This window comes from Legionella massiliensis, assembly GCF_000756815.1.
Lineage (GTDB): Bacteria > Pseudomonadota > Gammaproteobacteria > Legionellales > Legionellaceae > Tatlockia > Tatlockia massiliensis.
Genome location: NZ_CCVW01000004.1, coordinates 115,344 through 346,029, shown reverse-complemented (window position 1 = coordinate 346,029; position 230,686 = coordinate 115,344). Strand labels below are relative to the sequence as shown.

The following is a 230,686-nucleotide window of genomic DNA, read 5'->3' as shown; positions in this document are numbered from 1 at the left end:
TAATTTTTGTTTAAATGATGGCGAACGAAAACAGGAAAATTGCACTTTTTCAATGCTATCTTCTGCGGGCGCAAATCCGCGCAGAGGCTCAACGGTTGAGCCTAAACCACTGGGATATTGTTCACTAACTAAAATTGATACGCCCAATTCTTTAGCCAACCGCAGGGTCCATTGGCAACGAGCGACTAAAGCTTGGCTATTTTGTACATGAGGTGTTAGTTTTTCTTGTACATCAATGAGTAATAAGCACGATTTATCTCTTTCAAGTAACATCCCTTTCTCCAAATCGAAAAAACACCATCAGAGCTTAAATTAAGGGGGGCTGTCAAGAGTCACTGGTATTAAGTTATCCCGCAACTATTTCTCACAAAGCACAGTTCCAATATAGGGATAGATTCCCGCCTGCGCGGGAATGACAAATACTCTTAACATTGCCGCAGTATTGACAACCCCCGAGCCATAAGATTACAATGCAACAATGTTACATCACACTAATACAATATCATGAAACAACATCAACTACATAAACCAGATTCTACCCATCATCTAATGCATGCAATCAGCCAGCTAAAGAATGAAAAAGAAGCCTTAGCCTTCTTTAGTGATTTATGCACGCCAGCAGAGCTTGAAGCGATGACTGATCGTTGGGAGGTTGTGCCCTTACTTCGTCAAGGCATTCCCTACAGAACTATTCATGAGCAAACTGGCGTCAGCGTAACAACTATAACCAGGGTCGCACGCTCTCTAAGTTATGGAAGCGGCGGCTATAACCTAATTGCAGATCGTTTGGAGCAGCCGTGAAGACACGTTTACGTTTAGCCTTACAGAAAAAAGGCCGATTAGCACAAGAATCCCTTAATCTCTTACAACAATGCGGATTAAAGTTCCGCTTAAAAGACAATGCCCTCCTCACCCATGTCGATAACTTTCCCATCGACTTACTTTTTGTCCGTGATGACGATATTCCAACCCTTATTTTTGATGGCCTTTGCGATGGCGGCATCGTTGGCGAAAATGTCTTATTCGAAGCGGAGCTGGCAGCAAGCAACAATCAATATAATACTATCTTGGCGCTAGGTAACTGCCGTTGTCGTCTGTCAATTGCAGTACCTGCAGGCTTTGATTATCGTGGTTCAGGCTCTCTCGATGGTAAGCGTATAGCAACCAGCTACCCTTTACTACTCAGCCAATACCTTGCAAAACAACAAATTTGTGCAGAAACATTGATACTCTCAGGCTCTGTTGAGGTAGCACCCAGAATGGGTATGGCTGATGCCATTTGCGATCTTGTTTCAAGTGGGCAAACACTAGAGGACAATAAACTGATTGAGGTTGATAAAGTCTTAGATAGCCAAGCCGTCTTCATTCAAACCTCTAAACCAGTAGAACCACCCTTTGAAGTATTATTCACCATGTTAAAAAGGCGCATACAGGCTGTGCAACAGGCAATGGAGCGTAAATATATTCTTTTCCATGCACCGAAACATGCCTTAGAGCGAATTTGTGAACGCCTTCCAGGTGCGGAATCCCCCACTATCCTGCCTTTGCCAGCTAATCCTGACAAGGTTGCGGTTCATGTTGTTTCCAGTGAAGGCATTTTCTGGAATACCTTAGAAACAATTCAATCCTTAGGCGCCAGCTCGATTTTGGTCCTTCCGATTGAAAAAATGCTGGAGTGAATTTGATGTTAACAATAATTGATTGGCAAGCCCTGACCCAAGAAGAAAGGCAACAAAGGTTAAGCCGACCTGAACAGACCAGCTCCTTTAAAACAGAGGTCGAAAATATTATTAGAGCAGTAAGGGAACGTGGCGATGAGGCTCTCTTTGCCTTCAGCCGTGAGTTTGACAAGGCTGAGCTCAGCGGATTAAGAGTCCTCCCTAAGACTATCAATGCAGCAGCAATCAAACCCGAAGCCCAAGATGCTCTGGAACAAGCCATAGAAACAATAAGAACATACCACCAAGCAATGATGCCAGACAGGAAACAGGTGACTACAGCTAAAGGTATTAGCATCGAGCGAATTTACCGGCCTATTTCGCGAGTTGGTCTTTATGTTCCTGGCGGCAACAAGACTCCCTTAGTTTCATCCGTTTTAATGCAAGCAATTCCTGCCAAAGTGGCCGGTTGTCCAATTAAAGTTCTTTGTACACCGCCTAATAGCCAAGGGTTGGTTGACCCACACCTATTAGTTGCCGCCCGTCTCTGTGATATTGATACTATTTATCCAATTGGCGGCGCCCAGGCAATTGCTGCAATGGCTTATGGTACTGAATCAGTCACTAAGGTGGATAAAATTTTTGGTCCTGGCAATGCCTATGTTACCGAAGCAAAAACCTTAGTTGCAGCCGATCCCAAAGGAGCCGCTATTGATATGCCCGCTGGGCCCTCAGAGGTGATGATCCTTGCTGATGAGCAAGCAAATCCTGACTTTGTGGCAGCCGATTTACTCGCTCAAGCCGAACACGGGATTGATTCGCAGGTCATTTTGCTTTGTGAAAGCCAAAGCTTTGCCGACTTGGTCAATCAACGACTAAAGGAACAATTAGCGATACTGACAAGAGAGAGCATTATCAGAAAGTCTTTGCAGCAAAGCGCTATTCTGCTCTGTACCTCCCGCTCTGAGCAGCTGGAAATTATCAATAGCTATGCACCTGAGCACTTAATTATTAACTGTTCTGATGCGAGTGCTTGGGTACCCGAGATTGTTTCTGCTGGAACCATCTTTCTTGGCAAATGGGCTGCAGAATCGATGGGCGATTATATCACCGGCTCGAATCACGTCTTACCTACAAATGGCTATGCGCGCAACCACAGCGGCTTATCCACTATCGACTTTCTGAAAAGCTTAAGTGTACAGTCAATCAGCGTTGAAGGATTGGCAAACTTAGGGCCAGCAGCGCAAACCATTGCGCTTCTCGAAGGTTTAGACGCCCATGCCAATGCAATTAAATTACGATTAACTAATAAAAGGGAGTGCTGACATGTCCGTATTGAATCTGATTCGTCCTGACTTGATGACTATTCAAGGTTATATCCCTGGTGGCGATGACTTAGCCTATCGCTTACATGCCAATGAACTGCCCTGGGCTCCAGTATCCCTTGATACGGTAGCAATCAATCACTATCCTGACTTTCGTCAACAGCAGCGCTTGCAAGAGCAGATTGCCTCTTATTATCAGATCGATAGCGAGCAAATGCTGTTAACAAGAGGCAGTGATGATGGCATTGATTTTCTCATGCGACTATTCTTGACTGCAGGCCAGGATAGCTTTATGCAATGCCCGCCTACTTTTCCGATGTATGAGTTTTATGCTGGCTTGCAGCAGGCCAAAACCATCAACTGTCCCTTGGATGCTGACAATGGCTTTAGTCTGCCTGTGGAAAAACTATTTTCCTTATGGCAAGCCAATTGCAAGCTCATCATGCTTTGTCGTCCTAATAATCCGACAGCAAACCTGATTGACTTAGCAACAATAGCCCAGATTTGCGAGCAATTTCGCTCTAAGGCCGTCATTGTTGTCGACGAGGCCTACATTGAATTTGCTCAGGTTCCGAGTGCGACAACGCTGTTATCCTCTTTTGATAATTTAATTGTGTTACGTACCCTCTCCAAAGCTTATGGTATGGCAGGACTGAGACTCGGTGCACTCATTGCTCAACCGCAATTAATTAAGATTATGCAGAATGCGATGCCACCTTATACCCTGTCTAGCCCTGTGATTCATTTAGCCCAACAGGCCTTAGAAAATAAACCCTGGTTTGACAACAAAATCCAGCAAATTGTGAAAGACCGCGAAGTACTTAATGCGCAATTAAAGCAATCGGCCTGGATTAAAACTGTCTATCCAAGTTGTACTAACTTTATCCTTGTCGCGAGCCCCCATGCCCAAGCATTGGCCGCCTGGTTTGCTGAACTAGACATTGCGGTTCGCTATTTCGCTGCAGGTTCGCTACAGAATATGTTGCGAATCACAGTGGGTGATAAGAATCAAAATCAACGTTTGTTAGCTGCTCTAAACAGTTTTCAACCCTAAATGGGGATTGCTATGCAACGAGTTTTATTTATTGATAGAGATGGAACCTTAGTTGAAGAACCTGCGGATTTTCAGGTGGATGACTTAGCAAAAATCCGTCTCTGCCCTGAGGTCATTCCTGCACTTATCGCCTTGAGCAAGGCGGGTTTCCGCCTAGTCATGGTATCCAATCAAGACGGTTTGGGAACCTCTAGTTTTCCAACACCCTCTTTCCAAAGCTGCCAGGAGTTTATCCTTGCCCTGTTTCGTTCTCAAGGCATTGAGTTCAGCGATATTTTTATCTGTCCTCACAAAGCAGAGGATTACTGTAATTGCCGTAAACCCAAAACAGCCTTGTTGGATAGTTTCTTAGTGGAGAATCCTATTGATCGCAGCAATTCCTGGGTTATTGGTGATCGAGCTACAGACAAAGAGCTGGCTGACAATCTAGGGGTTGGTTTTCTTCCTGTTGCAGCAAACCACAATTGGCAGCAAATTGCTGAGACTATTTTAGGGAAAAAGCGTTCTGCCTCAGTTAAACGACAAACGAAGGAAACAAAGATTGAATTAAGCCTAAGCCTCGATGCGGAGGCAACAACCCGAATTAATACGCCAATCGGCTTTTTTAGCCACATGCTAGAGCAGGTTGCAAAACACGGCGGTTTTGCCCTGCAAATTGAGGCGCTAGGCGATATTGAAGTGGATGAACACCACTTGGTAGAAGACACGGCAATCACTCTTGGCGAAGCCTTGAAGAAAGCACTAGGGGATAAATGGGGTCTGACACGCTACGGCTTTACCCTCCCTATGGACGAGGCGCTTGCCTCTGTGGCCATTGATCTCTGCGGCCGCAGCTATTGTGTTTTTGATGGGCAATTTACCCGTGAATTTGTAGGTGGAATGGCTACAGAAATGGTGCCCCATTTTTTTAACTCCTTTGCCACAAGTTTGGGAGCAACCCTACACATCAAGGTCAGAGGGCATAATCACCACCACATGATTGAGGCCTGTTTTAAAGCCTTAGGCCGAGCGCTACGCCAAGCCTGTTTACAATCTGATAAGGCCTTGCCATCCACTAAGGGGGTTTTATGATTGCGGTGATTGATATAACTGGCAACAATTTAAGTTCGCTAACCAATGCAATCCAAAACCTAGGTTACAGCTATAAATTGACACATGATCCAGAAGAGTTGACTAAGGCTAGCCATGTGATTTTACCCGGTGTGGGTGCCGCCCCTGCGGCAATGCGGGCGCTAAAGGTCTATCAGCTAGCTGATACCCTGCGAGCCTTAACCCAGCCAATTTTGGGGATTTGCCTTGGTATGCAATTACTGCTCGAGCATAGTGAAGAAGGCGATGTTGCCTGCTTAGGACTAATACCTGGTAGTGTCAAACGTTTGCCGGTACTTACTGAACATCCAGTTCCCCATATGGGTTGGTCTAAATTGATTTGGACTAAAGAAACGCCTCTTTCGCAGGGATTAGCAGAGCAGGACTATGTGTATTTTGTCCATAGCTACGCCCTTCTTAATAAAGAGCAGGCTCTGGCAAGCTGCCAATACAGTGAAAATTTCACAGCGATTGTTCAGCAAAACAATGTTTACGGTATGCAATTTCACCCGGAAAAATCTGCTGAAACGGGTCTTACATTGCTTAATAACTTTTTAAAGTTGGAGGAAAGATGATAATTATTCCTGCTATTGATTTACAAGACGGCCAATGCGTAAGACTACGCAAGGGACAATTTGATCAGGTATCAATCTATGATTATTCGCCAATAACCCTTGCCCAAGGTTATGCCCTGCAAGGAGCAAAGCGTTTGCACATAGTTGATCTTGATGGTGCTAAATCGGGCGAAATCCAACAGCTGCCCTTGATTCAAGCGATGCACGGAGCAGACCTTTGTCTTCAGGTTGGTGGAGGTATTCGCAGCCTTGAATCAGCTAAGCGTTGCTTGGAGCTGGGTATCGAAAAGCTGGTCATTGGCAGTATTGCGATTAGCAATCCTGAGCTAACCGAGCAAATCATTGAACTTGCAAAGGCAGAGAATATTGTTTTAGCCCTCGATGTACACCTTGAAAATGGGATACCAAAACCTGCTATTCATGGTTGGCAAACTACAACAGATAACAGTTTGTGGGATAGGGTCGATTACTACCAGCAACGCGGAATTACAACGATCTTATGCACGGATATAGCAAGCGATGGCATGATGGATGGACCTAATTTCTTGCTTTATCAAGAGGCAATTAGTCGTTTTCCACAAATCAATTGGCAAGCCTCTGGTGGAATTCGTAATGTGGAAGACTTGGAAAAACTGGCTTCTCTTGGTTTAGCTGCAGCTATCTTAGGACGCATGCTCTATGAAAGTGATTTTGATATTTCCTCTTATCTGGCGAGACAGAAATCATGGTAGCTAAACGCATTATTCCCTGCCTTGACGTTTGTAATAATCAGGTGGTCAAAGGCGTTAAATTCCTTAATCACCGAGTTGTTGGCGATGTGCTTGAGCTGGCAAAACACTATTCGGCCATGGGGGCTGATGAGCTGGTTTTTTATGATATTACAGCAAGCTCCGATCAGCGAACTGTCAGCGCCTCTTGGATCAACCAGGTTGCAGCAACAATTAATATTCCCTTTACAGTTGCAGGCGGGATTCGTTCAGTTGCTGCAGCAAGAGCTATCTTGCAAGCAGGTGCAGATAAACTATCAATTAATAGCCCAGCCCTTGAGAATCCAAGTTTAATCAACGAGCTAAGCGATGAATTTGGTAGTCAATGCGTGGTAATAGGCATTGACTCTCAGTGGCTAGATGATGATTTTTATGTTTATCAATATACCGGCGATGTGACTAAAAGCAGAAATTCCAAACGAAAAACCCTCGACTGGATTAAAGAGGTACAAGAGCGCGGTGCCGGGGAAATTGTGCTCAATTGCATGCAAGCCGATGGTGTTAGATCAGGCTATGATCTGCGGCAACTACAATTAGCGCGCAAGCAAATACAAGTCCCCTTAATAGCCTCAGGCGGCGCAGGCAAGATAGATGATTTTGTCCAAGTTTTCCTGCAAGCCAAGGTTGATGGCGCACTTGCAGCCTCTGTTTTCCACGATAAGCTTTTATCAATTGCTGAAGTAAAACAACAACTCCAGACGAACAATATTGAGGTCCGCTTATGAATGATTTTCAACCAAGCCAATTAGATTGGCAAAAAATGAATGGGCTTATTCCAGCTATTATTCAAAATGCCAACAACGGCGAAGTACTGATGTTAGCTTATATGAATGAGCAAGCCCTGACAGTCACCCTCGAAACCCGCCAGGTTAGTTTTTATAGTCGTAGCAAGCAACGCTTATGGACTAAAGGAGAAAGCTCAGGTCATTTTCTATCACTTAAGGCCATTTCACTGGATTGCGATGGCGACAGTTTATTAGTGCAGGTTGAGCCACAAGGGCCAAGCTGCCACCTTGGTAATTCAAGCTGCTTTCAACCACCCATGGAATTCAAACTTGGAATCTTAGACAGCTTAATTAAAGTGATTGAAGAGCGCGCGCAAAGCAATGAGGCATCAAGTTACACCGCGAAATTGCTGGCAGAGGGACTCAATCGTTGTGCGCAAAAGGTTGGTGAAGAAGCAGTTGAAACCGTGATTGCAGCAGTTTCTAAGAACCGCGAAGAGTTGATCAATGAAGCTAGCGATCTCATTTTTCACCTTCTAGTCATGTTGCAAGCCTGTGAATTAAGTTTTTATGAATTGCTGGACTGTTTGCAAAAGCGGCATCAGTCGTTTGGTGAACGGGTTTGAGTCAAAGAACTTCGAACCAGAAGCCCCTCATCCGCCCTTCGGGCACCTTCTCCCCAAAGGGGCGAAGGGACTCTTATTTATCCCATCTCCCCTCTGGGGAGAAGGTGGCGCGAAGCGACGGATGAGGTGCGGTTTTAGCACAGCCCCCTTTACCCTTCGGGTGCCTATAACATGAACTATCCTAGGGTATTAGAAGAGTCCAAATCATCAAACTCATCAATTATGTCCTCATCTCTTTTCGAGCTTATTTCGACTACTTCGCCATCCTCTTTCACCATATCTTCCAAATTACCATTTACTCTTGTCTTAATGAATTCCTGATTATCAAATACTCTGGCTAAACGTCCTGCGCTAAAATCTGCCATTTCAGCATAAGTTGTCTCAAATTGCCCTCGCTGAACAGGAGCCATTTTTGGATTTAGAATTACTTCATTTCGTTCAGCAGAAAACCAGGTATTAAACTTAAAAGCCAATTTATCAATGAATTGTAAAAAAGAACGCAAAACTGAGTTTTGGTTTTCTTCTTGTATTACTGAATTGATACTCATTGAGGAATAATGCATTAAAGCTTCAGCTTCAATCATTGAGGAATAACCACCACATTGATAACGGTTAAACTTTTGCGGACCACCAAAACTAGTTGGATCTACATGTTGCCAATCTTCATCGCCTGGAGGCTTAATCATCGCTGTAAAATGATCTCCACCCCACATAGTTTTTGTACCAGCAACCACTGTAGCAGCACAATATTTTTTCTCTACAGGAGTTACATGATTTGCAAGGCAGTGATTGCGATATTTCAGATAACATTGATTAAATATATTGTTCATATACTCTTTTCGTGCCCTACTATCCATTTTTGAAGTAATATCTTGCGTTGCGGGCAATAAGAAGACAGGAACATTATCATCATCTTGTTGAACTACACAAAAGTCGACTGTTTGAGTTTTGCCTGAATTACCCTCATAAAGCTCCTCATCATAATCTAGAGAGAATTGCTTTATCTTCTCGGCAGGAACCCCTTCCAGTATACGACTTCTTGAGTTGTTAACCATCTTGTAGTTTCCATACTCCCGGCCACAACTATCCAAATAAGCATTATCTCCATTTTGCTCATTAGGTCCAATTAAAACGCCCATATGGGACCCCTTATAAACAATAGGTATTAATAGATACTATATCAGAATTAAGATGAATAGGTCAATAATTGCCCTACATGAACCCTTAATGCCCATCATTGTATTTTGGGGTGCAACTCAGCTAGATCACAGCCAATAACACAGCAGTCAGATAGCTACCCTCAGGAAAGGCCGCCAGAGTTGGGTGACAACTTGAGGGACCGAAAATCCCAAGAACTCTAACCTGCTTACCTGCCGCTGGCGCCTGACTACTCACCAGGCTAGAAAAATCCTGTGCCGATAAGGCTGAGGAACAATTGCAAGTCATCAATAAACTTCCAGGACGCATAGCCTTAAAGATTTCTCGATGCAGGAAACGGTAATAGTTTTTAGCCTTTTCAGCATGTCGCTGCGAAGGAACCAATTTAGGTGGATCAAGGATAACTAGATCATAGTCACCAGCCTGTTGTAAATAATCACGAGCGTCCGCTTCAATAAATTCAATATTACTAATGCCGTTTAAAACCGCGTTTTGCTCCGCTTGACTTATCGCTTGTGCAGAACTATCTACAGCTATGACCTTAGCTGCACCAGCCTTGGCTGCATGCAAGGCAAAACCGCCAGTGTAAGAATAAAGATCGAGTACACGTTTACCCTTTGCCAAGGCAGCAATTCGTTGATGGTTTTCACGTTGATCGAGAAACAAACCGGTCTTTTGCGCTTGCGAAAAATCAACCTGATAACTAACTCCAGCCTCGAGTACCTGCGCCGTCATTGGCTCGACCTGTTCAATCTCCGCTGTCCAGCCATCTTGGCCAAGCGGTTTTTTCTGCGCCAACCAGACGATTTTCTCGTCGGGTAAGAGTTTCAGAATCGTTTGCTTGATAATCTCCTTATTGGCTTCGACCCAAAGAGCGGAGCTCGCAACCACTGAGATCTGGTTAAAACGATCAATAGTCAGACCGGATAATCCATCAGCTTCAGAGTTGCAAAGGCGATAGGCCGATGTATCTTTATTAGGTAGTCCTAAGCTTTCACGCACAGCAAGCGCCTGACGCAGACGATAGGCAATGATTTCAGCCAGGGAAGAGTTATTGACAGTCTCCCAGCTTTGACAGAGAACACGAACGCGGTATAAGGAATGTTCGTTATAAACACCGGTAGCAAGAAACTCGCCCTCATCGCTAAAGACATCGACCAGGCTACCAGTAACCAGCTTGCCCTTAGTCTTGCTTATCGCCTTTGGAAAAATCCAGGGATGCCCGCGCCGCACAGTATTCTGCTTGATTTTATGTAAATAAACTGCGGCTTTCATAGATTAGAAATGGTCAAAAATTAAGAGTGGCGAAGTATAAACCAGATTAGTTCTCACTACTATCTCATTTTAAGCAAAGCCACGCCGGGTCTAACTAAGGCAGATCCCCAACATTACGTCATCCAGAGCGCCCCAGCACCTTTGGGGTAAACATCGATAAAGACCTCGTCATCCCGAACATAGTGAGGGATCTCCGGGATTAGCACAGTACTACACTCAGGAGATGTCTCTCTACGTTCGACATGACGTACGTCTTTGGGAGCGCAGCGAAGGATCTCCTGAATGTGGCACTGTGCTAATCCCGGAGATCCTTCGCTGCGCTCTGGATGACGTGCTTTAGGGGGACAGGGCTCATCTATTACAGACACTTGTGTAGATAAGCCACGGGAATTCGGATTCACTTCATTCTCCCCCTATTCGCAACCCATTTCGAAACATGTTAGCATCAGTTTTTTTGCAATAAAGGATGAAATATGTGGTTCAATAATGCGCTTATCTACAAGTACGAACTTGATGAAACAGTTGATTTTGCTAGCTTACTCGCTGAGGAAATCTTGAAACCCTGCCCACCTCATGCCCGATTTATTTATGGATGGCTCCCTGCCTTTGCCGATGAATTAGTCCAGGAAGTTGCTGGCTGCTCTCTAATTTGCCTAGGCAAGGAAGAGCGAATTCTACCGCGTGGTGTTATTAATCGCATGCTCGCTGAACGTGTTCAAGCGATTGAAACACAACAAGGCCGAGCTATTAAACGGGCTGAAAAAGCACAAATTGCTGAGGATTTAGAGTTTGAGTTATTACCAAAATCCTTTTGCGTACAAAAGCAATTGCCGGCTTTATTAGATTCTGTAGAGAAACGCTTAATTATTAATGCCTCAAGTAATAATCAGGCCTCACAATTAACCTCTCTTCTACGCAAATCAATTCCAGGTATCCAGATTGAACCCCTGGCTCATCAGGACAATTTAGCTCTGCGCTTTGCCCACTGGATTTCTGATCCCTCTTTGTTACCCCCCTCCTTCCAACTTGCATCCGATTGCCTGCTATTTTCTCTGGATGACGAGAAGAAACGAGTAAATTGCAAAGGTTATGAATTACCTGCAGAAGAAATTTTAACGCTTTTATCGCAAGGCTTAGCTGCTGCAGAAATTTCCTTAATATGGAATGAGCGTATTCAATTTACCCTAACCCATGATTTGGTTTTTAAACGCTTGAAGAGCCTCGATTATTTGATTGATGAATTTAACGAAATCAGAGATCTTGAGGAAGAATACCAGCAACGTGACGCAGCTTTAACACTTCTAGGCGGTGAGTTACGATCTTTGGTTAATGAGCTTCTAGTTAATTTGAATAGTAATGAGACAGCAGAGGAAAATAAAGAGAAGGCTGGTGAAGAGGTTTGTCCTGCTTGATACACCACCCCTCTGGCACACCAGAATCTTCCCTTCTCCCTTTTAGGGAGAAGGTGCCCGGAGAGGGTTAGCCTAATTAGTAGATATAATCGGCGGATTACTATGATAAGTAGCCTGATAAACTGCCAAAGCATCATTAGCAGCCTTCGTTAAACCTAAGTGAGTATTTGCATTATAAATCAATGCCAAGGCTTCACGTGAACTTGGTGCTTGCGGATAGTTTTGAACCAAGTAATTTGCCCTCTCTGCTGCAGCAACAAACATCTTACGCTCATAGTAGTACTTAGATGTATTCAATTCGCGCTGAGCAAACATATTGCGTAAATAAATCATACGCTGCAAGGCATTTGGCTTATAGCGGCTCTCTGGGAATTTTTGTATCAGCGTTGCAAAATCAGAATATGCCTGTGACTGTGTACCAGGATCACGCCACGACTCATTAACCGGCAACATATTAGCCATAGTACCGCGTGTTTGTTGGAAATTTGCCAGTCCTTTCATGTAATAAGCATAATCAACATTTTTAGCACGTGGATAAAGATGAATAAAACGTTCCGCAGTTGCGGCAGCAGAAGGGAAATCCCCTTTTTGATAATAAGCGTAAATCAAATCCATCTGTGCTTTCTCAGCAAAATCGCTAAAAGGATACATAGACTCTAACGCTTCCAGACGTTTGGCAGCACTTTCATATTGCTCTTTAGACATCGCTTTTTGTGACTCAGCAAAAAGCTGCTTCGCTGTCATCCCTTGATAAGGATTGTTATCTTCATCATCTCTTCCCCACCATTTTTTACATGCTGTTAAAGAGAGTAACATACTGATAAGGAGTAACACTTGAATTCGTTTCATATAAAGACCTATCACACCTACGTTTGCAAATGCCGCTCATTATACTCATCCGTCAGAATTTTGCGAACTGTATAACAAAAAAGAAAAGTTTTCTGCAAGATAAATAATCTATAAAAATAATTTGCAATGAAACAAACCTTGAGATAGTATTCTGCTCTGTCGGAGAGGTGGCTGAGCGGTCGAAAGCGGCGGTCTTGAAAACCGTTGAAGGGCAACCTTCCCAGGGTTCGAATCCCTGCCTCTCCGCCAAGTCAAAATCCCCCTGTTGTAAAAATCAATTAACTCCCTACAAGCTTGTAATACCTTAATAAGTCGGGTAATAACATTATTGGCTTATTAATAGTCCACATGTAGACTCATACAAATATATAGTCTATATTTATATCGAAAGCTCATTGGATTTTGAAAAAAGCTCCGCCGGAGAAAATCATGATTAGGGCCAAGTTGACTACAATTAATAGTGCTCAGATGCAAACTGCACTCAAGGCTGTGCTTAAAATTCTTGAGAAATGGCAGTGTAGTGTTGAAGAAACCCAGATTTTACTTGGTTTAAAACGCTCGACCTTATTTAAATATAAAAGCATGCCCGAAAGTGCTTCAATAAGCCCTGATTTGACAGAGCGCCTATCCTATTTACTCAATATTCATGCGGCATTAAGGATTCTTTTCTCGCATCCAGACTCCATTTATGGCTGGATTAGAAAACCTAATGATGCCCCCTTTTACAATGGCAAATCAGCCATGGACATTATGCTACAAGGACGAGTAGTAGATCTTTGGGCGGTGGCCAGCCGATTGAATGCCGAGCGTGGCGGCAAATCATAATGACTTCGCTTGACTCCCTAAGCAAAATAAATTTTTTAAGACAGCGCTGTTATCGTCTTATTCCTTCAAAATTTCCACCTGTTCATTTATTTGAGGATGTTGCAAATGAAGATGAATTTGCAGCGCTATATGCGATACAGACCATAACAAATCCACGGATTCAGGATGAAATTGGCGAACTTTCCTTAGTGCCTGAAGGAGAGCGTCTTTTCGCAGCACCAGGCTGCGGTTATGTGATGGCAGCTTTCACCCATATTAATCCCGATGGCAGTCGTTTCTCAAATGGTGACTATGGTGTTTTTTACGCTTCTGAGTTTTTGGATACAGCCATTGCAGAAACTGTTTATCACAGAGAACGCTTTCTAAGTTATACCAAGGAGCCTGCGCAGGAACTTGACATGCGCTCCTTAGTTGCTGAGTTTAGTGCTGATCTCCATAGCCTGCTTGATCTTAATAAATCAGAACATTTGATTTATTCGACAACCGATTACCTAAGCGGTCAAACCTTGGGGGCAGAATTAAAGCAGCGAGGCAATGAGGGCTTAGTTTATTATTCAGTACGCACTACGGACAACAATGATAGAAATTTCGCCCTTTTCAAACCTAAAATCATTCATCAATGTCAGCAAAGCGCCCATTACAGCTATGTTTGGACGGGCGAAAGGATCAGCTCGGTTTACAAAAAAACACTTACCCAAGTCTTTTAGAGTTTAGTAATAGGTCACGTTCCTCCTTGTCTCAGCGCTACGTCATCCAGAGCGCAGCGAAGGATCTCCTGAATGTGGCACAGTGTTAATCCCGGAGATCCTTCGCTGCGCTCTGGATGACGTTGCATTAGGGTGATAGGGTTGACCTATTACAGAGTTTATTGGATGCCAAACCATCCTCCTGTATCGCCGCCTGCCCAGCATTCAATAAAATGGCAGCTCCTGATTTTTACCGAGCATAAAACTTTGAATTTCCCAACAGCACTGATATCACGATTCTCATAGCCTGATGGCTGGCAAATTCTATCTACGTATTTACCAATGACACGAATTTGTCCCATCACATTAATTGTCGGGGAAACAGCATAAACCCCAGGTTGATGTGAATAACAAGCAATATAGCAACCCGGCGCTCCTGTATAACTATTATCCGTAGGTAGCATAACTTGCTTTGCACCTGGATAGGGATGGTTAATCACCCCTGAGTTTCCAATAACATAGACAGGAAAAGGTGAGGATAATAAGGTTTTATTAACTTCAGGGTTATTCATAGCAGCTAAGGGAGCAAGGGGATTATTAGTAAGTGGAATCTGCTTTAACTCGCCAGCAAAAGATAAAGGAGCTATCGCTAATAAACTTATTATTAGTTTCATAATTGTTTCCATTAGTGGCTTGCTTTAATAGTATAGCTTTAATAATGAAAGCATTTAGGTAGGAGAACAATTAAACTCTTTCACCACATCTAGACCCCGCGGTCGATGCCCATAGGTATCTACACAAGTGGCTGTAATAGACGCACGTCATCCAGAGCGTAGCGAAGGATCTCCGGGATTAGCACGGTGCCACATTCAGGAGATCCTTCGCTACGCTCTGGATGACCTAATGTTGAGACAAGGAGGGACATTTGTGTAGATACCTATGGGTCAAGCCGCGGGGATTCGATCCTCAGAAAAATCTTTGGCAGATTACAAAAAATACTCTTAAAATAGCGCTAAATCCGCTAAACAAGAGCCCTAATGCAACAGTCAGAAGAAGCCATCATTCAGCACACTCGAAATTGGATCCACTCTTTTATTATTCAACTGAATATTTGTCCCTTTGCTCGACGTGAATTTGAGCGAGGCTCCTTGCGAATTCAAATTAGCCCAACAAAAAAAGTAGAGCAGGCTTTGCAAGATTTAATGAAAGAAGTTGAGTTACTGGATAATCAACCGACCGTTGAAACAACCCTAATGATTTTTCCTTTTCTGGCAAAGGATTTTTTCCACTATTTAGATTTTGTCGATCTGGCTGAGGCACTCTTGTTTGAGCAAAACTACGAAGGGATTTATCAATTGGCAACCTTTCATCCTGACTATTGTTTTGCCGATGTCGAGTTCGATGATGTTTCCAACTACACCAATCGCTCCCCCTACCCTATGCTTCATATTTTACGTGAAGAAAGTATTGAAAAAGCGATTGCCTATTTCGGTGATACGAGCAAAATTCCTGAAAACAATATTAAAACCATGCATGAGCTTGGCTTAGCGAAGATACAAAACATTTTGCTCGGCTGTTTACCTGATGAGCCTTAAACAAGAGCCATTGCTGCTATATCATCCTCAACTCGATCTACTAACTGCTCGCCATCAGTTTGGAACAAAGTGCATCGACCACCATTTTTTATATAATTACCAAGGACAAACAATCCATAAAACACTCCGAGACCTAAAATAAAACCTGCTAAATTAGCATAGAACTGACTGTCATCACGATGTTGTTTAAGGATTAATTTATTTTTACCCTCAACTGCATCGATACTTGCCTTGCTGAAAACTTTATAATCCTTTTCTAATCTCGGGCTTTCTTTGAAACAGTTTAGAGCATCAGAAATTTTAGTGTGCATATCCGTTACTGCATCAATAGCATCCTTGTATTTCTTTTCATATTTCACTAAGTCTTTTTCCGAAAGGCCTTCAGGTGGATGTTTAAGTTTATTCCGATACTTAACTGTCTTGGCAAAAAGCAATTTTAAACTGATTTCGAGCCGACCGATTCGGCGCTCTAATTCTCTTTGTCGCGCTGATCTTAGTGGTGGTTTAGCCGTTTTTTTACCCTGAGAGGCATGTTCTGCTGGCTTTTGGGTTATAGTCGAACGCTTCTGGGAACTTTGCTCCCTATCAGGTTGACTCCTCTTGCTTACAGAATCTTTTGTAGACTCTTCAATTGAAAAGCCAACGCGCTTCTTTCTAGCTGAGGCAGAGGTATTGACCTTAGGAGTCCTGGCAGTTTCTTTTCTAGATCGCTCACTATCTCTTGTTAAAGTTACTGAACTGGTAGCTCCGCGCCGATTAGCAACTTGTACTACTGGTTCAATATCTTCTTGAGGGTTGAGAATGAATTTATCCAATTCACGCACTCGTTGGACTAGCAAGTCTACTGGGGAACGTAAAGAATGTGTGAAAGGTAAGGTAGCTGCTAAAAAAGTAGAAGAACGTTGTTTGGCACGCTCAACAAAATAATTACGGGCCCTTAATACTTCCTCCCGTTCCTGCAGATAAACCTCATGTTGAAGGCTATATTTTTCCAGTAGATCCTCAGTTTGTTCGCTCTTTAACAAATAATAATGACCAGCCTGTACATTTAGCGCTAATTCAAAGACAGGCATGTTCGCTGACTCAGGGAGGTGACTCGTTATAGGTGAAGAATCTTGGCTGTAAATAACATAGGGAATTTCTAGTTCATCTTTAAGAATAGCAACAACATCACTATGTGATATTTTTACATTAGCATTCAAATAAGCACAATATCGTGCATATCCGGAACCTTCCCAATAAACTTTGCACAGTTCTTCATCAAATACCTCAGGAAGAGCTCTAAAGAAATCTGAGTTAGCCTGATAAATAGGGTTGTGAGCGACCTGTTCTAAAAAGGAAACCATCATGCCCCCATTTTCCCGTGCAGCATTCTTTTGCGTAGCAACTTCTTGCCTCACCTCTTCTTGCCTCACCTCTTCTTGCCTAACCTCTTCCTGTCTAGCCTCTTCTTGCCAAGCATCTGCAAATTTAGCTTCATAGTAAGCATTAATCAGGCTTATAAAAGTTATATGGTTTTCATCAACGCCCCGAACAGCTTGGCTCTCCTCTACTTTAAAGAGTGCTTTACGATTTGCTTCATGTTCGGCGAGATGCTTTGTAAACCAGCTACGCAGAAAAATCCCCAATACCATCGTTTTTTCAACTAGATGATCAGGGAAAGGATTGGAATCAGGATGTTTGGCAAAAACATAGTCTTCAAACAGCGCCAGACTATCCATCCTTGGGAATCTAGCCTTTAATTCTGCTATCTCTGGGGTTTCAGTGCCAAATCTTGTGAATAAATCATCAGGAAAAGGGAGCTGATTAGCTAAAAAATAAAGCGCTAAAGCATGAAAAAAGCAATTATCGAGAACTGGAGAAACATTAACAGCCTGCGAAATCCTTGTGGCTAATACTAAATCTTCAGCGGATTGGATACCAAGCATGATTAATTCCCCGTAAAACATAGAGCGTGCGGTGTAATTTACCAAAAAAAAACCAATGTTGCACTAAATTAAACCAAAAAAACAAAAAATCCCGCTGGTCACATTAATGTCCGTTATGGATAAAAACCTATTTCACCATTTCCTAGCAACAAAGCACAGACGCTTCTGAGTCGCTATCTTGTCGAATCTGCGCAAATTGCTCATCAAGCCTATTAAACATTTTTCTCGTTGCGGTTGATGAAAAGAAATGCCATGCTCGGTGAGTGTCAATTAAGTCCTTATGATCGCTCTCCCACTCTTTGATCGAAATAATTACGTCATGAATACTATCTGGTACTTTGCCAGCTGTTTCTTGATATAGTTTTTTTAATTCTTCAAATTTTTCAATGGAATTGGGATCATCCTGAGCAATGAGCATCATACTGTCTAAACGATCATAGAGTTCGACTAAAATCGCTTGCTTTTCATCGCCAATTTCAGGATAGGAAGTCGGTGGTAAGGGTAAAATGTAAAAATGATGATCAACTCCTACAACCCCCCTGCCAAAATCCGCTTCGAGTGGAAGTTCGCGAAAAAAAGTGGTTGAAACACCCTCTCCCAGACCAGCAGTCTGTCTTGCGGCTTCAACCAAACGGATAGCAGAGTGACGGCAAGTATTACCAAAAGCCGCTAAGTGAAACTCATTAGGACAAACATCCAACTCCTGTTCGTAGTCTTCGATACTAAGAGGCCCCCATTTAAACCCGACAGTAGTCTCATCCTCTTCTATAGGTGTATACGCTTTCAATTTATACCAGGAAGAAGGTAACCTGCTATTTTCAAGCGCCTTCTCCTGTTCATGAGATAATGCCGCCATATGGGCTAAAAACTGCAGATAATGCCGATAGGTTATGCCATAGGCTTTGTATCTAACTGTTCTCCAGGCAGGTCTGCGCTCTGAATCACCCTCTTTATAATTAATCACTCTTTCATTTGTAATAAATGCATCCGTCTCTGAGAATAATGTAGAGCAAATCGCCTTTGATGCGGTGCAAGCTCCACCTTTTTCTGGATTCCCAACCTTGCCGAATGAACCTAAAAAACGATGTTGCCCGCTTCTTTCTTTTACCCCTGCTGCAACATAAGAGTGGACACCTAATTTGCATATCGCAATAAAAAACTCGCTGTTCTTATCAACTGTTATTTCGGCAAAAGACATTAGATTTAACTCCAAATTTAATTTGCTATTTTTAGCGTGGGAATAGATTAGCAAAACACGAACTTTATTGCACACTTTATTTTCTTATAGCTCATATATTTGACATTTTTTAAACATATTAGTATTGACAGATTTAATTGATGCCCATATTATGGATGAATTGACAATGATTTTTACTCATGGTTGAGGCAATAAACATGTCCACCCGCGAAATACAATTTCTTATATCCCTGTGCCTCAGCATCCTTCTCCGCTGAGCGGAGTATTATCTAGCTACAAATCATCAAAAACTATTAAACCTCCGAAACAACAACCTAAGCTGTTTCATGCGGGTTTTAAAATCAATAAACCTTCAATTAAGTGGTAAGAATGAATAAATCAATGACACGAATGGCTGCATGGGGAATATGGATAATTGCCTCATTATTCTATGCCTATCAATATATTTTGCGAGTAATGCCTAATATCATGCTAGACGATTTTATCCAGCAATTTCATATCGATACTGTAGTATTTGGCCAATTTTCAGGCATCTATTACCTTGGTTACTCCTTAGTCCATTTACCAATCGGCATTATGCTTGACCGTTTTGGTCCTCGAAAAGTAATGACGGCTTGTATTTTACTGACTGTCATTGGGCTGCTCCCTATTCTTTTCGCTGAACGTTGGGTCTATCCGATGATTGGTCGGGCCTTAATTGGTATAGGTTCTTCTGCAGCTATTCTGGGTACCTTTAAGATTATTCGCATGGCGTTTAAGGAAAAGCATTTTACGCGAATGCTGAGTTTCTCAGTAACGATTGGCTTAATTGGTGCTATCTATGGTGGCGGGCCTGTAAGCTATCTCTGTAGCATTCTGGGTTATAAAGCCGTTGTGCAAATTTTTGCATTCTTTGGCGTTCTCTTAGCTCTTTTAACCTATTTCATCGTTCCTGAAATGGAAAAGAATACACGCACAACCTCTATTGTTGCGGATGTAAAAATGGTGATTAGCAATCGTCAAATTGTCGCCTTATGCCTTCTTGCTGGCTTAATGGTAGGGCCCTTAGAAGGCTTTGCCGATGTCTGGGGCTCCGCCTTTATCAAGAGAGTTTATGGTTTTGATGCTACTTTGGCCTCCTATCTGCCATCAATGATTTTCATCGGTATGTGTTTCGGTGCTCCAGTACTGAGTTATATTGCCGAGAAGACCAATAACTATTTGGGTGTAATTATCGGTGCAGGCCTGGCCATGCTCCTTGTTTTTATGGCCTTAATCGCTCAGCAACTAACAGCCAACACCATGGCCTTCGGCTTTGCCCTGGTCGGCGTTTGCTGTGCTTATCAGATTTTGGCAATTTATAAAGCTTCCACTTATCTGCCAGAACAGGTTGCCGGAATTACCACTGCCATTGCGAACATGATCATCATGAGCTTTGGCTATGCCTTCCACAGCACTATAGGGTTTTTAATCAATGCCTTCAGCGGGTCTGGAGAACACACGGCCTTTGTCTATGGCTTGAGTATTATTCCTATAACCCTGACCGTCGCAGTTCTCGGATTTTTCACCCTTTATTATCAAGAACGTAGCAAAGACATATTAGTCGCTGATAACTCAGCCAGCGCTTAAACTCAGAGCCATCGGGATAGCGTCCTGATGGCGCCCCCCTACCTTTAGTTCTATACTCATAAAGGGTACTAATTAATTCGGGAAAACGAATCTCCCAGGAGATTAGAATGAAAACCGCAGACGGTTTTATTATTGATGAAGAAATTTTGAAAAAATTAGGTGCCAATACCCTAAAAACAATTCGAACAAACTCAAATCAAATAGACGTTAAAATTGCTGAAAAGCTTGAAGATCTTGAGTTTCTGGTTGTACAAGGATTTTCTAGTGAGGGTATTGCCAGAGCAAGAGTCGATGGCAACCATCATATCCTGGAACTTGATCTCGACCCCTCCTATACGGACTGGAACACTAGCAAAGAAAAAACCTGCGCCCTATTAACAGAAGCTATTAATGATGCAATCTATAAAGTTGACTTAGCTATTCAGGCAGAAATAACAGCAATAAAATGCAAGTATTCAGATAATAAAGATGGTAATGGTTCTGGGGAATAGCGATGCTAGATCCCGCGGTCAAGCCGCGGGATTTCGTGGCTACCGAATCCCCGCGGCAGAATGTACAAGTACAGGAGCCACTGCTATTAAGTTAAGGGCATTTGTCATTCCCGCGAAGGCGGGAAACCATCTCTACATTGGCACTGTGCTTAGCTAGAAATAGTTTCCCGCCTTCGCGGGAATGACAAAACCTTCCTTAACTTATTGGCAGTGAGTACAGGAGCAAGGGAACATAGACATGGCGCATAAAGAAGAATATGACTTTGAGATTGATGAGGAAGGATTAGCCTACGATATTCTTGATCTTTCGTTTAACACAACAACCCAGGCCTTTCTTGCGAAGAATGGTATAAAACCAGGTATGCGCGTCTTAGATGTTGGTAGTGGCTCAGGCATTATGACTCATTATCTTGCTCAGCAAGTTGGCAAAGATGGCGAGGTTTTATCTATTGATATTAGTGCCGAACAACTTGCCAGAGCACAAAGATACTGTGCACAGCAAGGGGATCAAAACGTTCGTTTTAAAGAGATTTCTATCTATGATCTTGCAACGCTCAAGGAAAAATTTGACCTGATTTACTGCCGCTTTGTGCTCCACCACCTACACAGTCCAAGAACAGCAATTTCTATTTTCTATCAGCATCTAAACGATAAGGGTATCTATCTTGCCGAAGAAGGCATTATCAGCGCAGCCTTCGCTTATCCACCCACAGCAGCCTGGCACTATTCCCGTCCTGAGCAACCCCTGCCGGAGATGGAAGTTGATGGCCAACAGCGTGACGGTGAATTTGGTATGAAGCTCATTTACTGGATGCAGAAAAAAGGCTTTGCTATTCGTGATGCCTGCCTAGTCCAGCCGCTATTAACCAGCCAACAACAAAAAACCCTGTTACTGGATGGACATTATGCTTATAAGAAAACTGCTCTTGCTCAAGGAATGTCTAATGAAGATTGGGAAGCCCAGACTCTTGAATTAAAACGCTTGGCTGCTGATGAGCTATCCATCGTTGGCTTTTATCAATCCTGTCTGGTCTGTGGTGTTAAATGATGTCATTTAGAAAAGGACTCTCTATGAACACGAACTCTCAACTAAAGCCAAAACTCGTTGCAGCATCAATTAGTGATTATCCAGCAATTCAAAGCATGTGGCTTTTTTATATCTATGACTTAGGACGGCAATACAATTTCGATAGAAACTGGAAATATCTTTCAAATTTATCCTTCGTTTCCGATAACCTAATGCCCTATTTCTCTGATAAGAACAGGAAAGCTTTTTTAATTAAAATTGATGAAGAAATGGCGGGTTTTGTCTTCCTTAATAAGGCATCAATTTTCACAGATAATACTTGGAATATTGCTGAATTCTTTGTGCTAGCTAAGTTTCAAGGCAAAGGTATTGGTGCTGAGATTGCCAAACAGGTATGGGAACAATTTCCCGGTCCCTGGGAAGTATCTGTAATCCCTAACAATAAAACTGCTTTAGCATTTTGGCGAAAAATTATTGCTAGATTTAATGATGGCAATTACACAGAGACCATCAAAGAAATTGATTATGATAAAGAGCATTCCCTTCGTAATATTTTTTGCTTTAATACAGAAATTCAACAAGGGCAAAGACAGTCCAGAGATGAAAACTATAAGATCGCTTTTATTGATGAACTCAGCGAAGAAATTGAAAAAAAAATGCGCAGAGATTTGGTTGCCTATGAATCTAATCATGGAGTTGACGTCAATTACAAACCTTTTTCACTAGTCTTGTCTAATGAGAAGGATGGTGTATTTGCAGTTTTAAATGCTTACACAGCCTTTGCAGAGGTCTATATAGATGATTTATGGGTCGATAAAGCCCATCGTGGAAAAGGTTATGGCAAAAAACTGATTCAAGCCCTGGAACAACATTTTGAAGGCAAGGGATTCAACAATATCAATTTAGTCACCAGTGCCTTTCAGGCACCAGATTTTTATAAAAAATGTGGTTTTACCGCAGAGTTTATCCGTGAAAACAAGAAAAACCCTCAGCTGAACAAAACATTCTTTGTTAAATATTTTGCTAATGAGGTTCAAAATCAGGGGCTATCGTAATAGGTCAGCCCCCACTCCAGTATTGAATTCCCGTGGCTTGACCCATGGGTATCTACACAAGTGACTGTAATAGACGCACGTCAACCAGAGGCGCGAGGGTAAGCTATACCATCATCCTGAGGCTCAGCACTATCCGCGACGATTGTAACTTGCGCAATAATTGAACCAACCTCCCTTCCTACAGCCCCAATTGCTTGATTGAGTTCAAAAGCATTCAATGCCAGATAGTTTTGCAATCGGGTTTTAGCATGAGAAAAACCTTTAATTTTCCCACCACTGGCTTCTTGTAAGGTTTTGCCCTGATAGGCATTATTGATCATAGCTATTGAATATTCTTCCAATCGCTCCGCCATATAAGCGGCTTTAAAAGCCTCTATGCGCAAATTTAGCCCTGCGAAACAGTCTTTGTCTTTATATTGAATAAAATCATGGTAAACATTAGACAATAATAAATAACCTGGGGATAGATAAAAATTAGCAGCTACTCTAGCGCAAATTAAAACCTTAATAGCAATATCTGCATCAAAATTGGCTTGCAGTAACTCAAGCCCCGCCATACATAAGGCATTCATAGCAAAATAGCATCCATGTCTTACTGAGGCCACTAAGAATTCTTCTGCTTCTTTAAAAAACTTTTCTGTAAGTTCAGTTTGCGCCTCTAATTGCCTGCGGTACTCCTCATAGAGGAACAACCCCTTTAGCAGCTCAAAGGAAGAAACTGTTGGCATTGGTAGATTTTCATGTATCGGCTCGCCACTATCTTGGGCCATTTCCCGGGGATTAACCCCAGTTTGGCGCCATATATCGGTCCAATAGTCTTCAAATTGCGGTAATTTACAAATTGCATCAATCTCAGGGTCGGTTAGAGCAAGTTTCAGCAACATCCCCGTATCGCTCCTCTGGATTAGCCTTTCCAAATGTTCAACTGCATTCTTATTTTGGGATAGCTTTATAAGCTGCCCATGAAAATTTTTTTCTTCTACATTCAAAATGAGAAATTCAGCGAGTGTCATAATTCCTTCCTAGTTTTGCCCTTATCCAACGACCGAGGACAAGGGCAAACTTTGACCAATCTATCCAATAAGAATAACAGTATTTAAAACTTTTTTACAACTATACATTGACTTTGACTACCTGTCCGTTGGTTGTTTCAAGGGAGTTATCTCTCTCAGCCTCATCTGAAACTGTAGAAACAACAACATTAGAATCATTAGTCTTCCTATTTGAATTAAGCCAAGAGAGACGAGCTTGCGGCGACTGCTGGCTAATCTGGTGAGGTTCTTGCGCTTTTTTGACCAGATGACCATGAAGAGTCAGTCCGATCAGATCGTCAATTTTATGTAGCCTTAGCAGGGCTGCAATTTCCATCTTTGTCGCACCACTTGTTCTGGTAACTAAATGATTAGCAGGATATCCATGCTTTCTTGCTTCAATTAAGTCAGCTACGAAATTTTTTGCAGTAGATGACGCAACACCGGCATCTTCAAGAAAGGCCACGACCAACGATTTGGCATCCATATTGGAATTGATACAAGTTGGCATCGAACCATTGAGGAAATTATAACGTTTAATCTGCGCTCTTGAGGGAGGCATTGAGCCTGGGCCCACATCACCGCCGATATTCTCTGACTTTAACCATGTCCAGGTTGCCGCCATATATTCTGTTTCGCGAACAGCCATTGCTGCAGCGCCGAAGAACACAATAGACTTATCAGGAGAAGAAACATTGAGAATCATACCCTCAGAGTCAAAATGCAAATCAATATCGGTTTCGACTTCCTCACAAATTGCGCGCATAGTACTATCATCCTGTCCAATTGAGTAAATAAATTGGTCACATTCTAACGGATAATGTGGGATAGATTCATTATCTGGATCTTTAAAAGTTAATAATAATTTACCATTGCCTTGTTCTTCTATTTTAACTAACTCACCCCTCTTCAATTCATCTCGTCTTGAAGATCCTGTCAGAGCAGAAGTAGCAAGTCGGCCAGTTCCTGCTTTATTGAACTGTTTCGCCACCCAAACCACGTCATGCTTTTGTCCCTGCTCTTTTTCAAAATCACGGCCTTCTGTACGCACATCATGTCCAAAAAAGCCTTTACGATAGCAGGCAGCAGCGGTTCCACCCCCACCATAGACTACTATGCTACGGCTCTTTTCCCCTACTTCTTCGGAACCTTTGAGAATGAAGTGATTACCATCGACGATCGGTGTGAATTCTTTCTTCTTATTAAATTGGCTTAAGCGCTCAAATTCATCAACTCCAATAGCTGAGCGGCTAATCGCATTTCTAGCTGGCCCCAAACCTGTACAAATATTAACTTCGTTGGTGTAAACATGCTTGATACCATTTTCTGTTGATACAACTAAACGATATTTTTCAGGTGATTTCCAGTCAGCATCGTGATTCTCTTGTTTTTCAATTTTTAGAACCGAAGCGCGTAAGAGCGGCGCTCCTGTCATAGCCAGACTAACTTGGTTGGCCTGATAGACATGACGCCCGTTGGTATAGGGGTTCTGTTGATAATATTCTTCACTCATATAAGCAGAGGGATTTTCCTTTGCAGCCACTCGTTCCAAAATATTGTGCGGTTGTGCAAGGGTATAATTATGGTTCCAACTACCTGCATCTTTACCAATCATTAAGACTGAAGGCATTTTCTTATTTTTGACCGCTGTTTTAGCGGTGTCATGATGAGCGTGAAATTTTTCAAGCCAAAGTGTAGTTCCGGTATCACCAGTTCCAAGGATAACATGGGGAACAACAACAAAATCTTTATCCTTCATAACATCTTGAATTTCATCACTTATAGTTTGCTGTTCTTCAAGGGAAATTTCCAGGCGATCATAGCTTTGTGTCACCTTAGATAAATCACGATCGAGAGTCATAGGAATAGGAGGAGGAAGTTGAACTCCAGGATTCAATACTTCATCTGGAATTACAGAGATGAACAAGGTATCTAACTCACTATCATTGAGTTTAATAGCACCCGCATCGATATTATTGTAGGTCTTAATCCCCGCCTTAAGTATCTCTACCCACTCATCTCTTGTATAAGTGGATTTAAATATGTTCGGGTTTTGATTAATTGTAACGAATACCTGAGCAAAATTATCCCATAAATCTTGCGAGGTACGAATTTTAGCGCGATGCAGGACAGAACAAATAAAATTCAGTTCAAACTGTCTTATCTCTTTTGGTAATGTTGGCATAAACACCTCACAACAATGATTATATTTTGTACACAGTAATCACGAAGTATACCGGCAGATTATTAATTAACTATTAAGTGCAATAAGTTTTGCCAAATTTATTTTTTCCTGCTAAAGATTGCGGAAATTGAGATAAGAACCTAAGCGCGAAGCTTCTCGTTTGATAAAAAGGGAGATTTTATGACACAAAACATGCGTGACCTCTTAATTAAAATTCAAAAGGAAAGACCTTTTATATTTAACGTCAGCGAATACTTCCCCATAGACCTAGTCGCTAGCGGCTTACGATCTATCGGTGCCTTTCCCTTAATGAGTAATGCAGAGCAGGAAATTGATGAAATTTTTAATTTAGCTCAGGCGGTAGTCATTAATCTCGGTAAACTCAATGACGACTTTGTAAAAATCTGTTCAGACGTCTGTAGCCTGGCCAATAAACATAATAAACCGATTATTTTAGATCCTGTCGGCGCAGGAATAAGTCGTTATCGCACGGATATTGCGATTAATCTGATCAAGGAAAACTCGATATCCATGGTCCGAGCCTATCCTAATGAGATAGCCAGTTTGCTGGATGGTCAGCTTACAATCACTAACCATAGTGTAATTGAATATAATGAGCTTCTTGATAAAGCCAAAAAATTCTCCGAAGAACATAATCTGCTGGTTGTTTTAAGCGGCAAGTTAAACACAATTATCGATGGCAACAAATTTGATCAATTCAATTATGATTCCTTTCTTTTGCAAAAGGTCGCAGGTATTGGCAACCTTCTTTCCTCAATGCTTGGCGCCTTCCATGCTGTTGAAACAGATCGCTTTCTTGCTGCACAAAAAGCAACTGAGTTCTATGGCAAATGCGTAAGTTCCGCTAACAGCAGAGCGAAGGGGCCTGGTTCTCTTAAAATGGAACTGATTGATCAGTTATATAAATGTGCTTCGGAGTCAATTCAATGGTATCCGGGGGCGAAATAGTAACAGGTTGGCCCCAAAAGACGTACGTCATCCCAAACGTAGGGAGGGATCTCCGCGATTTGAACTATGCCACATTCGGGAGATGTCTCTCTACGTTTGCCATGACGAACGTTAATTTTTGAGCTATACCTATTAATAGGAATAATAATAATTAGCCAAGGAAATGCCATGAGAACCAATCTGCTATTGATTTTAGCAGTCACTTCAACTTGTTTTTCCGTTCCCTCACCACAATTGCAGCAAGAGAAAATTATCATCAGCAATGATAATAGTGCCATGAAAGAAATTTTCTCAATGTTGAGTCCGCAAATTGCCTATGTGAGGACACCAACCCTTAGTTTGGATGAAATCCAGAATATGCTGCAGCAAGAGGCACCGACCTTGAATGTCGCAGTCATCAACAAGGTGTTGAAAACCTTAAAATGCGCTAATGAATTTAATGTCGAACACAATAACGTTTTGACAATAATCGACTATTCCCTTCCCTCAAGTGAAAAACGCTTATGGGTCTTTGATTTGAAGGAAAGAACATTGCTGTTTAACACCTATGTATCACACGGCATTATGTCAGGAGCCTTAGAAACAAAGTATTTTTCAAATAAATACAACAGCAAATCCAGCAGTATCGGCGTCTACAAAACTGAGAAATCCTATTATGGCCGTGACGGCCTGTCTTTGCGCCTTGATGGCTTGGATCAGGGCTTTAATGATAATGCTGCCAATCGCTCCGTGGTCATGCATGGCGGTTGGTATGTTGATGAAAACTTCATTAAAAAGTATGGCCGAGCCGGCCGTAGTTGGGGCTGTCCTGCTCTTCCCTTGAATATGACAAAACAGATTATTAACACCATTAAAGAGGATTCTTTATTTGTAGTTTATTACCCAAGTGATAATTGGTTTATGAAATCAAAATTTTTAAATTGCGACAATCTCTCACCAATCCGCTATACAGGAAATCTCAACGGCGAAATAAAACCAGCCCCAGAAGATGTTGAAAAACGCGAGGATGTGATTTTTGCCAAGATTTATAGCAAAAATCTCGATAGTGAACCTGTTGTAGCTATGACAGCTGACGATTACATCCGTATTTTTCATAATTCTGCACCCCTGGGACGTATGTTGCGCCGACAAATTAATAATATTGAATACATTGCCCTGAGTAATACAGAGTTTGAAAATATAATTGCCAATAATAATAAAGATGAAATCAATGCCATCAATTTTGTTATTCCAGTCATCACGATGGTACGTGGCTATTATGAAACACAGATGCATCTTGTTGATTTTGGCCGAATTAAAGAAATTAAGGTGAACTCTGAGTCTTCTAATAAGGATTCAAGAAGTTATACTGTTAATTTTGAATCAAAACCGTCCGTAACACTTCGAACAACAAATCAATTCATCCGTTGGGTGGGGCTATAATTATATAGAGGGTTACAAAATATTTAGAACCGGAGAGACGAAATGATAGGTTGGCTTGCGAGCATACTTTTGTTTATAGCCGGTACAATTGCAGGCATATTTCTCGCACCGGATGCTCTGAATTTTGATGTTGTTTCCATGGTCATTGCGGTTCTCTTATTCACCCTTATTGTTTTGATTATCGCTTTTAGGACCAATCTGGCTAATTGGTTTAAGCGAATTACTAAGAAAAGTTAGGCGCTATTTTTTTATTCATCAATCTGAAGAATCCCCCCAGGAGTTTTGCTTGGAGTTATTGAGTCTGATAAGCTTGACTGGTTTTTTGTATTGGTTAGTACTCTTTCCGAGGGGAAAAGGAGTCTTTCGTGCCATCAGTTCTATCACAGCGATTTTTCCTTATCTTGAGTCTGATTTGCTTAACCTACCTAGGTATTGAGTGTTGTTATATTCCCTATGCTAGCTTTTCGCTGGATGATTTTTGGCTTGCTCATCATAATTCTAAATATCTGCAAGGGCTGCCTTATCGCGATTTTTTACCTTATAAAACTGTTCTCGGTTACTATGTTTTTCTACCTCCCTTTATACTTGCACAGGGTAACTTAACCACGCTGATCGTTGTCAAATTATGGGTAACTCTCATCAATGTTTTTTTTATAGCCTTTCTTGCAATTTGGCTTAAAAGGTTTTTCTCTGCCCCAGCCATTTTAACTGCCTTAGTTCTGACTATTTTCACACCTGTTTTTCTCTTTTCATCTGTTGATATTCGCGTTGATTTACTAGCCTTCTGGCTTTGTTTAGTTTCTGTCTTATTTCTCTTTGAAGAAAAATATATCCTGGCGGGAATTAGTATTGGTCTTGGTTTTTTAATTTGTCAGAAAGTTGCCTGGTATATTATCGCTACAAACTTGGGATTAATAATCCAAGGACTGATTGAAGATCGCAGCTGGAAAAAAGCTAAGGCGATTTTTATTTTCAATCTCTCAGCGTTCATAATGCTATCAGGCTATATTCTCTTTTGGACTTCAGTTTCAAGCTTCTCTACAGTGATACAAAGCATTTTTTATGAGCCTCTCCTGATTGCTGAAGTTAAACGGTATCTAGCTTCTCGTAATGGCTACTGGAGTTTAAATATTAATAACAATCCAGGCTATGCTCTCCTTTGGCCGCTGGCCTTATATGGCATCCTTATTTTGCCTCTAAAAAATCGTATCTTCCTATTGACTTATACACTGACAATCTTGCTTTTTATCTTAGGCTGTAAACAGCCCTTCCCTTATTTTCTGGTAGTAGCGTCTCCCCTTCTCCTTCTTCTTTACTCTGCTTTTTTCTCAGCAGCTTATCGAGAGAATTCTTTCTATCTTTGTATTAAAAAACACAAGAAAACAACCTTAATATTTTCTCTGCTTTATCTTGTTTTTTTATTGTTTTTATCTTACCAATTCGCATTAGAAAGCATCTATTTATTTGCCGCTTTAATTCCTTTATTACTCTATGCAATTGTGCTGAACGACAACGCAGAACCACTCAGTCATTATATTTTTATAACTCTACTGATTTTAGGGCTCATCTTCCCTGTTATAACCTTTATCCACTTGTTACCAGGAATCAATGGGCATTATCAAAAAGCAACGATCCATATGATGGAAAGACTATTAAAAGATGGCGGAACTTATATTGCAGGCGTCCCCTTACTCCTAAATATTGAGCAGCCTATCCCAGGATTAGCTCATCTAACAGGACCCTCGCTTGATTATCTCTATAATCCCTCCAAGACAGCCTACCCGACTATCACCCTGAGCTCACTAGACTTCAGTCCTGATACGGTGGAGCAAATTATTCAAGACATCAACAAGGCGCCGATCAAGTTTTATGTAGACAATGATCGTTTTCACTATCTGCCCCCAGCAGTCCATCACTATTTGGAGAGCCAATATCAACATCTTTGGGGGTCAATATTCTTCTATGCACCAAGGGTGTCCAAAGGACAACAAAGAATAGAACTTAAGTTTGCAGGCTCTTATCTGGTTGAGGCGCCCCAAGACGCTCAAATTTACCTTGATAATGAAAAGCTTAATCCAGGCTCAATAATTCACCTCAACCAAAAGCGCTACCATTCTGAAGCTAATGCGGATTATCGTTTAGCACTTAGACCTTCGTCTTTCAAAGCTCAGAGGAATCCGCTGTTTAAAACAAATCACTGGCAAAAAGTTCTTAGATAACGGCTTGACTTTGTCTAAAGAACGATATGATGATGCTAGAAAAACCGAGTCTGCTGATGGCCAAATTAATTTTCCTTTATGCGACCTTAATTTCTTCCTTATGCTTTGCCCAAGCGCGCGAGATTGCAATAACACTCGATGATCTACCCTTGATTGCCTCAAGGATGAATACAGCTGACAATCGGCAACTTGCCCAGGAGCGTTTTACAAAACTGGTCAATACCCTGTTTCAATATAAGGTCCCTGCCACTGGTTTTGTCATTGCTGGTTCCATTCAAAGAGGACAATGGGAATTTCTTAAACAATTCCGCCAAGCAGGCTTTGCACTTGGCAATCATAGCTATTCCCACTACAACCTAAATCAAATTGGTGCGGAAGAATATATTGCAGATATTGACCGTGCAGATAAGATGCTTACAAAAATAATGACAACCCCCAAATACTTCCGCTATCCCTACCTTGCTGAGGGTTACACAATAAATAAGGCTAAAGTCCAGGCTTACCTCAATGCCCACCACTATACTATTGCCCCAGTAACAATTAATTCCAAGGATTATGATTTCAATAAAAGGCTTTATAAAATTGCCGAAGATGAAAGGGAAAGCTATGCCACAACACTTAAGGCTGAATATTTAGCCTATATCTGGAACCAAACCTTAAAAGCGGAGAAACGATCAAAGTGGCCAGACAACAAACAAATTATTTTGCTCCATGCTAACCTGCTTAACAGCTATTTATTAGCTGACGTTTTAGAGATGTATCAAAAAAATGGTTATAAATTCATTAGCCTAGGTGAAGCTTTAAAACATCCAGCGCCCCCGCTAGCTTTCCCGGCGCTGACTAACAATATCGAAATTAGAAGGCAAGCTCCTAGTCGCTAATTGATTAGAAATCATTTATGTACTATTTTTAATAGCATCTAATGCAAATTGTCTTAACTAAACAAGGAAGTTTTATGATTAACCAACATCATGAGGAGCGAGGCAAATCAGCATATTCAGCACTACAAGAATGGATGAATATGCATATGAAATTTATTGAAAATCTTCACTATTTAAAAGCTGAGGACTTTAGAAAAACCCCCGAGAAGCTCCTTGAGCTGCAACTGAAGTTAGTTGCTGAGAATACAGCGAAATTTCAAGACTATCTACAACAATCATGGTCTCTCTATGAAAAGGTAGTAACCCAAACCAATCCCCTAATGGCAAGTATGCTTAATAAGATTCCTGAGGCATCCACACTTAATGTCGCGGACAGTTTAATGGGTAGCATATCCAACTCTGTTTTCACTCCCACCTGGTGGGGATTGAATCCCTTTGAGTTGGCAAAGGTTTTTGCCTCTGATATGACCTCTGATATGACAAGCAAATATCCCAAAGCCCAATCAAGTACAAGCGATAATAAATCTAAGAGGGGAACCTCGAAACGTAAAAAGGAATGAAGGTCTAATTAGATCCTGTGCTCAAGCCCTCCTGCCTCAGTACTACTTCATACTGAGCGCAGCGAAGGATCTCCTGAATGTGACACCGTGCTAATCCCGGAGATCCTTCGCTGCGCTCAGGATGACGTTGCGTTAGGGGGACAGATCTAAAACAGCTACTCACATTAAAGCCTACACTAGCAACTAAACCTTTTTATCTATCCTTCTTTTTGTTACCATTGCGCCTCTTTTAACCGATTTGACGAATTAATAATGAAAATTACTTACTCTCGCGAGCAACTTTTAAGTCTCTGCCAAAACAATACGACTCCTCCACCAGATATTAATACTGACGAAGAGATACCGCTTACCTATAGCGCACGCTTCACTCTACTATTTCAAAGCCTTAGTGCAAGAATGCCTCATGAGTGTGCTCCCACTCGTGCCTTACCTTATGATAAGGATGACCAAGACGATCCAGAAGATTCTCTTTCTCTGTCTGCTTGCCCCGCTGCTTAATATTTGTTTATCAATCCTCGAAATATTTTCCTATAATCAAGCTATATGTTTGAAAATAAGAAGGAAAATCATGATTAAACAAATATTAACTTCCCTGTTACTCTTGGCTCTCGCAGCAACCTACGCAGCAGAGCCATCCCCAACTGCAATTGATGACCAAAAAGATGACCAAAGCCTCTGTATTCAACAGCGAATCGACCTCTGTATAAAGAAATTATGCCAGTCAAAAGAGGAGCAGAATTGTGTGAATACCTGTGAGCTAACCGTCAAAAATGAGTGTCGTCAGGCTGGCGAGTAGTTTCCCCAGACCAAAGGTACTTTTTTAAATCTACACGCCCATTGCTAACAGAAACCCCTTCTTTATCTAACAGCTGTTTTTGTAGTGAATACTGCGGACTACCAAAGGGGAAAGAAAGTTGCCCGCTCGACTTGATCACCCGCTGCCAAGGCAAATCATGGCTTCTTGTGCATGAATGAAGAAGCCAACCCACTCCTCGCGCGCCACGTGAATTTCCTGCCAGTTTGGCGATGAGTCCATAGGTTGCAACCTTCCCTTTAGGAATTGACTTTATCAGCTTAAGCACTTCTTTTGAAAACTCAGTATGTAAATCCATTCCTGCTCACTGATATCTGGGATTGAAAGATTCCAATTCTGGTTGCATAGCTTGTAAAGGTCAACTGCAATACCAGGAATATTCATTTATTGAATAATTAGCTATAATAGACCATTTTTTAGGCAAAGTGAGAGTTTAATAAATGGCAAGTGCAAAATACGACAAAGAGAGAATAGTCTTAGTTGATATGGATGAAATGGATTTTAGTTCTGATATAAATACAGCGTTCACCACAGTAGGCATTTCAACTTGTATTGCTTTCATCATTCGAGGTCAATGCTGGATTGAAGATGAGCTTAAACCCTTTTGTGGTTTATACCATTGGTCAGGTTTTCCCATTAGAACTAAAAATCAAATGAAAGAGATAGAAGATACACTAGAGGACTTCTTTGCATGTCTTAGAGAGGATTTAGACGTGGATAATAATTCAATTCTAATGCTTAGTGAATTGGTCTTTATAGGTGGGGAAAAATGCCAAGCTGATCGCGGTGGTGAGATTATTTTATCCGGCACAGAGCGTGAAGTTGACTGTTTGACTAGAACGCTTATAGATTTTGATTTTAGCGGTCGGCTAATTGATGTTAAACAAGAGCAAATTAAGCAGCATCATTTTCTCACTTCAGGTGATCAGTCCTTGTCCATCACCGTTAATTTAACCAACTGGTCTTATCTCTTGGACAATCCTGAGCCTATAGTTAATTCTGATGGCATTCAACCCGATTCTGAGTTCTATTTTTCAATGAGGTAAGCATCTATGCCTGATATCGAGCGTTTCATTAATGCCCAACGGCGTAAGCAATGGTGTAGGGTTTAACTTGTAGTAGGTCACCCCCGTCATCCAAACATCGCCCGTCATCCCGAACATAGTGAGGGATCTCCGGGATTAGCACTGTGCCACACTCAGGAGATGCCTCTCTACGTTCGACATGACGTACGTCTTTGTAATAGCAGTACATCCAGAGTTGAGGTATCCCCACGAATTTGAACTTAAGTTGAAAGCAGCGAGTTAGAATTAAAATTCTCTTGCTCTGATCCCGTTAGTTCTGCTCGTTCAACAGGGGTATTAAATAAGCGATAGACTTTCTGTGATGCACGTAGCTTATTATTTTCATGCTGTGATTTCTCAAAGGCATCCCATAACTTATAAACTAGATAAGTGGCAGTTAAGGCGACCGCCACAGGCCAAGAAATTGCAGCAGTAGTAATTACAAAGGCAGTAAAACCTGCATTAAAAATTAGCGTGTTCCAAAATATGCGAGAAGCTTCTTTACATTCAAGATCTAATTCTTCTAGCAATCCATAATGGTATTCATCTTCAAATAAACGGCCATTTTCCAGTTCTCGGTCAATTGCAATGCAGGCTAACTGATAATTTTTGTATTCATTGCAACTATTGTAGAGTGCATTACCTAACATACTCAGCGCGGTTAAAACGATCAAAGCAATGGCGGCTGTACATAGTAAACTCGCAGCAAAAGCAAATATCAATAAAACTGCCGCAGCAATGTTAAATTTATAATAGGCGCATTGGGCATTCCATTCATCATTTAATATGTCGATTTGTCGGTTGATAACTGCAAGTTCGAGTGAGGAAACCTCATTGTCTTTTTGTAAAACGAGTTCTTGTAAACAATGGTGATATTTTCTTGCTTCAACATACCAACTTGCAAAAAATAGCAGAATATCAAAGGCTAGAAATGCCAAGTTTATCTGGGATATAGTTGCCTGAGAGATATCAAAAAACTGATGATAGTTACTCAAGAAATTAACGATTCCCCAAGCCAAGTCATTGAACATAAGATAAAAACGTTTTTCAAGTTCCTGAAGCAAAACTTTTTTAGCTGATAATTCCTCTGAGTTTGCGGCATGGATAACATGTTTTATGAGAATGATCAGATTAGCTATAAAGCGAATTGCATATAAAGAAAAACTCAAGACTCTTAGAACAACCTGCGCTGTTTCTAAGGCTTTCATCACATCTTCAGGGCTAGACCCCAATCCAATTTTAGAGTTAATTTCTCTAATTAATTCAACAAATTGACTGTTTAAAAGATAGACTACAATACAGTTTGCTAATGCTCGGCTGTAATTCCAATAAGAGCGATTAGTAATCAGAGAGGATACAAACCTGCGAAACTTTGATGAGCTTTTAAAAACATAGATAAATTCAAGAATATTTGCTCTTAATCGATCGCTTATAAAGGTTGAAAATCCATGTGGCGAATCATGAATATCTGGTAAATAACCCTGATCAATAAAGCGATCAATTTCCTTTTTCTTATCTAAAAAAGTTCTTAGATCTTCTGATACATAATCAACCTGATAATATTGCACCAATAAATCACAGACTTGCCCTAGGCATAAAACAATCTGATTTTCCTTATCTAAAAGACTTTTATTAGCGACAAATATTTTATACAGCGTAAAAAACTCAGCCTTCAGCTGATTAATATTAAATTCATCCTCTGCAAATAAAGAAGTTTCTAGATTTCTTTGCGGCGACTGCTTGAAAAAGCCGTGCTTTAACAACGAAATTGTAGGCATAAGGAAGTCTTTGATACTAAAGAAAATCGTTTTTTCTGAATAGATAATAAACGATCTGAATGAATTATGGTGGCTAATATACCCTGTATTCGAATGTTAATCCAGGATTGCGGGCAAAAATAGTCATCTCTACAGAGGTAGAGATGACTATTTTATTAGTGTTTTTTCCCAAGGTTAACCAAAAGAAACACTCAAGGGTTTTAGATGAATATTAGCTATTCCATCAGCTAGATCATCCGGCTTTTCATTTGTTGAAAAAAACGAATAATTTCCCTCGACAATTTTCTGATATTTAATGATGGTTTCTAAGGGTAGTTTACGATTAAAACTTTGATTTTTTGATTCGTCCGATATGAGGCTATCATATCCAGTATCTTCTCGTTGACCACTAACCGGATTTATTACCTCTTGGTCATCTAGGGGGAGAACATCAGAAAAATGCTCTGCATCTACGAGCTCAATAACTGGATAAACTAAGGGCTCATTAGTGCAATGGCTAATATATCTGAGTAAAGAACCTTCAGTAGCAACATCTAAGGCTTTAATTACAGGCAACATTTCTTCATCTGTAGGCCTGTAGTGACCACTATTGTTAGTGATAGTTACAAGCGTATCGAACTGAAAAAACAAATTACCTGCCGCAAGAACCTTTTTGCCGTTAGCCAAAAAAGAATGATTCATGGTTGGATGACAAATAATTCGCGGGTTCTCTTCACAAGTTATAATGAAATTATATTTTCCAGATAAAACATTTCCTTCATAATCTAAAAAAATTCCTTCTTCTTCGGAAAATTTAATTTCATAAAGATCTTGCTTTTCCTTATCTAAATATTTCTGCTCAGGATCATTTGAAGGCAATAATCTCATTGCCTTTCTCTCTGTTCTAAACTCATTTTTCATAGAAATTTTAGTTGTTATATTTTGTTCGTAATAGGCGATTTCATCAGGATACTTTTTAGGCATTTTTATCTCGTGCTTTTATTATGAAAGGTTATATTCTCATAATAAAATTAACATTTTATTAAGTTATTATTTTTCAAATAAATGTTTTTTTTAGGAGAAAATGTGTAGTCCCATAAAAGTCGACTTCCCGCGGCTCTTTGCAATAAATCAAGGTTTATCTAGGTATAACACAATCAATTCCTTACTTGATGAACAGCCTGTATCTTCCATTAACTTGGCCAAATTACCCTCAACTGTTCGATAAGAAATTCCTAAAAGCAGAGCAATTTCTTTCGATGTCTTACCCTTAGCTAGCAATTTGAGACAACGTGCTTGTTGCTCCGTTAAGTTGATAGGATGATGTTGTTGCTTATGGAAAAGGATTAGATCCTTAGTTTCCAACTCTATCAAAGTATTTTTTCCCTCTACCTTAGAGCCTCCAGCAAGCTGCTTGGTAATGTTTAAAATATGCCTTTCAACATTATTGTCTTCGGTATCAATACTCAAGGTGGCAACTTTTTCAAAGTCTTCATCCCGCTGTTGATGTAAGAGATCAAAAAATTCCCTCATATCCCCAGCTAATAAAGGCAAGTTGTCTCTTGAAGTGCGTTGTAATTGACTTGCCGTTGTTACTTGCAGAAAAACTGTAAATTCAGAACGCAGAATTTGCCTGTTTTGCTCATTGCAAGCTATAGTGCCATCCGTTGCAACTACTATATTTTCTTTTGTAATCAATGAAGAAAGAATTTCATTTTGACAGCTCAGAAATTGACTCTCCCCTTCTGTGCCACAAATATCTCTAAGTGTTTTGCCAATGTTAAATTCAATGCCTAAATCCGCATCAACAAATCGCCATCCAAGTTTTTCAGCAAGCATTTTAGCTATTAAACCTTTTCCAGCACCAGGCTGACCAACTATAAAAATACGTTTGTACTCTGTCATTCTTTTTACTCCTGGTTCTCGTTACAACCTGTACTATTTATGTACATTTTATAGCGCACAAGATAAAGGCACAATACGTAAAAATACGCTTAAATATCCTCCCAGCTCCCACTTTGGTAAAAATGCCAAAGCTGTTCTAAATAGGGACTAAGACCAATATTCTTCTCCCTTAGCCAATTTTCATTGTAATAACTGTCTTCATATAAATTGCCGCTATCACCTGCAATCGCAACAAGAGCCCCTTTTTTACCCTTTGCCGCTAATTCGGACATTAACTTTAAAGCGCCGTAAACTGTTGCTCCCGTTGAAGCGCCAAATTTTAGATTTATGATTTCATTCAAAAAATAAAGTGTCGCGATAGACCCGGCATCAGGCACTTTTATCATCCGAGAAATAACATCGGGCAAAAAGGAGGCGGGAACATAGCGCCTGCCAATCCCCTCAATTCCCGAGCCTTTTTGCATTGTTATTGAGCAATCACGGTGGTGAAAATAATCATAAAGTACCGAGTCTTCCGGATCGACAACACATAATTTTGTTGAATGTAGACCATAGCGAATATAACGACCAAAGGTGGCTGCCGTACCGCCAGTACCTGCACCACAGACAATCCAGCTTGGCGTGGGGAAAACCTCTTTTCTCATCTGCGAAAAGGTTGCCTCAGCGATAGTGTTATTGCCACGCCAATCAACTACCCGCTCCGCATAGGTAAATTGATCCATAAAGTGACAATTTGGTTTTTGCGCTAATTGCTGGGCAACCTCTCGATCAGTCTCAGCAGGACCCAGTAACACACATTCCCCTCCATAACTTTGAATACGCTTTATCTTGCGCTGAGAAATCGTTTTGGGCATGACAGCAATAAAGCGAAGCCCCAGTAGAGAAGCAAAATAAGCCTCTGCTACTGCGGTATTTCCAGAGGAGGCTTCAATAATTGTTGTCTCCGCATTAATCCAGCCATTGCAGATCGCGTATAAATACAAGGAGCAAGCAAGCCTATGCTTCAGACTACCAGTGATATGGCTTGTTTCATCTTTTAAATAAAGATCGATATTAGCAATGTTGGGCAACCTGATTTTCAAAAGATGGGTATCTGCGCTTCGATTGAGTTCCGCAAATATTTTTTCTAGCGCTTCCCTTCGCCATCGTTCTGACATGTTTGATCATCCTGAGTAAAGGAGTCTTGTTAGTTAAATTTAAGTATATGCATAATTCCGTCATCCAGAGCATCGCCCCCGTCATCCAGAGCGCAGCGAAGGATCTCCGAGATTAGCACTGTGCCACATTCAGGAGATCCTTCGCTGCGCTCTGGATGACGGACGATGACGAATAATCAGCCACCTAAGACGATGGAACCAGCTCTTTCACCCTTTTAACAAAGGTAGGCCCAGGATCTGTTTTAACCTTCACGTAGTTTGGATCCTTCTCTAACCATAAGGGCGTATTTTTATATCTTAAATACTCATTGTGTCCTATCACATCCGTTATTCCTGGATATTTCTTCTTTAAATAACAGACAAGAAAGGCATTGGCTTTGACTTGAGCCTCTGTTAGATCATCCTGGTCATTAACACCACCAACATTTTCAATCCCAATGGCATTATGATTCAGACCAATAACATGCCTTGCCATCCAATTATCCGGCATAAGCTGATAGATAGTTCCATCCTTATCCACTAAAAAATGACTAGAAACATTTAAATCCCCAGGTAGCTCAGCGCGCCTTGGTGAAGAAGCAGGAAAAGCCGCAGGATGAAAAACTCGATAAGCCAGTTCGAGGGTGGGTAAACAAGTCCAGTGCAAGACAATCATTTTAGGTTCTATCGTAATCGATGCGGAATCAATACCGTAATGAGTTGATTGATATTCGCGGGTTAGTGCGATTCGCTCTTTACCAAAATCAATCGGCATTTGCTTGATAACCTGGGGGTCATAGCAAGAAAAGGCAGATACGGCGGTAGAGAAAAAAAAGGTTAAGATTGAAATAAATTTCATTGTAGATACAGCATCCTAGGTTATTAGCCAATAATCTAGGATGCCATATTTAAATTATTTAAACAGTAGGGGCAACTATATTTGTTTGGGTCTTGTCATCAAGAGTCTTTCTATAGTTCGATTCCACCGAGAAGAAACAGCGGTATATGGGCTTCAAACCAAGCGACAAAACATCAGAGATTTTATCAATCAAAGTTCGCTCAAACCAGCTAGGATCATTCTCGAGACATACGCTAAGCACACCCTGCACTTTTGCCCTATCTTCCTCGCTAAAAATAAGCTTATCTTTGCAGTAATCTCGTAAATCATAAACTGCAGAATACCTGTTTAACAATTTTTCTTGCTTTACACTAAGACCTGATTTTTGTGCATCAATTACTCCTTGTGAAGCTAATTTGGTTTCTAAATGTCTAAGCAAAGCATCGATAGTATTTTTTACTGTATCTCTTGTTTCAATAGTCTTAATAATTGGGCAATCAACGATAATATCCTCATTCGCCAGGGCATTAATATTTGTTTGAAAAACCATGAAAGACTCAGCTGGCATAGTAGCTACATATTCTACCAAAGCCTCTTCACTTAAGGGTGAAGTGATAGCCCCATATTCATTGTCATAATTTACCTGATTGAGAAATGTTGAAAAGGGTGACTCATTTTTTAAAAAATTCTTAAACTCTTGCTTGTTATTGATTTCTACAGTAGCCATTGCAGCAGCAAAACCAGGTGCATTTTTAGCAGCTAAGGCAAAACTTACAGGCATAGCAAAACTCACAGCTTTAAAGCCATAAGGCCCAATTGCAAGTGAGTTATGATAGCTAATATAAGAAAACAGAAATCTGATTTTTTCTATATCTTCAGCATTAATATCAGTTTGGCATAACTCGTAAATCGTTAATTGCACTAACTCATCAGCTCCAATAGCCTCGCCACCACCTTCTTGCTTGATTCCGGCATATTTGTTATTAACAAAATCGGCCAATTCTAATACTTTGAAGTAATCATGATTTCTTAATGCATCAATATAGTCTTGAGCTTGAGGCATAGCATTTCCATTGATAAAACGATAATGCTTACTAAGATAGCTTACAAAACTTAACATAATATTAAAATTTCATTATTTTTTTAATGCTTATTATAGTAAATTAATCCAGACCTATTGCAACAATATTAATTATTAAAAAATTAGAATTACCCCTTAATAATTCCATAACTTATTTTTGATAACATTCTTCCAATTTTAACCAAAGCCGAGAGATTTATTATGGGTAAAACTAAGGAAAAATTGCAAAAATCGATGGATTCTTATGGGAAAATATCTGCAACAGAGCAATATTTAGTTCTATTAAACATTGTGGATCAAGCAAAGCGCCAAACTGATTTTAGTAAAGAAACAGCTGCGAAACTCAATAATTTTTCAGCCGAAATTCGTAGTATAGAGACACAAAATCAGGAAGAAAAATTGAAGAGAGCCATGATTGCATTTAACCGATTGATTGCTGAGATCGAGAACAATGATAAGCACCAAAAATTGCTGCAATTTTTAAAGGATAAAGGCTTATATCGCATTCTTTATCACAATGCAAAAATGAAAGGAATTGAAGATGATTCTGGCTTAAAAACTGTTATGAAAGCTGGATTTATCGGTATTGGCTTGTCTGCCTTAGCTGTTATTTTCTTCGCCCTGGTAACCATGCTTGCAGCGCCCTTTTGGCTAGTCGTTATCGCTTCCGGCTTATTTGCAGCTGCTGCTACCTTTGTTGCGGCAATACTTTATGGTGTTGTTAATGACCTTTTTGCAACCCACTCCAATTTGGCTTATTTTTTACTCGGCCACCAACCCCAACAAAACTCTTTATTGCAGACCAATGATCCTGTGGCTCAGGGTGTTGCTTGGGGAGTTGCGGCTACTTTCGGCCCTGCGCTTATTGCAGCAATAGTCTTCGGAATTGCAGCTACAATCACCGCTGGTTTTGTGCCACTTGCCACCTTTGTCTTTCCTGTTATGTTGATAGCTATGCCTCTGATTGCAGTTGGTGCGGAGATTTATGCTCGCAAGAAAGCTCGTGAATATGCGGATTCAGAGCGAGGCCTATGGGTTGGAAGCAATTTTTATCAACAACAGGGTTTGGAAGTAATGTCGCCAACCCGTGAAGAACGAGCTGCTTGGTATGCTAACTCAGATAGGAACCTCTTTGGCTTCACTAAGGTACCATTGATTGGTGTGGCAGCACTGGCAACTGTATGTACGCTAAGTGGGGTATCTATGTTTTTACCCGCAGTACTGTTTTCAACAGTTGTGATGTCAGTAGTTCCCGTTGCTGCTGTTGGCGTGGCAATCGTAGCACTGCTAGCCTTAGGAATTTACACCTACGTGAATCGTAATAAGCAAATTGATAATCGCAGCAAACTAGATTTTAGCAGCGACAATGTGTCTGAGCATGCTTGGGAACTTTATCTGGAAGAAGATATGCATTTAGTACAAGAATTGCAAGCTACAACAGAAAGCTCACTAGTCTCAGAGAAGGAAGACGATAGTCATTTTGACTTTGGACTTCTGTCCAGACGAACAAGTGATGTAGAACTATCTGATTCGGATTCGGATTATGACCCTGATATGCAAGAGAATTTTGAAAGGGAAAAAGTAAAGGAAGAAGGATGTGTGTTTTAGTAAGGAATGAAGGAGTGAGGGGCTAAAGCCCCTCTTCTGCTCGAACGCTCTGTTACATGGATTGAATGTAGCCAGGATGCAGTGAAGCGCTGAGGAGTCCTGGCATTTTTTTAAACAGAAAGCATGTGCCATATAAGTTCTTCCTGTTCTTTTGTGTGTCATTCCCGCGTAGGCGGGAAGCCATCGTGCAAACTAAAGTGAGGAACCACTTTGAGAAATGGTTTCCCGCCTACGCGGGAATGACACACATATAAGTCAAAGGAACTGATTAATGTTCTTAGTGGCATCTAAATGACACTTTGATTAAAAAATACCAGGATCACTCAGCGCGTCGCTGTACCCAGGCCACTGACTTTTAAGGCTCTAATAAAGCCTCAACCTGAATCGAATAAACATCAACAAAATCCCTTTTCTCAGCACCTATTCGCTGGTAAAAACGCTGCCCTACCTCATTATCCTTCATACACCAGACATTTAAACGACCAATCTGCTTCTCTTTGGCTATCAAGGCAAGCTGATGCAATAGATTTTGGCCAATGCCAGCCCCCCTGTGCTCAGGACTGACGTATAAATCATCAACCTGAATCATGGGACTTAGGTTAAAAGCTCTATTGATATTAGCGTAGGTATACAGACAAAAAGCGATTAGATGTTCTTCCTTATCAACAGCAACAAGACAATGCCAATCAGCCTTAGCGCCAAACAGCTCTTCTTCAAGCCTTGTTCTGCTTAGTTTGAAGCGTTCAGCCAAACCTTCATAGGTGACTAAAGCGACTAACAGTTCAAATAGCTGATCAAGATCAGCTATTTGAACTGCCCTTATTTGATATTCTGCAGAATTGCTATTCATTATCCTTCTCTTGTTGCATGGATGCTGGAAAACTAGCTTTACAATCATAGCGGGGATCTGAGGCTAAAAAGGTTTCACAGCTTTTTTGCAGAGTATAGTTAATAGTTGTCGAATCGGGAACTGCTGTATTTCGCTTGGAATAGAGTTGCCAAATAATAACACCATCGCTTTGGCTTTGTTGCTGCAAGATGGTATCCACTAATTTGTTAGTTAATTGTAATTGTCCCGCAGGATTTTGCGGATAAGCGGGTTTGTTAACCTCAAAGCCAAATTGCAACTTAGTATCAAGCTTATACTTAGCCGGTAAAAATTTAACCTGTCCGATCTGAGAAACATCCAATACAGCCTCATTGTCAGTTGATTTTAACCAGTTGTTATAGTCTTTCATGTAGGCAGAGACCTGGCCGGGTAAGTCCAAGGGTCCACCACCATAGGGTGCGCACATTTGCGCATTATCACCGCATAAATCGTAGGTCATTAACCCCAGGCTATCAAAACGCATAGCAATCTCTTTGTCTTTGCTTGCCAGGTTATACCAAAGTCCTTTCAAATTACCTTTCCACCAAACCCCGCCCTTTTCATAAATTGCTGGATAGTTATCGCCGTAAACGAAACCAGTAATTGGGCGTCCGCCAACTGGCGGTGCCGCAGTAGCAAACTGTAAATTTTTGGCAGCCGGGTTATCAGCAATCAGATGTAAGATCGCGGCAACCTTATCGACGGTTTTAGGCATCACATAAGCCCCGTCACTCCCTGTAACTCCATATTTCATCAAATTATCATAAGAGGGTCCGCCATTAGCTAAAATGTCATTGGCGATTTTCGTTGACCAATCCCCAGTAGTGCTTGGACCCCAATGCACCGCATTCTGATTGGCATGCCAAAATTCTTCATAATCAAAATCGATGCCCTGCATACCCAGATCATTCGTTAATTTAACTAGATTGTCATAGGATTCCTTAGCTAGCTCAGCTTCCTTGAGATTAGTTGGATCAGGGAAATAATCATAGTTTGCACCAGCAGGACCACAAGCCTCCCCGGCGACTTTGTCATTACAGCTATAGTTCCATCCCCCCACTGACAAGAAGGTCTGGATATTCTTTTGCTTGGACAAGCTCACTGCTTCTTGCAATCGGGCAAAGGCATCTCTGCTCTGTCCATCGTCGTTATTTTTATCAAAGTACCCCAGGATTCCGGTGTTGGCTAAGTCACCGCTTGTATATTCATTGAGTCTAGGTTTTACAAAGGAAAAAATGACGCGATTAAAATTGGGCTTATCGACCTTGCTTAAATCATCGATATATTGATTAAGTTGTGAGAGATTATCGATTAGCAAATAGGCTGTTACTATCTTCTTTGCCGGTATTAGCTGCTCGGCAAATCCTGAGAAACTTAACAGGGAACCGCCAAGAAACAAGGCAAGTTGCAAGGATGCTTTTCTTGCTTTTAGACCTTTGGTCATTTTCATTTTATTACCTCTTAAGATGAATTAACCTCTTAATAGTATAATTATTAATCAACTTGCTTGCCCTGTTATTTTTGACAGGGGGTTGAATGTAGAGTCTTCCAGTCATTAAAAGAAAGGCCCAATATCTTGGGCCTTTGTTATTCTTATCGGCTATTACTTGGGGCATATACTAGGCATAGATTCCTCAACAGCCTTATCTAAGTCTCTTACTAAATTACCTGTATCAGCATTCACAAAACAACTAAAGAGCTGGACCCAAAACCCTCTTCCTGTATTCAGAGTTATCAAATTGTCGGAGTCCTTCTTTGCATAATCATGCACTGCCTCGAGGTATTCACTAGGGGTCTTTGCATTGTCTATTCGCTCTAACATTTCATTGAGGATATCGTATTTAGCTTGAGCTAATGGATCACTAGTCCTAGCCTCAGCGAGCTCTAGTATTTTGTCGTCTATTTCGCTACGTAAGGCCTTTATCTTAGGGTTACTTTTAAGGCTTTCTAATGCTGCATTATTTAGTTCAGTAGATATTGGTTGTTGAGCGGGGGCGTTTCCCTTGTTCATAGCTTGAGCCAATTCCTTAGCCTGGCTAGCTTGATTTGCTAATTTGTCGATTAGTGATTGTTTTGGTTCTTGTGCTAATACTTGCATTTGTCCATAAGACCCAACATCAGGTTTTTTGCTTGTTTCCTTTGTAGCCTTTAATAAAGCTAAAACCGGAATAGCGCCAGCAACTATATTTTCTAAGAAATTATTGTCCCCTTCTCTTACCTTTGGCGTTTTGCCCTTAGCTTTTTTACGCGCAATTTCATCGAGCATTTCCTGTGCTTTATCAACACAGTCAAGGTATTTTTTTTCTAACAACTTGACTTGGTCATTGGTAGGTTCGTCTTTTAGGTCTTTTAGATAATGTGCAACATTGCAAACTACAGCTAATTGTGAACGAAGTCTCTCGACATGAGCATCCATTTTTCGATCATTGATAAGAATATTTGCGACGACTTGAATACCCGCATTGAAATCTTTCTGACCCATTTGAAACGCTGCTGTTTTCCAGTCTTTATAACCTGATCGTTTACTATCATGACCATCATCAAAAGCAACTTCACTTGCCTTTGCGATTAAATCAATAATCATCGATCTAGTATTTAGCTCTCTTCTTTGCCTACTCATAATAAACCTTCCTTAAAATTGCTGCCTCTGAGGTTTATTATGCAAGACCACGGTTAGAGCAAAATTAAGTCATATTGCGAGTTTTCGCAGCTATGCCCCTAAGTCACTTTATAAAGTTTCGAGACCTGGGGTATCCCCACGAATTTGAGATTCAGAAGTGCAACTGAAAAGATATTTATTTATTGCTTAGATTGGTCTGTTTTTCTGTCATTCCTGCGCAGGCAGGAATCCATCCCTCAAACATGGTGACGGGCTTCGCTTGATAAATAGATTCCCGCCTACGCGGGAACGACATAAGAAAGAGCATTGAGAAGTGCAACTGAAAAGATGTTTATTTATTGCTTAGATTGGTCTGTTTTTCTGTCATTCCTGCGCAGGCAGGAATCCATCCCTCAAACATGGTGACGGGCTTCGCTTGATAAATGGATTCCCGCCTACGCGGGAACGACATAAGGAAGAGCATAATGATTTAATAAATAACTATTTTTTGAGTTACAAATTCGTGGGGATACCTCAGTTCGAGACGGCCTAAAGGCCTCCTCAGCCCAAACAGTTTTGAGGTGGCGCCCTTAACTTAATGGCAGTGGGGCTTAACAGCCCAGTCTACATCCTGTCATTTACGCTAGCCTACTACCCCAATTGCGTTTAGTAGGCGAACTCACTAGACTAATTAATACCTAAGACCTGCCGGCATCGCAAAATGAAAATCTGCCTTTCCCTGATTTTTTCTCTTTTTATGCAAATTTTGTATGCCCATGAGTCTTCTACAGACTTTGCTAAATGGCTTGAGCAAGGAATGCAAACTTATCATATCCCCGGTATCAGCATTGCAGTGATTGAGGATTATAAGCTTATCTACAGCCAAGGCTTTGGTTGGGCTGATAAGGAAAACCACAAACCCGTCACAACAGATACCTTATTTCAGGCAGGCTCAATTTCTAAGCCAGTTACGGCAGTGGCCGTGCTTAAAACTGTTCAGGATAATAAATTAGCCTTGGATGAAAATGTTAATAGTTTCCTGAAGTCATGGAAGGTTCCTGCAAATGAATACCGTAAAAGCCAGCCAATAACTTTGAGAGAATTATTAAGTCACAGCGCTGGTTTCAATGTTCCAGGCTTTTTAGGTTATGCCAAGGGTGAAAAATTACCCAGCCTCCTTGAGGTTTTAGATGGTGTGGCGCCAGCAAATTCGCCGGCTATTCGGGTCAGTCATCCCGTAAGGAAAGAATTCATTTATTCTGGTGGCGGTTATACTGTTGTTCAGCAACTGTTGATCGATACCTACAAGGAGCCTTTCCCCAATTTGATGGCGCAGCTTGTATTAGATCCCTTAGCGATGAGCAGTAGCAGCTTTCAGCAACCCTTCCCAACAGCGGATAAGAACGTTGCCCTACCTTATCGCCGTACAGGCTTGCCCTTAGCTGGCGGCCCTCATACCTATGTCGAAGAAGCTGCAGCAGGGCTTTGGACTAAGCCACAGGATTTAGCAAAATTTATTATCTCGATTCAAAAATCGCTAAGAGGTGATCAGGATCAACTGCTCACGCAACATTCCGCTGAGTTATTTAGTGTACTTGTCCAAGCTGAATCTAAGGACAAGAAGGTGCAAATGGGTTTAGGTGCCGTCGTTAGTTTGAATAAAGATGGCAAGGCAACAAAACAAGGCAGATATTTTGCTCACGCTGGTCAAAATGAGGGTTATCGCAACCTCTTTATAGCTAGCACTAAAACTGGTAATGCAATTATTATCATGACGAATATGTCTCCGCCGCAGGATGAAATTGATAAGGGATGGGATTTTATTTATCAGATCGTATTAATACTTGCGCAGATCAACCATTGGAAATGAGGTTAAATCGATGATTAAAGCTGCTGAACTCTTAGTTGCCGCCCTGGAAAATGAGGGGGTTAAATATATTTTTGGTATTCCAGGGGAAGAAAACCTGGATGTTGTCGAAGCCCTTCGGACTTCGTCAATAAAACTTATTCTTACCCGCCATGAACAAGCCGCTGCCTTCATGGCCGCGACCTATGGTCGCTTAACGGGTAAACCCGGAGTCTGTATTACGACACTAGGTCCCGGTGCCCTTAATCTTACCACCGGAGCTGCCTATGCGCTTCTTGGGGCTATGCCCATGATTATGATTACTGGGCAAAAGGGCATTCTATCTTCGCATCAAGCACGATTTCAGATTGTAGATACGGTAGCGACTATGCAGCCTCTGACTAAAATGTCACGGCAAATTGTTTCAGCGTCAATGATCCCTACCCTGGTACGTGAAGCCTTTCACGTTGCTCAGGAGGAAACTCCCGGACCAGTTCATTTAGAGTTGCCGGAGGATATTGCTGCTGAAAAAATCAAGAAGGTGGCGCTCATCCCGCCCCATCCTATTGAATACCCAATTGCCAGCGAAGCGGCGCTTAATCGCGCAGCCGAAATGATCATGCAAGCCAAGCGCCCCCTAGTCATGCTGGGAGCTGCAGCTTCACGACCAAGAGCAACCAATGCTCTAGCCCAGTTTATCCTGCGTACAAAACTACCTTATTTTACGACGCAGATGGGAAAGGGAACGGTTGCCGGCGCAACAGAATTTTATATGGGTACAACAGCACTTTCGCAGCGGGACTATGTCCATGAGGCAATTGAACAGGCCGACCTGATTATCACTATTGGCCATAGTACAGTTGAAAAGCCTCCTTTTATTATGGGCGAGGGCAATTTAAAGGTTATCCATGTCAGCTTTCAATCCGCTGATGTTGAGCAGGTTTATTTTCCCCAGGCAGAGGTCATTGGCGACCTAGGACCTTCGCTTGAATTACTCGCTGACAAGATTGCCGGCAAAATTCCTCATGCCGATGCCCTTCTCTCCTTGCGAGAAGGTATCTTAGCGAAGATTAATACCCGAACTACGGAAGACCGCTTCACACCACAGCGCATGGTTCATGATATTCGCCAAGTCATGCCCCATGATGGGATTCTAGCCTTGGATAATGGCATGTATAAAATTTGGTTTGCCCGTAACTATCGCACGCAAATGGCTAATACTCTTTTATTGGATAACGCCTTAGCAACCATGGGTGCCGGCCTGCCTTCGGCAATTATGGCTTCGCTTTTATATCCAAATCGGCGAGTGATGGCTGTTTGTGGCGATGGCGGCTTTATGATGAATAGCCAGGAATTAGAGACAGCCGTTCGACTTAAGCTAAACCTCGTGATTCTGGTGATCGAAGATAATGCCTTTGGCATGATACGTTGGAAGCAAGCCGTTGATCATTTCCCTGACTACGGCATGACCTTCACAAACCCGGACTTTATAAAATATGCAGAAGCCTATGGCGCTAAAGGAGTCCGAGTGAATGCGATTGAGAATTTTCAGGCAATTTTAGAAAAGGCCTTTAATGAGGGTGGCGTGCATCTGGTTATTTTTCCTATTGATTACTCGGAAAATAAGCGCGTCCTTGTCGATGAGTTAGGACAAAGGCTACCGCCGGTGAAAAAATGATCCGAATTCCTGCTGTTTGACCGCGGGATCTGTCGGTGTAAATGATCTAGACCCCGCGGTCAAGCCGTGGGGATTCGGAGTTGGTCAAGGTAATGGGTCATCCTCGTCACCCTAACATAGCCCGTCATCCTGAGTGCCCCATCCCCTTAGGGGCAAACATCGATAAGGACCGCGTCATCCCGAACGTAGTGAGGGATCTCCGGGATTAGCACAGTGCTACACTCAGGAGATGTCTCTCTGCGTTCGACATGACGTAGGTCTTTGGGAGCGCAACGAAGGATCTCCGGGATTAGCACGGTGCCTCATTTAGGAGATCCTTCGCTGCGCTCTGGATGACAGAATGTAGGGGTGCCGCGAGGATTAGGGATTAGTTAAAAGGTGAAAACTATGAATATGAATACAACTCTCAAGGTAGTACAGGCCTTTGATCGCAAGCTGATCAAAGAAATCCCCACTGATGATGCCAAGGCACTTGAGGCTAAGCTAAAAACCGCTGAGTCAACCCTGAATAATCGCAGCGGCTGGCTTAAACCTCATGAGCGAATGGCTATTCTTAAACGTACCGCTCAGTTACTAGCTGACAGACATGAGCATTTTACGCAGCTTATTGCTCAGGAAGGTGGAAAACCCTATAAGGATGCCTCGGTTGAAGCGACTCGTGCGGTAGATGGCTTAAACGATGCGGCGGAAGAGTTAAGGCAGTTTGCCGGCAGGGAAATTCCTATGGGACTTAGTCCTGCAAGTGAAGGACGCTGGGCCTTCACGATTAAAGAGCCCATTGGTGTTGTTGCGGCAATTTCAGCCTTCAACCATCCCTTAAATTTAATTATTCATCAGATTGCTCCGGCAATAGCTGTGGGATGTCCCGTCATTATTAAACCCGCTCCCCCAACCCCCTTATGCTGCCTGGAATTGGTTAAGCTTTTGCGTGAAGCAGGCTTGGACGAATGTTGGTGCCAGACCTTCATCACCGACGACAATGAATTAGCTGAACGCTTTGCCACCGATTCCCGCGTTGCCTTTTTAAGTTTTATTGGCTCAGCAAAGGTTGGCTGGTATTTACGCTCTAAGCTCTCTCCTGGAACTCGCTGTGCGCTTGAACATGGTGGCGCTGCGCCAGTTATTGTTGATAAAAGCGCTGATTTGGCTAAAACCATCCCCTCACTGATTAAGGGAGGCTATTATCATGCCGGCCAGGTTTGTGTATCAGTGCAGCGAATTTTTGTTCATAAAGAAATTAGCAAACAATTTATAGAAGAATTTGTGAAACAGGTGCAATTACTGCGTGTCGGTGATCCCCTGCTAAAAGACACTGAAGTTGGTCCGCTGATTCATCCGCGCGAAACAGAACGAGTCCTTTCCTGGGTTGAGGAAGCAGTTGCAAGAGGGACAAAACTTTTTGGCGGAGGCCGTCTGTCTGAAACAACCTTACTTCCTGCCGTATTGGTTAATCCACCTGCAGATACAAAGGTGTCTCAATTGGAAATTTTTGGTCCGGTAACCTGCGTTTATGAGTTTGAAGATCTTGAAAAGGCAATAACCATAGCTAATTCCTTACCCTACGCCTTTCAGGCCAGTGTCTTCTCGGAAGACTTATCACCGGCGCTTAGAGCAGCCGAAGGTTTGCAAGCCTCCGCCGTTTTAATTAACGACCACACTGCTTTCCGCACAGACTGGATGCCTTTTGCGGGGTTAAAGCAATCAGGTTATAGGACTGGCGGTATTCCCTGGACTATGCAGGATATGTCGCTGGAGAAGATGATTGTTTTGAAAAAGGGGTAAATTGGGGTTCCATTGGTTTTGTAGTCGCTACGCGGCAGTAGGATAGTTTTGTCATTCCCGCGAAGGCGGGAAACTATTTCTAGCTAAGTACAGTGCCAATGTAGAGATGGTTTCCCGCCTTCGCGGGAATGACAAATTCTATTAACTTAATGGCAGTGAGGGTCAGGGAGAGAAGGTTAAAATACGCTGTCCACACTCATTATTTAAAAGTACCCCCCTCTTTATCAATCGCCCGAACCTCAGTAATCATCCCTGCTTCGAAAGAAACATTTAAGGTATTTTCCAAGCGATTACTAGCAAGCGACCCCTTCCACTGACAGACCCAGGATTCTTGCGACTTAGGCAAACAGGCAGCAGCAGGTCCTAACAACTGCTCCAATTGATAAGCATTCGATGAATCGGGTTTTAATTGCTTTATTTTCTTAATCAAAGCCCCATTAATTAAGATTTCCTTGGTTTGCGTAGCAGCTGAAAGAGGACTAAAGGGATAAATTAAACAGAACAAACAAAACAGAACACGTTGCATAGAAACTCCAAATAAATTGCAAGATGATTATTTTCTGCGCCACGAAGCGATTTTGCAACCAATTTTGCTCGAAACAAGTCCTTGCTTTTATTCTCTTTGCTAGCTACCTTAACCTTATTGGATAAAACGGATTTTCACTTTAGAGGATTATGTCATGTCACAAAAAATAGGTCTTTTTGTCGGAAGTCTCCGTAAAGCAGCATGGACCCGGAAACTTGCAAAGTCTTTAATCGAGCTAGCACCAGCTCCCCTTCAATTAGAGATAATCGAAATTGGCCAATTACCGCTTTATAACCAAGATCCTGATGATGAGGGCAAGCCCCACCAAGAATGGGTTGATTTTCGTGATAAGGTCAAAACACTTGATGGCTTCATCTTTGTTACTCCAGAATATAATCGTTCGATTCCTGCTGCCCTAAAAAATGCGCTCGATGTTGGCTCAAGACCTTATGGGAAAAGTGTATGGGGAGGCAAGCCTGCAGCAGTCCTTAGCAGTTCTATAGGAGCAATCGGTGGTTTTGGTGCAAACCAGCATTTACGACAAACCTTCGTATTTTTGGATATCTTCTGCATGCAACAACCAGAAGCCTATATCAGTGCCGTCGATAAACTTTTCGATCAGGATGGAAATCTGCTCAATGGCGGTGGCCGTGATTTCTTAAAACTCTTCGTAGACAGCTATGCAAATTGGATTAAACGTTTTCAAACTCAGTAAACTTAACATTAATATCTATACTATAAATAACATATTATGGCAGTGAAGCGGTTTAACCATCCCGAATTCCCGCAGCTTGACGCAGGAATTCGGGTTTCTTCAGGGATTACTCGTTTTTGCCCGGTACAAAAGTGAAGCTGCCATAACCTAAAGATTTTGAGATGTTATGCCTGACATAAAGAATTTTTTAAAAAGTCATCAGATAGAGACCTATCTATTAATTTTTCTGCCCATCCTTTGGATTTCAATTACAGGCGTCTTTGAGCACTCACCCTTTTCTATTCTTCTCGGGAAAAAAGGCAATTTACTGAGCTGGAGTTTTTTCTTTGGTGGCCACCTCATCAAAAAAGGATTTGCTTTCTTTTATCTTTACCTTTATTTCAGGGTAGCTCTCTGGCTTAGTTATTTAGTACGAACAAAACTCTTTCATGAGCAAGCCCCTCCTTCATTCAGTCTCAAATCCTTTCTTTTGAGTTTTTGCTATTTTACTATCGCTATTGGTTTAGGTGATTTGCTCTTGGTCGTTACCCTAAAACAGCTTTCACTCAGCTCTTCGCAAAACGAAATGATCGCAGCAAGTCAGTTCTATATGTCGCTAGATCGCTATATTTTCGGCTTTGATCCCCAGATTTGGATACAGCGATTTTCTGACAGCCAAACCCTTGATTTCTTACTTATTCAATCCTATCGCAGATTACCCATTTTTTTCGCATTTGTATTTTTTGGTTTGTTATTTTTCAATAAGCAGAATTTCAGAAAACTGTTAATTGCTATTTTTTTGTCTCCATTGATTGCCTTACCGTTCTGGTATGCTCTGCCAGCGGTAACGCCTAATGAAATGTATCGTCAAAATATGTTCGACCTACCCTCAATTACGGCAACTCAGCAAGAATATAAAGAGGCCATGACCAGCTCTGATTTGAAAGCCTATTTAAAACTCGTTGAAAGACACATCGAAAATCCCAAGCAAAAACATCCTCTCGTTTCTACTAACCCCAGCATGCATGTCTGTTGGGGAATTATTGTGACTTATTTTGCGATCCTTCTTTGGTGGCCACTCGCCTTTATTTTCGTCCCCTGGTTAATCTTCAATATCTTTGCGACTCTCTATACTGTTCAACATTATTTTGTTGACCTGCCTCCTGGCCTTGTTTGCGCAATATTTGTTATTTTTACTACTAACTATCTTTTAAAATTGGAAAAAAAATATTACGTCGGAAATTATGCACCCCTTTATTTTATCGATATTATTCAAGAAGACACGCAGCGGATAAAAATCTGGTGCCAGACAAGATTACAAAAGATTGGAGTAGTACGATGGATCTTTATACGAGGCAAAACTCCTTCTGAATTCCCGCAGGATCCATGTAGTTAGCACTACCGACAGATCCCGCGGCCAAGCCCATAGGCATCTACACAAGTGGGTCAGCCCTGCTTCTACTGCCTCCCCTAAGGCGACGCCATCCAGAACGCAGCGAAGGATCTCCAGGATTAGTACTTTGCCCCTTCAGGAGATCCTTCGCTGCGCTCTGGATGACGGAGTGCAGGGGCAAATAGTTTTTTTTGAAATTTTAAGAGTCAAGACTGTTTTTTTATTTTTTATTTGATAATATGGCTAGCCCTATTTCCTACCCCATTGCTGTTTATCCTGTGGATAATTTTTTCAGTATCTAAATTAAACCTCTCTTCCCCAATTCATAATTTTCGCAACTATCCAATAATGATAAGCGGTTATCTCTTTTTTCATTGTTTTAAGATAAGTTGAATTATCCACAAAATCTGTGGATAACCTTGTTAATAGACTGTCTAATTTGCTAGACCATAAGGGTTTAAAAAGATGATTGATTTTTCAACAGCGCGTGACTATTCAATAACTCTGAACAGGACGTCATCTCGAACAAAGTGAGAGATCTCCGAATCCAGGCACAATGCCACATTCAGGAGATCCTTCACTTTGTTCAGGATGACGGTACCTCTTTAGTTAATAAATAGTGGCAGAGTTCAAAACTTAGTTCATAATGAATTTAAGGTTGATAGTACCCCGGTTAATTAATCAATTAAGGATGATTTTTTATGTACAAGGAATTATCAGCAAAAACCCTCATAATCGCGGCTGCCTTTTGCCTGCTGATTGCTTGTAATGAAAAAAAAAATGAATCAGCTTCAACTCCTCGACCTGTCAAAGCAATTCAAATTGGCGATTCAAAATCCTTTAGCAACAGAGCTTTTCCAGGACGCGCCAGAGCAGCGAAAGAGGTAGATTTAGCTTTTAATGTTAGTGGCGCCTTAGTTGAACTGCCCATTAATATTGGCGATAAGGTGAAAAAAGATACCCTCATCGCCAAGCTTGATCCTCGTGAATTCGAGGCTAAGTTAAAATCTGCCAAAGCAGAGGTTACTCGCGATGAACAAAATTATTTACGCGCAAAAGAATTGGTTGGCAAAGGTCATATTTCCAAATCAGACTATGATCTGATTCAAGCCAAACTTTCAATCTCTGAGGCGAATATGGATCTAGCAGAAAAAGCCTTAGCAGATAGCGTGATTAAGGCGCCTTTTAATGGGCAAATTGCTAATCTCTACGTTGAAAACTTTCAGACCGTGGCATCCAAACAAATTATTGCAAGATTATTAGACATTTCCCAAATCGAAATGGTCATTCAAATTCCTGAAACGTCGATTAGCCTAATTTCTCATACAAAGGATCTCCTTGTGCAATTTGATTCCTTTCCCAATCACCCCATTCCAGCTCGAATCAAAGAGGTCTCAAATGAAGCGTCTCCTGATACAAGAACCTATCCAGTTACTCTGATTATGCAGCAACCCAAGGATTTTGAAATTCTACCGGGGATGGCCGGCAAAGTGACGGGAAAACTGCAGCAAGCGGATAACTTGCAAAATAAACTTACCGTACCGGCCTCGGCTCTGCTCACCATGGATGCTGATAACAAAAATTATGTCTGGGTCATAAACCAAAACAAAGCGCATCTGCAACAGGTTACTATTGGCGAACTCACACCAACAGGCGTATCGATATTGAGTGGATTAGCTCCCGGTGACTGGGTGATAACAGCAGGCGTTCATAGCCTAAAAGAAGGCGAACCCGTGGCTCTTTTAAATCAACAGGATAACTAAAGATGGCTCTGGCAGATTATGCAATAAAAAATAGAACTGTCACTTCCTTTCTGATTATTCTGCTCTTCATCGCAGGTTCGATTTGTTTTTTCAATCTCGGACGCCTGGAAGATCCTGAGTTTACTGTTAAAACTGCCATTATTACCACCCATTATCCAGGCGCTAGCGCTGAACAGGTTGAGCTTGAGGTCACTGAATTAATTGAGAAAAAAATTCAGGAAATGTCTGAGGTTAAGGACATCTCTTCTATTTCCCGACCAGGGTTGTCCATTATTAAAGTGAATATCAAGAATCAATATTGGTCCGACAGACTTCCACAAGTCTGGGATACGATGAGAAAAAAAATTGAGGACGTCAAACCACAGTTGCCTCCTGGCGCGGAAATTCCAATAGTTGGTGATGATTTTGGTTATGTCTTTGGTTTTTTACTCGCCGTCTCCTCTGATGGCTTTAGCTATGCTGAACTAGAGAAATACACCAAAGCCTTGCAAAAAGAACTTTCTATTGTTCCTGGCGTTGCGCGTGTTGATTTATGGGGTGCACAGAAAAAACGGATTTATCTAACGATTTCAAATACCCAATATTCACAATTGGGTATTACGGTTGCCGATTTAGAGCAAACACTAAAACTGCAAAACCAGGTTGTTGATGCCGGTCAGGTCGATTATCAATTTCAACGAATGAGGCTAGCCCCAACGGGTGAATTTACCAGAGCTGAGGCGATTGGTGACTTAGCCTTGATACCACGATTAAAAACCAATGAGCCGCACAAATCGGATGAAATTATAAGAATTCGTGATTTCGCTGATGTCAAAGAGGGATATATCGATCCCCCGCAGCAATTGATGCGCTATTCCAGCCTTCCTGCTATTGGTGTCGCCCTAGCCCCCTTGCCCGGAGTCAATGCCATCGAAGTGGGTAATGCAGTGTCTAAGCGCATTGATGCGATGCAAGCCCAACTACCCAAAGGCATTGAGATTCACAAAATTTCCTGGCAATCCGACATTGTCGCCGAATCGATCGATTCCTTCCTCATTAACTTAGTCGAAGCGATAGTCATCGTCCTAATCGTGTTAGCGCTGACCATGGGATTTAGGGCGGGCATGATTATTGGTGTTTCCGGGTTGCTGCTGGCAATTCTTGGAACCTTTATTGTCATGCAAATACTTCATATTGACCTTCAACGGGTTTCCTTAGGCGCCTTGATTATTGCCATGGGAATGATGGTTGATAATGCCATCGTTGTTGTTGACGGATTTATTATCCGCATACAACAGGGAATGCAACGCGAAAAGGCAGCAGTCGAAGCAGCACAAATTTCAGCCATGCCCTTATTAGGTGCAACGGTAGTTGCCTCAATGGCCTTTTTCCCAATTTTTGCATCGACTTATGATACCGGCGAATACGCAGGTAGTTTGTTTACCGTTATTGCTGTCTCACTCTTGCTGAGCTGGGCCTTATCACAAACAGCAACCCCGTTGCTTTGCCTCGCCTACATCCCGCAACCCAAGCAGATGAGCGGTTCAGAGGAGGTCTATAGTAATCGACTTTATCGTGGTTTTCGTGCCTTTCTTGAAACAGCAATCCACTATCGTTATGCCTTCACCCTGCTTATGTGTGGACTCTTAGCGCTTGCTATAATTGGCTTTCGTTTTGTACCAATTATGTACTTTCCAGATTCCTCCCGCTTACAAATGATGATCGACTATTGGGCTCCAGAAGGAACCCGTATTCAGGTCGTTTCTTCCGATGTTAAACAGCTGGAGTCTAAACTTTTACAAGACCCTGGCGTAGATAGTGTAAGCACCTTTATTGGCCAAGGACCGCCACGTTTTTATCTCCCAGTTGAATCGGAATTTCCTTATTCGTCTTATGCGCAATTAATTGTCAACCTGAAGTCTATAAACGATGTTGACCGCTTAGTTGCTGAACTTCCTGCCTGGAATAAAACAACCTTTCCACAATCTTTGGTGCGGGTGCGCAAATACGCAGTAGGCGCCTTTAATAACTGGAAAATTGCAGCTCGATTTAGCGGACCGGCCAATGCAGATCCCGCTGTTTTACGTGATTTAGCGGAGCAGGCTGTTGCAATCTTAAGAGCGAATCCGAATGCCATCGATGTCAGAACCGATTGGCGTGAAAAGGTTTTGCAAATCTCTCCCGATTATCAGCAAGAACGTGCGCGTTGGGCAGGTATTTCCCGTTTGGATTTAGCCCAGGCCCTACGTCGCGCAAATGATGGGGTTCCCGTGGGACTTTATCGCGAGGAGGATGATCTAATCCCAATTATTATGCGTCAACCCCAGGATGAGCGAGACACTGCCGCGGTAGATCTGCCGCTTTTACAAGTCAATTCGCAATTAAACACCCAAACAATTCCAATATCTCAGGTAATTGGTGGTATCAATCTAAACTGGACAGACCCAATAATCTGGCGCTGGGATCGTAAGCGCGCAATTACCGTTCATGCCACGCCCTATCAGGTAACTGCCAAAACTCTACGTGATTCTATCCTGCCTCAGTTTGAAAAAATCAAACTGCCTCCGGGCTACAGCTTGACCTGGGATGGGGAGTATAAGAGTTCAAAAGAATCTGCTGATGCCCTAAAACCCGGGCTTTTCCCAACCATTATTATCATGTTATTAATCATCGTCATGCTATTTAATGCCTATCGCCCGCCGCTGATTATTATCGCCCTTATTCCCTTTGCCATGATTGGTGTTACCTTTGGTTTATTAGTGACAGGGGTTGCCTTTGGTTTTATCGCTTTATTAGGGGCGATGAGCTTGTCAGGGATGATGATTAAGAACTCTGTTGTTTTATTGGATCAGGTCAACATTAACCTCGCTGCAGGAATGAAACCCTATGATGCCGTTGTTTCTGCAGCCCTAAGTCGCCTGTCTCCTGTGATCAATGCTGCAGTCACCACCATACTGGGTGTTATTCCCTTACTGCAGGATATTTTCTGGGTTTCTCTGGCGGTTACCATTATGTTTGGTTTAACTGTGGGTACTATCTTAACGATGGTTTTAGCGCCAGTGTTTTATTGCATCCTTTATAAGATCAAGCCTACTTCTCAATAAAGCCGCCCCTCATCCGCCCTTTGGGCACCTTCTCCCCTGAGGGGAGAAGGTGCCCAAAGGGCGGATGAGGGTTGGGAACTTACCCCATAATATGATAACCACTATCGATATAAATCGTGTCACCAGTAATGCTCTTCGCATAGTCACTAGCAAGGAAGACCAACATGGCACCAACATCATTGATATCGGCCAGAGCTTTAAGCGGTGCTTTTTCTTTAGCTTGTTGAATCAGCTTATCAAACTTGTCCAGACCAGAGGCAGCTCGTGTTTTGAGCGGACCAGGTGAAAGTGCAATTACCCGGATATTATCTGGCCCTAATTCGACAGCCATATAACGTACTGCAGCCTCCAGAGCAGCCTTCACTGGTCCCATCAGATTGTAACTTTTCACAACCTTTTCAGAACCATAAAAGGACATAGCAAATAAAGAGCCGCCATTTTTCATAAGCGGTTTGGCAAGATGAGCCATACGTAAAAAAGAATGACAAGAAATATCCATTGCCAAAAGAAAGCCCTCTTTAGAACAATCGATCAATGAACCCTGTAAATCTTGCTTTGGAGCAAAGGCTATGGAGTGGATGACAATATCAATCTCACCCCAGGTCTTAGCTATTTCTGCAAATAATTGTTTTAAATCATTAGGATTAGTGACATCACAGGGGCTATAAATTGCAGGTTTAAGCTCTTCACAAACCTTATCAACAAAGGGCTTAGCCTTTTCATTGAGGTAGGTTATCGCTAAATCAGCACCAGCAGCTTTTAACATGCGCGCACAGCCATAGGCGATGGAATAGTCATTAGCAATGCCCACAACCAAGGCCTTTTTTCCCTTTAGCAAGAACTTATCCATATTTAGCCTCATTGTTAATTAGTTGATAGCAATGATGAGCAATAATCCAATCCTCATCGGTGGGGATCACTAAAACGTCGACTGCACTGGATTGTTCACTGATCCTTAGCTCATTGGCTTTATTCAAGGCTGAATCGAGTTTTAAACCAAACCACTCATTGTTTTGACAAACTGCTTCGCGAATTTGCCAGGCATGCTCGCCAATTCCCCCTGTAAATACCAAGAGATCTAAGCCACCAAGTACCGCAGTTAATGCACCCAGCTCACGGCGAATTCGATAAACAAATAATTCAATAGCTTGCTTCGCTTGAAGATTAGTAGACTCAAGCAGCTCCTGCATATCAGAGCTGATTTCAGATACTCCAAGTAAACCTGATTGCTTATAAAGCAGGCTTTGAATAGCTTTCGCAGACATAGTCTTTGATTCGAGCAGGTAAAAGATAACGCCAGGATCCAAATTACCGCAGCGTGTCCCCATAACCAAGCCATCCAAGGCAGTAAAGCCCATAGAACTATCGATGGATTTCCCCTCTCGAACCGCGCACATACTTGCACCATTACCCAAATGCGCAATAACAACCCGCCCAAGTCGTCGCTTTGCTTTCATAATAGCTAATTGATGCATGATGAATTCATAAGAAAGACCATGAAAACCATAACGTTTAAGGCCTTCTTCACTTAGTTTGCGTGGGATTCCGAAGGTATCAGCTACTGCAGGATGAGTTCGATGAAAGGCGGTATCAAAACAGGCAATTTGACTTAAGCCAGGAAATAGTCGCGCAATGGTTTCAATCGCTTCAATATTATAGGGTTGATGTAGGGGGGCAAAGGGAATGTATTGCTTTAGCTGTTGCACGATAGCATCTGAGAGCAAAACAGGCGCATGAAAATCATTTCCGCCATGCACTACTCGATGCCCTACTGCCTGAATTTTGAATTGTTGCTGACTAGTTTTTAGCGATGAAAACAAGAGTTCATAGAAAAAACTGTAGTTGCAATCCTTATTAAAATGCTGCTCTTTTATGAGCGCTTGGTTCTTATCATAAACCTTTAAAACAGGGCTTATCCCTAAATTGCCAACTTGACCATGCAGGACGCGAGTCAAGGCAGAATTAAGCTCATAGACAGCGAATTTAATGCTGGAGGAGCCTGAGTTTATGACAACTAGTTGATTATTATCCATAATTTACCGACATTTGGTTTAAATCCCTATAATAACTTGTCACCTGCAGTTTACTGGAGATCCCTCACTTTGTTCGGGATGACGTATTGTAGACCCACGTCATCCCGAACAAAGTGAGGGATCTCCTGGCATTCAAGAGATGTCTCAGCGGGGGGCAATTTATAAAAGAATAGAATGCGCTAAGAAAATCTTCAACGATCACCAAAGCACAGATCGTCAATATTTAATGACCACTATTATCAATATGAGAGCAAATATAATATTTAATTAACATAATTTCGATAATCTAGCGCCTACAGATACTTTAGGAGTTAGAGCATGCGCACTAAAACTGAACCCAATCAATCCTCAAGCAACGAACAAGATTCAAACTTACCCGCAGAAAGCCAAACTAGTTCATCCACTTTGCTAATGTGGAGAGCCCTAAATTTTACCACTGTCGCAGCAACTACATCGGCCGCAATAGTAAGCATTCAAAGCCCAATCAAAACTGTTTTAGTTAGCTTAAGCAAAGATGGTACCTTCTTTCCACCCTTTTCAGGAGGCACCTTAGGTCTTGTTCGCGCGGCCTATGCCGGAACCCTATCCTCTCTGAGCAGCTCTTCACTTAGAACTCTTTATGTTACAGGAACAAAAAAAATCAGACCTACGGCTACGGAAACAAGAGAAATTGAAGAGACTGTTCGGGTTAATGAAACAGGCTATGTTATGGCAGTTTCATTTGGGGATATCCTTGTTAGCCAGTTTTCAGAATCACTTTCACAATATAAGAAAATGCATGGATTTTTGCCGAAAGATTTTAACTGGAAGACACGCCATAATGCCTATCAATTAATGAAGGGCGGTTTTGCCCCCCGATATTTATCTGGGCTAGTCAATTTTACCTCCCTCTGTATGGTTGAAGACAGGATTGCAGAGAGTCTACCTATCGAGGACCCCACTGCACGACATTTTGCAGCAGGAGCATTAAGTGGAATCACAGCCGGTGTCTTCTCTTATCCTTTTTCAGCGTTCAAAGACTATGTGCTTGCACAAAGCACAATTACTGAGAAGGGTGAATTACAGACAAAGAGCAGCTTTGCTGTATTAAAACAGGCTGGTGCACTTATTAAACAAAACCCCAGAGAGATGGGAATGACTTTCTTTAAAAATGCTGCAAAACAGCTACCCGTTCGGTCTGGACTCACTGGTACTATCTTTGCAACAGTTGCCGGAATCAATGAACTACTCGGGCCTGAGCCCCTCGGCGCTCTCTCTGAGCGTTTTCAGCCTGGGAGAGATGATGAAGAAGACCTTAGATCAGATCTAATGTTCACTCAATAACTCCTTAATACAACGTCATCCAGAGCGCAGCGAAGGATCCCCGAGATTAGCACTGTGCCACATTCAGGAGATCCTTCGCTGCGCTCTGGATGACGTAGTATTGTGTAGATACCTATGGATTTGACCGCAGGCTCACTACTATTAAGTTAACGTCAGTGGACTGCGAGATCTCCCATTTATTTTGCCGCAACCTAATGAAAAAATGCGGAGAAGCTCCTATACTGATATTAAATTTGTCTGACCTATGCAACCAATAGAAGGGATCTCCTATGTTGTACAACCCACTAGATAACCGTTCGCTCTATAGCGTGTATGACTTCTACATGAGAGCCATTCAACCTTATTCTGATTATTGCCTCAGTCTATCAAAGCGCTTTAATCGAGTTGCAGATTCGATCAATGTACCTGTAACCATACCCTATATGTCCGAGATGCAAAATGAGCTAATCAAATCAGCCTTGCAAGAAGGAGCCAAGCATTTTAGGGAGCTCGCTGGTTATCTTTATGTCTACCATATGTCAACTAACATCTATGAAAAGCCTAAGTTTAATATTCTCGATGTAAAAATTGACGATGACTATTACGATGTAACCGAAGTGATAGTCGATCGTAAGAGCTTTTGTAATTTGGTCCAATTCAAAAAAAGTGGAGTCTTCAAAAAGTCCTTTCCTAAGCTACTGCTGGTTGCTCCCATGTCTGGCCACTATGCAACCTTATTAAGAGATACCGTTAAGGGTTTGCTCCCCTACTATGATGTCTATATCACTGACTGGAAAAACGCTCGTGATGTTCCTATGGTTGAGGGTGCCTTTGATTTGGATGATTTTATTGAATACATCATTTCCTACTTTCAACTCTTAGGCCCTGAACTTAACGTAATGGCCGTCTGTCAACCGACGGTTCCAGTGCTTGCAGCAATCGCCATAATGTCTACCGAGAATGATCCACATTTGCCTGCTACAGCAATCATGTTGGGTGGACCGATTGACACGACTAAATCGCCTACAGCCGTGAATCAATTGGCTGCTTCACGGGGAGAGAATTGGTTTCAACAAAATGTGATTTCTATGGTTCCAGCACGTTTTCCCGGTGCTATGCGCCTGGTTTATCCTGGTTTTATGCAGCTTTCTGGCTTTATGAGCATGAATATGCAGCGCCATATTGAGTCGCTGAAGAACGCTATTGATAACTATGCGGAAAATCAACGCGCCAAGGCCTTTAAAATTATCCAGTTCTACCTCGAATATTTCTCGACCATGGATTTAACTGCTGAATTTTATATGCAAACAATCCATACGGTTTTCCAAGAGCAATTGCTGATCAAGGGACGCTATAAGTCAAAGGGTAAGGACATTCGCCTGCACGATATTAGAAAGACTTCCATTCTGGTTATTGAAGGTGAACGCGATGATATTACCGGTCTTGGACAGACTAAATCGATCATTGAACTCTGTAAAAATCTTCCAGATAACATGAAAGAATATTTCCTCGCTCCCGGAGTGGGCCATTACGGCTTATTCAATGGCAGCAAATTCCGTAATACGATTATTCCAGAGATAAACCAATTTATTGACTCGCAAAAAAACGTTCACGCTAAGGAAAGTGTAAACCATGGAGCCACAAAAACTCGACGTCGACAAACTGGCCAATAATTTCCTTGAACAGTGCCGGTCGTTACCGAAAATAAGAGTTGCAGTGATCTATCCCTGCAGCGAAGACTCTCTCGATGGAGCCGTTGAAGCTGCGCAAATGGGATTAATCGAGCCTATTTTAATAGGCCCGCAGCAAAAAATAGTGAGTTTGGCGCAGACCTTAAAGATTGACATCTCCGCTTATGACATTATCGATATCGCCGAGTCCGTCGAATCAGCTAAAAAAGCAGTTAGCCTGGCTCGCGAAGGCAAGGTTGATGCTTTGATGAAAGGCAACCTCCATACTGATGAAATGATGCATGAGGTTATAAAGGTTGATGGCGGCTTGCGCACGAGCCGTCGTATTAGCCATGTGTTTATTATGGCTATTGAAAAATACCATAAGCCTTTTATGGTGACTGATGCGGCAATCAATATTAGCCCTAACCTGATGACCAAAAGAGATATCATACAAAACGCTATCGATCTCTTTCATACCTTCAACAAAAATGCTGTACCCAAGGTTGCTCTCCTCTCTGCTGTTGAAACAATTAATGCAGAAATGCCATCGACTATTGATGCCGCCTGCCTGGCTAAAATGGCAGAAAGAGGACAAATCACTGGGGCACTTGTTGATGGACCCTTTGCCTATGACAATGTGTTCTCTTTGCATGCAGCAGAAACCAAGCAGATCAAATCACCAGTCATTGGTCAGGTTGATATTTTCGTAGTCCCTAATCTCGAAGCAGGAAATATATTAGCGAAGCAGTTAACCTTGATAGCCGATGCAGCCTCGGCAGGCATTATTTTAGGTGCCTCAGTGCCAATCATTTTAACTAGTCGCGCTGATAATATTCGTTCACGCATTAGCTCTTGTGCCATTGCCGCAATCATGGTTAATGCCAAGCGAACTATGAGGGAACAACATGGCTATTATTCATTATAAGAATATACGGGAAATTACAGGCGATATCCTTAAATTATCCGTACCACTTAGAGAGGATAGCCACTCAATTCCTGTACCCAAGCTCGATGATTTAGCACTTATTCATGCAGCCGATCCAAGTCAACCAACCTTACTAGCCCAGGTTACCCATTTACAGCAAGATGTGGTTACCCTTCAGGTTTATGGTAGCACCAAAGGCTTATCAACAGACTCTTCGGTCAGCTTTCTTGGTCACCCCATGAAAGTTAATTATTCAGCCAATATTCTTGGCCGGGTATTTAACGGTACAGGTAAGGCTATTGATAATGGACCCAAGCTGGATCAGGATGACAAAATCCCTATACGCACCGCTACAGTCAATCCAACACGCCGAATCTTAGCCTCGAAAATGATTCGCACCAATATACCGATGATCGATCTGTTTAACTGTCTGGTAGAAAGTCAAAAAATACCGATTTTTTCTATTGCTGGCGAACCCTATAACGAACTCTTAGCCAAGATAGCAACCCAGGCCGACGCCGATCTTATTATTTTTGGTGGTATGGGACTCTTATTCGATGATTACTACGCCTTTCGCAAAACCTTTGAGGATCATGGCTCCATTGCTCGCACAATCATGTTTGTTAACCAAGCCTCTGATCCCATCCTTGAACGCTTGCTAGTCCCTGACATGGCCTTAGCAGTTGCAGAAAAAATGGCCGTAGAAGAAGGCAAGCGGGTCTTAGTCCTATTGACTGATATGACAGCCTTTGCCGATGCCTTAAAAGAGGTCGGCATAGCGATGGAGCGAGTCCCATCAAACCGTGGCTACATGGGGGATTTGTATTCACAATTGGCCAGACGCTATGAAAAAGCCTGTGATTTCCAAGGCGCAGGCTCAGTCACCATCCTCTCAGTTACCACCATGCCTGGCAATGATGTAACTCATCCCGTTCCCGATAACACCGGCTATATCACTGAGGGGCAACTTTATTTGCATTCAGGCTCTATCGATCCTTTTGGTTCCTTGTCCAGACTTAAGCAGCATGTCATTGGCAAACAAACCAGGGATGATCATGGGCAAATTATGAATGCCATGATCCGCTTCTATTCTGCGGCCTGTGAAGCAGAACAAAAGCAGGCAATGGCCTTTGAAATTTCTGAATTTGATGAGCGCTTATTAAAATTCGGCCGCTTATTCCGCGAACGTTTTATGGATATAAACGTAGCTATTCCTCTGGAAAAGGCACTTGATTTATGTTGGCAAACACTGGGCGAATGTTTTCATGAGAATGAATTGCTTATTAAGCAGGAATTGGTTGCTAAGTATTTTAGTAAAACGTCATCTCGAACGCAGTGAGAGATCTCCAAAAGCAGGCACGAAGCCACATTCAGGAGATCCTTCACGTTGCTCCCAATGACGTAGGTCATGTCGAACGTAGAGAAACATCTCCTAAGTGTGGCACTGTGCTAATCCCGGAGATCCCTCACTATGTTCAGGATGACAGGGTCTTTATCGATGTTTGCTCTTAAGGGGCAAGGGCGCTCTGGATGACGTAATTTTGAATGCTTTAGGATGATCATCATGACACAAATTAAACTAAACAAAGCGTCACTAAGCCTAGAGCAAAAAAAACTGAAAAACTTTCAGAAATATTTGCCCTCACTCGAATTAAAAAGGAAAAAACTATTAACCGAGCGAAGCCTTGTTGAGCGTCAAATAGCTAGTATTAAAAGCAAGGAATCCGAGCTAAAAGAAAAAATCAACAATGACCTACCCATGGCAGCAGACCATCTACAAGCCATTAAAAAATTAATTCATATTCAAGCAATCAATATTCAAGAAGAAAATATCGTTGGAGTCCGCTTGCCAGTCTTTAAATCCATCGAATTTAACATTGCCGACTACTCTTACCTCAACAGCCCCCACTGGTTAGAGCACCTCATTCATCTCTTGTCTGAATTAATCGAAACAAGCTTAGAGGCCAAGGTACTTGCATCGCGCTCGCAACTGCTGGAAAAATCACTGCAAACAGTGACCCAACGAAGGAATCTGTTCGAAAAAGTATTAATTCCCAATGCAAGAAATCATATTCGCTTAATACAGATATTTTTAGCCGACAATGAACGGGCAGCAGTTGTCCGTTCAAAAATTGCTAAGAAAAAGAGGCAGATATCATGAGTATCGCCAAGTTCAAAAAAATTAGCTTACTTGGCCTAAGCCAATCTAAAAAGGAAATCATCAATGCCTTGCAAGGCTTAGGCTGCATGCATCTTATCGCTATTAATCCACCGTCTAAGAAAGCGCTAACAACCAGCTCTACAACCCTGCTTGACGAAATCAAATCAGCCTTACGCTATCTTAAGGACTCACCACAACAAGGGAGAGCACGTTTACACTGGCATGACTTCAGCCCCGATAAAATTGTAAAGCAGATCTTAGCCAATCAAAGCGCTTTAAGAGCCATGATAGATCGGCATGATTTCCTAGAGCAACGCACTAAAGATCTAGCTGAATTAGGCCAGTTTGAGCTGCCGCCAGAGGAGTGCTTAGCAGGGATAAAACTATGGTTCTATAAAATAAGCGTTAATGAAACTCAGCTAATTCCCAAAGAAATTCCCGCACAAGAAATCTATCGCAATAATCGTTATATTTTTATTGCGCTCCTAGCAACTACTGAACCCCAGGATGAGCAGCTTTGCGCAAGGCGCATTCATACCGGTTCAGTCTGCCTGAATTCACTTTATGTTGAATTAGAGTTGGTAAATGAGAAAATCGACGACCTCGTTGATGAGCGACGAAATTTAACACGCTATCGCTATTTATTATCACTAGAACTTGCCCAGTTTTCAGATCGAACCCAATTGAAAAAAGCCTTGGATAAGACACAGGATCATGATGATTTTTTCCTTCTCCAAGGCTGGCTGCCGCAATCGCAACTAGTTGAAGTTCAACAGTTTTGTGAACAAAATCAACTTGCCTTAACCATCGAAGACCCGCTAGAAGGCGAGCTCCCCCCAACTCTATTAGAATCGAATTCATGGTTAGCCGGAGGACGAGAGCTAGTTAGTTTTTATCAAATTCCTGGTTATCATTCCCTCGACCCATCAATCATGGTCTTCTTTTCCTTTTCCCTGTTCTTCGCGATGATTATGGCCGATGCCGGCTATGGCCTCATTCTGGCCTTATTCACTCTTGTTAGCTGGAAATGGTTAGGACGATACAATGGAGCGAAATGGCTTAGACCCTTGCTGATTTCAATTAGCAGCTTTTCAATTGTTTATGGTGTTTTGCTGGGGAGTTATTGGGGCGTTGAACCCAAAGCAGGAACCTGGCTAGCCGAACTAAAAATTATTAATATTAATAACTTCAATGCCATGATGGCACTGGTCATTGTCATCGGCTGCCTGCATATTTGTCTGGGCTCTGCGATGCGCGCCTGGTTTAGTACCCAGCTTAATGAACGCCTACAAGCCCTCGGCTTTATCCTGTTTATTATCGCAGCCCTTGTTTTCTCTCTAGGCTTAGCAAAACACCACAACTCGTTAAAGGAACTGTCCTATGTCTTGTTCCTTATCAGCCTATTGATGATCATGATTTTTGCATCCAATGAACCTGTAACCGGCTTTAAAAGCCTAGTCAAACGAATCTTCCACAGCCTGGCAGCCTTGTACGAACTCCCCTCTTTACTGGGTGACATCTTGTCTTACCTTCGTTTATTTGCCTTAGGACTTGCCGGTGCATCGCTAGCTATTACCTTTAACACCCTCGCAATGCATATCGGCCATTCAACGAGCTGGGTCTTGGCAATTATTGTGTTATTGATTGGCCAAACTATGAATTTTGCCTTATGCCTGATGGGGGCAGTAATTCATGGACTACGCTTGAATTACATCGAATTCTTTAAATGGGCACTTAAGGAAGATGGCTATATTTATCAACCCTTTAAAAAGCAGGAGATTTCGCATGAATGACTTAATGCTATTGTTTGGCTGGTTAGGCATCTATGCGCCAATGGCGCTGGCTACTGTCGGCTCAATCTGTGGCTGTGCTATTGCAGGACAGGCAGCGATTGGGGTGATGCTGGATACTGAGGGCGGTTATGGTAAATACATCGGAGTCTCAGTACTCCCTTCAACCCAGGCGATTATGGGAATTGTGATTATGTTCACCTTGAACAAACCAGTCACCCCAGGAATTGCCGGCGCCCAATTTGGTATTGGGGTGCTCGCTGGAGTTGCTTTGATGATCTGTGCCATTCAGCAGGGTATTTGCTGCGCCAGCGCCATTAACGCAACAAAGAATAAACCAGAAATTTTTGGTTTATCGATTGCGCCAGCAGCGATCGTTGAAGGCTTTGCCGTGTTTATCTTTGTATTTGCCTTAGTGCTCAGTAGTGGAATCTAGGAGGCTTGCAATGGATCAAAAACAAGATAAATCAGCGCAGATTATTTCTCAGGGCATTGAGGAGCTGATTGAACAATTAAAACAAAAGGGTGTTAATGCCGGTAAGGAAGAAGCTGAGCAAATCATTCAGGCTGCACAAACCAAGGCCAATGAACTCTTGAACCAGGCTCAGCAGAAAGCCAAAACGATAGCGGAAGAAGCCCAGCAAAAAATCCTTCAGGAGAAGAAGGCAGCCGAAGATGCGCTGCGCTTGGCAGCTCGCAATATTCGCCTTGAACTAAGGCAGAATTTGATTGACCGCTTTACCCAGGAAGTACAACGTATTGTTCATAAAGAGTTGGATAATGAAGAGATGTTGCGCCAATTAATTCTCTTAGTTGCCAGCGATTCTGCAGAACAACTACAAGCCTTCAAATGCCAAAAATTTGAAATCCTCTTGCCGCAAAAGATCTTGGATTTTGATGAAATACGTCAAAATCCCGATTTGATGACCAAGGATCCTTTAAAAGAGCTAATCCAATCGCTTACCCATAAAATACTCAAAGAAGGAATGAACGTGGTCATTAACCCCGACGCCAGAAAACCTGCTGGCATCAAGGTTCATCTCGTTGAGGAAAATATTGTCTTGGATCTCAGTGAGGACGCCGTGAGCGCCCTGCTGATTAATCATATGCAACCGCGATTCCGTGCACTCTTAGAAGGGCTACTGCAATGACGACCCAATTCTACATGGTTGCCTCTGCCCTACCGCGGATGCCGGCATCATTCAAGGTCGAGGCGCCACCTATTTCAAGGATCCAGTTGGAAAAAAGGCTCAAGCTCCTGCCTGCAGAAAATCTTGCCTTAGCCTACGCCCTTGAATATCTGCTTTGGCAAAGTTGGTTCATGCCGCAAAAATCGTTCAGCTCTACCAAAGAAGCGTATATAAAACTACTAAAAACTGATTCGCCCTTTATTCATAAGACAGTTCATTGGTTTATGGATTTACGGAGCCTGTTCGCTGCATTAAGGCTGCGTAAAGAAAAAAAAGCACCCCCTGCAAATCCGCAAGAATGCTGGCTTAGTCATTGGAACCATCAATTGATACAACACTGGGATGAACCTGATTTCGGCTTAAAAGGCGTTTATCCTTGGCTATCTAAAGTGGCAAGCGATTTAGAGAAGGAAGATACAAGCGCTGTAGAAGAGTTTTTGTTGGATTATATTTGGCATTATTTATCGATTATCGAGCTTAGACATTATTTCGATTTTGAAGCCCTGATGATTTATCTTTTACGCTGGAATCTGATTCACTATTGGTCAAAATTTAACAGCAACCTTGCTGACAACTTTGATGAACTAGTTAAAGCACTAATTCATGATGACATTAAAGGACTTGTGTTATGAAAGACAAGCGAGATGGAAAAGTCATTGCAATCCAGGAAGGTATTGTTCATATCGAGTCAAACGGTGCCAAACCTATTCTGAAAAATGAGATCATTTACCTTTGCCCCAAGCAATTGGGCTCAGCCAATCAAGAAGAAATCATGGCTGAAATCTTACATGTAAAAAATAATACAGCAGTCGCCCAGGTCTTTGAGGAAACCAGTGGTATTGCTGTGGGTGATGGAGTCATTCAAACAGGTGAACAGCTTTCCCTGAGTTTAGGACCAGGGTTATTGAGCATGATCTATGACGGGCTGCAAAATCCCTTGCTGAACTTTGCTAATAAATATGGTTATTTTTTACCTCGTGGAACGAAAGAGGCGCCGATTGACCTGGAAAAAAAATGGGTGTTTTCAGCTCTGGTTCAAGCTGGAGACTTGGTCAGTGGCGGCAGTGTACTGGGTACGGTTCAAGAGGGAAGGCTAAACCATAAAATAATGGTTCCCTTTGATTTAGGCGAACAAATGAAGGTAGATTGGATCCAGCAAGGCACCTTTAACGTGACAACGCCTATCGCAAAGTTGGTTGATAAACAGGGTAATAGCCGCGAAGTATCGATGTTACAAAAATGGCCTGTTCGCTCTTCTATCGCCCAAAAGCTAATGAATAAAAACCTTGCACAGCGCCTCTACCCTTCGCAACCGATGATCAGCAGTTTACGCTTGATTGATACCTTCTTTCCTATAGCTCGCGGAGGAACAGCCTGCATTCCCGGGCCCTTTGGTGCAGGCAAAACCGTTTTACAAAATTTAATAGCCCGATATTCGGATGTTGATATTGTCATTATTGTTGCCTGCGGTGAACGAGCTGGTGAAGTGGTTGAAACGATCACTGAATTTCCTAAATTGCTTGATCCCAAGGCCGGCGGCACGCTCATGGATAGAACGATTATCGTCTGTAATACCTCGTCAATGCCTGTTGCTGCGCGGGAAGCCTCGATCTATACCGGCATAACACTTGGTGAATATTATCGACAAATGGGATTTAACGTCTTACTTATTGCCGACTCAACCTCGCGTTGGGCACAAGCAATGCGAGAAACCTCAGGGCGTATGGAAGAAATTCCTGGTGAGGAAGGTTTCCCAGCTTATTTAGATAGCGCTATTCGCGGTTTATATGAGCGCGCTGGAATTATTGAAACGGCTGATCATACGATCGGGAGTTTAACAATCGTTGGTACTGTCTCCCCCGCTGGAGGAAATTTTGAAGAACCGGTTACCCAATCAACCCTGAGTGCCGTCAAAACCTTTCTGGGCTTAAGCTATGACCGCGCTTATAAACGATTCTATCCGGCAGTTGATCCTCTAATTTCCTGGTCGCGCTATTCGCAACAGCTAAAACACTGGTTTGATGAAAATCTTGAACCAACTTGGACGATGAAAGTAGAGCAAGCTACTGACCTTCTCCATCAAGGCCAGGATATTTTTAATATGATGCAGGTCACAGGTGAAGAAGGAATAACAATGGACGACTATATCGTTTATCAAAAAGCCCTGATGTTTGATATGGTTTACTTACAGCAGGATGCCTATGACCCCGTTGATGTCTCTGTCCCTATTGAACGGCAAAAAATACTCTTTAACCTGCTTATCGACATCATTAATAAAGAACAGGACTTTGCAGATAAGGAAAGCGCTCGTCATTTCTTTATGAAACTAACCAGTTTGATTAAAAACCTGAATTACTCTTCGCTTAATTCGGATAACTATTCTGCTTATTACAAGGAGATTATTGAGTTGGTGAGGTTGTAAAGACTTTTTTAAAGAGGGAACCTTGATGCAGCGCAGCGCTGAGGAATCCTGGCATTTTTTTAAACAGAAAGCATGTGCCATATAAGTTCTTTCTGTTCTGTTGTGTGTCATTCCCGCGTAGGCGGGAATGTCACACATATAAGTCAAAGTAACCGATTAATGTTCACATGGGAATATAAATGACACTTTAATTAAAAAATGTCAGGATCACTCAGAGCGCAGCGTAATCAAGGTTTCCTCATTTGTTTAAATACATCCAGTCTTAGATAAGGTCACTCTAATATTTTGTCCACCATGAGTCACTTCCAAATGCTGGCAACTTGGGTAAGAAATGCCATTAATAGCAAGGCCAAACTCAAGTAGGTTGGCTTGCTTATAGTCCACGTTAAGTGAACGGATGAATTCCGGTAAAATGTGAAAAGGCATTCCATTAGCATCAAATCCCATAGAATCACATCGAACCATAGGCACACAGCTCCCAGTTACAATATGAAAAGATACCAGATCTTTTTCATCGAGATTACCAAGGTTAATATCTGCATTAAAGGCATAACTACTTGTAAATAAAGAACAAAGGGCTAGAGGTAGGATATGTTTTTTCATTTTTTTGCCTTGTTTTATTTTTATAAGTCTGCGTCAGAATATCACCGACAGGATTTAAAATAAACACAAAGGGCATATTAGGCGCATAAAGACCATTATTTAGTAGTAGGTCACGCCTCTTACACTCCGTCATCCAGAGCGCAGCGAAGGATCTCCGGGATTAGCACGGTGCCTCATTCAGGAGATCCTTCGCTGCGCTCTGGATGACGGACTACGTTAGGAGGACGGAATTTTAATTTTTTACCAAATTCATTAGATTTTCCTACCTTTGTTAATAATTCCTTAATGATTGCAAAAGATAATAATGCCAATTTTATAGAAACCTAAAAGCCTCTCTATGCATATTACCTATACAGTTCTTTTCAGCGGTACCGATCACCATGCGGAACAAGGCAATACTCTTCTGAACCTGCTCGCAAAACATATCGAACCAAGTAAAAATCAGCTCGTTACTAGCTTTAATGGCTGCGGGATAGACTATGGTTTTACTGGAGCTATTTTTGGTTCTGGATTAGATGAACAATGCCAACAGGTTATTACACGTGTCCTTGCTGAGATTCAAAAAGGGAATAAGGTGACGCTTAACGCCTATGGCCTTAGCCGTGGCGCTGTTGCTGCTCTCTTGCTAGCCAAACAATTAGGTGCAATAGCCCCTGAGCTCCTTGAGATTAATTTAGCACTCCTCGATCCCGTTCCTGGAAATTCGCTTACTGGCGCAGCCTTAGATCCCTTCGAGATTAGTCTCGCAAATAAAACGATGGATTTAACTGAATCAAAAAACTTAAATCGGGTTTTAGCCTTATATCCACATATTCCCTTACCGGCAATTGCTTGCCATGCCCCATTGATCGTTGACTATCCCGATCACACCGTCCTTGAACAAGATGCGATAGCCGGTTGCCATGCTGGCGCACAGTTTCAGACCCTTAGCCGAGATAGTATCTACTTTCCTCGTGAAAGCTTTATCAGCTTTGCCCGCATGTATACCTTTCTCAAGGACAATGGCACAAAATTCAAACCCTTTCCTCGCTTAATTGTAAGTGATCCCTATTTTGAGGCTGATATCGACCACTTAGATGAGGCTTTGCTTAGAGTTTATCAAGCAGAAAATGAGGCATTAACTGCGCAAAACCACGCAGCAACTGATAGAGCAGCGCATTCGCAAAAGGGAATGATTGTTAAAACCAAGGAAACTGCTGAATATTTCAATGCACATCATCAACGATTGAGTGGTGAACTAGTTGATGAGGCTAGGGCAAGGGTCACCGTAGAGAAAGATCAGGGCATCTTCGCAAAACTTTCAAGGGCAACACTTAGATATCCAAAAGTCTGGGGAGTTATAAAATGGACTACCTTGGGTCTTGGTCTTGCAAGCCTCATCATTTTCACTGGGGGCTTTGGCCTCGCTCCAGTAACCCTTAGTCTGTTAACCCCCTCTGTATTAGCCGTAAGTATGCTGATTCTAACACCCTTAGCCTCTCTGGCTTTGGCCTCAGTCTGGCATGGAATAGTAAAACCCCTCTGTGAATGGGTTGCATCTAAACTTTACTATCCTCAATTCAAAATTCGTGAATTACCTGAATTTGAACCAGAGGAGTCAACAGAGCTTATGTTGCATGAGTTTGGTGGCTCTGAAAAAGGCTCGCGCTATGTTGCTGAACCAAGTAATAGCTATGGTCACCCCGTCAAGAAAACACCGTCAAGAGAAGACAATTTTGACCTTATCGCAACCAACCAAGAGGGCTTGGATCTTAGCGTAAGTTTCTAACCTGTTCGAATTCCCGCGGCTTGACCGCGGGATCTATGTCGCCTGCACCACCATCAGATCCCGCGGTCAAGCCCATAGGTATCTACACAAGTGTCTGTAATAGGTCATGTCCCTCCTGGTCTCAACACTACGTCATCCTGAGCGCAGCGAAGGATCTCCTGAATGTGGCACCGTGCTAATCCCGGAGATCCTTCGCTGCGCTCTGGATGACGTGGCGCGTTGGGGGACAGGGCGTTCAATTACAGGCACTTGTGTAGAGACCTATGAGGCAAGCCGCGGGAATTCGCAACAGATTAGAGGACTTTTATTTTTTGTCTCTTACAAAGGTTCTTAAGATCAAAATTTACTTTATTAAAATATGAAAATCTTGTAATAATAATCATTAATTTTACCAATTTAAGGTATTTTAAATGGAAAAGGAACTTTCACTATTACCAAGATTCGGGGCAAAATTTCTTCTAGTTCTCAGTCTAACCAGCCTATGTGCTCAAACTTATGCAGCAACTACAACCACCACACTTGCAGTCACCGCGACGGTGCTCACAGCATGTATTGTCACTACTACTCCAGTAGCCTTTGGAAATTATAGTCCAGTTCAAGCTACTCCCACCACAGGAACGGGGACTATTATCACTACTTGCACCCTTTCAAGTACCTACACAATTGGTTTAGATGCTGGTGCCAGTTCAGGTGCTACAGTGACAACCAGGAAAATGACCTTTCTCACCAATTTACTACCTTATGGCCTATACCAGGATAGTGGTCACACCACCAACTGGGGTAACACTCCTGGAACCGACACACCAGCGGCAACAACAGCAACAGGCTTAGCACAAACCAAAACTGTTTATGGCTCCATCCCTGCTGGCGCCACAGTTCCAGCTGGTGCTTATACGGATACAGTAAACGTAACAGTAACCTATTAATCGAGTTAGGATGTTTTTATGATTTTTGTTTTAATAAACCGAAAAAGATTGCAAAAATGGTTTTGCGGCTTTTTCTTATTCTGTGTTACCTGTAGCGGAAACGCTGTAGGTGTTTCACCTACTCGATTAACGCTATCACCTGATACACCGATTGCAAACCTGACCTTAACTAATGAGGGTGATAACCCATTAACCTTACAGCTTGAGCTAGTTAAATGGCGACAGGCCAATGATAAAGAAATTTATACCCATAGCGATGAGCTGATCGCAACACCGCAAATCTTCCGTATTTCTGCTCATGGAAAGCAAGTTGTCCGTATTGGGCTTGAATACCCTTTATTTGACAATCAGGAAAAGGCCTATCGTCTTTTTATACAGGAGGTCATTCCCAAACTTAGGCTCAAGAAAAAGAATCAACTGACAATGGCATTACGTATTAGCTTGCCGATTATCGTCAAAACCTTATCCCCTGTACAACAAAATCTTGTCTGGTCCGTTAAAACGCTCCAGGCAAAAACCTTAAAACTGAGGGCTGAGAATAAGGGAAATAACGTTGTTTTTATTAATCGACTACAGTTTTTTTCATCTGATAAACAAGCACTAACTCAACCTCTAACGACCTTCGCCTATCTTTTACCAGGGTCCACAAAGGATTGGACTATCAACACAATCAATGCGAAAAAGCTGTCATCAATAAAAGCCTCTATTAATGATCAGATTTCGCTTGTTCCTATTAGTTAGACTAGTAGGAATTTTATATATGCTTTTGATTGTTATGGAAAATTCCCATGCAAAACCGCAACCCATTTTGCATCCCCTGCTTGTCACCCTAACAATGGATGGTGTTGCTAATCCTACTATTTATCGTTGCTACCGCGATGAGCAGAATAAAATCTGGATTGCTGCGAATGACTTAAAAACTATGGGCTTTCCAGCCCACAGTCAAAAGCCAATGACTTATAAAAATACCGATTATCTATTACTCGATTGGTATGAGGAAGTTGAATACGCCTTCGACGAGAATGAGCTGATCTTAACTATCCAAACCCCTCTAGCCTGGCATCGCGAAGAGATAAAAACAGCAATTCAGTTAGAAAATGCAGGTTTGCGACCGGAGCGATCGGGGGTTTTTCTCAATTATGATGCCAATGCCCGCTATAATGACTTTGACAAAAAACGTTATGTTTCAGCCTTTAGCGAGGCAGGGGTTTTCACGCCTTATGGCGTAGGAACGAGTAGTTTCCTAGTCAATGGTTATAATTATTTTAAACAACCGTCGAATTTTACCCGCCTTGATACCTCCTGGATTATCGATAAACCCGAGCATATTAGCTCTTGGCGTTTTGGTGATTCAATTTCCTCTGGCCTGTCTTGGAACAGCGCTGTTCGCTTCGGTGGGATCCAATATGCGAGCAATTTTGCTACCCAGCCTGACCTGATCACCTTCCCCCAACCAATCATTGCGGGTGAAGCTGTCATGCCCTCCTCACTCAACGTCATGATCAATGGTATGCAAACCTATCAACAATCAGTTGGCAGAGGGAATTATTATCTAACCCAACTACCTGTGGTAACAGGGGCAGGAAATGTTCAAGTCATGACTACCGATATATTAGGGCGACAGCAACTAGCAAGCTTTTCTTATTACGCCAGCCCAGCCTTACTTAAACCCGGTCTTAGTAGCTACTCCTTTGAATTAGGAGCGAAACGTTCCTGGTATGGTTCTGAAAATAATCATTATGGCCAGGCCTTAGGTGTTGGAACCTATTCGCTCGGCTTAACGGAACGTGATACAGCCGGCATCCATGCAGAGCTTTTAAAGGATCAGCAAACCCTGGGATTTTCAAACCAGTACTTAGTAGGAACCTTCGGCGTGTTAAGTTTGGGTGCTGCTGGCAGCCGCGTGACTGGCCACAATTGCCGGGTAAAGGAAAATCTAAAACGTGGCCTGGGAGGTTTGCTTAATGCTGGGTTTAGACGACAAACCAATTTTTTAAGTTATGGCATACAAACGACCGTCGCCAACAATGATTATTTTCAAATAGGCACCTTCCATGATAAAGGCTATCCCAGCTTTACCTTACAATCCTTTGTGGGCGTCTCCACGGAAAACTTAGGCAATTTTTCTCTGACCTATACTGCATTAAATAATGCATTTAACCCGGCGCAGGCCGCACCTTATGAGTATTTGCTCCCCAACTCAGATGCTTTAATGCTCAGCTACAACAAGACTCTGTTTAACAGAGTTTTCTTTACTGTAAGCAGCCTGACTGATTTAAGACACAGCGGTAGCCAACAATTATTTGCTACGATTAGTATTCCACTAGACAACGGCAATAAATCAGTTACTGTCAATGAATATAGCCAAAGCAATCAACATCAGGAAAATATTCAATTGGTAAAAAACTTACCCTTTGGTAATGGTTATGGTTATCGCCTCACCGCGGCAGACAACAAAAACAGCCCAGTCATTGGCGAATTTAATGTACAAACCAATCAAGGCTTGTTGGGCGCGCGCTATCTTGGTTTCAAGGGTAGCAATAATGGTGAACTTAATGCCCGAGGTAGTATTATTGGTTTTGGCCATCGTATTTTCCCTGCCCGCTATGTTGATCAGGGTTTTGCTTTAGTTGATGCTTCAGGCTTTAAAAATGTTGAGGTTTACTATCGCAATCAACCTATAGGTAAAACCAATAGATCAGGCTACCTCTATGTGCCAGAGCTACTACCCTATCAACGCAACGAAATTCATATCGATACCGCTAAATTACCATTAACTACTCAATTTAAGGACGCGAGCCAGGTTGTTGTTCCTTATAGAAAGAGCGGTGTCCTGGTTAAATTTAAGTTGCAATCTGTACGCAATATTTTACTTAGCCTTAAGCAGCCTGGCGGTGAAGCAGTTCCTGCTGGCGCTCTAGTTTATCTGGATAAGGATCCAACTCCGATTCCTGTCGCTTATTATGGTCAGGCCTATATTAGTAGCCAAAGTGATAATCATCTCTCTGGTAGAGCTGAGTGGGACGGCCAAGTCTGTCATTTCTCATTAAACCTGCCAGCATCTGATAAGGTTCTGCAAAAAGAGAGCAGTTTATGCAATTAAAATTAATCGTATTCTTCATTTTAGGGCTCTTCTCAACGCTTTCACAGGCAACCTGTATCGGTGTAGGCTGCAGCTGTACAGTGACCTCCACTCCTGTTGCCTTTGCTTCTTACAATCCAACTTCAGCAACAGCAACTACGGGTACAGGCACCGTTACAGTCACCTGCACAGCCTTAGTCGCTAACCTTAATGTCGCTTATCAAATTGCATTAAGTGCAGGTTCAAATGGGACTTTTTCTGCAAGAAAGATGATCTCTGGTTCTACACTTTTACAATACAACTTATACACTGACTCAGGCTATACAACAGTCTGGGGCGATGGCAGCTCAGGCACAAGCGTGGTCAATGATAGCTATACCTTATTACTCTTAGCTGTGATACGCAATTATCCAGTCTATGGCAAGATTCCTGGCTCACAGGTTGCAGGGGCTGGAGTTTATAACGATACAATTACAGTTACCGTAACCTATTAATTTTTTGTGCAGTGCTAGGTAGGCCCTCGCAAATGTTTCTCCTCTCCCCACGCTCACTGCCGTTAAGTTAAGAAAATCCCTACGCTACGGGAATTCGGGGTAATAGATTATTATCACCCATCAACCAACATCAGCAATGGTTTACTTCTAAAACAATCTGAATTAAAATTGGCTTTTTTTGTGAAGGATAATAAATGTCCGGTTTTTTTTCAGGCCTGTTCTCCGCAGGAACTAACACGCTACAAGCTTTATATCGTGGGCCAGCAACAACTCTTGAAGAAATGTACGAGGGCCAAAAAGCCCGCTTTGAAGCATTTAACGGTCTAATGTCTACAATCCGTTATAAACCAAACCAAATCCAAGCAAGAAAACAATATTGGTGTGCTCAAACTCTTTTTTTAGCTCAGTTAATACAAAAATATCCAGAAGAATTCCAAAGGCTAACTCAATCAGCAAACGTTTCTACTGCCAATGATGCTGATTTATCTAATATAATCAATGCACTAATCCATGCCATAGATGATGATTATAATCTGCAATGGTTTCTTGATCTTTTAAAGGCTGATGGTGCTGTTAGCCTTCATTATCCCATAGAGAACGATGATGATACCCCCCTAGCTGCCGTCTCTAAAGGCATCCAATTTTTTAATGGTGATGTTATCAACTTAATTAAAGAGTTGGCGCAAAAAGGAACAAAGGTCGTTGTCGATAATGCAGCTAATTCTCACCGCGATGGCGGCTCGAAATATACTAAGGGGTCTGTTGAGGAATTACTGTCTCGCTATACCGATTCGGCCTTAAAAATGGCTCTTCATTTTGATGATGTGCATCGACGAAATTACCGTGATGGGCAATACGCTTTTACAGGGAGACCACCAAAACTGGATGTTCTTAACTATCAAAGACGTTATATCAAAATGGTTTTAACCATTTGCGCCAAGCTGGTTGAGCAAAAAGAAGCTTATTTGGAATCTGCAGAGTTTCTCCAAGATTTATTTACCTCGTTTCCTAATGAAGACGAAAGTTCAACCCAATTACCTATTTACTTTGATATGCAGAATAATGCCTATGAAGTTCCAGTAAATAGCGGTTTTAGCTCAGGGCATTGGTTCAGAGACACAACAAATCTCAATACTGTTGAGGGTATTTTTAGCGCTTTACAAGAACCTACAACTGCAATTCCGCTGGATGTTGTTGGTTATGCAGCCCCCGATTTACGCCGTTTAGAGACCTCTCCCTTAGATGCAAGGGCAACTTCAAACAAGACCTTACAGAATCCTGACGCAGAAGGTAATTTAGGTTGTATGCTCTCTGCTGGAATCCAAGCGCAGTGTGAAGAAGCAATTCGTTTAGCCGAAGAGAATCCGAATCAGCCTATTGCTGTCGTCTTTATCATGCCTGGCTGCGGAGCATTCAAAAACCCTGAAAAGAGCACAGCGGCTCATTTTATCAGCTCCATCAAATATTTTTATCCCGAGTTGCAAGCAAAAAACATTAACTGTTACGTGGCAGAGTTTAATCCTGAGCTTCATCAGTTATTAGAGCAGACCAACGAGGTATTTGATGGGAAACTTGGAGAACTCAATAGTCTGATTAACTATTGCGTCGATCCCTTAATTCGTCAGAAGACGATTGCGGTTAGAGAACAGCTTGTGCGTCTTATCGAAAGTGAAGGCTATACAGAAGAATTAGATAAACATCTTTCCCTGACTATTGATTTATTATCAACAAACTCGCCAGAAGATCGCAGTAGGATTTCAGCGGAATACAAGGAAAATGCCAAGATACTGCAAGATAACAACAACACTTTGTGGCAAGCATTAGGAATCGCCATGTTTGCTCTAGGTGTAGTAATAGCTATAGCAGGGGTCGCATTTAGCCTTACTGGGGCTACAACTGCTCCTGGTTTGGTTATCGCAGGTTGCGGAACCCTGTTAGCTGCAGCTGGCTTGGGTATATTTGCACCCAACGATAACAAAATCACAGAACTGTCTATGGACTTGATCGGTGAGGAATTATCCTCTAGTACAGAGGATTGGATTTCTTCGCCACTTCGTTTCACGAGATGAGGGGCAGTCCAAGCACGGCTCCCTCCAAGCCCCACTGCCCCGGTTTTGTCATTCCCGCGAAAGCGGGAAACTATTTCTAGCTAAACACAGTGCCAATGTAGAGATGGTTTCCCGCTTTCGCGGGAATGACAAATGCCCTTAACTTACCCCCCTTTTTTCATCACCGACCTTTGGATCAGCAACAATTGCTCGCACAGCCTTATTAACAATTAATTTCTGCGAATCAGGAAGTTTTTTATAAGCTTTCTTAAATGCAGGCATTTGCCTTATTTCAATATCACTCACCCTCATCCTCAAAATTAAATGGTTAGGCTAATGATTTATCTTGAAGTTTGGAAAGAAGCACATCTTTTATAAACTCGATAGGCAAATCAGGATTATCTAAAGCACATTTTCCTAATCTAGCCCAGTATTCAATTTGATTTGGAATAGAGCGAAATTCTGCAGAGGCAACTTTTTTTGCCTCATTATAAATAGTTTCATCAATTCTAATTGGAATTCCCATAACTCACCTACAATAGTATTTATCTGCTACATTTGTAGCAGAGCATGCATTTTGATTAAAATTAGAGCCCCATCTGCGCATTAAAACTAATAAAGCGCTCGTTTTCTAATAAACCGCCTAAATAATCCAAAATCGCCTTAACTTTCTCTGGCTCATCAAAGAACTCAATGATTAATGGAAGGGAAAAGCTGATATCCAGAAAGTCATCCGTTTGCACGCCAGTTTCACCAAAGCCACTTAGCCCACGATAAACGCTGATACCAAGTATTTTTGCCTCATTTTGCAGGTAATTTAAAATTTGCGGGACATTATCAGCACGCTCAAGGGTATAAATCCGAACAACACTCACCTCGACTGTTTTCATCAACTCTCTTCCTTATCCGACTTTGTAAATCCCTTAATATATGGCATTATCTTTGTGAATTATCAAATAGATCGCTGTTATTGATGAAACGGATATTCAAGGTCTCTAAAAATGAGATAAATTTACCCATCATTGTGATTGTAATCAGCATCATCATTGGGATTTATCATATTTTCTCTTATATGATTCCTTTTACCAGCCATGCCTTCGTAGTCACCAATGTAACCCCCATCGCCGCAGATGTTTCGGGTTTTATTACCGATATTCACGTTCGCAATGGCAGCGCTGTTAAAAAAGACGATCCCCTTTTTGAAGTTTATCGCGAACCTTATCGCTTAGCTTATGAGTCAGCGAAAGCAAAGTATGAGGAAGCCATTGAGCGTTTTAAGGTCATTGAACGGCAAACACAAAAAACACGCACCTTGTTTGAGGCTGCAAAATATTCTTATGACAAGGCTAAATTTGAATATCAACTCAAAAATGCGCCCAGTGTTCGTGAAGCGCTATCAAAACTTGAAGTTAAGAAATTAGATTACGATTTACACACAATACAAAATAAAATGGATTCGCTCTTAAAACAAATTGCCGTAGAAGATCAGCAACTTGTGCAACAAAAAAAATTAATTGCGGCCTTCAAGGCTGAAGAGCGCAATGCCAAGGTGAATTTAAATCTAACCCTAGTTAGGGCGCCCGCAGACGGTGTTGTTGATAATCTTTATATCGGCCCAGGCACACCTGTCGAAATTCATAAGCCCCTGTTTTCCTTCATCGATACTTCCACTTGGTGGATACAGGCCAATTTATATGAAACTGATTTACGTCATGTAAGACCAGGCGATAAAGTGTATATCATGCTGCGAATGTATTATTTCAATAAAATTTTCCATGGAGAAATTGTTAATACGATATGGGCTGCCGACAGACAAACGACTGACCCAAGAACACAGGTACAAAAAATTTCCAGTGACAATCAATGGCTTTTAGAGCCCCAACGTTTCCCAATTCAAATAAAAATTCTTGATCCCGATCCCAAATACCCGCTACATCCTGGGGCTAGCGCTTATGTTTATATCAAAACTAGATAAGATCATTGAGGCCTACGACCCCTATGGCAATCATCGCGTCAATGGGGTAAAGGCAACCTATGTATTACTGATTCTCTTCACCGTGAATTTTATTTTTGATATTCCCAACCCTTATTTTTATTTTTTCTATATTCCTATTACAGCAATGGCTGCAGAAGTGATTGGGGAAACTTATCGCAAAAAAAATCTCTTACTCTTTTATTGCATCTTATGGTCGACTATCAGCGCCTTTCTTTTTGATATTCTTTCAATTTCTCCCTTTTTCCCAATCTTTGCGTTTTTCTATTCCTTGCTTTTATATCTGCTGGCAATTCAATCACGAGTACATCGGATTGTCATAGCACCAATAGCCTTAAGTCTGGGTGCCTATTCTTTGCTATACCGTGAGGTGAATACAAGTTTTTATTCTGTGTTAAACAACAGTCTTAATACCCTGATTGCCATGACGGTTGTTTTGGCGGCCTTAGCCCTTTTCCCACGCAGTTACTATTATCGTTTATGGTTAAGAGCCCTAGATTTACTGATTACCCAGATTATTGAGCATTTATCGTTAATGATGGAAAACAAAAGAATACGCTTTGATCCTGTCAGGGGGCATACTACCCACCTGGTCCGCTTTACTAATTTGCTGCCGAAGAATTTTCCCCTGCAAACAATTTGGAGAATTAATTTACTAATTAATCGGCTACATCTAAGTGTTTCTGTGACTGAGGCAAATACCATTATGGTGGAAAAAGAAAAGGTCAGTTTATTCATGCAGAATCTTCAAATCCTTAAAAAAGCGATTGAAGAAGAACGACCCTGCACGCTAGAAACGGCACAATGGATTATCTTAAATAAGCTAGTGAAGTCATGGAACCAACTATGTTCAAAACTATAGATTATCGTAAAACAAGAGCCCTACAAATTTCTATTGTTTTCGCTACTGCCTTGGCTGTACAGAAAACACTGAACTACTCTCATGCAGGATGGATAGGCTTTGCAGTCATGATGATCTATGCAGGGTTTGATAAGGGTGCGAGTTTGCAACGCACTATCCACCGTTTTTGGGGAGCAGTTTTAGGGCTGCTTTTATCTTATCTCTTCTGGCTGCTAGGGCAAGTTGATTTTCGTTTAATCCTGGTAATTATCCCTATTATTGTTTTTATGGCTTATTTTTCCCTAGGCAAGCTCTACGCTTTTCCCACTATTTTTACTGTGACTTTAACCGCCTTAGGTACTGATTATTACGGAAAATCTACTTACGCCGTGCCTAATTTTTTTGTTGATTATTTATTATCTACCCTTGTGGCCTTTTTACTTTGTTTTATGTTTGAGTTTTATTTATTTCGTAGCAGTCAATTGTCACGCAAATTTTATCTCGACTTGCAAAAAAGAATTATTTCTCGTTTAAACAGACTTTTCACGGTCGTTAAACATCGCCCATTACGCGAAAGTCACTACTTAAAAATAAGTGCGATGTTAAATAATAATATCCTAGATTTATATGCCTTTGTTGACGCAACAAAACATGATGCCCATCCCGATTTCAACTTGAAAAATGAACTGGCCTTTTTTACTTCGTCTATCCACCAGGTTTATCATAATATTCGTCGGTTATTTGTTTTAGCACCTCTGAGAAATGAGCTGCTCGAATTCGAGACAGAAAATATCTTAAAGCAATTGATGAAAGTTAATGAAAACAATGATGGAGAATAAATTGAGAAGGACTACCGGTTTGCTGATTTTGAGTGTGCTAATGAGCTCCTGTACTCATCATCCTCAAGCTATTAAGGTACCCCAGAAATGGCCTGTTATAGATAAGAATTATCGAAATTCCGAAGAACAATTACCCTGCCTTGCCTGGTGGAAAAAATTCAACGATCCGAGTTTAAATACCATGGTCGATAAGGCCTTAATTCATAATAATGATCTAAAAGTAGCCATGGCAAATATCGAGGCTGCACAAGGTGAGCTAAAGCAGGTGCAACTCAACTGGATTCCTGATGTCACCGGCAATGCAGGCTACTCTTCCTTTCCTTATTTAGGCTTTCCAGGCGTTCTACTGAATGTTGTCCCCGCCTACACCATCAATATTTTTAAACAAATCAAGGAACAACAAAGAGCTAAACATGAATTAAAAATTACTCAAGCGATGTTTCAGGGAACCCGGCTAGCTGTAATTAGTCAGGTTAGCAGTGCTTATTTTTCTTATCTGAGCCAAATTGAGCAGCTAACTTTAGTGCACAATTTAGAACGCGATCTCGCTAAGCTCATTACTATTTCTCAATCGATGTATGAAGGTGGTTTATACTCGAGAACCAATGTAGAGTTGGCAAAAACCGAGCTCTCCTTGACTCAGGCAAAAGAGAGAGTGGTGCAGCAAAATATCGTGATTAACGCAAATGCCCTACACTATTTATTCGATGAAAACCCTGGTGCCCTGGCTGTAAACTCCCACTTTAAAAATTTAAATACCAATCAAATAGTGCTTGGCGCACTGCCCTTCAACATTATTGAAAATCGACCTGACCTGGAGCAGGCAAAACAGGAATTAATGGCAGCTAATGCAGGAATAGGCATCGCTGTCTCCAACTGGTTACCCTCAATCAATTTAGCCCTGGCCAGGGGTGAAATTGCCAAGGTCGCCAATGGCGGGCAACTAGGCCAAGCGATTCACTTCAACCAGGCTATCGCTGAAATTCCCCTTCTAAGAGCTTCAGCCTATGGTCAATTGCTAAAGGCCAAGGGCTTGGATAAGGCTTCTTATTATCGTTATACCGACACACTACGTAAGGTTCTTCGTGATGTAACTAATGATCTGTCAGCCCATGATCTCTATAGCAAACGCCTCAATGACATCTCCAAAGCTGAGCGGGATTTAAGGAAGGCTTATAGCCTTGATCAAGCCTTGTATAAAAAGGGAATTATTAGTCATTTTAATCTGATAGAAACTAAGGTCAGGTTAGATAAGCTGGCTATAGAAGTTAATCAATATAAGCTTGAACAATTGCTCACGATTGTAACCCTTTATCAGGATTTGGCCGCTGGATATAACTACACCGTATTAGTACGGTAAAAATAATTACAAGCTATCCTTATAATGAATGAAGTTTTTAATTCTTCTTTGAGGACAGCATGGATAATCTAAATCATTTAATTATTTTAGAATCAAAAAATGAGGTTAGCTTTTCTGAGATTAATGAGCTTTCAGAACGTGTCGGCTGGGGAAAAAATTTTTATCCAACTAAAGAACAGTGGGAACTAACGCTAAAGTTATCAACCCACATTGCATACATCAAAAAAAATGCCCAATTAATTTGTTTTGGACGTGTTGTAGGGGATGGTCAAATGTGTATGTTTTACGATATTTGCGTCCATCCTGAGTATCAAAAACAATATATCGGCAGCTTATTGATGAATCATCTGATTAATAAAGTTAAAGATAAAAACTATGCCTCAATCGGCTTATTTGTATGGCAAGGAAATTCTACAGCTAGTGAGTTTTATCGTAAATTTGGCTTTGAAGTATCGCCGGCTATGGAGCTGAGGGAATATATGCGATCGATATAAAAGAACGAACTCCCGCGGTTTGCTCCATAGGTATCTACAAAAGTGTCTGTAATAGGTCACGCCCTCCTTGTCTCAGCACTACGTCATCCTGAGTGCAGTGAAGGATCTCCTGAATGTGACACCGTGCTAATCCCGGAGATCCTTCGCTGCGCTCAGGATGACGGTGCGTTAGGGGGACTGGACTGATCTGTTGCTGACAATTGTGCAGATACCTGTGGGCTTGACCGCGGGCTCTAGTCTCAACAAAGCTCCAGTGAAGCTCGTGAACTATACTTTAGATGTAAGTTCTTTTGCTGGAGTCCATCATGCTAAGCCAATCACTTATTAAATATATGAAAAATCATGATGTTGCATACAAGACTATTAGTCATCCGAGAGCGTATACAGCATCACAATGTGCACAGGCAGCCCAAATCAAAGGAGGCTATTTTGCTAAATCTGTTGTAGTCAAATTAGATGGCAAATTCGTATTAGTCGCAATTCCCGCCAATAGTCGACTGAATCTCGAGCTTTTAAAAAGCGAGACTCACTCAAAACGTGCTGAAATCGCGCAAGAGTATGAATTTCAAGACAAATTTTCAGATTGCGAAGTTGGCGCTATACCGCTTTTTGGTGAGCTCTATGGTATGGATGTCTATCTCGCTGATAGCCTCGCCCATAAAGAATGGTTAGTCTTTAATGCGGGTAATCATAATGAGCTGCTGAAAATCAACATTGGTGATTTTTTAAATTTAGTTCATCCAAGAACCTTATCTAGTTGCTAACTATGTGAGTTTTAAATGAAACCTTGATTACACTGCGTAATCAAGGTTTTCCTTAGATAAGGATAATCATCAATTAAGATTTTGTGGGTTGGATCACTGTGTCTAAGTTGCCCTCCCATTTTACCTAGCCCTCCTAATCAGTCCTTAATAATCACTACACATAATTGAACCAATGTGGGAGTTGCAATATGAGTTTTACAATTGATCAAGCTCGAGTAATTGCGAATCTAAAAAGATATCTCGACTGGCATAATTTACCATTCAGGATGAATAGAGAAGGAGTTTGCAACGGTTTAGCTGCAGTCTATGCTAAGTATGCTTTGCAAGGAAAACAAGAAGAATTCAAAAGAATATTAAGCAAAATTACCACAATGTCTATAGATCCAGAGTCTGATGAGCAAGTTAATGAATTTGCAAAAGACGTTGCTCAAAGTTTTAAGCCTGAAGACCGCCCTATCGGTTTCCTATTACCAATTGGCATTATGTTAAGTAAATTTACCGACTATATTAAAGAGTCTTTGTTTGAACATAATGAAATAAAAGAGAATATTAAAAACTTTAAAGTAGGGATGTTGGTACAACAGTAGATAGTACTCAGGATGAACGTCGTAATTTTGTAATATAGCATAGGTATGCTGGTCTGGAAGGCATGGCTTTCAAGTTAAGACTCCCAAGCCAGCTAGGTCATCGCGGAGAACTATCAGCAGATGGCTGATTTCCTGGGGCTTTAATAAGAAGATGATTAAAAGTATCCATGCAGACAGGTTTGGAGTCGCGGGTTTGAAAATAACTAAGTGGTGTAAGAAGCGCTATGTTGATGTTTAAGGCTGGGCATAAAGTCACCCATTCGGCAAAACACTGCTCATCAACCTCATCTTTGCCATATCCTAGTTGTGAATTACCGAGTTTACAATAAGCAATAGAAGCCACAGCATTCTCAAACACTGACCCTTGATTATCCCAAATATATTGATTTTCAACGTTAAACAAATATCGGGTACCACAATACAAAAGAGCCATCCTTAAACCTGTTTGGTATCTTTCATTAAACTCACTTTTGTAAATATCCTCTTGCTTAATACGCTCATCATTTTGGGATAATCGCCCTTGAGCACAATCCTGATAAAGCCAAACTAATCTGCGAATAGCAATAGATGTATCCATAATTACTCTTTTGGCAGTGGCATCACCATACTTCCCTTCCAGTATATCCCTGGTATGCGCATGGGCTAATTTAAAGGCCACAAATAATCTGTCTGCTGAGAGTTGAGTCAGTCCAAAATTGGTTTGGTAATTAAATTTAATTCCACTTCGCGATGATAGCTTTAAGAGCTCACTCCATCGTTGCAAATTTGTATCAGGCTTGCTGGTAGATATTGAGCGGCCACTCATGTCAGTGACATTCGTTGGATCACCGCTGCTTTCTTTGAGAATCATGCCCAGAACATGCGCATATTTTTGTACTATTTGATCCTTAAAATAGATATTCTGCGCATTGGCCATATGTTGATAAATGACAAAATTTTGAAAAATAACCATCCTGAGATTGTAGTCTATCTTATTACAGGTCTTATCTTGTTCTTCTGCCATCACGTCAGCAACATGCTTAGTCAGGCTTTCAACCTCCTCTTCATTGGGCAAGCCAACAAGATCGGGAAGCCAACCACTATCCACAAGTTCTTTTGACTCTAACAACTGAGGTTGGCTCGCTACAGGCTGCGCGGCGCCTTCTCCAAAGACAGGATAGGCAAACGTCATCAAAAAAAATAAAAAAACACTCTCAAACTGTCGTTTCAAGTTCATAAGCTTTACCTTCTTTGTAGAGTATAGCTTATAGACCCTAAAAATCTTGAGATTGCAGGTCTCTTGTCTTTCCTTAATCGAAGAGTTTAATTTTTTATTCAAATTATCAATTAGTTAAGCAATGATTCCTAATCGAATAGAAAAATTCTCAGAGTCAAGACTGTTTTTTTATTTTTTATTTGATAATATGGCTGTCCGAAATTCCTTTTTATCCACTAAAATTCCTGTGGATAACTTTTTAGCCATTCTTCTATTTAGTTTCCTCTAATTTCCAAATTTCCTAAGAAACCCATACTGACAAAGTGTTTCAACCCTTTATTAATTTTTCACAGCAATTTTAATTATCCACAAAATCTGTGGATAACCTTGTTAATACTATGTCGAAATAGTTGTTCTTCTAGGCTTTAAAAAGATGTTTATCTTTTTACCGATCAAATTTACTCTTCAAAAGATATAATGATGCAAAAAGTGATAAAAGCAATCTCGCAGAAATGATTTATTTTAAGCCATCACAGCCCTGTCACCCTAACACAACCTGTCATCCAGAGCGCAGCGAAGGATCTCCTGAATGAGGCACTGTGCTAATCCCGGAGATCCTTCGCTGCGCTCTGGATGACGTAATGTAGATACAAGAAGAGACGTGACCTATGGCTAAACAAAATAGACACAAGATAAATGTCCGCCGAAATCAGGTTCGTTCCTGTGATAGGCTCGTCGGCAACTGAAAAATAGCTCTTCCTTTTTATAGGTATCTAAACCAATTGCTGTAACAGATTTGAGAACTAAACGATTAAGATCATCGTTGACGTAGCTCAGAAGATCAAACATGTAGTGATCCGGTTTTTTTGAGGGAGAAAAATAGACTTTATTTTGAGCCTTGGCTAGTAAGAATTGCTGAAAAAAGATTGAATCAACTTCATAGGAGTCTTTTGTGATACAGGGCCCAATGACAGCTGCAATTTGATTTTGCTTTGCGCCAAGAGTGATCATTTTTTCAACCGTTTTTTCAATGATACCGCTCTTTGCACTTCGCCATCCTGCATGAGCCAAACCAATGACTTCTGCGCCCTCATCAGCTAACAATACAATCGGACAATCTGCACTATTGGAAGCAAGTACAACATTCTTAAGCGTTGTCACCATTGCATCGGCTTCTGGTCTAAAGTTCACATCCCAGGATTTATCAACAACAGCAACCTCATGGCCATGAACCATCCTCACTGTAATCATTGATTCTATGTGGAGATTAAGATGCTCCAACGCTCTACGTTTGTTTTCTTGAACACTCTCAGGCTTATCCCTACCGCTATCATTGCAATTCAGGGAGTTGTAAGGAGGTTTACTGACTCCTCCTTGACGTGTAAAAAAAGCATGGCCTATAGACTTTAGCGAAGCAAAATCCTTGTCTTTAATAATTTCTATCATAGTTACCAATTCCTAGCTGATTATTTGTAATGCGAGTTGCCTAAGCTTCGAGACGGCCTATAGGCTTCCTCAGCCCGACCGGTTCCGTCACAAGTAAAACTTAAGACTAGTTGATAGGTCAAGCCACGGTGATTCAGAAAATAAATATTAACTTTTTCAATATGAGATATGAGATATGAGAACAATCCATTGGACTTGTATTAATCTGACTTGGAGCATAGGCATCCTTTTATTTAGGAATAACTATGCACGGAAAAACAGAAAAACTTACAAAATATGAGAAATTTTTTTATACGCAATTAGTAAAAACGGCACCTGCTATTGGCAAAAATAAATGCACAAACTTAATTATAGATCCTCTCTTATTCTCTAAGGATAAAGACAGCTGGATTAGTTATCTGGCACAGCGTCTAACAGCAGTTCTACCAGCAGCTAAGTCTAGAACGAAAAGCTGGTCTGGCTAGGGTTGGTTTTTTTAATCATCAAAACGTTGCTCAAGAGCATGAGGTGCCTGAAGACCAGAATACCTGCTGGTTAATGTAATCATTATTATCCCAGCGCGCATCGACGTTAAGGTTTTGTCATTCCCGCAAAAGCGGGAAACTATTTCTAGCTAAGCACAGTGCCAATGTGGAGATGGTTTCCCGCTTTCGCGGGAATGACAAATGCCCTTAACTTAATGGCAGTGACCGCAGCATTAAGGTAGATAGGTGAAATTATCAAAATCAATTTGGCGAATTGAGGATTTAGCAAAAATCATATCGTTTAGAGAAATCGAAAATATCAGTATGAATAGGTATTTTTTTCATATAAAGAAGGTAGTGTTGGTTTGGTAAGTTGCAATACAAAGCTGAGTGCTGCCTTCCTTGCATCATTCGGTGAATATCCTTATTCACAGACTTTGTTATTGCAACTTCCAATAATTTCATTCTATCTGGATTGATAAAGACAATATACGGGACAAAATAGGATTAACATGTAAGAAATTTCTTACTTTACTTAAATTGGACTTGAGCGGTATATTCATAAAATTATTTAGGTCTATGAATACAAATCTATGATGCTCGTTATATTTATTCTGTTATTTATTTCTTTTCTTTTCGCTTGGTTTCGATGCGAAGGTATTGCCCTAAGTTTTTTCGCCCTAACCTTGGTATTAGTTATCGGGCTTTTCTTGTTTGAAATTTACTCCCCTGAATATGGATTCAAAATGCCATGGATTCAAACATAAATGGAGAACCTCTCTGTGTCTAAAAACATTCTGCATCGCTTAAGCTCTGAAAATAGTCTAACTCAACTAAATTACATTTATTCCTTATTAATTTTAGCGGCAATGGCATTTATTTTGACAACGGCAATGTATATGCAATTAGTTTATAGCGAATACCCTTGTCCACTTTGTTTACTACAACGAGTTGCTTATTTTGGCGTTTGTTTTGGTGTTATCCTCAATTTGCGCAATGGCTATTCCATGCGTTATGAAGGCCTTACATTGCTCTCTACCATTTTGTTATTAATTATTAGCTCTCGCCAAACTTTACTTGATATCTATCCAAGACCCGGTCATGAGTATATTGGCTCAGCCTTCCTAGGATTGCACATGCCAGTTTGGTCGATTGTATTTTCTATCTTATTATTGCTGGCCTATGCTATTCGATTTTGCATACTTGGTTTTGGCGATTACCTAACTAAATCGTCTCTTAAATCCTACCCCAAAACCGCATTGCTTGCAGGCATGTTAATGTGGCTTGTCATTGTCTTATGCGGTTTAAATGTCCTCTCTACCTTTTTTCAATGCGGGTTTTCAGCCTGTCATACCTTTGTAAAGGTTTAACATGATTGCGACTGACAATAAGTGTTCAGTACCGTTCACTGCACCATTGAGTACCGCCGCAAAGGTTCCTACCTGATATAAATCTGACGTATTTTTGCAATAACCTAGGCTAGTGATCGTCAACATTAACCATAACATTATTCTTGTCATAGATGTTCCATGTTAGGGAGTTTTGAATTTACATTAAGGTGTACACGTTCTGATTCAGACCTACTGGGCAATCCCATTGCTTCATACCATCTTGCTTGCTAAAGCTAACAATTCGATCATCAATAAATTTAAGCGAACAAATGGCCCCATTATGTGCTTTCCAGGTTTTAGATTCCCCGGATTTAGGATGAATAACGGTAAGATTGCCTTGTTCGTCGCCACCTACCTCAACTCTTTCTTGGTTACTTAAGGTAAACCCTGTTTCTATCTTTGGTTTAACTTGTAAAGGCATGTAAAGGCTGTTACCCAATTCAGCTTGAGGCAAGCTATATTGCATAGAGGCTATACGCGCAGCATCCGGTCTCGCATTTTTAAAGAAAGAATTTATATTGTCACCAATAATATTTGGCTTTTGCGGCGGTAATGTTTTTCTAAGTTGCAACACATAATCCACTTTAATAGCATCTTGATCAAAAACAACCAACTCTGCATTTTCTGCGATGTCCTGAGGGCCGCAGATTTCACCATCTTTGGTTAAAGGAACCATGAAAGCCCATCGGTTGAGCCAATCCATAGATGCTGGCCAAGTTTATATGGCTAAAATTTAGAACTCTTTTCTTTGGTAAGGTTAATGCCACCACCGCCATATTCCTGAGATACTAAGTGTTTTATGGAAACAGTTTTCCCCATCCATGTCGCTGTATACGTTTTTGAGGAATCTTTTTCCCTTTGAATGTCATTTAAATTAATGTCACTTAACTCACTGTCTGCAATCAGCCTTTTCTTAACCGACATATCTATGGATTGATCTATAGGTGCTTTCAAGCTTTTACTCGCGAATTTATTCTGAAAATTGAATGAACTAAGAAATAAAGATGAGCGAAAAATAGGATAGGTTTATCGCTGAGCAAAAGCCTCATAAATAAAATTTGTACTGATATGCTCATCAATACCCACTTATTCACTCAATCTTTATCTCAACGACAAACCCGTTTAGTCATTAAAACCAGGAAAATTCCAGTCCTCTTTCGTCCTTAAAGAGAAGATATGTCGTCGTTTGGAAGAATCGAATCTCCAAAACCGCATCAAAATAATATGCCTATACTAAGGAAAACTTTTTTGGACTACGTAAAATTGCGAAATATAGGGGGTACTAACCACTCGTACGCAGGAAATTACTGCAAAACAAAGAGCAAGATTCTAATCGATAATTCTTTGTAGTATTGTCAGACAATAATTGGATCGATATATGGATTATAAAAATGACTCAAACGAAATATGAGCCTCTAAATATAATAAAATCTTCTCCTTTTACATTTTTTGGTATGCCAATAAGACAAGCAACCAACAATACTGTGTCGGCAAGAAATGAAGTGCTTAAGGGAATTCAAGATAAAGACAGAGAGACCGTTAAAGACGGACTAATTACTGCCTATTCTGCTCAAGACAAGAGTTTAATCTATTCTGCAAAAGCCACTGGTTTTTCCTTATACATGGGCTTTGAAGTATTTATGTGGAATCTTAAGTTTAGAAATGCCGCCACCACCAGTATCATTTTTCTTTCGTTACTTTGTGCTCAGCCATTAATAAATATTCGCGAATGTCGGAAAACCATTAGACATGGTGAGTCTTGGTTGAATGATGATCAGCAACCGAACCTAGCATATAAACCCATGTAATTTCGTCGCTGCTCCTCATCCGGTCAGTCATCCAATAGTAAGAGGAGCGCGACAAGCTATCATCGTAATAGTTATTACCTATCCTCTCAATTGTATTCTTTCACCAATAGAGTCCTGAAGACTACAATCACCCTTATTCAAGCTTTTTACCAAATCCGAAACTGTAGTAATTCTTTCTCTTCCCAAAGAGGACGTAATCGTATTAGCAGCCAAGAAAGTTGTAATTGCCTTACCTAGCTCGCCATTGTCTAATGCTTTCAAATGAGCATCACTTATCGCTCCACCATTAATTCCATGCGACAAAACACTTTTGATACAGTCAATTGCTTCTCGCTTTTCTGTTTTGCTACGCCCTAACCCTATACAAAAAAAATAGTGCTTGTACTCAGGAGCATACTCATCTCGTTTTTTCATATAGCTATCAAGAAGTTCTATGAATGACTCATTGGAATTCTGTTGCAATAATGAAGGTTTTTCCTCATGTGGCTTATCTTGTTCTTCTTTCTTTTGCTGCTGTATAAATTGCTCTTTAAGTTGTAATGCATATCTAACAAAATCTTCTTTTAACATAACATGGGAAGTATTTTTACAGGTTTCTCGGATAGTAATTGTGTCACCTAATGGTACGTTATTATCTAGTAATGCAATTAACATATAACAAAGGGATTGAAATTCTGGTTGAAAATCACCACTCTTATTATTTAATGCAACAAGTTCATTCCTTTCATTAAAAAAAGCATTGCCTGCTGTAATACATTTTCTATTAAACAAAGGAATATTAGGATCATCCTTAGTCATTTGAGCATGGGCAGGAGCACCATTGTTTGAAGGGTAACCTTCTTCACCAAAAACCAACTCCATATCCTTTCTTAATAAGAATCTAATAACCTTTTCATCTTTGCTTCCGTAAGGGTCATTACCGATTTTTACATCATCTAACAAAAGCTTAATTTCTTTAGCTGAATAAACACGAGGGTGAATACTTTTTAAGTATTCTAACATTCCTAATTTGGTGCCTTTTGCTGGTGTAAGAGTGACACTTGAAGAGATATCTTCAAATATTTTTAGAGTATCGTGGCCTTTCTGCACGATTGCGGAAAGATCAGAATTAAAAATCGAAAGTAGAGGCAACGAGCTTGCGTTATTATTTGAAACACTATTTGATAAATTAGCCGAACTTGTTCTACCTTTATGAGCCGAAGTACCTCGAACATCGATTTCTTGTTTAGCCTTCATTTAGTCTTTCCAATTTGTCTTCGAGTATGTTGATTCTAAACAGGAAATATTAATGGCAGATTAGGTGCTTATGACTTTTGGGTATCGAGGATTCCAATCGGGAATGATGGCAATAAGCGAACTTCTCACAACGGATCTGTCGCAAAAATAAACCCTGACACGAAATGGATAATCGCTGTAGAGCCTATCTAGAAAGAAATAGGCCCCCACTCCGTCATTCACTGCCATTAAGTTTAACCGTTCGCGCTGAGCAACTCAGCCCCTTTAGGGCAAATATCAGCAAAGAACTTCGAATCAGAAGCCCCTCATCTATCCTTCAAACACCTTTTCCCCAGGCTTATGCGAAAGAAATAATGAAAATCGTTCTTTGAGAGGAGTGTGCGCATGCACACGTCTCGAAGCGTCACAGAGTGCAAGGCTTCGAGACCTGAGGTATCCCCACGAATTTGAGATTCAGAGATGCAACTGAAAAGATATTTATTTATTGCTTAGATTGGTCTGTTTTCTGCCATTCTTGCGCAGGCAGGAATCCATCCCTCAAACATGGTGACGGGCTTCGCTTGATAAATGGATTCCCGCCTGCGCGGGAACGACATAAGAAAGTGCATAATCATTTAATCAATAGCTATTTCTTTGCGTTAAAAATTCGTGGGGATACCGTCATTGCGAACGGAGTGAAGCAATCCAGGGTTCAAAGCTTCGAACCTGGATTGCTTAGCTACTGCGTTTCTCACAATGACGCACTGAAGTTATTACTTTGGTCTTTTGTAAAATCATCATCAGAACCGTCTAGCACTTCTTGTTGAGATGCTTTAGGTTGAGGCTTAAAGACTGAAAATTTTAATTTGATATCAATTAAACAAGTCATTGCATCGCGACTGCTAGTCTTAGAATCTTTACCAGTATCAGACTCGAGCGATTCAGATGGAATTTGTGAGAACTGTTTTAATAGAGAAATTTTCACGCTTTCAGGAATATGGGAGTTATCCTTAATTTCATTAATATTTTGCTCTATACGATCATTATATTCCTTTTCAAATTGAATCATTTCCTTTTTCAATTCAGCTACTTCATCCACAGCTATAGCTGTATCTGTTTTGAAGAATTCAGAAAGCTGGGCAAATAGATTAGATAGCCACACCCAAAAACCGTCATATTCATCTACAAAAGCGTCTATTTCTTTATATAAGCCGGCATCCTTAAATTGCTGAAGAACCGTCATATCCTCTGAAATTTGCTGATATAGGGTACGGTATTTTTCTAAGGCTTCTACAATAGAATCCTTGCTGTTATTGAGGGATTCTGAAAGTTGCGTCAGCTCCGAGGATTCTACTTTCATAGCAAACTGGGTTAATTCATCATCGTCTTCATCAATTAAGGCTGTTTGCTGCTCCACTGTTGTTTTTAACTCGTCTAATTCCTCTTTAATATCATCAAGATGTTGCCTAATTAATTTTTCTAATTCTCTTTTAGCTTCACTATCTAAGGTATCGGGTAGCCGTTTGGAAATACTCTCTACTTGATTTGGGGCTACATAGCGAACCACGCTATTAGGCATTGCAAAGGCCCAGCTTGATACATATTGGGCAGACGATACAAAATTTCTATAGTAGCCAGGATTCTCGAGTTCAGTCTGTATCTCAACTAAGCGCTTAGATGCTTCTTTCGGGAAAACTGCCATTAATGCGTCATATTCTGTAGCGTTTTCTTTTATAAAAGTCAGGAAATACTTTCTTCGAGTCGCTTGATGGCTATTTCCTATCAAAGCAGCTAATAAATCTTTAGCATATTTTTTCTGTACTAATAGCTCTGTCTTCCTCTCTCTTGATTTGACTAAGAGATCCAAAACTGAGGGTAGGCTACTCACTTTCGCTTCTAAACGTTGAACTCTTTCATAAACATCCAGGTCAGCATCATCTAAAATTCTTAAATGAGATCGATTAACAAGACTACCGAAGGTTTTAGGTGTTGAATCCTCTTCAACTTGGGGACTAGGTTGCAATTCTAATTCGTCAATTTTCTTTGACGTTGTAGCTAAAATACCTTCTAAATCCGCTTCAATCTTCGTGAGATCTACAAATAGACTGGCGGTGGACTTAAGTGCCCAACTCAGATCTTTTAATTTAATATCAAGAATTTTCAGCGTGGTATAAACTGATTTACAGAAATCATAAACTTTCTTTTTATCAGGATTTTTGTCGACAAATTCAGACATCCATTTTTTAAAGCCTGATATTAGTATATTTAGATGCTGTTGAGGCTCGTTTTTTATGTTTATATCTAAACTAGCTATACTTTCCAACATCATGCACAGTAGCTGCAGTTCTTCTTTTTCTGTCTCTGCATTTAGACTTTCACAATACCCATCAACAATTAACCGACCATAAAGAATTGCACCCCGGGTACGTTGCTCAAACTCTTCTAAGGCAATGTAGGCCTGAGATCTACCATCAATTAAATCGTCTTGTATGCTATCCCAACTAGTTTTTGCAACATAGGTATCAATCAAAATTGCAGTGCTTAGAAGTGCTCCTTCTGACTCCGCAGATCCACCACGCCATTCAATGAACTTCTGTGAATAGTGTTCTGATTTTTCAACTGACATAACAACCCTAAGTTTAAGTAACTGCTGTTAGAGCAAACTATACTATTTTTTGTTAGTTTGGCATCTTATCATACAATGAATTCACGATGAAATTCTCTGGTTTAAAACAACCCCCATAGTCCAATCGCCTCCTTGACTGGCAGTCATATAATGAATAGCTTTTCCTGGCTGAATGCCATAACCATCAACCATTAAGGCATAGTAGTAAGATGGGAAAAGACAGTATCCATAGAAAAACTCATTATCCGAATACTGAGAACTCAATGTCGGCCATTGCTGCTGACAAACCAGTGAGTTTGCCTGTTCAAGTAATGATTCATTAGTAAATCGTCTACCCTCAAACTGGAAGGGTTGCGATTGCACAAGCTCGGCCATTCCCCCCAGAACATACCAATCATCGACAGGGTTTACTTTGATAGCAGGTTGCACAATTTGATTTACGCGATGAACATCATTCATTAATGAAGACACTTCTTTTTCACAGGTATAGGCATCTCCAGTTGCAGTCCGTCCTGTAGGTAATTCATAGTCATTGGCAAAGCAGGAGGAAGAGTCGAGATATTGATGAGTAACTTCCGTCTGGCCAAGTCCTAAAAAGCTATGGACAAATAGTTTGGTATGACGTCCATAAAGATCAACTTGCATTAGATCAGACTCATTTAATCCCTCTGCTCTATCAACAGGGAAAATAATTTGGACAGAAGCACCGCCCATATCCATCACACCAACAGCAGATTTATTCGGCGAATTCAGTGTTCCAAGTTGATAATTAACTGCTAGCCAGCCAAACATCCCCTCTTCAGTACCAGTAATTGTTTTGGCATTTTTTAAATGCCATTGCGGCTGCCCAGCAAACCAATTTTGCACTAAGTTATAAACTTGCTTTTGTTGGGGTTGTGATAACAATCTCATCCCAGCTGTTGCATAAAAATAGACAGGAAGATTGTCAGCAGGTGCGTCTGAAAAAAGCGAGCCTAGATAGGTATTGACTGTTGCCTGATTGTTTACAATTGTTGATAAGCCAGGCCTTACCTTTTTAGACCATAGCTCTCTTAGATTAATTGGCGTCTGAGTTTGATCTAAATCATAAGCATAAATATGTAAGCGTGATCCAGTACTACCACCATCCACCACAGCTATACATCGATGTTGCTGGCAGTCCGCACTTGTCGCATTTGCTTCAAAACCAAAAAAAATTGCGCATAAGGCGAATAAGTAAGCAGCGGAATTCATAAGGGAGCACTCTCCGTAAAAGTTAGCGTATAGTACACTGTGTTCATTTTATTGTCAATTATTAAGGCCTATTTCCCTTTGCCGACTCACTTCCTGTATGGCAGTACCTATATGGCTTGATTAAATTAATTTTTGTATTGAGCCCAATCGTCACCATGCCACAGTCGGCGGTATTGTAAATCGTGACTCTCTCTTTTTGTAGCGTTTCTATCGTTTGCTTATGGGGAAAATGATAGCGGTTATCAAAACCAGCAGAGATTATTGCGGAATTTGCTGCGACTGCTTTTATAAAAGCCAAGGAAGAAGAGGTCTTGCTGCCATGATGAGGAATCAGCAGAATATCCGCTCTGAGCCTTTCCCCATAGGTTCTAACAAGATAGTCCTCGGCCAAGCGCTCGATATCACCGGTAAGTAAAACCTTGCCAGCTTGATTTTGGATTTTTAAAACACAGGAACTATTATTTTTATCTCTGAATTTTTGGCTAATCGCTAGAAACTCAAAGCGAACGCCATCCCAAACCCAAGCAGGGTAACTGTGGCAGCCCTTCCCTCGATGGTAAAAAGAAACCTTATCAACGAGCAATTCTGCTATGGGGTATTTTTCTTCAAGAGATGGCAACCCTCCGCGGTGGTCTAAATCTGGATGACTTATAATAACCTTATCCAGCTTTTTAATCCCTAGGGTATTAAGGTAGGGAATAATCACCGACTTAGCCATATCCCCAGCCTGATAAAATTTCATACCGGTATCGTAGATCAGAATATGTTTTGCTGTCTGAACCACTACTGCTAAACCCTGGCCAACATCCAGAATATCAATCCAAGCCTCACCCTGAGCCAGCGTTCGATAAGAGGGGAAAATCGCAGAGTAAGTTAGCACTACCACAGCAGGGAATAATGCCCTAAGTGGTAGAAAAAGAAGAAGGAGCATGACTAGCATGAGGGCTAGGGGCGCTAATAAATTGCTGTAAGAAAAATCAAGGTTTATTCCAGCGAAAGAATCAATCCATTGCAGATAAGTTAATAATCCATCAATAGCTAATTTCACTGGATAAACTAATAACTGCACATCAAAAAAATACAATAAACCTAAAGCGATTAAAGCAAAGGGAACTATCACAAAACCAACCAAGGGAATGGCTACTAAATTTGCGGCAAATCCATTTATTGCGCCATAAGAAAACCAATATAAACTCAGAGGCATTAAACCCAATAAGCAGGCTAACTGGATATATAAAGCCTTTTTCAGGCTCCCTCCACTTACACGCTGATTAATTAAGAACAAAATCGCAACAGCTATAAAAGATAAATAAAATCCAGGAAGCAACACAGCATGAGGTTCATATAAAAGTACTAGCAATAAGCCATAACGCCAGGCTTGCCATAGGCTAAATCGTTGGCTTAAAAAATTCCTCATAAAGAAGAAAAAACAAGCAAAAAGCGAGCGTTGCGAAGGCGGTTCAAAACCGGCGAGTAAGGCATAAATCAGCGCCATTAATAAGGCAACGATACTAGCTAGCTTCGTAGCCGGGCAGTATAAACATAAGCGGCTAGAGAACGACCAAAGCCATTTGATGAACCAATAGCCAAAACCGGCAATTAAACCAATATGAGAACCTGAAATAACCATAAGATGTGTTGTGCCCGTACGGCGAAATAGATCCCAGAGTTTTTTGTCAATATGAGAAGTCACATTCAAGGTCAGCGCCTGGAAAATACCAAGTGCCGGACCACTGGGCAGAGCACTCTCGATAAGAGCTGCTAATTTCTCCCGTATGAGAAGAATAGTTTGTGGCTTGCCATCCCCTTGACTTAATAGGCTAGCGCCAGGTTTTAAATAGCCCGTCCAGCGAATATGCCGTGCTTCTAAACCGCGGACAAAATCAAAGCTACCGGGATTAGCCAGGTTCTCTGGTTTCTTTAATTTTGCTTGTAGATGCCAAACCTCCCCTACTTGAAATTTAGGGCAGTGTTGATAGCAAGATAGCAGTATCGTCGCATCAACAGCTTGGTCATTTAAACGACGGGCCTGCAACTGAAACTGTGTTTTTGTAAAGGAACTAATGGGTATCGAAACCACCTCCCCTTCTATACTCGCTTTAGCAAGAACAGGCACATCCGGCATGCCTCGGTCACTTACCCAGTATTGATGAGATAGCCCCAGAGCGAATGCGGCTATAAACCAAAAGATAACTGACCAATTCGGTTTGAGAAACAAACTGGCGGAAAGAAGCAATAAGGGATAAATCGCTTTTGTATAAAAAAAAGCTATCCCTGCAAAAAAACAGAGAATTTCCATATTAAAAAGTTGGACTTACAACGTGGGGCACACTTTATAACAAGTTTAGGAAGGAGACAATTGGCTCTTAAACACCTACGTCATGTCGAGCGTAGTGAGACATCTCCTGAATGCAAGGAGATCCCTCTCTGCGTTCGGGATGACGGGGATCACTACTATCTTATAAAATTATCGAAATCCCTCAGTCAAGCCGCGGGAATTCGAGTTTTCCTGATGACTCTTAAAGGCCAAAGAGAATTCTTCACAAACTCTAGTAAAATCAAATCGATTGCAATAGGATAAGCAAATCTAAGTGAAAGGGATGTTTCTGCATGATCATTACAGCACTCAACGAAAACAGCAGCAACGAAACGCGTGTTGCAATCACCCCCAATTCCATAAAACACTATCTCAAACTTGGCTTTGAAGTAGTCTGTGAAACAAATGCAGGCCAAGCCTCTGGTTTTAGTGATTCAGAATATGAAGCAGCGGGCGCTCGCATCGTTTCTGACCGCAAAGCCTTATTACAAAATGCCAAAGTACTCGTCTGTGTTAACGAACCAAAGCCAGAGGATTTACAAGGGCTAGCTGCTCATAGCTTGATTATTGCCCCAATTGATAATGAGCCCGATAGTGAATTACTGAAATGGGCAGGCACAGAAAAGATCAGCGTCTTTTCCATGAACCTCATTCCCCGTATTAGCCGTGCTCAAAGCATGGACAGCCTTTCCTCCCAGGCTAACTTGGCAGGATACCGAGCAGTACTTGAAGGAGTAAACCATTTTAATCGTGCGATCCCCATGATGATGACCGCAGCTGGAATGATTCACCCTGCAAAAGTGCTTATTCTTGGCGCTGGGGTTGCTGGTTTACAGGCTATTGCTACTGCCCGCCGATTAGGTGCTGTGGTCTATGCCTTTGACGTGCGACGTGCAGCAAAGGAACAGGTTGAAAGTTTAGGCGCCGAATTTATTGAAGTTAGTGCTGAGCAAGATAATGAAACTAGTGGCGGCTATGCCAGCGAAACCTCGGAAGAATATAAACAATTACAAGCCAAACTCATTGATGAATACGCTAAGCAGGCTGATATTGTCGTTTCTACTGCGCTGATTCCTGGCAGAAAGGCACCAATCCTGATCACTAAGAAAACCGTTGAGGGAATGAAGCCTGGTTCTATTATTGTTGATTTAGCTACCGCTCGAGGCGGGAATTGTGAATCCAGTGAACGCGATAAAGTCATCAAGGATGGCGAGGTGACTATTGTTGGCTTATCTAATCTAGCTGGACTTATCCCCGCTACTGCTAGTGAGCTCTACGCTAACAACCTTGTGCATTTAGTAACCCTGCTCGCAGCAACTCCTGCTGAACTGATCTTTAATAATGAAGATGAAATTATCAAGCAGGCATTACTGAGCCACGATGGCAGCTATTTACCTTTCCAACAGGCTAAGGACATCTGAAATGACTAGTATTAATACCCTAAATAATCCCTATATAGCTATTCTGACTATCTTTGTTCTAGCCTGCTTTGTAGGTTATTACGTGGTATGGAAGGTAACACCAGCCTTACATACACCACTGATGTCAGTAACTAATGCGATCTCAAGTATTATCATTTTGGGAGCACTCATTGCAGCAGGAAGCCAACTTACAGGAACAATCACCTATCTTGGCGGCTTAGCTATTTTTATCACTGCTATTAATATATTCGGTGGTTTTGTTGTGACACAGCGTATGTTGCGTATGTATAAAAAATCGTAATAGCTCACCTGGGATGTAAAAATCTTGGAGAAAGTTCAATTTTGAGTCCAGGTCGAGAGAAAAACGTGATTAAAAAGCGCAGAATAGCTATCTAATTGGGCATTTTTAATCAGGTTTTTCTCTCGAGATGGGCCAAAAGTGGACTTTCCCGAGTACGGAGTGATCTACTACAAAAAAGCTTTAGGCCTTATAGGACGGATATCTCATGACCTCATTAGTTCCATATTTATATTTGATTGCTGCTGTATGTTTTATTTTAGCGCTCAAAGGACTTGCTAGTCCTTCAACCTCCAGACGAGGAAACCTGCTAGGTATTAGCGGTATGGCTCTTGCCGTTATCTCTACCCTGATGATGCCCACGGTGAGCCATCACTGGCTATTAATCGCATTAATTATTGCTGGAGGGGCTGTTGGTACCCTGATCGCTTTAAAGATTAATATGACAGCCATCCCACAACTAGTTGCTGGATTCCACTCCCTTGTTGGTCTAGCCGCTGTTCTGGTTGCTTTTTGTGCCTTTCTATCGCCGACCTCTTTTGGTATTGGCTCACCTGGTGCGATTGAAACAGCCAGCCTAATTGAAATGAGTCTCGGATTGATTATCGGTGCCATTACCTTTTCTGGCTCCATTATTGCTTTTCTAAAATTGCAAGGCTGGATGACGGGCCAACCTATTCGATTCCCTGGGCAAAAACTAGTAAATCTAATAGCCGCCTTGCTTATTCTTGGTTTGTTTATCTGCTTTGTTAGCCAGCAGTCAATTCATGTTTTCAGCCTGCTCGCCCTACTCTCTTTCCTGCTTGGCTTTTTGCTGATTGTCCCAATTGGCGGAGCCGATATGCCTGTTGTCATTTCAATGCTGAACTCCTATTCAGGATGGGCTGCAGCAGGTATCGGATTTACTCTAAGTAACCATTTACTAGTGATTACAGGCGCGCTTGTTGGAGCCAGCGGGGCCATCCTGAGTTATATCATGTGCGTTGGCATGAACCGCTCCATATTCAATGTTATTTTTGGCGGTATCAAAGCAGTTGATTCATCAGCGAGCAGTTCTCATCATGAAGGCCAGCAAGTCAGGCAAGCTAATGGTGAAGACGCGGCCTTTTTATTATCGAATGCCAAAGATGTTATTATCGTCCCCGGCTACGGTATGGCGGTTGCCCATGCACAGCATGCGGTTAAAGAGTTGGTCGATGCCTTAGAAGCCCGTTCAATTCGCGTGCGCTTTGCCATTCATCCCGTAGCAGGTCGTATGCCTGGCCATATGAATGTGTTATTGGCCGAAGCCAATATTCCCTATGATCGTGTTTTTGAGCAGAGTGAAATTAACCGGGATTTTGCAACTGCTGATGTTGCCTTTGTTATCGGGGCTAATGATATTACCAACCCAGCAGCAAAAACGGACCCCAGCTCTCCCATTTATGGCATGCCTGTTCTCGAGGTAGAAAAGGCAAAAACAATTTTATTCGTAAAACGAAGCCTTGCACCAGGCTATGCCGGTGTTGAAAATGAGCTGTTTTTCCATGACAACACCTACATGCTTTTTGGTGATGCAAAGGCAATGACAGAATCAATTGCCAAGGCTTTGACAGAAATTTAGGAACAGTAGTAGGTATAGCCTTGGTACAGCGAAGCGAAATCCCAGAGCAGTGGCACCGAATTCCCGGATTTCGCTTCGCTGCATCCAGGCTACAACCCTGCCTACATTTGTCCTCGGCTTTTATACGTAGCTCCCTGACCAATTATTTATTGCCTTGCCCAGAAAATAACGCTATCTTAGCTCAATTTTTTATTTAGGAGACTCTTAGATGATACAAAAAATTAAATGCTCTTTGGTTTGTTCAGCTCTAGCCCTATTTGGTACCAACCTCTGGGCTTCAGGCGTGGCACTACCGCTCAATGTGAGCCAAGCCGAGCCTTACATATTAAAAATAGGGGAAACGAAAACCCTCACTAACTTAGCTCCTTGGAAAATTTCAGCCAAATGTACGATTTCAACTCAAGATGAGGGTTGTCATTCGGTATATGCAAAACATGAAGGAAATAGCCCCCTGTGCACAGTCAATGGAGACCCTTTAGTAGACTCAATAACATTTGACCTTTGTCATAACCAAGCTCTCATTCTTAGCGCAGAATCAGCAGCATCAGTATCGTTCACTAACAATAGCAAAACATCTTACATAGCCATTAGCTGCTCAATAATTAAGTAGTTCTTGTCTGATCGAGCACAGATGACAGGATATAGACTGGGCTGACAAATCCAGCATTTTGTAATAAGTCACGTCCCCCACCTCTTATCTAAGGAAAACCTTGATGCAGCGCAGCGTAATCAAGGTTTCATTTAAATTCACACTACTCTGGGATTTCGGCATGGAGGTGACCTATTACAGCATTTTCCCTCAGGCATTACATAAAAGCGGTGTTTAGCAGCCCAGCCTACGCTTTTAGAACAAACACTATCTTAGTGCTGCTTTTTATTTAGGAGATTTTTACATGTTGCAAAAAATTAAATGCGGTTTGATTTGTTCAGCTCTAGTCCTATTAAGCACTAACCTCTGGGCTTCCCCAAGCATGGGGCTCCCACTCGATATAAGCAAATCTACTGCTTATACATTAAATGCAGGGGAAAAGAGAATCATTACTAACTACGATCCCAAGGAAATTTCGGCAAAATGTAAAATCTCAACTCAAGACAAGAATTGCCATTCAGTTGATGCCGTACATATAGAAGATACCCCCATGTTCACAATCAATGGAAAACCTTTAACAGGCTTAACAACACTGGGCCTTTGTCATAATGATGATCTCTTTCTTAGTGCAGATTCAACAGCAGCAGTATCACTCACTAACAACAGCAAAACCTCTTACATAGCAGTTAGCTGTTCTATAACTAAGTAGTCCTTGGATAGGATGTAGGTTGAACTGTTGTAATAGAGCACGCCGCTTCTTGTCTCCACATCCCCGTCATCCTGAGCTGGATGACGGGGACGGATGTGAAATCAAGGGGCTTGACCCATAATAAGTATTTACGCAAAAAAATCAAACGTAGCCTTAATGCAGCGCAGCGTAATCAAGGTTTTCCGATTCCTCTAAGGGGATAACTCTGGTAATAATAGGTCACCCCCATTTCGAATTCCCGCGGCTTGACCGCGGGATCTGTGGGCTCAGAGTGAAGAATTTCTAACCAACAGATCCTGCGGTCAAGCCGCGGGAATTCGATGCTGGAGAGGGGCTGGCCTATTACCTCTCGCGATAATTTGTCATAGAAAACCTTGATTATGCTGCGCTGTATCAAGGCTTGTGTAGATATCTAATGTCATCTCAAGGCGCCACAGAACTTGATGCCCCACTAGAACAACTAGGCCGATCCTCTGGTTCAGAAGAAACCTCTTTTCCTTCACTGTTTTGCACAAACATTACCGGTATTGCTAAAGGCACAGAGCTTGATGCCTTACCAGAGCTGCTGGAAGAAGGTTCAGCTTGAAGTCTAACCGCTTGCTGCTCAGGAACAACCACTTGTGGTTCATGATTTGGCAGCAGCATTACCGGTTCCTCTAAGGATAGGGGCTGCTCAAAGGAATCATAATTTCTTTGGTGGAAATTCATGGCCTCAAACAGACTTGATTGATAGCTGCCCTCAAAAAAGTTCTCTGCAAATTTTATTGTATCAGCCAGTGCACTGGTAAAATCTGTGTTATTTTTGACTTGATAGCCTTTTAGACGAATAAAGAGCATTAAACTGATAATTTCATCCGAATCAGAGCTATTAGCAAAAATAGGGGGTCTGCCTCGATAGATTTCTGATAATGCATGTTGCCAATACCGATTGAAGGTCTTACTTATACTTGAATCCTCTGGATAGTAAGACTTTTCATTCTCGTCAGAAGAAAAAAGATAAGACATTATTTTATTATCAATGAGATATTGGTAATTTTTCATAGCCAATCCAAAATCCCGGAAAAACATAGCTTTTATGTTATTGACACGTACACTAAAGGGTAATTTTACCATTGACGGGGCAATTATTTGGATGAGGTCTTGAGTATGCGATCCAATATTTTTATTCAATGAATGAGCAAAACGGATTATTCGCAAAATTCGCGATGGATCTTCCACTAGCCGTGTATAAGCATTGCCAATTAAAGTAAGCGTTCGAGAATAGATTGACTTATAGCAATTAAGAGGATCGTATAACTTCCTTTTTATGGGACAGAAGAAAAGGGCATTACATTCTGCATCTTTTTTTTCAGCCTCTTCTTTAAGAGTTGATGAAGTACTCGATACCAGGTCAACACCTGGACACAGAAAATAGAGATCGGGATGCCTCTTACTTAATTTTCCCCAGCCATTAAACAATTTATAAGCTACATCACGTGGGCAGTCAGTAACAATGTCAACATCATGGGGCCTTAATCCCAGAAGCCTATCTCGTATCAAGCCGCCGGAGATATAGCTTTGGTATCCTGCCTTATGAAGCCGTAAACAAATTTCCCAAATTTCTCGTGGCAACCGGAAAATACGTGGATCTATGCCATCTACTACTGGGCAATCGCTTGAATCTAATTTTCGTTTTAATGGCAATTTAGGCTGAGCAACTACCTCAGCAGAGGTCGATAAAACCGTAGAGTTTTCTGAAACAGTTTTCAGTTTACGTCCCTCTTTAGGTTCTACCGACTGACCTGCCCTATCCTCAAAAATGGTGTCTGATTGGATTCCTTGGTAGGTATCAAAGGTTGTACGCCCAAGAATTTTTTCTATTGTCGTTTTTGCATCTGTCCAGGCTGGTTGAGCTGCGGGCTTTTCTTTTACGCTAGAGCTGGCTGCCTTAGTTGAACTTGTGGCATGAGGCGCCGCTTTTGGCCTTGTGTTTGAACTTGCGGCATGAGACTTTGGCTTTGTATTTGAGCTTGCGGCAGTAGCTGCTGCTTGCGGTCTTGCACCATCGGGCACTGCTTTGGGTTTTGTACCTGGTGTTTTTTTACTCTTAAATATCCACGGTTCATAAGGTCTTGGCTCTTCAAAAGACGTTGAGGTAGCTGCAGCGCTTCTAGGCAGAATGTATTTTACCTCTTGTTCTTCCGTTGACTGAGGTTGTTTTTTAGACGCTGGCCGGTCTTTCGCTTTTACAGTTTGGGCTTGAGTAGCCTTCCGTCGTCCATTTTTTGAGGTTCTTGCCATTGCATCAAGTTCATCAGGGGAAAATGCTCCTGTCTTTTTTACTGCTGTGTTTTCTACTGCTTTCTTCTCTGATCCTTTGAAAGAAGAAATTTGTGCGTTATAGGCTTTATTCTCTAACTTTGTGATGCTTGGAATAAGCGAGTCAAGCTGGTTTTTATAGTGCTCATAATCTGCTTTTTCTCTTAATTTTTGCTCTTCAGAAGCAATGACTACGATGCTTGATAATACACTCGCATTAACATAGCGTTGATAAGATGACTCCCATAGAGCGCCTAAGGTCTTTGGATACCAGGGTGATGACTCGTCCAGCTGGCTTAAAACATAACGAAGAGCATTTATTCTGGATTCTAAAATCACATTAGTTAGGAGGTGATTATTGCTTGGTTCTATATCAGCTAAAGAAGCCTGATTCAAATATTGCCCGTAAGCAGTCCAAAAATCGTCACTAAGAACGGCTAAGGGTATTTGTTCTGCGGCAGGCACTTCTCCAGAGGCTTGCCGGATAAAATTTTGAAATTCGCGGCAATCAAAAGCAGAAAGATAAATAGAAAGTGTAAGCTCCTTCATCTCATTACTAGTTTTTATGTACTGGGCTTCAGGGAGGGATAATGAGGCTCTATACATTAGGAACTTCAAGTTATCGTAAGCCAACAACAAGGCTCTTGCTGCCTGGTTACGATCACTTTGATGCCATTGCAAGGAGGCATAGTCTATATAACCAGTCATCACACTATATAAGGCATCAAGCCATTTCGGCTTAATATCTTGCACAAAAGGAGTTACTAATACATCAGTCCTATCAACGTACTGAAGGAGTTTTTGATAATTATGGGCATAATTCGCCATGAGGACATAATTTTTAGATGCTCGATTCAAGTAAGAGGTAACAAGCGCTTGAGGAATCATATTTTCTTTGATTAACCTTGCAGTTGTATGATTTATTGAAGCTAGGGTCTGGCATAAAAAATGAGTTAATTGATCAGAATAAGGCGTATTTTTTTGCCTGGAATCCAGATTTGTTAAGGCATACTCAAGAATATTAACGTTCTCTTGCAGTTTAACAAGATGTTGCTCCGCTGCGTCCAAAGACTCAAAATTAATTTCCTCCGATACTGTAAAGCGAGGATGATTAACAACGTATTTCTGAAAACGGTTTTGAAAATATAAGGGAACAGGATTAGGCATTTGCAATGCCGGAGAAGGTACCTCAGCTGTAGCTTCAATTTGTGCTATTTCTAAGAGCAAGGGTTCAAAATAATTAGGTATTCGTGAAGATGCTGCCTGTAAATGTTTGTTTAAAACACTAAGTATTTTATTGAATTGCTTAACAATAGGTGCAGCATCATCAGTGTAATTCTCAGTAAACAACCTTACCCACTGAGTACAGAGTTCAATAGCACTATTAAGGTTTTTTTCAGCATTTTTATGGTATTCACTTTGGGTCAGTTGACCTAAGGCTCTAAAGGTTTCTTTAAATTTAGTGTTAGCATCACTATTAAGATTTATAACCCGTGTATATAGAAGTGGCTCAGCTAAATAAGGGGTTATATCGGCTTTTATTCGATCAAATTGTTCTGCCAGGTTATCTGAAAATGAGGATGATGACGAAACCTGCCCTGCATTGTCTAGATCAAAGGGATATGCAGGTTGAGCTTTTTTTAATTGAGCAGCTTTTTCTCTGATTAAATCTTTATATTCTTCTATAATCTCTTTTGACTGCCTAACAGTATCAGTGGTCTTATCTAGCCTATCAATTTCAAAATTTGATCGTATAAGGATCTCATTTAGTGAGCTAACAGGTACAATAGATGCTAGTGCTCTCCAGTTTTTCTCGATTATATTTAGGTGTACTTTTAGCTTTTCTTTATACTTACTAGCCTCATTCAGATCACCTATTTTTACGTACATCTCATAAAAGGTTGCTAAAACAGTCGAATAGCCAATTATCGTTTCAGGCAGCACATTAGTTACCATATGATTCAATAATGGAAGTTGGATATTCATGTCCTTTTTTGAAGCAATATCTTCAATCAATTGTCTTAGCTCAAGATAGCATGCATCGAGTACTGGGCTTACAAGAAGAAGCCAGTTTAATCCTCCTGCTGGTGATATTTGAAACTCTTCTTCAGCACAACTTTTTAAGTTAGTTATTGTCGCCCATAGGTCAACGATTATTAGCCGGTGGTCTTGAACACGTATATCGTTATCCTTTATAAGATGAAGTTGTATGAAACATCCAACATTGAGTGCAGCACTCAGAACTTTGAGTTTCTCTCTATGCGATATTTTTGCTTCCAGTCTGTTTCGCACATCACCAATATAATTCGAGTATTCAATGAAAATAGCATTAGTAGCTAATGTATTTGATTTAAATGCTTCTGCCATTTGTCTGGCTAAAGAAACAGCAAATTCATTATTAGGGTCTGCTGGGATATGAGCGAGCCTTTGAAACAACTCTTTTGGTGTTATTTTTGGGGCTGCTTTAGCTGGAGCTTTGACTAGGGCTTTTTGTCCTGTAAACATGCAATACCTTATCTTACTGATCAAACAAGACTCAATATGATAAATATTTCGTGATATTTTAGCTAACCTTTATGTGCTTTAATTTCTCATAGTGACTATTAAAAACTTATTTTGGTTTGGATTCATTCCAAATTCCCGTGGCTTGCCCAATGGGATCTTGCCTTTGCAAAAGCTATAAAGCAAACCTAGCCTTGATTACGCTGCGCTGCATCAAGGCTACACTTGTGTTGATACCTATGGGGCAAGGCCTTTAATGCTCACGAGTCGCAGAAAAATGAATCTTCGGATAACGCTCCTGTGCCATAGTTAAATTAACCCTGGTTGGCGCCAGATACATGAGTGAATCGCTACCATCCAAGGCCAGGTAATCATTGGCTTTGGCACGAAATTCTGCCATCGCCTTATCGTCCTCTGCATAGACCCAACGGGCACAGGTTGTATTTACTGCCTCGTAAACGCAATCAACCTTGTATTCATGTTTGAGTCGATGGGCTACCACATCAAATTGCAAGATACCCACAGCCCCCAGAATGAGTTGGTTTGAATTGAGCGGCCTAAAAATCTGGGTTGCCCCCTCTTCCGACAACTCAATAAGCCCTTTGAGAAGGGCTTTGCTTTTTAAGGGATCTTTCAGACGTACCAAACGAAAAAGTTCCGGGGCAAAATTGGGAATACCAGTAAATTTCAAGATCTCGCCCTGGGTAAAGGTATCTCCAATTCGAATAGTTCCGTGATTATGCAAACCGATAATATCACCTGCCATGGCCATCTCTGCATGCGCTCGATCACCTGCCATAAAGGTCAAAGCATTGGCAATTTGAACTTCCTTAGCGAGGCGGAGATGATTCAGCTTCATTCCCTTTTTAAAGGTTCCTGAGCAAATCCGCAGGAAGGCAATACGGTCACGATGTTTAGGGTCCATGTTGGCCTGAATTTTAAAGACAAAACCACTAAAATTTTCTTCCTTAGGATCAACCTGACGCTCAAGGGCAGCACGCGGCATTGGCCCTGGTGCATGCTCGGCAAAGTCATCCAGCAATTCTTTAATGCCAAAATTGTTAATCGCTGAGCCAAAATAAACAGGAGTCATCTTGCCAGATAAATAATCCGCAAGATTAAACTCATGGGAAGCCCCCTTGACCAGTTCAATTTCGTCGCGCAACTCTTGTGCGGCCTCACCTAATAACTCATCCAGCTGAGGATTATCAAGGCCTTTAATTTGCGTAGCTTCCTGCTTCTGTGCATTTTTACCTGTCTGATAGAGATAAATAGTGTCCTGATAGAGGTGATAAATTCCCTTAAATCGCTTACCCATACCCACCGGCCAGGTCACTGGTGCACACTGAATACCCAATACGGTTTCAACCTCATCCAATAAGCTGATTGGCTCGCGGCCCTCGCGGTCTAATTTGTTGATAAAGGTCATAATCGGCGTATCGCGCAAACGGCAAACTTCCATCAGCTTAACCGTGCGTTCCTCAACCCCTTTAGCAACGTCGATAACCATCAATGCAGAGTCAACGGCAGTAAGCGTGCGATAAGTATCTTCAGAGAAATCCTCATGCCCAGGGGTATCAAGGAGATTCATGACATGTTGATTATGGACAAACTGCATCACTGAGGTGGTAATCGAAATCCCTCTTTCCTTCTCCATTTCCATCCAATCAGAGGTCGCATGGCGATCAGCTTTACGCCCCTTTACCGTTCCAGCGAGCTGAATTGCACCTCCGAATAGCAGCAGTTTTTCAGTAACGGTAGTTTTACCTGCATCCGGGTGGGAAATAATTGCGAAAGTCCGTCGCTTGGTGAAATCCTGATAAAAGTCAGACATAAAAGAACCTACAATTCATTGAATAGCGCATTTTAAGTGAAATGCAGGCAACAGACAATTTTAATCATCTTAGGGTGGGTCATGGAGTATCCGACAGCTCCCCTAATACCCCTCTATAAAAAGGCTTATTAGATACAGAGATATCCCCAGAATAGGGATAATCAAAACTCAGTGCTAAAGCCAGATTAAATCCAAGAACCACGGAAAAAAACATCAGTGGCATGATATAGAAAATAGTTGCCTCTCCACGCATTGCACCCAAAACAACGATCAGCAAGATAGAACCAAGAATAAGAGCCATTCTCAAGTGCCCCGGAATGATGCTTGTAACACCATTCAATCGCTCACGACGGGACTGTAGTAGCTCATTTAGATTAGCAATGAGCCGCACATAATAGATTTTTTCCTGCGACTCCTGAGGATTATAGGCTTGAACCACAGTATACAATTTATCTATAGCATCCCAAGCTTTGGGACTATCCTGGCCACCTTTCATTGCCTGCCATTCATCAGTTCTGACCGCTACAACATAGTCACGAATCGCTGATCTAAGTGTTTCCTGCTCATCCTTCGGAAAAACAGTAATATTATGTAATAAAATTGAAAGATAATCGGCTTCTTGAGAGGTTAACAGTCGTGCGCTGAGCTGATAATTCCAAGAATTTATTATTACAAAAGCGAGTAAAATTGAGAAACCCCCGCTGAGGATACCGATCAGTGTATTAGCTAATTTTCGCTGATCATCACCAACCCTTCGCGAGAAAAAATACGATGAAATGCGTGCGGAGCAATAACCAACCAACGTAAGTATCAACATGGTTAAAATAATTAAGCACCAAAAGGGAATAATATTGATCATCTCACGAGCCATTATTCTTCCTTAAGTTAATAGAAGCTCAACTCACTATGACCGTCTTCAAAATAATCAACGACCTTCGTTTCCGTAGCCAAAGCTAAGGTCGCAGGTTGCCAATGGGGTGATTTATCCTTATCGACTAACAGTGCTCTAATCCCCTCGTAAAAATCAGAGTCACGCATGAATTGGTTGACCAAGCGATAATCCATCTTAAGGCATTCAGCTAAGGTTAATGATTTCGCTTTATGAATTTGTGCCAAAGTAACTTTGAGACTTAAGGGCGCTTTTTGCTGCAGATTAGCTAAGGTTGCCAAAGACCAGTCATCCCCTCTTGCCCCTAATTTTGCAAAAATAGCCTCCACGCTATTTTCAGCAAAACAATCATCAATTGCCGATCGCAGATTTTCAATCGGTGCAGACTCAACAGGTCTAGCAAAAGCAAGGAGACAGTCATTAACTGCTTGATGGGCATTGTTTGATAAATCGCTAGCAAGAAGGCTCGTTATAACCTTGGATAAGTCCTCAGAGGCGATGGTGTATTTCACAACAAGCCCTAAAGCTTGCGCATCAGCGGTTCTTAGACGATTACCCGTCAATCCCAGATAGATACCTATCTGTCCAGGACAACGAGATAACAAATAGCTAGCGCCTATATCTGGGAAAAAACCTATTCCTGTTTCAGGCATCGCAAAGACAAAACGCTCAGTCGCAACCGGATGGGACCCATGCAAGGATATCCCTACACCACCTCCCATGGTGATACCATCCATCAAGGGAATATAGGGCTTTTTAAACTGATGAATATAGTGATTTAGTCGGTATTCATGCCAGAAAAACTGCATCTGCTCAGGGCTTTTTGCTAAGCCTTCATCATAGAGCCAGCGCACATCGCCACCGGCACAGAAAGCTTTTTCTCCTTCAGCCTGAACAACCACAGCATGGATAGAATGGTCATCCTCCCATTGCAACAATTGCTGTTGCAAGGCTTTGATCATAGCCAAACTCAAGGCATTCAGAGCTTGTGGCCGATTTAAATTAACCAGCCCCAGATTTCCTTCTCGACTAAATGCAATATCAACAGTCATCCAGTTACTCTCCCTTAAATTCAGCTTGCCGCTTCGCTAAAAAGGCAGCGACCCCTTCTTTCTTGTCTTCACTGGCACAAACCTTGGCAAAGTGCACTGCTTCAAGGTGTAAAGCGTCAGTAAGTGACATATCGTAGCCTCTGTCGATAACTTCCATGACCCCGGCAATTGCTAAGGGTGCCATAGCTAAAATTCCACTTAAAATTTGTTTGCCACGTTCTAGTAAAGCATCAGCTTCAGCAACCTCTGAGACTAGCCCCCATTGCAAGGCTGTTTCTGCATTGATAAAACGGCCTGTCAAACAAAGATCCATTGCCCGCCCCTTACCTACCAGACGCGCTAAACGTTGTGTTCCGCCATAACCAGGGATAACACCCAGTTTTACTTCAGGTTGGCCAAATTGAGCTGTTGTTGCCGCGATACGCATCGTTGCTGAAATAGCTAGTTCACAGCCGCCACCAAAGGCAAAACCGTTTATGGCCGCCAGCGATGGTTTTCCTAGCGTTTCAAGCATTCTGAATACATCCTGCCCTTCGCATGCAAACTGATAACCAGTTTGCGCATTGCATTCAGCAAGCCGCGAAATATCAGCGCCGGCACAAAAGGCTTTACCCGTACCGGTAAGAAGCAGGGCTTTAACTTTTTTATTGTCCTTTGCTGAGCTGAAGATCTCAGCGAGAGCATCTAAGACTTCATTACTTAGCGCATTTAACTTATCCGGGCGGTTAAGTCTTAGAGTAAGAATGCCCTTACTATCTAAATCTTGTTCAATCAAAGTCATAAAAAACTCCTGTTATTCAATACTATACTCTTCATCTAAAGTGGCTTTAGCAACAATTTCACGCATGATTTCATTAGTTCCTTCAAGGATCTGATGCACCCGCAGATCACGAAATAAACGTTCAATCTGGTAATCATGCAAATAACCATAGCCTCCGTGTAATTGCATCGCCTTATCACTAATTCGAAAGGCAACATCAGTCGCTAAGCGCTTGGCCATTGCACAATACATAGGGGCATGAGTATCTCCTTTGTCCAGAGCGTCGGCGGCACGATAAACCATTAAGCGAGCAGCCTCAAAATCGGTGAGCATATCGGCAAAATAAAAGCGTAGTGCCTGCATCTTAGATAAGGGGCGATTAAATTGCTTACGTTCTTGCAGGTATTTTTGTGTCATCCTCAGGCAGGCAGTTGCGCCGCCTAAAGAGCAAGAGGCAATATTGACTCGGCCACCATTAAGCGCGTTCAAAGCGATTTTAAAGCCCATTCCCTCATCACCAACTCGGTTGGTCACAGGGATCCGGCAATTTTCAAAAAAGACCATGCAGGTTGGTTGGCTGCGCCAGCCCATTTTCTTTTCTTGCTTGCCAAAACTCAAACCAGGCGTGTCCTTTTCAACGAGTAAACAGGAAATCCCATGGTGTGAATCATCGCCAGTTCTTACCATACACAAATAGATGTCACTCACACTGCCACCAGAGATAAATGCTTTTGCACCATTCAAGATATAGTGCTCACCATCTCTAACTGCACGACTTTTTAATGAGGCAGCATCTGAACCTGAATCAGGCTCTGTCAAACAATAACTAGCCAGGGCATCCATTGAAGTTAAACGAGGCCCCCAGGTTTTACGCAAAGAATCATCCGCATAAATATCGATTAGCGAGGTAACCATATTATGAATGGAAAGATAGGCGCTGGTTGTAATACATCCCGTTGCTAATTGTTCAAAGATAATTGCGGCGTCAAGGCGCTTCAAATTAGAACCACCGATGTCTTCGGAAGAAACCATTCCTCCCATGCCAAGCGATGCTGCCTCGCGCAAAATATCGATTGGAAAATGGCAGCTTTCATCCCACTTTTCTGCATTAGGCGCTAATTTATTACGCGCAAATTCAGCTGCCATATCTCGAAAAGCCAGATGCTCTTCGCTGAGTTTGAAATCCATAGACCTTCCCTTGTTATGCTTGAATATCCACACAGGTTCATACATTAACTTAAGGCTAGTCATCCTATCAATACTTTTATGCGGGAAAATCCTTTTAAGCCATGCCACCAAGGTGTTATGATTGCGATTTTTTGGTGTCCGTGAAATAAAAAAAGAATAAATCACATGGAATCCACAGCTATTTCCAACAACACAAATCGCATCTTAAAGGATTTTTTTGGTTTTGATTCCTTTCGTAGTCCTCAAGGCGAAATTATCCATGATCTGGTTAATGGTCAGGATCTGCTTGTACTTATGCCTACCGGCGGCGGCAAGTCGCTTTGTTATCAGATCCCAGCGATTGCTCGAACTGGCGTTGCTATTGTTGTTTCCCCGCTTATTGCCTTGATGGAGGATCAGGTTGCTGCCTTAAGGTTACAGGGTATTCGCTCAGCCTATTATAATTCTTCACTCAAAAGCGATGAGGCCAGACAGGTACTTGCACAATTGCATAGTAATGAGCTTGATTTGCTCTATATTGCCCCGGAACGTTTGATCAGCCAATCGTTCATGGAGCGTTTACAAGATTGTGATCTTGCCCTCTTTGCTATTGATGAGGCGCACTGCATATCACAATGGGGACATGACTTTCGCCCTGAATATGCAGCCCTAGGTTTGCTGAAAACGCATTTCCCTGCAATACCGATCATTGCCTTGACGGCAACTGCAGATAAGCAAACTCGCCAGGATATTGTTGCGAAACTAAACTATCAACCTAAACTCTTCGTTGCATCCTTTAACCGCCCTAATATCCATTACAGCGTCATTAACAAAAATAATGCCATCAAACAATTAAATCAGTTTTTACAAAGCCAACAGCAACAATCTGGAATTATTTATTGTGGGACCAGAAATGGTGTTGAACGGTTAGCTGAGAAGCTTCAGGAATTAGGCTATAGCGCAAGAGCCTATCATGCTGGACTATCCCATAATGAACGGCGAGAAGTGCAATCCTTATTCCGCTATGATCGCATTGATATCGTTGTTGCAACTATTGCTTTTGGAATGGGGATTGATAAACCCAATGTTCGCTTCGTGGTTCATTATGATCTGCCAAAAACAATTGAAAGCTATTATCAAGAAACAGGGAGAGCTGGCCGTGATGGCCTGCCGGCCCTTGCCCTGCTGCTTTATGACCCCGCTGACTCAGCCAGATTGCGGGGATGGATTGCGACCATGACTAGTGAGGTACAGCAACGTATTGAGCAAAATAAGCTCAATCATATGTTAGCTTTTGCCGAAGCAACTCATTGCCGTCGTCAAATTTTGTTGCGCTATTTTGATGAGCCTAGCGATGAAGCCTGCAAATACTGCGATGTCTGCGACAATCCGCCGGAAACTATTGATGCGACGGAAGATGCGCAGAAATTTCTTTCCTGTGTTTATCGTTTACGACAGAACTACGGGATGAACTATGTTATTGATATTTTACGTGGCAGTACCTCGGAAAAAATTCAGCAAGCAGGCCATCAGCAACTGAGTACCTTTGCCATTGGTAGAGACAAATCAACTCATTATTGGAAGCAATTAGCCTGGCAACTAATCCATCGTGACTATTGCTATCAAGATCTTGGCCATTTCAATGTATTACGGCTCTCGAAGAAAGCAGTTGCCATATTAAAGGGCGAAGAGAAGGTTTCTTTGACTCAGCCTAAGGCTGAGCCTAAGGTCAAGGCAGCGAAAAACAAAGAGAAAGTCTTGTATGCGAAACCAGAAAGCAGCCCCCTCTTTGAATGTCTCAGGGCGCTGAGACGAAAACTTGCTGATGAGGAAAACAAACCATCATTTCTGATCTTCAGTGATACCACTCTGCATCAAATGGTTAGAGATAAACCGCAAACACTTGAGGAATTACTCAATATTTCCGGGGTCGGGCAGCATAAGCTTAGTCATTATGGACTGCATTTTTTAAAGGCTTTGCGTGAGTTTGAGGAGTAGATAGGCTTTATCCCCTCTCTCTAACTCTCACTGCCATTAAGTTAAGGAAGGTTTTGTCATTCCCGCGAAGGCGGGAAACTATTTCTAGCTAAGCACAGGCCAATATAGAGATGGTTTCCCGCCTTCGCGGGAATGACAAATGCCCTTAACTTAATGGCAGTGTCTCTAACTCTCTCCCGAACCGGAGGTATTGCTCCTTAAGTTGACGCCATTGATAGGTCACGTCCCTCCTTGTCTCAACGCTACGCCATCCAGAGCGCAGCGAAGGATCTCCTGAAGGTGGCACAGTGCTAATCCCGGAGATCCTTCGCTGCGCTCTGGATGACGTTGCGTGAGGGGACAGGACTGGCCTACTACAAATCATTAATGTGCATGGCAACCTATTTTCAAATGTACCTGATAATACTTATTTTTATTGTTTTCGATAAAACCGCGAGTAGATAAAACCTCGTACCAATCCAATTTGCCGTGCAACTTGGCAGCCTGAGCAATTGCATTATTTATTGCCTCTTCAATGCCTTCAACAGAGGTTCCAATCAATTCAACTATCTGATAAACCCGACCGCTCATAATCACTCCTTGATTTAAGTTTGAAAATTCAGTGTAGAGGAAAAATAAGGTAATGCATAGATAGGAGATCCTGGGCATGAATCTTGAATAGTTTTTAACTCTTCTTTAATGATTACTAAGGGGCTACTCATGAAAACACAGATCGGCCTTAGAAGATTTTTACCCTTTATTATTTATGCACTGATTTCTGTTTGTCATAGCTCTGCTATGTTTTTTTATTCATAGGGATTAGCACTGTGCTGCACATCAGGAGATGTCTCTCTACGTTCGACATGACGTACGTCTTTGGGGCAGCCTTTAACGTGACGAACATGGACTCATTGAACCGGCAATTTTCACCCGCAGACAACCATTCTTATCCATAACTGACGTTAATTTGCCAGCTGCTGTTGCGCCTTAGCTATTGCTTTTCGCAGCATCTGAGCCTCTTCTGAGCGAGCAGGCGCTATCTTAAGTAATTGCTGCCAATAAGCAATCGCTTGGGGATAGTTAGCACTGCTATAGGCATCCATTGCTAACATTGCCATGGCATCTGGCTGATTAGGCTCCCTTTCTAAAACTTTTTTAAGTAAGTCTCGGATGGATTCATTAAATTTTTCTTGATTCAATTGCACTAGACTTTGTGCGTAATTGACCGCAATTTGCGCATCTTCAGGTTTTAGTTGATAAGCCGTATAAAAAGCATCGCCTGCCTCTGTCCATTGCCCCTGGCTCGCATAGAGACGACCGAGCAAATACCATCCCCGGACGCTTTTTGGATCTTGGGTTAAACGCGCTTTCATTCTATCAATTAATTCCGCAGGACTTTTTATTGTCTGTAAAACTGCTTCTATCTGCTGTTTATTTGCTTGATCATGCACATATCTCTGCCAATCAACCCAACTGCCCCAGCGCCAATAAGCAATTGACAGGGCAATAATCAGTATAGGGCTAAGTAAGCAAATCAGCAGCTTCGACCTGCGTAAAGGATAGAGAGCGAGTGTTAAAGCCAGTAGCCCTAAAAAGATAAAAACAACGATTAACCACCATTCATTCATTCGAGCTTCGCTTTAAACAAGTACGCCAAAAAATTATTAACCCTAAACCTAAAAATAAGGCGGGGCCAAACCAGAGCATTGCTGTTAAGGGTTTAATAGGAGGATTAAACAAAATAAAATCGCCGTAACGCGCTGTTAAATAACTAATAACTTCACTATCACTTTTACCTTCCTTCACCAGGATATAAACCTGGTCGCGCAGATCCTTGGCAAGACCGGCATTTGAATCAGCCAAATCCTGGTTTTGGCAAACCAGGCAGCGTAGTTCTTTGAGTAAATGGGAAAATTGCGCATCCTGCTTGGCTGTTGCAAGTGGATAAAGCGTATTTGCCAACGATAGAGGCGTTAAAAAAAACAGGATTAATGCAAATACAACCTTCATGCTTCACCTTGCAATTGCTGAATACGAGGCAAAAACTCCGTCTTCCAAGTCTCCTCATCAAGAATCCCAACATGGCGATAACGGATAATCCCCTTCTTATCGATAAGAAAGGTCTCTGGTGCACCATAAACACCTAAGTCAATAGCCACCTTTCCTTCTTTATCTTCACCAATTGCTTGATAGGGATTACCCCATTCATTCAACCAACGGGCAGCATTATCGGTATCATCTTTGTAGTTCAGGCCGTAAATGGGAACAGATTCGCGTGCAAGCCGCATCAAAAAGACTTGCTCCTCAACACAGGCCGCACACCAGCTTGCCCATACATTTAACAGGGCAACCTGGCCACGCATTGCTTGGGGAGTGAAATGTTTCTCATCGCCTAACATGGGGAGTTGAAAATCGGGCAAGGATTTGCCTAATTGGACTGAGGGTAATTTTTGCGGCTCCAAGGACAAACCTCGCCAAAAGAAAAAAACCAAGAGAGTAAAAATTGCCAAAGGGATCAAGCGCCAGTATAAGGTTTTCATACCTTAACCTCCTGTGTGTAACTGGAAGAGACTTTTTCTCGTACTCGATAATAACGTCTATCCGTTAAGGCCAGCAAGCCACCTGTTAAAATCATGAAACCGCCGCCCCAAATCCAACGCACAAAGGGTTTAAAATAAACGCGTACTGACCAAGCATTTCCACCAATCGGTTCACCAAGGGCAACATAAATATCACGAAAGGGACTCACATCAATCGCTGATTCCGTCATAGCCATCGAGCCAACATTATAAAGACGTTTTTCCGGATAGATTAGTTTTTGCTTTGGCCCCTGGCTAATCACAAATTGGGTTTGCGTGCCTTTATAATTCGGCCCAATTAAAGGAGTTTCCTTAATAAACCGCACCTCATAACCCGCTAACTTGATACTGTCTCCGGGAGCCATTTTGACATCATCTTGGATACCATAGCCGTTAGAAACAGCAATACCAATTACTGTAGCCGCTACTCCACAATGAGCAACTACCATGCCCCAGAAGGCTTGACCTAGATTAGCAAAACCGCGTTGTTTACTACGTATCCACACTAATTTACAGGTGCTCAGTATTATCCAGAAGGCAAGAATCAATCCCAGCAAGGCATAAGAATCTATGGCAGGAGTAAGATAAAGTAAAAACATCAATGGCAGGACTAAACTCAAAAAAAGCACGGAACCCAATTTTACAATCAGCTTTTGCAAACTATCGCGTTGCCAATTTAAATGCACCCCAAGCCCCATCAAGATCAAAAGTGGGATCATCAAGGGGACAAAGACCGAATTAAAATAAGGCGCACCTACTGATAACTTACCCAGCCCAAGGCCATCAATGAGTAAGGGATAAACTGTTCCCATCAGTACCGTTAACATTGCCACTGCGAGAAAAACATTATTTAAAAGCAAGGCACTTTCGCGAGACACTGGGGAAGGATTATCTCGACGTTGTAAGGTTTGTGCTCTGGTTGCAAATAACAACAAGGAACCACCAATAACAGTTAATAAGAAACAAAGGATATAAAGACCTCGCTGCGGGTCAACAGCAAAGGCATGCACAGAAGTCAAGACTCCTGAGCGGACTAAGAAGGTTCCCACCAAACTTAAGGAAAAAGCAGTGATCGCCAAGAGCATAGTCCAGGCCTTAAATTGTTGTCGCTGCTCGGAAACTGCTAGGGAGTGCAGCAAGGCAGTTCCCACTAACCAAGGCATAAAGGAGGCATTCTCAACCGGATCCCAAAACCACCAGCCACCCCAGCCCAGTTCACGGTAAGCCCACCAGCTTCCCAGGGTAATTCCCGCTGTTAAACAACACCAAGCCGCCAAAGTCCAGGGTCTTGTCCATTTAGCCCAGGACGCTTCAACCCGCCCAACCCAGAGTGCAGCAATCGCAAAGGCGAAGGCCACTGAAAATCCCACATAGCCCATATAAAGCATGGGCGGATGAAAAAGGAAACCCGGATCTTGTAATAGTGGATTTAAATCTTTGCCCTGAGTATCGAGCACTTGGAATTGTCTGGCAAAAGGATTCGAGGTACTTAGTAGAAACAGAATGAAACCTATACTCAAGCAACCCAAAACAACCAAAACCCTCGCGCGCATCGCCTGATCGAGAGAATTACTAAACAAGCTGATAGCCAGCATCCAGGTACTTAGAATAGCTACCCACAAAAGCATAGAACCTTCGTGCCCTCCCCATACAGCGCAGAGCTTGTAAAACCAGGGGAGAGACAGGCTTGAATTAGTCACCACATAAATAACAGAAAAATCATCCTTTAAAAAACAAAGGGTCAGCGCGCAATAAGCTAAGGCGACAAAGAAAAACTGGCCATAGGTATAAAGTGGTGCTGTATTAACCCAGTCAGTTTTACCACGCCATAGCCCTAAGGTCGGGACGACAGCAAGTAAGACAGCAAATAGCAAGGCTAATATCAAGGAAAACAAACCAATTTCAGCGATCATGTACTTTTCTTTTCTCCATTTTGCGCAGCCTTGGCTAAAGCGTCCTTCACTTCGCGCGGCATATAATTGGCATCGTGTTTTGCTAACACTTCTTTGGCGATGAAATGTTGGTTGTCACTCAATTCACCCTGGGCAACTATACCCTGCCCCTCACGAAAGAGATCAGGCAAAATTCCGTGGTAACTCACGGTAATGGTTTGCTTATAGTCGGTTAATTTGAATTCAACAGAGAGATCATCCTTGCTGCGTACAATACTGCCTTTAACAACCATTCCGCCTAAACGAATAGATCGATTTTTAGCTGCCTCGCCTTCTGCAACCTCAGTAGGGGTATAGAATAAGCTAATATTTTGCCTTAATGCATAAAGAACCAGTCCAGTCACTAAGGCTAAGATCGTAGCGATAAAAAGAGTAACCGCTAATTTTCGTTTACGTGCAGGATTCATAAGGCTTGCCTCTTAAACCATTGCTCTAAGCGCTTGCGAACCCTTGTCCTCTGTACTCGGACTGCCAAAATATTGCTGGCTAAGACCGCGAAGACCAGGCCATAGGCGGTCCAGACATAAAAAGAATAGCCTCCCATCGCAAACCACTGCAAAAAATGCCTCATAGCTCCCCTCTCTCAAGCAAATCTTTAACCCAATGCTGCTTGAGCTCACGTGCAAGGACCTCATTCCGCGCTTTATGTAAAATGATCCATAGGGAGTAAAAGGCAAAACCAAAGAGCATTGATAGTAAGGGATATAGCATCGATGCGGCAATCTTGGGCTTAGCAAAGACCGTTAGGGTTGCTCCTTGATGCAAGGAATTCCACCAATACACTGAGTAATGAATAATAGGCAAGTCAACCAAGCCAACCAGGGTTAAAATCGCAATAATTTTGTCGCCCTGCTCCTTGTTTTGAAAGGAACTTTTCGTCGCCAAAATAGCCAAATACAAGAGCAGCAGGATTAACTCAGAGGTTAGACGGGCATCCCAAACCCACCAAGTTCCCCACATCGGTTTACCCCAGATACTCCCCGTAACTAAAGCAAGAAAGGCCATTGAAGCACCTATTTGGGCAGCAATTCCCAACATCAAACCAGCCATCTTTATTCGCCAGATTAATAAAAGCAGGGCAAGGAAACCCATCCAGCCATAAATTGCCATGGAGAAGAAAGCACTCGGAACATGAACATAGATAATTCGAAAGGCATCCCCCTGCTGATAATCAGGCGGCGCAAAAACCAAACCCCAGATCAGACCTACCACAAGAAAAAGCAAGGCAGTCAGACCTAACCAGCTGAGCCAGGCTTTCGTCATCTGATAAAAGGTCTTGGGCGAGGCCAATTGATAGAGAAATTTCCACATGGGGATTGAGTCAACTCGCAAAAAGGTCGGAATTTTATCATGCTCTGGGAGAAATTGACAATTGGGCTCACTCAACCAAATTGATCCGAATCACCGCCGCAATCGCAAAAGGCAAAAAGCCTGCAGCAAGAATTGATAAAGCCAACAAAATTGCCAGATAACCCGTAACCTGCAAACCATGCATTGCAGCAGTTAAAGTACCACTACCAAAAATCATAATAGGTACCGTTAGAGGTAATAACACCAAGGCCATTAATACCCCCTTCTGCTGCACCCCAGCGCTAAAGGCAGCAGCTAATCCACAGAGGAAAAGTATAGCTGGCGTTCCTAGTATCAGGCTCAGCTGCAAAACCCAGGTTTCTGATAGGCTTAAATTAAACAATAGGGCAAGCAAAGGGCAAAAAAGTAGCATAGGCAAAAGATTAATCAGCCAATGGATAACTAATTTCGCTGCAATAATCAAACTAAGGGGATAGCTTGAGATTAGCCATTGTTCAATAACACCATCTTCATAGTCCTGCTGAAAAAAGCTTGCAGAGGTCAGTAGCATAGACAAAAGCATTGCAATCCAAACAAGGCCTGGAGCTAAGGCTCGCAAGATGGCAGCATCGGGTGGCATTGTTAGAGGGAAAAAAATGGTCACCATTAAAAAGAATAGCGAAGCATGCAATAGCAACCTAGGCTGACGAATATGCAGAAGGATTTCGCGTTGACATTGTTTATAGAACAACCCTCCCAAACCCATCATAAAGAAAACTCCAGATAAGGTTGGCGAAAAGGCAGGCTTTGATGGGAAGTCAGAATAACCTGGCCGCCCTGCTCCACATGATTCACAAGACAATTCATCAAAGTAGAGATAGCCTCAGCATCCAGAGCAACCAAGGGTTCATCCAATAACCACAAAGAGGCATCCGTCATAGCAATTCTTAAGAGGCCTACACGCCGTCGTTGCCCAGCGGAAAGATGGTAGCAAGGTTCATCAGCTAATCCACGCAAACCAAACCCCTCAAGCAAACTCTCAAAACTTAGGGGTCGCCTCCCCCAATGCATATCAAAATAACAATTTTCCCTTACCGTTAATAAAGGATTTAAACCAGCCCTATGACCGACATAGCATAGTTTACGTTGATAGGTATTAAGGACATTGTAAATAGCTTCTCCCTCATAGCGAATTAGCCCCTCATTAGGCTGCAAGAGACCAGCCAAAAGTTTCAACAAGGTTGTTTTTCCTGCACCATTGGCTCCACGTAAATGCATCAATTGCCCGGCAGCCAAGGAAAATTGTACCTTGTTGAGGACAGGTTTATCTTGATAGTCAAAAGAGAGGTCGAGCACATCCAACATAGGAAGATTTTGAAAATAGAAATGCGCAGACTAGCGGCAATTTGCTTTGCTGGCAAGTGAATACCCCTAGAAAAATTTATCAACATCAAGTATTGTCGGTACTATTAACTCTCAGACTTATTTGGATTTTTGTGATTTTTTGGAACAACATTCAACGCTATAGCTGCTTTGTAATTTGCTTCATCACATTGTCAGGCTGCGTCAATTATATTGGCATTCATAGCAATAAAAAAATCGCATCACCCAAACAATTCCAAACTGCAAAAAGCCTACCCAAGCAAAATGGGCACTGGCCAAACAGTGATTGGGCTAAACAATTTGCTGATCCCCAGCTTGTTGTTCTAATTAATGAAGCGCTTGCAAACAATCCAAGTTTACAAGCAGCTCAAGCACGAATCGATCAGGCCAGGGCCTTAGTTCAGGCACAGAGAGCGAGCTTATTTCCCCACCTCGATGCCCAAGGCTCTGTGACTCGGACTCGGCTTTCTTCAAAGGGTTTTCTTCCCCCTCCTTTGAATAATGCCATCTTTACCCAAACTGGTTTCCTTACCGATCTACGCTATACCTTGGATATTTGGGGTAAAAATTTATCCAGTCTTCGCCAGGCTATCTCAGAGGCAAATGCAAGCGAGGCTGCAAATCAGGAAGCGCGTCTTGCTATCGCGACCTCTGTTGCCTCAACTTATAATGAATTAGCTTACTATTATGACTTGAGCGATGTGTTAAAACGTACCGTTAGTCAAAGAGGGGCTCTTGATAAAATCACAGGGGTTCGCCTAAGAACTGGCTTAGACACCAAGGTACAGCTTTACCAATCTCGAAATACAACAGCCACCGCACGGACTCAGCTTGCAAATGTTGAAGGACAAATCCTGCTGACAAAACAACAGCTTGGCACCCTGCTTGGTGCAGGACCTGACCGCGGATTAAGCATTAGAAGACCAAGGTTAGGCCTTGTGCAAACTCCAGCCTTACCAGCCAATTTACCTTTGAATCTCTTAGGACGCAGGCCAGATATTGTTGGAGCACGTTGGAGGGTTGAAGCCGCCTGCCAGGGTATCAGCCATGCCAAAGCTCTCTTTTATCCCAATATCGATCTGCTTGCTGGCGTCGGTTATTTGTCACTACATTTGGCCGAACTAACCACCAGAGCGAACGCAGAATTTGTTGGTCCAGCAATCAGATTGCCATTGTTTGATGGCGGTGCGCTGAGAGCGCAGTTGCGTAATCAATATGCCCAATATGAGGAAGCTGTTGCTAATTACAATGATACGCTCAACAATGCTCTATCTGATGTTGCTACTCAGTTGACCAATATCAAGTCAATTGACAGGCAGTTAGGCGTTGAAAGAGAAGCCTTAGATAGTGCAAGACACGCCTATGATTTGGCAAGATATCAGTATCGCGTTGGTCTGGCATCACAACTTGTAGTATTGAATGCAGAAACTAGCTACCTGTCTGAGCAGCAAACGCGCCTAAATCTCATCCTTGACCGGCGAAATCGGCAAGTTGCGTTAATTTATGCGCTTGGCGGCGGGTTTAATTCCTGTTGCACACCTCCAGTTAAAGATAGTAAATAGAAATAAATCAGGTCCCCTATGTTTAGACTTAGTCGAACGGTTGGATTTGAGCACTTACAGTAAATTAAGGATAGTCAATGGCGACAATAGATCAGCCCACAGCCACAGCAGAAAAAGAACAGCCCTCCAGACGAAGGTTTTTTTTGACTTTGCTAACCATTTGCTTCCTAGTGATTGCCCTAGGTTACGGCATATATTGGGTGACAGTAGCGCGCTTTTATGAAGAAACTGATAATGCTTATGTGAATGGTAATGTTATACCCATCACAGCACAGGTTGGTGGAACTATAGTCGCTGTGAAAGCCGATGATACCCAATTCGTAAAAACTGACCAGCTCCTTGTTCAGCTAGACCCCATTGATAGCCTTGTAGCCTTCGAACAAGCTCGAGCCAATCTTGGCGAAACGATTCGCAATACTCAGCAACTATTTCTGAATAACACAGGCTTAGAAGCCAGCATCAGAAATCGTCAAGTATCCCGTAAACAGGCACTCAAAGATTTATCACGCCGAAGTGAAGCAATTGGTGTAGGAGCCGTTTCGCGAGAAGAATTAACCCATGCCGAGGACTCCTTACAAAGTGCAGATGCTTCCCTGGTTCAAGCCCAGGCAGCGCTGCTAGCCAATCGTGCCTTAACCGAAAACACTGATTTACAACAACATCCCTCAGTCTTAGCTGCAGCGGCAAGATTACGCCAGGCCTATATTGATTATAAACGAAGCAACATTCGCGCCCCTGCTTCTGGTGAAATCGCCAAACGCGCAGCCCAGGTTGGTCAACGCATTGCAGCAGGCACTCAGCTCATGGCACTGGTCCCTCTCGATCAAGTTTGGGTTGATGCCAATTTTAAAGAGAAACAACTCAGAGACATGCGTATTGGTCAAAGTGTTGAACTGACCGCTGATATTTATGGTTCCTCTGTAGTATACAAGGGTAAAATCGTTGGATTTTCTGCAGGAACGGGAAGTGCTTTTGCCCTACTTCCTGCACAAAATGCAACAGGAAACTGGATAAAGGTTGTTCAGAGATTACCGGTTCGCATTGTCCTTGATCCTGAGACTCTTAAAGAGCACCCCCTCCGCATAGGCTTATCCATGGAAGCGACCGTCGACCTGCACGATAAATCTGGAGTACTAATTTCCGAGTCAACGTTGTTACCGAGCTATGAAACGATGATCTATGACAATCTTGGTAAGGAAGCAGACGCTGAAGTGAATAAGGTTATTAGTGAAAATGTCAGTAAAACTGCCAATCTTAATAATGATGCCTTAAAAGATATGGATAAAGACTCAGCCAAAGGAAGGTCCTAATGAGTGAGATTACCACTCCCCCTCCTCTGAAAGGACTTAGGCTCGTAGTCGCTACTGTTGCAGTTGCACTAGCGACTTTCATGATTGTACTGGACTCTTCAATTGCAAACGTAGCAATCCCAACTATTTCAGGCAATCTTGGGGTTTCCATTGATGAAGGCACCTGGGTTATTACCATGTTTGCCGCGGCCAATGCGATTTCAATTCCCTTAACAGGGTGGTTAACCCAAACAATCGGCCAGATTCGGTTATTCGTGATCGCAATTGTATTATTCGTCCTTGCGTCCTGGCTCTGTGGTCTGGCAAACAGCCTACCCTTACTCTTAGCAGCAAGGGTGCTGCAAGGACTGGTTGCCGGCCCCTTAATTCCTTTATCCCAAGCTATTCTTTTAAGTTCCTACCCCAAGGAAAAAAGTTCGATTGCCCTGGCTTTATGGGGGATGACCGCCACTGTAGGTCCGATAGCAGGCCCAGCTCTTGGCGGCTGGATTACTGATAGTTACAGCTGGTCCTGGATTTTTTATATCAACGTACCTGTAGGTATTATCGCTGCAACCGTAACCTGGATTATCTTTCGCGACCGTGAGACAACTAAGAAAAAATTGCCTATCGATATCGTAGGCTTAGCACTTCTTGTAGTCTGGGTTGGCGCTTTGCAAATCATGTTGGATAAGGGTAAGGATCTGGATTGGTTTGGCTCACCAACAATTATTGCCCTAGGACTTACAGCCTTAGTTTGTTTTTGCTATTTCATCGTTTGGGAATTGACCCAAGAAAATCCAGTTATTGATCTAAGACTTTTTGCTGGTCGAAATTTCGCTGGCGGCACCATTGCCATTTCAGTAGGTTATGGGGTGTTTTTTGGTAATTTGGTATTAATGCCGCAATGGCTACAGAAAGATTTGGCTTATCCCTCGGTGAATTCGGGATTAGTCTTAGCACCTCTCGGGGTCTTCGCAGTCATTTGCTCACCGATTGTAGGAAGGCTTTTACCTAAGGTCGATGCGCGAATAATTACCACTATCGCCTTTCTGCTCTTTGGTCTTGTTTTCTACATGCGCTCCCTTTACACCACTAATGTGGATACCTGGACTCTCGTCTTACCAACCCTAATACAGGGAATACCGGTAGCCATGTTTTTTATCCCACTCTCTATGATCATACTTTCAGGGCTCCCCCCGGAAAAAGTTCCAGCAGCCGCAGGCTTATCTAATTTTGTCCGTATATTCTGCGGTGCTATCGGAACCTCTATTGCTAATACGGCCTGGAATAATCGTTCGATCCTCCACCATTCACAACTTACCGACCAAGCAACACCCTATACAGCAAATTTTAATGAGTTTATCCAGGCAGCCCAGAGCCTCTTGCACATTAATACAGCAGAAAGTTATGGCTTATTTAATCTACTTGTTGATATTCAATCCGATATGCTTGGTCTCAACGACATTTTCTGGATTTCCTCAATTATTTTTATTTTACTTATCCCGATTATATGGATTACAAAACCAGCAACTGGAGGTCATGCTGACGCAGCTGCAGCCCATTAATCACGCGTCCTATTCACCGAAAGGTAGTAGGTAACTCCCCTCCCGTCATCCTGAGCGAAGCGAAGGATCTCCTGAATGCGGCATTGTGCTAGTCCCGGAGATCCTTCGCTATGCTCCCAAAGACGTACGTCATGTCGAACGCAGAGAGACATCTCCTGATGTGTAGCACAGTGCTAATCCCGGAGATCCATCACTATGTTCGGGATGACGGGCTATATTAGGGTGACGGGGGTGACCTATTACACCGAAAGTCCGTATTGCACCCAGAACAGATAAGCCCACCGAATGGGCAATTATAATCCTCATAGACCACAATTTGATTATAATGGCTACTGGTGTTACTATTATCATCTTTTTATTATACTAACAGCCATCTAGCTGAATCTTATTGGGGTTAACAATAATGATTTCAATGTATATTAGTTATGCTAAAAACAAGTCTAACCAACTTATCATTACCTGCTACCATGAAAAGGTTCAGTCTATGGTTAACAGCTTAACCTTAGCGAGAAAATTTGAACTCCGAAATAGTGATCTAAGCAAATTGGAACGATCGTTTTCAGATCCTTATACCAAAGATGATGTACAAGCATCATTCCAAGAGGTATTGAAGCTTATTAAAAGCAGTTGTGGACCTGTTAGTCAGATTGCTTTTATGGGTGATTTAAATCTATGTTGTAAAAATAAGAATGATCTAGCCCCTTTTTTATTTGATAAAACAGTCCATAAAATCTTTAAGGAAGTGAAGTCTATTCATTTAACCTTAGAATCCATGGATCATATCTATGTGAATAAGGCGATAGAACTAGCTGATTCGCGCAGGCTGACTGATCTGACTATCAAAACTAAAAGCGTTGTTAGAGAAGCTCCCATTTGTAAAGTTTATCCTTCTAGTACTGAAGAGATGAAGCAAAGCTTTTTTGCTAATGTTGCAAAGGAAGCGCCTGGAAACTCTTCTGGAAGTTCTGTTGTAGATGCCTCCTCCCATTCTGCTTCCTCCATGGAGTATCTAAGGTAATTCCACTTGCAACTCTTGACCGTCGCGAGGATAATTGTGCCTTTTATCGCATCACTAAGGTAGACAATGGATTTTCTTGCACAATACGGTTTATTTCTCTTAAAAACACTGACTCTAGTTATTGCTCTATTATTGACAGTTGCAGGTATTTTATCTCTAGGCCGCAAACCCAAACCCAGACTTGAAATAACCCCGCTCAATAAAGAATATAACAAACTCAAAGAGCGCATGTCTCATGTAATAAAAGACGAAAAACCGCCAAAGAAAAAGAAAAAGAAAAAAGAAAAATCCTCGCAGCCTTCGCTTTATGTTTTGGAATTTCAAGGCGATATCAAAGCGTCTCAAGTTGAACAACTTCGTGAAAGCATCAATGCCGTTTTAGCAGTAGCCCGTGATAAAGACGAGGTTTTGCTCTGTCTTGAAAGTCCCGGTGGCTCCGTTAGCGGTTACGGTTTAGCTGCTTCACAATTGCAACGATTAAGAGATAAAAAGATACCCTTGACTGTATGTATCGATAAAGTTGCTGCTAGCGGAGGTTATCTGATGGCCTGCGTTGCCAACCAGATTATTGCCGCACCCTTTGCAATTATTGGCTCAATTGGTGTCGTAGCACAGTTACCTAATTTTCATCGCTGGCTTAAAAAGAATAATATTGATTTTGAACTACTAACTGCAGGCGAATATAAGCGCACCCTAACCGTGTTTGGTGAAAACACTGAGAAAGGCCGAGAAAAATTTCAAGAAGATTTGGAAAAAATCCACCAGGCATTTAGAAACTATGTGCTCACTAATCGTCAGCAACTGGATATTGAAAAGGTTGCAACAGGCGAACATTGGCTTGCGAAAGATGCTTATGATTTAAAACTCATTGATAGCCTCAAAACCAGTGATGACTTTCTTGCTGAAAAAATGGCAACCTTTAATTCTTTCAAGATTGCTGTGCATGGTAAAAAGTCTGTAGTTGAAAAATTATTAAAGCCTGCTACAAAACTATTGCACCCTTGGGCATGAAAAATGCTTAATTTCGAGTATATTCCGTCATCCTGAGCGTAGCGAAGGATCTCCTGAATGTGGCAGAGTGCTAGTCCCGGAGATCCTTCGCTACGCTCAGGATGACGAGCTATGCTAGGGTGACGTTAAACTAATAACAACAGTATATACTTAGGTGTATAGCTAAAAATCACGGAGCGGACCATGAGCGATTTAAAATCAAAGCTGCCTGACCTCAAAGAAGTAGCCTCTATGGCGACCAAATTATTTAAGGATGTCAAAACCAGTGTTTCTGAGATCATTGTCGATTACAAAAAGAAACGCGCAGAAGAAGCAGCTGCCGCAGAAGCAGAAGCAGCTAAAGCTCCAAAATCCAGCCCTGAAACTACTACGGCCCAGAAGGTAGAGGAAGCTCTCAAGACTCCTGCACCTAAAAAGGCAAAAGCAAAGGCTGAAGAAAAAGCAACGGAAAAAGCTGAAGCCTCTGAGAAAGACGATTCACAGCCCCCTGCTTGAACCACGGCGTGTCTGGCGCTGTTGTGAAGATAGAATCAATTATAATAGCTCAGCTCCCACTCCAGTATTGAATTCCCGCGGCTTGACCGCGGGATCCGGTGTCCACTCTGGGCTCATAGATCCCGTAATAAGTCACGTCCCCCTAACCCTTATCTAAGGAAGACCTTGATTACGCTGCGCTGCATCAAGGTTTCATTTAAATTCACTACTCTGGGAATTCGGGATGGGTTGACCTATTACTAAGCACGTTCTGGTCTTGTCAAACCATATTTGCGCATTTTCTCAACTAGTGTTGTACGTCGCATATTAAGATAGGATGCTGCGTGGGCAACCACCCAATCGGACTCATCTAATGCCTGGCTAATTAAAGCTAACTCTGTTTTTACTAGATGTTCTTTGAGATCGATACCATCACCATTGAGCGAACTCTGATCTTGCTTCATCAACTCAAGCAAGGTTTCTCGCTCTGTACCTAGCAAACCGTGAGTGGCAGCAGAGTTATCGGTTTTAAAGCGTCTGGGCAACTCATCAACATCCACAATGCCATTAGGATATAAAATGGATAAGCGTTCAACGAGATTAGCCAGTTCACGGACATTACCCGGCCATTGGTAACGGCCCAATACATCCAAGGCAGCTGGCATTAAACGCACGCTAGGCCGGTGCTCCCCCTCAATTCTCGCAACCAACTCATTAACCAATAAAGGGAGATCATCCTTTCTTGCCCTAAGAGGAGGCATATCGATAGGAAAAACATTTAAACGATAAAAAAGATCTTCACGGAATTTGCCTTCCTTGATTGCAGTCTCAAGATTGCGATGGGTTGCTGCAATGATTCGTACATTAACATCGATACTTTTATTAGAACCTACGCGCTCAAAACAACGCTCCTGCAAGACGCGCAATAATTTAACCTGCATTGCCAAAGGCATATCACCAATTTCATCAAGAAACAGGGTACCGCCATTAGCTAATTCGAAGCGCCCTTGTCTTGAAGTAATGGCACCGGTGAAAGCGCCCTTTTCATGACCAAATAATTCACTTTCCAACAACTCACCAGGAATCGCCCCGCAATTTATTGGGATAAAGGGTTTAGAAGCACGTGAAGAGAAAGCGTGGATATTACGAGCGACAACTTCCTTTCCTGTTCCAGACTCCCCCAAAATTAATACGCTAGCCTCGGTATCTGCTACCTGAGCGATTAATTTACGCACCTGACGAATAGAGTCACTGCTGCCAACCAGGCTGCGAAACAGAGGCGTTCTTTTTTGACTGTTTGCGTCAAGCTCCATATTTTCTTTGGCAATCTGGCATTTATGCAGAGCTTCTAACATTTGTGAATAACTGAATGGAAACTGAAGATTAGCAAGCACGTTTTTTGTTGAATACAGGCTTTCGGGTAAAGTGGAATCTACTAGTATGACTGACAAACCCGGAGCGATATCTATCAATTCTTCTAGGAAAACCAGCGTATCCTCATAAGAACCACAGCCGGCTATTAATAACCGTGCCTTGTCATAGGGAATGGAGCGCCAGTTTTTATAATTTGCCAGATAGCAGGTCTCGCCAACAAAATTCAAAATCGTGCTGAGCTTATGTGAACGTTCTTCATTGTCATCAATGATAAAAATGGTTTCATTACTGCTCATAACCTGTTCCCTAGTCTCCACATCATCTCATTTTGAGTATTGGTTACTACCGCTACCCTGTCAAATATATGACGATGCTTTTTGTTTGCGTCATAATTAGCCATATTGCCAAGATGTTGATTCAAAACTTAAATGCCTGAAATCCCTTTGCCAAGGCTTAAAAGAGCATAAAACCCAGCAAAACATCCTGTTAATATTTGCTTCCCTCAACGATAGCAAATGATCGATTTAAAAGCGTTGCATTCTTTGCCGAAGCACAGCTTTTGATTACCAATTGCTTTTGTAGCCGCTACCCCTTTTTCAATTTGATAGCGACGCGTTTGTAAATAACCCATTCTGCGACAGAATGAAAAAGCTGCTCGCTGGCCACAGCCACGCTTACCGTCATAGCACCAATCAACACGATAGTAGTCAAAGCGTGGATAAACAAATTTCCTGTAGCGATAGTGGTAACCCTTAGGTGGTTTATGCGTTAGTTCTGCCACGCATCGAATCGTTTTAAAACCATTACAGCGCCAACCCTGACAGGTTGCTGTGCTGCCAATATAGTTAGTTAAACCGACGTTATGTTCAATAACATGCTGATCAGCACGGTGATACCCCATCATTTGGCAATAACGAGTCGCCACCGCTAAACCACAGGTTTTGCCATCAACTGTACAATAACTTAGTTGTATTCCATGGTAGGTGGGCATCCAGAAGTTACGATAAAAGTTATTAGCGCGATTATCTGCATAACAATTGGGCATCAGACCTAAAGCTAGAGTACAAATTAAAGTCAGCCGACAAAAAAAATTCATTCTTACAATCCGTTAACAGCTTATATGACATGTTAGCTTATGCCAGTCCGCAAAAAAAGAGGGGAAAAGCAAACACTTAGGCTTAAGATTAAATTTTTCATGCCTCTTAGTGCTCAGTGTGAAGCAAAAGTCTGTTGTTTTTCCCTTCGTTCCTTAGGGGAGAAGGTGGCGCAAAGCGACGGACGGGGTGGTTCAAGCGCAAGTTAAGGAAGGTTTTGTCATTCCCGCGAAGGCGGGAAAGTATTTCTAGCTAAGTACAGCGCCAGTGTAGTGATAGTTTCCCGCCTTCGCGGGAATGACAAATGCCCTTAACTTAGCGCCCCCTTCCACCCTTTGTGCAACCTTATCAGTGCTCGCTTTTAAATAGATGATGCTTATCAAAGCTAAATCTTCTTAGAGCTAAAGCATTGCTTGAAGCTTTAGCTCCCACCGCAACACATTGCGCACCAGTATTGCTGCAAAAAACGTCATTCAAAACAGATGAATTTGGGAAGGGTCTGTCGGCACTTTTTTCCCAAACTGAGCCAGCGTTTTCTGTCGTATAGATTAGTGGCTTAACAACTGCAACTGTATCGATATATTTAAACTCCCCCCCTACAGCAACACAATATTTTCCTGAGCTATCGCAATGCATCGCACTAATGTCGTAAAAGCCAGCTTTCGGGATAATGTAATTCATTGGGGTCCAGCTTGCCCCATTGTTTCGAGTTGTAATAGAGAATGGCAGAGATTGCGAAGAGTAATTGAAATAGCCAATTGCAGTACATTGTATACCTGAACTATCGCAGGCAATGTCTACCAAGGTACTCACCTGATTATTCGTTTCTTTGGTATCTAAAACATAGGGGTTGCTCCAGTGAGCGCCACCATCTTGAGTTGAATAACTAACGGGATGGCTGGAATAGTAATCACTAAAGAAAGAAGTAGATACTACTGAATGACCAACAGCCACACAGTTGAGTCCAGAGAAATTACAGCTGACTCCTAATAAAACCGTACCGTGATAGCCTGAACTTGGTGCTTGATAGGAGGGTTGTTTTAATGAGCTAAATTTCCAGCTATCTCCTGCATTAGTAGTTGAGTAAATCAAAGGAATAGCCTCATTGTCACCTGCTAAACCACCCGCAATCGTACAAACCGTACCAGTTTGGTCACAAGAAATTGAGGTAACCAAAGAGTTATTAGCATAGATTTGAGTTTTATTAACATCCTTGGGTAGAGGCAATAGCTTAGGAGCACTCCAGCTTAGGCCTCCATCGTGAGTTGTGTAGACAAGGGGAGTCGGCACTCCTTCAATAACAGCAGAGCTGGCGACGATACACTGCTGACCAAACTCATCGCAGCTAATACTGGCAGAGTTTGGAGTATCATTTAAGAGCGGTGTAACCTCTTCTTTGGGCGAGGCTAATAGAGTAGGTTCGCTCCAAGTTAGCCCCCCATCTTGACTTGTAGCAACCAAACGATCCTGCAAATGAAATTCAGCACCAAATCCAATAGCAATACATTGAATACCTGTCTTGTCACAGGAAACCGTCTCTAATCTTTTTAGAGTTGTGTTTAGTTGGTGGGTACTTAGGGTAGCTGCAAAGCTTGGTGCCGATAGACAGGCCGTTGATAATAGCGTTAGGCATAGCGTTTTTTTCATAATAACTCCTTAAAACTTAAAAATAATGAAAACTGACGTTAATAATCCATAAAAACCTTTTCCTGCCCGATCAAATCATAAAGCAAGACCAAAAGCTCATCGCTCGGAGACACTCGCCATTCTGGGGACAAACTTAATACTGCCGTGGCTTTTGAATTTGAATAACGAATTTGTACAACACAGCCACCCTGGTGGGCTTTTAAAATCGATTGCAAACTGGGAATAGCAGCACTATGTTCGTTATTTATTTGTAGGCTTAGGCATTTTGCGAAACGAGACCTGGCTTCGCTAATTGAGTAGAGTTGGTTGGCCGTCATTTTTACGCCACCATTAAAATCATCGATAGCAATTTCGCCTTCAACAACAAGCATTTGGCCTGATTGAACTTCCATTTGCAGGGCTTCAAAAACCTCTGAAAACACAACAATATCCATTTTCGCTGAGGCATCTTCCAAACCGATAATAGTCAGTTTCTTACCGCGTTTGGTCATCACCCTACGGATAGCTGTAACCATGCCGCAAATCAGTGCCTTTTTCATAGCAGATGGATTTAAGCGAGCAATGGGTTGAATAAAGGCTTTAAATTCCTTGCAATAATATCCGGCCGGATGGCCTGTTAAATAAAGTCCAAGTGTTTCTTTTTCGCCATTTAAGCGTTGCATTTCAGGCCAGGGCTTACAAAGCAGATAATCTTCCTGATCAATAGGATCATCCAGTAAGGAGAACAGATCGGTTTGGCCACTGGATTGATTTTGATGAACCTTATCGGCGACTTTTAAGGCTTTTTCTAAGGAAGCATTCAACACTGAGCGCTCGACCGTCCAATCATCCATCGCCCCGCTTTTAATTAAGGCTTCTAAAACTCGACGATTAACCTTGCGCAGATCCAAACGTTGGCAAAAACTGAATAAACCACTATAGCGGCCATTTTTCTTACGTTCATCAACAATACAATTGATTGCCGATTCACCGACCCCCTTTATAGCGCCAAGACCATAGAGAATGGTGTTGTCCTCGCCAACCGTAAATTGGTAACTTGAACTATTGATAGAAGGCGGTAAAACCTTCAATTTCATTTGCCCACATTCATCGATAAAGGTCACAACCTTGTCGGTATTATCCATATCCGAAGACATTACCGCTGCCATAAAGGCGGCTGGATAATGAGCTTTCAGCCAGGCTGTTTGATAGGCGACTAAGGCATAGGCGGCTGAATGCGATTTGTTAAAACCATAGCCGGCAAACTTTTCCATAAGGTCAAAGATATAGGTTGCTGTTTCCTCAGCTACCCCCCGCGCCGTTGCTCCTTCAGTAAAGATCTCGCGTTGTTTTGCCATTTCTTCAGGTTTTTTCTTACCCATTGCACGACGCAATAAATCCGCAGCACCTAGTGTATAACTCGCCAAGACCTGTGCAATTTGCATAACCTGTTCTTGGTAAAGAATAACCCCATAGGTCGGTTTTAGGATGGGTTCCAAATCAGGATGAGGATATTCCACCTTAGCTCGACCATGTTTTCTGTCGATAAAATCGTCCACCATCCCTGATTGCAGCGGACCCGGTCTAAACAGGGCAACCAAAGCGATGATATCTTCAAAACAATCAGGCTGTAGTCTGCCAATCAACTCCTTCATTCCGCGGGATTCCAATTGGAAAACAGCAGTGGTCTGGCATGCCTTTAGCAAATCAAAACTGGGGGAGTCATCGGTAGGAATCATGCCAATATCAATAGGTTCTTCCCCGTTTGCAGCTCGCTGCTTATTGATAATTGCCAAAGCCCAATCAATAATCGTTAACGTCCTTAGGCCAAGAAAGTCAAACTTCACTAATCCGGCTGCTTCGACATCGTCCTTATCGAATTGGCTGACAATCTGGGTTGAATCTTGTTCGCAGTAGATCGCGGTAAAATCAGTTAACTTTGAGGGGGCAATCACTACGCCCCCCGCATGTTTACCCGCATTACGGGTGATTCCTTCCAACTTGAGAGCCAAGTCAAAGAGCTCTTTAACCTCCTCTTCATCCTGATAACGCCGCTGTAGTTCAGGTTCGTCCTCGAGTGCTTTATTCAGCGTTATACCGATTTCAAAGGGTATTAATTTTGCTAATTTATCGACAAAACCATAGGGATGCCCCAGCACACGCCCCACATCCCGCACAACCGCTTTTGCAGCCATCGTACCAAAGGTAATAATCTGCGAAACGCTTTGCCGACCATACTTTTCTGCAACATAGTCAATAACTCGATCCCGCCCTTCCATACAAAAGTCGATATCAAAGTCAGGCATCGATACCCGTTCTGGATTCAAAAACCGCTCAAAAAGCAGCTCATAGAGTAAGGGATCAAGATCGGTAATTTTCAGCGCATAGGCAACCAAAGACCCTGCTCCAGAACCACGACCTGGACCAACAGGTACGCCATTTTGTTTTGCCCATTGGATAAAGTCAGCAACAATAAGGAAATATCCGGGAAAACCCATGCGATTGATCACATCTAACTCAATCTGCAGGCGTGTATCGTAAGGGATTCTAGCCTCTTTAATCGATTCTGCGCTTTGCTCCCGGAAGATTAGCCTTAACCGCTCTTCAAGGCCTTGCCTGGATAAATCGGAGAGATAGTCCTCAACAGTAGAGCCCTCGGGAATAGGGAAATTCGGCAAATAGTTATTACCCAGATCCAGTTTGACCGTGCAGCGCTTGCTGATTTCAACTGTATTTTCAATGGCTTGCGGCAAATCCTTAAACAACTCAATCATCTCATCAGCTGAGCGTAAATATTGCGCCGCGCAGTATTGCTGGTTTCGCCGTGGATCAGCCAGGGTATAACCATCATGAATACAAACCCTCGCCTCATGGGCTTCAAAATCATTCTTATGCAGGAAACGGACATCATTGGTAGCAACCAAGGGCAGATGTAGCTCCTCCGCCAGGCGAACCACTTTTTCATTATAAATCGCTTCATCAGTACGACCTGTCCGCTGAATTTCTAAATAGAATCGATTGGGAAAAAGTTCAGCGAAGGATTTTGCTAAAGCATAGGCCGCGGCAAGATCATCTAGAAGTAAGGCTTTACCAATTGCACCAAAACGGCCACCTGATAAAGCAATCAAGCCCTCAGCATGCTCAGCTATCCAGGCGTTTTGCACCCTTGGCTGCCCCTGGTATTGCCCTTCCTGGTAGGCCTTGGAAACCAGACAGGTTAAATTGCGGTAACCCAGTTCGTTTTGGCAGAGAAGCACAAGGGATGTGATTTGTTCCGGTGTCTGCGGATCATGACAGGGCAAATCAGCACCGATAATTGGTTTAATACCAAGATCAATTGCGGTCTTAAATACTTTAACGGCAGCAAAGAGATTACAAAAATCAGTAACAGCTACCGCGTTCATTCCCTTTTCTGCAAGTGATTTCATCAAGGGCTTAATTCGAACTAAGCCATCGACCATGGAAAATTCAGTGTGAACACGCAGATGGGTAAAGCGCGGCTTCATAAAAGTTACTCAGAAAAAATAATGACAGAACTGTACCGAAGACAGGGCGTTTTAGCTAGGATTAATTTAACGTCAGTTCGTTATTGCAGATCGCCGGCCGCCTTATAGGATTAAAGAATCCCGTCATCCCGAACGCAGTGAGGGATCTCCTGGTATTCGGGAGATGTCTCACTACGTTCGACATGACGTATGCTTTTGGTTGAACTAGCAAAGCAGCTAATCTTCATCCTCCTGCTCATTCCAGCGCATAATCGCCAAGTACTTATTAGAAACCCCCAACTTTTTATTCGCGTTTTGTATATGAAAATTAACAGTTCGCCGTGAAATATCGAGTGCCTTAGCAATGTTATCAATACGCAACCCTTGAGAGGTTAATTGCAAGCACTGTCTCTCCCGCTTAGTCAATGTTGAATCCTCTACAGCCTCTCTAAGCAGAAATTGCCTTAGGTGATGAAAATAGCAAAGGGCAATGGCTATCCAGGGATATTGTTTTTCCTGCCAGCCTGACAAGCCTGTTTCTTTAACACGCTGATGAACAACTAAAACAAAAAAATCCCCAGCCGGACCATGAATAGAAATGCTGAGACCTTTATCAATACCGAACTCTATAGACTCTTCACGAATCCTAGCCTCTCTTTTATTTTTTGAAGCAGCTAGTTGCTCATGCACATCCCAATAGACGGGTAAGAGAGATTGCTCTGAAGACTCAAGAGTCCTATCGATATCGGCATAGCCCTCATCTAAATAATGTTGATGCCAGGCACGCAAAGCTGGAGTTGCCCATTGGTAAATTAGCTTAGAACCGGTCTTTGTATGTTGGCTATAGTAGGTAAACGCCAGGCTGCTAATCCCTTGTTGTGAAAAATAGCTGCTAATCATTTGATTTAAACTATCTTTTGACTCTGCTAAAGTCATCCGTTGACAAAGATCATACATGGCTTTCCCCAGAACCTGTCACAAAAGACAGGTTTTTTGCCCCTGTATGACAAATTATAATACATATGATTCAAAATAAAATCACACAGCGAGGCTAACATGCAAAAATTAACAGCTCTAGTCGCACTTCTTCCCGGTATTACTTTTGCCGCCAACATGACTAATGGCATCACAAGTGTTGGTCCGAAAGGCGCTGTTGATACCTATATATGCATCCAAAATAGCGGTGGGACAGTCACCCTACCCTTAGCTCCAGGGCAATCAGGGGATGCCAATAAGGCTTCCGGTAATCTCAATTATGCCGGCGCCACGATTCGTTTTGGTGGTTGCTCAAGCAATAACAGTTATCTCGGCTATGTTGGCTTTAGCATCAGCGATAGCGGCAATAATTCGATTAGTAGCTATTCGCCACCAGAAGGCGTACACGTAACCTTCGCTAACCGCGCTATTGACAGCACTGGCAAGGTCACTGGTGCAATTGAGTACACGCCGATTGCCTACAATCCTGATTTAACTCCGGCAAATCCAGCTAAAAACTGGGAATTTGCTGGTATTAATTTATCTGGTCTCGAATTTGGTAAAGTCATTGACCCAGTTGTTATTCCTAACCTTTCACAAGAAGACAGTTCGGGTAACTACTCTGACTTAAAGGATACCCAAGCCTTTATCCAAGCTGGAGTCAATACAGTGCGAGTTCCAATCAGCTGGGGTTATCTGCAATTAGATGGTGCAGGAAAGGGCTCTCTCAACATGGCTTACTACAATAACTACCTAAAACCCTTGCTGCAAACTTTGACTCATGCCAAGGTCAATACGATCGTTGATTTACACGCCTACATGCGCTATTCAGAATTTGGTAAACAATATTCTGGCTGTGGCCCGGATGGTGCTTGTCCCGATGGTACTTTGATCACCGACGTTAATGCCTATAAATCTGTCTGGGGACAACTTGCCACCTTAATGCAGAATGATTCAAGCATCGATAAAAAATATTTAATGATCGACCTAATGAATGAGCCTGTTGGTGTTCCTGATGATAAGGTTTTCACCATCCAGGCTGCCTTAGTAAAAATGCTACAGGATCAGAAATTTGGTGGTTATATTCTGGTTGAAGGCAACAGCTGGACTGGTTTGCACTCTTGGACAACCTATCAATGGACCGGCTCTGATGGCCAAACCTATAGCAACGCAACACTGTTTACCCGCGATAATTTCAACAAACAAGGTGTGACAGATCTGTCTAAGGTTTTGATTAACGTGCACCAATATCTTGATTCCGACTACAGTGGAACTCATGATGATTGCCAGCAGGATCTAACAACGACTGGACCTAATGGCTTCAACTTAAATCAGTTCGTTGACTATCTGGAAACTAACAAACTAAAGGCGATTGTTACTGAGTTTGGAACAGGTAGAAATGCCGCATCTTGCAAAGCACCCCTAACCCAGTTTATGAAGTATCTGCAAGATAACTCAGCCAATGGCAAAGACTACGGCTTCGTTGGTTGGACAATCTGGTCAACTGGACATGGCTGGGGTGATTACAACTTAAGAGTAAAACCGACCTCCTATCAAATGGATGTTTTAAAGGATTTTCTCTAAGCAAAGCGCAATTCAATGAGAAACCTCAGGATTCTACGGAATCCTGAGGTTTTTTACGTTTGCACGGGGTAAAAATAAACACAAGTAGCCTTGATGCAGCGCAGCCTAATTAAGGTTTCTTTGGAATAGTGATAGGCTTACATAATAGTGCATTTAGCCTTGCTTGCCTCTTCAAACTGAATAGATGTTTCTTTATTTATAGTTACCACTTCATGCTCTCTTTTCTATCTTGCATGCTTTTTCTGCCCTGATTAAAAATTAGGCTCTATTTTAAAAGTCGTTCATTAATAATTAGTTAGTGAGGTACGAAAAATTAAAATGACTTTTCCCTAGTTGGAATAACCATAGGCTAGGTGATCCGCCCCTCCCCAAAACTCAATGCCACTAAGTTAAGGGTATTTGTCATTCCCGCGAAGGCGGGAAACTATCTCTACATTGGCACTGTGCTTAGCTAGAAATAGTTTCCCGCCTTCGCGGGAATGACAAAACCTTCCTTAACTTAATGGCAGTATCCCCAAAACTGTAGGCTCCACATTCCAAACGAGCATGGCGCATTCCAGATATCCATGTGTTCGTCATACGAGGTTAATTTTGATCTTGCAAACTGTAGTTAGAAAGACAACAGGAGTATGAAAATGCCTAAGACCTTAATTAATTACAACCCTAATCAAGAGAAACAAAGAATACAAGATGCATTGGAGTTCAAGTTATCCCAAGTCAATGAATGGGCTAAGACACAGACCCCGGAACAACCTAAAAATGATAGGAAAGACAAGCCTTCAATTGTTGGGGTTCTTCATGCAGTAAAAGAAGCTATTGTAGTCCCAGAACGATTAAATTCTGATATGCAACATCTGAGGAATATGTTGATTACCTTATCAGGACACAGTCCAATAACTGACAATGAAGAAAAAATTATTGATAAGTACATCGCAAAAATCGATAAACTAATATCTTTGCATGCTGATTTAAATGCGAATCATCCACTAGTTAGTGATAACTACACAAGCCCAGAAGAAGTTATACAAGGATTGAATCAAAAGTATAATGACCCACAATTTTATGAAATGATGGAAACTCTTGCTAGTCTAGAATTCGACAGAGAAAAAATTAATTCTATCGCTAGAAAATATGAAAATGCGTTGATGAGAAAAAATGTTGGATACAATGAAGCAAGAACTACATTGAGCCCTATTTTAAATCCAGACCAACCAAGAGGAACTCAAACAAGGGATATCGCTAGTTTTACAAGCATGCCTATGCAAAATTTACCAAGAGTTTCCATGGTAATTAAAACGATTAAGGAACACCTTGAGAAGTTGAAGGAACAACTTGAGAAGGAACATCTTGAGAAGTTGAAAGACGCTGTCCCTGCTCCTGATAACCATGTTAGTGAAAATACTGAAAGCACTGAGTATTCTGAAGGCACTGAGTATTCTGAAAGCACTGAGTATTCTGAGGACTCTGAGGATTTTGCTGAATCAAAAGCAGACATTGACAACTTATTAGTATATACAGCTGGATGTCTTGCACGTTCTGGTCCAAAAAACGCGGAACTTCAATTAAAGATTGGTGAAAAAACGGTTGCCAATCAAGCTGAGGCTCTATATGCAAGTAAAGATTCTGGAGCAAGTGCTGAAAATAAAAAAGTCTTTTTCTTGCAAGAAATTTTAAAACTTAATATGGCTACGCCAATTGCCAATGATACTGATTCGCGAGTCAAAGATTTTCCGGCTTATCTGGAGACGGTATTAGTTAAATGCTATCCGGAAATTTTTGCGCTGAATACAAAAGAAGAGTTGATAATAAAAGCGGGGGCGAATGCGAGGACTTACACTAATATTAGTAATGCCCTCGGTATTCCCCTACATGGTAGGCATAAGACAAAATTGGAGCCGGCTCAATTCGATGCGGCAATATTGGATGAATTATACAATTCAGATCAAAATATACTTTGGCTAGTTTTAAAAAGCACCAAACCAATTGATGTCAATTTTACTGCTGAGAAAAAAGTAAAGGCATTCACTGAATTGGCGCAGGCATATAAAAATCAAAAGCTTGGTGACACTGAAAAATATTTAGGTGCTTATCACCTGGCTCAAGCAGCTTTTGCAGTTGCCCAAACTAATCCAGAGTGCCAAGAGTTAGTTCATAAATCTTTTGGCCCCAAAAGTGAGTTAGGTCAATGGATAATTTCAAAACATTCAAAACAAGAGCAAGCAAAGGTAAGGGACGAGTTATCTCAATGTGCGCTTGCTCAATATGTAAACGCTGTGGAGCCGCTTGCCCTTAAAAAACAAGTTATCTCTCCATCTCAGGCACTACTTATATTAATCGATCATTATCAACACCAATGTGCTAAGTTAGCTGCTTCGCAGAGTGCAGAACCTGAAAAACTACGAGCAGTTACTGTGAAAATAGCCGAATTGAAACGGCTCTATATACTGGGCGTTAGGATAACTGAAGCAGATCCCAAATTCAGAGCATTTAATGTAAACCCAGATGATTTAAAAAAGATGGAGCAGTTTTTGGCTGATCCCTGTTTATCCTCTTATGAGATCTCAAAAGATAAAAAAATAATCAATAACGATCCTACTAGAAGATACTTTGAAACTCATCTTGCTCATGAAACAGTCACAGATCAAATCGATCTTATGGATAGCGATCTTTTACAAGATCATGTAAGCAGGTTAATTAAAGCATTAGAGTCGAAAGAAAATGATGCGCGAGACTGCGTGGATGTGTTTGCTAATACCTATCATGGTGACAGCTCAGCGCACAAAGAATATGCAAATTGTCTTGAGAGGATTAGAAGCAGGGAAATTTTTGGTGAATTACATGAAGAGCAACGAGAGAAAGTAATTTTGATAGTGAAAAGCGCTTTCTTAGGTGTTGTTAATGCGCAAGCAAGAAGAGATGAGTTACCAGTAAATATTTATAGTAAGTCCCTGCTTTATGGGGCTTGGAGAGGAAAAGAGCTTATTACAGATGATGATAATCTCAATGCAAACAAGGGAAATGCTGTGCAAAGTGCACACATGGGATTAGTGAAAGGGTCTATGCCTGTTCCCCTGGGAGATATTGCTACATCATCTAATGCCCCTCCATCATCTATGAAAGCTTCAGATCAATCTAGATTTAAGGATGATGGGGAGTACTATAAATGGCTGGAAATGAATTTTGCAGGATTTGTTCACCCATTCTCAAACTCCATATCCGGAACAGTATTGTGTCAATTGAGGAATTTGGCGGAACAAAAGAACGGTTATGTATCCGGAATAGCGAATTCGGCAGAACAGATTGAAAAGTTTTCTCGTCTATTGATTGCAACCATGCTTTATGGAACCGGGGGGCATTCACTCAATGAATATTCCTTTCCCTTCCAGTTAGAAGAGGTGCGGCGTGAATTTGCTGGCGTTGCTGGCTTTGAAGATATTAATTTAGCGACGCTGTTTGTAGATAATAATGATGAGGCGGTCAATAGAGCAATAAATGATACCATAACCTATAACACGCATTTTTTGCGGAAACAGAATCTAAACCAGGGTATAAACCTTGCCGGCTCTCGGCATGATAAGGTTGACTCTGCGAAAGCTATTGCCGCTGTAGTCGAGAAGTTAGAAAAATACGAAGGTGATATTGCAAAACGATCTATCTCAGAGCCTAAGGTTGAAATAGTAAAGCCTGCTATAGAGCAAATTATCCGAGCATTAAAAGAAGGGAGAGTGGACGAGGCTCTGAAGGTATCAGATAAACTTATGCTTAGGTTAAAGCGAGAAGATGAGACAACAGGACTTACTAGGAGTGAAAGAAAATCCTTCCAAACTATTAAAGAAATACATGAAATAATTTTAGATTTAGACAATAAACCTGTACCACAAAAACAAAATCTAGCTGCTACTAACCTTTGCTATAAAGAGCAGTTGCAACAGTTAAAAACACAAGACAAACCATTAGAGGTAGCTTCAAAATCAGATAATAAATTGTCTATCTTAAGTAGTTTGTCTATGTTTAAAGCACGGGTTGCACTAGCCAACAATAATGTAGAGGAACCTGAAGAGGAAAATAAGTGGGATCTGAATTCATAATCAATCAGTAAAACATTCACGCCGAATGCACCGAGAGGCTGCATTCGGCGCATTCCTCGCACAAATTAAGGCCACTACTTAAAAGTCAATTTGGAGTCTTGCTCCGGCTCTCCGGTCTTATCGTTTGATAGATGCAGAAATTCAAAGAAATTAAATCGTTTTGGAGGAGTAAATGGATTTTTTTTAGCATCCCAAGGAGTAAATTTTTCCATACTTTTGAAATAAGTTAATACTGGCGCTTCAAAAGTACAAAGAGGATGCTCCTCAAAAATACGTTGGATTTCATGTTCAAGGTATTGTTGAAGCTTTTCCGTATCAGCTCCTGTCACCCATTTATATTGATAAGCTAAAGTGATATGCATCTCTTTGGGAACTTTATGTGCGACATTAAAAGTTTCTGCGATTCTTTCAATTGCTTCTCTTTGTTCTTGAGGTATTACAACTTGGAGCTGAATCACACTTGATGTACGGATAGCCTTGAGTTTCATTTGAGGATAAATCTTATTTTCCTTTAAATGGGCGCTTAACTCTCTTAATGTTTCTAAACGTTCTGTAATAAACTGTCCCCAGTTATCTCCCCCATCCGCCTTTTCTGTATATAGGTCTATTGCAGTCATGTGATAACTACTTTGAGGCAGGGGCGCAAAGTACTGAGAGACTAAGCCAACACTAAGAACTTCATGAATTTTCCTCCAAAGAGCACTGTCATCTTTTGAAGTATTTGCAATTACAGTCACCCCGGGAAATTCAGTATATCGGCCAGCTGCACTGATTTTATCTAGATATCTTGGCATGATTAATCCTTATCCTAATGGAAAATTTTATATAACATATAATGGTTAAAAAATAAGCTGTATTTGCGATAAACAATCTAATGCTTTTTTGCTTCATCTTATAAAATACCGCAAGAAGCGCCGCGATAGCTTTGTCTCGAGTTAGCGCGCTCAGCTTCTTTTGACTCAGGATCAACAGCGTCAGCTGGTTTAAAAAAAGTTTGCCTAGACTGATTAGACTGTTTCGCTAGTAAGATGCTTTCCTCTTTATTTGTTGACATGCTAGAACGTATATTTTCAACCAAGGAACTTACTAGTTTTTTCACTAATAGACTAGAGCCTATACTAGCAGTTAAAGAGGCCACTGTTCCCGTGAGTCCCTGTGGGTTTGTATAGCTGCCTATTATTAGCACTGCAGCCAATTTCAGAAGTGATACTTCAGTTTCGTTGAAGCCATTGTGTTTCAAAAGACGCTCAAAGGATATTGAACCTGCTGACATTCCTACTGACATTAAGTAAGGATCACCAGAAACAGCCAATACAGCCGTGCATGTTAGATGATTAATAACAGAGACAACAGCAGGATCAAGGTTATAATTGTACTTTTTAAGCGAATCAATAAGCGTTGAATTTACAATACTTACAGCAAGATTTGAGGGGATGTTTTTAGTAGCTGACTTAAATATTATTTGGGCTAAATCCTGAACAAAATCAAAGGATATCTCATCGAAAATACCTGAATTAACATCCTGGTTGTCCAAAGCAATTGTCTTTGTCGAGTTAGAGGACATCTCGTTTGAGAGAATAAATTGATCAATCTCTGTCAAAGGCTGTACATTCTCCAGGTCATTAACTGTAGGTGCACTTATTGATTCAATCGGCGCGCTCTCGACACTACCATCATCTGGAATACTTTTCTCAGTATACTGTGCCGGAATCCTGTCTCCGCTAATATTTTCCACGAAAAGCATACGTGAATCTGATGCCGTGATTACCTTACCATCAATACATCTTTGATTATTTTCTATTGAAAAATCATTGCCTTCATAGGCAGTTGCAGTTCCATTTTCAGTGATTATCACAAGGCCATCACCAGAAACTATCCTTGCATCTCCAATATGATAGGTATTAGTTTTAGCTGTTCTACGGATATCACTATTATTAGAATTGCTATTACTACTATTTGATGTTTTTCGATGTTGTGCTGAATCTGATGCAGGGGCTACCCTGCCATTAACAATTTGTTGATGGCTATTTATTGAATAATTTTTACCTGAACCATAATTATAAAATGTCATGGCTCCTTCACTATTATTCATATTAAAGTGATCAGTTCTATGGGCATTATTATTGTTAGAATTGTTATTACTAGTGCTACTTGATTTTTTCTGATGTGATACTGAATTAGAATTAGCAGGTGGAATTATAACCCGCCCCATTCCTGATTTTTGAATGATAACGCTTTGAGGCGGCTTTTTAGCAAATGTTACTGTCGCACTACCACTGATTTCAAATATTACACCCTCCTCAACCGTCCGATTTATATATACATCTCCCATACCACTTATAGATATGTGGGTGTATCTTCCTATTGTGCCATCAATATCCACACGACCCATGCCACTTATATCACAAGTAGAACCTGGCTCAATATCACCACAGAACTGGTCGCCCATGCCTGAAAAATTATAATGCATTAAATCCTCCTATTTGTTATCAGCTATGTTGAATTTAGGTTGTCCCTAAACGATATTGCGAGCATGTTTTGCTTCAAAAAGCCCAGCCCATGTTCATCTTTTTGAGAAACTGCCTCGTTAGTATCTAGGGTCTGAATTTTAATGAGACAAACACGAAATGACCAACAAATAAACTGTTTGTGCAATCAATTGTACTTTATGTGCGATCTAGATTAGAAATGAATAGTTTTCATGGACCATTCCATAATGGAATGATGGAGATACAACAATACTTAGCAGACACCCCTCATCCCTTGGGGTACCTTCTCCCCACAAGCGAGGAGAAGGTAATTTTTTAGCAAAGCGAAACAAGCACCCTCCCCAGAGGGGACTGCTATTAAGTTAAAGCAGGTTTTGTCATTCCCGCGAAAGCGGGAAACTATTTCTAGCTAAGCACAGTGCCAATGTAGAGATGGTTTCCCGCTTTCGCGGGAATGACAAATGCCCTTAACTTAATGGCAGTGTCCCCAAAGGGGAGCAAGATGACAAAACCAGGCAATGAACGGTCGGATTTAACCCACAGATCTCGCAAGATGCTCCCGTTCATGAGATCTGAGGGTCGAAGGCGTCGCGAACTGCATCCGCAAAGAGATTAGACGCAAGCACCAAAGTAAACATAAAAGCAAAGGCCGCCAACATAGGCCACCAAACAATCGGCTCCCTAGCCAACTCCAGACGGGCACCATTAATCATATTTCCCCAACTAATAGTCATTGGGGACACACCAACACCAACATAGGATAAAACCGCCTCCGCAAGGACTAAAAAGCTAAAGTCCAATACCAGGGTTATTAAAATAATATGCATTACATTAGGTAGCAGATGTTTACGAAGAATAGTGAAGGCGCTAGAACCCAAGGCTCTTGCTGCCAAAACATAATCGATTTCTCGTAATTTCAAAGCCTCAGCGCGTAATAGGCGGCATAAACTTGTCCAACTTGTCACGCCTAAAATTAAACAAAGAGCGAGGAGTCTGGCATCAGCACTTTTACCGAGAGTGTCGAATTGTTCTGGGTGATTGGCTATATAAGTTTGCATGGATAAAACAGAGGCGGTAATCAGTAATACCCCAGGAATGGAACTCAGGGTGATATAGGTATACTGAATAATATCGTCTATAAACCCGCCAAAATAACCTGCGGCTATCCCTAGCAATAAGGCCAGAGGCAGCATAAATAAGGTAGTAAGAATCCCTATTACCAAGCCAGTTCTTATACTTTTTATTGTGTAATAAAAAATATCCTGGCCAATTTTTCCAGTGCCTAAGGGGTGGAGGTATCTGGAGATCCAGAACCCCGCAATCATTACAAAGAGGCAGACAAACAAGGTCATTAGCACGGCACAGCCACTTTTGCTTGGAGCAATTTTCCAACAGCTACTTTTCAATCGGACAAAGGCGATTACCAGCAGCCAAAATATGCAAAGCAGAGCTAAAGTTAATCCTAAGGATTTAAGCAGCAGATCCTTCACTAATTGGGATTTCATCGCCTCATCTTTAATCGTCTTAGACGGATATTGCAGCCGTGGATAAATCTGACGAGCTAGTCCTTTAACAAAGACGGTTTCCACTGAATATAAATTTAAAGCAAGTGGTGCTGAATAGGTTTTTTCATAGCTAGAACCAAGCGGCGCCAAGATAGAGTCTAAGAGCGTATCATGCTCACTCACGGCAATCTCGCTATCACTCTCGCTTTGGGGCGGGTGGATATGAATCGAATCAAGCACACCAATAAGCAGGAAAAAGAGCAGGACAATGCCCGCACTAAGCGCTAAGGGTTGGTGGCTAATGCGTTGGAAGGCTTTGCGAATATGTCTTCTTCTTAGACTGCTAAGGATAATGATTAGGCTGATTGACAAGACGGCCAAAAAGCATTTATCGGTCCATAATAATTCCATCTCAATTAAACCTCACTCTAGGATCAACCAAGGTGTAAGAAATATCCGTCAATATCAGGCCAAGAATATAAAGAATAGATCCTAAAAACACCATGGAACGGACTATCGCAAAATCCTGTTGTTGAATCGCATCGATAATATAATTGCCCAGTCCTGGCACCCCAAAAAAAGACTCTAAAACTAAGGAGCCCATAAACAAAGAAGGTATCAGCACTACAACGCCGGTAAGGATCGGCAACATAGCATTTTTCAAGACATGGTGAAAAAGGACCCTGCCCTCCGATAAGCCCTTTGCTCTGGCGGTTTTGACATAGTCTTTATGTAACTCTTCCAAAAAAAGAGTGCGATACCAACGAGAACCTGCGCCTAGACCTGCAAAGACTGCAACAATCACCGGCAGGGCTATAAACTTGATGCTTTCCCAGCCGCCATCGTAACCAGAAATAGGTACTAAACGTAAAAGCTTACCGAAGATATATTGCCCGCCAATAATATAAAAAAGACTTGAAATAGACATAAGAACAATACAAAAAACGACCCCAGTTAAATCCAGATAAGAGGTGCGGAAAAAGGCCATCAACATCGCAAAAATAATGTCGGCCAGCATGCCAAAAATAAGGATGGGTAAGGCGATAGCCAGGCTAGGCCACATGCGATGGGAAATATCATAACCAATATCTCTTCCACCATCAGAAAGCCCAAAATCAAAGGCAAACAACTTCAAGGATTTCTGGAAAAACAGGGTTTGAGTGATCTGCTTTAGACCTGCTTTTTCCTCGTTATAAAAAAGGGGTAAATCATAGCCGCGTTGTGACTTCCACTCCAGGATGGCTGCAGGTTTTACGTATTTTTGCCCCAATTGCATACGCGCCATATCATCAGGGGAATTGACCATAAAAAACAGGGCAAAGGTTATCAGGTTTATGCCGAATAAAATGGGAAGAGCATAGAGAATTCGCCGTATCAGATAATAGATCATGCTTGGCACCTCGCAGCAGTCTGCCTTTCTTTTTTACGATAGGCGATGACTAAGGGTATGAGGGACAGAATAATAAATAACAACAGCAAAGCAATTGGCCATAAGACTGGTTGATTCCATTGACTCCGCAAGCCGTTGCGCTCTGGAACATCGATAGCCGTGTATTTTAAGGTGCTCAGGCTTATCGTATTCGGCTTGATTGGTGCAACCCATTGCTGCGATAGCAGCAAGGTTTGCGAATTAATTCCCCAAATCCAGGGCGCATCATGCCTGGTTAGCTCAACCATTTCATCAAGCAGGCGTAAACGTTCAGCATCATTATTGCGATTTTTCATTCGGTCAAAGAGCTCATCGAATTTGGCATTATCGTAATTAGCTGCATTCTCACCACCGAACTTCACCTTGCCGTTTTTACTATAGAGCAGGAATAAAAAATTCTCCGGATCTGGGTAGTCAGCATTCCAACCCCAGCTAAAAATCTGGGCATTGCCAGAGCGCATCTTGTCTTGAAAACGATTGTATTGGGTCGAGCGGATATTGAGATCAATGCCAATCTTGGCAAATTGCTTGCGCATCCAATCCAGCTGCGCCTTATCATCTGGTCCTCCACTAGAGGTAACATCATAGTTTAAAACAAGCGCCTTCTTTGTTGCCGGATCCTTTCCCCCTGGATAACCTGCTTCACGCATTAAGGCCTTAGCATCGGCTATGGAACGACGTCTTGCCTTGCTGCCATCCCAACGATAAACGTAGGGATTAATTCCTGCGGCCCCTTCTTTGAAACCAAAGATACCGGGTGGAATAGGCCCTTGAGCTGCCTTGCCGCGACCATTCAAAAAGATGGCAATATTTTCGTCATAATTGACAGCAATAGAAATTGCCAACCTTAATTTCCGCGCAGACTCGCTAGTTCCCCCTACCTGCTTGTCCAACATATTAAAGCCTAGATAAAAAATGCTGGCATCCGTGGTCTGGGTTAACCTCATCTTCTTATCTACCATCGACTGACCCAACTTAGGCTCCCCTGTTCGGCTTATATGAATAGCCTGATCAAAGCTGTCAGCACTCACCCCGGAAGCATCGTAGTAACCTTGTAGAAACTTATTCCAACGGGGGATCGATTCTTTTTCCAGAGTGTAAATAGCCTGATCGATTAAAGGGATCGCTGCACCTGCATGTTGTAAATAACCTTGTTTGATATCGTCTTCAGAACCCTGATTCGGAAAAAACTCTTGGCGGAAATTGGGATTGCGTTGCAAAACCATGCGTCGATTAGGATTGTTTTCGCTGAGCATGAAAGCCCCTGTCCCGATTGGATACCATTCAAAGCCTAAATTACTATCATCCATCCCTGCCTGAGAATAGAAAAGATCAGCCTCCCAAGGCACAGGAGCAAAAAAAGGCATGGCTAGCCAGAACATAAACTGGGTATATTGGCCATTTAGGGTAATTGAAAAGGTGTAATCATCGATTTTTTGCAAGCCAGCCATAGAATACTTGCGCAAGTCAATAAACTCATCAGGCCTGGTTGTTGCTGGCAGGAGGCTGGCATAATCATGGAAGCCGACAATATGCTCACTCATCAAACCATAGATTGACGAATTAACTGCAGGATTGGCCAAGCGTTTAATTTGATAAATATAATCATCGACGGTTAATTCCCGAGTCCCACTATATCGGAAATCCGACAGGTTATTAATGTCATGATCATCTAAATAATTTTTAGGTAAATGTAGATAGCGATACTCACCCTTAGAATTTTTAGCCAGAGCAGGATGCGGTTGAAAAAAAATGCCTGGTCTAATGTGAATAGTGTAAACGCTATAGGCCACCTCGTCAGTTGCCGTATCAGGCAGGGGTTGATTGGCTTTATTGAGATAATGAACCTCAGGCATGGCTGTGGCGATTAATGGGCTAAGTTGATAAGGACGCTTCAGGTAGTCATATTGCAGAAGCGGTTCATAAATCTGCATGATGAATTGATACTCATTACTCGAATAAGAGCGTGCAGGATCGAGCGTCTTGGGTTGTTCGCTAAAGGACGAATAATAAATTTTCTGCTGGGCTTGGGAAACGGGATAGGGATTGTTTAGGACCCAGCCCGCTGCTTGAAGCGGCAAGAGTAGGCCGAGTAATAAAATAACAACAATCCTTTGTTTGCTTCGCACCATCAATGTATAGATCCTAATTGTTTATCGTTTACTTCCGTCATTGCGAGGAACATAGTGACGAAGCAATCCAGAGTTCGGAGCTCTGAACCCTGGATTGCTTCACTCCGTTAGCAATGACGGCTTCATTCTTATTCGAGCAACTCATAAAAGCGCAAGAAACTCATCCTCATTTAACACCTTCACTCCCAGATCTGTTGCCTTATCAAGCTTCGAACCAGCCTCAGTCCCAGCAATAACATAATCTGTTTTAGCAGAGACAGAGCCTGTGACCTTTGCCCCCACAGCCAACAATCGTGCCTTGGCATCATCACGCCCCATTGATGCCAGAGTTCCAGTCAGCACTATGGTTTTATTATGGAAGGGATGACTCTCATCTAAAGCTTTAGCTGCTTCCTTAGGCCAATGAATTCCCAAATCAAGCAGTTTATTAATGACTTCAAGGTTATGAGCCTGCGCAAAAAAATGGACAATATGATAGGCAACGACTGGGCCAATATCCTTTAAGGTCATCAATTGCTCGGCAGAGGTGGCGCGCAGGGCAGCAATATCGCTAAATTCGGCAGCAAGTACTCTGGCACTGACTTCACCGACCTCGCGTATTCCTAGAGCATAGAGGAAACGGGCAAAGGTTGTTTTCTTCGATTTTTCCAGGGCAGCCAACAGGTTTTCTGCCGATTTTCTACCAAAACGTGGCAAAGCAGCTAAGGTTTCTAAATCAAGACGGTAAAGATCAGAGACATCACGAACTAGGCTCAAATCAACCAGAAGCTCGACAATTACCCCTCCCAAGCCATCAATATCCATCGCTCTGCGAGAGGCAAAATGCCACATCATTCGCTTCAGTTGTGCAGAACAAAATAAACCACCGGTACAACGAGCAACAGCTTCGCCCTCTTCTCTTATGACATCGGCTCCGCAAACTGGGCAGTGTTCGGGCATGTGGATCATTTCCGTTGCTGCCGGACGCTGCTCTAAAACAACAGAAACCACTTCTGGAATAACATCACCAGCACGACGAATAATTACCGTATCACCAATACGGATATCCTTTCGGCTTATTTCATCCATGTTATGCAGAGTTGCATTACTCACTGTCACGCCAGCAACACTCACTGGTTTTAAGCGCGCCACTGGCGTTAAGGCACCCGTTCGCCCGACCTGAAAGTCTACTGCCTGTAACACAGTCATTTCTTCACTGGCTGGAAATTTATGTGCGCAGGCAAAACGAGGTGCTCGCGCCACAAAACCTAAGAGTTGCTGCTGGGCAATACTATTAACCTTATAGACAACCCCATCAATTTCATAGGGTAGCGCTGATCGTCGGCTCAGAATGTCATGGTAATAAGCCAGGCATCCGTTAAAACCCTGAGCCTCTTTTATCTCTGTTGAAACTCGGAAACCAAATTGACGGAGAAGTTCTAACTGCTTGGCATGACTATCAGGTAATTGCATCCCTTCACAAGCGCCAATCCCATAGCAATAAATAGCCAAGGGTCTTGCTGCGGTAATAGAAGGATTAAGTTGGCGCAAACTTCCGGCCGCTGCATTACGGGGATTAGCAAAGGTTTTTTCGCCCTTGGCACGGGCTTTGTCATTGTAAGCCTCAAAACCAGCCTTAGGCATATACACCTCCCCGCGAATCTCAATAAAATCGGGAGGATTATCGACTAGTAAGCGAAGGGGAACAGCGGCGATGGTTTTTATGTTGTTAGTAATATTTTCACCAACAGCCCCGTCACCTCGTGTTGCTGCATGACTTAAAAGGCCTTTTTCATAACAGAGGTTTACTGCTAGCCCATCTAATTTAGGTTCACAGACAAAGTCTAAGCATTCCTTATCGACATCTAACTTATCAGCAACACGCTTGATAAAAGCCTGTAACTCTTCATCGCTAAACACATTCCCTAAGGAAAGCATCGGCATCTTGTGCTCAATAGGTTCTAATGCACTTGCAAGGCCGGCACCCACTCGTTGTGTTGGTGAGTCAGGGCTTATCAGTTCGGGGTGCTTTTCTTCTAAGGCCTGTAGTTCCCGGAAGCAACGATCGTATTCGATGTCAGGCACCAATGGTTCGTCAAGGACATAATAATGTTGGTCATAGAGTCTTATACGTTCGCGTAAGGCATTTATTTTCTTAGAGATTTCCACAGCTATCTTCTTTTAATTTTTTTAGAGTCATTCTAACACTATATCCTCTGGCTCAAGCAAGAGAATAAACCGCGGGGTCACTGCTGTTAAGTTAAGCGATTTTATAACCGTTCTCGCTACACTCCCAAAAACGTATGTCATGTCGAACGTAGAGAGACATCTCCTGAATATGGCATTGTGCTAATCCCGGAGATCCCTCTCTACGTTCGGGATGACGAAGAATGTTCGGCAGGGTGGAAGGGGTTGCTGGTTCGAAGTTACTTGCTGAATTACAAACAATTATGGTATAGATAGCGCCTTTTTTAGCCAGGAACTGACTAATGAAGTTATTACAGCCTATTAGTTATTTATTAATATTCCTTTGCCTTTCATGGGCAACTTATGCTGAACAAGCCCAACAAAACTTAGGTATTGCCTTTGTTCATGGTACTAATGATCACCGCCAAGATGCGGAAAGTGATTATTGGAAGCGCAAGTTTATCGATTCACTAACCGATGTCTTACCAAGCCCTGACAACTATTATGTTGTGCACTGCGACTTCAGAGGCTATATGTGGGAAGAAGCGACTGGCGGCTGTCTGGCTGAGCAGTTATTGAAATTTATTGACGATAAGAAAATAACCAAATTAACTATTTACACCCATTCTGATGGCGGCAATGTCATGCGTTGGATTCTATCTAATCCAACCTATGACGAGCGTTATATGCGCCTGACTAAAACTATTCATCAGGTTATTGCCATTGCCCCTTCCAGTGGTGGAACTGTTCTTGCTGATGATGCTGTTGATGGTAATACTTTTGAAGCTGGACTAGGTTGGTTATTGGGCTACAGCAATGGCGCCGTAAAACAACAGCGAATTGGCGACATGGCTATCTATAATGATCAACTTTTATTTGGCACAGCCGGACGCCCCTCTTTGCCTGTTCCATTTCGTGTCGTCGTCGGTTCTGACGTCACCGCAACGCCCTTTAGTTCAGTGAGTTATTGCAACGGCTATTTTCTTACCCTTGGTTTAAAGATCACCCAGTCCTATCTCGATAGTTGTTCAGATGGCTTTCTAAATTGTACTTCGCAAGCTGCAGCGGGCTCTGTATGGTTTTATGATTGGCAAAAAACCGATGATGGGATTCCCCTAAACCATAGTCAAAGCCGTCATTCATGCTTTGGTTTTGATCAGATTCTTCGTAACGACCTTATTAATCAGCGAGAAACCTTATGAGATTATCGTCTTTAATCTTTCTATCAGTCACCACATTTAGCCAGGCTCAAGCCTTTAGCTTAGCGAATGATATTGCAGTAAAGCCTTATAACTGCACAATTTGTGAGAGCTTATCGCGAGAGCCTTTGAGTTTAACCTGGGCGACAAAAAACAGAATCATGGGGCACGACACCCTGCGCAAACAAACTAGCCGTAAATATCAGGTTAAAGCGAGTTTCCAGGAGCTACGTCAGGGTATTGCTATTTATAGTGAGGCACCAGGAGCAATTGTTCGTATCACCCCGGTTAACCCAGCGCAAAAATTTAAGCCCGAATTTCGCATTAGAAACGCTACAAATAAAAAGAGTTTGAGCTTGAAGGAGGCCTCATCACAGTTTTTACAGAGCGCCGCTTTGCAAGATAGTCCGCTAACAGAAAATACGCTAGCTTTTGCCGAGCTAAAGCCAGAACTGGATTCTGGCAAGCTAATCCTATCAAGCTCGAGCCCGATCGCTGAACCAAGTGATGAGCGCAGCGATTATATCGTGCAACTTTATGATAAAAATTCCTTAGCCTATCTAAGCATCGAAACCGATAAAACCAATTATCAATATGGCGACGAACTTAGAGCAAAGATCGTATTAAGGGATGACAAACTTAACTACCCTTTAGAAAACATAAGCGCGACCTTAATCGATTCTGCAGGTAAGCGAACAGCTTTAACAGTTACAGAACTTAGTGCAAATACTTTTCAAACGAAAACAACCTTAGCCTCTAATAGGAACGACAAGGGAGAAAACTGGTATATCGAAGTCTATGCTTCAACAGTTTCCGATAACAAAACGATTTACCGTCAGGCTCATAGCAGTTTTTCTTATAGGATTCCTTCTGCGGCTATTCGCGAGATCAAAATGGTTAAGCCGGATTCCCTTGAATTTAAGGCTAACATTGAAGTCGCAACCGGAAGCCGTTATGCCTTGCAGGCCGTTCTCTTTGGTACTGACTCCAAGGGAGAATTACGAGCTATACAAACGGTTCAATCAGCCACTTGGCTGGCAACTGGTGAAAACTCTATCGACTTTTCTTTTGATAAGACTTTGAATGCCGGCTTTCAGGCCCCTTATTATCTTGGCTACTTGCACCTCACTGACTATGGACAAAACAGGCCTGTTTTTGAGTATGATAGCCCAATTGAATTGAGCAAATTAGGCTAACTATGATAAGAAAATCTCTACGTCCCGCGGACAAGCCGCGGGACGTAAGCAAGAGTATAAGGCTTAAATGACCATGATCTCATTCCTTGAAAATTTAACCCTGCTCGAGGGCATCGCTCTGGCCATTGCCCTGCAGGCTCTTCTTATTTTTCTAGTGATTCGTCGCCAAGGGCGTCAACAAAATCAAAGCAACCTTGCATTCCAACAAATTGAACAGGGGCTCCAGCTCTTGCAACAGGAGTTGCAACAATCTTTCCAGACGAGCCAATATGCCATTCATGAAAAGATGACTCAAGGGCAGCTTGCTAATCAGCGGCTGATCTCTGAAATTATCCAAGGTCAAATGTCTGATGTACGCGAGCAAATGAGTCATAGCTTTAAACAACACACCTCCGCCCTGACTGCTCATTTACATTCACTGACTGAGGAAATAAGAAATCATCTACATAATTTAACTCAACAAGTAAACCACAAATTAAGAGAAGGTTTTGATAAAACCTCGTCAACCTTTACTGACGTGGTTAGACGTTTGACGATTATCGACGAGGCTCAGAAAAAAATTACTGAACTTTCATCGCATGTAGTCAGTTTACAAGATGTGTTGGTTGATAAACGAGCACGTGGTGCCTTTGGCGAAGTGCAATTAGCCTCCTTGATTGCCAACATGATTCCCCCTAATCACTATCAAATGCAATACACGCTTTCTAATCAGAAAAGAGCGGACTGTATTCTTTTTTTACCTGAACCAACAGGCCATGTGGTGATTGACGCCAAATTTCCATTGGAAACTTATCAAAAATTAATGAATACCGAAGCGGTTTCACTCGAACGCAAGACCCTGCAACAGCAATTTCGTCAAGATCTGCAAAAGCACATTAAAGATATTGCCGAGAAATACATCATCCCCAATGAAACAACTGATGGCGCCTTGATGTTTATTCCAGCTGAGGCTATTTTTGCCGAAATTCACGCGAATTACCCTGAAATTATCGCACTATCACAACGCCTGAAAGTATGGCTCGTCTCTCCCTCTACACTAATGGCAGTGCTCACTACAGCAAGGGCTGTGCTTAAAGATGATGCCACACGCAAACAAGTCCACATCATTCAAAAACATTTACGCGACCTCGCTGATGATTTTCAACGCTTCGAAAAACGCATGGACAAACTATCAAAGCACATTGACTTAGCTCATCAGGACGTTAATGAGGTCAATACCTCCGCGAAAAAGATAACCCAGCGTTTTCAGAAAATTGAATCGGTTGAATTGGCAGTGCAGGAGCTTGAGGCGGTAGAGTAGTCTTTATTATAGGTAATAGGCCACGCCTTATATTCCGTCATCCAGAGCGCAGCGAAGGATCTCCGGGATTAGCACCGTGCCACATTCAGGAGATCCTTCGCTGCGCTCTGGATGACGGGCTGCCTTAACCGATTTATAACTTCTTTTTAATTAGATACCTATGCTATGCTAAACCAACATTAATTGTTGGATAAAGTCATGCGGTCTTTGTTTTACTCGTTGGTCACTGTTGTTCTCATTCTAATTCATCCAATAGCAGCCAATGCACAATCCAATGATCCCGCTTGTACTGAAACCTTTTTACCGACCTGCGATAAACATTTTTGCTGTGGCGATATGGGTGGCATTAGTTATTGCGACTCCTCTGCAGGTCGTTATGTTTGTAATAATGGTTATTATTCCTCCTGCTACTGCAATAGGCATGCAGTCATGAATTTACAAAAACTGGAAGGCTGCTGTTTATGGCAAGGTGGTGTTTTGACCGTTGCTGATACAGGCGCCGTAATTTGTAACAATGGCAGCGTATCCGAAGTTTGTAGCTTGCAAAATCCAACCCAACAGGTTTCGAGTTGGTAGATTTGTGCATGACTAGCCCACTTATTGAAATCAAACAGGTTTATAAATCCTATGGCTCTGCTAATGTACTCTCCAATATCTCATTGTCAGTTCATCATGGTGAGTTTTTAACCCTGCTCGGCCCTTCTGGTTGTGGTAAAACGACCCTGCTAAGACTCATTTCCGGTTTTGAGCAGCCAAGTTCTGGTGAAATATTTATTAATAACCAGTGTGTTAATCTATTACCACCACAAAAAAGGGATGTTCATACTGTTTTTCAAAGTTATGCCCTTTTTCCTCATTTGACGGTTTTTGAAAATGTTGCCTTTGCACTGCGTTGTAAAGGAGTTGCTGAACAGAAAGTCGTCGAGCAGGTTGAAGAAACCTTACGCATGGTGCATTTGGAAGATTTTGCCAATCGTAATGTCAAACAATTAAGTGGTGGACAACAACAGCGTGTTGCCATAGCTCGGGCTGTGATTAATCGCCCCCAGGTCTTACTTCTTGATGAGCCCTTAAGTTCACTCGATTACCGTTTGCGCAAAGCCATGCAATATGAACTTAAGCAGTTACAGAAAGCCTTGAACATGACCTTTATTTTTGTCACTCATGATCAGGAAGAAGCCCTTTCGATGTCAGATAGAATTGTTATTTTTAACCATGGCTGTATTGAACAAATTGGCACACCACGTGAAGTTTATGAGACACCGGCTAATCTCCATGTGGCCAATTTTATTGGTGAAATTAACATTTTTGATGTAAAGATCTCTGAGATCAAAGATCAGGACCTAATTATTGAAATTGAATCAGTCAAGTTGCGTTGTAAAAATACCGGCAACTATAAAGCCGGTGATTTAGTGCATTTAATCGTTCGCCCTGAAGATATCCGCGTATGGAACCTTTCCGAAGTTCATGACACTAAAGAAATGATATCAGGCAAGATTGTTGATATCGTTTATAAAGGTTCTACTGTTGACCTAAAAGTAGAGTTAGCCTCAGGAAAAATCATCAATGCCTCTGAATTTTTCGATGAGGACGATGATACACTCGAGTATAGCCCCAATGAATCAGTATGGGTGCAATGGTTACCTGGCTGGGAAGTACTATTGCCTTATGAAACCTAATAACCCCTAAAGATTCCGCGAATGAAAAGCAGATCGTCCTCAGTTTACATAATTTATCTTTGGCTTATTATTTTTAGTCTCCTTCCGCTATGCCTGGTATTTCTTGCCAGTTTCATGTCGCGAAACAGCTTACGCCTGGTTGATTTGCCTTTTACTCTAAGCAATTATGCCGCCCTGCTAAACCCAGTTTTCATGAAAATTTTTTTGCGCTCTTTGCTGATGGCCGCATTTGCCACCTTATGCTGCCTCCTTCTTGCCTACCCGTTCAGTTATTTGCTAGTTAAGTCCAAACACCAATCCTTATTATTACTCCTTATTATTATCCCTTTCTGGACAAGTTCCTTAATTCGCACCTATTCGCTAATCGCAATTCTTAAGGCTAAAGGGATTGTGAATGCTATCTTGTTAAAATTGCATCTCATTGATGCCCCTCTCTCCTTGCTCTATTCAAATTTTTCTGTGATTACCGGCTTGGTGTATAACCTCTTTCCCTTTATGGTTTTACCGATTTTTACCAATATGGAACGCTTTGATTTTCGCCTTATTGAGGCAGCCAAAGATTTGGGGGCTTCTCGCTTCAATATTTTTTTCCGAGTCTTTTTACCCAATACCGCAAGCGGAATTATGTCCGGTTGCTTACTTGTTTTATTACCAGCAATGACACTATTTTATATTCCTAATGTCTTGGGTGGCGCACGCTCAGTGTTACTTGGCAACCTAATTCAAGATCAATTTTTAATCTTAGAAAATTGGCCCCAAGGCTCTGCCACTTCGGTATTGCTTACTCTGATTTTATTAGTCCTATTATTTTTCTATCGTCGCCAAAGCAAGGAGCTCTTGCAATGAAAGCTTTGGCACAGAAATCATTTCTGACACTGGTCTATTTCGCCCTCTACGCCCCGATTTTAGTTTTGGTCATCTATTCTGTGAATGATGCAAAATTCTCCCTGCAATGGCATAGCTTTTCGATGAAATGGTATAAGGAATTATTTAACGATAATGAGCTCTGGTCAGCCTTTTTGCATTCGGTGATTTTAGGACTTAGCGCCTCAGTGATTGCTACTGTCTTTGGGTTGCTCACCTGTGTTCACCTATTTCTTTTTCGCAGTTCGCAACACCGCAGCTTGTATGCGCTATTGCTCTTGCTGGTGATTATTCCTGATTTGGTTTTAGGCGTTGCCTTATTGATCTTTTTTAACGTCAGCAAAATACCGCTTGGCTTTTCCAGCTTGTTAATTTCTCATATCACTTTTTGTATCCCCTTTGTCATTTTGACAATTAATAGTCGCATCCATACTCTTGACCCTAATATCTATTTTAGTGCCCTAGATTTAGGTGCCAGCCGTTATATTGCACTCAAGAAAATTTTACTGCCCCTTTTGTGGCCAGCGGTATTAAGTGCCTTTTTACTTTGTTTTACCCTTTCTTTTGATGACGTCATCATTAGTTATTTTGTTGCTGGTCCTGATTTTAATATCTTACCTCTGACCATTTACTCTTTGGTAAGAACAGGCGTAACGCCTGAATTAAATGCGCTGTGCACGATAACCTTGGCTTTATCGATGATTTTAGTCATTATTTCTCACCGTCTATCGGATAAATTATGATTCGCCTGCTCTTTTTAATACTTAGCCTCATTTCGATATCAGTCTCAGCGGCTAAAACAGTCAATGTCTATATTTGGGGCGGAGAAATTCCTAAAAAGCTAATACAGCAGTTTGAAAGGGAAACTGGGATTCATGTCAATTTATCGACCTACGACAGCAATGAAACCATGTATGCCAAATTAAGGGCGAGTGGAACCAGTGTCTACGACGTTATCCTTCCATCAGGCTATTTTGTCGAACGCATGCGCAACCAGGGGCTGCTAACCCGCCTTGACCCCAAACGGCTGCCCAATCTTGCCAATATTGCCCATCAGTTCACCAAAAGTGATTACGATCCAGCTAATCAATACAGTGCTCCCATCATCTGGGGCGCTACAGGTATTTTTTACAATCAGGCAGTGGTAAAAAATCCTCCCACAACTTGGCGCGACCTCTGGCAACCTCAGTGGCGTAATCAGTTGATGCTCCTTGATGATGCTCGAGAGATTTTTTCTATTGCCCTGATGAGTCTTGGTTACAACCCCAATGATAGCGATCCTCAACATATCGAAGCTGCCTTCAATCAACTTCTGCAGCTGGTACCCAATGTTAAACTCTTCGCCAGCGATAGCATCCAAGCCATTATGATTGATGAAGATGCAATAGCAGGATTATCCTGGAATGGTGATGCCTTTAAAGCCCAAGCAGAAAACAAACAAATCAATTTTATCTATCCCAAAGATGGTTTTGTAATTTGGGTCGATTGTTTGGCTATCCCCGTTGATCCCCCTCATCCTGAAGAGGCGTACCAATTTATTGATTTCATGTTCAAACCCGAGTCAGGGAAAACCATTGCCCTTTCAGAAGGCGTAGCAATAACGAATGCCAAAAGCCAAGCCCTCTTACCCCAGGAAATCCGCGATAACCCCATTGTCTACCCCTCAGCCGAGGTACTTAAAGTCAGTTACCTGCAACGCGACGTCGGTGAAAAGACAATCGAGCTTTACAGCAAATACTGGCAACAGTTTAAGCTGGCGTTTTAGAGCAAAGGGGTCAGACTCGATTGATACTTTGATCTTAGCCTCCTTGTAATCTGCGGTTCTCCTTTGGAGCTAGGGAATCAGGCATGAGGTCTGCGCCTGATTTTCCAACCAGCGGATTGCCTGAAAAACGCTGAGTTTCATTGCAAATCCTCCTACTCGGGTTAGCACCTACCTCTACCAAGGTCTGGGCAAAATCTGTTTTGTTCGTTATCAATGCTTTGTGTAGCAATGTCATTTTCATTCCGTCCATAACCAGAGTTTTATCAAGAATGAATAGGTTGTTTTTTGCCTTCTCTGCAATTTGGGTAAATAAGGCGTGGTCGTTAATATCCATCGCATATTCAAGTAAAGTCGTCAACATTTGTTGATGATTTCTGTCAGACAGATTAAAGGGATACATTTCCACTAACAATCCTACAACCTTTTGTGCTTTCTGGCTGTATTCGCTTGGCGCAGCAGAATGTTCCCTTGCTTGTTGAAGAATGATGTCGAAAGGACTTTCACCAGCATTATTTTTTTCAGTAAGGCTGGCTGGGGTTTGTTTAAACAAATAGATGCATACCCTTTCATCCAGTAACCAGGATGCATGATGTAAGGCAGTATTAGCCATATTGTCTTTTGTATAGACATCCGCACCTAGGCGTTGTAATAGTTCTACCGTTGACAAATCATAAGACAACAGGGCGCTTTGAATAAAAATATTGGGATTTATAGAGTAGTTCCTTATGAGAGCTTCTGCTAGCTCTAGAGATTGATTTTGCAGAGCAACAGCTACAACCTCCACGAGGTTAACTTTTATCAGTGGATGTGCGAGAAGCCTATCAAAGCCTTCATTGAATCCCATTCTAAACGCATTGGCGAACCAGTTAGCACTGATTTCAATCGAGGCTTCCTTACGGTTATCTAGTATCAGTAATGCAGTATCAATCGAACCATTTGCAACAGCAATTTCCAATGCAGTCCGTCCATAAGCGTCCTTTGCATCAGGAATAACCATACCGCTTTCATATAATTCTTTAACTGTCTCCATATCACGCATCATCACAGCAAGGTGCAAGTGGGTATAGTGATTGGGAGAGGCCTCTTGAAAGGCAATAGCCTCATCCATACTCTTGGGTAATTCATCTTCCTGAAATAAGCGAAAAGCAGCAAGGCGTTCTACTACTGCAGGTCGGTTGAAATGATAAACGTAGGGTATGAATGAATTATTAGCCTCCAAAATATTATAAAGGGTGGGAATTGCTTGATGTCTTTCATAATCATTATGCCCATTCTTCACCAATATGGTTTCGTGCAGTGTACGGTGATCTAAAATATCACTATCCTTGGTAGAATCATTGCTATCGTAAAAATAAATATCCCCCCCCTGCAAGTTTTCGGAAGGTGGTGGAGTGATAGGTTTTATCGACTTCTACATAGGTTCCTTCTGGTAAGCGTGAAAGATATTTCAATATTTCCAGCATGCGTTCTTTAGTCGCGAAAGTTCTTTTTTCCATACCTTCAGGGATAGCTCCAAGACTAGCTAAATTTTCAATCACGTAATGCATATCATTTGGATCAAGGCCCGGGATATCTACTCCATTTTTCAAAGAATCTTTGAATTGCTGGGTATCAGAGGAAAAACGATTTCCTTCCAAGTCTGTTACCTGAATTGGACGTACTGTTTCACCAACTTTAATAAGTGTTATATATGAGGACTTGAAATTCATTTTAGCCATAGCAACCTTACGATTAATCGCCGCTGTAGAAGCTGTGTGAGGAACTGTGTCACTCTGGCAAGAATCATGGGTATTCTTTTGATGACCAAAATAATATAGCGTCGTCAGTTTTGGTATATTAGTTTCTAAATCATCAGCTTGTCCTAACTGAGTCCCTCTAAAACTTGTTCCATCTTTGGAAAGACCTGTCGCATGGCAGCCGAGCCAAAAAAAAGAAAAAGATCATTTGACCACTGCTCAAAAAGCTCATCTAAGTTTTTATACTCTGCTGATTGGGGCAAAAATGCGGGTAATGGCTGTTTTAATGAAGCATTTGTACCATCCCACAAGCTTATGAGCATCAGAGATGTGTAAAAATAGTCCTCTCCTCGAGTCTCAGAGTAATAGTTGTGCAAAAATGAATATCCATTACACAAACCCTCAGCATTAAAAAAACTGACATCCCTGTCCTTTTGTAGCAGACGGTTACTAATTTGTCGATTAAGCCTCGCCTGACTAATATCCAAGGAGTCAGGGATATTAATCCCAGCCCCACTGAGCATTAAGCTATATCTTTTCATGAACTTCTCAGGAGCCGTCCCTTCTGACTGCTCCAATATATCCATAGGGGTATTGCCGTCACTGTCCTTCTCTTCAAGCCATGCGCGATTGAAATCTGGACTGTTCAATACTGCTCTAAGTTCATTGAAGTCTTCTTTAACTAAAACATGCAAGGGATTTGTAGGGGGGTGCGAGGAATCCGGTAAAGTCTCATTGTCTGGCATCGAAAAGCTCCAGCAATTTTCCATATTTTTATTATGGATCGATTTTTGATCGCATTGACCATATAAAAATCATATATACTGGATTAGCTATCTGTTAGTTCTTAGCAAAATAAGTCAGGCATTACTGTATGGATTGAATATACCCAAGTAACTTCAAGATGCCAGGAGATCCTTCACTGCGCGCAGGATGGCGTGCCAAGTTCGGGTGGCGGACTGATCTATTACAATAAATAACGCAAAACAATGCACCTATCTGAATTCGTTCGAGGGATAAGCTTGAATCTCGGTGAATAAAAATCTGAACTTTTAGCGCTCTTCGGAGAGACAAAGCGCCATGAACAGTAAAAAGAAATATCCAGAACCGGAATAAAACAGGAGGGAATCAGTAATTGAGCCAACAATAAAGGATAGCAACATAGCAAGCGCCAAAGGTCTGGTGCTGCTCAAATGCATGGATGCCCTAAACAAAGTAAACAACCAAGCAAGAAAGGCAATTAGACCAATCAAACCAAATTCACTAGCCATTAGCCAATATTGGCTATGAGGCTCTTTTAAATGATGCCCCCAACCAGGTACTGGATTATCTCTTGTGAAATTGTAAGGAAAACTAGCAGTTCCATGTCCAATTAAGGGATGCTGACAAAATAAGGCATAGGCATAGTTATGAAATTTAAAACGGAAACCTACGGAGTTATCACCATCATTGTGCTGATAAGCCTCGTATTGGGTTTTAAGTAGCACTATACGTTCCTTCATAAAGCTGCTCTGGCTATAAATAAGCAAGGATGCCGCACAAATCATAAAAATGCCCACGAGGGCTTTGCGCCAGGAAAAAATCTGGAAAATGAGCAAGCACATGGACAGCAAATAAACTATATAGCCCATCCGGCCGCCATTAACAAAGAGCGCATGATAGCTAAAGAGTAAAAACAGCAGGCTATAGCCTAAACGTTTCAACCAACCCTGATGTTGAAAAGCATATAAGGCAGCCATATAGGCCGCGAAATCTAGCATATAGCCAGTCATAATATGGTTACGAAATAAGCGATCTGGATTGATGTTTATTGAGGGTAAAAAACCTAAGAACTTCAATACTGCCAAGCTGGAGGTTAAAAACATCGCCGCCAGAAAGGCATAAATAGCCATCTTTCTTGCTTTTGCTTCATGAAAACCAATCACTAAGATCGGTAAATAAAGCAATTTGCTGTATTTCTCTAAGGCAAGCAGCCTTTGCGAATAAGTGGTAGGACTCCATAGGCAGGCTAGCAAAACAATGAAAAATAAAATGATCGAGGTCTTACACCAGCCTCGATCTAAAAGACTGGCCAATTCACTGCGATAAACTGGGCTCAATAAAATAGCAACTATTGTCAAACCTAAACAAATACTTTTTGCAGTTGAGCTTAGGGGTAAGACAAAAAAGGATAGTGCCAGAAAAAAAGGAACTGATTTCTGCATGGAAAATCGTTGAGGCAAGCTAATAAGCGTCTCCATGGTATTAATTCTCCTTTACTGTGTCTGGTAATTTATCGAGCTGGGCATCATGATACAACTGCTTAATCCCACGATAAAAAGTACCCTGAGCATTAAAAACTGCAAAAAGAAAACCAGCCTTCCCATCAAGAAAACCACGTTGTAGAAAATAGCAACGAAAAAACATCCAGCCAGTACCCAGCAGGGTCTTTGCAAAAGACCCTCTTTTGTTTTTCTCAATTTTAATTTTGGCGCTGTAAGACGAATAACGGTTTATCTTATAGAGTGCATGACTTACGTCTTTGAAGGAATGGTGCATAATTGGTGTTCTGATTTTGCTTATTCTAGTTTCAACAGGCAAAATTATTTTCTCATGGACAATATCTTCACTAAAACGAGCACCCACTCGCTTGAAAAGGCGTACATGTCGTTGGGGACTTGAGGAAAAGCGTAAGGGATAACCATAAAAATTCATACAGATTGGAACACGATAGGCATCAGCCTTATCTGATGCCATTGCCTCTTTAATAACGGCCTGTAACTTAGCATCAACCGCCTCATCCGCATCAAGGTTCAATACCCAATCGCCAGTTGTCAATGCTAAAGCGCGTTGCTTTTGCACGCCATAGCCCTGCCAATCAGTACTGTAGACTTTATCACTGTACTCTTTGGCAATAGCAACCGTGTTATCGCTGCTACCAGAGTCAAGAACAATAATTTCATCAGCCCATTTGACTGACTCAAGGCAGCGCCTGATATTTACCTCTTCATTTTTAGCAATGACAATAACACTGAGCATGGAATAACCAACTTTGACAAAATCGCTTATTTTAACCAGATATGGGGACAAATGAAATGGTTGAGGAGTTAGTGTCTATGGCATGCCCCTGATCCAGTATCGAATTCCCGCGGCTTGACCGCGGGATCTAGTGGTTAGAAGCTCTTCACTCTGAGCCCTGTAATAGGTCACGTCCCTCCTTGTCTCAGCGCTACGTCATCCAGAGCGCAGCGAAGAATCTCCTGAATGTGGCACAGTGTTAATCCCGGAGATCCTTCGCTGCGCTCTGGATGACGTTGCATTAGGGGGATAGGGCTGACCTATTACTGAACCCTTAGATCCCAAGGTCAAATCGCGGGCATTCGGGATAGGGGTGACTATTATCATGGGCTTTCGTTAGAGTAGCCCGGATGTAACGAAGTGAAATCCATGAGCAGTGGCTCCGAATTCCCGGATTCCGCTTCGCTGCATCCAGGCTACAATAGTTAATATCATCAACTCTTAACAAACACCTTCTCTATGATCATGGCTATCAAAGTGCAACTTACCATCTTTGACTTTCAAAATAACATGACCACCGTGGATTAACTTACCGAAAAGTAACTCATCGGCTAAGGGTTTCTTCACATTTTCCTGGATCAATCTTGCCATTGGCCTTGCTCCCATGGATTTATCGTAGCCATGCTCGATCAGCCAATCACGAGCAGCTTGATCAACTTTAAAAGTTACCCCTTTATTGCTCAGTTGCTCATCAAGTTCCATGATGAATTTATCTACAACAAGACCTATTGTCAGACTATCTAAGGGCGCAAAATTGATTATGGCATCCAATCTGTTTCTAAATTCAGGACTGAATTGACGCTTGATGACCTCAAGACCATCACTACTATTATCCTGTAAAGAGAAACCGATAGACGTTCTGGTAATTTCACTCGCTCCAGCATTAGAGGTCATAACTAAAATGACATGACGGAAATCGGCTTGTCTGCCATTGGTATCAGTCAGGGTTCCATGATCCATAATTTGCAGCAGCAAGTTAAAGACATCTGGATGTGCTTTCTCAATTTCATCAAGAAGCAATACAGCATGCGGATTCTTAGTTACTGCCTCGGTAAGCAAACCACCTTGATCATAGCCAACATAGCCTGGAGGTGCACCAATCAGGCGTGAAACTGTATGTTTCTCCATGTACTCAGACATGTCGAAACGCAATAATTCAATACCTAATACATTGGCTAATTGCCTGGTTACTTCCGTTTTTCCAACGCCAGTTGGGCCTGCAAACAAGAAACAACCTACGGGCTTTTGTGGCTCGCGTAAGCCTGAACGTGCTAATTTGATTGCTGAGGCAAGTGCCGTGATTGCATCGTCTTGACCATAAACCAACAGCTTCAAATCTCTTTCCAGATTTCGGAGTGTATCTTTATCACGAGCAGAGACCTTTTTAACTGGGATTCTGGCAATCTTGGCAACAACGGATTCAATTTCAGTAACACTGATTATCTTCTTGCGTTTTGTCGCAGTTAACAGATTTTGATATGCACCAGCCTCATCCACAACATCGATTGCCTTATCTGGTAAGAAACGATCATTGATATATTTAGCAGATAATTCAGCGGCTGCCTTCAATGCTGGAATCGAGAATTTAACACCATGGTGTTCTTCAAGACGTCCTTTTAATCCTTTAAGAATCTCAAAGGTTTCATCAATGCTAGGCTCTGTAATATCAATTTTTTGGAAGCGTCTGGCTAAGGCTCTGTCTTTCTCAAAAATACCACGGTATTCCTGATAAGTTGTTGAACCGATACATTTTAATTCGCCGTTCGCAAGCAAGGGCTTAATAAGATTGGAAGCATCCATCACTCCACCAGAAGCAGCACCGGCACCGATAATTGTGTGAATTTCATCAATAAATAACACGGCACCATCTTGCTGGCTTAGTTGTTTTAAAACTGCTTTCAAACGTTTTTCAAAATCGCCACGATATTTGGTTCCTGCCAGTAAGGCACCTAAATCCAGTGAGTAGACTACGCAGTTATTGATAGCCTCAGGTACTTCACCATCAACTATTCGTCGCGCCAAGCCTTCAGCTATAGCAGTTTTACCTACTCCAGCCTCACCAACCAACAAAGGATTGTTTTTACGACGACGACACAGGACTTGGATTGTACGTTGAATTTCTTCATGTCGACCAATAAGAGGATCGATTTTGCCAAGTCTGGCTCTCTTATTGAGATTCATGCAGTAGCTATCTAATGGTGATTCGCTACCTTCACCGCCCATGGTTTCTTCATCCATTGATGAGTTCATGCTATCGTTCATTTCGTTATTATGATACTTAGAAACACCATGAGAAATATAATTAATTACATCCAGACGAGTAATATTTTCTCTACGAAGGAAATAGACCGCTTGGCTTTCCTGTTCACTAAAAATAGCCGCCAATACATTAGCGCCTGTAACCTCTGTTTTACCAGCTGATTGTACATGGAAAACAGCTCGTTGCAGAACACGCTGAAAACCAAGAGTAGGCTGAGTTTCACGGTCTAACTCATCATCTGGAATTCGGGGAGTTGTTTCGTCTATAAATTCGACTAAATCTCGGCGTAATGCATCTATGTTAGCATCACAAGCCTGCAACACATTGCCAGCCGCAGGGTTATCAAGCAAAGATAATAGTAAATGTTCAACTGTCATGAATTCATGACGTTTCTCCTTTGCTTCCTTAAAGGCTAGATTTAAGGTGAATTCAAGTTCTTTGTTTAACATTTTGTCGCTCCTCTCTCCAGCCACCACAAATTATTCGGGTTCCATCGTACATAGTAGTGGGTGTTGATTGCTTCTTGCATGATCGTTTACCTGAGCTACTTTCGTTTCCGCTATATCTCTGGTAAACACCCCACAAACGCCCTTTCCCAAAACATGAACCTGTAACATCACCTGCGTTGCTAATTCCTCATTAAAATGAAAAAACTGCCTCAGTACAGCTACCACAAACTCCATTGGAGTGTAATCGTCATTGAGCAAAATGACCTTGTATTTTTTAGGCTCTTTGAGCGCCGGTAGAGCCTCTGACTCTGCCGTTTTACGTTCAACTAAATCCTCTACTGACCAACTACTCATAACGTACACCCTTTATTAATTTTATAGACTTTCAGCGAGCATTTGGCCAGTAAAAGATGATTTAATTACTGAAAAAATTAAACCATGCCACAATCAACAACATCTTGATTAGATAGCTTTCATCTTAGTAGCAACTGCCCTTAGTTTACATAGTCAAAAAATAACCATGCCACTGGTCTTTAAAATAAAAAATCCATTTTGAGCACAATTCGTTGATAATTCAACTTACTGTGATTAAGACAGTTTCCGTTCCGTCTCTGATTAGTAATAAATTCCTTCCCAGCCCATCTCCCGCTGACGGGAGATGGAACTCAAAACCTTTCCTAAGATATGGGAATTGTAACCGCTAATAATTTACATCGAAATCCAGCAAGTTAATATACCCTTTACATATGCTTAATCAGCGCTTTACCAAACTCTGATGAGCTTAAACAGGTAGCTCCATCCATCAAACGCTCTAAATCATAAGTCACCGTTTTGGCCTGTATTGCCCCTTCCATCCCTTTGATGATCAGATCTGCAGCCTCTTTCCACCCCATATAACGAAGCATCATTTCAGCTGAAAGAATAAGAGAACCAGGATTCACTTTATTGAGACCTGCATATTTAGGTGCGGTACCATGTGTTGCTTCAAATACAGCTACTTTATCTCCGATATTAGCACCTGGAGCGATACCGATTCCACCAACCTGAGCAGCGAGGGCATCAGAAATATAATCACCATTTAAATTTAGTGTCGCAATAACGCTGTATTCTTCAGGTCTTAACAAGATCTGTTGTAAGAATGCATCAGCAATTACATCATTGATAATAATTGGCTTTCCTGTATTTGGATTAGTTATTTGCATCCAAGGACCGCCTTGAAAATCTTTTGCACCAAAATTATCACGAGCAACCTGATAGCCCCACTCTTTGAAAGCACCCTCAGTAAACTTCATGATATTCCCTTTATGCACAAAGGTTACCGCGCTGCGATTATTATCAATAGCATACTGAATTGCTGCTTTCACAAGACGAGATGAGCCTTCTTGTGAAACAGGCTTGATCCCGATACCACAATTTTCAGGAAAGCGAATTTTTTTTACGCCCATCTCATTGCGCAAAAATTGGATGACCTTTTTAGCTTCTGCTGTATTAGCTTGCCATTCTATGCCCGCATAGATATCTTCAGAATTTTCACGGAAAATCACCATGTTGGTTTTCCATGGCTCTTTGAGTGGGCTTGGCGTACCTGTAAAATAGCGGATTGGTCGCATACAAGTATAAAGATCCAGCTCTTGGCGAATTGCAACATTGAGTGAGCGAATTCCGCCACCAACTGGTGTTGTTAATGGACCTTTGATTGAGACTATGAATTCTTTGAGCGCATCAAGGGTTTCTTTAGGCAGCCAATTTTCACCACCATAAACCTTCGTTGCTTTTTCACCGGCATAGACTTCCATCCAGGAAATTTTTCTTTTATCGCCATAAGCTTTTGCTACAGCGGCATCAACGACTTCTATCATAGGAGGCGTAACATCCACGCCAATACCGTCTCCCTCAATAAAGGGGATAATTGGACAATCAGGCACTTTTAACTTTAAATCATCTGTCATAGTAATGGCCTGGCCTTGAGCCGGTACGTGGATTTTCTCGAATGTCATTGACAACTCCATCTTGTTAAAGTCGATAATAATAACGTTGGTTATAGATAAAGATCGCCTAAAATCGCAAGACTAGCAGAACTAATTCGAGCATTTTTGGGTGCTTTTAACGAAGAGCGCTTTGATTTATCGAGGATTTAAGGCGACCCTTATCTATAGCTGACCTTAATCATAGCATGTCAAAACACTTTGTCCCAAATGCGTTTGCTTGCATAATACGATTTTTTTTAAAAGCTTTGAGAAATCTCTCCTCTAAGATGCTTTGAGAACTTACAAATATGAGCGATATCTTATTATTTAATAAACCTTATGGTGTAGTCAGCCAATTCACCGGTGAAACTCATGAGGAGACACTAGCACATTATATTAATCTGCCTGGTTTTTACGCTGCTGGCCGTCTGGATAAGAATAGTGAAGGATTATTGTTATTGTCCAATGACGGGAAATTGCAACATCGCTTAAGTCACCCTAACTACAATAAGAAAAAATATTATTGGGTTCAGGTTGAAGGCATTCCAAGGGATGAAGACTTATTACCTTTAAGAAAAGGATTGCGACTACAGCAAACACAATTTTTACCTGCCCAAGCCAAAATTATTGAAGAACCTCGATTGTGGCCAAGAACACCGCCAGTGCGATTTCGTAAAACTGTTCCGACCAGTTGGCTTGAAATTATTTTATCTGAGGGGAAAAACCATCAAATCCGTAGAATGACCGCGGCAATTGGCTTCCCAACACTAAGGTTGGTGCGTCATCGTATTGCTGATTGGTCTTTAGGTGAGCTCATGCCTGGGGAATATCGGTTATTAACAATATCGTAGCCTGTTCTCACTCTCCTCCCGTCATCCCGAACAGAGTGAGGGATCTCCGGGATTAGCACAGTGCTACACATCAGGAGATGTCTCTCTACGTTCGACATGACGTACGTTTTTGGGAGCGTAGCGAAGGATCTCCTGAATGTGGCAGAGTGCTAGTCCCGGAGATCCTTCGCTACGCTCAGGATGACGTGCTATGGGAGGTAACCTATACTACGTTCGCAATGACAGAAAAAACAATTATCTGCGATAAGCGGCTTTAATTGCTAAAGTGTCATCAGCAAGCAAACGAACCCAAGGCCAGAGCAGGATTGTTATTAGGGTGGATCCCAAGGGCATAATAAAACCATAGTAATACCCAAGTGATGCGTCGATCATCAGGATCACCGCCTGATAGAGCAGGCAAAAAAACCCAATCAAGGCCATTTGCTGTCCCATAGTAAATAAGCGGAATCGCCGGGCTTTGGTACTGGCTATCCATGAAACTATTGATAGGGCGAAGGCATGTTCTCCCAACACTGTGGAAAGCAATACATCGAGAGCTAAACCAATAACTAACAAAAGCATCAAATTAAAATGATCAGGTAAGAAAAACTGCAGATAAAGCAATAAAACAAGTACCCATGGCGGTCTAAGACCGATAAGAAGTTCTGGCAGAGGTAAAATTGTCAATGCAAGGACAAGCAAGGCAGCAACAAATAAGCGAGGGCCTAATGAGGTCATGTATTCGCTCCTATAGCATTCATACGCTCATTGATTTGTGCTGTTAGCTCTTCCTGCTCTTTATCAGGCCAAATGAGCAAGACTAAACGGTTTCGATTGAGCAAAGCAATTGGGCTAACATCCACCTTAATAAAAGCTTCACCGGGAATACTCTTTATTTGCTCTACACGCCCTACAGGATAGCCTTCTGGATAAAGACGTCCAAGTCCTGAGGTAACCAGCAAATCCCCTTTATTGATGGGTGATGATTTTGGCAAGTTCACTAAAGATAATTGGCTCATATTGTTGGTACCTACCAAAATTGCACGTTCCCCAGTGCGATTATTTCTCACAGGTACAGCACTCTTAGCATCTGAAATCAGTAAGACCGTGCTTGTCATATAGCCAACATCGATGATTTGCCCCATCACGCCTTTTGCATCAAGCACAGGTTGCCCTGTATAGACGCCATCTCGTTTGCCCTTATTCAAAACCACTAATTGACGTGAAACGCTGGTATCAACAGCCAAGATTTGTGCTGCCATTGCCCGCATTCTTGCTTTAGTGGAGGTCAATAGCAATTCTCTGAGTTGCGAATTTTCTTCTTTAATGACCAACAATTTTTGTAATTCTGCTTCCAGCATAGTTTGCTGGTAGCGCAATTTCATATTTTCATCAATTAAGGCTTTTTTGGCGCTAACCAGGGATTGCACCCAACCAATAATCCGCACTGGATAATCAACAGCATACTGTAATGGAGAAATTACTAGGGCAAAACCACTACGAACACTATCAAGATACCTGTAGTGGTAATCAGAAAACATGAGTGACATAGATAACAAAGCAGCAAGCACAAAACTAAATGATCGGTGCTTGCCCTTAGCAAAAAGTCTGCTTCTATGATTATTCTGTTGAGAGGAAATCACCGCCGCGTAGATCCATTGTTTCCAAGGCTTTACCACCACCACGAGCAACGCAGGTTAACGGATCTTCTGCAACTAACACGGGTAGACCTGTTTCTTCCATCAATAAGGTATCCATATTTTTTAGAAGAGCTCCGCCACCGGTAAGAACCATACCCCGCTCGGCAATATCGGCTGCCAATTCAGGTGGAGCAAGTTCTAGGGCTGCTCTTACTGCGCCTACAATACCAGACAAAGGTTCTTGCAAGGCTTCAAGAATTTCTGCACTCGTTAGAGTAAAGCTACGAGGCACGCCTTCAGCCAGGTTTCTACCTCTTACTTCGATTTCGAAGAGATCCCTGCTTGGGAAGGCTGAACCAATTTCGTGTTTAATACGTTCTGCTGTAGTTTCACCAATCAGTGTGCCGTAATTACGACGTACATAGGAAACAATCGCATCATCAAATTTGTCTCCACCAATTCGAACTGATTGGTGATAGACAATACCACTAAGAGAAATAATCGCGACCTCAGTTGTACCACCACCGATATCAACAACCATTGAACCACTTGCTTCCTCGACTGGCATTCCTGAGCCCAAGGCTGCTGCCATTGGTTCTTCAATGAGGAATACTTCACGCGCACCAGCACCCATCGCAGACTCTCGAATAGCACGTCGTTCAACTTGGGTGGAACCACAGGGAACACAGACAAGGACACGCGGGCTAGGGCGTAGGAAACGATTTTCATGAACTTTGTGAATGAAATGCTGGAGCATTTTCTCGGTAACAAAGAAATCAGCAATCACGCCATCTTTCATTGGTCTGATAGCATTGATATTTCCGGGTGTTCTTCCTAACATGCGTTTAGCTTCAATACCAACAGCAGCTACACGCTTTTGGCCAGACTCGTTGCGTAAGGCAACGACCGATGGCTCGTTTAAGACAATCCCTTTATCCCTGACGTAAATCAGTGTATTAGCTGTTCCCAAATCGATTGATAAATCGTTGGAAAAAACACCCCGCAATTTCCTGAACATAACCGATAACACCCCATTATTTTTTTGGCGAGTACTTTAACCTATCTTGAAATAAAAATCGACAACTCTTTGTGAAGTTTTATTTACTTTCCCTTAATTTTTAAAACTGCTTGATTAAAAGCAATTTTAAAAAATATTCTAAAAAGATAGTCTCAAAATATCTTGAATACAGCGTAAGAATGAAAAACCTCTTCTCGCCTATCTCATTCCCGCGACTTGGCCGCGGGATCCATATGTCTAGTACTACTGCAGGATCCCACGGTCAAGCCACGGGAATACGGATTAATTAGATCTATATTTTGTATTTATCTTTCAGGCCTAAAGTAATGCCAACAGACCCCAAATTTTTACAAAAAAACCTTAGTTAATAGTAAACACTTCTTGCAATTGATTTAAATGATTCTTCACAAATTGCTTACCAAATCCCTTCACTTTTTCCAAATCGTCGAGGGACTTAAATTTACCATGTTCCTCGCGATATTTAATAATGGCTTCTGCCCGTTTTTGCCCTATCCCTTTCACAGATTTAGCCAAGGTTTTTACATCAGCATTGTTTAAATCAATTTTTACCTGAGAAGAATTGACTGCTGGATAATTGCTAATTGGTAGATTAGCAGCCTTGAGAGGAAGAGATATAACACATAGCGACAACGCAGCAGCAAAAATAGTTGCTTTCATTTTAAAACTCCTTATTGATTGGACTAAGGTGGTTAATATTTTTCCGAATAAACCACCACTACTTCTTCATAGCGAAGAGGCAAACGAGTATTGCAGTATTTTCCTTAGCTGTCGAGATTTAGTTGCGTAAAATGTTGGCTTATCACATAGGCTACGCAAGATGTTAATTTTTCAACCATTTTCAGATCTAAAAATTCATTGGGTCCATGGGCATTTGAATGCGGACCCAAGACACCGGTTATCAGGAATTGGGCTTGCGGAAACTTTTCGCCAAGCATTCCCATAAAAGGAATAGTTCCCCCCTCACCCATATAGACAGCTGGTTTTTGATAAAAAGTCATAGATGCATCATCAACAGCTTTAGCCAACCATCCAGCCAATTGCGGTGCATTCCAGCCTTTTGCGGCATCATCAATGCGAAAGCTAATCTTTGCTTGATAGGGTGGGTTTTCCGTTAAGGCTGTTTGCATTGCTTCCGCTGCTGTTTGTGGAGCAACCAGAGGGGGCAAGCGCATTGATAACTTAAAGGCAGTTTGTGGTCTGAGCACGTTTCCGGCATCTGCAATAGCTGGCAGACCTGCGGCACCAGTCACCGATAACGCTGGGCGCCAGGTTCTATTTAGGATTAATTCTGTTTTATCCAGTGTTAGCGGCTCTACCCCGGGATGAAAGGGAAAACTTTGGTAGATATTCTCTCCTAAAACCCCTGCACAGGCTTTTGCCTGATCGATTCGCTCTTGGGGGATATCACAATGAAGGGCTGCTAGTTTAACCTCGCCACTTAGCTCATCTTCAATACGGCTAATCAGTTGTTTTACAACACGAAAACTATCCGCGACAATCCCGCTTGCATAACCTGAATGCACGCCTTCGCTAATCAGTTCGACAGTTAACTCACCTACGATATTGCCACGTAGAGAAGTAGTCATCCATAATTGCTCATAATTACCAGCCCCAGAATCCAGGCAAATAACCAACGAGGGTTCACCAATTTTATCCTTTAATGCATCGATATAATAAGGCAGATCATAGCTACCACTCTCTTCACAAGCTTCGATAATCAATACGCAGCGTGCATGGGGTAAGCCCTGGTCTTGTAAGGCCTTTAGTGCAGTTAGCGAAGCGAAAGCTGCGTAACCATCATCAGCGCCTCCACGTCCATAAAGACGATCATTCTTGATCACTGGCGTCCAAGGGCCTAAGCCCTCTTGCCAACCGGACATCTCTGGTTGCTTATCAAGATGCCCATAAAGCAACACTGTAGCCTCTGCTTGACCGGGTACTTCCATGAATAATAAGGGGGTTCGCCCAGGAAGGCGGATAACTTCCAGCTTCATCCCCACTGGTGCATGAGCTTTACACCAATTGGCAACATGGTTAACCGCCTGATCCATATAGCCATGCTTTTGCCAATCCTTATCAAAATGAGGGGATTTATTAGGAATTTTTATATAGTCACACAATGAGGGCAGTATATCCTTTTGCCAAACCTGTCTCACATAGTCATACAGCTTTTGGGGATTCAACATGCATCTGCTCCTTGATGAGTGCTATGATTTTCAGGGTTGCGGATTCAATATCTAATCCTTTGATTTTTTTTATAATTTCTTCTTTATGTAAGCTGACTTCTTTCATTGCTTCCAAGAAATTGTCGGTCGTTAAGGACTCATCATCAATAACCAGACTAATTCCCTGTTGTTTGAAATAACTTGCGTTTTGAATCTGATCGCCGCGGCTAGCATTAACTGATAAAGGAACAAGCACATGCGGTTTTTGCAAGGCCAGTATTTCATATAAGGCATTGGCGCCCGCTCTTGATACAACGACATCACTAGCAGCAAAGAGATCAGCAAGCTCTTTATTGACATATTCAAACTGACAATAATCATTACGATTATGAAAGGCAGGATCAACCTTGCCCTTGCCGCAGAGATGAATAACCTGATACTGCTCGCATAACTCTGGCAAGGCCGCGCGCAAGGCCTTATTGAGCCTTAAGGAACCTTGACTCCCGCCCATCACCAGCAGGCAGGGCTTGTCCTTGTTGAACCCGCATAAATCCAAGCCAGCGCTCTTAGAGCCTTTAAATAACTCCTGGCGAATGGGAGTTCCTGTAATTTCAACCTTTGATTGGTCTTTAAAATGCTTTTTTGCTGCTGCAAAGGTAACGCAGATTTTATCGACAAAGGGGAAACTGAGCCGATTCGCCAAACCGGGGCTCATATCTGATTCATGAGCAATAACTGGGATGCGATTTAACCAGGCAGCAACAACAATAGGAAAGGCGACAAAGCCTCCCTTTGAAAAAACAACCTCTGTTTTTAGTTTGCGTAATAAGCGATAAGCCTGGATGATGCCCCAAAAGGTCTTGAAAGGGTCGAGAAAATTTTGCCAACTGAAATAGCGTCGTAGCTTTCCGGTACTCACTGAATGATAGGGAATCTGCAAAGGAGCAATCATGTCTTTTTCAACACCATCGCCAGAGCCAATATAATCGATTTGCCAGCCTTCTTTCTGCATCGCCTCTATCAAAGCCAAATTGGGTGTTACATGGCCAGCGCTACCTCCGCCAGTAAAGACAATTCGTGGATTCATTGGACACCCCTAATTAGTAAACTTAGATCTATCGCCCTGATCGATTTGGTCATTGCTCCCACGGAAATAAAATCGACTCCTAATTGCGCAATTCTAGTAATATTTGTCAAATCAATACCACCAGAAGCTTCTAGCTGGCAGCCATAGGGCTGATTAATCGCCACAGCTTCTTGCAACAGGCTTAGGCTAAAGTTATCGAGTAAAATCCTATCGGGTTTTGCTTCTAAAGCCTCACACAGTTCCGCTATGGTTTCTACCTCTATCTCAACAAACAAATCCTTGCGAAGCGCCCTTGCCTGTTGGATAGCCTTAGAAATCGAGCCACAAGACTTGATATGATTTTCTTTGATTAAAAAGGCATCATACAAACCGAGTCGATGATTAACACCGCCAGCACAAGCCACCGCATATTTTTGGGCAAGCCTTAAACCAGGTAAGGTTTTACGGGTATCGAGCAAGCGAGTTTTGCTACCTTTAATGGCATCCAAATAACGATGAGTTTGGGTTGCTGTCGCTGAAAGAGTCTGTAAAAAATTGAGAGCAGTCCGCTCAGCAGTTAAAATCGCTCTTGCTGGGCCTTTAATCTCACATAAGGTACCTGGTTGTGAGAGCCACTCTCCTTCTTCAACCAGCCAGTTTAATTCGATTGCAGGACTTAGGGCAGCAAATACGGCATCGACCCAGGGGCGGCCGCAAACTAACATAGGTTCACGCGAAATGATTTCAGCTTCAACTACAAGATGAGCTGGCAGTAAAGCAGCACTTACATCACCAGAACCAACATCCTCATCCAACGCACGCTGGACATCTACCAAAATATCGGACTGTTTTAAATTCATGCTTTAGTCTCTCTCGCATTATGGGCATATCTTGCTTTTAATAGAGGTGGAGCAATAAAGGTTGTTACGATCACCATCAATACTATCGCTGAAAAAAGCTGATCTGACATAACACCGAGGGTTCTGCCAATTGAGGCGAAAACCAATCCAACCTCACCGCGAGGCAGCATGCCGATGCCTATTAGCAAGCGATCATCTTTACGATTACCACCCATGCCACTAATAAGTTTACCAAGGATTGCTGCAACAATCAGACCACTAGCCATAAGCAAAACAGGCCAGTGGCAAAATTCTTCTAGTTTTACCTGAATCCCAATCAGCATAAAAAACAGCGGCGCCAAAATAGATTCCAAGGGGGCAATCAGGTTTTTAATACTCTGCGAATGTGTATTGGACCATTCCGGTGAATTGAAAAAATCATCATGCAAAATTAGGCCTGCGGCGAAAGCGCCGATAATTGTCGCTAAGTGGACCAAAGTTGCCAGCCAAGCAAAGGCCATGACAAAAACAAAGGCAACAAACAACTTCAATTCCCACAGTTCTAAAAAACTAAAACAACGAACAGCCTGGCGCACAAGCCAGGGACCAATCAATAAGACACCTGCAAAAAAGAGTAGGGATGAGATGATAATCTGCATAACCATCATCAGATTCACTACACCAGTTATCACCACAGAACTTACAACAGCGAGAATAATTAAGCCTAAAATATCATCAATCATTGCAGCGCCGAGAATTGTTTTCGCTTCACGGGTGCGCATTTTTTTCATTTCAGAAAGGACGCGAGCTGTAATACCTATACTGGTTGCCGACAAGGTCGCCGCAACAAAGAGATGAGCCTTATAATCGGATTCTGGCATAAGCAGATAAGCAACGAGAAAACCAAGGATAATCGGAGCAATTACGCCAACCACAGCCACCTGGATCGATTCGCGCCCTGTATGCCGCAACTCTTCAACCGAGGTTTCCAAACCCACTTTAAATAGTAGAAAGATGACGCCATAACGGGCAAAAATATCTAAAACATAGGCCACCTTAATGAGATCAATACCCTCCTCTCCCGCTAAAGCCGCTGTTACTTGGTTTGCATAAAAAGTGTTGGGGATAGAGTCACTAACAGCCTGGGCAAGAGGGGTGCCAGCAAGCATTTCGCGCATAATATTGAAGATCGATGAGCCTTCCCTGACTACAACAACCAATTCTAAGCCAAAGTAATAGCAAAGATTGCCAAGCACTACCCCCATAAGCAACTCGCCAAGAACAGCAGGTTGTTTAAATCGACCCGCTAGATAGCGGCCAATCACAGCGAAAAAAAAGATTAGCGTGACCCAAAGTATGACTGCGGCAACAGGGTCATGATGTTGAATCTGTTGCGCTTGAGCAAAGGCTATGGCAGGAAATAATCCTGCCAGCAGAAGCCATTTCCTTAGGCTCTTCATCGTGAACCAGAATTCTGTTCAGCTAAGAATAAACAGGTCTCTAAGACAGAATCAGGATTTAAGGAAACGCTATCGATACCCTCTTTCATCAACCAAAGGGCAAAATCCTGATGATCAGATGGTCCTTGACCACAAATTCCGACATACTTACCTGCCTTTTTACAGGTTGAAATTGCCAGATGTAATAAGGCTTTCACTGCATCGTTGCGCTCATCAAATTGGGCTGCAATCAATCCTGAGTCTCTATCCAGGCCTAGTGTAAGTTGGGTTAGATCATTAGAACCAATGGAAAAACCATCAAAATGCTCTAAAAACTCACTTGCTAGCAAGGCGTTTGAGGGTAATTCACACATCATAATGACGCGCAGAGCTTCTTTACCCCGCTCCAAACCATGTGTTTTCAGTACATCGATAACTTGTTTAGCTTCTGCCACTGTTCTGACGAAGGGAATCATCACTTCAACATTTTTTAGCCCCATGTCTTCACGTACCCGTCGAACAGCCTGGCATTCAAGCGCAAAACAATCAGCAAAACTGTCTGAAACATAGCGTGAAGCGCCACGAAAACCGAGCATCGGATTTTCTTCATGAGGTTCGTAATATTTACCACCCACTAAGTTGGCATATTCATTGGATTTAAAATCTGACAAGCGGACAATAACAGGCTTGGGGTAAAAGGCTGCAGCGATGGTTGCAATACCCTCTTTTAAACGCTCTACATAATATTCAACGGGTGAAGCATAAGCCGCCGTTTTATCACTAATAAAACTCTTGAGTTCTTTGTCTTCTAAGCTGTCAAATTCCAACAGGGCTTTAGGATGAATACCTATAGTATTCGAAATCAAAAATTCAAGTCGAGCCAAGCCAACGCCGGCATTAGGAACAGACTGAAAGGTAAACGCCCGCTCAGGATTACCCACATTGAGCATCACTTTGATAGGCAGATCAGGCATGGTATTGATGTCAAGATGAATCTGCTCAAAAGGCAGAATTCCCTCGTAAACATAGCCGATATCCCCTTCGGCACAACTTACAGTCACCTCATCGCCATCGTGAATAGTTTTAGTTGCATCACCACAGCCAACAACAGCAGGGATACCTAATTCACGCGCAATAATTGCGGCATGACAGGTTCTGCCGCCGCGATTCGTAACAATCGCTGCAGCCCGCTTCATGACCGGTTCCCAATCAGGGTCGGTCATATCAGAAATAAGCACATCACCTGGTTGAACCCGATGCATTTCACTAATATCACTAATAACCCTGGCACGTCCCTGACCTATTCTTTGGCCAATGCTACGCCCTTCACTTAAAACCTTACCCTCAGCTTTCAGGCTATAGCGCTCTAGTACTTGCTTGTTAGAACGACTCTTAACTGTTTCAGGACGGGCTTGCAGGATATAAAGTCTGCCATTTTTTCCATCTTTGGCCCATTCGATATCCATTGGCTTACCATAGTGCTGTTCAATAATAAGTGCCTGTTTAGCCAAGAGTTCGGCCTCTTCAGCAGATAGGGAAAATTGCAAACGGTCAGCAGCTGGCACGTCCTCTGTTTTAACATTAGCATTATCACAATAAACCATTTTCTGCATTTTAGAACCAAGAACACGGCGAATTACCGCTGGTTTACCTGCTTTTAAGATAGGTTTATGTACATAAAATTCATCAGGATTTACCGCTCCCTGCACAACCATTTCCCCTAAACCATAGGCAGAGGTGATAAAAACCACCTGATCAAAACCAGATTCCGTATCCATAGTGAACATCACCCCACTCACAGCAAGATCACTACGAATCATTTGCTGAATTCCCGCAGATAAGGCGACTTCATGATGAGCAAAATCATGGTGGCTACGATAAGTAATTGCCCGATCGTTGTATAAGGAGGCAAATACCTGCTTAATAGCGATCATAATGGCATCGATACCACGGACATTTAAATAGGTTTCTTGCTGGCCTGCGAAAGAAGCCTCTGGCAAATCCTCTGCTGTTGCTGAAGACCGTACTGCAACACTAAAATCATCATGGCCTATGGTTTTTGCCAGATTGGCGTAGGAAGCTCGTACAGCTTTTTCGAATTCTGGAGAAAAAGGAGCATCGATAACCATCTGGCGAATTGTCTTGCCAACCTGGGCGAGCTGAGTCAAATCATCAGGATTAAGTGTATCGAGTAACGCATAGATTTTTTTGTCTAAACCGTTAGAGGTCAAAAATTCATTAAAAGACGCAGCTGTCGTTGCAAAACCAGTTGGTACTGAAACCCCTGCAGAAGATAAATGAGATATCATTTCACCTAAAGAAGCATTTTTACCGCCGACCTGCTCTAAATCCTTCATACCTAAATGCTGCAAATCAATTGTATGTGTACCGACTGCCATATTTAACCTCTAGTCCTTAAAAATGTCGTTCATTCTACTTAAAATGCTGGGTGATGTGAATTGTATCCTTACTTTGACGTATAGATTTTTTATGCCGCCATTGCAAGTACCGTAGGCTGGGCTAACAAGTCATAGCCGTCAGGCTAAGGATTTTTGTTCATTTAATGCACCCAGTTCCTACGTGCCGCGGCTTGTCCGCGGCATCCAGCTGGATACTAATAGGTCACTCTGAACTCCAGGATACCGCGGACAAGCCGCGGTACGTAGACATCGGAGGCTTAGCCTGACGGCAATGGGCTTGTCAGCCCAGCCTACGGCCTAAAACTCAAATTAAGCAATTAACCGCCTTCGACTGCGATTTATATTGGTGATACTATTTGAGTCTAACCAGTTAGCTTATTGAATCCACATGCCTTCTCAGAATTCTAAGATTTCTATTATTGCCCCAATGTACAATGAAGAAGCAATTATCGAGAGTTTCCTGCAAGAAACAATCAAGGTATTGAATAGTCATTACAAAAGCTATGAATTAATACTGGTTGACGATGGCTCAACCGATCACACTATTTTGCGTTGCCTCCCCTTTGTTAAGGCAAATAAAAATATTCGTTTACTTTCATTTTCACGTAATTACGGCCATGAGATTGCTTCAACTGCCGGCCTTGATCATGCTCACGGTGACTACGTTATATTGATGGACTCTGATTTACAACATCCCCCCGAGCTTATTCCTGCCATGATTAAAAAAGCAGCCGAAGGCTATGATGTAGTTTGCGCGGCTAGAATTAGCAGGAAGCATGAGCCGCTATTAAAACGATTTGCCGCTAAAATTTTTTACCGCTTTACACGAAAAATGACTGGCTTTGATATGCAGGGTGACACGGGTAATTTTCGTTTATTAACATCTAAGGTTGTTGAGTCACTTAGAAAAATGAAAGAATCCAATCGCCATCTGGTCATGATGTTTGCCTATGTCGGATTTAAAACTGCGACGATTCCTTATAATTGTCCTCCTCGAAGAGCAGGGAGGAGCAAATATAATTTAAAAAAGTTAATCAATTTATCCTTAGATTCAATTATTTCCTTCTCTGCCCGCCCCTTACGCGCCATGTCGATTTTATCGATTTTTATTAGTGCAGTGATGATGCTCTACGCCGGATTTATTCTGATGGAAAAACTCTTTACCCATCAGCATTTAGCTGAAGGAATAGCGTCCATTATTTTTCTGACTTCGGGATTATTTTCTGTTTTGTTCTTATTTTTAGCGATTATTTCGGAATACATTAGTCGTATTCTTGTTGAAACAAAAAATCGTCCTTTGTATTACATCAAACAAGAAATTACTCATGAGACCGTTGAACATTTTAATTAGAGCAGGGCTGTGTATACCCTTTTGCACTATAGACTGTCATTGCAAACGCCTCAGTCCCTTTGAGCCAATCCGTCATCCCGAGCGTAGAGAGGGGTCTCCGGGATTAGCACTGCGCCACATTCAGGAGATGTCTCACTACGTTCGACATGACGTGCATATGCAGCATTCATACAGAAAATGGACTTAATATGATTAAAAACATCATCTTATGCGCTGATGACTATGGACAAAATGAGTTTGTTTGCGAAGGTATTTTATTGCTAGCCAAGCGAAAAAGGATCAATGCCATCAGTTGCCTGGTTAACACGCCAGATTGGTCAGAGGCTTGCGATCGATTAAAACCCGTTAAAAATAGCAGTTATCTTGGCCTGCACTTAAACCTCACTTTCGGTCAGGCCTTAAGCCTTAAATGGCGGGAAAGATACCCTGCCAATTTTAGTTCACTTCCTTCGTTGATTAAGCAAGCTTATTTAAGGCGTTTAGACAGAGACTGTGTTGAGGCAGAAATTTGCGCCCAAATTGATGCGTTTACGCAAGCAATGAATGCGCCTCCTGATTTTATTGATGGACATCAACACATACACCAATTACCTGTTGTCAGAGAAGCCTTAGTCAGCATTTATAAGCAAAAGAATTTAACCGCCTTTTGCCGTAATACCAGTTGCCGTTGGCAGGATTTTATTTCACACCCCAATTTTCCCAAACGCCAGGCGATTTCCTTGCTGGGCGGCCAAAACTTTAAAAGGCTGTTAAAACGGCAAACAATCCTGGCAAATTCAAGCTTCGCTGGTAGTTATAATTTCGTCAAAGCGAATAATTACCGGCATTATTTCAAACGCTTTTTAAAATTAATTCACTCCGGCGGACTTATTATGTGCCACCCAGGAACTACTTCGCTTGATTTAACTGATCCTTTGCAGCAATATCGCCACCACGAGTTTAATTATTTTATGAGTAATGTATTTCTAAGCGACCTGAATGATGCCCACTGTCGTTTAGTACCAAAAGTAAACCATGATCGACGAATACCATAGACCTCCGAAAAACCTACGTCATGTCGAAGGTAATGAGGGATCTCGTGAACGCCAGGAGATCCCTCACTACGTTCGGGATGACGTGAAGCTGTTTTACTATCAGGCAGCAGCTGTATTAACCTTTCTCCTTTTGTGCCGGTTGCTGGCAATGTATTTTGTGCCACTTATGGACTCCACTGAGGCCAGATATGCTGAAATTGCCCGTGAGATGTTGCAAACGCAAAACTGGATTACGCTTTTACACAATTATGGCAGCCCTTTTCTGGCAAAGCCGCCCTTATCAACCTGGCTCTCAGCCACCTCGCTATCCTTGTTCGGTATTAATGAATTGGCAGTTCGCTTGCCTAGTTTGCTCTTATCCATAGCAATACTGTGGCTTGTTTGGTCCCTGGCCAAGAAACGTAGCGGCTCAGTGGTTGCCCTGCTCACTGTTTTATTCTTGGCAGGCAGTCTTTATTTCTACCTTAATGCAGGTGCCGTAATGACCGACGCTGCACTTATTTTCTGTACAACGCTCTCCATGGTCGCCTTTTGGCAAGCAGTGGTTGAACGCTCCAAGCTCTGGGCTTATCTCTTTTTTGTTGCTCTAGGTTTAGGACTATTAACCAAAGGGCCTGCCGCCTTTGTACTTAGCGTACTTCCCTCTTTTCTATGGCTGATCATTAGCAAACAATGGTCGGCTTTTTATCGACAAATGCCCCTGTTCAAAGGAAGCCTGATTACCCTGGCTATTGCCCTGCCTTGGTATGTCTTAGCCGAGCTTCGTTCGCCGGGTTTTCTAAACTATTTTATTATTGGCGAGCATTTCAACCGCTTCTTTGTATCGTCCTGGAATGGCAATCAATATGGTTATTCTCACGCTAAACCTTATGGAACTATCTGGATTTATTGTCTAATCGGCTTTTTTCCTTGGTCAGTTGTTGCGCTAAACTGGTTAGGTCATCAGGCTAAGAATTTAGGCGCTTTGTTGCGGCAGGAGGATCAAGGCTGGCTTAACTATCTTTTGCTTTGGGCCTATGTTCCCTTAGTTTTTTTTAGTTTTTCCAAAAATATTATTTATACCTATTGTTTTTCGACCTTACCAGCCTTCGCCCTGTTGTTCGCCGAACTATGGCAACGTTCCGGTATTCGCTTAAAAACTGTGAAAAGGTTTATGCTTTTAACGACGCTAACCGGCTTTATATTCTTATTTGCGACCCTAGTTTTAATCGCCAAACCAGGAAAAATTGCCAAATCGCAAAAACCAATTATTAGTGCCTGGGAAAGTGAAAACCCGCCTGCTGATTCTAAATTAATCTATTGGGCAACCCGGCTGGAATATTCCGCACAGTTTTATTCAAAAGGAAGAGCCTTGGCCACAAGAGATTTCAACTATCTAAGCCAGTTTTTTAGAGATCGCAAAAACCGTTATCTGGTTATCAGTACCAAAGAAACTACCCAACTTCCACAGGATTTTTATTCGCAGTTTACCACGCTGCGTGTCATTCAGATGACTAATGATCAGCAGTTGCTGTTAGGTAGATCTACTGTCTATACAAGCGAAGATTCAAAGGCGGCTCTATCGCCTCAGAAGAACGAATCGGATTAATATCCAAGCCGCCTCGGCGTGTATATCTGGCGTAAACTGTCAGAGTCTCTGGTTGGCAACGTTCCATGACATCCATAAAAATACGCTCGACACATTGTTCATGAAATTCATTGTGGTTACGAAAAGAAACCAAGTACTGTAGCAAAGACTCATTATTGATTCGGGGTCCTGAATAGTTGATTGAAATGGAACCCCAATCCGGCTGTCCTGTTACCGGACAATTGGATTTTAGTAAATGACTGTAAACTGAGCAATTTTCTACTCGCTGCTCATCTGTCACAAGAATATCTGCCTTAACCTTATACGCTGAGTAACTGATATCTAAGTCATCCAGATAAATTCCCTCAAACTGCGCTATTTTTGCGTTTGCAAAATCATTCGCCAAATAAATGAGCACCTCAACCTCAGCCCCTGCTGCCTTGGAAAGATCTCGTTTTATCAGGTCGCGAACAACATCTACGGAAGCAAAACGGGTGTTATTAAAGGAATTCAGATAAAGCTTGAAGGATTTAGATTCGATGATATTGGGCGAATTACAAGGAATAATAATATCGCCAATAGCAACGACTGGTTTACATTTTTCATTCAGCCATGAAAGTTCAAAAGCAGTCCATATATCATACCCCTTAAAGGGTAAAGGCAGGCTGACAGCAATGGCATCACGCTTAGGCTGCCTGGAAATTGGAAAAAGCAGTGTGTCATCATAGTTATCAATGTAGATGCTGCGTTGACCAAGTGGAGAACTGCTTAAATCTTGTGCGGACATAGTAGTACTAATTTCATTGCGTCAGAATGGGCATGGATAATAACAAATTAGCTTTGAATTTGCATTAATTTAGTGCAGAGGCTCTATAGTTCAGAAAATTCTTTAATTCACATCTAGCGCCGCATCTAATATCATATAGGCTTTCTTATCTGTGGCGGCTTACCTATGACCCTATCTTCTCTCAATGCAATTTCACCTATTGACGGGCGTTATCACAAAAAAACCAATTCGCTGAGCCCTTATTTTAGTGAGTTTGCGCTGATTTATTATCGTTTAATGGTTGAAATTCGTTGGCTAGAAGCCCTGGCAGCCAATAAGGAGATTAGCGAAATTTCTGAGTTTGATAATGAAGCAAAAGCTTATCTCACAGAAATTCTGGTTAATTTTGATGAAGAAGAGGCAGAGAAAGTCAAAAATTATGAAAAACAAACGAATCATGATGTCAAAGCCGTCGAATATTACCTCAAAGATAAGCTAGAGCAAGCGCCAAGTTTAAATAGATATATCGGTTTCATTCACTTTGCTTGTACCTCCGAAGATATTAATAACGTCGCTTATGCCCTGATGGTTAAAGAAGCCTTAGCGCAAATTATACAACCGACACTGGCGGAGATTATCGGCAGCATAACCATGCTAGGCAAGCAGCACGGCGACGTGGCTATGCTGGCAAGAACTCACGGACAACCTGCGACGCCCACAACTATTGGCAAGGAGTTAGTTAACTTTGTTGCTCGCTTAAAGCGCCCGCAACAACAACTTGCAGAGGTATTAATCCCCGCTAAATGCAATGGCGCTGTCGGAAATTATAATGCCCACCTCGTTGCTTATCCCCAAGTCGATTGGCGAAAGCATTGTGCTAGCTTTATTAGTTCGCTTGGCCTGTCATTTAGCGCTTATACCACGCAAATCGAGCCGCATGATGGCCTGGCGGAAGTCGCACATATCATGATCCGAATTAATAATATCCTGCTTGATTACACTCGAGATATCTGGACTTATATTTCGATGAACTACTTTAAACAAAAAACAGTTGCTGAAGAGGTAGGCTCATCAACTATGCCACACAAGGTTAACCCTATCGATTTTGAAAATGCTGAGGGTAATCTTGGTTTAGCTAATTCTCTTTTTGAACATTTTGCCCACAAGCTGACACAGTCTCGCTTGCAACGTGATCTTTCCGACTCAACCGTATTGCGCAACATAGGTGTTGCCTTCGCCTATACCCTGATTGCTTACCAAGCCATTGCCAAAGGCAATGATAAATTGCAGATCAATGCGCGTGCTTTGCAACAAGATTTAAATGCAAATTGGGAGGTTTTAGCCGAAGCCATCCAAACTGTGATGCGTCGCTACGAAGTCCCAAATGCCTATGAGCAGCTTAAGGCCTTAACCCGCGGCCAAGGTATTGATAAAGAAAACCTGAGAAAGTTCATTCAATCCCTGCAAATACCTGAAGAGGTTAAAGCTCAACTGATTGATTTAACACCAGAGAAATACACGGGTCTAGCCGCACAATTGGTAAAAGCGTTTTCATGAGTACAACCTTATCGCAACAAGGCAAGTCCTTGGAATTTGATGTTTTAGTCATTGGGACAGGGCTTGCTGGTCTAAATTATTGCCTACAGCTGCTAAAAATACAGCCTAAGGTTAAGATCGCTTTGATCTCCAAGGCTGAAATGAGTGAATGCAATAGCCGCTATGCCCAGGGAGGGATAGCGGCAGCGGTTGCGCCTGATGACTCCTTAGAGTCACACATCGACGATACCCTGCGGGCTGGCGATGGACTTTGCTATCAACCGGCCGTTGAATTTATTATTCGTCAAGGGCCAAAGGCAATTGAAGACTTGCTCACTTATTCAATTAATTTTACTAAGCTACCAGATGGTGAGTTTGCCTTGGCAAAAGAAGGCGGCCACTCCCATCGCCGTATTTTCAATTCCAGTGATCAGACTGGCTTAACAGTCAGCACAGCACTGTTAGCGGCTGTACAACAACTACCGCAAATTCAGATTTTTGAACACCATATTGCAGTTAATCTGATTACTCACTACCACCCTCATCGAACTGATAATCAGGGCGAGGTTGTTGGTGTTTATGTTCTTGATTGCCAAAGAAATCGCATCGATACCTTTAGCGCGAATTGTGTAATTCTTGCTACCGGTGGTGCAGGTAAAACTTATCGTTATACAACAAATCCCATGATAGCAACCGGTGATGGCGTCGCCATGGCTTATCGCGCCGGGGCTCGAGTCGGAAATATGGAGTTTTATCAATTTCATCCAACAGTCTTGCATCATCATTCTCTGAATAATTTTTTAATCTCTGAGGCTGTGCGCGGTGAAGGTGCCTTGCTAATCAGCGCCGAAACTGGCGAACGCTTTATGACACGTTATGAGCCACAACAGATGGAGTTAGCAACGCGCGATGTTGTTGCCCGCGCCATTTTTAGTGAAATTGAACAAAGCCAGGCCGGCTTTGTTTATTTAGATATCAGACATCAGTCTAAACAGTTTTTGAAGTCTCATTTCCCGCAAATCTATTCAACACTGCTTTCAATCGGCCTTGACATGAGTCAGGATCTGATTCCGGTCGTGCCCGCAGCGCATTATCAATGCGGTGGCATCCTAACCGATGTCGATGGCCGAACCGACCTCAAACGTCTCTACGCCATCGGAGAAACAGCTTTTACAGGCCTGCACGGAGCAAACCGCTTAGCCAGCAATTCCCTGCTTGAGGCACTGGTAATGGCATCAAATGCCGCTCACTGTTCTTTAAAGGATATAACTAGCCCCTGTAAAAGCGTAAACAAGATTGCTAACTGGAGCTCACCTGGCGAAGTCAACGCAAGGCGTGCAAGCCAGATTAATGCCCATTGGCGTGGCTTACGCGGCGAAATGACTTCCTATGCCGGGATCGTCCGCACCGAAGCAGGTCTGCGGGATCTACTACAATTGATAATGAAGCGGAAAAAAATTATCGAAGAGTATTACTGGAAACATTGCATTACTCGCGATTTTATTGAATTACGTAATATTGTCCTGAATGCAGAGCTGATTGTTAGAGCAGCCCTATCACGTAGAGAATCACGGGGCGGCCATTATCGCGAAGATTTTCCCCAAAAGAACGCAGATGCTAAAGAAAGCATCGCCCGCCTGACTTCACCGCAGAACCCCTTTATTTAGTTGAGGTGTTACCGATGTTTAACCACAAAATAACCAGCTATGAACCAGAAAAAACGCTTATGCAAGTCCGTAATGATATGAGTATTTGCCAAAGCGATTATCCTCTGGATTGGTATCAGAAAGAGTTCGTTCCCTATGCTGAAGAATACCAAGCCCTGCCGGATCGTAAGCTGACCACTGTGTTAGCTTGGATGAGACCTTACATGAAGAAGGCCCAGGATCACTTCGGCGACAAACTCTTGTTGCTTGCTCATTATTATATGGGCGGCGATATTGTCAGGTTGGTTGAGCAATTTGGTGGCCAAATTGGTGATTCCTATCAGCTTGCACTAATGGCTGCTAACCACCCAGAGAAATCTTTGATCATCGAATCTGCCGTCCATTTCATGGCGGAATCGATCAGCATTCTTGCTAACAAAAACCAACAGGTTTACATAACTAATCCCAAATCGGGCTGCACCATGGAGATGCTAGCCAAAGATTTTATGGTCGAACCTGCTTTCCTAGACCTGAATGAACGCTATGGTGAAGACAATATTTTACCGGTTTGCTACATGAATACTTCTGGACGTGTAAAAGCGATGACAGGAGCGCAAGGTGGTGCTGTATGCACAAGTTCTAACGTCAGGAAAATTTTCGAATGGGCTCGTAAGCAAAAGAAAAAAATACTCTTTATTCCCGATCAACACATGGGTGAAAATGTTGCCTATTGGATGGGAATCAACAATCTCGCCTATTGGCCTGGCGGTACCGCAGGCGCGCAATATTCGCTAGCCGAACAGAGCCAACAGACCTTAGCAGAATTTGATAAAGCAGAACTCATTTTATTCTCCAGTCATTGTGCTGTTCATACCCACTATCAGCCCTATATGTGTGAATACTGGCACAGCCAAGGCTATGCTACTGTGGTTCATCCTGAATGCCGTAACGATCTGATTCGGGTCGCACAGCAGGCAGGCTCAACGGCCTTCATCTGGGACTATGTGGTTAATGACCGAGCAAAAACTAAACGTTATGCTATCGGTACTGAGAATCATATGGTGGAAAACCTAAAGCAATATTCTAAAGGTTTAGGCATCGATGTAGTCAACCTCGCTGAGGCACCCAAAAAGGATAATGAGAAAGGTATCGGCTGTGGCTGTGCAACCATGTCCCGCAATGATCCACCACATTTGGTTGCCTTGGTAGATCTGTTAAGACAAGGTAAGACGATGGCTTACAATGAGGTTAAAGCTGGCGATCTGGTTAACGAATTCACCGGCTCTCGCCAACGTCTTGATGACTCCGAGCAAAATTGGGTCATTGATAATGCGAAAAAAGCTTTGGAAATGATGATTAACATTACTGAAGATCGTTTATAACGCAATATTTTAAGTGATTATGCGTGCGTCATTCCCACAAGCGGGAATGACGGTGGTCAGCCCCGTAGACATAGCATCCTGTCATTGTTAGGAACACAGCCTCTAAGAGGCAAAGATCAGGAAAGAACGTCGAACGAGCAACCCTCATCCGCCTCTCCCCATGTCTGGGACGAAGGTGCCTGAAGGGCAGATGAGAGTGATTCAACTTCGGAGCGAGGGGAAAAAGAAGGAAGCTCTTTGCAAGGAACGTAGTGACGAAGCAATCCAGAGTTCAGAGCACTGAACCTTGGATTGCTTCACTCCATTCACAATGACGAGGGTTGCGTTCGCAACAACGGCGTGAGGTGACAAAATAAGCACTAAAAATTGTAATCCTGACTCGAGAGATTTAATGCCGTATTTGCCAAAGCGGTCTGTATAAGTTCTCTTTTTAACCAGTCTTCTACAACTAAATCACTTCCAAGGTTTTTATCAAAAATGCTAAGGCTCTCTCGTTGACCACTTGGCTTGACCTGTATTACATAGTCACCAAGGCGTATAGCCGGTGTATTCTCGCCATTATTAGACATTCCCAATTCTAATCCGTTGCCAAGATCAAACCAATCGCCAGGTTGACAGCCCAAGGTACTCACTTGAGTCTTGATAAGCGCTATGAGGTTATCTTCAGAGGCATTCAACGAAGAGAAAGAGAGATTAAAAAAGCTTTGAGCAACATTCGAAACTGACACAGGATAGGAATTGGAAGCAGATTCTGAGACAGGATTTTTGATAGATGAGGCTTGAGCGAGCTTAGATTGTTGGAAGTAACTATGGGTAATATGAAGAATATCCTTAATAATCAGTGCATTATGGCCATTTTTATTAATATCAGCCCTATTTTCAAAGCTATTAAAATAAGTATGCAGCGCTAAAGCTAACTGCTCTTCATCGTCCTTAAGCTGGTTAAAAATTGCTGTAACCTTTGTTAAAACGGGGTTTATTGCTAACTGATTTTGCTCAAAGCTTTGGTTGGTAAGAGGATTGCGCTTTGTGGTAGCTAAAATGCTATCCCAAGTACCCTTATCAAGCGTATGCCCCGTAGTTGTTAAGGTCATAGGGCTTGCCATGGTTTCAAAGCTTATTGCGTCCATAAGAAGTTCTTCTAATTGCTCGCTTAAGCTCTTATCTTTAAAAGAAACTAAAGGTTCAAGATCTTCTTCTTTTGCTTCTTCAGATTCTTGTTGTGAATTTAAAATAGGGGCAAGCTTGGCGTGTAAATAATCCCGGTTACGTTCTTGCTCTGAAGTCAACATTAGAGGAGAGAGATAAATATTATCTATAAAGGTTTCACCCTGAGGGCGAGCGAAATAATATTGCTTATTCCTCATACCCATAATGGCCGGATAAGTCTCAGTGTGACGAATTAATCCAATCATTTTGCAGCCAAGATCAGCTAAGGAATGGGCGGTTTCTTCGTTTTCTACATGAATGGCATACCAAAAAACTCGATGTAAGGCTGTATTCCCGCTCGCGTCTCTAAAACCAAGGTTAAGCTGTTGTCCATACTGAGTAATGAATTGCTCAAGAAGACTAAGCAGGTTATCCCGCTTTTGTTGTTGAATTTCTACCTGTCTTAGTTCGTACAGAGCCGCGATGATTAGATTAGAGCGATGGTTCGCTGAAGTAGCCTGATTTAACCATTCTGGGTGCGCGTGAACTCCATTTAAAATGAGTTCAATGTTGCCTTGCTGAATACTTTTAAACAAAGACTCAAAGAGGGCAGTCTCATCGGATTGACTGTGAAATTGTGGATCTTTTGCCATGTTAACAAAGGTCCACATTTGCATGGGCCAGTTGTTCTGATGGCGTAAATTATTGAAAGAGTACTCATGATCATAGCCACCAAACTCGCTAGCTCTCAATGCTTGCACAGCAGTTGCTAAAGCCAGGATAAACTCTTGTGTAGCTGTGATATCGAATTCTAGAAGGCCTTGTTCTTCTAAGATTCTTTTTAAGATTTCAGCAAAAGCTGCACCTTGTGCGGCATGTCGTAGTGAGCCTCCTTGGTGTTTTTTTCCATCAATAAATTCATCTAAAATTTGTTTTAATTTTGGCATATTATTCTCACAAAGGATTATTTGATGACTTCTACCAACTCTTAAAGACTATACAAGAATCAGGATGCGCATTATTTCATCAAACCTTAAGTAAATCAATATTGATTATTAAAACATTTTATCTAAGACTACTTGATAACTGACTGCTCTTTGTTCTCATAGATAAAAATTGTAGGCTGGGCTGACAAGCCCGGCATTATCTAACTTGCAGGCTATACATCAGCCCAGACTACAACACTCAATTCAAAAGAGCGGCGAACTCTAAAAACATATCCGTTGGAATATGAGTACCAGTGCCTGAGAGATTAATCAATATCACTACAACAGCACCACTGACCGGCTGATACATCATCAAGGCCTGATACCCGAAGTAATCCGCAGTGTGGCCTAACCACCCTCTCAATTGCCCCATTCCATACCCATATCTATCATATTCCGGACAAATGGTTTTAGGGCGTAAAGGATCATCATCAGGACAAGGAGCAAAAACAATCGGCATCAGGCTATTTAATTGTTGCCCAAACATTGCAGGCGATAATAGCCTTCCTTGCCCCAGGGCTTCAGCCCAGATCTTTAAATCAGCAAGTGTCGAAACCATCGCACCAGCTGCAGCGGGAAAAGAAGGATCGACTAAGGTCACATCTTCATAAGGTGGAGGGGCAGCATAACCCCGGGCAAAGGGTTCAGGCATTGCGGCTGTTAAGGGATAACTGGTTTGATTCAAGGCCAAAGGCTGCAATATTCTATTAAAGATTTCATTGCCAACAAAGTTCCCTGTGACCTGTTGGATTATCATGCCGAGAATGACAGTATTAGTATTGGAGTAATGCCAATTACTATCGGGGGGAAAATAAGGCAGATTAGAATCGGCTGCATCAACAAGCTCCTGTGGTAACCATTTCCTAAGTAAATTTGCTGCAAGCTCCTGAGCCAAAGCTGCATCTTCAGAATAATTGAAAATACCACTTCTCATATTGGCAAGTTGGGCAATGGTTGCTGTTCCATTTTCAACAGTAGGTAAATAAACATTCACTGGCGTAGTGAAGCTAAGAATACTCTCTTCAATAAGCTTTAAGATAACAGTCACAGTAAATGATTTAGTGATACTACCTATACGGAAATGATCTGAGGCGGATATGAATCGATTAGTATTAATATCAGCTACCCCATCCTCTATGATAAGTTGTCCCTGTCCTGGAATCCAAACCCCTGCCACCAATCCAGGTATGCCAAATTGCCGTTCATATCTCTTAGCAATAGCGCGCAGTTGCTCAGACAAAGCAAAATTAAGACAAGTTGTAGTAGTACAAGGAACAACAGCGACTTGTAGGCTATCGTTTGGTAAGGGGCGTGAACAGCTATTTAAATCAGGAATATTAGAGAAGCCTCGTGCCTTACAAACAACCGGCCCATCATGTATACCTCCCCCTAACTGGCTCGCTATAAGCTCTAAACCCAGCAAGCAGGATTCGCCAGGTCCTAAGATGAAAGGATCCTGACAAGCTCCTACCCCACTGACCTTCGTTAGCAATCCAGGGACCCTGGCTAGAGTCAGGATGCGTGCTGTTCTTTCATTATTAGTTACCTTGTATTGGGCTGAGGCTATGGCATCCTGTGACAATTGGAAGGGCGCTCTACTAACAGCTTCTATACTATAAGTCGGCATCGCATTGGCTACCCAACTTATCCCAAATAATAGGCTTGCAATAACGGCATTTCTTTGAAATTTAAACATTTTATTCCCTATAAAACGCTGAATGAGCAATTCAAAGTACTATATATAATGGATAAGCATTGTAGGATACAACACCATTATGTTAAAAATGATAAGTTGGAATGCGGCATGACATTAATCCTAAGAATAGTAAGGAAGAAAAATGCTAAAACGTGATATCTCACGGACAAATGTATTAATTGCTGCTGCTGGTGGCATGATTGGTTCCGGTTGGTTGTTCAGTCCTTTTATTTCTGCTCAGATGGCAGGTTCAAATGCCCTAATCAGTTGGATTATTGCAGCAGTATTTATGCTGTTCATTGCCCTACCCCTCTGCGAATTAGGCGCGATGTTCCCTATTTCTGGCGGTATGACTAATTACCCCAGTTTCACTCATGGCAATGATGTCGGTTTTCTTTTTGCCTGGACGTCCTGGCTATCCTATGTCGTAATGACGCCAATTGAAATCCAAGCCATCTTGCAATACTCAAGTCATTTCTTTCCAAGCTTGATTATTCATGAGGCTGAAACTTTTACCTTGTCAGGGATAGGCTATGTCTTTGCAATGGGAATCATGTTGTTTGTCGTTCTTTTGAATTCCTACGGTATAAAAATGCTGGCTGAATGCAATAAAATTGCTAGTATTATCAAGTTCTTAGTTCCAAGTATAGCCATTGTTTCCTTACTCTGCTCAGCTCCTTCAATGGCCAATATAGAGATAAACCTGACTGACAAAAACTCTTGGGTGCAAATATTTACAGCGCTTTCTGCTGGTGGAGTAGCCTTTGCGTTTACCGGTTTTCAGAATGGTCTGATGCTTGCTGGCGAGGTACAAAATCCACAACGCAATATTCCAATTGCAATCTTAGGTGCGGTACTCATTGGTTTTGTCTTATATTTTATGCTGCAGCTCAGTTTTCTGGTGGCGATTCCTAAATCCTATCTAAGCCAGGGCTGGCAAAATCTAAGTTTTCCCGGCGATAGCGGCCCCTTAGTTGGCTTGACCTTATTATTAGGTTTAGGCGTGGTAGCGATGTTGTTGATGTTTGATGCAGCCTTTTCTCCCTTTGGCACAACGCTGGTCTACACAGCAGCAACCTCGCGAATTCTCTATGGTATGAGTTTAAACAAACATCTGCCCAAGGTGTTTTTGAAATTAAACCGACATAAGATTCCCTATGTCACCCTTTATGCAAATTTATTAGTAGGACTTTTCTCATTTTTACCCTTTCCTGGCTGGCAGAAAATGGTGGCCTTCCTATCTTCATGTAGCATTTTATCCTACGGCATCGGGCCTATTTGTCTACTTGCCATGCGTAAGCTACAACCCGAACGTCATAGGCCCTTTAAGCTTTCAGCTAGCCTGTTTTTCTGCCATCTAGCCTTTTATGCTTGTAATCTGATGTTATATTGGTGTGGTTTTGACATTCTGTGGAAGCTAGATTTAGCTTTGCTTATCGGCTTTATCATAAATCTTGTTTATCAGAAACGCCGTCTTAGTGAATGCACGCCAAGCTTGCTCTGGTTTGCGGCTTATATGGGCTCAATACTATGTTTATCCTATCTAGGCTCTTTCGGCGGTATCCAGCGTTTGCAATTCCCCTTCGATATTTTCATTATCCTCCCGCTCAGCATGGTTGTACTTCATTTTTCTCAATGCGTACTTGTAGATAGTAAGGCTCACGAAGAATTAACATCCAATTTAGCTCTGGCTGAGGCCATAGAAAGTTAGTGGCGAATTGTCATTCCTGCGGAAAAGCGGGAATGACATTCTTATGTATTCTCTTAGTAATAGATCACCCCTATCCCGAATTCCCGCGGTCAAGCCGCAGGAATTCAATACTGGAGTGGGGGCTGACCTATTACTTCTCTTATCGGTATCGGAAAACCTTGATTACGCTTTGTGCATCAAGGCTACGCCTTTTAGAGAACCCCCATCCGCCCTACGGGCACCTTCTCCCTAAAAGGAAGAAGGGATAACACAGCTTTTTCCCTTTGCCCCTCTGGGGAAAAGGTGCCCGCAGGGCGGATGAGAGGTTGTCGATTCAAAGTTTTTTTTTGATGCACTAGGTACCTAAGCAAAATCGAATCCCCGCGGTCGATGCCGCAGAGATTCGATCTTAAAACGCTGGAGAGCATCTCAACCAAACACTCTATTTCTGCAACGGGTTCTTTAACTTATTTTCTTGCTCACTCAAAGAAGCGCCTGCGATGGGTTGCTTTGACTTATCCATACTAGGATCGGAATTAACCTTTGTCTCCGTCAAGTTGGGTTTTGCTTGAATTTTTGCTTCTGGCTTTGCTTTGATCTTAGCAACTTTAGGTTTCGCTACTTTCTTAGCAACGGTTGGTGCAGCGGATGATTTAAGCTCGGAAGCCTTTGCTTTCTTTTTAGGCTTATCTTCTTTTTTTTTCATCTCGACTTTTTTTGTTGCTGAGGCTGTTGATTTCGCCTTCTTTTCGGCAGAAGCTGCCTTCGCTCTAGGCTTTTTGACTTTTGTGCTTAGAGGCTCAAACTCTGCTTCAACGCGTACAAAGGATTCAACAGGATTTTCTTTGATTTCTTTAGAAACTGATAATAAGGCACTTTCCAGGATTTGAAAGGATCTGTGCATATAATCAAGAATTTTTTGGCTATTCTCCATGGTTAAAGCAAGATGCTTACCCAATAAATCGCCTGGCTGCTTTAAACCAGATAAGTCACCTGGTTTTAGATAACTAAAGTTCTGTAAGGTTTTGGCATTAAGGTCCATCATTGACTGTAATGATTTTTGCATCTCATTAGTCATTAAATTCCACTTCTTTAAAAAATCTTCCTTCATTATTTTGTCCTCCCTAAAACGAAAATTAAAATCAACTGTCTATAACCTAATTACTCTATTCGAATTTGCTTAAAATAGTAAGGTAATTCTTTTGCTAATAAAGGATCTATCTTTGCAACATAGGGATCATTATCAAAGGCTGTCCTTGGATACAGCCTATCATTGACCCAGAATCCAGACCAGTAATTTGTTGTCCTCACACAATCTCGTGCAAAATTCTGTATATGAAATTTCTTTTCTAATTGAAAACAACCAGACAGAAAAATATCAACATAAGATTGAACAATCGGCTTTTGCTGTGAAGGACTATGCGCCAGAGAACTACGACTCACATAAATCCAATATTGGCCATGAGGTAATTTCTTAGTAGCTAGCGCTTGAATTTGCTTAGGTGAAACCTCTAGTCTGCAGTAGCTATCTTCGCGTTTATCATAGTTATAAATCGCTTTTGAATTATTCAGTTTAAAATAGGTCGCGTTAATTTTAGCCTTAGCATCCTTTATCACACCCAAATATGTCGTGCTAAAACCTATATCAGTGCCCGGCTCGATCCATCCACGCTGAAAACCAGTTAAATAGATAGGATAATTATCTCCAGACTCAAAGGAGTCCTCTCTTTTCGAATCCTCGTGCATTAACGAGCCATAGCCAATAACAAATTGGGGAAGCTGAGGATTTACAGAGGATCGGCAGTTTTCAAGTGGTTCTAGCTTAGTAGTTTGATTTTCTATGCTCTTGCTACAAGAGATAGTACAGAACGTACAAACTACTAAGGCTAACTTATAGAGTCCTTTCTTAAAGGAAGAAATGTTTCCCATTTTTCTTTTTATTGTCCGTTTTCAATTTAGGGTATCACAGCATTAAATGTACACTCTTGGATCTCGTCTTGGCAACTATATCCTGTTGGGATGCTTAGCCATTTATTACCGTAGGGCTGAACTCCTGGAACCTGCCACCATAGCGAATAAACTTTATTGCCAATACTTGTTTTATAGTAACAGAGCACACCAAGACCTGAGTAACCAGCCACTAAAGTCTCTGCTTTGTAAAGTGTATCGTTTTTACTTAGGGTTACATTGTGGTCTGCAAAAGGATTCCACTCCCAAGGTTGTGGTGGAATCGTCTTGTTTTCCCACATAACTGTTGGATCAGGACAGGTCATGATCTTTGCCTGAGCTGTAAAGCTAATTAGAGAAAATACGGTGATGAAAAAAATTGTAATACTCTTAGCCATAATTACCTCATGAAAAATTAATGAACAATAAGCCCTTATATGTTACAGCAATTTGTAAACAACCTCTAATATAATTTCTATTCTTCGAGCTTAGCAAATAAATTTGTTTTTCTTATTGTTTCATAGATTATCTTTGTTATAATGGCCAGCTGTTGTGCCGGGGTGGCGGAATTGGTAGACGCGCCGGATTCAAAATCCGGTGGTGGTGACACCGTGTGGGTTCGAGTCCCACCCTCGGTACCAAAGTTAGTTCATTGATTAATCTCATTTGTATCTCAAATCATTTTCTACAATCCGTTATTTTTCACAGCTAATCAAAAGGTAATAGGTCACCCCCGTCACCCAAACATCGCCCGTCATTCCGAACATAGTGAGGGATCTCCGGGATTAGCACAGTGCCACACTCAGGAGATGTCTCTCTACGTTCGACATGACGTACGTCTTTGTAATAGGTCAGCCCCGCCCCAATATCGAATTCCCGCGGCTTGACCGCGGGATCTGCTGATTAGAAGCGCCTCACTCTGAGCCCTAGATCCCGCGGTCAAGCCGCGGGAATTCGAGTTTTTCCTGGGATGAGCTATTTTTGTCCTGTACAAAGGTAAATATGGTATAAACGCCCACCTTTAAGCTTTGCTTAACCTACCAAAGAAAGCAGGTATCTTCGCGTAAAATAAATCCACTTTTTGAGTCGCTAAAAAATTCAGAAATTTCTCCGATTCTTCTTCCGTAGCGATCATTGTAACCTGTATGGGTTGATCGAGTAGTTCGAAGAAATGAGCGCTATGTAAATTGCGGTGTGCGCCAAAACCAAGTGAACCTGTAAAGGCAGTAGCTCCTGTGACTCCATGATCTTTAGCAACGTCAATAAGCCATTCATAAAGCGCTTTTTTCTCATGGCGTTCATTTTGTTCCATAAAGAACTCTAATTGATATCCCTTTTCCATCTTGTCTCTCCTTCGAAATCAATTCTTTTGCAAGATCTCTGATACCTCAGATTCCTCTTTTGTTTCAGCAGCAACAACAGGTAACTCTCGAGTGTGTTCACGAATCATCATCAAGAAGGGAATAAATCCCAAGGCAAGCAAGAACGATAATTGATACAAACCAATCCATCCCAACCACATTTGTAACATCGCAGCAAATGGACCTGAAAAAATACGCGGCAAGGCTGATATGGCAACTAATAGGGAAAATTGTGTTGCAGTATAGGGTTGTTTAACAACTCGCATAAAAAAGGCAACTAGCGCTGTTGAACCCATCCCTGCCGCAAAATTGTCGCATACAACAGCCGTTGCAAAGAGAGGTAGATTTTTCCCTACAATCGCTAGCGCAATAAATAAGAGGTTAGTTAAGGCTTGTATGATCCCAAAAACCATTAATGCGCGATACAAAGACCAACGTAGTAGCAACAAACCAGCGACCAAACCTCCTAGTAGCACAGAAGTTATTCCCATCATCTTATTGACATAGCCGATGGTATCAATAGAAAAGCCTAGACCTTGAATTAAAAAAGGCATGACAATACCACTTGTCGTCGCAGTAAAAGCCTCACCCAGCTTATAAAATAAAATGAACAATAGTAATGAAGTAAAACCCCGGCGCGCGATTAACTCTTTAATTGGGCCGGTAAATGCTTGTAAAAAACTTGGATTGTTATCGGTATGCTGCGATGGCTCGCTAGACCACAGGGTGGCGGCAACACCTATTAACATCAAAAACCCCATCAAGCGATAGGTAAAAGCCCAGCCAAAATGTTTAGCCATGACCAAAGCAAAGCCACCGGCAAGCAAAAGAGCCAGACGATAACCAAAGGTTGCCAGTGACGCGCCTAAACCATGTTCAGAAGTGGGAAGATATTCAACCCGATGGGCGTCAATTGCAACATCCTGAGTTGCTGAAAAACAAGCGCAGGCAAAGGCTAATACAGCCATGAGTTCAGGGGACGTATTCGGAGATAACCAGGCTAGGGCATTAAAGCCCAGTAACAGCGCCAGTTGCATCACTATCATCCAACTACGTCGTTTACCCAGAGAAAACAATGAATAGCGATCCAATACTGGACCCCAGGCAATACGGTAAACATAAGGCATACCAACTAAACTTAACATACCTGTTGCCAGCACTGACATGCCCGCATCAGCATACCAGGCTTGTAAAGTGCTACTTGTTAAGGCTAGAGGAAGCCCTGAAGAAAAGCCCAGTAAAAATACAATGAATAGGCGTTTGTTCATGCTTAAAGATACTCAGAGTTTTATAACAGAGGCAACTTCCCGCGACCTAGGGTCTTAAAGGCATTTGTCATTCCCGCGAAGGCGGGAATCTATCCCCACATTGGCACTGTGCCACTTAGAAATGGATTCCCGCCTTCGCGGGAATGACAAAAATTTCCTTCATTTAATGGCAATAACCCTAGCCACAAGAAGTCAAATCAAGTCTTCGAATTAAGCTTCAGACTTTTGAACAGAGATTAAATGAATCTTAAATACCAAGGTTTCATTAGGTCCGATTGGGCCACCGACACTACGTGGACCATAAGCAAGATTTGCAGGCACGTAAACTTCCCAGGTTGATCCAGAAGGCATTAATTGTAATGCTTCAGTCCAGCCAGGAATAACCTGTGATACTTTGAACGTTGCTGGCTTTCCAGTTTTTTCAGTAGAATCAAAAACTTGACCATCAATTAGAGTACCTGTGTATTCAACAGTTACGGTGTCATCCTTGCTAGGTTTTGCACCATCTCCTTTTTGAATAATCTTATACTGCAGGCCAGATGGCAGGGTAACAACACCATCTTTTGATTTATTCTGATTTAAAAAAGCTTCGCCCTTAGTTTTGTTTTCTTCGGCTTTCTTATTGAAATCAGCACTTCTTTTTGCCATTAATTCTTTTTGGAAGGTATTCAGTACTTCACGCATTTGCTGGTCAGTTAACAACAACTGGCCACCGCTCATACCATCTTGTAAGCCTTTTGCCATAGCAGCCGGGCTAATATCTATACCTTGTTTCTTGAAATTTCTGCCCAAATCGGCACCGATACTGTAAGACAGTTTGTCCATTTCAGTCGTTAATGATGAGGTAGCGGCAGCTGGTGTAGCAGTAGCAGGTGTAGCAGTAGATGCTGCATCTGGAGCAGCGCTTGCAGCCATTGTCGTTGACATTGCCAAACTCATGACAGCAGCAGCGACTAGTCTAATCTTCATAAACAATCCCCTTTTAGTCTTTCGTCAGAATAGAACTTTGCAAAAATGCCCAACCATTCTGCCTAAATTTCAATGAAATTACTACTAGGGGTATCATCAATTAATTTCTTGAAGCAAAAATAAGGATGATTGAGCCTCATTTTTTGCTTGAAGGAAGCGAATAATCAGCGCTCATATTGTTTGCAAGATGTTTTCCTTCTAAACTTGACGGTAAAGATGTTAATTGAGTTTTTATTATGAGCATTAGCGTATTTGATTTGTTTTCAGTTGGTATCGGTCCCTCCAGCTCACACACAGTAGGTCCCATGCTTGCAGCAAACGCCTTTTTAGAGCTAATCAAAGCCAACGAGTTTTTTGAGGAAACAAATCGATTAAAAATAGAACTTTATGGCTCCTTAGCTTTAACCGGTAAAGGACATGGTACTGATAAAGCAATCTTGAATGGGTTGGAAGGTAAGGCACCTGAAACCGTAGAACCTGAATCGATGATTCCGCGAATGCATGAAATTATCTCTTCCGCAACACTTTGCCTTGATGGCAAGAAAGACCTGAGTTTTCAGGAGAGCAGGGATTTCTTACTCTTCCAGAAAGAGCTTTTGCCCAAACATAGTAATGGCATGCGTTTCACAGCCTACGATAACTCCGGCGTTACCTTACTAAGCCAGGTCTATTACTCTATTGGCGGTGGTTTTATTACTACTGAAGAAGAGTTTGACAAGGCTACAACCACAGTTAGCCCGCCTCCCTATCCTTTTACGACTGGCGACCAATTACTAAGGCAATGCAAAGAGAATAATCTGAGCATACCTGAGCTAATGATGGCCAATGAGCTGACTTGGCGGGATAAACAAACGATCCAAGACGGAATTCTTGCTATCGCAAAAGTTATGGATGAATGCATTCAAAATGGCTGTAAACACTCTGGCATCTTACCTGGCGGGCTCAATCTGAAACGCCGCGCCCCTGATTTATATAAGAAGTTGATTGAGCACAAAGGTATTCCTAGTGTTTTCGAGCAATCCGATATAATGAACCGCCTTAACCTCTACGCTATGGCAGTTAATGAAGAAAATGCAGCGGGGGGACGAATTGTTACCGCCCCAACAAACGGTGCCGCTGGAATTATTCCTGCTGTTCTCAAATATTGTCAGGAAGCCCATGACCGCTTGAGTAATGAAGATATCTTTACCTATTTCCTTACCGCTGCAGCAATCGGCATTCTTTATAAAGAAGGTGCCTCTATTTCTGGTGCAGAAGTTGGCTGTCAAGGTGAGGTTGGCGTTGCCTCATCCATGGCCGCGGCTGGATTAACCGCAGTTCTAGGTGGGACAGTTGAACAAATTGAAAATGCTGCCGAAATCGCTATGGAGCACCATCTTGGCATGACTTGCGATCCCGTATTAGGCTTAGTGCAAATTCCCTGTATCGAACGTAATGCAATGGGGGCAGTAAAAGCAGTGAATGCGTCTCGTATGGCGTTAATTGGTGATGGTCAGCATAAAATCTCCTTGGATAAGGTCATTAAAACAATGAAGAAAACTGGCGAAGACATGCAGAGCAAATACAAAGAAACCTCTCTAGGTGGTTTAGCAGTTAACCACACCGAATGTTAGGACTATATCCATGCGAACCCTACTTGCTTTGGCAGGCTTAGTGCTAAATTTTCAGGCATTTTCAGCGCCGCAATTTAAGGCCTCAGAACCCTTAACCACTAAACATTATGAGATTAACAGCCCTGCCCTCTGTGCAACTGCCAAAGAAACTTTAGCTTACCTTGCCAAAGGTCATGACTATGATCCTCAGGTCATTCACCAGGGTAAGGTATTCACTATTCCTCTTTCTCAACTTAGGGATACTTTGATCTTTATTTGTGAAAATCAAAGCAAAATGAATGATCCAGCCTTTGTCAAAGCACATTTTGATTTTTTCCGCTGGTATCCTGACCAGCTGCAGGCTAAGAAATTTTCACAGAACAAACCGCTGTTAGAACACTTGCCAAATGATCGCATCCTAATGACCAAATACTATGTACATCTAGCCAAAGCATCCACCTCCCCTAGCACGGCTAAACCCTTTGGCTTATACGCCTTACCCAATGATGAGCAAGGCCTGAGTTTGGAAGAGGCTGAAGCTAAACCTGATTTAACCCGCTTTAAATATGGGAAACAGGCAATCCTTGCTGGAGCCCTTGCGAATAGGGAGGTTCCTGCTCTTGCTTATCTGAGCCGGGATGACTTAGAAGCAGCCTTGTTACAAGGCACCCTTGTCGCAGATTTTGGTGATAACAAAGCGGCAAAGATTTTTAATGTTCATCGTTGTAACAATATTGCTTACAACAAAACGCAGCCACCTTATCTACAAAACCGCTATTGGTACTTTAAGGAAGTTGATGGGATTAAAGGTTACGGGAAAGATGCTGATCATAAGATTACCGTAAACCCCGAAGTAACCTTTGCTGCGGATCTGCAGCAACTCGGCTTAGGAAAATTGCTGATGGTGCAATATCCAAATCAATCCGGCGAAATCATAACCAAGGTTGGAATTCTTGCTGACACTGGCGGAGCTTTTAACGATAACTTATACCAAGTAGATTTTTTGGCAGGTAGTTATCCTGGACAAAAGGCCTTTTATGAGGCAACACGTCATTTGCCTGATTATGTGAATGCTTATTTTATGGTGTTGAAGCCTTAGGTTAGTCTGTCACCTTAAAATAGCCCGTCATCCTTAGCTACGCTCAGGATGACAGAGTCTATTTAACTACAAAAAATCTCTAATCCTGTATTCATCATTCTCCATAACTTTCGTCATGACTTTAATCAATTCCTCAGCAATTAAATCCTTACATTCAGGTGTTAGAGGCCCATTGAGCGATAATCGATACTGATCGTATTGATCCTTTGTAAAGAAAATCCATAGGGTTTGATTGCCAATGGGGCGATCTACACTGCCATAATGGTTAGGGATAATTACCTCAAGATCAGCAAAACGAGTATCTCTTGGCTCTTTGATGAAAAAGCCTTGGGTGATGTTAAAAACGACTGTTAATGGTTGGGGTTTCAGGAGCCGCAGATTGATATGGAGTAGTTGGCTTAGCCTATTTCTGATAGCTAATTTTGTCTTATATAATCTTATATTGCCTAAGCCCTTAAGATAGTACGATCTTAGAGTTGAATTGAGATAACTCACCTTAAATTTTTTCGAGAGAAGCAGTTTGTAATAGAGTGTTATTAGATTCAAACCAGGTGAAAACAGCGATTCTTTTAGCCCTGAGTTTTTGATGTACTGTGCGCACTTCTGAAAAGGAGCTGCCTTTATAAATTCATTTTCTATGGACCTGAAAAATTCGATAAATGTATAGTTTTCATCTAAAGATATGTTTATTCTTTTATAGTCAATGAGTAACCCCACAACCGAGTCATAGCGGCTGCCCTCTCGATCGTTATGCAGAACCATAATTGGTATTTTCTTTTGGGAACTTAGCTTATAAAAAACAATATGAACTGCCGCAATTAAGCCCGTGCTCACATTTATATTTTTTTCTTTATGCCATTCCTTAAATTTTTCAACAAAGCTCTCCTCCAGTAGATAGTTGAACAAATTCTTTGGTTGGTTAGCTGCATCAGGTAAATGATGGTTACGGCCAAAACTCAGTTTTTGAAAACCGCTGTTATAGACCTGCCAAAAATCAATTTTACTTTCTAGATCTGTTTCATAACGACTATTATTTTGCTTCACATAGTCTAGGTAACTATATTGTTCTTGAACGGGAATAAGGTTCTTTCCAAGAACTAGGGTTTCGTAATTATTCTTGAGTTGCTCGAGGAAAATTCGGTACGAGGATCCATCAAGAATAATATGAGGGATGATGATATGTAACTCATGTAAGTCCTCTTTCAGTTTAAACAGACAGACTCTGATGAGTGGTTGTTCTACTAAGGGAACAGGCTCCATCGTATTGATATAAAATAATTCATTCATCGCATCCTGATCATACTCGGCACAAAGATCTTCATAGATCCAAGAGAACTGCCCCTGTCTTTTCGATACCTGGATAGGTATATCTTTATGAAAATTTAACCAAAAGACGCCATTATTATTAATAGTAAAGGCCAGAGCTTTATATAAATAATCAGGATTTAATTGGCCCTTGAATTGAATTTGCCTAGGGCAATTAAAGCTGAACCCCATTTTGTTGACGACCCAGAATCCATATTGGGTATCGCTTAGTGCGATTGCTCCTACACGCGAATTTTCAGCGGGCGTTTGCCTTTGATCTTGGGCAAAATATTTATTCAATTCTTTGGCAATGTTAGAGGTAATTTTGTCGATGCTTGGATCGCTAATAAAATACTCGATAGGTAAATTAAGCTCCGGGCATTGTAGTTTATCGTGAACTCGGCTCCTAAGTTCCAAAGACATCAGAGAATCCATTCCTAAAGTAAACAAGTCCTTCTTTTTACTAAGTTGCTCACTAGAGGCAAAACCTAAAACATCGGCGGCAATACTAGATAGCACCTGGCCTAAGATTTCACCCTGTTCCTTCTGGCTATGTTGTTGCAAAAAACTTAAAAATGACTGCTTGGTAGCTGGAGCTGAGGCCTCATTCAGCTCAGAAAACTCTAAGTCTTTGGGCATATTTTTGAAATAGAGATCCCAGTGCATGGGGCATACTACAATTTGCGATAAATCAGATCTGAGCAATAAATCAAGAATAGCAATACTCGTTTGATCCAGGAGAATAAACCCACGCTTTTGTAGTGATTGGAATTGACCTGCAGCCATTCCAATCGAGTGAAAAACTCCCCAGTTAATTGCCAAGGCAGGCAAACCCAGTTGCCGCCTTAAGTGGGCTAAGCCATCTAAGAAACCATTGGCAGCAGCGTAGTTTGCCTGTCGCCTGGAGCCAAGTATTGACGAGGCTGATGAAAACAAAACAAAGAGATCCAAGGGTAAAGTTTTAGTGAGTTGATGTAGGATTAAAGCGCTTTCCATTTTGGCTCTAAATACGTCCTGTAGCTCCTCTTCAGTTAAATCAACAATTAAATTATTTCGAACAATCCCGGCAAGATGAAAAACCCCTTTTAGTGGGTGAGCACTTTGCTGAATACCCTCAATAACTCGCTCCATTTGTCCTAAATTAGCTGCATCTGCCGCGTAATGGCTAAGGCTAACCCCTTTTTTTCTTAGACTATCGATCCAATTTTGGGTATCCAATGAGCATTCAGAGCGACTGGTTATAACAAGCTGTTTCACACCATTACACATAAGATACTCAACTAAGGGTTTTGCTAAACCACCAGTACCACCGGTAATCAGATAACTCGCTTCTGGGTCAAATAAGGTTTTCAGCTGTTGTATCGGCTCGATAATCAGTGTTTTTTTCTTAAGCCTTGGAACATAAATTGCGTCGCGCACTACAACTTGGGTTTCCTCATTTGCTGTATTAAATAGATATTCCAGGCTTGTCGTTAAACCTCTTTTATCATCGAGATCAACGGCATAGTTTCTATTAAACTCAAGCTCATTTTTAAAGCTTTTCCAAAAAGTAGAGGCCAGAGAATGATGAGGATTGATTGGTTCTGAGTCGCTAATCGTATAGGCATGTTCTGTAACGAGGACGAAGCTTGCTGGAAGTGATTTAAACATTCTTTGGCAACAGTGAAACAGCTCTTGAAATTGCCCTTCTTCATAGAGAAAAACTAGATGTTTACCCTCAAGCTGCGCTACTTGATCGATATGATCGATGAGTTGATATTTTAGAAAACCTAATACTCTTTTTACTCTTAGCACATTGGTCGAAATAACCCATAAATCCGGTACCTCTACACCACTTAGTGGATCAGTATTCACCGGTATCCATTTAACCTCATAGAGATGTTCTATGGCACTGTCATAAGATACGGAGTCAACTGCTGGTTCATTATCATCTTTCTGAACTCTATGCCTGTCAGTGGTGTCCAACCAATATTCATTCCGAGCAAAGGGATATTCCGGCAAGGTTACTTTGCTGTAATGCGCAGCCTGATAATAGGAAGCCCAATCAACTTGTTTACCCTGTAGAAAATCACTAACTAGCAAATTAAGTTCCACATCCTCATCTAAATCCAAGCTCTTATTTTTCTGATCTGAGGTTGCAAACTCCCCTCTCTTTAACAATTGACTGGCAGAATAGCTATCCTTGGCTGCGATAGCCAAGCGGTAAGGATAATGCTCCCGATACATCGCTGCAGTAAAACATAAATTATTAAAATCGTCCTTGGTTGTTTCTAAAAACTGCTGGTAACGTTGAACCAAATTATCTAGGCTAGTCTGACTCTTTGCGGACAAAACCAAGACCTTTGTTTTATGCGAGAAGGCTTCTTTGGCTAGTACATTTTCAGGAAACTCTTGAAGAATAATATGGGCATTAGTGCCACTAAAACCAAAGGCACTCACTCCAGCAGATTTTAATCCTGTTTTGCTCTGCCACTCCCTGTTATCTAAAGCAATTTGCGTGGAATCAAGGTTTATATTGGGATTTAAACGATTAAAGTTTAGGTTTTTATAAATTCTCTTTTTTTGCAAGCCAAGGATCACCTTGATCAAACCAGCAACACCGGCAGCACTCTCAAGATGACCAATATTTGTTTTAACAGTGCCAATATATAAGGGATTATCCTTAGCACGCTCCTTGCCATAGACCGCGTTAATTGCGTGAACCTCGATGGGATCGCCAAGAACAGTACCTGTGCCATGTGCCTCAATATAGTTGATATCGTTAGCGCTTAATTGAGCCTGACTCAAAGCCTTGTTCATCACCTCTTCCTGGCTTTTACCATTGGGTACGGTCAAACCTGCGCACTTACCATCATTATTAATTGCTGAACCTTTGATAACCGCTAAAATCCTGTCTTTATCCCGCAAGGCATCACTCATTCGCTTAAGAAATACCACGCCACAGCCCTCAGAGCGGACATAACCATCTGCCCTGGCATCAAAGGTTTTGCATTGGCCATCTGCAGAAAGTGCCTTTGCCTTCGATAAATTAATCAAACCATCAGGCCGCAACAAGATATTGACTCCCCCTGCCAGGGCAAAATCAATTTCGTGGTTTTTCAAACTATTACAGGCATAATGAATAGCGACCAAGGAAGAGGAACAGGCTGTATCAATACTTAAAGCAGGGCCTTTGAAATCAAAGGCATAAGCGACTCGTCCGGGTATTATATTCAAGGCCTTGCCAGTAACCGAAAACATCCCCAGCTCATCGTTAGCAAACCCTCTTTTTTCCAACAAGGTGTAATATTCATGGGAAGAACCAACTCCCGCATAAACGCCTGTTGAACTGCCGCGTAAGGATTGGACTCTATAGTTAGCATTCTCTAAAGCATGATAGCAATTTTCCAAAAATAACCGTTGCTGTGGATCTAAAAACGGGGCTTCGCGGGGGCTGATCCCAAAAAACTCAGGATCAAAGGATTTAATATTATCGACTAAACCTAATTTATTGACATAGGTTTTTCCCGGGGCGTCTGGATTCGGATCATAGTAGAGCTGATTATCCCAACGCTCTAGGGGAATCTCCTTAATACCACTTAGCCCCTCTTCAAGTAGTTGTTCAAAACCCGCTAGATCCGGCGCATTAGGCAGCGAACAGCTCATGCCGATAATTGCAATGGCGTCATTAAGCGGTTCAGAGGGTTCATTTGCTGTCGGCGTCTTGAGGAAATGTTGGCCCAATTCCGATTGTAGGTGCTCTGCTAATTGGTTAATGGATGGATAATCAAAGGCAATTGTGGCCACAACAGGAAGCAAGGGCTGAAGCTGTTTTTTTAAGCGCGTCGCCAATTCAGCCATCATTAAGGAATCAAGACCGATGTCAAAAAAACCCGCATCCGCATCCAAATCCTCAGTATCGTCTATCTCCAAAAGCGCCCTACAGATTTTCGACAGCATGCTCTTACAGGTTGTAAATTGCTGTCCGGCTGCAACCTTAGAATACTCAGTTAACCAGGGTGAAAGCCCCAGATCCTGAGTGGGAGATGGAGCCACTTTTCTGAGATCAGCTAGCAGGGATTTATGAAAAGCAGGTTTGGGTTCAGGAACAAAATCCAGCATAAATTGCAGATAGGCCGGGGAGATGACCGTAACATGGCTTAGCTCGCTATTGAGCAACCGCTGAATGAAAGCTTGCCCCTGCTCATTATGAATTAAAGCCTCTTTTAAACCCTGATCTTGTGAACGCTTTTTTGCCATACCGACTTCAGCCCAAGGTCCCCATTGGATTGCCGTACCCACTAAACCCAAACGCCGGCGCTCGCTAATCAGACCATCTAAAAAGCTATTTGTCGCGCTATAAACAGATTCTTTATTACTACCAAATACTGAAGAAATGGACGAGTAAACAATAAAAAAATCCAGATCATAATTCTTACTTAGCTCATGTAAATACCAGCCTCCCTTGACCTTGGCAGAAAAGACTTGGTCAATATCTCGCTCCTGATGTTCTAGCAACGATTTATTAAGCGATGCGCCTGCGGCATGAACAATGCCCTTTAACAATCCATCCTCATTGATCGACTCTAAGAGCTTTTGCAGGCTCGCCTTATCAGAAATATCCACACTCATTGGGCGAATAAGGCTCTCAGGATAATTTGCTTGTAGCTTTTTAATTGTTGCCAGGATTGTGGGTTCATCGACGGTTCTTGAAACAAGGACCAACTCTCTTGCCCCCGCAGCTAGCAAGGCTTGCGCGGTGATTAAACCTAAGCCGCCGCAACCACCGGTTATAAGATAGCGACCATCTATGCCATGTCGAACGTAGTGAGACATCTCCTGAATGTGGCATGGTGCTAATCCCGGAGATGTCTCTCTACGTTCGACATGACGTAAGTGGCCTAGTGCTAATCCCGGAGATCCCTCACGGCGTTCGGGATGACAGAGGTCTTGTTCGAGATAACGGAGATTTCGTTCGGGTAGAGGAGTTGGTTTTAAATAAGAAACCCGTCGCTTTCCCTCACGATAAGCAACAATATGATCGTAGGATTGACCATGGTTATATTTCATTTCATCAAGGATTTGTTCGGCGAAATTACCCGCATCCCTGTTATCCAAATCAATGAGGATTGTTTGGAATTGCGGTAACTCAAGACAGAGTGTTTTGCAAAATCCTTTGAGAGGACTACTCACCAGTTCTGCCGCATCGTCCGTCAGGAAGACAAGCCGCAATTTAAGGGCTTTGTCCGTTAAGGTTTTAAGCAAGAACAATATTTTTTTTAGACTATTCTTTTGCCAGTCAACCTGTAAATCGATGTCTTCTGACAAGGGTGAATTAAAACCTTCTGCAAAGATAATCCCATCGAGCTCTTCGAGCGAATAGTTATCGCTTTCTCGGATAATAGTTAGTCCCTTTTCTTTCAGGCCAAAATCCCCCTGTTCCTCCCCTACTAAAAGCCAGCGCTGCCCTGACTCTCTATAATTGTTTTTATCAATTGGCTGCTGTTGCCACTCTAATTTGAAAGACCAATCTTCATCTACGTCATGTCGAACATAGTGAAACATCTCCTGATGTTCGGGATGGCCGGCAGTTGTTCTTGCCTCATGCCAATAAGCTTTTCTATCAAAAACATATAAGGGCAAATCAACCGGATTAAACTCTGCCTTTGATCTTAGGTTGGCACCAGAGAGAAAGGATTCATAATCCTGCTGGGCATCATTAGTGCTCAAGACAGGCTCTTTTTCGATGCTTGTTTTTTTAATCGCATAATAGCTAGACTCAATTTTTTTAATGAGCGACTCTTTATCTTGCGCAATAATTGCGCATCTAAATTTATAATGATCTCGACAATTAATGAGGGTATGACATAGATCGTAAAAACTCACTTCGGAGGTCTGCAAATAGTGCAAATGGCTTTTTAACATTTGGCGCAAGGAGAATTCAGAGTTTGCAGAAATGACAAAACAGGCTGCATCCCCCTTCTCTTCACTAGGTTTACTAACGGGAATAGTTGGCGGCTCTTCAATAATGGCGCTCACGTTTGTGCCGGTAAAACCAAAATTGGATATTTGCACATATCTTTTTTTATCGCTGCGTTTAGGAAAGGGTCTTGCCTGAACCGGGAATAAGGCCGGAATACTATCAGGATCCACTGCCCCATTTGCTGTTGAATAGTGCAAATTTGCAGGAATCATCTCCTGCTTAAAAGAAGCAATTACCTTAACAAGAGCCGCAATTCCTGAGGCAGAAATCGTATGCCCCAAATTCGATTTTAAGGCACCGATAATAAGTGGATTGTCCTTTGAATGCTTGCCTTGATGAATGCTTTGGATCGCCTCTAATTCAGAAGAATCCCCAAGAATAGTCCCTGTTCCATGAGTTTCTATGTAATCAATATCAGTTGCAGACAAATGGGCGCTCTCTAAGACTGAATGATGCATTGTGACTTGAGCCTCAACATTGGGCGCAGCCATACCCATTCCACCACCATCCTGGTTCATGACTATGCCTTTGATAACTCCCTGAATTTTATTCTGGTCTTTAAGCGCATCATCTAAACGTTTAAGCACAACAACTGCACATCCTTCTGATCGAACATAGCCATCGGCATTGGCATCAAAACTTCTTGATTCACCGACAGCTGAAATCATATTGGCCTTAGATAAGCCTATCCAAACCTCGGGACAAAGACTTAGATGGACACCGCCAACAATGGCCATATCGCATTGCTTATTCTTTAATGCCGTCACAGCAAGATAAAGCGCTGCTAAAGAGGAAGAACAAGCCGTATCCACCGTAATAGCAGGACCTTTTAAATTGAGAAAATAAGAAAGCCGCCCTGCCGCAGCACTGGCAGCAGAACCAATATAGGTATAGGCATTAAATTGTATATTGTCTTTATAATTCAGTTGGCTGTAATCATGCGTGGAAAGGCCGCAATAAACTCCCGTATTAGAATTTTTTAGTGATTCAAGAGTGATATTTGCATCGTTTAAGGCGCGAATGGCTATTTCCAGGAAGAGGCGGTGCTGCGGATCAATTTGCTTTGCTTCAAGCGGTGAAATTTTAAAGAAGGCCGCGTCGAATAACTTCGGATCCTCCATAAAACCACCTTTGCGGCAAACGATTTTATCCTCCTTCTGGCGATCAGCATCATAATAGCTATCAATGTCCCAGCGGTTTTTCGGTACCTCTTTAATAGGTGTTTGCGCTTTTAGCAACATATCAAAAAAAGCATTAACATCCTCAATATCTTGGTTAATCCCGGGAAATTGACAATTCACACCAACAATAGCAATAGGCTCATTCATGTCACAATGTTCGTTCTTAGGCATAATAATTTCCAAGGATTAGAGTTTTTGTAATAAATAACAGAGGTATTTTTGTTCGCCATTGATAAAACCATTATAAACAGCAGACCCCTTGACTGCCGAAATTTCACAGGCAGCATGACGCCATATTGCAGGATAGGTTGCATTAATATGAGCCTTTCGTCTATCTGAAATACCTGCTAAGGAACGAAGAACCTGGGGTGTGATATCAAAGCGCTCGAGTCTTTGCATTCCTGAATCGCTAAAGCATTTATCTAAGGCCTCCACTTGTGAGCGCTGACGAAGATCAGCAAATGCCAGATAGCCCTTGGGCCTAAGTATGCGTTGAACCTCACTGATAAAGCCTTCCATTGAGGGATAGAGATGCGAGGACTCGACGTTAATAACAACATCTACACTCTCATCGGGAATGGGCAACTTGTCAGCAGAGCCTTGTAGCCATTGCATATTTTCAGACTGATTATGCTGTTGACAGAATGCAATTGCCTTTTCCGATAAATCGATTCCAATATAGGATCGGGGCTTGTAATACTCAACTAAGTAGACCCCGCCAGCACCTTGGCCACAGCCAATCTCTGCAAGGTCTTTGCCTTGAAGATCTATAGCTTGCACAACACGATGGTAGAGTTGAATAAAGAAACGATTTTGCTCGTCTTCGGGTTTTAGCGCTAGGGTAGTGTCATCCTGATAACCATAATTCAAAAAGATATTTTTTCCTGAATTATTATTAGTTGCATATTTGTTATAAACCCATCGGACTAATACCAAGCGTAAATAAGGGGATAAGCGAGTTAAAAAGCGATAGATCTTCATTGCCTTGCTGGATTTCATCGTACTAAGCACCTAGGTTTCTATGTTAAGCATAGCCTATCAAATCATCTATTAATCCTGATTCAATGACAAGGATTTTTGCCCCTCATCCGCCCTACAGACACCTTCTCCCCGCGATCGGGGAGAAGGGATTCCCATTTTTCCCTTCGCCCCTCTGGGGAGAAGGTGCCCGTAGGGCGGATGAGGGGCGATTCTTGTACAGGTCTCGAAACGTCACTGTGAAAGACCTAAAAGCTTCCTCAGCCTGAACGGATTTGATATTGATAGTTTTACCTGCCCTGTTGTAATATCGTTTGAGACACAATTTTCATGCTAAAGAGGCGAAGATCGATACTGACGCAGGGCTTTATTATAAAGAAGCACAAGCATTATTCTTGCCCGTGACCCCCAGACCTGAGATCAATGGATTTGAACTAAAGATAAGTAATCAGCATTATCTTTTTTACGTTAACGATACCCCATTTAATACCAGTAGTTCTGCATTCGTCGCCATGAATAAGTATTCTACTAATCAAATTTTAGCAACCGCAGATATTCCTGTACCTAAAGGAGTTTTATTCCATAGCTCAGATCTCCAAAGTGAACCGCTCGAAAATATAATTACCGATTTGAGGTTTCCTTTGGTTATTAAGCCGGTCGATGGTTCCCTAGGCCTAGGGGTCTTATGCAATATTAAAACTATTAATGAACTATCTTTGTATTTGGAACAATATTCTGCTTCCTATCCCAGAATGATCATCGAAGAGTATTATGGAGGCTTACAATCTTACCGTGTATTAGTGTTTAATCGACGGGTAATCGGTGTAGTTTTATGCCTTTCAGCAAGGGTATTGGGTGATGGGAAACATACTATTCAAGAACTGATCGCATTGACCAACATCAAGCGCAAAGAAACCAATGACAAATTAGGCCCCATAGTTTTTGATGATGAATGTCAGATCCGGCTTAAAGAACTTGGTATCGATAAACGATACATTCCTGCTTTGGGAGAGGTCATCGTCTTGGGTTATACCTCTAACCCTCTCAGAGGTGGTTCCTACGAAGCTCTAGGGGTAAAAATTTGCAAAGAAAATCGTAAATTAATGATCAAGGTTGCAAAAACACTAAATCTAGGATTGGCTGGAATTGATTTAGAATGCACAGATATCAATACGCCTATCTCGCAATCACAGGGTGTAATCCTTGATGTTAATCACCGCCCAAGTATGTCAATTCATGAGCTCCCGATAACTGGTAAACCACAAGCTGTTACCAAAAAAATCATGCGATCCTTTATTTTTCGCCATCCTTTTTCTTATTTATATATCTTGTATTCAAATAAAAGGACTCGTTTTTACCTAAGAGCGATGATTTTAGCGCTTGTTGCAATATCCGTTTTCTTGTTCGTTTATTGATAATAGGTCCCTCCCAAAGACGTACGTCATGTCGAACGTAGAGAGAGATCTCTTAAGTGTAGCACTGTGCTAATCTCGGAGATCCCTCACTATGTTCGGGATGACGGGGTCTTTATCAATGTTTGCCCTTAAGGGGCTGGGGCGCTCAGGATGACGGGTTATGTTAAGATGACATTACTTGATAATTGGGTTATTAAGCTCTCTTCGCATAAATCATATATTGATTAAACCCCAGCTTCTCATAAACCTCACTTCGATTAGTTTGGATAAGATAGCCCTGCTCTTGTAAATAAGAGCTAATAAGCTCAAGTCGATTATCAATATTATTCACTTCGATACATAATTGCTGAATCATAGGAAATTGCGCGGTTTTAATGCTCTTCACAACATCAAACTCAGCCCCTTCAACATCAATTTTTATAAAATCAATATGATTTATCCCATTGTTTTCAATAAAACGACCGAGTGATGTCAGTTGACACTGAACTTTTTTCTCAGAGGTCTGATTTTTAAAATTCCTTTTAATCAGATAATTTCGCATAAAAGGCAAAAATTTCAGTTGGTAATATAAAAATTTGTCGCGAAATTGCGAAATTTCTAATAAGACATCATAGTCAAGCAAAGGATTATAATTGGAGACCATTTTATCTTCCGGCTTAAAGGTTGCGGTCGAAAAATCATCGCCAAAAAGAGTAAATTCTACCGAACAATCTTCAACGACATCACCAATTCCAAGGTTATAGATACGTGTCTTATTTTTGAATGGTGCTAAATTTTTTTTAAGGCATTCAAAGGTGGAAGGAATAGGCTCAAAACTATAGATTAAGGCGTCGTATTCACATTGTTTCAGGGCAAAGAGGGAAAACAACCCAATATTTGCCCCTACATCAATAATAGTCGAGCCAGGATTGAAACTATGATTAGATAGCAAATAAGCATTTTGATAAAAAATTTCATAAATTAATTCACGTGTTTCATACTCATTTATGAAATACAGATTACCAATTGAAAACTCTTTATTTAAAATCGGATCGGGCATCTGCTTTAACCTTTCTCTCAAAGAACTGTCCCATTGGGGCAAATATCGGGAAAGGACTTCGAACCAGCCCCCCCTCATCAATCTTTCGGATACCTATAGACTTACCAACCCGGCCTACTTTCCTAACCCATTAAAAAACCTAGCTACAAAATAAGACCATACCTATATTCTGTAATAAGATTTAAATCGGTAATCACCTCAGTTGGGCGATGCACAATCGCTTCAATCTCTGCCAATGTCTTGACTGGCTTATTGAGATAATAATCAATCACCTGTTGTTTATCAGAAGGAAATAGGGGTTTCCCATCTATTTTTAATTCTGCGAGAATCGTTTTGGCCTCAGGTCTAGTCAGCTTTTTCCGCCAATCAAAATCCGCAGCAACAACAAAGTTTTCATAGAAATAAGCATGCCTAAAGGCTATTGCTGCCGTTTTTAAGGCATCTGGAGAGTATGTTGAATTGTAGGTAAAAACAGCATTAGGGGACATATGACTTCTAATTAACTCTATAAATTCAATAGACAACAGATTAGTGGCATAAGCCCGCCAATGGAAGGTCGAGTTTGAAATGATTAAATCATAGATCTTGTCAGGATGATTTCTTAGCCAACGCCTGCCATCATCGATAACCAAGTTGACCCTAGGATCATTAATACCGGCAAATTGTGGTGGATAATCTTGAATAGCTTGTAAATATCCGGGATTAATCTCTATAACATCAATCTTTTCAACACTTGGAAAACTAGTCGCCAATTTAAGCCAGGTTCCAATCGATAAACCAATCATCAGAATGCGCTTGGGTTTTTCTTGTAAGACAGGAAGGATTAATAAACGGTTAATCTTGTTTGTATTGGCAACTGGATCAAGATTTGTACTGCCATCATAGACATTCCCGCCAAAAACAGTATCCCCTCCTTTAGTGCCATAGATAGAGATAATGCCATACTGATTTTCTATGATCCGCTTAATGGTAGATAAGGGATAAGAGAGGTGGGCGATCAAGTAATTGGCATTCAAACTTAAGAACCCAGCAAACATTAGACTCATTATCATGGTTAAAGAACCAAGAGCAATTGGCCTTAACTGCTTTAATAAACAAAACCCTCCAAGAGCAAAGGTTAAGATTGCGCAGACAATAACGGCTTGTTGCGTTGTAAAAAATACCAGCAAAATATAAGTCACAAAAATGGGACCTAAGGTAGCCCCAATGATATTGGCTACATAGACCCTTGAAATTTTCTTAGCCAGCTGCTTATCGGAGGGAGAAACCCCAAGAAAATGGGCAATCGGGAAAATTACAGCCTTGAGTAAGGCAGAAATAAAAATAAAAAAAGCCGCTAAATTCATAGGATAAGGGGGAGCAAAATATGTTGAATAAATAAAGGGGCCAAGCAGATCAAAAAAACTAGCAGTCACCAAGGTAATACCACTGACAAACCAAAGGTTAAAACGAGAATCACAAAATCGTTTACCAATCAATGCACCAAAGGCAATACCCAATAAATAATATACTAGAACAAAAGCAAAGGCATGAGGCCTGACTTGAAGGCTATAACTAAAAATTCTTATCCAAAGAATTTCAGTACATAGAGAAAGGAATCCGGTCAAAAATGATAATAAGCTAGCCAGAAAAATCATTTGTCCCTGCCAAAGGCGATAACTGCTGTAATAGCAATTGTAAAATTAATGAAAACAGCGTTGTAAATCACTTCCTCTATATCAAAAACAGGCAAGAAAATATAGCCAGGGAGTATAGCGCCTAGCGCACCACCAATTGTGTTAGAAAAATATAACTCACCAACTGAGTAACCAATATTTTTTCTTATTGAGCTAACATGTTTGACCAAAACCGGGAAGGTAGCCCCCATTAATAAGGTTGGGAAAAAAAGAATAGCATAGCAAGATAGAAAGCTTAGCCATCGACTTGCTTCAACACTAGGGAGTGTTGCAACCTCTGCAATAATAGAAGAACTAAAAAAACCAAAAAAAGCGATACCTAATTCTGCTAACACATAGATAAACAATAATTTGGCTACAAATTTATCAGCAAGATAACCTCCTATTATCCCCCCTACCCCCAAACCAAGCATGAAAACAGAGACGACGATGGTAATTGACTCCAGATCCACACCATAGACATTAAATAACATGCGTTGCCACATCAGTTGGTAAATTAAGGCAGAAACACCCGAGAGGAAGAATAAAACATGGAGCACAATGAGATTTTGGGAAACCACTAAGGGTTTATTCATAAATCATCCTGAAAAATAGTAATTATCATATAAAATTTGAAATAGATTACAATCTACAGGCTAATGACGCAATGAGCCCTCTTTCTTTAATTAATAGTTTTCCCTATGATGATAAAAATACTGTCAGCTAAACAAGGGTCTTATGCAAGCTCTCGAGCATTTTGTTTGTTCACATCCCTATTTCTCTATGCTTGTCTTTATAGGTATAGGTATTTTGTTGAAAAGCTTTAGACGAATGAATTTAACTGCTATCCGATTAAACCTTGAAGATCTTGAATTAGCCTTAAAAGATAATGATCTTGAAAAAGCGGATTTCTATCTACAACGATTAAAATCAGGCTTTGGGTATTCTAAATAACACCATCATCCTGAACAGAGTGAAAGAGCTCTCAAATGTGTCTTTGCAGTATTTTGCCCTTAAATTGACAGCTATGCACCTGCGCTGTTATTCCACATCCCCCTAATTCCGATAGTTAAAATTTCAATATGTGATACTCAGATAATTTGTTTAATCTGATTATAATCAGTCGGATAAATTTTAGCTCATTTTTTAGTGTTAAAACGATTTTAGTTTCTTTAAACAACCGTCGGCCGGTACAGAGAAATATTCCTATTCCAATATAGCTAGTCTAAGCCTAATGGCTATTGGCGCAGCAGCTATCCTAACCGCTGCCTTAGCACTTGCTCGCGTCATTTCAATCACTTTACCCATAAGTGCTGCGGTCTTGGCTATTGGCAGCCTACTACTTCTCACCGGCGCGGCCATTTTATTCTTTAATAAGGATGATAGGAGCATCAATGAGATGGATAAACGGTGCTAATCTCGGAGATCCTTCTCTGCGCTCTGGATGACGTAGTGTTGAAACAAGGAGGGACGTGACCTTACTACAGACACTTGTGTAGATACCTATGCATCCACCCTTTGGGGAGAAGGTGACGCGAAGCGACGGATGAGAGGAGTTCCCCTCGATCAGTAACTAAGCCCCTTTGCACTTTGCTCAATCTCAGCAGCACAGTGACTCAAAGTCAGATGTTCATTATGGAAAAAGATTGCATTACTTAGATCTGAAACATCAGCACCAACAAGATAAGAACCCAGGCTATAGCCTGCTGTAGTACCCATTGCAGCACCAGCACCAGCCCCAATAGTTAGACCAACCACAGCAATGACCCCAGCGATTGTGCCACTTAGATCAAGAGCCCAGGGACTAAAAGGCCCTGTCGCTATACCGACACAAACAAAGATGCCAATAAAGCCAACAACCGCACCTATAGGTAGCCCTAGTAACAAACCAACAGCAGAACAAGCCAGAAGGCCAAGTGCCCTTGCCCAGGGATAGCTGATATCCGCTTTTTGCTCATATTGATGACAGAGGGTAGTTAGCTTAGGTAGGTTTTTTCGCAGTGCTTCTTCGGAAGTAGTTTCTTGCAGGATGACTGTTAGTCGCTCTACTAAGGATGGTGCCCAGTTCATTTTTGTTCGGGCCAAAGAGAAAAAGTAACTTTGCTGAAGATCTATTTCGGCCAATGCTCTCAATCTGTTCAAGGCATTAACGAAGGTCGCGATCTCAGACTTTCGCTCAAAACGCTCATTAAAACCCTTAATCGCTGAATCAAACTTACTTAACAAACTTGGCATCCTATTTCTCAAGAGCAACTTTTTTGTGGCAATATATAAAAAAAACACTCTTTCTGTCAATTTTTCATTCTTTTCAAGGTGTATCGCCCTTAGCACTAGAGGTTTATTCTAACCACAAGAATGATATAATTTCACACACTGTGTTTTATTAATGGAAACAAAGAGTGCGTTACAGCGATTTTCGGAAAATGCTACAAACTATCATTGCGGAACAATTAGATAAGAATCAATGCCCTAACCCCATATTTCTGTTAAAGGAACTACTGCAAACCTATCTTTCACGCCTCCCCCAAGGCCAAACACTTTTTGCTCCCGCAATTAAGGAAATCCAATTTTTTAATGCGCAATTAACCGATCAAACCTCTCTTGATGAGTTAGTTAAGTTGCTTGAGGACTACTATCTATGCCAGGCCAACCCACGAGAGCCCAATGCATTAAAGGCCTGTTTCATGGCTTTTTTCCATTACTATCGTTTTTCTTTTAATCGAACACTGCTGCTAGAGTCGGAAATTATAGTGAAATACATCTTGCTTCCTTTATCACTGCATAGCAGGGATAAAAGAGACAGCGTAGTTAGTTCATGGCTTGAACAAGAAGGAATGTTTAATATTGCGCAATTTATTATTCCTGAAACTAGCCGTAAGGCTGTTATGGACAGATTAAGAGAGGAATTTGATGATATAGAGTCCTTAGAAGGCGCCTTTCCTACCTTATCCGATACAGAACAAGAAGAAATTATCAAAACCTTAGTTGCAAAATGTGATAAAGGAAAAAGCCAGGAGCGAAATTACATCTATTGTTACATTTTAAGTGCAATAAGAATTCCCACTACCTACGTAGAAACAGTGGCTAAGCATCAGCTCAAAATTTTGCTTGATCATAAAAGGGTTAAATATATAGATAAGGTGCTGTTTCGCCCAGATATCTTACCTCTTGTTCTTGAGGAGTTGATTCAGTTTTTACTGGACGAATTGGAAAGCAAGGATAAGGAGCGATTAAGCACAGCGATTGAACTATTAACAAATTTGCTTTCCCAGCCTGTTCTCATTTCAGAAGAAGTTCATTCTACGTTGCAAGAAAAATGCCTGGCGCAATTACAAACTTACAAAGCGCTGCAACCTAGTGAATTGAAAACTCAAGATGATTCGGTGACTAAGCTACTCCAGCTAATGGCTAAACTTAATTTTTCTGAACCTCAGCCTCCTCGTCATGTCCAATGTTTGCCTCAAAAGGGTTGGGACTCTCAGGAGTTAATAACAACTCTTTTGACTATGCTTAGCTCAGATTCCCTCCTGATACAATGCTATGCTCTACGGCTTTTAGCTTCATCTATGCAAAATCGCTTGCTTTCTACAGCGCAAGTCAGGTTGCTCATTACCCATTATTCTAGCAATCAAAATGGCGCAATTCGGCAAGAAATAGGACAGGTTTTGACTGTAGCAATGATATCAGATGCCATGATTAAAGAGTTTCTAGCGCAATTAGTCGCGGAAATTAATAGGCCGGAAATGGATTATTACTCTGCCAGGGATTTAAATCATTTCTTATCATCGAAGAGAAATACTCAGCTTAAATTAGATTTCTTAGGGGAATGGATACCTCACTTAGTCTCAGAAGATGAACAATTACGGAAAACAGCTTGTGCTCTTATAAAAGAGATGAGAGATATTCCAGCCACCCTAGCCCAGCTGTTGATCGATATTGCACAAAACAAACTCTATCCAGAGGCACAGAACGCTGCTCGCGAAGCACTGACTCGCATTAAAGCAGCGCCAAAAGAGTTACAAGCAAGTGTTTATCTTGCGGCAATTGCTGGTCAAAGGGGTGACAGCTTGCTGAAAACAGTCAATCAATTAGTTATTCCTGAAAACTATCAGCTTTCAATGATTAGCAACTGCAGAGACCAAATAATCCAGATGATCAAAGCTCGACGTCTTCGCTCAGACCATAGTTTTCTAACATTTACTCAAATTGCGAACTCTACTAGTGATAAAGAGATACAGAGAGAGAGCGTGGTGGCTCTTTTCAGAATCATTGCCTTATATAATTACAACGGGACTTTAGAGGCGGTAAGTTGTTTGAGCTTAATTAAGCCCTTATCCTTAGAATTGAGATACGAGATCATTTTCGCGCTGCTAAAACTTATAAATCATGGCAGCCAAGATCCCAATCTGAGAGTTCTAGTAACGGGTCAACTTCTATTAGAGAGGCAATTTAAGGCCTTGAATAATATGTTATTAGGTTGCAATGATTCCTCTATGCACGGTTTTATCTTAGCTTCTCTCGAAAAGATGCAAGCAAGCGTAGCGCCATATTCAGACACTTGGTTTACCTTGGAAAAATTCATCCAACAGGTTGAAATCGAAATGCCTCTCTTACCTGAGATGTTTCGCCAGCTTCCTACTGAAGTCAACGAGCGAATTATTGCTGCTCAGGCTGGGGCTTGAAATCCTCTTAAGTATCCCGAGATCCCGCGGTCAAACCCATAGGTATCTACACAAGTGACTGTAATAGACGCACGTCATCCAGAGCGCAGTGAAGGATCTCCGGGATTAGCACGGTGCCACATTCAGGAGATCCTTCGCTATGCTCTGGATGACGTAATGTTGAGACAAGGAGGGACATTTGTGTAGATACCTATGGGTCAAGCCGCGGGGATTCGGAGCTAGTTAGTAGATTTCTATGTTTTGTCCCTACAAAAGCCAAGGCTACAAATGAAATTAGATCTTAAGATTCCGTTAATCTTCATAGAGTAAACTCTTTCTCATCTAGCGATAAAATCATCGTTCTAAGGTGTGATAATGCTCTCGAAAGCTCAGATTCAACAAGCAATACAAAATCTAAATCTCCTTATTGCCAATCCCGATACCTCAGCTCACTGGTTCACATTAAATAATGGGGAACTTATTACAAAAAATTGGCTTCTCCAAACCGATGATGAAGGTATTAGTGAATTGGAAAGCTATCTCCAAGGCCTTATTGATGAAGTATCAAGTGAAGATGTTGATTTTAACGACCACTCCTATCTAAGTTTGTTTATTAGCTTGCAATATTTCCTTCATTTAGAACCCAACCAAATTCTTGAAGGGGTTAATCTAAACTTAGCCAATAATCCCTATCTCCAGCGTAAAGAACTTAATTTAAAAAGTCTGGAGCATATGAATCCAGCACAAGTACAAAGTCAGTGCAACTCCATTAGCAATCAAAGGGCCTTAATTGAGTTTGATACTTTGTTACAAAGCTTTGTCACCAAGGCACAAGAGCCCTTAGATCTCAAAGCGGTCCTGTTAAGTTTGTTGGATAGTTATCAAAGCCCTTGGCATGCTTCTTTTACAAGAAACCATCTTCATCTTGAGACCTACAAAAAGGCTATCAAAGATTGCCAGGATAATCGCGACTTGCTACTAGTGCTAAACGCTATGGAATTCAGCCTAGGTCAGAAGAACCAGCATGAGCCTATGCAAAGCTTAATCCACTATGGCAAGTGGCTTATTGAGTTTACTAACCAGCATCAGGATAAGAGCCTGGCTAAATTCAAAGAGTATTTCGTCTGTCAGGAGTTAAAAAGACAGGTTGCGCAGGAAACTCGACAAATGCTTGGTGAAAACCGTGCACACTTCTTCACTAAAGAACACATAAGATGTCAGGAAACTGCTAGTAGAACCCAATCTTTGGTTCGCTAACCCAATCATTGCGAGAAACGTACTTTTTTAAAATGAAACCTTGACTGTAACAGAGTTGTTACAATTGCAGCGCCTCTTGTTATACCCCTATTACATTCCTTCTTTAGACTTAAGTTCGAGAATCTAAGTGAGGAAACCAATAAATGATTACTAAAAAAATAATGTTAACTGCTGTTCTTGGCGCAGCAACTTTGTTCTCCGCCACATCCTTTGCTAGCTATTACCACCATCCCTCCTATCAACCACCAGTCCCCATGGTTAGCTATCATCATTATCAACCTAATATTTGGAGGAATATGTATTTTTCCCGCTGGGGGGTTTCTAAACGTTACTATCCAGGACACGGCAGATATTATAGGGACAGGGGTAATCGCTATTATCATCAACCTTATTGGCGATAGGGGTTAAGTTGAGGATACCCCTGTCACCCCTAACTCACGTCATCCAGAGCGCAGCGAAGGATCTCCTGAATGTGCACTGTGCTAATCGCAGAGATCCTTCGCTGCGCTCTGGATGACATAGTGTTGAAACAAGGAGGGACGTGACCAATTACAGACACTTGTGTAGAGACCTATGCCCCCAACGATGGGATGGGGGGGTTAACTTGGCAGCTTTTGTGCATTACGAATAGAAAGATCCTGCCCACTACCAGGCGCATCAAGCTCAGAAGACTCTTCAAAATCGAACATTCTTAGTGTCCCGGCTCTTCTAAGTGAACCTGTTAAACTAACTGTCTTCGATAGAGCTGGTCGTAAAGGTGATTGCGCTTTGTTCAGGAGAGTTTCAGAAGGACCCAATAGAGGTTCTGTTTCCTCGGTCATCTTCTCTGTTGAACTGGGTAGATTATAATCCACCACGCCTCCAATGATTGCTCCGCCGACAAGCAAAAAGCCAGTCAAGGCGATAGCAACAAGGAGTGGCATCAAATAGAAACAAAGCACTGCAAGACCAGCTCCTATTAATCCGCCAATAATCACTCCCTTGATAAAACCTTTATCAGCTTGCTCTGGCACAGAACTTATAACGACTCCTTGCTCCTGGCAAGCCTGCTCTTTTTCTAATTCAAGTTCTTGCCTCATTAAATTGAATGATTTTCTTCTTTCGGCAAGCAACTCCTGAATTACTGCTGTGGAATCGAGTTTTTTATCGCTATCTGAGTGTTCCTCATCACTACTTGGTCTAAACTCTTCGGGTTGCAAAAGAACTAGTGGTTCACTTGGTTTAGGCGGTTCACTAGCATGCTCTGGCTGGCTTGAAGGTGCTGCTTGCCCTGCAAATAGATTGACCTGCCCATCTGTTCTTTGCAAACGCTTCCGCATAGGCTTTACAGGTTGACTTGATTCGAAAGACGCATTTAATAAAATATCTTCTGCCTCGCGAATTTTTCTGGCCTTCTGTTTTCTTAAAGTGGGTAATAATCGATAACCATTATCAATCCATTTTTGAAGTCTATTAAAGCCTCTTAGCTCACTAGCTGTTAAGGTCTTTGTATCAGTCCTTTTCAATAAGAGATGCCAACGCGTAAAATACTCTTTCGCTACCTTACAGAGCTGCTTAAATTCTTTTATTGTGATACTGCCATTCCGATATTGCTTCTCAGCATCAAGAACCTGCTGCAGTAACAATTTGGCTCTTTGGGCCTGGCCTAGAAAATCCAAGCTCTTCCAGTTGATTGCCACATCCTTCCATACCGGTTCGATTGCTTCAAAGGGATCTTTTTCTTCCACCCTCTTATATCCTGTAACCTTTTCATAAGAGGTATATCCATGCCCCACATGGCGCACAGAGCTATACAGTCCCAACGCTCGATCACTTTTATCGATAATCCCGGGCTTTACACCTGCTTTATATAGTATAGGTTCGATGGTTTTTAGCAGCTTGTTATAGGCAGCTTCCTGATTTTCGGGGATATAAATAGTAATCTGCATCCCCTTTGATACTCGTAAAATATCTTGTAAGGCAAGATCTTTATCCTCCCTTGAAATGGAGCGAGTTCTTAAAAACTCGCTATCTGCCAATAGCATGACATCATGCAGGGTTTCGCCAACAATCCGTCGGGTTACTTTGAAATTTGGGACGTTGTTATCGATCAAGATTGGATACACGAGATCCCAGGCTTTCTCTAGATCATCTGGTGCTATGCTTATATGGATTTTCCAGGGCGAATCGGGTTCGTTTGCAATTGGAGTATCAGCATGAAAATTAGCAAAAAAGGTAGAATCTACAATTCTCATAGGTTCTTTATAGGAGCCCTTTTCATCTTTTTCATTAAATGCAGACCACTGGGAATCTACTCCACCCACAAAACCCTGATAAGGACCGACCCTAATCCTGGTTATTGTGGGATATAGCTGGTTTAAAGTGGAATAGGAAATATCATGCAGTTCGCCAATCGTTTTACCCATTTTACAACTCTCTTTTTGAATACTACGACAAAAAACGGGCAGATTGTATCATAAAAACCTAACTAAGGGGGAATGCTGGGCTTGTCAGC

At 41.9% G+C, this 230,686-nt stretch carries 193 protein-coding genes and 2 tRNA genes (1 of these 195 running past the window's edge); 100 read left to right on the top strand and 95 right to left on the bottom strand.

Annotated features, from left to right (window positions below):
* Positions 1-273: the 5' portion of a hydrolase gene (locus tag BN1094_RS16255; RefSeq protein ID WP_044012193.1), read on the bottom strand. Its footprint begins 273 nt before the window's first position; 273 of the gene's 546 nt are visible here — the first part of the coding sequence; the start codon lies at positions 271-273; the stop codon falls past the left edge of the window.
* Between the two features lie 231 nt (positions 274-504).
* On the opposite strand from BN1094_RS16255, the gene BN1094_RS16250 reads away from it, so the two are divergent.
* From BN1094_RS16250 to hisIE, 9 genes are read left to right on the top strand one after another with little or no spacing between them, the layout of a single operon-like run.
* On the top strand, positions 505-801 hold the full coding sequence (locus BN1094_RS16250) for a YerC/YecD family TrpR-related protein (protein WP_044012192.1): 297 nt from the start codon (positions 505-507) through the stop codon (positions 799-801).
* On the top strand, positions 798-1,679 hold the full coding sequence (gene hisG / locus BN1094_RS16245; RefSeq protein ID WP_044012191.1) for an ATP phosphoribosyltransferase: 882 nt from the start codon (positions 798-800) through the stop codon (positions 1,677-1,679). Before BN1094_RS16250 ends, hisG begins: the two co-directional genes overlap by 4 nt.
* A gap of 5 nt (positions 1,680-1,684) precedes the next feature.
* Positions 1,685-2,983, top strand: a complete 1,299-nt coding sequence (hisD, locus tag BN1094_RS16240; protein ID WP_044012189.1) for a histidinol dehydrogenase — start codon at positions 1,685-1,687, stop codon at positions 2,981-2,983.
* Between the two features lies 1 nt (position 2,984).
* Positions 2,985-4,037 (top strand): histidinol-phosphate transaminase, encoded by a 1,053-nt coding sequence (gene hisC / locus BN1094_RS16235; RefSeq protein ID WP_044012188.1) that lies wholly within the window; start codon positions 2,985-2,987, stop codon positions 4,035-4,037.
* Between the two features lie 12 nt (positions 4,038-4,049).
* On the top strand, positions 4,050-5,108 hold the full coding sequence (gene hisB / locus BN1094_RS16230; RefSeq protein ID WP_044012187.1) for a bifunctional histidinol-phosphatase/imidazoleglycerol-phosphate dehydratase HisB: 1,059 nt from the start codon (positions 4,050-4,052) through the stop codon (positions 5,106-5,108).
* Positions 5,105-5,701: an imidazole glycerol phosphate synthase subunit HisH gene (gene hisH / locus BN1094_RS16225; protein ID WP_044012186.1), complete on the top strand. Its 597-nt coding sequence runs from the start codon at positions 5,105-5,107 to the stop codon at positions 5,699-5,701. The genes hisB and hisH overlap by 4 nt, the downstream gene beginning before the upstream one ends.
* Positions 5,698-6,432: a 1-(5-phosphoribosyl)-5-[(5-phosphoribosylamino)methylideneamino]imidazole-4-carboxamide isomerase gene (locus BN1094_RS16220; RefSeq protein WP_044012185.1), complete on the top strand. Its 735-nt coding sequence runs from the start codon at positions 5,698-5,700 to the stop codon at positions 6,430-6,432. The genes hisH and BN1094_RS16220 overlap by 4 nt, the downstream gene beginning before the upstream one ends.
* Positions 6,426-7,193, top strand: a complete 768-nt coding sequence (gene hisF, locus BN1094_RS16215) for an imidazole glycerol phosphate synthase subunit HisF (RefSeq protein ID WP_044012183.1) — start codon at positions 6,426-6,428, stop codon at positions 7,191-7,193. Before BN1094_RS16220 ends, hisF begins: the two co-directional genes overlap by 7 nt.
* Positions 7,190-7,819, top strand: a complete 630-nt coding sequence (gene hisIE / locus BN1094_RS16210; RefSeq protein ID WP_044012182.1) for a bifunctional phosphoribosyl-AMP cyclohydrolase/phosphoribosyl-ATP diphosphatase HisIE — start codon at positions 7,190-7,192, stop codon at positions 7,817-7,819. The genes hisF and hisIE overlap by 4 nt, the downstream gene beginning before the upstream one ends.
* A gap of 176 nt (positions 7,820-7,995) precedes the next feature.
* On the opposite strand, the gene BN1094_RS16205 is transcribed toward hisIE, so the two are convergent.
* A complete protein-coding gene (locus BN1094_RS16205) occupies positions 7,996-8,958 on the bottom strand; it encodes a hypothetical protein (protein ID WP_052403349.1) in 963 nt (320 codons plus the stop codon).
* 121 nt (positions 8,959-9,079) lie between these two features.
* A complete protein-coding gene (locus BN1094_RS16200) occupies positions 9,080-10,252 on the bottom strand; it encodes a class I SAM-dependent rRNA methyltransferase (RefSeq protein WP_044012181.1) in 1,173 nt (390 codons plus the stop codon).
* Between the two features lie 473 nt (positions 10,253-10,725).
* Between BN1094_RS16200 and BN1094_RS16195 the strand changes: the two genes are divergently transcribed.
* Positions 10,726-11,664 (top strand): recombination-associated protein RdgC, encoded by a 939-nt coding sequence (locus BN1094_RS16195; RefSeq protein WP_044012180.1) that lies wholly within the window; start codon positions 10,726-10,728, stop codon positions 11,662-11,664.
* A 72-nt stretch (positions 11,665-11,736) separates the two neighbouring features.
* Here BN1094_RS16195 and BN1094_RS16190 read toward each other — a convergent pair whose 3' ends face one another.
* Positions 11,737-12,513 carry an outer membrane protein assembly factor BamD gene (locus BN1094_RS16190; protein WP_044012179.1) on the bottom strand — a complete coding sequence of 259 codons (777 nt, stop codon included), beginning with the start codon at positions 12,511-12,513 and terminating at the stop codon, positions 11,737-11,739.
* Between the two features lie 161 nt (positions 12,514-12,674).
* Between BN1094_RS16190 and BN1094_RS16185 the strand changes: the two genes are divergently transcribed.
* The 3 genes from BN1094_RS16185 to BN1094_RS16175 all read left to right on the top strand — a co-directional run bounded on the left by BN1094_RS16185 (position 12,675) and on the right by BN1094_RS16175 (position 14,045).
* Positions 12,675-12,762 (top strand) — tRNA-Ser (locus BN1094_RS16185).
* Positions 12,763-12,942: 180 nt separating this feature from the next.
* The gene (locus BN1094_RS16180) at positions 12,943-13,338 is read left to right on the top strand and encodes an MbcA/ParS/Xre antitoxin family protein (RefSeq protein ID WP_052403348.1); all 396 of its coding nucleotides are present in this window, start codon (positions 12,943-12,945) and stop codon (positions 13,336-13,338) included.
* Positions 13,338-14,045, top strand: coding sequence for an RES family NAD+ phosphorylase (locus BN1094_RS16175; RefSeq protein WP_044012178.1), 708 nt, complete (start codon positions 13,338-13,340; stop codon positions 14,043-14,045). Before BN1094_RS16180 ends, BN1094_RS16175 begins: the two co-directional genes overlap by 1 nt.
* Before the next feature lie 158 nt (positions 14,046-14,203).
* On the opposite strand, the gene BN1094_RS16170 is transcribed toward BN1094_RS16175, so the two are convergent.
* Positions 14,204-14,596 carry a hypothetical protein gene (locus BN1094_RS16170; RefSeq protein ID WP_425411923.1) on the bottom strand — a complete coding sequence of 131 codons (393 nt, stop codon included), beginning with the start codon at positions 14,594-14,596 and terminating at the stop codon, positions 14,204-14,206.
* 465 nt (positions 14,597-15,061) lie between these two features.
* Here BN1094_RS16170 and BN1094_RS16165 point away from each other — a divergent pair, with 465 nt between their 5' ends.
* Positions 15,062-15,619 carry a DUF1415 domain-containing protein gene (locus BN1094_RS16165; RefSeq protein ID WP_044012176.1) on the top strand — a complete coding sequence of 186 codons (558 nt, stop codon included), beginning with the start codon at positions 15,062-15,064 and terminating at the stop codon, positions 15,617-15,619.
* On the opposite strand, the gene BN1094_RS16160 is transcribed toward BN1094_RS16165, so the two are convergent.
* Positions 15,616-17,547 (bottom strand): hypothetical protein, encoded by a 1,932-nt coding sequence (locus tag BN1094_RS16160; RefSeq protein WP_044012175.1) that lies wholly within the window; start codon positions 17,545-17,547, stop codon positions 15,616-15,618. The genes BN1094_RS16165 and BN1094_RS16160 overlap by 4 nt on opposite strands.
* A 142-nt stretch (positions 17,548-17,689) precedes the next feature.
* Positions 17,690-18,745 carry a hypothetical protein gene (locus BN1094_RS16155; protein WP_044012174.1) on the bottom strand — a complete coding sequence of 352 codons (1,056 nt, stop codon included), beginning with the start codon at positions 18,743-18,745 and terminating at the stop codon, positions 17,690-17,692.
* A gap of 369 nt (positions 18,746-19,114) precedes the next feature.
* Between BN1094_RS16155 and BN1094_RS16150 the strand changes: the two genes are divergently transcribed.
* From BN1094_RS16150 to BN1094_RS16135, 4 genes are all read left to right on the top strand, one after another.
* A complete protein-coding gene (locus BN1094_RS16150; protein WP_044012173.1) occupies positions 19,115-20,353 on the top strand; it encodes an MFS transporter in 1,239 nt (412 codons plus the stop codon).
* Positions 20,354-20,460: 107 nt separating this feature from the next.
* Positions 20,461-20,844 carry a YbaB/EbfC family nucleoid-associated protein gene (locus BN1094_RS16145; protein WP_044012172.1) on the top strand — a complete coding sequence of 128 codons (384 nt, stop codon included), beginning with the start codon at positions 20,461-20,463 and terminating at the stop codon, positions 20,842-20,844.
* 238 nt (positions 20,845-21,082) lie between these two features.
* Positions 21,083-21,892 (top strand): class I SAM-dependent methyltransferase, encoded by an 810-nt coding sequence (locus tag BN1094_RS19005; protein WP_052403347.1) that lies wholly within the window; start codon positions 21,083-21,085, stop codon positions 21,890-21,892.
* Positions 21,893-21,915: 23 nt separating this feature from the next.
* The gene (locus BN1094_RS16135; protein ID WP_044012171.1) at positions 21,916-22,926 is read left to right on the top strand and encodes a GNAT family N-acetyltransferase; all 1,011 of its coding nucleotides are present in this window, start codon (positions 21,916-21,918) and stop codon (positions 22,924-22,926) included.
* An 80-nt stretch (positions 22,927-23,006) separates the two neighbouring features.
* Here BN1094_RS16135 and BN1094_RS16130 read toward each other — a convergent pair whose 3' ends face one another.
* Both BN1094_RS16130 and BN1094_RS16125 read right to left on the bottom strand, forming a co-directional pair.
* Positions 23,007-23,939 (bottom strand): DUF5630 domain-containing protein, encoded by a 933-nt coding sequence (locus BN1094_RS16130; RefSeq protein WP_052403346.1) that lies wholly within the window; start codon positions 23,937-23,939, stop codon positions 23,007-23,009.
* Positions 23,940-24,039: 100 nt separating this feature from the next.
* Positions 24,040-26,142, bottom strand: a complete 2,103-nt coding sequence (locus tag BN1094_RS16125) for a hypothetical protein (RefSeq protein ID WP_044012170.1) — start codon at positions 26,140-26,142, stop codon at positions 24,040-24,042.
* A gap of 180 nt (positions 26,143-26,322) precedes the next feature.
* Between BN1094_RS16125 and thiM the strand changes: the two genes are divergently transcribed.
* The 8 genes from thiM to BN1094_RS16085 all read left to right on the top strand — a co-directional run bounded on the left by thiM (position 26,323) and on the right by BN1094_RS16085 (position 32,989).
* Positions 26,323-27,111 carry a hydroxyethylthiazole kinase gene (gene thiM / locus BN1094_RS16120; protein WP_044012169.1) on the top strand — a complete coding sequence of 263 codons (789 nt, stop codon included), beginning with the start codon at positions 26,323-26,325 and terminating at the stop codon, positions 27,109-27,111.
* Between the two features lie 168 nt (positions 27,112-27,279).
* Complete coding sequence (locus tag BN1094_RS16115) at positions 27,280-28,533, top strand: murein L,D-transpeptidase catalytic domain family protein (RefSeq protein WP_044012167.1); 1,254 nt, start codon at positions 27,280-27,282, stop codon at positions 28,531-28,533.
* A 42-nt stretch (positions 28,534-28,575) separates the two neighbouring features.
* Entirely contained in the window at positions 28,576-28,770 is a 195-nt protein-coding gene (locus BN1094_RS16110) for a hypothetical protein (protein WP_044012166.1), read from the top strand.
* A 128-nt stretch (positions 28,771-28,898) separates the two neighbouring features.
* Positions 28,899-30,752 carry a hypothetical protein gene (locus tag BN1094_RS16105; protein WP_044012165.1) on the top strand — a complete coding sequence of 618 codons (1,854 nt, stop codon included), beginning with the start codon at positions 28,899-28,901 and terminating at the stop codon, positions 30,750-30,752.
* A 26-nt stretch (positions 30,753-30,778) separates the two neighbouring features.
* The gene (locus tag BN1094_RS16100; protein WP_245614379.1) at positions 30,779-31,633 is read left to right on the top strand and encodes a polysaccharide deacetylase family protein; all 855 of its coding nucleotides are present in this window, start codon (positions 30,779-30,781) and stop codon (positions 31,631-31,633) included.
* A 74-nt stretch (positions 31,634-31,707) separates the two neighbouring features.
* Entirely contained in the window at positions 31,708-32,193 is a 486-nt protein-coding gene (locus BN1094_RS16095) for a hypothetical protein (protein WP_044012164.1), read from the top strand.
* 252 nt (positions 32,194-32,445) lie between these two features.
* Positions 32,446-32,691 (top strand): hypothetical protein, encoded by a 246-nt coding sequence (locus BN1094_RS16090; RefSeq protein WP_044012163.1) that lies wholly within the window; start codon positions 32,446-32,448, stop codon positions 32,689-32,691.
* 70 nt (positions 32,692-32,761) lie between these two features.
* Positions 32,762-32,989 (top strand): hypothetical protein, encoded by a 228-nt coding sequence (locus BN1094_RS16085; protein WP_044012162.1) that lies wholly within the window; start codon positions 32,762-32,764, stop codon positions 32,987-32,989.
* Here BN1094_RS16085 and BN1094_RS16080 read toward each other — a convergent pair.
* Positions 32,958-33,305 carry an MGMT family protein gene (locus tag BN1094_RS16080; RefSeq protein ID WP_044012161.1) on the bottom strand — a complete coding sequence of 116 codons (348 nt, stop codon included), beginning with the start codon at positions 33,303-33,305 and terminating at the stop codon, positions 32,958-32,960. The genes BN1094_RS16085 and BN1094_RS16080 overlap by 32 nt on opposite strands.
* Before the next feature lie 142 nt (positions 33,306-33,447).
* Here BN1094_RS16080 and BN1094_RS16075 point away from each other — a divergent pair, with 142 nt between their 5' ends.
* Complete coding sequence (locus BN1094_RS16075; RefSeq protein ID WP_044012160.1) at positions 33,448-34,053, top strand: hypothetical protein; 606 nt, start codon at positions 33,448-33,450, stop codon at positions 34,051-34,053.
* A 239-nt stretch (positions 34,054-34,292) separates the two neighbouring features.
* Here the strand turns inward: BN1094_RS16075 and BN1094_RS16070 are convergent, their stop codons facing one another.
* The 6 genes from BN1094_RS16070 to BN1094_RS16045 all read right to left on the bottom strand — a co-directional run bounded on the left by BN1094_RS16070 (position 34,293) and on the right by BN1094_RS16045 (position 40,827).
* A complete protein-coding gene (locus tag BN1094_RS16070) occupies positions 34,293-35,849 on the bottom strand; it encodes a hypothetical protein (protein ID WP_052403345.1) in 1,557 nt (518 codons plus the stop codon).
* A gap of 174 nt (positions 35,850-36,023) precedes the next feature.
* Positions 36,024-36,812 (bottom strand): hypothetical protein, encoded by a 789-nt coding sequence (locus BN1094_RS16065; RefSeq protein ID WP_052403344.1) that lies wholly within the window; start codon positions 36,810-36,812, stop codon positions 36,024-36,026.
* Between the two features lie 147 nt (positions 36,813-36,959).
* A complete protein-coding gene (locus tag BN1094_RS16060) occupies positions 36,960-37,733 on the bottom strand; it encodes a shikimate kinase (RefSeq protein ID WP_044012159.1) in 774 nt (257 codons plus the stop codon).
* Between the two features lie 89 nt (positions 37,734-37,822).
* Positions 37,823-38,890: a PLP-dependent cysteine synthase family protein gene (locus BN1094_RS16055; protein WP_044012158.1), complete on the bottom strand. Its 1,068-nt coding sequence runs from the start codon at positions 38,888-38,890 to the stop codon at positions 37,823-37,825.
* 184 nt (positions 38,891-39,074) lie between these two features.
* Positions 39,075-39,728, bottom strand: coding sequence for a peptidoglycan recognition protein family protein (locus tag BN1094_RS16050; RefSeq protein WP_044012157.1), 654 nt, complete (start codon positions 39,726-39,728; stop codon positions 39,075-39,077).
* A gap of 58 nt (positions 39,729-39,786) precedes the next feature.
* Positions 39,787-40,827: a hypothetical protein gene (locus tag BN1094_RS16045; RefSeq protein WP_044012156.1), complete on the bottom strand. Its 1,041-nt coding sequence runs from the start codon at positions 40,825-40,827 to the stop codon at positions 39,787-39,789.
* 162 nt (positions 40,828-40,989) lie between these two features.
* Here BN1094_RS16045 and BN1094_RS16040 point away from each other — a divergent pair, with 162 nt between their 5' ends.
* Positions 40,990-42,396, top strand: a complete 1,407-nt coding sequence (locus BN1094_RS16040) for a hypothetical protein (RefSeq protein ID WP_052403343.1) — start codon at positions 40,990-40,992, stop codon at positions 42,394-42,396.
* 355 nt (positions 42,397-42,751) lie between these two features.
* Here the strand turns inward: BN1094_RS16040 and BN1094_RS16035 are convergent, their stop codons facing one another.
* The 3 genes from BN1094_RS16035 to BN1094_RS16025 all read right to left on the bottom strand — a co-directional run bounded on the left by BN1094_RS16035 (position 42,752) and on the right by BN1094_RS16025 (position 45,884).
* A complete protein-coding gene (locus BN1094_RS16035) occupies positions 42,752-43,246 on the bottom strand; it encodes a GNAT family N-acetyltransferase (protein ID WP_044012155.1) in 495 nt (164 codons plus the stop codon).
* Positions 43,239-44,714: a glycoside hydrolase family 18 protein gene (locus BN1094_RS16030; protein ID WP_245614377.1), complete on the bottom strand. Its 1,476-nt coding sequence runs from the start codon at positions 44,712-44,714 to the stop codon at positions 43,239-43,241. Before BN1094_RS16030 ends, BN1094_RS16035 begins: the two co-directional genes overlap by 8 nt.
* A gap of 153 nt (positions 44,715-44,867) precedes the next feature.
* Entirely contained in the window at positions 44,868-45,884 is a 1,017-nt protein-coding gene (locus BN1094_RS16025) for a hypothetical protein (protein ID WP_044012154.1), read from the bottom strand.
* A 700-nt stretch (positions 45,885-46,584) separates the two neighbouring features.
* Between BN1094_RS16025 and BN1094_RS16020 the strand changes: the two genes are divergently transcribed.
* The 3 genes from BN1094_RS16020 to BN1094_RS16010 all read left to right on the top strand — a co-directional run bounded on the left by BN1094_RS16020 (position 46,585) and on the right by BN1094_RS16010 (position 51,169).
* Positions 46,585-47,733 (top strand): serine hydrolase domain-containing protein, encoded by a 1,149-nt coding sequence (locus BN1094_RS16020; RefSeq protein WP_052403342.1) that lies wholly within the window; start codon positions 46,585-46,587, stop codon positions 47,731-47,733.
* Positions 47,734-47,743: 10 nt separating this feature from the next.
* Positions 47,744-49,387, top strand: a complete 1,644-nt coding sequence (locus BN1094_RS16015) for an acetolactate synthase large subunit (protein WP_044012153.1) — start codon at positions 47,744-47,746, stop codon at positions 49,385-49,387.
* 387 nt (positions 49,388-49,774) lie between these two features.
* Positions 49,775-51,169 carry an aldehyde dehydrogenase family protein gene (locus tag BN1094_RS16010; RefSeq protein WP_245614376.1) on the top strand — a complete coding sequence of 465 codons (1,395 nt, stop codon included), beginning with the start codon at positions 49,775-49,777 and terminating at the stop codon, positions 51,167-51,169.
* A gap of 199 nt (positions 51,170-51,368) precedes the next feature.
* Here the strand turns inward: BN1094_RS16010 and BN1094_RS16005 are convergent, their stop codons facing one another.
* On the bottom strand, positions 51,369-51,695 hold the full coding sequence (locus tag BN1094_RS16005) for a hypothetical protein (RefSeq protein ID WP_044012152.1): 327 nt from the start codon (positions 51,693-51,695) through the stop codon (positions 51,369-51,371).
* A gap of 154 nt (positions 51,696-51,849) precedes the next feature.
* On the opposite strand from BN1094_RS16005, the gene BN1094_RS16000 reads away from it, so the two are divergent.
* The 4 genes from BN1094_RS16000 to BN1094_RS15985 all read left to right on the top strand — a co-directional run bounded on the left by BN1094_RS16000 (position 51,850) and on the right by BN1094_RS15985 (position 58,628).
* Positions 51,850-52,410 (top strand): NADPH-dependent FMN reductase, encoded by a 561-nt coding sequence (locus BN1094_RS16000; RefSeq protein WP_044012151.1) that lies wholly within the window; start codon positions 51,850-51,852, stop codon positions 52,408-52,410.
* Between the two features lie 166 nt (positions 52,411-52,576).
* Complete coding sequence (locus tag BN1094_RS15995) at positions 52,577-53,785, top strand: phosphatase PAP2 family protein (protein ID WP_044012150.1); 1,209 nt, start codon at positions 52,577-52,579, stop codon at positions 53,783-53,785.
* 698 nt (positions 53,786-54,483) lie between these two features.
* Positions 54,484-55,545 carry an efflux RND transporter periplasmic adaptor subunit gene (locus BN1094_RS15990; protein WP_044012149.1) on the top strand — a complete coding sequence of 354 codons (1,062 nt, stop codon included), beginning with the start codon at positions 54,484-54,486 and terminating at the stop codon, positions 55,543-55,545.
* A 2-nt stretch (positions 55,546-55,547) separates the two neighbouring features.
* Positions 55,548-58,628 (top strand): efflux RND transporter permease subunit, encoded by a 3,081-nt coding sequence (locus tag BN1094_RS15985; protein ID WP_044012148.1) that lies wholly within the window; start codon positions 55,548-55,550, stop codon positions 58,626-58,628.
* 79 nt (positions 58,629-58,707) lie between these two features.
* On the opposite strand, the gene fabI is transcribed toward BN1094_RS15985, so the two are convergent.
* Complete coding sequence (fabI, locus tag BN1094_RS15980) at positions 58,708-59,478, bottom strand: enoyl-ACP reductase FabI (protein ID WP_044012147.1); 771 nt, start codon at positions 59,476-59,478, stop codon at positions 58,708-58,710.
* Positions 59,471-60,661 (bottom strand): acetate/propionate family kinase, encoded by a 1,191-nt coding sequence (locus tag BN1094_RS15975; protein WP_044012145.1) that lies wholly within the window; start codon positions 60,659-60,661, stop codon positions 59,471-59,473. Before BN1094_RS15975 ends, fabI begins: the two co-directional genes overlap by 8 nt.
* A 318-nt stretch (positions 60,662-60,979) precedes the next feature.
* Between BN1094_RS15975 and BN1094_RS15970 the strand changes: the two genes are divergently transcribed.
* The 10 genes from BN1094_RS15970 (at position 60,980) to BN1094_RS15925 (ending at position 72,124) form a co-directional block, all read left to right on the top strand.
* The gene (locus tag BN1094_RS15970; protein ID WP_052403341.1) at positions 60,980-61,984 is read left to right on the top strand and encodes a hypothetical protein; all 1,005 of its coding nucleotides are present in this window, start codon (positions 60,980-60,982) and stop codon (positions 61,982-61,984) included.
* A gap of 269 nt (positions 61,985-62,253) precedes the next feature.
* Complete coding sequence (phaZ, locus tag BN1094_RS15965; protein WP_081935187.1) at positions 62,254-63,636, top strand: polyhydroxyalkanoate depolymerase; 1,383 nt, start codon at positions 62,254-62,256, stop codon at positions 63,634-63,636.
* Positions 63,596-64,561, top strand: a complete 966-nt coding sequence (locus BN1094_RS15960) for a bifunctional enoyl-CoA hydratase/phosphate acetyltransferase (protein ID WP_044012144.1) — start codon at positions 63,596-63,598, stop codon at positions 64,559-64,561. The genes phaZ and BN1094_RS15960 overlap by 41 nt, the downstream gene beginning before the upstream one ends.
* Positions 64,542-65,900, top strand: coding sequence for a V-type ATP synthase subunit B (locus tag BN1094_RS15955; RefSeq protein ID WP_044012143.1), 1,359 nt, complete (start codon positions 64,542-64,544; stop codon positions 65,898-65,900). The genes BN1094_RS15960 and BN1094_RS15955 overlap by 20 nt, the downstream gene beginning before the upstream one ends.
* Positions 65,901-66,125: 225 nt before the next feature.
* Positions 66,126-66,722 carry a V-type ATP synthase subunit D gene (locus BN1094_RS15950; protein ID WP_245614375.1) on the top strand — a complete coding sequence of 199 codons (597 nt, stop codon included), beginning with the start codon at positions 66,126-66,128 and terminating at the stop codon, positions 66,720-66,722.
* Positions 66,719-68,515, top strand: a complete 1,797-nt coding sequence (locus BN1094_RS15945) for a V-type ATP synthase subunit I (protein ID WP_044012142.1) — start codon at positions 66,719-66,721, stop codon at positions 68,513-68,515. The genes BN1094_RS15950 and BN1094_RS15945 overlap by 4 nt, the downstream gene beginning before the upstream one ends.
* On the top strand, positions 68,508-68,948 hold the full coding sequence (locus tag BN1094_RS15940) for an ATP synthase subunit C (RefSeq protein ID WP_044012141.1): 441 nt from the start codon (positions 68,508-68,510) through the stop codon (positions 68,946-68,948). The genes BN1094_RS15945 and BN1094_RS15940 overlap by 8 nt, the downstream gene beginning before the upstream one ends.
* Positions 68,949-68,958: 10 nt before the next feature.
* Positions 68,959-69,663: an ATP synthase subunit E gene (locus BN1094_RS15935; protein ID WP_044012140.1), complete on the top strand. Its 705-nt coding sequence runs from the start codon at positions 68,959-68,961 to the stop codon at positions 69,661-69,663.
* Positions 69,660-70,334 carry a DUF2764 family protein gene (locus tag BN1094_RS15930; RefSeq protein WP_044012139.1) on the top strand — a complete coding sequence of 225 codons (675 nt, stop codon included), beginning with the start codon at positions 69,660-69,662 and terminating at the stop codon, positions 70,332-70,334. Before BN1094_RS15935 ends, BN1094_RS15930 begins: the two co-directional genes overlap by 4 nt.
* A complete protein-coding gene (locus BN1094_RS15925; RefSeq protein WP_044012138.1) occupies positions 70,331-72,124 on the top strand; it encodes a V-type ATP synthase subunit A in 1,794 nt (597 codons plus the stop codon). Before BN1094_RS15930 ends, BN1094_RS15925 begins: the two co-directional genes overlap by 4 nt.
* Positions 72,125-72,370: 246 nt before the next feature.
* Here BN1094_RS15925 and BN1094_RS15920 read toward each other — a convergent pair whose 3' ends face one another.
* Positions 72,371-72,727 carry a hypothetical protein gene (locus BN1094_RS15920; RefSeq protein ID WP_044012137.1) on the bottom strand — a complete coding sequence of 119 codons (357 nt, stop codon included), beginning with the start codon at positions 72,725-72,727 and terminating at the stop codon, positions 72,371-72,373.
* Between the two features lie 337 nt (positions 72,728-73,064).
* Here BN1094_RS15920 and BN1094_RS15915 point away from each other — a divergent pair, with 337 nt between their 5' ends.
* The 6 genes from BN1094_RS15915 to BN1094_RS15890 all read left to right on the top strand — a co-directional run bounded on the left by BN1094_RS15915 (position 73,065) and on the right by BN1094_RS15890 (position 81,066).
* Positions 73,065-74,495, top strand: coding sequence for a hypothetical protein (locus tag BN1094_RS15915; RefSeq protein WP_044012136.1), 1,431 nt, complete (start codon positions 73,065-73,067; stop codon positions 74,493-74,495).
* A 410-nt stretch (positions 74,496-74,905) separates the two neighbouring features.
* On the top strand, positions 74,906-75,421 hold the full coding sequence (locus tag BN1094_RS15910; protein ID WP_044012135.1) for a Csu type fimbrial protein: 516 nt from the start codon (positions 74,906-74,908) through the stop codon (positions 75,419-75,421).
* Positions 75,422-75,439: 18 nt separating this feature from the next.
* Positions 75,440-76,162 carry a fimbrial biogenesis chaperone gene (locus BN1094_RS19000; protein ID WP_052403340.1) on the top strand — a complete coding sequence of 241 codons (723 nt, stop codon included), beginning with the start codon at positions 75,440-75,442 and terminating at the stop codon, positions 76,160-76,162.
* Positions 76,163-76,181: 19 nt separating this feature from the next.
* Entirely contained in the window at positions 76,182-78,524 is a 2,343-nt protein-coding gene (locus BN1094_RS15900; RefSeq protein WP_044012133.1) for a fimbria/pilus outer membrane usher protein, read from the top strand.
* Positions 78,515-78,997, top strand: a complete 483-nt coding sequence (locus BN1094_RS15895; protein ID WP_081935185.1) for a Csu type fimbrial protein — start codon at positions 78,515-78,517, stop codon at positions 78,995-78,997. The genes BN1094_RS15900 and BN1094_RS15895 overlap by 10 nt, the downstream gene beginning before the upstream one ends.
* Positions 78,998-79,191: 194 nt before the next feature.
* On the top strand, positions 79,192-81,066 hold the full coding sequence (locus tag BN1094_RS15890) for a DUF2975 domain-containing protein (RefSeq protein WP_044012132.1): 1,875 nt from the start codon (positions 79,192-79,194) through the stop codon (positions 81,064-81,066).
* A 138-nt stretch (positions 81,067-81,204) separates the two neighbouring features.
* Here the strand turns inward: BN1094_RS15890 and BN1094_RS15885 are convergent, their stop codons facing one another.
* The 3 genes from BN1094_RS15885 to BN1094_RS15875 all read right to left on the bottom strand — a co-directional run bounded on the left by BN1094_RS15885 (position 81,205) and on the right by BN1094_RS15875 (position 81,935).
* Complete coding sequence (locus BN1094_RS15885) at positions 81,205-81,351, bottom strand: type II toxin-antitoxin system RelE/ParE family toxin (protein ID WP_081935184.1); 147 nt, start codon at positions 81,349-81,351, stop codon at positions 81,205-81,207.
* Positions 81,352-81,373: 22 nt separating this feature from the next.
* A complete protein-coding gene (locus BN1094_RS15880; RefSeq protein ID WP_044012131.1) occupies positions 81,374-81,571 on the bottom strand; it encodes a TA system antitoxin ParD family protein in 198 nt (65 codons plus the stop codon).
* Positions 81,572-81,632: 61 nt separating this feature from the next.
* Entirely contained in the window at positions 81,633-81,935 is a 303-nt protein-coding gene (locus tag BN1094_RS15875; RefSeq protein ID WP_044012130.1) for a DUF190 domain-containing protein, read from the bottom strand.
* Positions 81,936-82,018: 83 nt separating this feature from the next.
* On the opposite strand from BN1094_RS15875, the gene BN1094_RS15870 reads away from it, so the two are divergent.
* From BN1094_RS15870 to BN1094_RS15840, 7 genes are all read left to right on the top strand, one after another.
* Positions 82,019-83,020 (top strand): HlyD family secretion protein, encoded by a 1,002-nt coding sequence (locus BN1094_RS15870; RefSeq protein WP_044012129.1) that lies wholly within the window; start codon positions 82,019-82,021, stop codon positions 83,018-83,020.
* Positions 82,998-83,900 (top strand): hypothetical protein, encoded by a 903-nt coding sequence (locus BN1094_RS15865; RefSeq protein WP_044012128.1) that lies wholly within the window; start codon positions 82,998-83,000, stop codon positions 83,898-83,900. Before BN1094_RS15870 ends, BN1094_RS15865 begins: the two co-directional genes overlap by 23 nt.
* A complete protein-coding gene (locus BN1094_RS15860; RefSeq protein ID WP_081935183.1) occupies positions 83,885-84,718 on the top strand; it encodes an FUSC family protein in 834 nt (277 codons plus the stop codon). The genes BN1094_RS15865 and BN1094_RS15860 overlap by 16 nt, the downstream gene beginning before the upstream one ends.
* Before the next feature lies 1 nt (position 84,719).
* The gene (locus tag BN1094_RS15855) at positions 84,720-86,078 is read left to right on the top strand and encodes a TolC family protein (RefSeq protein ID WP_044012568.1); all 1,359 of its coding nucleotides are present in this window, start codon (positions 84,720-84,722) and stop codon (positions 86,076-86,078) included.
* Between the two features lie 59 nt (positions 86,079-86,137).
* On the top strand, positions 86,138-86,572 hold the full coding sequence (locus tag BN1094_RS18995) for a GNAT family N-acetyltransferase (RefSeq protein ID WP_052403339.1): 435 nt from the start codon (positions 86,138-86,140) through the stop codon (positions 86,570-86,572).
* Positions 86,573-86,877: 305 nt separating this feature from the next.
* Entirely contained in the window at positions 86,878-87,336 is a 459-nt protein-coding gene (locus tag BN1094_RS15845; RefSeq protein ID WP_044012126.1) for an aminoacyl-tRNA deacylase, read from the top strand.
* A gap of 188 nt (positions 87,337-87,524) precedes the next feature.
* On the top strand, positions 87,525-87,923 hold the full coding sequence (locus BN1094_RS15840; protein ID WP_044012125.1) for a hypothetical protein: 399 nt from the start codon (positions 87,525-87,527) through the stop codon (positions 87,921-87,923).
* Between the two features lie 97 nt (positions 87,924-88,020).
* On the opposite strand, the gene BN1094_RS15835 is transcribed toward BN1094_RS15840, so the two are convergent.
* Positions 88,021-89,139, bottom strand: coding sequence for a hypothetical protein (locus BN1094_RS15835; RefSeq protein ID WP_044012124.1), 1,119 nt, complete (start codon positions 89,137-89,139; stop codon positions 88,021-88,023).
* A 651-nt stretch (positions 89,140-89,790) separates the two neighbouring features.
* Positions 89,791-90,564, bottom strand: coding sequence for a peptidoglycan editing factor PgeF (gene pgeF, locus BN1094_RS15830; protein ID WP_044012123.1), 774 nt, complete (start codon positions 90,562-90,564; stop codon positions 89,791-89,793).
* A gap of 245 nt (positions 90,565-90,809) precedes the next feature.
* On the opposite strand from pgeF, the gene BN1094_RS15825 reads away from it, so the two are divergent.
* Complete coding sequence (locus BN1094_RS15825; protein WP_044012122.1) at positions 90,810-91,028, top strand: hypothetical protein; 219 nt, start codon at positions 90,810-90,812, stop codon at positions 91,026-91,028.
* A 782-nt stretch (positions 91,029-91,810) separates the two neighbouring features.
* Positions 91,811-92,398 carry a disulfide bond formation protein B gene (locus tag BN1094_RS15820; protein ID WP_044012566.1) on the top strand — a complete coding sequence of 196 codons (588 nt, stop codon included), beginning with the start codon at positions 91,811-91,813 and terminating at the stop codon, positions 92,396-92,398.
* On the opposite strand, the gene BN1094_RS19710 is transcribed toward BN1094_RS15820, so the two are convergent.
* From BN1094_RS19710 to BN1094_RS15810, 3 genes are read right to left on the bottom strand one after another with little or no spacing between them, the layout of a single operon-like run.
* Positions 92,369-92,548, bottom strand: coding sequence for a hypothetical protein (locus BN1094_RS19710; RefSeq protein WP_141650503.1), 180 nt, complete (start codon positions 92,546-92,548; stop codon positions 92,369-92,371). The genes BN1094_RS15820 and BN1094_RS19710 overlap by 30 nt on opposite strands.
* Positions 92,549-92,576: 28 nt before the next feature.
* Positions 92,577-93,122 carry a hypothetical protein gene (locus tag BN1094_RS15815; protein WP_141650502.1) on the bottom strand — a complete coding sequence of 182 codons (546 nt, stop codon included), beginning with the start codon at positions 93,120-93,122 and terminating at the stop codon, positions 92,577-92,579.
* A gap of 23 nt (positions 93,123-93,145) precedes the next feature.
* A complete protein-coding gene (locus BN1094_RS15810) occupies positions 93,146-93,373 on the bottom strand; it encodes a hypothetical protein (protein WP_141650501.1) in 228 nt (75 codons plus the stop codon).
* A gap of 437 nt (positions 93,374-93,810) precedes the next feature.
* Between BN1094_RS15810 and BN1094_RS15805 the strand changes: the two genes are divergently transcribed.
* Positions 93,811-94,227, top strand: a complete 417-nt coding sequence (locus tag BN1094_RS15805; protein ID WP_044012117.1) for a hypothetical protein — start codon at positions 93,811-93,813, stop codon at positions 94,225-94,227.
* Between the two features lie 78 nt (positions 94,228-94,305).
* Here the strand turns inward: BN1094_RS15805 and BN1094_RS18990 are convergent, their stop codons facing one another.
* The 4 genes from BN1094_RS18990 to BN1094_RS15780 all read right to left on the bottom strand — a co-directional run bounded on the left by BN1094_RS18990 (position 94,306) and on the right by BN1094_RS15780 (position 101,600).
* On the bottom strand, positions 94,306-95,463 hold the full coding sequence (locus BN1094_RS18990; protein ID WP_052403338.1) for a hypothetical protein: 1,158 nt from the start codon (positions 95,461-95,463) through the stop codon (positions 94,306-94,308).
* 730 nt (positions 95,464-96,193) lie between these two features.
* Positions 96,194-98,068 carry a hypothetical protein gene (locus BN1094_RS15790; protein WP_044012114.1) on the bottom strand — a complete coding sequence of 625 codons (1,875 nt, stop codon included), beginning with the start codon at positions 98,066-98,068 and terminating at the stop codon, positions 96,194-96,196.
* An 81-nt stretch (positions 98,069-98,149) separates the two neighbouring features.
* Complete coding sequence (locus BN1094_RS15785) at positions 98,150-99,301, bottom strand: acetate and sugar kinases/Hsc70/actin family protein (RefSeq protein WP_044012113.1); 1,152 nt, start codon at positions 99,299-99,301, stop codon at positions 98,150-98,152.
* Positions 99,302-99,362: 61 nt separating this feature from the next.
* Positions 99,363-101,600: a DNA internalization-related competence protein ComEC/Rec2 gene (locus BN1094_RS15780; protein ID WP_044012112.1), complete on the bottom strand. Its 2,238-nt coding sequence runs from the start codon at positions 101,598-101,600 to the stop codon at positions 99,363-99,365.
* A gap of 311 nt (positions 101,601-101,911) precedes the next feature.
* Here BN1094_RS15780 and BN1094_RS15775 point away from each other — a divergent pair, with 311 nt between their 5' ends.
* The 5 genes from BN1094_RS15775 (at position 101,912) to BN1094_RS15755 (ending at position 106,238) form a co-directional block, all read left to right on the top strand.
* Complete coding sequence (locus tag BN1094_RS15775) at positions 101,912-103,039, top strand: Re/Si-specific NAD(P)(+) transhydrogenase subunit alpha (protein WP_044012111.1); 1,128 nt, start codon at positions 101,912-101,914, stop codon at positions 103,037-103,039.
* A 1-nt stretch (position 103,040) separates the two neighbouring features.
* Complete coding sequence (locus tag BN1094_RS15770; RefSeq protein ID WP_044012110.1) at positions 103,041-103,340, top strand: proton-translocating transhydrogenase family protein; 300 nt, start codon at positions 103,041-103,043, stop codon at positions 103,338-103,340.
* Between the two features lie 205 nt (positions 103,341-103,545).
* Positions 103,546-104,940 (top strand): NAD(P)(+) transhydrogenase (Re/Si-specific) subunit beta, encoded by a 1,395-nt coding sequence (locus BN1094_RS15765; protein WP_044012109.1) that lies wholly within the window; start codon positions 103,546-103,548, stop codon positions 104,938-104,940.
* A 208-nt stretch (positions 104,941-105,148) separates the two neighbouring features.
* Entirely contained in the window at positions 105,149-105,550 is a 402-nt protein-coding gene (locus BN1094_RS15760; protein ID WP_044012108.1) for a hypothetical protein, read from the top strand.
* A 283-nt stretch (positions 105,551-105,833) separates the two neighbouring features.
* The gene (locus tag BN1094_RS15755) at positions 105,834-106,238 is read left to right on the top strand and encodes a hypothetical protein (RefSeq protein ID WP_044012107.1); all 405 of its coding nucleotides are present in this window, start codon (positions 105,834-105,836) and stop codon (positions 106,236-106,238) included.
* Positions 106,239-106,661: 423 nt separating this feature from the next.
* Here the strand turns inward: BN1094_RS15755 and BN1094_RS15750 are convergent, their stop codons facing one another.
* The 6 genes from BN1094_RS15750 to BN1094_RS15725 all read right to left on the bottom strand — a co-directional run bounded on the left by BN1094_RS15750 (position 106,662) and on the right by BN1094_RS15725 (position 116,761).
* Entirely contained in the window at positions 106,662-111,041 is a 4,380-nt protein-coding gene (locus BN1094_RS15750) for a tRNA nucleotidyltransferase/poly(A) polymerase family protein (protein WP_044012106.1), read from the bottom strand.
* 250 nt (positions 111,042-111,291) lie between these two features.
* Entirely contained in the window at positions 111,292-112,872 is a 1,581-nt protein-coding gene (locus BN1094_RS15745) for a peptide chain release factor 3 (RefSeq protein ID WP_044012105.1), read from the bottom strand.
* Positions 112,873-112,951: 79 nt separating this feature from the next.
* Positions 112,952-113,743: a bestrophin-like domain gene (locus BN1094_RS15740; protein WP_044012104.1), complete on the bottom strand. Its 792-nt coding sequence runs from the start codon at positions 113,741-113,743 to the stop codon at positions 112,952-112,954.
* Between the two features lie 14 nt (positions 113,744-113,757).
* On the bottom strand, positions 113,758-114,813 hold the full coding sequence (locus BN1094_RS15735) for an enoyl-CoA hydratase/isomerase family protein (protein WP_044012103.1): 1,056 nt from the start codon (positions 114,811-114,813) through the stop codon (positions 113,758-113,760).
* A 4-nt stretch (positions 114,814-114,817) separates the two neighbouring features.
* Positions 114,818-115,594, bottom strand: coding sequence for an enoyl-CoA hydratase/isomerase family protein (locus BN1094_RS15730; protein WP_044012102.1), 777 nt, complete (start codon positions 115,592-115,594; stop codon positions 114,818-114,820).
* 12 nt (positions 115,595-115,606) lie between these two features.
* On the bottom strand, positions 115,607-116,761 hold the full coding sequence (locus BN1094_RS15725; protein ID WP_044012101.1) for an acyl-CoA dehydrogenase family protein: 1,155 nt from the start codon (positions 116,759-116,761) through the stop codon (positions 115,607-115,609).
* A 165-nt stretch (positions 116,762-116,926) separates the two neighbouring features.
* Between BN1094_RS15725 and recQ the strand changes: the two genes are divergently transcribed.
* Positions 116,927-118,738 (top strand): DNA helicase RecQ, encoded by a 1,812-nt coding sequence (gene recQ, locus BN1094_RS15720; RefSeq protein ID WP_044012100.1) that lies wholly within the window; start codon positions 116,927-116,929, stop codon positions 118,736-118,738.
* 363 nt (positions 118,739-119,101) lie between these two features.
* Here recQ and BN1094_RS15715 read toward each other — a convergent pair whose 3' ends face one another.
* The 10 genes from BN1094_RS15715 to ccmA form a co-directional block, all read right to left on the bottom strand.
* On the bottom strand, positions 119,102-119,308 hold the full coding sequence (locus BN1094_RS15715) for a dodecin (protein WP_044012099.1): 207 nt from the start codon (positions 119,306-119,308) through the stop codon (positions 119,102-119,104).
* A 371-nt stretch (positions 119,309-119,679) separates the two neighbouring features.
* Entirely contained in the window at positions 119,680-120,345 is a 666-nt protein-coding gene (locus tag BN1094_RS15710) for a tetratricopeptide repeat protein (protein ID WP_044012098.1), read from the bottom strand.
* The gene (locus BN1094_RS15705; protein WP_044012096.1) at positions 120,338-120,727 is read right to left on the bottom strand and encodes a cytochrome c-type biogenesis protein; all 390 of its coding nucleotides are present in this window, start codon (positions 120,725-120,727) and stop codon (positions 120,338-120,340) included. Before BN1094_RS15705 ends, BN1094_RS15710 begins: the two co-directional genes overlap by 8 nt.
* Positions 120,724-121,257 carry a DsbE family thiol:disulfide interchange protein gene (locus BN1094_RS15700; RefSeq protein WP_044012095.1) on the bottom strand — a complete coding sequence of 178 codons (534 nt, stop codon included), beginning with the start codon at positions 121,255-121,257 and terminating at the stop codon, positions 120,724-120,726. Before BN1094_RS15700 ends, BN1094_RS15705 begins: the two co-directional genes overlap by 4 nt.
* On the bottom strand, positions 121,254-123,209 hold the full coding sequence (locus BN1094_RS15695) for a heme lyase CcmF/NrfE family subunit (RefSeq protein ID WP_044012094.1): 1,956 nt from the start codon (positions 123,207-123,209) through the stop codon (positions 121,254-121,256). Before BN1094_RS15695 ends, BN1094_RS15700 begins: the two co-directional genes overlap by 4 nt.
* Positions 123,206-123,655 (bottom strand): cytochrome c maturation protein CcmE, encoded by a 450-nt coding sequence (gene ccmE / locus BN1094_RS15690; RefSeq protein ID WP_044012093.1) that lies wholly within the window; start codon positions 123,653-123,655, stop codon positions 123,206-123,208. The genes BN1094_RS15695 and ccmE overlap by 4 nt, the downstream gene beginning before the upstream one ends.
* Entirely contained in the window at positions 123,652-123,819 is a 168-nt protein-coding gene (ccmD, locus tag BN1094_RS15685) for a heme exporter protein CcmD (RefSeq protein WP_044012092.1), read from the bottom strand. The genes ccmE and ccmD overlap by 4 nt, the downstream gene beginning before the upstream one ends.
* Positions 123,816-124,559: a heme ABC transporter permease CcmC gene (gene ccmC / locus BN1094_RS15680; RefSeq protein ID WP_044012564.1), complete on the bottom strand. Its 744-nt coding sequence runs from the start codon at positions 124,557-124,559 to the stop codon at positions 123,816-123,818. The genes ccmD and ccmC overlap by 4 nt, the downstream gene beginning before the upstream one ends.
* Before the next feature lie 67 nt (positions 124,560-124,626).
* Positions 124,627-125,307 carry a heme exporter protein CcmB gene (gene ccmB / locus BN1094_RS15675; RefSeq protein ID WP_044012091.1) on the bottom strand — a complete coding sequence of 227 codons (681 nt, stop codon included), beginning with the start codon at positions 125,305-125,307 and terminating at the stop codon, positions 124,627-124,629.
* Positions 125,304-125,903, bottom strand: coding sequence for a cytochrome c biogenesis heme-transporting ATPase CcmA (gene ccmA, locus BN1094_RS15670; protein WP_044012090.1), 600 nt, complete (start codon positions 125,901-125,903; stop codon positions 125,304-125,306). Before ccmA ends, ccmB begins: the two co-directional genes overlap by 4 nt.
* 131 nt (positions 125,904-126,034) lie before the next feature.
* Here ccmA and BN1094_RS15665 point away from each other — a divergent pair, with 131 nt between their 5' ends.
* From BN1094_RS15665 to BN1094_RS15640, 6 genes are all read left to right on the top strand, one after another.
* Positions 126,035-127,483 carry an efflux transporter outer membrane subunit gene (locus tag BN1094_RS15665; RefSeq protein WP_044012089.1) on the top strand — a complete coding sequence of 483 codons (1,449 nt, stop codon included), beginning with the start codon at positions 126,035-126,037 and terminating at the stop codon, positions 127,481-127,483.
* 77 nt (positions 127,484-127,560) lie between these two features.
* Entirely contained in the window at positions 127,561-128,793 is a 1,233-nt protein-coding gene (locus tag BN1094_RS15660) for an HlyD/EmrA/EmrK family protein (RefSeq protein WP_081935180.1), read from the top strand.
* The gene (locus tag BN1094_RS15655) at positions 128,793-130,340 is read left to right on the top strand and encodes a DHA2 family efflux MFS transporter permease subunit (RefSeq protein ID WP_044012088.1); all 1,548 of its coding nucleotides are present in this window, start codon (positions 128,793-128,795) and stop codon (positions 130,338-130,340) included. The genes BN1094_RS15660 and BN1094_RS15655 overlap by 1 nt, the downstream gene beginning before the upstream one ends.
* Positions 130,341-130,752: 412 nt before the next feature.
* Positions 130,753-131,358 (top strand): hypothetical protein, encoded by a 606-nt coding sequence (locus tag BN1094_RS15650; protein ID WP_141650500.1) that lies wholly within the window; start codon positions 130,753-130,755, stop codon positions 131,356-131,358.
* A gap of 66 nt (positions 131,359-131,424) precedes the next feature.
* Positions 131,425-132,369 carry a protease SohB gene (gene sohB / locus BN1094_RS15645; RefSeq protein WP_044012086.1) on the top strand — a complete coding sequence of 315 codons (945 nt, stop codon included), beginning with the start codon at positions 131,425-131,427 and terminating at the stop codon, positions 132,367-132,369.
* Positions 132,370-132,552: 183 nt separating this feature from the next.
* Positions 132,553-132,864: a hypothetical protein gene (locus BN1094_RS15640; RefSeq protein WP_044012085.1), complete on the top strand. Its 312-nt coding sequence runs from the start codon at positions 132,553-132,555 to the stop codon at positions 132,862-132,864.
* A gap of 239 nt (positions 132,865-133,103) precedes the next feature.
* Here the strand turns inward: BN1094_RS15640 and BN1094_RS15635 are convergent, their stop codons facing one another.
* From BN1094_RS15635 to BN1094_RS15615, 5 genes are all read right to left on the bottom strand, one after another.
* Positions 133,104-134,513 (bottom strand): sigma-54 dependent transcriptional regulator, encoded by a 1,410-nt coding sequence (locus BN1094_RS15635; protein ID WP_044012083.1) that lies wholly within the window; start codon positions 134,511-134,513, stop codon positions 133,104-133,106.
* Positions 134,514-134,719: 206 nt separating this feature from the next.
* Complete coding sequence (locus BN1094_RS15630) at positions 134,720-135,313, bottom strand: hypothetical protein (RefSeq protein WP_052403337.1); 594 nt, start codon at positions 135,311-135,313, stop codon at positions 134,720-134,722.
* Positions 135,314-135,659: 346 nt separating this feature from the next.
* Positions 135,660-136,958: a sialidase family protein gene (locus BN1094_RS15625; RefSeq protein WP_044012082.1), complete on the bottom strand. Its 1,299-nt coding sequence runs from the start codon at positions 136,956-136,958 to the stop codon at positions 135,660-135,662.
* A 38-nt stretch (positions 136,959-136,996) separates the two neighbouring features.
* Positions 136,997-140,443, bottom strand: coding sequence for a DNA polymerase III subunit alpha (dnaE, locus tag BN1094_RS15620; protein WP_044012081.1), 3,447 nt, complete (start codon positions 140,441-140,443; stop codon positions 136,997-136,999).
* 216 nt (positions 140,444-140,659) lie between these two features.
* Positions 140,660-141,379 carry a helix-turn-helix transcriptional regulator gene (locus BN1094_RS15615; RefSeq protein WP_044012080.1) on the bottom strand — a complete coding sequence of 240 codons (720 nt, stop codon included), beginning with the start codon at positions 141,377-141,379 and terminating at the stop codon, positions 140,660-140,662.
* 99 nt (positions 141,380-141,478) lie between these two features.
* Between BN1094_RS15615 and BN1094_RS15610 the strand changes: the two genes are divergently transcribed.
* Together BN1094_RS15610 and BN1094_RS15605 are read left to right on the top strand one after the other, a co-directional pair.
* The gene (locus tag BN1094_RS15610) at positions 141,479-142,981 is read left to right on the top strand and encodes a glycoside hydrolase family 5 protein (RefSeq protein ID WP_044012079.1); all 1,503 of its coding nucleotides are present in this window, start codon (positions 141,479-141,481) and stop codon (positions 142,979-142,981) included.
* A 635-nt stretch (positions 142,982-143,616) separates the two neighbouring features.
* Complete coding sequence (locus BN1094_RS15605) at positions 143,617-147,069, top strand: hypothetical protein (protein ID WP_044012078.1); 3,453 nt, start codon at positions 143,617-143,619, stop codon at positions 147,067-147,069.
* Positions 147,070-147,143: 74 nt separating this feature from the next.
* Here BN1094_RS15605 and BN1094_RS15600 read toward each other — a convergent pair whose 3' ends face one another.
* From BN1094_RS15600 to ligA, 6 genes are all read right to left on the bottom strand, one after another.
* Positions 147,144-147,863: a DUF1868 domain-containing protein gene (locus BN1094_RS15600; RefSeq protein ID WP_044012077.1), complete on the bottom strand. Its 720-nt coding sequence runs from the start codon at positions 147,861-147,863 to the stop codon at positions 147,144-147,146.
* A 98-nt stretch (positions 147,864-147,961) separates the two neighbouring features.
* Positions 147,962-149,539, bottom strand: a complete 1,578-nt coding sequence (locus BN1094_RS15595) for a hypothetical protein (RefSeq protein WP_044012076.1) — start codon at positions 149,537-149,539, stop codon at positions 147,962-147,964.
* Between the two features lie 582 nt (positions 149,540-150,121).
* Positions 150,122-151,480 carry an ABC transporter permease gene (locus BN1094_RS15590; protein WP_044012075.1) on the bottom strand — a complete coding sequence of 453 codons (1,359 nt, stop codon included), beginning with the start codon at positions 151,478-151,480 and terminating at the stop codon, positions 150,122-150,124.
* A complete protein-coding gene (locus BN1094_RS15585) occupies positions 151,476-152,453 on the bottom strand; it encodes an ABC transporter permease (RefSeq protein WP_044012074.1) in 978 nt (325 codons plus the stop codon). Before BN1094_RS15585 ends, BN1094_RS15590 begins: the two co-directional genes overlap by 5 nt.
* Positions 152,450-154,624 carry an ABC transporter substrate-binding protein gene (locus tag BN1094_RS15580; protein ID WP_044012073.1) on the bottom strand — a complete coding sequence of 725 codons (2,175 nt, stop codon included), beginning with the start codon at positions 154,622-154,624 and terminating at the stop codon, positions 152,450-152,452. Before BN1094_RS15580 ends, BN1094_RS15585 begins: the two co-directional genes overlap by 4 nt.
* 141 nt (positions 154,625-154,765) lie before the next feature.
* The gene (gene ligA / locus BN1094_RS15575) at positions 154,766-156,772 is read right to left on the bottom strand and encodes an NAD-dependent DNA ligase LigA (protein WP_425411919.1); all 2,007 of its coding nucleotides are present in this window, start codon (positions 156,770-156,772) and stop codon (positions 154,766-154,768) included.
* A gap of 320 nt (positions 156,773-157,092) precedes the next feature.
* Between ligA and BN1094_RS15570 the strand changes: the two genes are divergently transcribed.
* From BN1094_RS15570 to BN1094_RS15535, 8 genes are all read left to right on the top strand, one after another.
* Positions 157,093-157,992 carry a hypothetical protein gene (locus BN1094_RS15570; protein ID WP_044012071.1) on the top strand — a complete coding sequence of 300 codons (900 nt, stop codon included), beginning with the start codon at positions 157,093-157,095 and terminating at the stop codon, positions 157,990-157,992.
* Positions 157,989-159,185, top strand: coding sequence for a DUF4785 domain-containing protein (locus tag BN1094_RS15565; RefSeq protein WP_044012070.1), 1,197 nt, complete (start codon positions 157,989-157,991; stop codon positions 159,183-159,185). The genes BN1094_RS15570 and BN1094_RS15565 overlap by 4 nt, the downstream gene beginning before the upstream one ends.
* Before the next feature lie 67 nt (positions 159,186-159,252).
* Positions 159,253-160,485 carry a DNA recombination protein RmuC gene (locus BN1094_RS15560; protein ID WP_425411918.1) on the top strand — a complete coding sequence of 411 codons (1,233 nt, stop codon included), beginning with the start codon at positions 159,253-159,255 and terminating at the stop codon, positions 160,483-160,485.
* 198 nt (positions 160,486-160,683) lie between these two features.
* On the top strand, positions 160,684-161,061 hold the full coding sequence (locus BN1094_RS15555; RefSeq protein ID WP_044012069.1) for a hypothetical protein: 378 nt from the start codon (positions 160,684-160,686) through the stop codon (positions 161,059-161,061).
* Positions 161,062-161,069: 8 nt separating this feature from the next.
* The gene (gene potA / locus BN1094_RS15550) at positions 161,070-162,164 is read left to right on the top strand and encodes a spermidine/putrescine ABC transporter ATP-binding protein PotA (protein ID WP_044012068.1); all 1,095 of its coding nucleotides are present in this window, start codon (positions 161,070-161,072) and stop codon (positions 162,162-162,164) included.
* A gap of 21 nt (positions 162,165-162,185) precedes the next feature.
* On the top strand, positions 162,186-163,010 hold the full coding sequence (locus tag BN1094_RS15545; RefSeq protein WP_044012067.1) for an ABC transporter permease: 825 nt from the start codon (positions 162,186-162,188) through the stop codon (positions 163,008-163,010).
* Positions 163,007-163,771, top strand: a complete 765-nt coding sequence (locus BN1094_RS15540; RefSeq protein ID WP_044012066.1) for an ABC transporter permease subunit — start codon at positions 163,007-163,009, stop codon at positions 163,769-163,771. The genes BN1094_RS15545 and BN1094_RS15540 overlap by 4 nt, the downstream gene beginning before the upstream one ends.
* Positions 163,768-164,793, top strand: coding sequence for an ABC transporter substrate-binding protein (locus tag BN1094_RS15535; protein ID WP_099909035.1), 1,026 nt, complete (start codon positions 163,768-163,770; stop codon positions 164,791-164,793). Before BN1094_RS15540 ends, BN1094_RS15535 begins: the two co-directional genes overlap by 4 nt.
* Positions 164,794-164,827: 34 nt before the next feature.
* Here BN1094_RS15535 and BN1094_RS15530 read toward each other — a convergent pair whose 3' ends face one another.
* The 8 genes from BN1094_RS15530 to icd all read right to left on the bottom strand — a co-directional run bounded on the left by BN1094_RS15530 (position 164,828) and on the right by icd (position 174,292).
* On the bottom strand, positions 164,828-166,072 hold the full coding sequence (locus BN1094_RS15530) for an ankyrin repeat domain-containing protein (RefSeq protein WP_044012065.1): 1,245 nt from the start codon (positions 166,070-166,072) through the stop codon (positions 164,828-164,830).
* Positions 166,073-166,133: 61 nt separating this feature from the next.
* Entirely contained in the window at positions 166,134-166,511 is a 378-nt protein-coding gene (locus BN1094_RS15525; RefSeq protein ID WP_044012064.1) for a hypothetical protein, read from the bottom strand.
* Positions 166,512-166,654: 143 nt separating this feature from the next.
* Entirely contained in the window at positions 166,655-167,275 is a 621-nt protein-coding gene (locus tag BN1094_RS15520) for a hypothetical protein (protein WP_044012063.1), read from the bottom strand.
* A gap of 306 nt (positions 167,276-167,581) precedes the next feature.
* Positions 167,582-168,769, bottom strand: a complete 1,188-nt coding sequence (locus tag BN1094_RS15515; RefSeq protein ID WP_052403336.1) for an O-antigen ligase family protein — start codon at positions 168,767-168,769, stop codon at positions 167,582-167,584.
* A 4-nt stretch (positions 168,770-168,773) separates the two neighbouring features.
* Positions 168,774-169,547: a glycosyltransferase family 2 protein gene (locus tag BN1094_RS15510; protein ID WP_044012062.1), complete on the bottom strand. Its 774-nt coding sequence runs from the start codon at positions 169,545-169,547 to the stop codon at positions 168,774-168,776.
* A gap of 480 nt (positions 169,548-170,027) precedes the next feature.
* Complete coding sequence (clpA, locus tag BN1094_RS15505) at positions 170,028-172,295, bottom strand: ATP-dependent Clp protease ATP-binding subunit ClpA (RefSeq protein WP_044012061.1); 2,268 nt, start codon at positions 172,293-172,295, stop codon at positions 170,028-170,030.
* A 30-nt stretch (positions 172,296-172,325) separates the two neighbouring features.
* Positions 172,326-172,649, bottom strand: coding sequence for an ATP-dependent Clp protease adapter ClpS (gene clpS, locus BN1094_RS15500; protein WP_044012060.1), 324 nt, complete (start codon positions 172,647-172,649; stop codon positions 172,326-172,328).
* Between the two features lie 386 nt (positions 172,650-173,035).
* A complete protein-coding gene (icd, locus tag BN1094_RS15495) occupies positions 173,036-174,292 on the bottom strand; it encodes an NADP-dependent isocitrate dehydrogenase (RefSeq protein ID WP_044012059.1) in 1,257 nt (418 codons plus the stop codon).
* A gap of 278 nt (positions 174,293-174,570) precedes the next feature.
* Between icd and BN1094_RS15490 the strand changes: the two genes are divergently transcribed.
* Positions 174,571-175,113, top strand: a complete 543-nt coding sequence (locus BN1094_RS15490; RefSeq protein WP_044012058.1) for a pseudouridine synthase — start codon at positions 174,571-174,573, stop codon at positions 175,111-175,113.
* 234 nt (positions 175,114-175,347) lie between these two features.
* On the opposite strand, the gene mreD is transcribed toward BN1094_RS15490, so the two are convergent.
* The 9 genes from mreD to ppsA form a co-directional block, all read right to left on the bottom strand.
* Positions 175,348-175,830: a rod shape-determining protein MreD gene (gene mreD / locus BN1094_RS15485; RefSeq protein ID WP_044012057.1), complete on the bottom strand. Its 483-nt coding sequence runs from the start codon at positions 175,828-175,830 to the stop codon at positions 175,348-175,350.
* Entirely contained in the window at positions 175,827-176,735 is a 909-nt protein-coding gene (gene mreC, locus BN1094_RS15480) for a rod shape-determining protein MreC (protein WP_044012056.1), read from the bottom strand. Before mreC ends, mreD begins: the two co-directional genes overlap by 4 nt.
* Positions 176,713-177,750: a rod shape-determining protein gene (locus BN1094_RS15475; protein ID WP_044012055.1), complete on the bottom strand. Its 1,038-nt coding sequence runs from the start codon at positions 177,748-177,750 to the stop codon at positions 176,713-176,715. The genes mreC and BN1094_RS15475 overlap by 23 nt, the downstream gene beginning before the upstream one ends.
* Positions 177,751-178,110: 360 nt before the next feature.
* Positions 178,111-178,428: a ComEA family DNA-binding protein gene (locus BN1094_RS15470; RefSeq protein WP_044012054.1), complete on the bottom strand. Its 318-nt coding sequence runs from the start codon at positions 178,426-178,428 to the stop codon at positions 178,111-178,113.
* A 104-nt stretch (positions 178,429-178,532) separates the two neighbouring features.
* Entirely contained in the window at positions 178,533-179,957 is a 1,425-nt protein-coding gene (locus BN1094_RS15465; protein WP_044012053.1) for a M20 family metallopeptidase, read from the bottom strand.
* Positions 179,932-181,023: an undecaprenyldiphospho-muramoylpentapeptide beta-N-acetylglucosaminyltransferase gene (locus BN1094_RS15460; protein ID WP_044012052.1), complete on the bottom strand. Its 1,092-nt coding sequence runs from the start codon at positions 181,021-181,023 to the stop codon at positions 179,932-179,934. The genes BN1094_RS15465 and BN1094_RS15460 overlap by 26 nt, the downstream gene beginning before the upstream one ends.
* On the bottom strand, positions 181,020-181,862 hold the full coding sequence (gene nadC, locus BN1094_RS15455) for a carboxylating nicotinate-nucleotide diphosphorylase (RefSeq protein WP_044012051.1): 843 nt from the start codon (positions 181,860-181,862) through the stop codon (positions 181,020-181,022). Before nadC ends, BN1094_RS15460 begins: the two co-directional genes overlap by 4 nt.
* Positions 181,859-183,301 carry a cation:proton antiporter gene (locus BN1094_RS15450; RefSeq protein WP_044012050.1) on the bottom strand — a complete coding sequence of 481 codons (1,443 nt, stop codon included), beginning with the start codon at positions 183,299-183,301 and terminating at the stop codon, positions 181,859-181,861. Before BN1094_RS15450 ends, nadC begins: the two co-directional genes overlap by 4 nt.
* Positions 183,298-185,679: a phosphoenolpyruvate synthase gene (gene ppsA, locus BN1094_RS15445; RefSeq protein ID WP_044012049.1), complete on the bottom strand. Its 2,382-nt coding sequence runs from the start codon at positions 185,677-185,679 to the stop codon at positions 183,298-183,300. The genes BN1094_RS15450 and ppsA overlap by 4 nt, the downstream gene beginning before the upstream one ends.
* Before the next feature lie 409 nt (positions 185,680-186,088).
* Here ppsA and BN1094_RS15440 point away from each other — a divergent pair, with 409 nt between their 5' ends.
* The 3 genes from BN1094_RS15440 to BN1094_RS15430 all read left to right on the top strand — a co-directional run bounded on the left by BN1094_RS15440 (position 186,089) and on the right by BN1094_RS15430 (position 189,673).
* A complete protein-coding gene (locus BN1094_RS15440) occupies positions 186,089-187,051 on the top strand; it encodes a glycosyltransferase family 2 protein (RefSeq protein WP_044012048.1) in 963 nt (320 codons plus the stop codon).
* Between the two features lie 188 nt (positions 187,052-187,239).
* The gene (locus BN1094_RS15435; RefSeq protein WP_044012047.1) at positions 187,240-188,085 is read left to right on the top strand and encodes a ChbG/HpnK family deacetylase; all 846 of its coding nucleotides are present in this window, start codon (positions 187,240-187,242) and stop codon (positions 188,083-188,085) included.
* The gene (locus BN1094_RS15430) at positions 188,066-189,673 is read left to right on the top strand and encodes an ArnT family glycosyltransferase (RefSeq protein WP_099909033.1); all 1,608 of its coding nucleotides are present in this window, start codon (positions 188,066-188,068) and stop codon (positions 189,671-189,673) included. The genes BN1094_RS15435 and BN1094_RS15430 overlap by 20 nt, the downstream gene beginning before the upstream one ends.
* On the opposite strand, the gene queF is transcribed toward BN1094_RS15430, so the two are convergent.
* Positions 189,609-190,439 (bottom strand): NADPH-dependent 7-cyano-7-deazaguanine reductase QueF, encoded by an 831-nt coding sequence (gene queF / locus BN1094_RS15425; protein WP_044012045.1) that lies wholly within the window; start codon positions 190,437-190,439, stop codon positions 189,609-189,611. The genes BN1094_RS15430 and queF overlap by 65 nt on opposite strands.
* Positions 190,440-190,604: 165 nt before the next feature.
* Between queF and purB the strand changes: the two genes are divergently transcribed.
* From purB to nadA, 3 genes are read left to right on the top strand one after another with little or no spacing between them, the layout of a single operon-like run.
* Entirely contained in the window at positions 190,605-191,975 is a 1,371-nt protein-coding gene (gene purB / locus BN1094_RS15420) for an adenylosuccinate lyase (RefSeq protein ID WP_044012044.1), read from the top strand.
* Positions 191,972-193,621: an L-aspartate oxidase gene (gene nadB, locus BN1094_RS15415; protein WP_044012043.1), complete on the top strand. Its 1,650-nt coding sequence runs from the start codon at positions 191,972-191,974 to the stop codon at positions 193,619-193,621. Before purB ends, nadB begins: the two co-directional genes overlap by 4 nt.
* A 14-nt stretch (positions 193,622-193,635) precedes the next feature.
* Positions 193,636-194,982 carry a quinolinate synthase NadA gene (gene nadA / locus BN1094_RS15410; RefSeq protein WP_044012042.1) on the top strand — a complete coding sequence of 449 codons (1,347 nt, stop codon included), beginning with the start codon at positions 193,636-193,638 and terminating at the stop codon, positions 194,980-194,982.
* Positions 194,983-195,341: 359 nt separating this feature from the next.
* Here nadA and BN1094_RS15405 read toward each other — a convergent pair whose 3' ends face one another.
* Together BN1094_RS15405 and BN1094_RS15400 are read right to left on the bottom strand one after the other, a co-directional pair.
* Positions 195,342-197,078: a hypothetical protein gene (locus BN1094_RS15405; protein ID WP_044012041.1), complete on the bottom strand. Its 1,737-nt coding sequence runs from the start codon at positions 197,076-197,078 to the stop codon at positions 195,342-195,344.
* A gap of 238 nt (positions 197,079-197,316) precedes the next feature.
* Entirely contained in the window at positions 197,317-198,813 is a 1,497-nt protein-coding gene (locus tag BN1094_RS15400; protein WP_044012039.1) for a serine hydrolase domain-containing protein, read from the bottom strand.
* Positions 198,814-198,955: 142 nt separating this feature from the next.
* On the opposite strand from BN1094_RS15400, the gene BN1094_RS15395 reads away from it, so the two are divergent.
* A complete protein-coding gene (locus BN1094_RS15395) occupies positions 198,956-200,524 on the top strand; it encodes an APC family permease (RefSeq protein WP_044012037.1) in 1,569 nt (522 codons plus the stop codon).
* 421 nt (positions 200,525-200,945) lie between these two features.
* Here the strand turns inward: BN1094_RS15395 and BN1094_RS18985 are convergent, their stop codons facing one another.
* From BN1094_RS18985 to BN1094_RS15380, 3 genes are read right to left on the bottom strand one after another with little or no spacing between them, the layout of a single operon-like run.
* A complete protein-coding gene (locus tag BN1094_RS18985; protein ID WP_052403335.1) occupies positions 200,946-201,614 on the bottom strand; it encodes a hypothetical protein in 669 nt (222 codons plus the stop codon).
* A gap of 50 nt (positions 201,615-201,664) precedes the next feature.
* On the bottom strand, positions 201,665-202,432 hold the full coding sequence (locus BN1094_RS15385; protein WP_052403334.1) for a hypothetical protein: 768 nt from the start codon (positions 202,430-202,432) through the stop codon (positions 201,665-201,667).
* A 26-nt stretch (positions 202,433-202,458) separates the two neighbouring features.
* Positions 202,459-202,848, bottom strand: a complete 390-nt coding sequence (locus tag BN1094_RS15380; RefSeq protein ID WP_052403333.1) for a hypothetical protein — start codon at positions 202,846-202,848, stop codon at positions 202,459-202,461.
* Between the two features lie 156 nt (positions 202,849-203,004).
* On the opposite strand from BN1094_RS15380, the gene BN1094_RS15375 reads away from it, so the two are divergent.
* A tRNA-Leu gene (locus tag BN1094_RS15375) sits at positions 203,005-203,091 on the top strand.
* Positions 203,092-203,471: 380 nt separating this feature from the next.
* On the opposite strand, the gene BN1094_RS15370 is transcribed toward BN1094_RS15375, so the two are convergent.
* The 3 genes from BN1094_RS15370 to bamJ form a co-directional block, all read right to left on the bottom strand.
* Entirely contained in the window at positions 203,472-203,792 is a 321-nt protein-coding gene (locus tag BN1094_RS15370) for a DUF190 domain-containing protein (RefSeq protein WP_044012036.1), read from the bottom strand.
* 18 nt (positions 203,793-203,810) lie between these two features.
* Positions 203,811-205,079, bottom strand: coding sequence for an AmpG family muropeptide MFS transporter (locus BN1094_RS15365; protein WP_044012034.1), 1,269 nt, complete (start codon positions 205,077-205,079; stop codon positions 203,811-203,813).
* Between the two features lie 210 nt (positions 205,080-205,289).
* Entirely contained in the window at positions 205,290-206,048 is a 759-nt protein-coding gene (bamJ, locus tag BN1094_RS15360; protein WP_044012033.1) for a BamJ family beta-barrel-assembly machinery protein, read from the bottom strand.
* A gap of 236 nt (positions 206,049-206,284) precedes the next feature.
* On the opposite strand from bamJ, the gene BN1094_RS15355 reads away from it, so the two are divergent.
* Both BN1094_RS15355 and BN1094_RS15350 read left to right on the top strand, forming a co-directional pair.
* The gene (locus tag BN1094_RS15355; protein ID WP_044012031.1) at positions 206,285-207,661 is read left to right on the top strand and encodes an L-serine ammonia-lyase; all 1,377 of its coding nucleotides are present in this window, start codon (positions 206,285-206,287) and stop codon (positions 207,659-207,661) included.
* Between the two features lie 10 nt (positions 207,662-207,671).
* Positions 207,672-208,739, top strand: a complete 1,068-nt coding sequence (locus BN1094_RS15350; RefSeq protein ID WP_044012030.1) for a hypothetical protein — start codon at positions 207,672-207,674, stop codon at positions 208,737-208,739.
* Positions 208,740-208,805: 66 nt separating this feature from the next.
* On the opposite strand, the gene BN1094_RS15345 is transcribed toward BN1094_RS15350, so the two are convergent.
* Complete coding sequence (locus BN1094_RS15345) at positions 208,806-217,358, bottom strand: SDR family NAD(P)-dependent oxidoreductase (RefSeq protein WP_044012029.1); 8,553 nt, start codon at positions 217,356-217,358, stop codon at positions 208,806-208,808.
* Positions 217,359-217,373: 15 nt separating this feature from the next.
* Complete coding sequence (locus tag BN1094_RS15340; RefSeq protein ID WP_052403332.1) at positions 217,374-218,186, bottom strand: class I SAM-dependent methyltransferase; 813 nt, start codon at positions 218,184-218,186, stop codon at positions 217,374-217,376.
* A 293-nt stretch (positions 218,187-218,479) separates the two neighbouring features.
* On the opposite strand from BN1094_RS15340, the gene BN1094_RS15335 reads away from it, so the two are divergent.
* Positions 218,480-219,580, top strand: coding sequence for a UDP-N-acetylmuramyl peptide synthase (locus BN1094_RS15335; RefSeq protein WP_245614373.1), 1,101 nt, complete (start codon positions 218,480-218,482; stop codon positions 219,578-219,580).
* A gap of 193 nt (positions 219,581-219,773) precedes the next feature.
* On the opposite strand, the gene BN1094_RS15330 is transcribed toward BN1094_RS15335, so the two are convergent.
* The 3 genes from BN1094_RS15330 to BN1094_RS15320 form a co-directional block, all read right to left on the bottom strand.
* Positions 219,774-220,619 carry an FkbM family methyltransferase gene (locus tag BN1094_RS15330; protein ID WP_044012028.1) on the bottom strand — a complete coding sequence of 282 codons (846 nt, stop codon included), beginning with the start codon at positions 220,617-220,619 and terminating at the stop codon, positions 219,774-219,776.
* Positions 220,620-220,762: 143 nt separating this feature from the next.
* The gene (locus tag BN1094_RS15325; protein WP_044012027.1) at positions 220,763-222,256 is read right to left on the bottom strand and encodes a spermine/spermidine synthase domain-containing protein; all 1,494 of its coding nucleotides are present in this window, start codon (positions 222,254-222,256) and stop codon (positions 220,763-220,765) included.
* Complete coding sequence (locus BN1094_RS15320) at positions 222,253-222,870, bottom strand: fused MFS/spermidine synthase (protein ID WP_044012026.1); 618 nt, start codon at positions 222,868-222,870, stop codon at positions 222,253-222,255. The genes BN1094_RS15325 and BN1094_RS15320 overlap by 4 nt, the downstream gene beginning before the upstream one ends.
* Before the next feature lie 142 nt (positions 222,871-223,012).
* On the opposite strand from BN1094_RS15320, the gene BN1094_RS15315 reads away from it, so the two are divergent.
* Both BN1094_RS15315 and BN1094_RS19705 read left to right on the top strand, forming a co-directional pair.
* The gene (locus tag BN1094_RS15315; RefSeq protein ID WP_044012025.1) at positions 223,013-223,228 is read left to right on the top strand and encodes a hypothetical protein; all 216 of its coding nucleotides are present in this window, start codon (positions 223,013-223,015) and stop codon (positions 223,226-223,228) included.
* A 280-nt stretch (positions 223,229-223,508) separates the two neighbouring features.
* Entirely contained in the window at positions 223,509-223,691 is a 183-nt protein-coding gene (locus BN1094_RS19705) for a hypothetical protein (protein WP_141650499.1), read from the top strand.
* A 149-nt stretch (positions 223,692-223,840) separates the two neighbouring features.
* On the opposite strand, the gene BN1094_RS15305 is transcribed toward BN1094_RS19705, so the two are convergent.
* Positions 223,841-224,509 carry a hypothetical protein gene (locus BN1094_RS15305; protein ID WP_044012022.1) on the bottom strand — a complete coding sequence of 223 codons (669 nt, stop codon included), beginning with the start codon at positions 224,507-224,509 and terminating at the stop codon, positions 223,841-223,843.
* A 164-nt stretch (positions 224,510-224,673) separates the two neighbouring features.
* On the opposite strand from BN1094_RS15305, the gene BN1094_RS15300 reads away from it, so the two are divergent.
* The 3 genes from BN1094_RS15300 (at position 224,674) to BN1094_RS15290 (ending at position 228,593) form a co-directional block, all read left to right on the top strand.
* Positions 224,674-226,956: a hypothetical protein gene (locus BN1094_RS15300; RefSeq protein WP_141650498.1), complete on the top strand. Its 2,283-nt coding sequence runs from the start codon at positions 224,674-224,676 to the stop codon at positions 226,954-226,956.
* Between the two features lie 354 nt (positions 226,957-227,310).
* Positions 227,311-228,192: a hypothetical protein gene (locus BN1094_RS15295; RefSeq protein WP_044012020.1), complete on the top strand. Its 882-nt coding sequence runs from the start codon at positions 227,311-227,313 to the stop codon at positions 228,190-228,192.
* Between the two features lie 143 nt (positions 228,193-228,335).
* A complete protein-coding gene (locus tag BN1094_RS15290; protein ID WP_044012019.1) occupies positions 228,336-228,593 on the top strand; it encodes a hypothetical protein in 258 nt (85 codons plus the stop codon).
* A gap of 198 nt (positions 228,594-228,791) precedes the next feature.
* Here BN1094_RS15290 and BN1094_RS15285 read toward each other — a convergent pair whose 3' ends face one another.
* The gene (locus BN1094_RS15285; RefSeq protein WP_044012018.1) at positions 228,792-230,597 is read right to left on the bottom strand and encodes a phage holin family protein; all 1,806 of its coding nucleotides are present in this window, start codon (positions 230,595-230,597) and stop codon (positions 228,792-228,794) included.
* Positions 230,598-230,686 lie beyond the last annotated feature (89 nt).

What these genes read in the sequence shown, in the direction of transcription:
- BN1094_RS16250 (WP_044012192.1), top strand. Translation starts at nt 505, where the DNA reads ATGAAACAACATCAACTACATAAACCAGATTCTACCCATCATCTAATG.
- hisD (WP_044012189.1), top strand. Translation starts at nt 1,685, where the DNA reads ATGTTAACAATAATTGATTGGCAAGCCCTGACCCAAGAAGAAAGGCAA.
- hisC (WP_044012188.1), top strand. Translation starts at nt 2,985, where the DNA reads ATGTCCGTATTGAATCTGATTCGTCCTGACTTGATGACTATTCAAGGT.
- hisB (WP_044012187.1), top strand. Translation starts at nt 4,050, where the DNA reads ATGCAACGAGTTTTATTTATTGATAGAGATGGAACCTTAGTTGAAGAA.
- hisH (WP_044012186.1), top strand. Translation starts at nt 5,105, where the DNA reads ATGATTGCGGTGATTGATATAACTGGCAACAATTTAAGTTCGCTAACC.
- BN1094_RS16220 (WP_044012185.1), top strand. Translation starts at nt 5,698, where the DNA reads ATGATAATTATTCCTGCTATTGATTTACAAGACGGCCAATGCGTAAGA.
- hisF (WP_044012183.1), top strand. Translation starts at nt 6,426, where the DNA reads ATGGTAGCTAAACGCATTATTCCCTGCCTTGACGTTTGTAATAATCAG.
- hisIE (WP_044012182.1), top strand. Translation starts at nt 7,190, where the DNA reads ATGAATGATTTTCAACCAAGCCAATTAGATTGGCAAAAAATGAATGGG.
- BN1094_RS16205 (WP_052403349.1), bottom strand. Translation starts at nt 8,958, where the DNA reads ATGGGCGTTTTAATTGGACCTAATGAGCAAAATGGAGATAATGCTTAT.
- BN1094_RS16200 (WP_044012181.1), bottom strand. Translation starts at nt 10,252, where the DNA reads ATGAAAGCCGCAGTTTATTTACATAAAATCAAGCAGAATACTGTGCGG.
- BN1094_RS16195 (WP_044012180.1), top strand. Translation starts at nt 10,726, where the DNA reads ATGTGGTTCAATAATGCGCTTATCTACAAGTACGAACTTGATGAAACA.
- BN1094_RS16190 (WP_044012179.1), bottom strand. Translation starts at nt 12,513, where the DNA reads ATGAAACGAATTCAAGTGTTACTCCTTATCAGTATGTTACTCTCTTTA.
- BN1094_RS16180 (WP_052403348.1), top strand. Translation starts at nt 12,943, where the DNA reads ATGATTAGGGCCAAGTTGACTACAATTAATAGTGCTCAGATGCAAACT.
- BN1094_RS16175 (WP_044012178.1), top strand. Translation starts at nt 13,338, where the DNA reads ATGACTTCGCTTGACTCCCTAAGCAAAATAAATTTTTTAAGACAGCGC.
- BN1094_RS16170 (WP_425411923.1), bottom strand. Translation starts at nt 14,596, where the DNA reads ATGAATAACCCTGAAGTTAATAAAACCTTATTATCCTCACCTTTTCCT.
- BN1094_RS16165 (WP_044012176.1), top strand. Translation starts at nt 15,062, where the DNA reads ATGCAACAGTCAGAAGAAGCCATCATTCAGCACACTCGAAATTGGATC.
- BN1094_RS16160 (WP_044012175.1), bottom strand. Translation starts at nt 17,547, where the DNA reads ATGCTTGGTATCCAATCCGCTGAAGATTTAGTATTAGCCACAAGGATT.
- BN1094_RS16155 (WP_044012174.1), bottom strand. Translation starts at nt 18,745, where the DNA reads ATGTCTTTTGCCGAAATAACAGTTGATAAGAACAGCGAGTTTTTTATT.
- BN1094_RS16150 (WP_044012173.1), top strand. Translation starts at nt 19,115, where the DNA reads ATGAATAAATCAATGACACGAATGGCTGCATGGGGAATATGGATAATT.
- BN1094_RS16145 (WP_044012172.1), top strand. Translation starts at nt 20,461, where the DNA reads ATGAAAACCGCAGACGGTTTTATTATTGATGAAGAAATTTTGAAAAAA.
- BN1094_RS19005 (WP_052403347.1), top strand. Translation starts at nt 21,083, where the DNA reads ATGGCGCATAAAGAAGAATATGACTTTGAGATTGATGAGGAAGGATTA.
- BN1094_RS16135 (WP_044012171.1), top strand. Translation starts at nt 21,916, where the DNA reads ATGAACACGAACTCTCAACTAAAGCCAAAACTCGTTGCAGCATCAATT.
- BN1094_RS16130 (WP_052403346.1), bottom strand. Translation starts at nt 23,939, where the DNA reads ATGACACTCGCTGAATTTCTCATTTTGAATGTAGAAGAAAAAAATTTT.
- BN1094_RS16125 (WP_044012170.1), bottom strand. Translation starts at nt 26,142, where the DNA reads ATGCCAACATTACCAAAAGAGATAAGACAGTTTGAACTGAATTTTATT.
- thiM (WP_044012169.1), top strand. Translation starts at nt 26,323, where the DNA reads ATGACACAAAACATGCGTGACCTCTTAATTAAAATTCAAAAGGAAAGA.
- BN1094_RS16115 (WP_044012167.1), top strand. Translation starts at nt 27,280, where the DNA reads ATGAGAACCAATCTGCTATTGATTTTAGCAGTCACTTCAACTTGTTTT.
- BN1094_RS16110 (WP_044012166.1), top strand. Translation starts at nt 28,576, where the DNA reads ATGATAGGTTGGCTTGCGAGCATACTTTTGTTTATAGCCGGTACAATT.
- BN1094_RS16100 (WP_245614379.1), top strand. Translation starts at nt 30,779, where the DNA reads ATGATGATGCTAGAAAAACCGAGTCTGCTGATGGCCAAATTAATTTTC.
- BN1094_RS16095 (WP_044012164.1), top strand. Translation starts at nt 31,708, where the DNA reads ATGATTAACCAACATCATGAGGAGCGAGGCAAATCAGCATATTCAGCA.
- BN1094_RS16090 (WP_044012163.1), top strand. Translation starts at nt 32,446, where the DNA reads ATGAAAATTACTTACTCTCGCGAGCAACTTTTAAGTCTCTGCCAAAAC.
- BN1094_RS16085 (WP_044012162.1), top strand. Translation starts at nt 32,762, where the DNA reads ATGATTAAACAAATATTAACTTCCCTGTTACTCTTGGCTCTCGCAGCA.
- BN1094_RS16080 (WP_044012161.1), bottom strand. Translation starts at nt 33,305, where the DNA reads ATGGATTTACATACTGAGTTTTCAAAAGAAGTGCTTAAGCTGATAAAG.
- BN1094_RS16075 (WP_044012160.1), top strand. Translation starts at nt 33,448, where the DNA reads ATGGCAAGTGCAAAATACGACAAAGAGAGAATAGTCTTAGTTGATATG.
- BN1094_RS16070 (WP_052403345.1), bottom strand. Translation starts at nt 35,849, where the DNA reads ATGCCTACAATTTCGTTGTTAAAGCACGGCTTTTTCAAGCAGTCGCCG.
- BN1094_RS16065 (WP_052403344.1), bottom strand. Translation starts at nt 36,812, where the DNA reads ATGCCTAAAAAGTATCCTGATGAAATCGCCTATTACGAACAAAATATA.
- BN1094_RS16060 (WP_044012159.1), bottom strand. Translation starts at nt 37,733, where the DNA reads ATGACAGAGTACAAACGTATTTTTATAGTTGGTCAGCCTGGTGCTGGA.
- BN1094_RS16055 (WP_044012158.1), bottom strand. Translation starts at nt 38,890, where the DNA reads ATGTCAGAACGATGGCGAAGGGAAGCGCTAGAAAAAATATTTGCGGAA.
- BN1094_RS16050 (WP_044012157.1), bottom strand. Translation starts at nt 39,728, where the DNA reads ATGAAATTTATTTCAATCTTAACCTTTTTTTTCTCTACCGCCGTATCT.
- BN1094_RS16045 (WP_044012156.1), bottom strand. Translation starts at nt 40,827, where the DNA reads ATGTTAAGTTTTGTAAGCTATCTTAGTAAGCATTATCGTTTTATCAAT.
- BN1094_RS16040 (WP_052403343.1), top strand. Translation starts at nt 40,990, where the DNA reads ATGGGTAAAACTAAGGAAAAATTGCAAAAATCGATGGATTCTTATGGG.
- BN1094_RS16035 (WP_044012155.1), bottom strand. Translation starts at nt 43,246, where the DNA reads ATGAATAGCAATTCTGCAGAATATCAAATAAGGGCAGTTCAAATAGCT.
- BN1094_RS16030 (WP_245614377.1), bottom strand. Translation starts at nt 44,714, where the DNA reads ATGAAAATGACCAAAGGTCTAAAAGCAAGAAAAGCATCCTTGCAACTT.
- BN1094_RS16025 (WP_044012154.1), bottom strand. Translation starts at nt 45,884, where the DNA reads ATGAGTAGGCAAAGAAGAGAGCTAAATACTAGATCGATGATTATTGAT.
- BN1094_RS16020 (WP_052403342.1), top strand. Translation starts at nt 46,585, where the DNA reads ATGAAAATCTGCCTTTCCCTGATTTTTTCTCTTTTTATGCAAATTTTG.
- BN1094_RS16015 (WP_044012153.1), top strand. Translation starts at nt 47,744, where the DNA reads ATGATTAAAGCTGCTGAACTCTTAGTTGCCGCCCTGGAAAATGAGGGG.
- BN1094_RS16010 (WP_245614376.1), top strand. Translation starts at nt 49,775, where the DNA reads ATGAATATGAATACAACTCTCAAGGTAGTACAGGCCTTTGATCGCAAG.
- BN1094_RS16005 (WP_044012152.1), bottom strand. Translation starts at nt 51,695, where the DNA reads ATGCAACGTGTTCTGTTTTGTTTGTTCTGTTTAATTTATCCCTTTAGT.
- BN1094_RS16000 (WP_044012151.1), top strand. Translation starts at nt 51,850, where the DNA reads ATGTCACAAAAAATAGGTCTTTTTGTCGGAAGTCTCCGTAAAGCAGCA.
- BN1094_RS15995 (WP_044012150.1), top strand. Translation starts at nt 52,577, where the DNA reads ATGCCTGACATAAAGAATTTTTTAAAAAGTCATCAGATAGAGACCTAT.
- BN1094_RS15990 (WP_044012149.1), top strand. Translation starts at nt 54,484, where the DNA reads ATGTACAAGGAATTATCAGCAAAAACCCTCATAATCGCGGCTGCCTTT.
- BN1094_RS15985 (WP_044012148.1), top strand. Translation starts at nt 55,548, where the DNA reads ATGGCTCTGGCAGATTATGCAATAAAAAATAGAACTGTCACTTCCTTT.
- fabI (WP_044012147.1), bottom strand. Translation starts at nt 59,478, where the DNA reads ATGGATAAGTTCTTGCTAAAGGGAAAAAAGGCCTTGGTTGTGGGCATT.
- BN1094_RS15975 (WP_044012145.1), bottom strand. Translation starts at nt 60,661, where the DNA reads ATGGATAATAATCAACTAGTTGTCATAAACTCAGGCTCCTCCAGCATT.
- BN1094_RS15970 (WP_052403341.1), top strand. Translation starts at nt 60,980, where the DNA reads ATGCGCACTAAAACTGAACCCAATCAATCCTCAAGCAACGAACAAGAT.
- phaZ (WP_081935187.1), top strand. Translation starts at nt 62,254, where the DNA reads ATGTTGTACAACCCACTAGATAACCGTTCGCTCTATAGCGTGTATGAC.
- BN1094_RS15960 (WP_044012144.1), top strand. Translation starts at nt 63,596, where the DNA reads ATGGAGCCACAAAAACTCGACGTCGACAAACTGGCCAATAATTTCCTT.
- BN1094_RS15955 (WP_044012143.1), top strand. Translation starts at nt 64,542, where the DNA reads ATGGCTATTATTCATTATAAGAATATACGGGAAATTACAGGCGATATC.
- BN1094_RS15950 (WP_245614375.1), top strand. Translation starts at nt 66,126, where the DNA reads ATGACACAAATTAAACTAAACAAAGCGTCACTAAGCCTAGAGCAAAAA.
- BN1094_RS15945 (WP_044012142.1), top strand. Translation starts at nt 66,719, where the DNA reads ATGAGTATCGCCAAGTTCAAAAAAATTAGCTTACTTGGCCTAAGCCAA.
- BN1094_RS15940 (WP_044012141.1), top strand. Translation starts at nt 68,508, where the DNA reads ATGAATGACTTAATGCTATTGTTTGGCTGGTTAGGCATCTATGCGCCA.
- BN1094_RS15935 (WP_044012140.1), top strand. Translation starts at nt 68,959, where the DNA reads ATGGATCAAAAACAAGATAAATCAGCGCAGATTATTTCTCAGGGCATT.
- BN1094_RS15930 (WP_044012139.1), top strand. Translation starts at nt 69,660, where the DNA reads ATGACGACCCAATTCTACATGGTTGCCTCTGCCCTACCGCGGATGCCG.
- BN1094_RS15925 (WP_044012138.1), top strand. Translation starts at nt 70,331, where the DNA reads ATGAAAGACAAGCGAGATGGAAAAGTCATTGCAATCCAGGAAGGTATT.
- BN1094_RS15920 (WP_044012137.1), bottom strand. Translation starts at nt 72,727, where the DNA reads ATGAAAAAACATATCCTACCTCTAGCCCTTTGTTCTTTATTTACAAGT.
- BN1094_RS15915 (WP_044012136.1), top strand. Translation starts at nt 73,065, where the DNA reads ATGCATATTACCTATACAGTTCTTTTCAGCGGTACCGATCACCATGCG.
- BN1094_RS15910 (WP_044012135.1), top strand. Translation starts at nt 74,906, where the DNA reads ATGGAAAAGGAACTTTCACTATTACCAAGATTCGGGGCAAAATTTCTT.
- BN1094_RS19000 (WP_052403340.1), top strand. Translation starts at nt 75,440, where the DNA reads ATGATTTTTGTTTTAATAAACCGAAAAAGATTGCAAAAATGGTTTTGC.
- BN1094_RS15900 (WP_044012133.1), top strand. Translation starts at nt 76,182, where the DNA reads ATGCTTTTGATTGTTATGGAAAATTCCCATGCAAAACCGCAACCCATT.
- BN1094_RS15895 (WP_081935185.1), top strand. Translation starts at nt 78,515, where the DNA reads ATGCAATTAAAATTAATCGTATTCTTCATTTTAGGGCTCTTCTCAACG.
- BN1094_RS15890 (WP_044012132.1), top strand. Translation starts at nt 79,192, where the DNA reads ATGTCCGGTTTTTTTTCAGGCCTGTTCTCCGCAGGAACTAACACGCTA.
- BN1094_RS15880 (WP_044012131.1), bottom strand. Translation starts at nt 81,571, where the DNA reads ATGGGAATTCCAATTAGAATTGATGAAACTATTTATAATGAGGCAAAA.
- BN1094_RS15875 (WP_044012130.1), bottom strand. Translation starts at nt 81,935, where the DNA reads ATGAAAACAGTCGAGGTGAGTGTTGTTCGGATTTATACCCTTGAGCGT.
- BN1094_RS15870 (WP_044012129.1), top strand. Translation starts at nt 82,019, where the DNA reads ATGAAACGGATATTCAAGGTCTCTAAAAATGAGATAAATTTACCCATC.
- BN1094_RS15865 (WP_044012128.1), top strand. Translation starts at nt 82,998, where the DNA reads ATGTTTATATCAAAACTAGATAAGATCATTGAGGCCTACGACCCCTAT.
- BN1094_RS15860 (WP_081935183.1), top strand. Translation starts at nt 83,885, where the DNA reads ATGTTCAAAACTATAGATTATCGTAAAACAAGAGCCCTACAAATTTCT.
- BN1094_RS18995 (WP_052403339.1), top strand. Translation starts at nt 86,138, where the DNA reads ATGGATAATCTAAATCATTTAATTATTTTAGAATCAAAAAATGAGGTT.
- BN1094_RS15845 (WP_044012126.1), top strand. Translation starts at nt 86,878, where the DNA reads ATGCTAAGCCAATCACTTATTAAATATATGAAAAATCATGATGTTGCA.
- BN1094_RS15840 (WP_044012125.1), top strand. Translation starts at nt 87,525, where the DNA reads ATGAGTTTTACAATTGATCAAGCTCGAGTAATTGCGAATCTAAAAAGA.
- BN1094_RS15835 (WP_044012124.1), bottom strand. Translation starts at nt 89,139, where the DNA reads ATGAACTTGAAACGACAGTTTGAGAGTGTTTTTTTATTTTTTTTGATG.
- pgeF (WP_044012123.1), bottom strand. Translation starts at nt 90,564, where the DNA reads ATGATAGAAATTATTAAAGACAAGGATTTTGCTTCGCTAAAGTCTATA.
- BN1094_RS15825 (WP_044012122.1), top strand. Translation starts at nt 90,810, where the DNA reads ATGCACGGAAAAACAGAAAAACTTACAAAATATGAGAAATTTTTTTAT.
- BN1094_RS19710 (WP_141650503.1), bottom strand. Translation starts at nt 92,548, where the DNA reads ATGACAAGAATAATGTTATGGTTAATGTTGACGATCACTAGCCTAGGT.
- BN1094_RS15815 (WP_141650502.1), bottom strand. Translation starts at nt 93,122, where the DNA reads ATGGATTGGCTCAACCGATGGGCTTTCATGGTTCCTTTAACCAAAGAT.
- BN1094_RS15805 (WP_044012117.1), top strand. Translation starts at nt 93,811, where the DNA reads ATGACTCAAACGAAATATGAGCCTCTAAATATAATAAAATCTTCTCCT.
- BN1094_RS18990 (WP_052403338.1), bottom strand. Translation starts at nt 95,463, where the DNA reads ATGAAGGCTAAACAAGAAATCGATGTTCGAGGTACTTCGGCTCATAAA.
- BN1094_RS15790 (WP_044012114.1), bottom strand. Translation starts at nt 98,068, where the DNA reads ATGTCAGTTGAAAAATCAGAACACTATTCACAGAAGTTCATTGAATGG.
- BN1094_RS15785 (WP_044012113.1), bottom strand. Translation starts at nt 99,301, where the DNA reads ATGAATTCCGCTGCTTACTTATTCGCCTTATGCGCAATTTTTTTTGGT.
- BN1094_RS15780 (WP_044012112.1), bottom strand. Translation starts at nt 101,600, where the DNA reads ATGGAAATTCTCTGTTTTTTTGCAGGGATAGCTTTTTTTTATACAAAA.
- BN1094_RS15775 (WP_044012111.1), top strand. Translation starts at nt 101,912, where the DNA reads ATGATCATTACAGCACTCAACGAAAACAGCAGCAACGAAACGCGTGTT.
- BN1094_RS15770 (WP_044012110.1), top strand. Translation starts at nt 103,041, where the DNA reads ATGACTAGTATTAATACCCTAAATAATCCCTATATAGCTATTCTGACT.
- BN1094_RS15765 (WP_044012109.1), top strand. Translation starts at nt 103,546, where the DNA reads ATGACCTCATTAGTTCCATATTTATATTTGATTGCTGCTGTATGTTTT.
- BN1094_RS15760 (WP_044012108.1), top strand. Translation starts at nt 105,149, where the DNA reads ATGATACAAAAAATTAAATGCTCTTTGGTTTGTTCAGCTCTAGCCCTA.
- BN1094_RS15755 (WP_044012107.1), top strand. Translation starts at nt 105,834, where the DNA reads ATGTTGCAAAAAATTAAATGCGGTTTGATTTGTTCAGCTCTAGTCCTA.
- BN1094_RS15750 (WP_044012106.1), bottom strand. Translation starts at nt 111,041, where the DNA reads ATGTTTACAGGACAAAAAGCCCTAGTCAAAGCTCCAGCTAAAGCAGCC.
- BN1094_RS15745 (WP_044012105.1), bottom strand. Translation starts at nt 112,872, where the DNA reads ATGTCTGACTTTTATCAGGATTTCACCAAGCGACGGACTTTCGCAATT.
- BN1094_RS15740 (WP_044012104.1), bottom strand. Translation starts at nt 113,743, where the DNA reads ATGGCTCGTGAGATGATCAATATTATTCCCTTTTGGTGCTTAATTATT.
- BN1094_RS15735 (WP_044012103.1), bottom strand. Translation starts at nt 114,813, where the DNA reads ATGACTGTTGATATTGCATTTAGTCGAGAAGGAAATCTGGGGCTGGTT.
- BN1094_RS15730 (WP_044012102.1), bottom strand. Translation starts at nt 115,594, where the DNA reads ATGACTTTGATTGAACAAGATTTAGATAGTAAGGGCATTCTTACTCTA.
- BN1094_RS15725 (WP_044012101.1), bottom strand. Translation starts at nt 116,761, where the DNA reads ATGGATTTCAAACTCAGCGAAGAGCATCTGGCTTTTCGAGATATGGCA.
- recQ (WP_044012100.1), top strand. Translation starts at nt 116,927, where the DNA reads ATGGAATCCACAGCTATTTCCAACAACACAAATCGCATCTTAAAGGAT.
- BN1094_RS15715 (WP_044012099.1), bottom strand. Translation starts at nt 119,308, where the DNA reads ATGAGCGGTCGGGTTTATCAGATAGTTGAATTGATTGGAACCTCTGTT.
- BN1094_RS15710 (WP_044012098.1), bottom strand. Translation starts at nt 120,345, where the DNA reads ATGAATGAATGGTGGTTAATCGTTGTTTTTATCTTTTTAGGGCTACTG.
- BN1094_RS15705 (WP_044012096.1), bottom strand. Translation starts at nt 120,727, where the DNA reads ATGAAGGTTGTATTTGCATTAATCCTGTTTTTTTTAACGCCTCTATCG.
- BN1094_RS15700 (WP_044012095.1), bottom strand. Translation starts at nt 121,257, where the DNA reads ATGAAAACCTTATACTGGCGCTTGATCCCTTTGGCAATTTTTACTCTC.
- BN1094_RS15695 (WP_044012094.1), bottom strand. Translation starts at nt 123,209, where the DNA reads ATGATCGCTGAAATTGGTTTGTTTTCCTTGATATTAGCCTTGCTATTT.
- ccmE (WP_044012093.1), bottom strand. Translation starts at nt 123,655, where the DNA reads ATGAATCCTGCACGTAAACGAAAATTAGCGGTTACTCTTTTTATCGCT.
- ccmD (WP_044012092.1), bottom strand. Translation starts at nt 123,819, where the DNA reads ATGAGGCATTTTTTGCAGTGGTTTGCGATGGGAGGCTATTCTTTTTAT.
- ccmC (WP_044012564.1), bottom strand. Translation starts at nt 124,559, where the DNA reads ATGTGGAAATTTCTCTATCAATTGGCCTCGCCCAAGACCTTTTATCAG.
- ccmB (WP_044012091.1), bottom strand. Translation starts at nt 125,307, where the DNA reads ATGATGGGTTTGGGAGGGTTGTTCTATAAACAATGTCAACGCGAAATC.
- ccmA (WP_044012090.1), bottom strand. Translation starts at nt 125,903, where the DNA reads ATGTTGGATGTGCTCGACCTCTCTTTTGACTATCAAGATAAACCTGTC.
- BN1094_RS15660 (WP_081935180.1), top strand. Translation starts at nt 127,561, where the DNA reads ATGGCGACAATAGATCAGCCCACAGCCACAGCAGAAAAAGAACAGCCC.
- BN1094_RS15655 (WP_044012088.1), top strand. Translation starts at nt 128,793, where the DNA reads ATGAGTGAGATTACCACTCCCCCTCCTCTGAAAGGACTTAGGCTCGTA.
- BN1094_RS15650 (WP_141650500.1), top strand. Translation starts at nt 130,753, where the DNA reads ATGTATATTAGTTATGCTAAAAACAAGTCTAACCAACTTATCATTACC.
- sohB (WP_044012086.1), top strand. Translation starts at nt 131,425, where the DNA reads ATGGATTTTCTTGCACAATACGGTTTATTTCTCTTAAAAACACTGACT.
- BN1094_RS15640 (WP_044012085.1), top strand. Translation starts at nt 132,553, where the DNA reads ATGAGCGATTTAAAATCAAAGCTGCCTGACCTCAAAGAAGTAGCCTCT.
- BN1094_RS15635 (WP_044012083.1), bottom strand. Translation starts at nt 134,513, where the DNA reads ATGAGCAGTAATGAAACCATTTTTATCATTGATGACAATGAAGAACGT.
- BN1094_RS15630 (WP_052403337.1), bottom strand. Translation starts at nt 135,313, where the DNA reads ATGAATTTTTTTTGTCGGCTGACTTTAATTTGTACTCTAGCTTTAGGT.
- BN1094_RS15625 (WP_044012082.1), bottom strand. Translation starts at nt 136,958, where the DNA reads ATGAAAAAAACGCTATGCCTAACGCTATTATCAACGGCCTGTCTATCG.
- dnaE (WP_044012081.1), bottom strand. Translation starts at nt 140,443, where the DNA reads ATGAAGCCGCGCTTTACCCATCTGCGTGTTCACACTGAATTTTCCATG.
- BN1094_RS15615 (WP_044012080.1), bottom strand. Translation starts at nt 141,379, where the DNA reads ATGTATGATCTTTGTCAACGGATGACTTTAGCAGAGTCAAAAGATAGT.
- BN1094_RS15610 (WP_044012079.1), top strand. Translation starts at nt 141,479, where the DNA reads ATGCAAAAATTAACAGCTCTAGTCGCACTTCTTCCCGGTATTACTTTT.
- BN1094_RS15605 (WP_044012078.1), top strand. Translation starts at nt 143,617, where the DNA reads ATGCCTAAGACCTTAATTAATTACAACCCTAATCAAGAGAAACAAAGA.
- BN1094_RS15600 (WP_044012077.1), bottom strand. Translation starts at nt 147,863, where the DNA reads ATGCCAAGATATCTAGATAAAATCAGTGCAGCTGGCCGATATACTGAA.
- BN1094_RS15595 (WP_044012076.1), bottom strand. Translation starts at nt 149,539, where the DNA reads ATGCATTATAATTTTTCAGGCATGGGCGACCAGTTCTGTGGTGATATT.
- BN1094_RS15585 (WP_044012074.1), bottom strand. Translation starts at nt 152,453, where the DNA reads ATGATCTATTATCTGATACGGCGAATTCTCTATGCTCTTCCCATTTTA.
- BN1094_RS15580 (WP_044012073.1), bottom strand. Translation starts at nt 154,624, where the DNA reads ATGGTGCGAAGCAAACAAAGGATTGTTGTTATTTTATTACTCGGCCTA.
- BN1094_RS15570 (WP_044012071.1), top strand. Translation starts at nt 157,093, where the DNA reads ATGAAGTTATTACAGCCTATTAGTTATTTATTAATATTCCTTTGCCTT.
- BN1094_RS15565 (WP_044012070.1), top strand. Translation starts at nt 157,989, where the DNA reads ATGAGATTATCGTCTTTAATCTTTCTATCAGTCACCACATTTAGCCAG.
- BN1094_RS15560 (WP_425411918.1), top strand. Translation starts at nt 159,253, where the DNA reads ATGACCATGATCTCATTCCTTGAAAATTTAACCCTGCTCGAGGGCATC.
- BN1094_RS15555 (WP_044012069.1), top strand. Translation starts at nt 160,684, where the DNA reads ATGCGGTCTTTGTTTTACTCGTTGGTCACTGTTGTTCTCATTCTAATT.
- potA (WP_044012068.1), top strand. Translation starts at nt 161,070, where the DNA reads ATGACTAGCCCACTTATTGAAATCAAACAGGTTTATAAATCCTATGGC.
- BN1094_RS15545 (WP_044012067.1), top strand. Translation starts at nt 162,186, where the DNA reads ATGAAAAGCAGATCGTCCTCAGTTTACATAATTTATCTTTGGCTTATT.
- BN1094_RS15540 (WP_044012066.1), top strand. Translation starts at nt 163,007, where the DNA reads ATGAAAGCTTTGGCACAGAAATCATTTCTGACACTGGTCTATTTCGCC.
- BN1094_RS15535 (WP_099909035.1), top strand. Translation starts at nt 163,768, where the DNA reads ATGATTCGCCTGCTCTTTTTAATACTTAGCCTCATTTCGATATCAGTC.
- BN1094_RS15525 (WP_044012064.1), bottom strand. Translation starts at nt 166,511, where the DNA reads ATGGCTAAAATGAATTTCAAGTCCTCATATATAACACTTATTAAAGTT.
- BN1094_RS15520 (WP_044012063.1), bottom strand. Translation starts at nt 167,275, where the DNA reads ATGCCAGACAATGAGACTTTACCGGATTCCTCGCACCCCCCTACAAAT.
- BN1094_RS15515 (WP_052403336.1), bottom strand. Translation starts at nt 168,769, where the DNA reads ATGGAGACGCTTATTAGCTTGCCTCAACGATTTTCCATGCAGAAATCA.
- BN1094_RS15510 (WP_044012062.1), bottom strand. Translation starts at nt 169,547, where the DNA reads ATGCTCAGTGTTATTGTCATTGCTAAAAATGAAGAGGTAAATATCAGG.
- clpA (WP_044012061.1), bottom strand. Translation starts at nt 172,295, where the DNA reads ATGTTAAACAAAGAACTTGAATTCACCTTAAATCTAGCCTTTAAGGAA.
- clpS (WP_044012060.1), bottom strand. Translation starts at nt 172,649, where the DNA reads ATGAGTAGTTGGTCAGTAGAGGATTTAGTTGAACGTAAAACGGCAGAG.
- icd (WP_044012059.1), bottom strand. Translation starts at nt 174,292, where the DNA reads ATGACATTCGAGAAAATCCACGTACCGGCTCAAGGCCAGGCCATTACT.
- BN1094_RS15490 (WP_044012058.1), top strand. Translation starts at nt 174,571, where the DNA reads ATGAGCGATATCTTATTATTTAATAAACCTTATGGTGTAGTCAGCCAA.
- mreD (WP_044012057.1), bottom strand. Translation starts at nt 175,830, where the DNA reads ATGACCTCATTAGGCCCTCGCTTATTTGTTGCTGCCTTGCTTGTCCTT.
- BN1094_RS15475 (WP_044012055.1), bottom strand. Translation starts at nt 177,750, where the DNA reads ATGTTCAGGAAATTGCGGGGTGTTTTTTCCAACGATTTATCAATCGAT.
- BN1094_RS15470 (WP_044012054.1), bottom strand. Translation starts at nt 178,428, where the DNA reads ATGAAAGCAACTATTTTTGCTGCTGCGTTGTCGCTATGTGTTATATCT.
- BN1094_RS15465 (WP_044012053.1), bottom strand. Translation starts at nt 179,957, where the DNA reads ATGTTGAATCCCCAAAAGCTGTATGACTATGTGAGACAGGTTTGGCAA.
- BN1094_RS15460 (WP_044012052.1), bottom strand. Translation starts at nt 181,023, where the DNA reads ATGAATCCACGAATTGTCTTTACTGGCGGAGGTAGCGCTGGCCATGTA.
- nadC (WP_044012051.1), bottom strand. Translation starts at nt 181,862, where the DNA reads ATGAATTTAAAACAGTCCGATATTTTGGTAGATGTCCAGCGTGCGTTG.
- BN1094_RS15450 (WP_044012050.1), bottom strand. Translation starts at nt 183,301, where the DNA reads ATGAAGAGCCTAAGGAAATGGCTTCTGCTGGCAGGATTATTTCCTGCC.
- ppsA (WP_044012049.1), bottom strand. Translation starts at nt 185,679, where the DNA reads ATGGCAGTCGGTACACATACAATTGATTTGCAGCATTTAGGTATGAAG.
- BN1094_RS15440 (WP_044012048.1), top strand. Translation starts at nt 186,089, where the DNA reads ATGCCTTCTCAGAATTCTAAGATTTCTATTATTGCCCCAATGTACAAT.
- BN1094_RS15435 (WP_044012047.1), top strand. Translation starts at nt 187,240, where the DNA reads ATGATTAAAAACATCATCTTATGCGCTGATGACTATGGACAAAATGAG.
- BN1094_RS15430 (WP_099909033.1), top strand. Translation starts at nt 188,066, where the DNA reads ATGATCGACGAATACCATAGACCTCCGAAAAACCTACGTCATGTCGAA.
- queF (WP_044012045.1), bottom strand. Translation starts at nt 190,439, where the DNA reads ATGTCCGCACAAGATTTAAGCAGTTCTCCACTTGGTCAACGCAGCATC.
- purB (WP_044012044.1), top strand. Translation starts at nt 190,605, where the DNA reads ATGACCCTATCTTCTCTCAATGCAATTTCACCTATTGACGGGCGTTAT.
- nadB (WP_044012043.1), top strand. Translation starts at nt 191,972, where the DNA reads ATGAGTACAACCTTATCGCAACAAGGCAAGTCCTTGGAATTTGATGTT.
- nadA (WP_044012042.1), top strand. Translation starts at nt 193,636, where the DNA reads ATGTTTAACCACAAAATAACCAGCTATGAACCAGAAAAAACGCTTATG.
- BN1094_RS15405 (WP_044012041.1), bottom strand. Translation starts at nt 197,078, where the DNA reads ATGCCAAAATTAAAACAAATTTTAGATGAATTTATTGATGGAAAAAAA.
- BN1094_RS15400 (WP_044012039.1), bottom strand. Translation starts at nt 198,813, where the DNA reads ATGTTTAAATTTCAAAGAAATGCCGTTATTGCAAGCCTATTATTTGGG.
- BN1094_RS15395 (WP_044012037.1), top strand. Translation starts at nt 198,956, where the DNA reads ATGCTAAAACGTGATATCTCACGGACAAATGTATTAATTGCTGCTGCT.
- BN1094_RS18985 (WP_052403335.1), bottom strand. Translation starts at nt 201,614, where the DNA reads ATGAAGGAAGATTTTTTAAAGAAGTGGAATTTAATGACTAATGAGATG.
- BN1094_RS15385 (WP_052403334.1), bottom strand. Translation starts at nt 202,432, where the DNA reads ATGGGAAACATTTCTTCCTTTAAGAAAGGACTCTATAAGTTAGCCTTA.
- BN1094_RS15380 (WP_052403333.1), bottom strand. Translation starts at nt 202,848, where the DNA reads ATGGCTAAGAGTATTACAATTTTTTTCATCACCGTATTTTCTCTAATT.
- BN1094_RS15370 (WP_044012036.1), bottom strand. Translation starts at nt 203,792, where the DNA reads ATGGAAAAGGGATATCAATTAGAGTTCTTTATGGAACAAAATGAACGC.
- BN1094_RS15365 (WP_044012034.1), bottom strand. Translation starts at nt 205,079, where the DNA reads ATGAACAAACGCCTATTCATTGTATTTTTACTGGGCTTTTCTTCAGGG.
- bamJ (WP_044012033.1), bottom strand. Translation starts at nt 206,048, where the DNA reads ATGAAGATTAGACTAGTCGCTGCTGCTGTCATGAGTTTGGCAATGTCA.
- BN1094_RS15355 (WP_044012031.1), top strand. Translation starts at nt 206,285, where the DNA reads ATGAGCATTAGCGTATTTGATTTGTTTTCAGTTGGTATCGGTCCCTCC.
- BN1094_RS15350 (WP_044012030.1), top strand. Translation starts at nt 207,672, where the DNA reads ATGCGAACCCTACTTGCTTTGGCAGGCTTAGTGCTAAATTTTCAGGCA.
- BN1094_RS15345 (WP_044012029.1), bottom strand. Translation starts at nt 217,358, where the DNA reads ATGCCTAAGAACGAACATTGTGACATGAATGAGCCTATTGCTATTGTT.
- BN1094_RS15340 (WP_052403332.1), bottom strand. Translation starts at nt 218,186, where the DNA reads ATGAAATCCAGCAAGGCAATGAAGATCTATCGCTTTTTAACTCGCTTA.
- BN1094_RS15330 (WP_044012028.1), bottom strand. Translation starts at nt 220,619, where the DNA reads ATGCCCGATCCGATTTTAAATAAAGAGTTTTCAATTGGTAATCTGTAT.
- BN1094_RS15325 (WP_044012027.1), bottom strand. Translation starts at nt 222,256, where the DNA reads ATGATTTTTCTGGCTAGCTTATTATCATTTTTGACCGGATTCCTTTCT.
- BN1094_RS15320 (WP_044012026.1), bottom strand. Translation starts at nt 222,870, where the DNA reads ATGAATAAACCCTTAGTGGTTTCCCAAAATCTCATTGTGCTCCATGTT.
- BN1094_RS15315 (WP_044012025.1), top strand. Translation starts at nt 223,013, where the DNA reads ATGCAAGCTCTCGAGCATTTTGTTTGTTCACATCCCTATTTCTCTATG.
- BN1094_RS19705 (WP_141650499.1), top strand. Translation starts at nt 223,509, where the DNA reads ATGGCTATTGGCGCAGCAGCTATCCTAACCGCTGCCTTAGCACTTGCT.
- BN1094_RS15305 (WP_044012022.1), bottom strand. Translation starts at nt 224,509, where the DNA reads ATGCCAAGTTTGTTAAGTAAGTTTGATTCAGCGATTAAGGGTTTTAAT.
- BN1094_RS15295 (WP_044012020.1), top strand. Translation starts at nt 227,311, where the DNA reads ATGCTCTCGAAAGCTCAGATTCAACAAGCAATACAAAATCTAAATCTC.
- BN1094_RS15290 (WP_044012019.1), top strand. Translation starts at nt 228,336, where the DNA reads ATGATTACTAAAAAAATAATGTTAACTGCTGTTCTTGGCGCAGCAACT.
- BN1094_RS15285 (WP_044012018.1), bottom strand. Translation starts at nt 230,597, where the DNA reads ATGGGTAAAACGATTGGCGAACTGCATGATATTTCCTATTCCACTTTA.